This is a genomic window from Aequorivita marisscotiae (assembly GCF_029814825.1).
GTDB lineage: Bacteria > Bacteroidota > Bacteroidia > Flavobacteriales > Flavobacteriaceae > Aequorivita > Aequorivita marisscotiae.
The window spans coordinates 3065515-3296200 of record NZ_CP122379.1; the positions used below are offsets into that span (position 1 = coordinate 3065515).

Annotated in this window: 211 protein-coding genes, 1 tRNA gene and 1 pseudogene (2 of these 213 running past the window's edge); 131 read left to right on the forward strand and 82 right to left on the reverse strand. The window is 37.7% G+C overall.

Annotated features, from left to right (window positions below; genetic code table 11):
* The 7 genes from serC to QCQ61_RS13700 all read left to right on the forward strand — a co-directional run.
* Positions 1 to 136, forward strand: the end of a protein-coding gene (gene serC / locus QCQ61_RS13670) for a 3-phosphoserine/phosphohydroxythreonine transaminase (RefSeq protein WP_279448201.1). Its footprint begins 932 nt before the window's first position; 136 of the gene's 1068 nt are visible here — the last part of the coding sequence; the start codon falls outside the window, past its left edge; the stop codon is at positions 134 to 136.
* Between the two features lie 87 nt (positions 137 to 223).
* Positions 224 to 1180 (forward strand): D-2-hydroxyacid dehydrogenase, encoded by a 957-nt coding sequence (locus QCQ61_RS13675; RefSeq protein ID WP_279448202.1) that lies wholly within the window; start codon positions 224 to 226, stop codon positions 1178 to 1180.
* A gap of 48 nt (positions 1181 to 1228) precedes the next feature.
* Positions 1229 to 1864 (forward strand): DUF937 domain-containing protein, encoded by a 636-nt coding sequence (locus QCQ61_RS13680; RefSeq protein WP_279448203.1) that lies wholly within the window; start codon positions 1229 to 1231, stop codon positions 1862 to 1864.
* A 169-nt stretch (positions 1865 to 2033) separates the two neighbouring features.
* Positions 2034 to 2456 (forward strand): DUF6146 family protein, encoded by a 423-nt coding sequence (locus tag QCQ61_RS13685; protein WP_279448204.1) that lies wholly within the window; start codon positions 2034 to 2036, stop codon positions 2454 to 2456.
* Positions 2453 to 2755: a DUF6787 family protein gene (locus tag QCQ61_RS13690; protein ID WP_279448205.1), complete on the forward strand. Its 303-nt coding sequence runs from the start codon at positions 2453 to 2455 to the stop codon at positions 2753 to 2755. The genes QCQ61_RS13685 and QCQ61_RS13690 overlap by 4 nt, the downstream gene beginning before the upstream one ends.
* Positions 2752 to 3081, forward strand: a complete 330-nt coding sequence (locus QCQ61_RS13695; RefSeq protein ID WP_279448206.1) for a hypothetical protein — start codon at positions 2752 to 2754, stop codon at positions 3079 to 3081. Before QCQ61_RS13690 ends, QCQ61_RS13695 begins: the two co-directional genes overlap by 4 nt.
* A 52-nt stretch (positions 3082 to 3133) precedes the next feature.
* Positions 3134 to 5347 carry a TonB-dependent receptor gene (locus QCQ61_RS13700; RefSeq protein WP_279448207.1) on the forward strand — a complete coding sequence of 738 codons (2214 nt, stop codon included), beginning with the start codon at positions 3134 to 3136 and terminating at the stop codon, positions 5345 to 5347.
* A 366-nt stretch (positions 5348 to 5713) separates the two neighbouring features.
* Here the strand turns inward: QCQ61_RS13700 and QCQ61_RS13705 are convergent, their stop codons facing one another.
* Together QCQ61_RS13705 and folE are read right to left on the reverse strand one after the other, a co-directional pair.
* The gene (locus QCQ61_RS13705; RefSeq protein ID WP_279448208.1) at positions 5714 to 6016 is read right to left on the reverse strand and encodes a hypothetical protein; all 303 of its coding nucleotides are present in this window, start codon (positions 6014 to 6016) and stop codon (positions 5714 to 5716) included.
* Between the two features lie 72 nt (positions 6017 to 6088).
* Positions 6089 to 6688: a GTP cyclohydrolase I FolE gene (folE, locus tag QCQ61_RS13710; protein WP_279448209.1), complete on the reverse strand. Its 600-nt coding sequence runs from the start codon at positions 6686 to 6688 to the stop codon at positions 6089 to 6091.
* Positions 6689 to 6809: 121 nt separating this feature from the next.
* Here folE and QCQ61_RS13715 point away from each other — a divergent pair, with 121 nt between their 5' ends.
* The 9 genes from QCQ61_RS13715 (at position 6810) to QCQ61_RS13755 (ending at position 15604) form a co-directional block, all read left to right on the forward strand.
* A complete protein-coding gene (locus tag QCQ61_RS13715; RefSeq protein ID WP_279448210.1) occupies positions 6810 to 7469 on the forward strand; it encodes an ABC transporter ATP-binding protein in 660 nt (219 codons plus the stop codon).
* Positions 7470 to 7540: 71 nt separating this feature from the next.
* Positions 7541 to 8305, forward strand: a complete 765-nt coding sequence (locus QCQ61_RS13720) for a TIGR02757 family protein (protein ID WP_279448211.1) — start codon at positions 7541 to 7543, stop codon at positions 8303 to 8305.
* Between the two features lie 160 nt (positions 8306 to 8465).
* Positions 8466 to 9671 carry a sensor histidine kinase gene (locus QCQ61_RS13725; protein ID WP_279448212.1) on the forward strand — a complete coding sequence of 402 codons (1206 nt, stop codon included), beginning with the start codon at positions 8466 to 8468 and terminating at the stop codon, positions 9669 to 9671.
* Between the two features lie 69 nt (positions 9672 to 9740).
* Positions 9741 to 10937 (forward strand): sensor histidine kinase, encoded by a 1197-nt coding sequence (locus QCQ61_RS13730; RefSeq protein ID WP_279448213.1) that lies wholly within the window; start codon positions 9741 to 9743, stop codon positions 10935 to 10937.
* Positions 10938 to 10982: 45 nt separating this feature from the next.
* The gene (locus tag QCQ61_RS13735; protein ID WP_279448214.1) at positions 10983 to 12920 is read left to right on the forward strand and encodes a BatA domain-containing protein; all 1938 of its coding nucleotides are present in this window, start codon (positions 10983 to 10985) and stop codon (positions 12918 to 12920) included.
* Positions 12917 to 14170: a dihydroorotase gene (locus tag QCQ61_RS13740; protein WP_279448215.1), complete on the forward strand. Its 1254-nt coding sequence runs from the start codon at positions 12917 to 12919 to the stop codon at positions 14168 to 14170. The genes QCQ61_RS13735 and QCQ61_RS13740 overlap by 4 nt, the downstream gene beginning before the upstream one ends.
* Positions 14171 to 14172: 2 nt before the next feature.
* A complete protein-coding gene (locus QCQ61_RS13745) occupies positions 14173 to 14493 on the forward strand; it encodes a hypothetical protein (RefSeq protein ID WP_279448216.1) in 321 nt (106 codons plus the stop codon).
* A 50-nt stretch (positions 14494 to 14543) separates the two neighbouring features.
* A complete protein-coding gene (locus QCQ61_RS13750) occupies positions 14544 to 14867 on the forward strand; it encodes a DUF4870 domain-containing protein (RefSeq protein ID WP_279448217.1) in 324 nt (107 codons plus the stop codon).
* Between the two features lie 77 nt (positions 14868 to 14944).
* Entirely contained in the window at positions 14945 to 15604 is a 660-nt protein-coding gene (locus QCQ61_RS13755; RefSeq protein ID WP_279448218.1) for an alpha/beta hydrolase, read from the forward strand.
* A 2-nt stretch (positions 15605 to 15606) separates the two neighbouring features.
* On the opposite strand, the gene QCQ61_RS13760 is transcribed toward QCQ61_RS13755, so the two are convergent.
* On the reverse strand, positions 15607 to 16101 hold the full coding sequence (locus QCQ61_RS13760; protein ID WP_279448219.1) for a hypothetical protein: 495 nt from the start codon (positions 16099 to 16101) through the stop codon (positions 15607 to 15609).
* A gap of 2 nt (positions 16102 to 16103) precedes the next feature.
* The gene (locus QCQ61_RS13765; protein ID WP_279448220.1) at positions 16104 to 16883 is read right to left on the reverse strand and encodes an MBL fold metallo-hydrolase; all 780 of its coding nucleotides are present in this window, start codon (positions 16881 to 16883) and stop codon (positions 16104 to 16106) included.
* A 168-nt stretch (positions 16884 to 17051) separates the two neighbouring features.
* On the opposite strand from QCQ61_RS13765, the gene QCQ61_RS13770 reads away from it, so the two are divergent.
* Complete coding sequence (locus tag QCQ61_RS13770; RefSeq protein ID WP_279448221.1) at positions 17052 to 18509, forward strand: TonB-dependent receptor; 1458 nt, start codon at positions 17052 to 17054, stop codon at positions 18507 to 18509.
* On the opposite strand, the gene bcp is transcribed toward QCQ61_RS13770, so the two are convergent.
* On the reverse strand, positions 18506 to 18958 hold the full coding sequence (gene bcp / locus QCQ61_RS13775) for a thioredoxin-dependent thiol peroxidase (protein WP_279448222.1): 453 nt from the start codon (positions 18956 to 18958) through the stop codon (positions 18506 to 18508). The genes QCQ61_RS13770 and bcp overlap by 4 nt on opposite strands.
* Positions 18959 to 18988: 30 nt before the next feature.
* Here bcp and QCQ61_RS13780 point away from each other — a divergent pair, with 30 nt between their 5' ends.
* Positions 18989 to 19648, forward strand: coding sequence for an endonuclease III domain-containing protein (locus tag QCQ61_RS13780; RefSeq protein WP_279448223.1), 660 nt, complete (start codon positions 18989 to 18991; stop codon positions 19646 to 19648).
* A gap of 98 nt (positions 19649 to 19746) precedes the next feature.
* On the opposite strand, the gene QCQ61_RS13785 is transcribed toward QCQ61_RS13780, so the two are convergent.
* Positions 19747 to 19899 carry a hypothetical protein gene (locus QCQ61_RS13785; protein WP_279448224.1) on the reverse strand — a complete coding sequence of 51 codons (153 nt, stop codon included), beginning with the start codon at positions 19897 to 19899 and terminating at the stop codon, positions 19747 to 19749.
* 57 nt (positions 19900 to 19956) lie between these two features.
* Positions 19957 to 20541, reverse strand: coding sequence for an RNA polymerase sigma factor (locus QCQ61_RS13790; RefSeq protein WP_279448225.1), 585 nt, complete (start codon positions 20539 to 20541; stop codon positions 19957 to 19959).
* A gap of 266 nt (positions 20542 to 20807) precedes the next feature.
* Here QCQ61_RS13790 and uvrA point away from each other — a divergent pair, with 266 nt between their 5' ends.
* Both uvrA and QCQ61_RS13800 read left to right on the forward strand, forming a co-directional pair.
* A complete protein-coding gene (gene uvrA / locus QCQ61_RS13795) occupies positions 20808 to 23585 on the forward strand; it encodes an excinuclease ABC subunit UvrA (RefSeq protein WP_431605789.1) in 2778 nt (925 codons plus the stop codon).
* Between the two features lie 338 nt (positions 23586 to 23923).
* Positions 23924 to 25213, forward strand: a complete 1290-nt coding sequence (locus QCQ61_RS13800) for a hypothetical protein (protein WP_279448226.1) — start codon at positions 23924 to 23926, stop codon at positions 25211 to 25213.
* A gap of 73 nt (positions 25214 to 25286) precedes the next feature.
* On the opposite strand, the gene QCQ61_RS13805 is transcribed toward QCQ61_RS13800, so the two are convergent.
* The 3 genes from QCQ61_RS13805 to QCQ61_RS13815 form a co-directional block, all read right to left on the reverse strand.
* The gene (locus QCQ61_RS13805) at positions 25287 to 26567 is read right to left on the reverse strand and encodes a glycosyltransferase family protein (RefSeq protein WP_279448227.1); all 1281 of its coding nucleotides are present in this window, start codon (positions 26565 to 26567) and stop codon (positions 25287 to 25289) included.
* Positions 26568 to 29003 carry a YfhO family protein gene (locus tag QCQ61_RS13810; protein ID WP_279448228.1) on the reverse strand — a complete coding sequence of 812 codons (2436 nt, stop codon included), beginning with the start codon at positions 29001 to 29003 and terminating at the stop codon, positions 26568 to 26570.
* 169 nt (positions 29004 to 29172) lie between these two features.
* Complete coding sequence (locus QCQ61_RS13815) at positions 29173 to 29436, reverse strand: DUF4834 family protein (RefSeq protein WP_279448229.1); 264 nt, start codon at positions 29434 to 29436, stop codon at positions 29173 to 29175.
* Between the two features lie 106 nt (positions 29437 to 29542).
* On the opposite strand from QCQ61_RS13815, the gene QCQ61_RS13820 reads away from it, so the two are divergent.
* Together QCQ61_RS13820 and QCQ61_RS13825 are read left to right on the forward strand one after the other, a co-directional pair.
* The gene (locus tag QCQ61_RS13820) at positions 29543 to 30520 is read left to right on the forward strand and encodes a transporter (protein WP_279448230.1); all 978 of its coding nucleotides are present in this window, start codon (positions 29543 to 29545) and stop codon (positions 30518 to 30520) included.
* A gap of 9 nt (positions 30521 to 30529) precedes the next feature.
* A complete protein-coding gene (locus tag QCQ61_RS13825; protein WP_279448231.1) occupies positions 30530 to 31648 on the forward strand; it encodes a GNAT family N-acetyltransferase in 1119 nt (372 codons plus the stop codon).
* 62 nt (positions 31649 to 31710) lie between these two features.
* On the opposite strand, the gene capB is transcribed toward QCQ61_RS13825, so the two are convergent.
* From capB to QCQ61_RS13840, 3 genes are all read right to left on the reverse strand, one after another.
* Positions 31711 to 32970: a cysteate-C-fatty acyltransferase gene (gene capB / locus QCQ61_RS13830; protein ID WP_279448232.1), complete on the reverse strand. Its 1260-nt coding sequence runs from the start codon at positions 32968 to 32970 to the stop codon at positions 31711 to 31713.
* Between the two features lie 181 nt (positions 32971 to 33151).
* Entirely contained in the window at positions 33152 to 34189 is a 1038-nt protein-coding gene (gene capA / locus QCQ61_RS13835) for a cysteate synthase (protein ID WP_279448233.1), read from the reverse strand.
* A 78-nt stretch (positions 34190 to 34267) separates the two neighbouring features.
* Entirely contained in the window at positions 34268 to 36403 is a 2136-nt protein-coding gene (locus tag QCQ61_RS13840; protein ID WP_279448234.1) for a S9 family peptidase, read from the reverse strand.
* A 65-nt stretch (positions 36404 to 36468) separates the two neighbouring features.
* Between QCQ61_RS13840 and QCQ61_RS13845 the strand changes: the two genes are divergently transcribed.
* On the forward strand, positions 36469 to 36792 hold the full coding sequence (locus QCQ61_RS13845; RefSeq protein WP_279448235.1) for a YbaB/EbfC family nucleoid-associated protein: 324 nt from the start codon (positions 36469 to 36471) through the stop codon (positions 36790 to 36792).
* Between the two features lie 107 nt (positions 36793 to 36899).
* A complete protein-coding gene (locus QCQ61_RS13850; RefSeq protein ID WP_279448236.1) occupies positions 36900 to 37220 on the forward strand; it encodes a YegP family protein in 321 nt (106 codons plus the stop codon).
* 131 nt (positions 37221 to 37351) lie between these two features.
* Here the strand turns inward: QCQ61_RS13850 and QCQ61_RS13855 are convergent, their stop codons facing one another.
* The 5 genes from QCQ61_RS13855 to QCQ61_RS13875 all read right to left on the reverse strand — a co-directional run bounded on the left by QCQ61_RS13855 (position 37352) and on the right by QCQ61_RS13875 (position 41379).
* A complete protein-coding gene (locus QCQ61_RS13855) occupies positions 37352 to 37591 on the reverse strand; it encodes a hexameric tyrosine-coordinated heme protein (protein WP_279448237.1) in 240 nt (79 codons plus the stop codon).
* Positions 37592 to 37697: 106 nt separating this feature from the next.
* On the reverse strand, positions 37698 to 38303 hold the full coding sequence (gene pncA, locus QCQ61_RS13860) for a bifunctional nicotinamidase/pyrazinamidase (protein WP_279448238.1): 606 nt from the start codon (positions 38301 to 38303) through the stop codon (positions 37698 to 37700).
* A gap of 3 nt (positions 38304 to 38306) precedes the next feature.
* Positions 38307 to 39707 carry a nicotinate phosphoribosyltransferase gene (locus QCQ61_RS13865; protein ID WP_279448239.1) on the reverse strand — a complete coding sequence of 467 codons (1401 nt, stop codon included), beginning with the start codon at positions 39705 to 39707 and terminating at the stop codon, positions 38307 to 38309.
* A 10-nt stretch (positions 39708 to 39717) separates the two neighbouring features.
* Entirely contained in the window at positions 39718 to 40743 is a 1026-nt protein-coding gene (locus QCQ61_RS13870; RefSeq protein ID WP_279448240.1) for a threonine aldolase family protein, read from the reverse strand.
* A 9-nt stretch (positions 40744 to 40752) separates the two neighbouring features.
* Positions 40753 to 41379 carry a hypothetical protein gene (locus QCQ61_RS13875; protein ID WP_279448241.1) on the reverse strand — a complete coding sequence of 209 codons (627 nt, stop codon included), beginning with the start codon at positions 41377 to 41379 and terminating at the stop codon, positions 40753 to 40755.
* A 186-nt stretch (positions 41380 to 41565) separates the two neighbouring features.
* Between QCQ61_RS13875 and prfB the strand changes: the two genes are divergently transcribed.
* Positions 41566 to 42673 (forward strand): peptide chain release factor 2 gene (gene prfB / locus QCQ61_RS13880; protein WP_279448242.1). Its coding sequence is split into 2 segments (ribosomal slippage): positions 41566 to 41628 and positions 41630 to 42673, totalling 1107 coding nucleotides; the frame shifts between segments, so codons are not numbered across the junction.
* A gap of 218 nt (positions 42674 to 42891) precedes the next feature.
* On the opposite strand, the gene QCQ61_RS13885 is transcribed toward prfB, so the two are convergent.
* The 5 genes from QCQ61_RS13885 to QCQ61_RS13905 form a co-directional block, all read right to left on the reverse strand.
* A complete protein-coding gene (locus tag QCQ61_RS13885; RefSeq protein WP_279448243.1) occupies positions 42892 to 43062 on the reverse strand; it encodes a DUF1328 domain-containing protein in 171 nt (56 codons plus the stop codon).
* 99 nt (positions 43063 to 43161) lie between these two features.
* Entirely contained in the window at positions 43162 to 44874 is a 1713-nt protein-coding gene (locus tag QCQ61_RS13890; RefSeq protein ID WP_279448244.1) for a hypothetical protein, read from the reverse strand.
* Between the two features lie 26 nt (positions 44875 to 44900).
* On the reverse strand, positions 44901 to 46106 hold the full coding sequence (locus QCQ61_RS13895; protein WP_279448245.1) for a DUF4249 domain-containing protein: 1206 nt from the start codon (positions 46104 to 46106) through the stop codon (positions 44901 to 44903).
* A 5-nt stretch (positions 46107 to 46111) separates the two neighbouring features.
* Complete coding sequence (locus tag QCQ61_RS13900; protein ID WP_279448246.1) at positions 46112 to 48871, reverse strand: carboxypeptidase-like regulatory domain-containing protein; 2760 nt, start codon at positions 48869 to 48871, stop codon at positions 46112 to 46114.
* A gap of 27 nt (positions 48872 to 48898) precedes the next feature.
* Positions 48899 to 49621 carry a hypothetical protein gene (locus tag QCQ61_RS13905; RefSeq protein ID WP_279448247.1) on the reverse strand — a complete coding sequence of 241 codons (723 nt, stop codon included), beginning with the start codon at positions 49619 to 49621 and terminating at the stop codon, positions 48899 to 48901.
* A 222-nt stretch (positions 49622 to 49843) separates the two neighbouring features.
* On the opposite strand from QCQ61_RS13905, the gene QCQ61_RS13910 reads away from it, so the two are divergent.
* The 5 genes from QCQ61_RS13910 (at position 49844) to QCQ61_RS13930 (ending at position 54352) form a co-directional block, all read left to right on the forward strand.
* Entirely contained in the window at positions 49844 to 50380 is a 537-nt protein-coding gene (locus QCQ61_RS13910) for a DUF4142 domain-containing protein (RefSeq protein ID WP_279448248.1), read from the forward strand.
* Entirely contained in the window at positions 50380 to 50742 is a 363-nt protein-coding gene (locus tag QCQ61_RS13915; RefSeq protein WP_279448249.1) for a plastocyanin/azurin family copper-binding protein, read from the forward strand. The genes QCQ61_RS13910 and QCQ61_RS13915 overlap by 1 nt, the downstream gene beginning before the upstream one ends.
* Positions 50743 to 50884: 142 nt before the next feature.
* Complete coding sequence (locus QCQ61_RS13920; protein ID WP_279448250.1) at positions 50885 to 51364, forward strand: hypothetical protein; 480 nt, start codon at positions 50885 to 50887, stop codon at positions 51362 to 51364.
* A gap of 69 nt (positions 51365 to 51433) precedes the next feature.
* A complete protein-coding gene (arsC, locus tag QCQ61_RS13925) occupies positions 51434 to 51775 on the forward strand; it encodes an arsenate reductase (glutaredoxin) (RefSeq protein WP_279448251.1) in 342 nt (113 codons plus the stop codon).
* Between the two features lie 84 nt (positions 51776 to 51859).
* Positions 51860 to 54352, forward strand: a complete 2493-nt coding sequence (locus tag QCQ61_RS13930) for a TonB-dependent receptor (protein WP_279448252.1) — start codon at positions 51860 to 51862, stop codon at positions 54350 to 54352.
* 75 nt (positions 54353 to 54427) lie between these two features.
* On the opposite strand, the gene QCQ61_RS13935 is transcribed toward QCQ61_RS13930, so the two are convergent.
* Entirely contained in the window at positions 54428 to 54598 is a 171-nt protein-coding gene (locus QCQ61_RS13935; protein ID WP_279448253.1) for a hypothetical protein, read from the reverse strand.
* 226 nt (positions 54599 to 54824) lie between these two features.
* Here QCQ61_RS13935 and fumC point away from each other — a divergent pair, with 226 nt between their 5' ends.
* On the forward strand, positions 54825 to 56210 hold the full coding sequence (fumC, locus tag QCQ61_RS13940; RefSeq protein ID WP_279448254.1) for a class II fumarate hydratase: 1386 nt from the start codon (positions 54825 to 54827) through the stop codon (positions 56208 to 56210).
* Positions 56211 to 56363: 153 nt separating this feature from the next.
* Here fumC and QCQ61_RS13945 read toward each other — a convergent pair whose 3' ends face one another.
* The 3 genes from QCQ61_RS13945 to QCQ61_RS13955 all read right to left on the reverse strand — a co-directional run bounded on the left by QCQ61_RS13945 (position 56364) and on the right by QCQ61_RS13955 (position 60315).
* Complete coding sequence (locus QCQ61_RS13945; protein WP_279448255.1) at positions 56364 to 59555, reverse strand: cytochrome c biogenesis protein CcsA; 3192 nt, start codon at positions 59553 to 59555, stop codon at positions 56364 to 56366.
* Positions 59556 to 59620: 65 nt separating this feature from the next.
* Complete coding sequence (locus tag QCQ61_RS13950) at positions 59621 to 60025, reverse strand: group III truncated hemoglobin (protein WP_279448256.1); 405 nt, start codon at positions 60023 to 60025, stop codon at positions 59621 to 59623.
* 2 nt (positions 60026 to 60027) lie between these two features.
* Positions 60028 to 60315: a hypothetical protein gene (locus QCQ61_RS13955; RefSeq protein WP_279448257.1), complete on the reverse strand. Its 288-nt coding sequence runs from the start codon at positions 60313 to 60315 to the stop codon at positions 60028 to 60030.
* Positions 60316 to 60396: 81 nt separating this feature from the next.
* Here QCQ61_RS13955 and QCQ61_RS13960 point away from each other — a divergent pair, with 81 nt between their 5' ends.
* From QCQ61_RS13960 to QCQ61_RS14005, 10 genes are all read left to right on the forward strand, one after another.
* The gene (locus QCQ61_RS13960; RefSeq protein ID WP_279448258.1) at positions 60397 to 60984 is read left to right on the forward strand and encodes a Crp/Fnr family transcriptional regulator; all 588 of its coding nucleotides are present in this window, start codon (positions 60397 to 60399) and stop codon (positions 60982 to 60984) included.
* A 107-nt stretch (positions 60985 to 61091) separates the two neighbouring features.
* Positions 61092 to 61841: a Rossmann-like and DUF2520 domain-containing protein gene (locus tag QCQ61_RS13965; RefSeq protein ID WP_279448259.1), complete on the forward strand. Its 750-nt coding sequence runs from the start codon at positions 61092 to 61094 to the stop codon at positions 61839 to 61841.
* A gap of 109 nt (positions 61842 to 61950) precedes the next feature.
* Entirely contained in the window at positions 61951 to 62478 is a 528-nt protein-coding gene (locus tag QCQ61_RS13970; RefSeq protein ID WP_279448260.1) for a KdsC family phosphatase, read from the forward strand.
* 42 nt (positions 62479 to 62520) lie between these two features.
* Positions 62521 to 63435, forward strand: a complete 915-nt coding sequence (locus QCQ61_RS13975; protein ID WP_279448261.1) for a geranylgeranylglycerol-phosphate geranylgeranyltransferase — start codon at positions 62521 to 62523, stop codon at positions 63433 to 63435.
* Between the two features lie 54 nt (positions 63436 to 63489).
* Positions 63490 to 64161: a VOC family protein gene (locus QCQ61_RS13980; protein ID WP_279448262.1), complete on the forward strand. Its 672-nt coding sequence runs from the start codon at positions 63490 to 63492 to the stop codon at positions 64159 to 64161.
* 93 nt (positions 64162 to 64254) lie between these two features.
* The gene (locus QCQ61_RS13985; RefSeq protein WP_279448263.1) at positions 64255 to 64842 is read left to right on the forward strand and encodes a Maf-like protein; all 588 of its coding nucleotides are present in this window, start codon (positions 64255 to 64257) and stop codon (positions 64840 to 64842) included.
* 31 nt (positions 64843 to 64873) lie between these two features.
* Complete coding sequence (locus tag QCQ61_RS13990; RefSeq protein WP_279448264.1) at positions 64874 to 65809, forward strand: septum formation inhibitor Maf; 936 nt, start codon at positions 64874 to 64876, stop codon at positions 65807 to 65809.
* A 12-nt stretch (positions 65810 to 65821) separates the two neighbouring features.
* Entirely contained in the window at positions 65822 to 66385 is a 564-nt protein-coding gene (locus tag QCQ61_RS13995; RefSeq protein WP_279448265.1) for a mechanosensitive ion channel domain-containing protein, read from the forward strand.
* Positions 66386 to 66440: 55 nt separating this feature from the next.
* Positions 66441 to 68933, forward strand: coding sequence for a PIG-L family deacetylase (locus QCQ61_RS14000; protein WP_279448266.1), 2493 nt, complete (start codon positions 66441 to 66443; stop codon positions 68931 to 68933).
* 122 nt (positions 68934 to 69055) lie between these two features.
* Entirely contained in the window at positions 69056 to 70759 is a 1704-nt protein-coding gene (locus QCQ61_RS14005) for a sodium:solute symporter family protein (RefSeq protein WP_279448267.1), read from the forward strand.
* A gap of 199 nt (positions 70760 to 70958) precedes the next feature.
* On the opposite strand, the gene QCQ61_RS14010 is transcribed toward QCQ61_RS14005, so the two are convergent.
* Positions 70959 to 71882, reverse strand: a complete 924-nt coding sequence (locus QCQ61_RS14010; protein ID WP_279448268.1) for a mechanosensitive ion channel family protein — start codon at positions 71880 to 71882, stop codon at positions 70959 to 70961.
* 175 nt (positions 71883 to 72057) lie between these two features.
* Here QCQ61_RS14010 and QCQ61_RS14015 point away from each other — a divergent pair, with 175 nt between their 5' ends.
* Complete coding sequence (locus QCQ61_RS14015; protein ID WP_279448269.1) at positions 72058 to 72624, forward strand: GNAT family acetyltransferase; 567 nt, start codon at positions 72058 to 72060, stop codon at positions 72622 to 72624.
* 21 nt (positions 72625 to 72645) lie between these two features.
* Here the strand turns inward: QCQ61_RS14015 and QCQ61_RS14020 are convergent, their stop codons facing one another.
* Together QCQ61_RS14020 and QCQ61_RS14025 are read right to left on the reverse strand one after the other, a co-directional pair.
* Complete coding sequence (locus tag QCQ61_RS14020; protein WP_279448270.1) at positions 72646 to 73266, reverse strand: hypothetical protein; 621 nt, start codon at positions 73264 to 73266, stop codon at positions 72646 to 72648.
* Positions 73267 to 73339: 73 nt separating this feature from the next.
* The gene (locus QCQ61_RS14025) at positions 73340 to 74383 is read right to left on the reverse strand and encodes a WD40/YVTN/BNR-like repeat-containing protein (protein WP_279448271.1); all 1044 of its coding nucleotides are present in this window, start codon (positions 74381 to 74383) and stop codon (positions 73340 to 73342) included.
* 223 nt (positions 74384 to 74606) lie between these two features.
* Between QCQ61_RS14025 and QCQ61_RS14030 the strand changes: the two genes are divergently transcribed.
* The 15 genes from QCQ61_RS14030 to QCQ61_RS14100 all read left to right on the forward strand — a co-directional run bounded on the left by QCQ61_RS14030 (position 74607) and on the right by QCQ61_RS14100 (position 97347).
* Positions 74607 to 75818: an RsmB/NOP family class I SAM-dependent RNA methyltransferase gene (locus QCQ61_RS14030; protein ID WP_279448272.1), complete on the forward strand. Its 1212-nt coding sequence runs from the start codon at positions 74607 to 74609 to the stop codon at positions 75816 to 75818.
* A gap of 217 nt (positions 75819 to 76035) precedes the next feature.
* On the forward strand, positions 76036 to 79716 hold the full coding sequence (purL, locus tag QCQ61_RS14035) for a phosphoribosylformylglycinamidine synthase (protein ID WP_431605790.1): 3681 nt from the start codon (positions 76036 to 76038) through the stop codon (positions 79714 to 79716).
* A gap of 133 nt (positions 79717 to 79849) precedes the next feature.
* Positions 79850 to 81631, forward strand: coding sequence for an AMP-dependent synthetase/ligase (locus QCQ61_RS14040; RefSeq protein WP_279448273.1), 1782 nt, complete (start codon positions 79850 to 79852; stop codon positions 81629 to 81631).
* 6 nt (positions 81632 to 81637) lie between these two features.
* Positions 81638 to 81964 carry a DMT family transporter gene (locus QCQ61_RS14045; protein WP_279448274.1) on the forward strand — a complete coding sequence of 109 codons (327 nt, stop codon included), beginning with the start codon at positions 81638 to 81640 and terminating at the stop codon, positions 81962 to 81964.
* A 69-nt stretch (positions 81965 to 82033) separates the two neighbouring features.
* The gene (locus tag QCQ61_RS14050; RefSeq protein WP_279448275.1) at positions 82034 to 82567 is read left to right on the forward strand and encodes a DUF488 domain-containing protein; all 534 of its coding nucleotides are present in this window, start codon (positions 82034 to 82036) and stop codon (positions 82565 to 82567) included.
* A 181-nt stretch (positions 82568 to 82748) separates the two neighbouring features.
* Entirely contained in the window at positions 82749 to 83201 is a 453-nt protein-coding gene (locus QCQ61_RS14055; protein ID WP_279448276.1) for a MarR family winged helix-turn-helix transcriptional regulator, read from the forward strand.
* A 53-nt stretch (positions 83202 to 83254) separates the two neighbouring features.
* Positions 83255 to 85663, forward strand: coding sequence for a 3-hydroxyacyl-CoA dehydrogenase/enoyl-CoA hydratase family protein (locus QCQ61_RS14060; RefSeq protein WP_279448277.1), 2409 nt, complete (start codon positions 83255 to 83257; stop codon positions 85661 to 85663).
* Between the two features lie 84 nt (positions 85664 to 85747).
* Positions 85748 to 86113, forward strand: coding sequence for a four helix bundle protein (locus QCQ61_RS14065; protein ID WP_279448278.1), 366 nt, complete (start codon positions 85748 to 85750; stop codon positions 86111 to 86113).
* Positions 86114 to 86197: 84 nt separating this feature from the next.
* Entirely contained in the window at positions 86198 to 87394 is a 1197-nt protein-coding gene (locus tag QCQ61_RS14070) for an acetyl-CoA C-acyltransferase (RefSeq protein WP_279448279.1), read from the forward strand.
* Between the two features lie 66 nt (positions 87395 to 87460).
* Positions 87461 to 87820, forward strand: coding sequence for a four helix bundle protein (locus QCQ61_RS14075; protein ID WP_279448280.1), 360 nt, complete (start codon positions 87461 to 87463; stop codon positions 87818 to 87820).
* Positions 87821 to 88004: 184 nt separating this feature from the next.
* Entirely contained in the window at positions 88005 to 89816 is a 1812-nt protein-coding gene (locus QCQ61_RS14080; protein WP_279448281.1) for an acyl-CoA dehydrogenase FadE, read from the forward strand.
* A gap of 121 nt (positions 89817 to 89937) precedes the next feature.
* Positions 89938 to 90801 (forward strand): TolB-like translocation protein, encoded by an 864-nt coding sequence (locus QCQ61_RS14085; RefSeq protein WP_279448282.1) that lies wholly within the window; start codon positions 89938 to 89940, stop codon positions 90799 to 90801.
* Positions 90802 to 90932: 131 nt separating this feature from the next.
* Positions 90933 to 92282: a M28 family metallopeptidase gene (locus QCQ61_RS14090; RefSeq protein ID WP_279448283.1), complete on the forward strand. Its 1350-nt coding sequence runs from the start codon at positions 90933 to 90935 to the stop codon at positions 92280 to 92282.
* Positions 92283 to 92398: 116 nt separating this feature from the next.
* Positions 92399 to 94021: a M1 family metallopeptidase gene (locus QCQ61_RS14095; RefSeq protein ID WP_279450275.1), complete on the forward strand. Its 1623-nt coding sequence runs from the start codon at positions 92399 to 92401 to the stop codon at positions 94019 to 94021.
* Positions 94022 to 94056: 35 nt separating this feature from the next.
* Entirely contained in the window at positions 94057 to 97347 is a 3291-nt protein-coding gene (locus tag QCQ61_RS14100; RefSeq protein ID WP_279448285.1) for an amidohydrolase family protein, read from the forward strand.
* 48 nt (positions 97348 to 97395) lie between these two features.
* Here the strand turns inward: QCQ61_RS14100 and QCQ61_RS14105 are convergent, their stop codons facing one another.
* The gene (locus tag QCQ61_RS14105) at positions 97396 to 98028 is read right to left on the reverse strand and encodes a fasciclin domain-containing protein (protein WP_279448288.1); all 633 of its coding nucleotides are present in this window, start codon (positions 98026 to 98028) and stop codon (positions 97396 to 97398) included.
* Between the two features lie 209 nt (positions 98029 to 98237).
* Here QCQ61_RS14105 and QCQ61_RS14110 point away from each other — a divergent pair, with 209 nt between their 5' ends.
* On the forward strand, positions 98238 to 98615 hold the full coding sequence (locus QCQ61_RS14110) for a LysM peptidoglycan-binding domain-containing protein (protein WP_279448290.1): 378 nt from the start codon (positions 98238 to 98240) through the stop codon (positions 98613 to 98615).
* 69 nt (positions 98616 to 98684) lie between these two features.
* On the opposite strand, the gene QCQ61_RS14115 is transcribed toward QCQ61_RS14110, so the two are convergent.
* The 3 genes from QCQ61_RS14115 to QCQ61_RS14125 form a co-directional block, all read right to left on the reverse strand.
* Positions 98685 to 100148 (reverse strand): MoxR family ATPase, encoded by a 1464-nt coding sequence (locus QCQ61_RS14115; protein WP_279448292.1) that lies wholly within the window; start codon positions 100146 to 100148, stop codon positions 98685 to 98687.
* A gap of 44 nt (positions 100149 to 100192) precedes the next feature.
* Positions 100193 to 100549: a four helix bundle protein gene (locus tag QCQ61_RS14120; protein WP_279448293.1), complete on the reverse strand. Its 357-nt coding sequence runs from the start codon at positions 100547 to 100549 to the stop codon at positions 100193 to 100195.
* A gap of 102 nt (positions 100550 to 100651) precedes the next feature.
* The gene (locus QCQ61_RS14125; protein ID WP_279448295.1) at positions 100652 to 101773 is read right to left on the reverse strand and encodes a vWA domain-containing protein; all 1122 of its coding nucleotides are present in this window, start codon (positions 101771 to 101773) and stop codon (positions 100652 to 100654) included.
* Between the two features lie 155 nt (positions 101774 to 101928).
* Between QCQ61_RS14125 and QCQ61_RS14130 the strand changes: the two genes are divergently transcribed.
* A complete protein-coding gene (locus QCQ61_RS14130; protein WP_279448296.1) occupies positions 101929 to 103869 on the forward strand; it encodes a S9 family peptidase in 1941 nt (646 codons plus the stop codon).
* 4 nt (positions 103870 to 103873) lie between these two features.
* Here QCQ61_RS14130 and QCQ61_RS14135 read toward each other — a convergent pair whose 3' ends face one another.
* Positions 103874 to 104839, reverse strand: coding sequence for an App1 family protein phosphatidate phosphatase (locus tag QCQ61_RS14135; protein ID WP_279448297.1), 966 nt, complete (start codon positions 104837 to 104839; stop codon positions 103874 to 103876).
* A gap of 65 nt (positions 104840 to 104904) precedes the next feature.
* Between QCQ61_RS14135 and QCQ61_RS14140 the strand changes: the two genes are divergently transcribed.
* The 8 genes from QCQ61_RS14140 (at position 104905) to QCQ61_RS14175 (ending at position 115738) form a co-directional block, all read left to right on the forward strand.
* On the forward strand, positions 104905 to 105825 hold the full coding sequence (locus QCQ61_RS14140) for a diacylglycerol/lipid kinase family protein (protein ID WP_279448298.1): 921 nt from the start codon (positions 104905 to 104907) through the stop codon (positions 105823 to 105825).
* A complete protein-coding gene (locus tag QCQ61_RS14145) occupies positions 105815 to 107032 on the forward strand; it encodes a bifunctional alpha/beta hydrolase/OsmC family protein (protein WP_279448299.1) in 1218 nt (405 codons plus the stop codon). Before QCQ61_RS14140 ends, QCQ61_RS14145 begins: the two co-directional genes overlap by 11 nt.
* 58 nt (positions 107033 to 107090) lie before the next feature.
* Positions 107091 to 107624: a hypothetical protein gene (locus tag QCQ61_RS14150; protein ID WP_279448300.1), complete on the forward strand. Its 534-nt coding sequence runs from the start codon at positions 107091 to 107093 to the stop codon at positions 107622 to 107624.
* Positions 107621 to 108367: an LVIVD repeat-containing protein gene (locus QCQ61_RS14155; protein ID WP_279448301.1), complete on the forward strand. Its 747-nt coding sequence runs from the start codon at positions 107621 to 107623 to the stop codon at positions 108365 to 108367. The genes QCQ61_RS14150 and QCQ61_RS14155 overlap by 4 nt, the downstream gene beginning before the upstream one ends.
* An 80-nt stretch (positions 108368 to 108447) precedes the next feature.
* A complete protein-coding gene (locus tag QCQ61_RS14160) occupies positions 108448 to 109038 on the forward strand; it encodes a superoxide dismutase family protein (protein ID WP_279448302.1) in 591 nt (196 codons plus the stop codon).
* Positions 109039 to 109179: 141 nt separating this feature from the next.
* Positions 109180 to 112650 carry a TraB/GumN family protein gene (locus tag QCQ61_RS14165; protein WP_279448303.1) on the forward strand — a complete coding sequence of 1157 codons (3471 nt, stop codon included), beginning with the start codon at positions 109180 to 109182 and terminating at the stop codon, positions 112648 to 112650.
* Between the two features lie 141 nt (positions 112651 to 112791).
* Positions 112792 to 114237 (forward strand): hypothetical protein, encoded by a 1446-nt coding sequence (locus QCQ61_RS14170; protein WP_279448304.1) that lies wholly within the window; start codon positions 112792 to 112794, stop codon positions 114235 to 114237.
* 313 nt (positions 114238 to 114550) lie between these two features.
* On the forward strand, positions 114551 to 115738 hold the full coding sequence (locus QCQ61_RS14175) for a hypothetical protein (protein ID WP_279448305.1): 1188 nt from the start codon (positions 114551 to 114553) through the stop codon (positions 115736 to 115738).
* A 69-nt stretch (positions 115739 to 115807) separates the two neighbouring features.
* Here the strand turns inward: QCQ61_RS14175 and lpdA are convergent, their stop codons facing one another.
* Positions 115808 to 117211: a dihydrolipoyl dehydrogenase gene (gene lpdA / locus QCQ61_RS14180; protein WP_279448306.1), complete on the reverse strand. Its 1404-nt coding sequence runs from the start codon at positions 117209 to 117211 to the stop codon at positions 115808 to 115810.
* 176 nt (positions 117212 to 117387) lie between these two features.
* On the opposite strand from lpdA, the gene QCQ61_RS14185 reads away from it, so the two are divergent.
* The 16 genes from QCQ61_RS14185 to QCQ61_RS14260 all read left to right on the forward strand — a co-directional run bounded on the left by QCQ61_RS14185 (position 117388) and on the right by QCQ61_RS14260 (position 132173).
* A complete protein-coding gene (locus QCQ61_RS14185) occupies positions 117388 to 118587 on the forward strand; it encodes an aminotransferase class I/II-fold pyridoxal phosphate-dependent enzyme (RefSeq protein ID WP_279448307.1) in 1200 nt (399 codons plus the stop codon).
* 1031 nt (positions 118588 to 119618) lie between these two features.
* On the forward strand, positions 119619 to 120182 hold the full coding sequence (locus QCQ61_RS14190) for a hypothetical protein (RefSeq protein WP_279448308.1): 564 nt from the start codon (positions 119619 to 119621) through the stop codon (positions 120180 to 120182).
* A 163-nt stretch (positions 120183 to 120345) separates the two neighbouring features.
* Positions 120346 to 120855, forward strand: a complete 510-nt coding sequence (locus tag QCQ61_RS14195) for a hypothetical protein (protein ID WP_279448309.1) — start codon at positions 120346 to 120348, stop codon at positions 120853 to 120855.
* 50 nt (positions 120856 to 120905) lie between these two features.
* A complete protein-coding gene (locus tag QCQ61_RS14200) occupies positions 120906 to 121598 on the forward strand; it encodes a hypothetical protein (protein WP_279448310.1) in 693 nt (230 codons plus the stop codon).
* Between the two features lie 828 nt (positions 121599 to 122426).
* On the forward strand, positions 122427 to 122729 hold the full coding sequence (locus QCQ61_RS14205; RefSeq protein WP_279448311.1) for a type II toxin-antitoxin system RelE/ParE family toxin: 303 nt from the start codon (positions 122427 to 122429) through the stop codon (positions 122727 to 122729).
* Between the two features lies 1 nt (position 122730).
* A complete protein-coding gene (locus QCQ61_RS14210) occupies positions 122731 to 123015 on the forward strand; it encodes an addiction module antidote protein (RefSeq protein ID WP_279448312.1) in 285 nt (94 codons plus the stop codon).
* Between the two features lie 216 nt (positions 123016 to 123231).
* Positions 123232 to 123513: a type II toxin-antitoxin system RelE/ParE family toxin gene (locus QCQ61_RS14215; protein ID WP_279448313.1), complete on the forward strand. Its 282-nt coding sequence runs from the start codon at positions 123232 to 123234 to the stop codon at positions 123511 to 123513.
* Between the two features lie 10 nt (positions 123514 to 123523).
* Positions 123524 to 123826 (forward strand): HigA family addiction module antitoxin, encoded by a 303-nt coding sequence (locus tag QCQ61_RS14220; protein ID WP_279448314.1) that lies wholly within the window; start codon positions 123524 to 123526, stop codon positions 123824 to 123826.
* 196 nt (positions 123827 to 124022) lie between these two features.
* Positions 124023 to 124400 (forward strand): DUF3703 domain-containing protein, encoded by a 378-nt coding sequence (locus QCQ61_RS14225; RefSeq protein ID WP_279448315.1) that lies wholly within the window; start codon positions 124023 to 124025, stop codon positions 124398 to 124400.
* A 191-nt stretch (positions 124401 to 124591) separates the two neighbouring features.
* A complete protein-coding gene (nhaC, locus tag QCQ61_RS14230; RefSeq protein WP_279448316.1) occupies positions 124592 to 126088 on the forward strand; it encodes a Na+/H+ antiporter NhaC in 1497 nt (498 codons plus the stop codon).
* A 152-nt stretch (positions 126089 to 126240) separates the two neighbouring features.
* Complete coding sequence (locus QCQ61_RS14235; RefSeq protein ID WP_279448317.1) at positions 126241 to 126876, forward strand: peroxiredoxin; 636 nt, start codon at positions 126241 to 126243, stop codon at positions 126874 to 126876.
* Between the two features lie 3 nt (positions 126877 to 126879).
* The gene (locus tag QCQ61_RS14240) at positions 126880 to 127194 is read left to right on the forward strand and encodes a thioredoxin family protein (protein WP_279448318.1); all 315 of its coding nucleotides are present in this window, start codon (positions 126880 to 126882) and stop codon (positions 127192 to 127194) included.
* The gene (locus QCQ61_RS14245) at positions 127175 to 127423 is read left to right on the forward strand and encodes a DUF6952 family protein (RefSeq protein ID WP_279448319.1); all 249 of its coding nucleotides are present in this window, start codon (positions 127175 to 127177) and stop codon (positions 127421 to 127423) included. The genes QCQ61_RS14240 and QCQ61_RS14245 overlap by 20 nt, the downstream gene beginning before the upstream one ends.
* Positions 127424 to 127633: 210 nt before the next feature.
* Positions 127634 to 130786 carry a sensor histidine kinase gene (locus QCQ61_RS14250; protein ID WP_279448320.1) on the forward strand — a complete coding sequence of 1051 codons (3153 nt, stop codon included), beginning with the start codon at positions 127634 to 127636 and terminating at the stop codon, positions 130784 to 130786.
* Positions 130787 to 130822: 36 nt separating this feature from the next.
* Positions 130823 to 131455, forward strand: a complete 633-nt coding sequence (locus tag QCQ61_RS14255) for a response regulator transcription factor (RefSeq protein WP_279448321.1) — start codon at positions 130823 to 130825, stop codon at positions 131453 to 131455.
* 31 nt (positions 131456 to 131486) lie between these two features.
* Positions 131487 to 132173, forward strand: a complete 687-nt coding sequence (locus tag QCQ61_RS14260) for a hypothetical protein (RefSeq protein ID WP_279448322.1) — start codon at positions 131487 to 131489, stop codon at positions 132171 to 132173.
* Between the two features lie 144 nt (positions 132174 to 132317).
* On the opposite strand, the gene QCQ61_RS14265 is transcribed toward QCQ61_RS14260, so the two are convergent.
* Positions 132318 to 133883 (reverse strand): DUF1565 domain-containing protein, encoded by a 1566-nt coding sequence (locus QCQ61_RS14265; RefSeq protein WP_279448323.1) that lies wholly within the window; start codon positions 133881 to 133883, stop codon positions 132318 to 132320.
* 11 nt (positions 133884 to 133894) lie between these two features.
* A complete protein-coding gene (locus tag QCQ61_RS14270) occupies positions 133895 to 135211 on the reverse strand; it encodes an OmpA family protein (RefSeq protein WP_279448325.1) in 1317 nt (438 codons plus the stop codon).
* A gap of 204 nt (positions 135212 to 135415) precedes the next feature.
* On the opposite strand from QCQ61_RS14270, the gene tpx reads away from it, so the two are divergent.
* The 9 genes from tpx to ribB all read left to right on the forward strand — a co-directional run bounded on the left by tpx (position 135416) and on the right by ribB (position 146088).
* Positions 135416 to 135916 (forward strand): thiol peroxidase, encoded by a 501-nt coding sequence (gene tpx, locus QCQ61_RS14275; RefSeq protein ID WP_279448326.1) that lies wholly within the window; start codon positions 135416 to 135418, stop codon positions 135914 to 135916.
* A complete protein-coding gene (locus tag QCQ61_RS14280; RefSeq protein ID WP_279448327.1) occupies positions 135916 to 136275 on the forward strand; it encodes a diacylglycerol kinase in 360 nt (119 codons plus the stop codon). Before tpx ends, QCQ61_RS14280 begins: the two co-directional genes overlap by 1 nt.
* A gap of 140 nt (positions 136276 to 136415) precedes the next feature.
* The gene (locus QCQ61_RS14285; protein ID WP_279448328.1) at positions 136416 to 137819 is read left to right on the forward strand and encodes a vWA domain-containing protein; all 1404 of its coding nucleotides are present in this window, start codon (positions 136416 to 136418) and stop codon (positions 137817 to 137819) included.
* Positions 137820 to 137828: 9 nt separating this feature from the next.
* The gene (locus tag QCQ61_RS14290; RefSeq protein ID WP_279448329.1) at positions 137829 to 138458 is read left to right on the forward strand and encodes a hypothetical protein; all 630 of its coding nucleotides are present in this window, start codon (positions 137829 to 137831) and stop codon (positions 138456 to 138458) included.
* Between the two features lie 132 nt (positions 138459 to 138590).
* Positions 138591 to 139589 (forward strand): hypothetical protein, encoded by a 999-nt coding sequence (locus QCQ61_RS14295; protein WP_279448330.1) that lies wholly within the window; start codon positions 138591 to 138593, stop codon positions 139587 to 139589.
* 105 nt (positions 139590 to 139694) lie between these two features.
* Entirely contained in the window at positions 139695 to 142046 is a 2352-nt protein-coding gene (locus QCQ61_RS14300; protein ID WP_279448331.1) for an FtsK/SpoIIIE family DNA translocase, read from the forward strand.
* Position 142047: 1 nt separating this feature from the next.
* Positions 142048 to 142686 (forward strand): outer membrane lipoprotein periplasmic chaperone LolA1, encoded by a 639-nt coding sequence (lolA1, locus tag QCQ61_RS14305; RefSeq protein ID WP_279448332.1) that lies wholly within the window; start codon positions 142048 to 142050, stop codon positions 142684 to 142686.
* A 77-nt stretch (positions 142687 to 142763) separates the two neighbouring features.
* Positions 142764 to 144701 (forward strand): LptF/LptG family permease, encoded by a 1938-nt coding sequence (locus tag QCQ61_RS14310; protein WP_431605792.1) that lies wholly within the window; start codon positions 142764 to 142766, stop codon positions 144699 to 144701.
* Between the two features lie 238 nt (positions 144702 to 144939).
* A complete protein-coding gene (ribB, locus tag QCQ61_RS14315; protein ID WP_279448333.1) occupies positions 144940 to 146088 on the forward strand; it encodes a 3,4-dihydroxy-2-butanone-4-phosphate synthase in 1149 nt (382 codons plus the stop codon).
* A gap of 102 nt (positions 146089 to 146190) precedes the next feature.
* Here the strand turns inward: ribB and QCQ61_RS14320 are convergent, their stop codons facing one another.
* From QCQ61_RS14320 to QCQ61_RS14335, 4 genes are all read right to left on the reverse strand, one after another.
* On the reverse strand, positions 146191 to 146982 hold the full coding sequence (locus QCQ61_RS14320) for a hypothetical protein (protein WP_279448334.1): 792 nt from the start codon (positions 146980 to 146982) through the stop codon (positions 146191 to 146193).
* A gap of 22 nt (positions 146983 to 147004) precedes the next feature.
* Positions 147005 to 147907: a DUF4412 domain-containing protein gene (locus QCQ61_RS14325; RefSeq protein ID WP_279448335.1), complete on the reverse strand. Its 903-nt coding sequence runs from the start codon at positions 147905 to 147907 to the stop codon at positions 147005 to 147007.
* 349 nt (positions 147908 to 148256) lie between these two features.
* The gene (locus tag QCQ61_RS14330) at positions 148257 to 149450 is read right to left on the reverse strand and encodes a DegT/DnrJ/EryC1/StrS family aminotransferase (protein ID WP_279448336.1); all 1194 of its coding nucleotides are present in this window, start codon (positions 149448 to 149450) and stop codon (positions 148257 to 148259) included.
* A 94-nt stretch (positions 149451 to 149544) separates the two neighbouring features.
* Positions 149545 to 150183, reverse strand: a complete 639-nt coding sequence (locus QCQ61_RS14335) for an NAD(P)H-dependent oxidoreductase (RefSeq protein WP_279448337.1) — start codon at positions 150181 to 150183, stop codon at positions 149545 to 149547.
* A 187-nt stretch (positions 150184 to 150370) separates the two neighbouring features.
* Here QCQ61_RS14335 and QCQ61_RS14340 point away from each other — a divergent pair.
* The 4 genes from QCQ61_RS14340 (at position 150371) to istB (ending at position 153265) form a co-directional block, all read left to right on the forward strand.
* Positions 150371 to 150455 (forward strand) — tRNA-Ser (locus QCQ61_RS14340).
* Positions 150456 to 150693: 238 nt separating this feature from the next.
* Positions 150694 to 150921: an Arm DNA-binding domain-containing protein gene (locus tag QCQ61_RS14345; protein ID WP_279448338.1), complete on the forward strand. Its 228-nt coding sequence runs from the start codon at positions 150694 to 150696 to the stop codon at positions 150919 to 150921.
* A gap of 50 nt (positions 150922 to 150971) precedes the next feature.
* The gene (istA, locus tag QCQ61_RS14350; RefSeq protein WP_279448339.1) at positions 150972 to 152516 is read left to right on the forward strand and encodes an IS21 family transposase; all 1545 of its coding nucleotides are present in this window, start codon (positions 150972 to 150974) and stop codon (positions 152514 to 152516) included.
* A gap of 17 nt (positions 152517 to 152533) precedes the next feature.
* On the forward strand, positions 152534 to 153265 hold the full coding sequence (istB, locus tag QCQ61_RS14355) for an IS21-like element helper ATPase IstB (RefSeq protein WP_279448340.1): 732 nt from the start codon (positions 152534 to 152536) through the stop codon (positions 153263 to 153265).
* Between the two features lie 132 nt (positions 153266 to 153397).
* Here istB and QCQ61_RS14360 read toward each other — a convergent pair whose 3' ends face one another.
* From QCQ61_RS14360 to QCQ61_RS14495, 27 genes and pseudogenes are all read right to left on the reverse strand, one after another.
* Complete coding sequence (locus tag QCQ61_RS14360) at positions 153398 to 153658, reverse strand: hypothetical protein (RefSeq protein ID WP_279448341.1); 261 nt, start codon at positions 153656 to 153658, stop codon at positions 153398 to 153400.
* Between the two features lie 35 nt (positions 153659 to 153693).
* A complete protein-coding gene (locus QCQ61_RS14365; RefSeq protein ID WP_279448342.1) occupies positions 153694 to 155154 on the reverse strand; it encodes a hypothetical protein in 1461 nt (486 codons plus the stop codon).
* A 72-nt stretch (positions 155155 to 155226) separates the two neighbouring features.
* Positions 155227 to 156606 (reverse strand): RNA-binding domain-containing protein, encoded by a 1380-nt coding sequence (locus QCQ61_RS14370; RefSeq protein WP_279448343.1) that lies wholly within the window; start codon positions 156604 to 156606, stop codon positions 155227 to 155229.
* A 124-nt stretch (positions 156607 to 156730) separates the two neighbouring features.
* On the reverse strand, positions 156731 to 157567 hold the full coding sequence (locus tag QCQ61_RS14375) for a DUF4365 domain-containing protein (RefSeq protein WP_279448344.1): 837 nt from the start codon (positions 157565 to 157567) through the stop codon (positions 156731 to 156733).
* 580 nt (positions 157568 to 158147) lie between these two features.
* Entirely contained in the window at positions 158148 to 158921 is a 774-nt protein-coding gene (locus tag QCQ61_RS14380) for a M90 family metallopeptidase (protein WP_279448345.1), read from the reverse strand.
* 15 nt (positions 158922 to 158936) lie between these two features.
* Complete coding sequence (locus QCQ61_RS14385) at positions 158937 to 159149, reverse strand: heavy-metal-associated domain-containing protein (protein ID WP_279448346.1); 213 nt, start codon at positions 159147 to 159149, stop codon at positions 158937 to 158939.
* A gap of 23 nt (positions 159150 to 159172) precedes the next feature.
* Complete coding sequence (locus QCQ61_RS14390; protein WP_279448347.1) at positions 159173 to 161434, reverse strand: heavy metal translocating P-type ATPase; 2262 nt, start codon at positions 161432 to 161434, stop codon at positions 159173 to 159175.
* A gap of 164 nt (positions 161435 to 161598) precedes the next feature.
* Positions 161599 to 162177: a mercuric transport protein MerTP gene (merTP, locus tag QCQ61_RS14395; RefSeq protein ID WP_240462945.1), complete on the reverse strand. Its 579-nt coding sequence runs from the start codon at positions 162175 to 162177 to the stop codon at positions 161599 to 161601.
* 35 nt (positions 162178 to 162212) lie between these two features.
* Entirely contained in the window at positions 162213 to 162482 is a 270-nt protein-coding gene (locus tag QCQ61_RS14400; protein WP_008992791.1) for a thioredoxin family protein, read from the reverse strand.
* A 69-nt stretch (positions 162483 to 162551) separates the two neighbouring features.
* Positions 162552 to 162938, reverse strand: a complete 387-nt coding sequence (locus QCQ61_RS14405; protein ID WP_127137394.1) for a metal-sensing transcriptional repressor — start codon at positions 162936 to 162938, stop codon at positions 162552 to 162554.
* A 9-nt stretch (positions 162939 to 162947) separates the two neighbouring features.
* Positions 162948 to 164636, reverse strand: a complete 1689-nt coding sequence (gene merA, locus QCQ61_RS14410) for a mercury(II) reductase (protein ID WP_431605793.1) — start codon at positions 164634 to 164636, stop codon at positions 162948 to 162950.
* 47 nt (positions 164637 to 164683) lie between these two features.
* Positions 164684 to 165025, reverse strand: a complete 342-nt coding sequence (locus QCQ61_RS14415) for a heavy-metal-associated domain-containing protein (RefSeq protein ID WP_279448349.1) — start codon at positions 165023 to 165025, stop codon at positions 164684 to 164686.
* 17 nt (positions 165026 to 165042) lie between these two features.
* Positions 165043 to 165635: pseudogene (gene merTP / locus QCQ61_RS14420) on the reverse strand (mercuric transport protein MerTP).
* Positions 165632 to 166006, reverse strand: a complete 375-nt coding sequence (locus tag QCQ61_RS14425) for an ArsR/SmtB family transcription factor (protein ID WP_008992796.1) — start codon at positions 166004 to 166006, stop codon at positions 165632 to 165634. The pseudogene merTP (QCQ61_RS14420) and the gene QCQ61_RS14425 overlap by 4 nt, the downstream one beginning before the upstream one ends.
* Positions 166007 to 166189: 183 nt before the next feature.
* The gene (locus QCQ61_RS14430) at positions 166190 to 166798 is read right to left on the reverse strand and encodes a class I SAM-dependent methyltransferase (protein WP_279448350.1); all 609 of its coding nucleotides are present in this window, start codon (positions 166796 to 166798) and stop codon (positions 166190 to 166192) included.
* 82 nt (positions 166799 to 166880) lie between these two features.
* Entirely contained in the window at positions 166881 to 167447 is a 567-nt protein-coding gene (locus tag QCQ61_RS14435) for a helix-turn-helix domain-containing protein (RefSeq protein ID WP_279448351.1), read from the reverse strand.
* Between the two features lie 263 nt (positions 167448 to 167710).
* On the reverse strand, positions 167711 to 169513 hold the full coding sequence (locus QCQ61_RS14440; RefSeq protein ID WP_008616461.1) for an efflux RND transporter periplasmic adaptor subunit: 1803 nt from the start codon (positions 169511 to 169513) through the stop codon (positions 167711 to 167713).
* Between the two features lie 11 nt (positions 169514 to 169524).
* Positions 169525 to 170007 (reverse strand): DUF305 domain-containing protein, encoded by a 483-nt coding sequence (locus tag QCQ61_RS14445; RefSeq protein WP_008992801.1) that lies wholly within the window; start codon positions 170005 to 170007, stop codon positions 169525 to 169527.
* Between the two features lie 22 nt (positions 170008 to 170029).
* Complete coding sequence (locus tag QCQ61_RS14450) at positions 170030 to 170740, reverse strand: PepSY domain-containing protein (protein WP_008616453.1); 711 nt, start codon at positions 170738 to 170740, stop codon at positions 170030 to 170032.
* Between the two features lie 769 nt (positions 170741 to 171509).
* Positions 171510 to 172070, reverse strand: coding sequence for a DUF3347 domain-containing protein (locus QCQ61_RS14460; RefSeq protein WP_279448353.1), 561 nt, complete (start codon positions 172068 to 172070; stop codon positions 171510 to 171512).
* Positions 172071 to 172092: 22 nt separating this feature from the next.
* The gene (locus QCQ61_RS14465) at positions 172093 to 172545 is read right to left on the reverse strand and encodes a heme-binding domain-containing protein (protein ID WP_027884428.1); all 453 of its coding nucleotides are present in this window, start codon (positions 172543 to 172545) and stop codon (positions 172093 to 172095) included.
* Positions 172545 to 173177 (reverse strand): DUF3347 domain-containing protein, encoded by a 633-nt coding sequence (locus QCQ61_RS14470; RefSeq protein ID WP_008616448.1) that lies wholly within the window; start codon positions 173175 to 173177, stop codon positions 172545 to 172547. Before QCQ61_RS14470 ends, QCQ61_RS14465 begins: the two co-directional genes overlap by 1 nt.
* Positions 173178 to 173228: 51 nt before the next feature.
* Positions 173229 to 173615 (reverse strand): DUF302 domain-containing protein, encoded by a 387-nt coding sequence (locus QCQ61_RS14475; protein ID WP_008616446.1) that lies wholly within the window; start codon positions 173613 to 173615, stop codon positions 173229 to 173231.
* A gap of 21 nt (positions 173616 to 173636) precedes the next feature.
* Complete coding sequence (locus QCQ61_RS14480; RefSeq protein WP_279448354.1) at positions 173637 to 176009, reverse strand: multicopper oxidase domain-containing protein; 2373 nt, start codon at positions 176007 to 176009, stop codon at positions 173637 to 173639.
* A 48-nt stretch (positions 176010 to 176057) separates the two neighbouring features.
* On the reverse strand, positions 176058 to 177269 hold the full coding sequence (locus QCQ61_RS14485) for a TolC family protein (RefSeq protein ID WP_279448355.1): 1212 nt from the start codon (positions 177267 to 177269) through the stop codon (positions 176058 to 176060).
* Complete coding sequence (locus QCQ61_RS14490) at positions 177266 to 181006, reverse strand: efflux RND transporter permease subunit (RefSeq protein WP_279448356.1); 3741 nt, start codon at positions 181004 to 181006, stop codon at positions 177266 to 177268. Before QCQ61_RS14490 ends, QCQ61_RS14485 begins: the two co-directional genes overlap by 4 nt.
* A gap of 134 nt (positions 181007 to 181140) precedes the next feature.
* A complete protein-coding gene (locus QCQ61_RS14495; protein WP_008616438.1) occupies positions 181141 to 181557 on the reverse strand; it encodes an HYC_CC_PP family protein in 417 nt (138 codons plus the stop codon).
* Between the two features lie 290 nt (positions 181558 to 181847).
* Here QCQ61_RS14495 and QCQ61_RS14500 point away from each other — a divergent pair, with 290 nt between their 5' ends.
* From QCQ61_RS14500 to QCQ61_RS14635, 28 genes are all read left to right on the forward strand, one after another.
* Positions 181848 to 182270 (forward strand): HYC_CC_PP family protein, encoded by a 423-nt coding sequence (locus QCQ61_RS14500; RefSeq protein ID WP_040459986.1) that lies wholly within the window; start codon positions 181848 to 181850, stop codon positions 182268 to 182270.
* A gap of 169 nt (positions 182271 to 182439) precedes the next feature.
* Complete coding sequence (locus QCQ61_RS14505) at positions 182440 to 183021, forward strand: helix-turn-helix domain-containing protein (RefSeq protein WP_070237422.1); 582 nt, start codon at positions 182440 to 182442, stop codon at positions 183019 to 183021.
* Positions 183022 to 183090: 69 nt separating this feature from the next.
* The gene (locus tag QCQ61_RS14510) at positions 183091 to 183690 is read left to right on the forward strand and encodes a WG repeat-containing protein (RefSeq protein WP_008991348.1); all 600 of its coding nucleotides are present in this window, start codon (positions 183091 to 183093) and stop codon (positions 183688 to 183690) included.
* 165 nt (positions 183691 to 183855) lie between these two features.
* A complete protein-coding gene (locus QCQ61_RS14515; protein WP_279448360.1) occupies positions 183856 to 184335 on the forward strand; it encodes a hypothetical protein in 480 nt (159 codons plus the stop codon).
* Between the two features lie 24 nt (positions 184336 to 184359).
* A complete protein-coding gene (locus QCQ61_RS14520; protein ID WP_279448361.1) occupies positions 184360 to 184629 on the forward strand; it encodes a hypothetical protein in 270 nt (89 codons plus the stop codon).
* Positions 184630 to 184636: 7 nt separating this feature from the next.
* Positions 184637 to 184855: a heavy-metal-associated domain-containing protein gene (locus QCQ61_RS14525; protein WP_008616428.1), complete on the forward strand. Its 219-nt coding sequence runs from the start codon at positions 184637 to 184639 to the stop codon at positions 184853 to 184855.
* 22 nt (positions 184856 to 184877) lie between these two features.
* Entirely contained in the window at positions 184878 to 185096 is a 219-nt protein-coding gene (locus QCQ61_RS14530; protein WP_008616427.1) for an SHOCT domain-containing protein, read from the forward strand.
* A 17-nt stretch (positions 185097 to 185113) separates the two neighbouring features.
* A complete protein-coding gene (locus QCQ61_RS14535) occupies positions 185114 to 185392 on the forward strand; it encodes a DUF5676 family membrane protein (RefSeq protein ID WP_008616426.1) in 279 nt (92 codons plus the stop codon).
* A 114-nt stretch (positions 185393 to 185506) separates the two neighbouring features.
* On the forward strand, positions 185507 to 186121 hold the full coding sequence (locus tag QCQ61_RS14540) for a lycopene cyclase domain-containing protein (RefSeq protein WP_279448362.1): 615 nt from the start codon (positions 185507 to 185509) through the stop codon (positions 186119 to 186121).
* Between the two features lie 12 nt (positions 186122 to 186133).
* The gene (locus tag QCQ61_RS14545; protein WP_279448363.1) at positions 186134 to 186595 is read left to right on the forward strand and encodes a universal stress protein; all 462 of its coding nucleotides are present in this window, start codon (positions 186134 to 186136) and stop codon (positions 186593 to 186595) included.
* 20 nt (positions 186596 to 186615) lie between these two features.
* Entirely contained in the window at positions 186616 to 187971 is a 1356-nt protein-coding gene (locus QCQ61_RS14550) for an NAD(P)/FAD-dependent oxidoreductase (RefSeq protein ID WP_279448364.1), read from the forward strand.
* 20 nt (positions 187972 to 187991) lie between these two features.
* Positions 187992 to 189005 (forward strand): type II glyceraldehyde-3-phosphate dehydrogenase, encoded by a 1014-nt coding sequence (locus QCQ61_RS14555; protein WP_279448365.1) that lies wholly within the window; start codon positions 187992 to 187994, stop codon positions 189003 to 189005.
* An 11-nt stretch (positions 189006 to 189016) separates the two neighbouring features.
* On the forward strand, positions 189017 to 190078 hold the full coding sequence (locus QCQ61_RS14560; protein ID WP_279448366.1) for a class I fructose-bisphosphate aldolase: 1062 nt from the start codon (positions 189017 to 189019) through the stop codon (positions 190076 to 190078).
* An 8-nt stretch (positions 190079 to 190086) separates the two neighbouring features.
* Positions 190087 to 191427 carry a dicarboxylate/amino acid:cation symporter gene (locus QCQ61_RS14565; protein WP_279448367.1) on the forward strand — a complete coding sequence of 447 codons (1341 nt, stop codon included), beginning with the start codon at positions 190087 to 190089 and terminating at the stop codon, positions 191425 to 191427.
* A 2-nt stretch (positions 191428 to 191429) separates the two neighbouring features.
* Positions 191430 to 192401 (forward strand): ATP-dependent 6-phosphofructokinase, encoded by a 972-nt coding sequence (locus tag QCQ61_RS14570; protein WP_279448368.1) that lies wholly within the window; start codon positions 191430 to 191432, stop codon positions 192399 to 192401.
* Positions 192402 to 192404: 3 nt separating this feature from the next.
* Positions 192405 to 193400: a 2-hydroxyacid dehydrogenase gene (locus tag QCQ61_RS14575; RefSeq protein ID WP_279448369.1), complete on the forward strand. Its 996-nt coding sequence runs from the start codon at positions 192405 to 192407 to the stop codon at positions 193398 to 193400.
* Positions 193401 to 193418: 18 nt separating this feature from the next.
* Positions 193419 to 194249, forward strand: a complete 831-nt coding sequence (locus tag QCQ61_RS14580) for a universal stress protein (protein WP_279448370.1) — start codon at positions 193419 to 193421, stop codon at positions 194247 to 194249.
* A gap of 2 nt (positions 194250 to 194251) precedes the next feature.
* Positions 194252 to 195094: a restriction endonuclease gene (locus QCQ61_RS14585; RefSeq protein WP_279448371.1), complete on the forward strand. Its 843-nt coding sequence runs from the start codon at positions 194252 to 194254 to the stop codon at positions 195092 to 195094.
* A 41-nt stretch (positions 195095 to 195135) separates the two neighbouring features.
* On the forward strand, positions 195136 to 195390 hold the full coding sequence (locus tag QCQ61_RS14590; RefSeq protein ID WP_279448372.1) for a hypothetical protein: 255 nt from the start codon (positions 195136 to 195138) through the stop codon (positions 195388 to 195390).
* 15 nt (positions 195391 to 195405) lie between these two features.
* On the forward strand, positions 195406 to 196782 hold the full coding sequence (locus tag QCQ61_RS14595) for an MBL fold metallo-hydrolase RNA specificity domain-containing protein (protein ID WP_279448373.1): 1377 nt from the start codon (positions 195406 to 195408) through the stop codon (positions 196780 to 196782).
* A gap of 21 nt (positions 196783 to 196803) precedes the next feature.
* A complete protein-coding gene (locus QCQ61_RS14600) occupies positions 196804 to 198306 on the forward strand; it encodes a thymidine phosphorylase family protein (RefSeq protein ID WP_279448374.1) in 1503 nt (500 codons plus the stop codon).
* Positions 198307 to 198316: 10 nt separating this feature from the next.
* The gene (locus QCQ61_RS14605; protein WP_279448375.1) at positions 198317 to 199210 is read left to right on the forward strand and encodes a ribose-phosphate pyrophosphokinase; all 894 of its coding nucleotides are present in this window, start codon (positions 198317 to 198319) and stop codon (positions 199208 to 199210) included.
* Entirely contained in the window at positions 199207 to 199851 is a 645-nt protein-coding gene (locus QCQ61_RS14610) for a hypothetical protein (protein ID WP_279448376.1), read from the forward strand. Before QCQ61_RS14605 ends, QCQ61_RS14610 begins: the two co-directional genes overlap by 4 nt.
* A 7-nt stretch (positions 199852 to 199858) precedes the next feature.
* The gene (locus QCQ61_RS14615; protein WP_099543716.1) at positions 199859 to 200152 is read left to right on the forward strand and encodes a phosphoribosylpyrophosphate synthetase; all 294 of its coding nucleotides are present in this window, start codon (positions 199859 to 199861) and stop codon (positions 200150 to 200152) included.
* Positions 200153 to 200170: 18 nt separating this feature from the next.
* The gene (locus QCQ61_RS14620; RefSeq protein WP_008991330.1) at positions 200171 to 202273 is read left to right on the forward strand and encodes a copper-translocating P-type ATPase; all 2103 of its coding nucleotides are present in this window, start codon (positions 200171 to 200173) and stop codon (positions 202271 to 202273) included.
* Positions 202274 to 203479 carry an MFS transporter gene (locus QCQ61_RS14625; protein WP_279448377.1) on the forward strand — a complete coding sequence of 402 codons (1206 nt, stop codon included), beginning with the start codon at positions 202274 to 202276 and terminating at the stop codon, positions 203477 to 203479.
* Between the two features lie 487 nt (positions 203480 to 203966).
* Entirely contained in the window at positions 203967 to 204395 is a 429-nt protein-coding gene (locus QCQ61_RS14630; protein ID WP_279448378.1) for a hypothetical protein, read from the forward strand.
* 181 nt (positions 204396 to 204576) lie between these two features.
* Positions 204577 to 206127 (forward strand): T9SS type A sorting domain-containing protein, encoded by a 1551-nt coding sequence (locus QCQ61_RS14635; RefSeq protein ID WP_279448379.1) that lies wholly within the window; start codon positions 204577 to 204579, stop codon positions 206125 to 206127.
* Between the two features lie 101 nt (positions 206128 to 206228).
* Here QCQ61_RS14635 and QCQ61_RS14640 read toward each other — a convergent pair whose 3' ends face one another.
* Both QCQ61_RS14640 and pta read right to left on the reverse strand, forming a co-directional pair.
* Complete coding sequence (locus QCQ61_RS14640) at positions 206229 to 207413, reverse strand: acetate/propionate family kinase (RefSeq protein ID WP_279448380.1); 1185 nt, start codon at positions 207411 to 207413, stop codon at positions 206229 to 206231.
* A 14-nt stretch (positions 207414 to 207427) separates the two neighbouring features.
* Positions 207428 to 209521, reverse strand: a complete 2094-nt coding sequence (gene pta / locus QCQ61_RS14645) for a phosphate acetyltransferase (protein ID WP_279448381.1) — start codon at positions 209519 to 209521, stop codon at positions 207428 to 207430.
* Positions 209522 to 209729: 208 nt separating this feature from the next.
* Between pta and QCQ61_RS14650 the strand changes: the two genes are divergently transcribed.
* On the forward strand, positions 209730 to 210320 hold the full coding sequence (locus QCQ61_RS14650; protein ID WP_279448382.1) for a T9SS type A sorting domain-containing protein: 591 nt from the start codon (positions 209730 to 209732) through the stop codon (positions 210318 to 210320).
* Positions 210321 to 210501: 181 nt separating this feature from the next.
* The gene (locus QCQ61_RS14655) at positions 210502 to 211380 is read left to right on the forward strand and encodes a T9SS type A sorting domain-containing protein (protein ID WP_279448383.1); all 879 of its coding nucleotides are present in this window, start codon (positions 210502 to 210504) and stop codon (positions 211378 to 211380) included.
* A gap of 178 nt (positions 211381 to 211558) precedes the next feature.
* Here QCQ61_RS14655 and QCQ61_RS14660 read toward each other — a convergent pair whose 3' ends face one another.
* From QCQ61_RS14660 to QCQ61_RS14680, 5 genes are all read right to left on the reverse strand, one after another.
* Positions 211559 to 213313, reverse strand: coding sequence for an efflux RND transporter periplasmic adaptor subunit (locus QCQ61_RS14660; protein WP_279448384.1), 1755 nt, complete (start codon positions 213311 to 213313; stop codon positions 211559 to 211561).
* A gap of 11 nt (positions 213314 to 213324) precedes the next feature.
* On the reverse strand, positions 213325 to 213807 hold the full coding sequence (locus tag QCQ61_RS14665; RefSeq protein WP_279448385.1) for a DUF305 domain-containing protein: 483 nt from the start codon (positions 213805 to 213807) through the stop codon (positions 213325 to 213327).
* A 22-nt stretch (positions 213808 to 213829) separates the two neighbouring features.
* Positions 213830 to 215071 (reverse strand): TolC family protein, encoded by a 1242-nt coding sequence (locus QCQ61_RS14670; RefSeq protein WP_279448386.1) that lies wholly within the window; start codon positions 215069 to 215071, stop codon positions 213830 to 213832.
* Positions 215072 to 215073: 2 nt separating this feature from the next.
* On the reverse strand, positions 215074 to 218886 hold the full coding sequence (locus QCQ61_RS14675) for an efflux RND transporter permease subunit (RefSeq protein WP_279448387.1): 3813 nt from the start codon (positions 218884 to 218886) through the stop codon (positions 215074 to 215076).
* 136 nt (positions 218887 to 219022) lie between these two features.
* A complete protein-coding gene (locus QCQ61_RS14680; protein ID WP_279448388.1) occupies positions 219023 to 219439 on the reverse strand; it encodes an HYC_CC_PP family protein in 417 nt (138 codons plus the stop codon).
* Positions 219440 to 219828: 389 nt separating this feature from the next.
* On the opposite strand from QCQ61_RS14680, the gene acs reads away from it, so the two are divergent.
* From acs to QCQ61_RS14695, 3 genes are all read left to right on the forward strand, one after another.
* On the forward strand, positions 219829 to 221739 hold the full coding sequence (gene acs / locus QCQ61_RS14685; protein WP_279448389.1) for an acetate--CoA ligase: 1911 nt from the start codon (positions 219829 to 219831) through the stop codon (positions 221737 to 221739).
* A 342-nt stretch (positions 221740 to 222081) separates the two neighbouring features.
* A complete protein-coding gene (locus tag QCQ61_RS14690; RefSeq protein WP_279448390.1) occupies positions 222082 to 222258 on the forward strand; it encodes a DUF1328 domain-containing protein in 177 nt (58 codons plus the stop codon).
* 276 nt (positions 222259 to 222534) lie between these two features.
* Positions 222535 to 223554: a helix-turn-helix domain-containing protein gene (locus QCQ61_RS14695; protein ID WP_279448391.1), complete on the forward strand. Its 1020-nt coding sequence runs from the start codon at positions 222535 to 222537 to the stop codon at positions 223552 to 223554.
* Between the two features lie 200 nt (positions 223555 to 223754).
* On the opposite strand, the gene QCQ61_RS14700 is transcribed toward QCQ61_RS14695, so the two are convergent.
* Positions 223755 to 224069 (reverse strand): hypothetical protein, encoded by a 315-nt coding sequence (locus QCQ61_RS14700; RefSeq protein WP_279448392.1) that lies wholly within the window; start codon positions 224067 to 224069, stop codon positions 223755 to 223757.
* 550 nt (positions 224070 to 224619) lie between these two features.
* On the opposite strand from QCQ61_RS14700, the gene purB reads away from it, so the two are divergent.
* The gene (purB, locus tag QCQ61_RS14705) at positions 224620 to 225963 is read left to right on the forward strand and encodes an adenylosuccinate lyase (RefSeq protein WP_279448393.1); all 1344 of its coding nucleotides are present in this window, start codon (positions 224620 to 224622) and stop codon (positions 225961 to 225963) included.
* Between the two features lie 116 nt (positions 225964 to 226079).
* Here purB and QCQ61_RS14710 read toward each other — a convergent pair whose 3' ends face one another.
* The 4 genes from QCQ61_RS14710 to QCQ61_RS14725 are packed head-to-tail and all read right to left on the reverse strand — an operon-like array spanning position 226080 to position 228133.
* Positions 226080 to 226619, reverse strand: coding sequence for a DUF4252 domain-containing protein (locus QCQ61_RS14710; protein ID WP_279448394.1), 540 nt, complete (start codon positions 226617 to 226619; stop codon positions 226080 to 226082).
* Positions 226620 to 226621: 2 nt separating this feature from the next.
* Complete coding sequence (locus tag QCQ61_RS14715; protein WP_279448395.1) at positions 226622 to 227161, reverse strand: DUF4252 domain-containing protein; 540 nt, start codon at positions 227159 to 227161, stop codon at positions 226622 to 226624.
* A 41-nt stretch (positions 227162 to 227202) separates the two neighbouring features.
* Positions 227203 to 227640 carry a hypothetical protein gene (locus tag QCQ61_RS14720; protein WP_279448396.1) on the reverse strand — a complete coding sequence of 146 codons (438 nt, stop codon included), beginning with the start codon at positions 227638 to 227640 and terminating at the stop codon, positions 227203 to 227205.
* Positions 227627 to 228133 (reverse strand): RNA polymerase sigma factor, encoded by a 507-nt coding sequence (locus QCQ61_RS14725; RefSeq protein ID WP_279448397.1) that lies wholly within the window; start codon positions 228131 to 228133, stop codon positions 227627 to 227629. Before QCQ61_RS14725 ends, QCQ61_RS14720 begins: the two co-directional genes overlap by 14 nt.
* Positions 228134 to 228339: 206 nt before the next feature.
* On the opposite strand from QCQ61_RS14725, the gene QCQ61_RS14730 reads away from it, so the two are divergent.
* Entirely contained in the window at positions 228340 to 229755 is a 1416-nt protein-coding gene (locus QCQ61_RS14730) for a S41 family peptidase (RefSeq protein ID WP_279448398.1), read from the forward strand.
* Positions 229756 to 229830: 75 nt separating this feature from the next.
* Here QCQ61_RS14730 and QCQ61_RS14735 read toward each other — a convergent pair whose 3' ends face one another.
* Positions 229831 to 230686, reverse strand: partial view of a YncE family protein gene (locus tag QCQ61_RS14735; protein ID WP_279448399.1) — the 3' portion only. It continues 191 nt past the right edge of the window; only the last 856 of its 1047 coding nucleotides appear in the window; its start codon lies off the right edge, out of view; the stop codon is at positions 229831 to 229833.

The following is a 230686-nucleotide window of genomic DNA, read 5'->3' on the forward strand; positions in this document are numbered from 1 at the left end:
AAAACAGGCTGGTATTAGCGGGATAAACGGGCACCGTAGTGTTGGCGGGTACAGAGCATCTATGTATAATGCGCTGCCTTTGGAAAGTGTGGCGGTTTTGGTAGATGTTATGCAAACGGTTGAAAAAGGCGCTTAAAACTTAAAAGCGTAACAGCAGTAAAAATTATGGGTTGAATTTTGAATTCCCAAGAAGAATAAAATTAATAATAGGAAAGAATAAAACATGAAGATATTAGCAAATGACGGTATTTCAAAAAGCGGAGTAAAAGCGTTGGAAAATGCAGGTTTTGAAGTAATAGTAGTAAGTGTAGCGCAGGAACAGCTTCAAAATTACATCAACGAACACCATATAGAAGTACTTTTGGTACGCAGTGCCACCAAAGTGCGGAAAGATTTAATAGACAACTGCCCATCGTTAAAAATAATAGGTCGCGGTGGCGTTGGCATGGACAATATAGATGTGGATTACGCACTAAAAAACGGAATAAACGTAATAAATACCCCGGCGGCTTCTTCGGAGTCGGTTGCCGAGTTGGTATTTGCACATTTGTTTGGGGGCGTTCGCTATCTTCACGATGCCAATAGAAATATGCCATTAGACGGCGATACCAAGTTTAAGGAATTAAAGAAGAGTTACGGCTCGGGGCGCGAATTGCGCGGAAAAACATTGGGAATTATAGGCTTTGGGCGAATTGGGCGGCAGGTAGCCAAAATAGCTTTGGGCTGTGGGATGAAAGTAATTGCCAGCGACCACGAAGTTGGGGAAGCCGATATTACGCTTACTTTTTACGACGGACAGGAGGTTACTTTAAAAATAAAGACCGCGCCAATAGATAAGCTTATCAAAAAGAGCGATTTTATTAGTTTGCACGTGCCTTCACAATCGGGGTATTTAATTGGAAAAGACGAAATTGCCAAAATGAAAGACGGCGTGGGCATTGTGAACACTGCACGCGGTGGGATACTTAACGAAGCTGCACTTTTGGAAGCTATTGAGGATGGGAAGGTTTCGTTCGCGGCCTTGGATGTTTTTGAGAATGAGCCCACTCCTTCGATTAAAGTTTTAATGAATGACGCTATTTCGCTTACGCCACATATTGGTGCCGCCACAAACGAAGCGCAGGACCGTATAGGCATTGAGCTTGCCGAACAAATAATAAGCTTATTGACGAAGGCCTAAATAATTTTATTTACTTTAGTTGCCTACTAACTTAAACATCAGAAAATTATGCCTTCAATTTTAGATCTTCTCAGCAGCGATATGGGGCAGCAGCTTATTACTGCCGCAAGTGCCAAAACCGGTGAAACTCCCGAAAAAACTGCAAATGTATTGAGCATGGCGTTACCTGTTATTTTGGGAGCCATGCAAAAAAACGCTGCGAGTCCGCAGGGTGCACAAAGTTTAAACAGTGCCTTGGAGGACAATCGGCACGACGGTTCCATTTTAAACCAGCTGAGCGATTTATTGGGAAACCAAAGTGCAGACAGTAGTTTAATGAGCGATGGTGCAGGTATATTGGGCCACGTACTTGGCGGGAACCAACAAAAGGTGCAGCAGGGTATTAGCAAGGTAAGCGGCGTAGATGCCAATTCGGTAGCTAAGATTATACAGATGGCGGCACCTATATTGATGGGTATTTTGGGCAGCCAAAAACGAAAGGACAATGTAGATGAAAATGGGCTGGGCGATTTACTTGGGTCTGTAATGGGTAAAAATACAGACCACGACCAATCGCTAATAACAACGCTTTTAGACGCCGATGGCGATGGCAGCGTTATAGACGATATTGCCGGGATGGTTTTAGGTGGAAAAAAGAAAAAAGGAGGCCTTGGCGGTATGTTGGGCGGCCTCTTCGGGAAATAGCACTTTAATTTACTATAGATAATTGTACGCCGCCCTGTTAAAATGGGCGGTTTTCTTTTAAATGATTATTAAATACCGTGGGCTTCATATAACATTCGTTAACTTTGCAAAAATTCATTTTGATTGAAATTGCATGCCGAGCAGTTTTGAATCATAAAAGTTTAAACAGATGAAAAACATTTTTATACTAGCATTTTTATCCGTTGCAATCTTTAGTTGCGGTCCTGGTTCAAAAACCATTGGCGATACTTCTTCTTCGGAAATTGCTACCAACGACACTATTAAAATTGCGAACGAAGCGTTGGAATACGAGGTTATAATCGTAGAACCAGGTTTTGATTCCTGGCTAATTTCGCAACCGCCACGGGGATACTACGGGCAAACAAAATTAGAATCCAAAAACAGGCAATTTGTGGCCGAATACAACACACGGGTTTTAAATCCTACAAAGTATTCCAGAAACCTATATACCGAGCAAATAAACTACGATGCAGCTGTAGATTACGGGTACGAGGTAAATTATTTATTGTATAACTACTTTATGTATTTTCAGGAAAAATACAATGAAAAATTTATAGGAGGAAGAAATTGAAGAAGCTTAAAGAACGTTGGAATATTGAAACCAACGGCCAACTTGTTATAATATTTTTGGTTTTCGCAATTACCGGCAGTTCCGCAGCAAAGCTCGGGGCGCCCGTTTCGGAATTTTTAGAAGTACGGAAAGAAATGGGCTGGTATATTTACTGGCCATTCCGCATTTTAATAATCTTCCCGATTTATCAGGTATTATTGGTATTTTTTGGGTGGGTATTTGGAGAGTTCAACTTTTTTTGGAATTTTATTAAAAAGATGCTCAGCGGTATGGGCTTAGGATTTTTATTTAAAAAATGAAGGTTTTACAAAGGAAAATAATGCAAATTCTGGTAGCGACCATTTTTTCGGTTGCCCTGCTATTGCCCACTGCGGTAAGCTTTGCGCATTCCTTTGACGGCCATGAGCACAGAGCCTGTACCGATTTATCTACTCATCTTCACGAAAAGCAATTAGATTGTTCTATTTGCGATTTTCATTTTTCAATATTTAATTTTTCGCCAGAAAAGCTGCCCGAGTTTACAGTTTTTCACAGTTTTGAATGTGTAGCAACCGCTTATATTCTATCGGATTGCAGTTTACATACAAGGTATTATTTTCTTCGTGGTCCTCCTCTATTTTCTTGATTTTTAGCATTTCACATTAATTCAAAAATTTACATTTTAAAATCGAGAGCGCATGAAAAATTATTTATGCTTGCTGGCGGTGCTATTTTTGTACGCCACAGCGAGCTCACAAAATTCCTTAACGGGAAATATAACTTCAAAAAATACAAATGACCCTATTTCAGCAACCGTTTATATTCCGCAATTGGAAAAAGGAACGGTAGCCGATTTTGACGGTAATTACACTATAAACAACATTCCGGATGGCAATTATAATGTGGTATTCTCTTCGTTGGGATATGCCAGTGTGTCGAGGAAACTAAGTTTTACAAACCGAGAAACGGTAACGGAAAACCTGCAGTTGCAGGAAAGCGCCGTGGAAATGGAGGAGGTAATTATCTCTACGCCCTTTCATAAATTACAGAGCGATAATGTAATGAAAGTAGAACGCGTTTCTACGGACGAATTGCGGGCGTCAGGAGCGGTAACCCTTGCCGAGGGTATTAACACTATTGCCGGGGTAAATATAATTAGTACCGGCACGGGAATTGGCAAGCCCGTAATCCGCGGTCTAAGTTCCAATAGGGTTTTAACGTATGCCCAGGGCGTGCGTTTGGAAAACCAACAATTTGGAGATGAGCACGGCCTTGGCATCAATGAAGCGGGAATAGAGAGTGTGGAGGTAATTAAGGGGCCTGCTTCCCTACTCTACGGCAGTGATGCTTTGGGAGGCGTGCTATATTTAAACCCCGAAAAATTTGCACTTACGGGGGAAACTCAGGCCGATTTAAGCAGTAGCTATTTTTCAAATACTTTGGGAACTTCTACAAATCTGGGAATAAAAACCTCCGGTGAAAAATTGAAGTTTTTGGCCCGTGGTGCCTATGCCAGCTTTAGCGACTATAAATCGGGGGCGGCCTATAGGGTAACAAATTCGCGATTTAACGAGAAGGATTTTAAAGCCGGGGTTCAATACTCGGGGATTGCTTTTAAATCTACCCTTCGCTATAATTACAATCGGTCTAATATTGGTATTCCGGAGGAAATTGGGGTGCAATCGCGTTCGAAGGATCTGGAACTTCCGTTTCAGGAAATAGACAACCATATTTTAAGTATTGAAAATACTCTGTTTTTTAACAATTCCAGTTTAGACGTAAAAGCGGGTTATTTGTTTAACGACAGGCGCGAATTTGAGGATGAACCCGATGTAGCAGCGCTTCGGCTTAAACTGAATACGTTTAATTACGACCTAAAATATCACCTGCCGCAACTGGGTAATTTTGAAACTATTGTGGGCGTGCAGGGTATGTTTCAAAACAATAAAAATGAGGGAGAAGAAATTTTAATTCCCGATGCCAAAACTACGGATGTTGGGGTATTGGCTACCTCGCACTACCATTTGGAAAAGGTGGACCTGCAAGCCGGAGTTAGATTGGACACCCGAAAGATAAACAGCGAAGCTGCCGGCAGCCCAATGGACCAAGATTATATTGAAGCGTTAGATAAAAGTTTTACGAGTTTTACTGCGGCTTTGGGCGCTAAAATGGATTTGGTTGAAAAATTTTCTGTCCGCATTAATTTGGCGAGTGGCTTTCGCGCGCCCAATTTAGCCGAATTAACATCGGAAGGCGTGCACGAAGGAACAAACAGATATGAGCGCGGGAACAGCAGTTTAACAAACGAGCAGAATTTTCAGGCCGATCTTGCTTTGGAATACCGAAATGAGCATATAGAGTTTTTTGCGAATGGATTTTACAATGCTGTAAACAATTATATTTATTTGGCCCCCACCAATGAAATAATAGACAATACGGCAGTATATAATTACTTGCAGGACAATGCAGCGCTTTACGGTGGTGAATTTGGGTTTCACCTTCACCCGCATCCGTTGGATTGGTTGCATTTGGAGAGTAGTTTTGAAACCGTAACCGGAAAACTGGACGACAATGGGTATTTGCCATTAAGTCCGGCGAACAGTGTTCGGAATACATTTCGGGTAGAATTTGCGGACGGGAATGCTCGAAAAGCGAGTTCGGCCTTTATCACCCTTGAAAACACTTTTGACCAAAACAACGTCAGTATTTTTGAAACCAGAACGGCGGGTTATTCGTTAGTAAGTGCCGGAGTTGAGAGCAGTTTTACGCTTAATAAAATATTGTTGAAGGTAGGTTTAAACGGCACCAATTTAACCAACAAGCAATATGTTTCGCATTTGTCGCGGTTTAAGTTGGATAACATTTTAAACATGGGACGAAGTATAAACGTAAATTTAAAAGTAGAAATTTAATCAGTATTGTCCGATTAAAAATCATGTTTTTCCCCTACGGACATTTGTTTAGGTGCGATCTCTTGATTACCAATATTTTGTCCAGCTGGAGCAGTATGCCGTTAGGCATTAAATATGGGTAAAAAAATAGAGCCCCGTCAATTCCTAGTCCCGTAGGGACTACATACAATATGGGGTTTTCCAGAGTTAGTCATTACTTTTATCGGACAACAATGAAATTTAATATAAATGAGGATGTTTAAAAAGTAAAAAACAATCGGTTTGTCAGGTTGGGCGCAATCATAATTTAATTATATGTTCAAAAAACACAGCGTTCTAGACTGCGCTCGAACAGACATCCAAAATCACTTTTTAAACAGCCTCTTTTTATTCGTCGACCCGTATTTTAATAGTTTGTGGTTTTGGTTGTTTTTTCCAGACAAAGGTGTAGAGCCACATAAGAGTAAACGTTGGAATTACATCGGTAATGGGAAGTATTTCTTCTAAAAACACCAGGACTGAAGCAATTTTTCCTTCGGAGCCTTTGTACATTTCAGTCATTCTTTTTGCTGCAATGGGCGCCCATATTATGTCTAAAAACGGACCGATTAGAGGGATGGCCATGGTTGCCATGCCCACCAAATCTAAAACAATACCCTTTTTAAGTAATTTATATTTTTCGTTTTTCATTATATTTTTTTTTCGCTTGCAGTAGTACAAAAAACATTCCAAGAAATCGCGATGCCAAAATCGGTAAAAAAGTTACGACAGGTCGTGACTTATTAATTTTAAAAATTCGCTGCGGGTTTCTATGGCTTCAAATTGTCCGCGAAAGCCCGAGGTGGTAGTAACACTGTTTTGTTTTTGTACTCCGCGCATCATCATACACATATGCGAAGCTTCAATTACTACGGCCACGCCCGTAGGTTTTAGGGTATTGTTTATGCACTCCAGGATGTCGTGTGTAAGGCGTTCCTGCACTTGTAATCTACGTGCAAAAACATCTACTACGCGCGGTATTTTACTGAGTCCGACTATATGTCCGTCGGGAATATAGGCAATATGTGCCTTGCCGAAGAAGGGGAGCATATGGTGCTCGCACAATGAATACAGCTCAATATCCTTGATGATAACCATATCGTGATAAGACTCGGCGAACATAGCGCCTTTTAAAATTTCGGCTGGATCTTGGCAGTTGCCGGAAGTTAAAAACTGAATGGCTTTTGCTGCACGTTCGGGTGTTTTTACAATACCTTCGCGCTTAACATCTTCTCCGATGGTTCCTAAAATATTACCGTAATCATTAATTAAACTATCGGTAACGGGCTGGTTATACTCTTCAAAATATTTGTATGATGCCATGTATTTTCTATTTAAAAATTGCAATTCAAAAATAGACACATAAGTTTAAATAAAAACAATAATACCCATCAGATTGTATTATAGCAGTATAAATAGTACTTTCACGGTTTAAATTTTTGCTATGATTGAAGCCCAAAATATTCATAAATACTACGACAATCTCCACGTTTTAAAAGGCGTTTCGCTACATATTAAAAAGAGCGAAATAGTTTCAATTGTCGGGGCATCGGGGGCTGGAAAAACTACCTTACTACAAATTTTGGGAACATTGGATGCTTTTGATTTGACTAAAAGCAAATTGGTAATAAACGATATAAACATCGGTTCCCTTTCGGGGAAGCAACTGGCGCAATTTAGAAATGAAAATTTGGGGTTTATTTTTCAATTCCACCAATTACTTCCGGAATTTACGGCATTGGAAAACGTTTGTATTCCCGCGTTTATAAAAAACACACCCAAGGCCCAAGCCACTAAAAGAGCCAAGGAACTACTGTCCTTTTTAGGGCTCTCGCACCGCGAGGATCACAAGCCCAACGAGCTTTCCGGAGGGGAGCAGCAACGGGTGGCCGTAGCGCGCGCTTTAATAAATAATCCCGCCATAATTCTTGCGGACGAACCCAGCGGAAATCTCGATACAGAAAGTGCCGAAAATCTTCATAATTTATTCTTTCGGCTGCGGGATGAATTTGGACAGACGTTTGTAATTGTTACCCATAATGAGGAGCTCGCGAATATGGCGGATCGAAAATTGGTAATGCAGGATGGGGTTATAGTGGAATAGGAATTGAAAAAGAAATTCACCGACTGCAAATTAGTTCACGTACGTTTCTGGAGGGAGGTAAAATATAGACTATGAACAAGCACGAATTGAAATCATTTTTGGATGAAAAGGTTCGTATGTATAACAATCCGAATTTTATTGAAACCGATCCGATACAAATCCCGCATCTTTTTTCAAAAAAGGAAGATATTGAAATTGCAGGGTTTTTGGTAGCTACCATTGCTTGGGGAAACCGAAAGAGCATAATAAACAACGGGCAAAGACTGATGGAAATGATGGAGGGTGCGCCTTTTGATTTTGTGATGAATTTTTCGGAAAAGGAAGCGGCTTCACTTTCAACTTTTGTACACCGTACTTTTAACAGTTACGACCTTGTTTATTTTTTAAGGGCGCTGCAGAACATTTATAGAAATCACGGCGGGCTGGAGCGTGTTTTCGCGAAAAACGCAGGAGCAGATTCAATGCAGGCAGCAATACATCATTTTAAAAAAACCTTTTTTGAATTGCCGCATGCAACGAGAACGGAAAAACACGTGAGCGATCCCTTAAAAAATTCGGCTGCCAAACGAATAAATATGTTTTTGCGCTGGATGGTGCGGCGCGATACGGCCGGAGTAGATTTTGGAATTTGGAAGAGCATCCCTCCCGCCCTACTCTCGTGTCCGTTAGACGTACACAGTGGCAATGTAGCGCGCAAATTAAAACTTTTAACCCGAAAACAGAACGATGCAAAGTCATTGCTGGAGTTGGATACGAACTTGCGAAAAATGGACGCTGCAGATCCTGTTAAATATGATTTTGCGCTATTTGGATTAGGAGTGTTTGAAGGGTTTTAATTCATTTTGAGTTACTTGGCCTTTAGACGAACGCTTTTGAGTAAATGTTTAATCCATTTCACATAAAAAAATTTTGGCGAAATTTTCCACTTAAAATGTTGTACATTTACCGAAAATCCTTAAACAACAAGCTGTTTAAGGCTTTGATAAAACAACAACCTTGATTAAACCAAAATTTCCCGTTGACGAGCAGCAACGATTAGCTGCGCTCCGATCGTATCATTTATTAGATACTTTGCCTGAAAAGGACTTTGACAATATTACCGCGGTAACAGCGAATATTTGCGATGTTCCCATTTCGCTGGTTACCTTGTTGGATGCCGACCGCAATTTTTTAAAATCGCAGTACGGACTTTCCTTAAATGAAACGCCACGGGATATTTCCTTTTGTGGGCACGCAATTTTAGACGAAAGCAACATTTTTATTGTTGAGGATGCCAGAAAGGACGAGCGGTTTAAGGACAATCCGTTAGTGACGGAGATGAATGCCATTTTTTATGCGGGCGTGCGATTGGTAAATTCTGATGGGTACCCACTTGGCACTCTTTGTGTTTTTGATACCAAACCACGAACGTTAACCAAATCGCAGCAGAAGGCGCTTGTAGCTTTGGCTTATCAGGTGGTAAATTTGTTTGAGGCGCGAAAGCACAACCGGATGTTGCTTACTGCCCAGGCAGAACTCGAGGAGCGCAACGAGGAGTTAAAGCATTTTGCGGGTATAGTATCGCACGATATGAAGATGCCTTTGGCGAATATGATTATTACTTCAGATATGTTGCGCACTAAATACGGGCAATTATTGGATGAACAGGGAAGAGACTATTTGGATTATATAAAGCAGTCGTCTTTTACTTTAAGCGAATATATTACCGGGCTTTTAGAGCATTATGAAACCAACAAAACCGCAGCTTTCCGCAGTGAAGTTTTTGATAGCCAGGATATGTTGGAAGAAATAATAGAGCTTTTGAACATTAATATGGACTGCGAGATAAACCTGCCGGAAGAAAATATTGAAATGCAGGCCAATAAGGTAGCGCTAGAGCAAATTTTGCTGAACCTAATAGGAAACAGTTTAAAGTATAACGATAAGGAAAAAATAAGGATAGATATAGATTGCCGTGAAAAAGACGGCATGTACTATTTTGAAATCACAGACAACGGGATGGGTATTCCCAACAATCAACTTTCTAAAATTTTTGATTTATTTGTTACTAATAACACTTTAGATCGGAATGGAAAAAAGGGGAACGGCATTGGACTTTCTACCGTAAAAAAACTTGTAAACAGACTTGAAGGCAATATAGAAGCGTCGTCGGTTTTAGGCGAGGGCACAACTGTTAAGTTTAATATAAAGAAGTTAGATTAAAAAATAGACGCTATAATTTTTGCTACTCATAGATTATAATAACCACTATAAGCACAGATTTTTTTTATTATGATCTCTCCCGAAATACCTGAAAATGAAGCAGCCCGCCTTGCTGAATTAAAAAGATACGATTTACTGGACACCCTTTCCGAAGAAAATTTTGACAATATTACAAGTCTTATTGCCGCTATTTGTGAGGTACCAATTTCACTAATAACCTTGTTGGATAGTGAGCGGAATTTTTTTAAATCGCATTTTGGACTCGATTTTAATGAATCGCCGCGGAATATTTCGTTTTGTGGGCACGCGATTATGCAGGAGGAGGATATTTTTATAATTGAAGACGCAACAAAAGACGAGCGTTTTTACGACAACCCTTTGGTTTTAGAAGCCAATGCCCAATTTTACGCGGGGGTTCCGCTTATAAACCACAATGGTTATAAACTGGGAACTTTATGTGTATTTGACTATAAACCCAGGCAATTAACCGAAATACAGATTACTTCCTTAAAATCTTTGGCCAAGCAAGTGGTGAATTTGCTTGAGTTACGTAAAAAAAATAAACGCCTCGTTGAATATCAGAAGGAGCTGCAATCTAGAAATGAACGGTTAACCACCTTTGCCCACGTAGTATCGCACGATTTAAAGTCGCCGTTGGCCAATATTATTTCGCTAACCCGGATGCTCACGGAAGAGAATGACCAAAACCTCTCTGAAGACTCTGAGCTTTATCTTTCATATATAGAAGAATCGTCGCAAACGCTAAACAACTACATCAATGGTATTTTAAGTTTTTACAAGGCAGATGTGCTGCTGGAATCCCAGAATGAAGACGTTGCCCTGACCAAGCTTTTTAAGGTAATAGACGAAACCTTAATTGGCGAGGATACGGTTTTTGAATTTCCGAAGGATGTAGTTTTAAGGAACGTAAACAAAGCGGCGCTCACACAAATATTCCTAAATTTAATCGATAACAGCTTAAAGTACAATTTAAATGAAAAGCGCCTTGTTTCGGTATCGTATGTTGAAGAAATGCAATTTCATAAATTCGCGATTAAAGACAACGGTATGGGGATTGATTTAGGAGTTCAAGAAGAAATTTTCAATTTATTTAAAACTACGGGCATTAAAGATCGCAACGGGAAGGAAGGAACGGGAATAGGATTGGCCACTGTAAAAAGCTTAGTTTCAAAGCTCGGAGGCACCATTTCGTTACAATCTAAATTGGATTGCGGAAGTACCTTCACCTTTACTATACAGAAATAGCAATTATTACGTTGCATTTTTTATCTTTGGGCAATATTTATAGGAATGCAGTTAAAACACCCAGAAATTCTTTACGCTCTTTTCCTGCTGCTCATCCCGATATTTATTCATCTTTTTCAACTTCGGCGTTTTCAAAAAGTAGATTTTACCAACGTTGCTTTTCTTAAAAAAGTAAGCATTAAAACGCGTAAAAGTTCGCAGCTAAAAAAGTGGCTTACCCTATTTATGCGATTGCTGGCAATGGCGTGCCTAATTATTGCCTTTGCCCAACCATTTACGGCCGCAAAAAATGCGCTGGCTACCCAAAAGGAAACCGTAGTGTATATAGACAACTCGTTTAGTATGCAGGCAAAAGGTAGCAGCGGTGCAATTTTGGAGCGGGCGCTGCAGGATTTGTTTAACAAAATTAGCGGCACCGAAAAAATAAGTTGGTTTACAAACAATGCCGAACATAAAAATGTATCGGCAGAGGATTTTAAAAGTGAGGTACTTTCCGTAGCGTATTCGCAAAACCAGTTAAGTCCGAATGAAGTTTTACTAAAAGCCAATCAGTTATTTTCGGACGAACAAGGCGTTTTAAAGAGGTTGGTTTATCTGTCCGATTTTCAGCAACAAGCGGCCTTTCCGCCCATACCGGAAGATGTAATCGTAGATGCGGTGCAGTTAAAACCGGTGAAAGCATTTAATATAGCCATAGACAGTGTGTTTATAGCTTCAAAAAATGCCTCTGTTACGCAGCTTAAGGTGAAGGTGTCTAAGCCGCAGCAAACGCAGGGTAGCAATGAAATTTCCGAAGCGCCAATTTCACTATTTAACAAGGATAGATTAATTGCTAAAACTGCGATAAACTTCTTGGAAAACACGGATGGAACGGTTGCCTTTGATATAGACAATCAGGAAGAATTTATTGGAAAATTAGAGGTTAACGATCCCAATCTCACCTTTGACAACACTTTATTTTTTAGTATCAACAAGCCGGGGAAGATAAAAGTTTTGGCCATTAATGAAGCAGATGGCAACTTTTTACAACGACTGTTTGAAAAGGAGGAGTTTCAGTTTACGCAGCAAACCTTTAAAACATTGAACTACAACGAAATTCCCGATCAAAATTTTATTGTTCTCAATGAGCTAGCCGAAATTCCGGCGCCGCTTATTACTGCGTTAAAGGCATATAGCGACGATGGCGGGAGCATTTTGGTTATTCCACCGGAGCAGGCAGATTTAAACAGCTATAACAACTTTTTGTTACGTATGGGCTTGGGGAGTATTTCGGAGGAAAGAAGTAGCGAAAAGCAAATTACGAAGATTGTTTTTTCACATCCGTTGTTTAAGGATGTATTTGAAAAAGAAGTGGCAAATTTTCAATATCCTACGGTTAATTCGTATTACGATATTTCAACAAATGCGTCGCCCGCAATTGGTTATGAGGACCGGCAGCCATTTTTGGTTGAAAGAAATAATACCTATTTCTTTACGGCAGCTATAAACAAGACGAATAGCAATTTTCAAAATTCGCCATTGGTGGTGCCTACAATTTACAATATGGCTTTACAGAGTTTGCCCTTGCCGCGTTTGTATTATACAATTGGCCAGCAAAACACCATTGCAGTACCAGTAAAATTGGGGCCTGATGAAATTCTTACCATAAGGGATAGCACGTCGCAATTTATACCGTTGCAGCAAACGAAGGCCAATTATGTGCTTTTAACCACGACCGATGAGCCTACACAAGCGGGCAATTACGAAATAGTGAAAGAAGCCCAATTTCTGGAGAATATAAGTTATAATTACGACCGCAGCGAAAGCCAATTACTGTATTTAAATCCCGAGAATTGGGATGGAGCCAAAGTTTACAATTCGGTGGAAGCTCTTTTTGATTCTATAGCCGAGGCGAACGAAATTAACAGTTTTTGGAAATGGTTTGCTATTTTTGCCATGCTCTTTTTACTTTTTGAAATGCTTATTCTAAAATTCTACAAATGAAGATACTACTGAAATCCGCTACCATTGTAGATGCTTCCAGCGAGCATCATTTAAAAAAACGCGATGTTTTAATAGAAGATGGTAAAATTTCAAAAATTGCTGCAACCATTGCTTCTTCGGCTAAAGTAAAGGAAGTAATTCTAAAAAATTTACATATTTCGCAAGGGTGGTTTGACAGTAGTGTTTCCTTTGGCGAACCGGGTTTTGAGGAACGGGAAACTGTAGAAAACGGTTTAAAGACGGCTGCTTACAGCGGATTTACAGGGGTTGCCGTAAACGCAAATAGCTTTCCGGTAACCGATAGCAAAGGACATATAAAATTTTTAAAATCGAAAGCCGAAAACAAGGCGGTAAATCTGTATCCGGTTGGAGCATTAACCGTTGGCAGTAAGGGGGTTGACCTAGCTGAGCTGTTCGATATGAAAAATGAAGGCGCCGTAGCTTTTTACGATTATAAAAATCCGATTACCAATGCAAACCTTTTAAAAATTGCGCTGCAATACAGTCAGAATTTTGACGGTTTGGTTCAGTCGTTTCCCTTTGAAAAATCGGTAGCGCGCAACGGAATGGTAAATGAAGAAGTGAACAGTACCCGTTTGGGTTTAAAAGGAATTCCGGCACTTGCGGAAGAACTTCAAATTATTCGCGATTTATATATTTTGGAATATACTGGAGGGAAACTTCACATACCGACTATTTCAACTAAAAAGTCGGTTGAATTAATCAGGAATGCCAAGAAAAAAGGATTGGATGTAAGTTGTAGCGTTTCAATTTTTAATCTTGTACTTACAGACGACGTTTTGGAAGATTTTAACACCCATTACAAAGTTATACCTCCCTTGAGAACAAATGCAGACAACAAAGCCTTGCTAAAAGGATTAATGGACGGAACCATAGACGGGCTTACCAGCGACCACAACCCAATAGATGTGGAACACAAAAAAACAGAGTTTGAACAAGCCTATTTTGGCAGTATTGGTTTGGAGGGATGTTTTGGCGCACTAAACCAGCTGTTGGGAATGGAGGATACTGTAAAAGCATTAACGGGTTTAAAGGCAACTTTCGGGATTGGTTTAAACGAAATAAAAGAGGGAAACCAGGCCGAGCTTACCCTATTTAATCCCGAAGACACTAAGATATTTTCTGAAAAGGATATACTTTCAACTTCAAAAAACGCCGCGCTGTTAGGGGTAAAATTAAAAGGCAACCCTTACGGAATTATTGCAAATAACCAATTGGCACTTAATTAAGAATGAAAACTTCGCCAGCAGGAAAATCGACCGCCCTTATAGCCTACGCCCCTTTTGTAGGATTTTTAATCGCCTACTTTATCAACCGGGATGAGCAGCACGAATTTGCAACTTGGCATATTAAAAATATGTTTGGGTTATTTATACTGTTTGTAGTAGCAATGGTTGTACAGTCGCAAATTAATCTTACTGCCGGAGACGTGCTGTGGGTTATATGTTTTGTGCTGTGGTTATACTCTTGGGCTATGGCCTATTTTAACAAGCGGCAGGCTATTCCTATTTTAAGTGAAAAATTTCAGGAGTGGTTTACATTTTTAAGTTGAAAGTATTGGTTATCTTAGCTTTAAATTATTACTAACCAATAAATTTAGATATGGAAGCAAGTACAAACAACGGTAAAACCGTAGCCATAATAGCATACATTACCTTAATTGGCTGGATAGTGGCGCTCATAATGAACAATAAGGATAAAACCGCATTGGGATCGTTTCACGTTAGGCAAGCATTGGGTATTATGTGTGTAGGGGTTATTCTTTCAATAATTTCGGGTATAATAGACATTTACATTCTTTCGCGCGTGGTGTATCTGGCGGTTTTGGTACTGTGGATACTCGGGCTAATTAGCGCTGCACAGGGCGAAATGAAACCAGTGCCCGTAGTTGGGGAAAAATTCCAGGAATGGTTTAAAGGAATATAAATTTTTAAACAATTTTAACGAGACCTTTTATACTGAAAGACCTTCAGTTTAAAAGGTCTTGCTTATTTTTGCACTCTATGGAAAAGCAAACATTACTTTTAGACCACAATTATAGACCGGCCGCAAATGCGTCAGAAAATCCGCCTGCCATTATTATGCTCCACGGATTTGGAAGCGATGAAAACGACTTGTTTTCATTTGCAAACGAATTGCCCGAAAAATACGCTATTATTTCGCTTAAGGCACCCATTAGATTAGAGCCGTACGGCAATGCTTGGTACAATATATATTTTGACAATGCACAGGGAAAATTTAGCGACGACGAACAGGCGATTGCCTCCCGCGAATTAGTTTCAAAATGTATTGATGAAGTTGTAACAAAGTATAAAATAGACCCCAAAAACGTAACGCTGTTGGGGTTTAGCCAAGGAACGATACTCAGTTTTGCCGTGGCGTTAAGTTACCCTGAAAAGGTTAAAAACGTAATAGGTTTAAGCGGGTATATTAATGAAGAAATATTAAAGGAAGGCTATGCCAACAATAACTTTAGCAAATTGAAGGTATATTCATCACACGGAAATGCAGATCAGGTAATTCCGGTACAGTGGGCGCGTAAAACCAAGCCATTTTTAGACAATCTGAATATAAATTGCACCTATTCAGAATTTGCTGTTGGGCACGGCGTAGCACCGCAGAATTTTTACGAATTAAAAAATTGGCTGGCAGAAAATTCGTAACCCTATTGCGGATACAGAAATGAACCGAGCGTGGTTAATTCCAATTCGTTCTCATTATTGAAAGAATAAGCCAGAATCATTTCGCCCCAATATTTACCGTCGGTAAAATCTGCAAGAATCCATTTGTGGTTTAGGAATTTCAATTTATTTATTTTCATATCGCCGTCCATTCCTTCAAAAGGCACCAAAGGATTATTTCCTTTTTTTAAGTTGAAATCATATATTTGATCGGAAACCTTGGCTTCAACATCGGCGGCCTCGTATCCCATATTTTCAAAATAGGTCATTGCGTTATCATTTCCATCTAACGAAAAATAATTTAAATCGCTCATTGAGCGCTGAAGCGTTTTGATGGAATCGTTCGCTTTTTCAACTTTGGCCTCTAAAAGTTCGATACGTTTTTCTTGCGATTCAAAAATGCTTTTTTCACTCATATATAAAAAGATGATAAAAAGCACTGCAAAAAGAAACAGGTACATAAATATTTTATTTTTCATAATTAGATTGTTATTGTAAGTGTATCGTAAGCTAAGTATACGTTTTCGGGTAGCTTTTTTTCCACTTCCTCGTGAAAGCCCATAACGTGGCTAATGTGTGTAAAATATGTTTTTTGTGGTTTTACCTTTTCAACAAAGGCTAAGGCTTCTTCAATATTAAAGTGCGAATAATGACGTTCTTCGCGAAGGGCGTTGATTACCAAAACCTTGCTGCCCTTTACTTTTTCGGCTTCGGTATCCGAAATGGTTTTAACATCGGTTAAATAGGTAAAATCGGCCACCCGAAACCCCAAAACGGGAAGGGATGCGTGAAAGGCTTCAATGGCAATTACCTCTTGGTCGCCGATGGTAAAGGGGGTGTTTTTATCTATTTGAACGGGGGTAATACTGGGCGCGCCGGGATATTTATTTTCTAGTGCAAAAATATAGGCAAAGCGTTCTTTTAGCGATTTAAAAACCCGGGCGTGCGCATAAAAAGGCAAGCTCTTGCCCTGCATAAAATTAAACGGGCGAATATCGTCTAAGCCGGCGGTATGGTCGCTGTGTTCGTGTGTGAGCAAAACACCGTCTAATCTGTTTACGTGTTCGCGCAGCATTTGCTGTCTGAAATCCGGCCCACAATCTATTACATAAACAAATTTATTCCAACGCAATAAAACCGATACCCGTAAGCGTTTATCCTTAAAATCCGTGCTTTTACAAACTGGGTGGTCGCTACCAATAACAGGAATACCTTGTGAAGTTCCCGTGCCGAGAAAAGTAACTGTAAGTTCTGAATTCATCTGCTTAAAATTGTATTTTTTTTATGGGCAGATACAACATAAACAATCCGCATTTGGATCTATTTTTTAAGTTTGGGAACCTATGTTTCATCTTCGCAAAAATAATGGTATTTTTTTTGTTTACCTATTGTATTCGCTACCTTTGTTAATTAAATTTAGAACGTTACTATGCCAGAATCCATAATTGGTGATAAGGAATTTGAAGATATTCCTTCCATAAAAAGTAAGGCTTTACGAATTAACCTAAACGAAAATATTTACGGCACTTTTGCCGAGATTGGCGCTGGGCAGGAAACGGTTCGTAATTTTTTTAGGGCTGGTGGGGCATCGGGAACTATCGCCAAGACCATGTCTGCCTACGATAAGGACTTTAGCGATGCTATTTACGGTATTGAAGAAGACGGCAGATATGTAACCGAGTCGCGCTTACAGAAAATGCTTACCCATGAATTTAAACTTATTGAGGAGCGCATTAATCGCGATAAGCACCCCAACCGATTGTTTTTTGCGTTTGCCAATACGGTGGCTACAATAGATTTTGCAAAAAAATACAAGGGCCACGGTTGGTTAGGCATTCGCTATCAGATTGATCCAAAGGAAGCTTATAACGAAATAACCCTGCATATACGCTTTCATGAAAACGATGCGCAATTGCAACAAATTACCTTGGGCACCTTGGGGGTAAACCTTATTTACGGCGCTTACTATAAATACGATCAGCCCAATAAATTGCTTCGGTACCTCTACGATCATATTGACAAGGACAAGATTGAAATAGACACCATTAATTTTTCGGGACCGCGTTTTGCGAAGGTTGACAATAGGTTAATGAGCCTTCAACTTATTAAAAACGGAATGACCGATGCGGTTATGTTTAATCCCGAAGGCCATAATATACTTCCGGCACGGATACTTTATAAGAAGAATATTTTAGCGCTTAGGGGTAGTTTTAGACCTGTTACCAAGGTAAATATAGATATGTTTGAACGTTCGTACGAAATGTTCTTAAATGAAAACAGGGTAGAGAAAGATCGAACAGAAGTTATTTTTGAAATTACGCTTTCTAACTTGCGTGCCGAAGGGGAAATAGACGAAGAAGATTTTATGGACCGTGCCAAACTGCTATGTTCGTTAGGGCATACGGTTATGATTTCAAATTTTCAGGAATATTACAAGCTGGTTGAATATTTTTCGCGATACACCAAAATGCGTATGGGACTGGCCATGGGCGTTAACAATTTGATAGATATTTTTGACGAAAAGTATTATCGCCATTTAAGCGGGGGCATATTAGAAGCCTTTGGCAAGTTGTTTTTTAAAGATTTAAAGGTGTATTTATACCCGATGAAAGACCCCGAAACTGGGGAGTATATTACCAGTGAAAATTTAAAGGTACACCCCCGAATGAAAGAACTGTACAAGTTTTTTAAATACAACGGGAAGGTAGTTGATATAACGGACTACAAACCTGAGAACATGAATATATTCTCGCGCGAGGTTTTATCAATGATTGACAAACAGGAAGATGGCTGGGAAGAAATGCTACCTCCGGGAGTTTCGGAAATCATTAAGAAAAAACGCCTCTTTAATTGTAAGGCCGAGGTGGAAAAAGCAGATAATGCCTAAATTAATATTTGGGCTGCGTGATCTTTGGTTTTAACCTTGTCTATTACGTGGGTTATTGTTCCTGTTTTATCCATAATAAATGTTTTCCGATGAATTCCGTCGTATGTTTTCCCCATAAATTTTTTTGGGCCCCATACTCCAAAACCATTTATTACTTCTTTGTTTTCATCGGCCAATAGCGGAAAAGGAAACTTGTATTTTTCGCTAAAGTTTTTTTGGCGTTTTTCGCTATCGGCACTAACGCCGAGCAGCTCATAACCAGCTTTTTGAAGTTCTTTATAGTTATCGCGCAGATTGCAAGCTTGGGCGGTGCAGCCTGGGGTACTGGCTTTTGGATAGAAAAAAACAATCCATTTTTTTCCTTTATAATCTTTGGAAGATATACTATTTCCATCCTGGTCGTTAACTTTAAAATCTGGAGCCTTATCTCCTACTTGTAATGTTGTCATTATACCTATTTTTGTATAAAAGTACTTAAAATGACCAAGCAAGAAAAGGTAACATTTGTTATTGATACGTTAAATAAAATTTATCCACAAGTCCCCATTCCCTTAGAACATAAAGACCCGTATACTTTATTAATAGCCGTTTTACTATCGGCACAGAGTACGGATGTTCGGGTTAATCAAATTACTCCGTTATTGTTTGAAGTAGCAGACAATCCATATGATATGGTAAAGCTTACTGTTGAAGAAATACGGGAGATTATAAAACCCGTGGGGCTATCGCCTATGAAAGCCAAAGGAATTCACGGGCTTTCAGAAATTTTAATCGAAAAATACAATGGCGTGGTCCCCGCCGATTTTGAAGCCCTTGAGTCATTTCCGGCGGTTGGGCATAAAACGGCGAGTGTCGTAATGAGTCAAGCCTTTAATATTCCAGCTTTTCCGGTAGATACGCACATTCACAGATTAATGTATCGTTGGGGATTTACAAATGGTAAAAACGTAGTACAGACAGAAAAAGATGCAAAGCGATTATTTCCAAAAGATTTATGGAATACACTGCATCTTCAGATTATTTGGTACGGAAGGCAATATTCTCCTGCGCGTGGCTGGGATTTAGAAAAGGACATAATTACAAAAACTATTGGTAGAAAATCTGTAATTAAGGAGTATTTAAAGAAAGTGAAAAAATGATTGGCATTAGAAAAGGAAGGACAAAAGACATTGTTTTTTAATGAGAGGGTAGAAATAAAAAAAAACCCTGAAAAGCTAATTCCAGGGTTTTCCAAAGTTTAGTTTAGAAGCGCTTCAAACTTCATTTTATGGTAATCTATAACACTTAAAGCCATTGAATAATCCAGAAGAAATTTTATGGTTTCCTCTTTTGGAACTAATTTTTTATTCACGCTGTCCACACGTGATGTTTCAGAGTAAAATTTTTGCATAGAATATTATTTAGAGGTTATATTTCCAAATAACGAAGCAAAAATTATTTTATTGTACTAATTGGTTAATATAATATTGTGTTTATCAATCACTTTCCGCAAATTAATAAGTGCATATCGCATACGTCCGAGCGCGGTGTTAATACTCACCCCGGTTTGCTCACTTATTTCCTTAAAGCTCATATCCTTATACATTCGCATAATTAACACTTCTTTTTGGTCGTCCGGCAATTCTTGGATAAGCCTACGTACGTCATCTTCCACCTGCCCTTTAATCATTTGTTTTTCTATATTCAGCGAATTGTCGCTCAACACCGAAAATATATTAAAATCGGTATTGTTTTCAAATTTGGGCATGCGGTTGTTTTTTCTGAAATAATCTATCACCAAATTATGCGCAATTCGCATAACCCACGGAAGAAATTTCCCCTCTTCGTTGTAAGCTCCTTTCTTTAAAGTTTTAATAACTTTAATAAAGGTATCCTGGAAAATATCTTCTGCGACATCCCTATCGAAAACTTTAGAATAAATAAAACTGTAAATACGTTGCTTGTGGCGTGTTATTAGCTCACAAAGTGCAGATTCATTACCGTTCATATAAGCGTTTACCAAAAACGCATCAGAGTTTGTGCCTTGTTTCATATCACTACTTTTTTAAAAAATAAACAACTATGGATTTGGTTGCTTAGTTAAAATGTTTATTTGTTAAAAGTAAAGATCAGCTATAGGCAATATTTTTTTTATATGACGTTAAGAGCCGTAAATATAACAACAAAGAAATTACAAATGCAAAGAAAAGGTTAAATTTCTCGTAAAAAATAATAAATATCGTCAAATGTGCTTTGCTGAGACCGATATAGTATCTTTGCAGCCCCAATAGTTATCGGGATTAAAAAAGGAGAATTACATTGAATATTGAAACTATAGACATCAAAAAAAACATCCTTATCCAGGGTGCTAAATTACACAACTTAAAAAATATTACCGTTGCCATTCCACGCAATAAGTTGGTGGTAATTACGGGGCTTTCCGGTAGCGGAAAATCCAGTTTGGCATTTGACACCCTATATGCAGAGGGCCAACGCCGATACGTTGAGAGTCTTTCCAGTTATGCCCGTCAATTTTTAGGCAGATTAGACAAGCCCAAGGTAGATAGCATTAAAGGCATTTCGCCGGCAATTGCAATTGAACAAAAAGTAAACTCGACCAACCCACGCTCTACAGTGGGCACCTCTACTGAAATTTACGATTATTTAAAATTGCTCTATACGCGAATTGGAAAAACAATTTCGCCAATTTCGGGGAGGGAAGTAAAAAAAGACACCACTACAGACGTAATAAAGTTTATAAAGGAATTTCCGGAAGGCGAAAAAATGCTTCTCCTCGCTCCCATTCACTTGGAAGAGGGCCGAAGTATGGAGAACAAAATTAAGGCGTTGGCGCAACAAGGGTATTCGCGAATTAAAGTTGCAAATGAAGTTTTGCGAATTGATGAACTTAAAGATAAATCCTTCCCCAAAAAAATAGATTTGGTGATAGATAGAATTATCACCAAAAACGAAGAAGACTTTTACAATCGTCTGGCAGACGCCGTTGAAATTGCCTTTTTTGAAGGCAAGGGAGAGTTGTATATTGAAATGCTTTCTTCGAATAAAATAACAGAATTCAACAATAGGTTTGAAGCCGACGGCATGGTTTTTATGGAGCCAAATGCGCATCTATTTAGCTTTAATAATCCGTATGGCGCTTGCCCGGTTTGCGAAGGATACGGCGATGTTATTGGGATAGACGAAGATTTGGTAATTCCGAATACGGCCCTGTCAATCTATGAAAATGCCATCTTTCCGTGGCGGGGTGACAGTATGAGTTGGTATCGCGATCAATTGGTAAACAATGCGTATAAATTCAATTTTCCAATACACAAACCGTGGTTTGAATTAACATCTGAGCAGCAGCAACTCGTCTGGGATGGCAACTCATATTTTGAGGGGTTACATTCTTTCTTTTCGTATTTGGAATCGAAAAGCTATAAAATTCAAAATCGGGTAATGCTCTCTCGCTACCGCGGAAAAACGAAATGCGCAACCTGTAAAGGCAAACGCCTGCGTCCGGAAGCTGCTTACGTAAAAATAAACGGCACGGCCATCCAAGAGTTGGTGGAGCTGCCGTTAAATAAAACTGCTGAATTCTTTCAGAATCTGCAACTTTCAGAATACGACCAAAAGGTGGCAAAGCGTTTGCTGCTGGAAATAAACAATCGACTTCGATTTTTGCAGGATGTCGGGCTGGGCTATTTAACGTTAAACAGAAAATCGAATACGCTCTCGGGTGGCGAATCGCAACGAATAAACCTCGCCACCTCTTTGGGCAGTAGCCTTGTGGGGTCTATGTATATTTTAGATGAACCTAGTATAGGGCTTCATCCAAAAGACACCGAAAGACTTATAGTAGTGCTAAAATCACTCCGCGATTTGGGCAATACGGTAATTGTGGTAGAGCATGACGAAGACATTATGAAAGCCGCAGACGAAATAATAGATATTGGTCCCGAAGCGGGAACTTTTGGCGGCGAAGTGGTATCGCAAGGGAGTTATGATGAAATATTAAAGTCGGATTCGCTTACTGCAAAATATTTAAATGGCCGAATGGAGATTGAAGTACCGGAGAAAAGACGCACTTCAAAAAACAAGATTTCCATTACTGGAGCACGACAGAATAATTTAAAGAATATAGATGTTACATTTCCGCTAAATGTTTTTACTGCGGTAACGGGAGTTTCGGGAAGTGGAAAAAGTACGTTGGTGAAAAAAATACTGTATCCTGCCCTGATGCGGCAAATTGGAGGATATGGCGAAAAACCCGGGCAATTTTCAGAAATTAAAGGCGATTTTAATACCATTAAAAGCATAGAATTTATTGACCAAAACCCAATTGGTCGTTCCAGCCGAAGTAATCCGGTAACTTATATTAAGGCGTATGACGATATTCGGAATCTGTACGCATCGCAAAAACTTTCTGATATTCGCGGGTATAAGGCCAAGCACTTTAGTTTTAACGTAGATGGCGGGCGCTGTGAAACCTGTAAAGGTGAAGGTGAAGTAACCATTGAAATGCAGTTTATGGCCGATGTGCATTTAGTGTGCGATGTTTGTAACGGAAAACGTTTTAAAAAGGAAGTGTTGGAAGTAACTTTTCAAGGTAAAAACATAGACGATATTCTTACGATGACCGTTGATGATGCCGTAGCGTTTTTTGGCAATTCCAAGCAAGAAAAAATTGTATCAAAATTACAACCGTTGCAAGATGTGGGTCTTGGGTATGTGCAATTGGGGCAAAGCTCCTCTACCCTTTCCGGCGGCGAGGCGCAACGTATTAAATTGGCTTCCTTTTTAGTGAAAGGAACTTCAAAAGAAAAAACGGTTTTTATTTTTGACGAACCCACTACAGGCCTTCACTTTCACGATATTAAAAAATTACTCGCATCGTTTTATGCGCTTTTGGAAAAGGGCCATACAGTTATTGTTGTGGAACATAATTTAGATTTAATAAAATGCGCAGATTTTATAATTGATTTGGGACCCGAAGGCGGAGAAAACGGCGGAAAAGTGGTTGCAGCCGGCACACCAGAAACGGTTGCAAAAAACCAAGAATCGTTTACCGCCGAATATCTGAGAGAAAAACTTTAAATTGTTTTTACACTATTTAATTTGCTGGAATTGCAAGCCGATTTGTTCCCGAGCAATTAAAATTTCAACTAATTTTTTGGCACACTAATTGAAACCAATACAATAGAAATAAGATTTTTAGTTTTTGGTTGGTTAGTTTTAAAAATCCGTTACAGCTTAAAAACCTGTAGCGGATTTTTTAATTATAGAGCCAAAGAATAAAATATTCCTATTAACCCCTTACAACCACCACTGAATATCAGTGTTTTAAAACTTTGGCACGGTCGTTGGTTATTTTGAAGTGTACAGCTGACCAAAATAATTATAAAGCGAGTACAAACCTTTAAAATTTAATTATTATGAAAAACCTAACCTTTATTTTTAGCATCCTTTTATTGGGATTTTCGGCACAGGCGAGCTCCCCAGAAAGTGAAAATAATCTCCGCAGAGGTTATGATGGTAGCGCCTATATTTTTATTGAAGGCGATGTGGAATTTTCAATATTCCCGGATGGCCAATTCGACTTTGTGTATGTTGGTCCACAAAAAAGCTCACAGGTTACCATTAGCACCCCCAACATGAATGTTAGCTATAATTCTGGGTATAATTACGACGCCTATGTACAATACGATGATTATGGCGCGGTAATACAAATAGAAAGCGTGCCTATTTATTATGACTATTACGGCAGAATAATACAAGCCGGAAATGTAGATATTCAATATAACGATAGACGAATTGCGCGCGTAGGTGGATTGCACATAGTGTATAATAACTTTGGCTATTTTTCGCATTGTACCGGGGTTATAAACAGATATAACCCGTATTATATTTATCGTCCTTGGCACGTGTATTACGCACCTCCAATTTACACTCATTGCGTAGTTTACGATTTGCCCTACAGAAGATATTACACACCTGTTCGGTATAGCTATCACGATCATGTTGTGTATTATAAAAAACGACATAAGATAGCGTATCACAACGGACGTAGAGATTTTTATAGACCAGGGAGTAGAGTTTACGACAAAAAAGGAAGAGCTTCGTATAACAGAAATTTCGACCCTAATAGAAAAAACACCTTGATTGCCGCCAATAATTCACGAATTAAAAGCGACGTAAGAAATAGTGGCACACGAAACAATACTACAGTTCGCACCAATAACACGCGCAACAATAACAATGGGCGAAACAGTAGCGTTAAAAACTCTAACACCCGCAGTGAAACCATAACGCGCAACAGTAGTACCAACAGCAGGGGCGCATCTACAATAGACCGAAGTAAAAGTAAAAGGAGCGACAGCAAATATAAAAGCACTGTACCCAGTAGAAATTCGGCTAGCACGAGAGACAGCAGAAATACCGAAGTAAAAAGAAGCACTACTAGAAATAGTACGCAACGTAATTACAGTGACAATAATGTAAGAAATTCGCGAAGTGAGCAAAGCGCCCGCACAAATTCGAGAACCACTGCAAATAATAGAAGTAGTTCGGTTACTAGAAATAAAACACAGGTTCCTAAAAGAGAAACAGTAAGTCGAAGTAGCGTCAACAAGTCGAATACGACGGTACAACGGAATACGAGGAGCAACACTTCCCGAGGTACTAATTCCTCAAGAGAGGTTCGCTCTCGCGGAGGACGCGGATAAAAGATAGTTTTTTGGTTGGTTGAAAACCTTCGTGATTTGCCATTGGTGATGATCGAAGGTTTTTTTTATGGAATTAAACGTCCTTAATTAGTGTAGCCATCCGCTGAGTTAATTGGCTTCGGCTGTATTTATCGATACCTTCGGAAGCAATTTGCAGCTTGCCCTTTTTATATGCTTCGTAGGATTTAAGGATTTCAATTTTTAACTCGGCATCGCTCCAATAGCTAAAAAATTTACCCGATTTAGTTTCCAATATAATTTCTTCAATATCGCTTTCTTTTGGTCCCAATGCTATAATCGGGCGTTTTGCAGCGAGATATTCAAAGAGTTTCCCAGGAATTATGGCACGGGTTTCGGCGCTGTTTATTTCAACTAACAATAGTAACTGACTTTGGTGTTGCAGTTTTAATGCTTCAGAATGCGAAACATAACCTAAAAATGTACAATTTTGATCAAGTTGAAATTTCTTGAGACTTTGCTTTACTTCATCGCTTACGGCACCGGCAAATTGCAGGAGTAAATCTGCTTTAAAAGTTTCATTTTCCGTACAAATTTCGTTTAGAACCTTCCACAGCACCTCGGGATTGCGTTCGCTGAGCAAGGATCCAATGTGCGAGATAGAAAACGCTGTATCCAATTTAAAAGTAATTTCCGGGAGTATATCATAGCCGTTAGTAATTACCTCTATTGGGGTGTCAGTAATCATCTGGAATTCCTTTTTGGTTGTAGGGCTGGTTACAGTAACTATGTTGGCAGATTTTAATACCGATGCTTCCAATTCTTTATGCTTTCGTGCCGAAGTTTTGTTTAATCGAAGCGATTTGTGGTAGTGAATGGTTGTCCACGGATCGCGAAAATCTGCAATCCATTTCAGGTTTAACTCCTTTTTAAGCTGCATTCCTATTAAGTGAACACTATGCGGAGGCCCCGTAGTAATTACCACATCTACAGTGTTTTCAGCTATAAATTGCGACAAAAATTTCACCGAAGGTTTTACCCATCCTACGCGGGCATCGGGAATAAAGAAATTACCGCGCACGTAAAGCATAAGCTTCTCCATTGCAGACGAATCCTTCTTTGAAATTATACCGCTGCTCATTTTTTCAGTTTTCTTTTTTGAAAAAAGCTTTGCAAATCGGTACGGCTCGTTAATGGGGTGTTTTACGATTTTGATATCGTCGGGAATTTCAGCAGAAAAATTTTCATCAACCAAAGGATAGTTTGGATTTTCGGGAGCATACACAATGGGCTCCACTCCAAATTGACGAAAATATTTTACAAATTTTAACCAGCGCTGTACGCCCGGACCGCCTGCTGGAGGCCAATAATATGTAATGATAAGGGCGTGTTTCATTTACTGTTTTTCTTCTTTTTTTCGAAAGGCATAATATAAGCCACTCAACAAAATTAAAAGAAAAATGATACTGCTAATTAAGGAAATTGTACTTCCGGTTTGAATAACCTTTGGTTCAAATTTGAATTCTATTTTATTGTTTCCGGGCGGAATTACCATGGCGCGCAGCAGATAATTAGCTCTAAAATATTCTGCGGGCTTACCATTTACATAGGCATTCCAACCTTGAGGGTAATAAATTTCTGAAAAAACAGCCAATTGGGGCGACTTGGTAGCAGCTTCATATACCAAATGATTGGGCTGATAACTAAAAAGCTCGATGCTTGCAGTGCTATCCCTTGCAATTTTTTGGCTCGGAATTTTAGAAATAAATTCGTTGTTTACAACTGCGGTTACTTTAGTGTTTAAACTGTCTAAAAGCCTAATTTCCTCATCAGCATTTTCGGCAGGAAGTACATTTTCAACAAACCAAGCATCGCCATTGGCGTAGGGATTGCGTTGTGCTACCGCGCCACCGTTTTTGTTTTGTACAATAATATAGCGCACGTTTAGCATATTAAGCATACCAATATTGCCCTGGCTAATGTAGAATTCGTATAAATCCTGCATACGGCCGGGTTTTGCAGCGTGATAACCGCCTAACGCATTGTGAAAATAACTGGCGCGACCACTGTTAAACGCATTTCCTATAGCATCGTAAACACGGTAATGCCCATCGTCTTCCAAAATTTGAATATCGGCTCCGTTTTTCTGAAAGGGCTCATCTACTATTCGTGCCTGTACAAAGTCTTCTTCGTTTACATATCTTCTATCTACCCCCACTAAATCTACCAAAATCAAGATACAAAGTGCGCCAATTGCCATTCCTTTTTTAAGTGATCCCTTTATAAAAAACCATAGAACGGCTGCTGTTAATAGTACAAAGATTAATGAACGAATGGCGTCTGAGGTAAAAAGCGACATTCTATCCTCGCGAATTGCCTCTACAAACGGAAGGCCCATTTCCTCACGAAAATAACTATCGTACGGACTGGCAAAATCGAAAAGGGATGTTTTAAAAAGAATAAACAGCAAGGTAAGGCCGCCAACGATTCCCGTGGAATAAAGCAGTGCTTTTTTCTTTTCCTTTTCCTGTTCAAATTTGTTGAAAAACTGATGAAGACCAACTATAGCCAGAATGGGAAGGATTAATTCAATAATTACCTGAATTGAAGAAACCGCGCGAAATTTATTGTAAAGCGGAACGTAATCGATAAAGAATTGGGTCAGGCCGCTAAAATTTTTACCCCAGGATAAAAGAAGCGTTAAAATAAATCCTGCAACAATCCAACATTTTATTCTTCCACGGACTAAAAACAAGGCCAAAACAGCCAGAAAGATCACGATAGCTCCAATATACGCCGGGGCGCCTACAAAAGATTGATCGCCCCAATACATTGGAATCTGGCTTAAAACCTGATTTGCTTCCTGTGCTGAAGCACCCATGCGCATTAAACTTTCGGCGGTTTTTGAATCGTTGGGAAAAGCTTCCGAAGAACTCCCACCCATAAACCGCGGAATAAAAAGATTAAAACTTTCCAGCTTGCCGTAGCTGTATTCGGTTATATAGTCAAAATCCAATCCTGTTTTGTTGTCCTTTGGCGTATTGTCGGCATTTATGGTAAGCTCTGTTTTGCCGCGCGTAGAAGTATCTGCATATTCTTTTGTAGCTAAAATATTGGTAGCATTTAAACCAATAGAAATCAATACCGCTACAGCCATTATTCCAATGGCCTTAAAATAATGGGGCAACATTTTCTTTTTAAAAGCATCTATTAGATATACAATGCCAATGATTGCCACCAACAGCATTAGATAATAGGTCATTTGGAAGTGATTGGCAACCAGTTCCAGCCCCATTGCCACTGTTAGCACTAAAAATCCCCAGAGATATTTTTTCCGAAAAGTGAGGAATATGCCACTTAAAACAAAGGGCATATAAGCAATGGCGTGGGCTTTTGCATTGTGGCCAACGCCTAAAATTATAATTAAATAGGTAGAAAACCCAAAGGCCAAGGCCCCGAGAAAGGCGAGTTTATAATCTACTTTTAGCACTAAAAACAATAGGTATATCCCTATAAAATACAGAAACAGATAATCTGCCGGTCGCGGTAAAAACCGAATGGCGAGATCCAGTTGTTTTATATAATTATTTGGGTATTTGGCGCCCAATTGATAGGTAGGCATTCCGCCAAAAGCGGCGTCGGTCCAATAGGTTTCTTCACCGGTGGCTTTTCTGAAATCGTTCTGTTGCTTTGCCATCCCGGTATATTGCACAATATCGCTCTGGAATATTTTTTTACCCTGTAAAACAGGATTAAAATAAGCCAAGGCGGCAACGATAAACAAAACAAAGACAACTAAGTGGGGAAGAAATTTTTTATAGCTGGAGGGCATAATTTTACTTATGGGTTTGAAGTGGGGAAATTAGGGATTTTTTTTGAAAGAGGATTGAAAAAGAACCACGACCAAGGGAAAATGCAAATTTCAAATAAAACAAACTACGGCTGTAATGGGAATTAAAAAGAGTGGTACCGTTATACGGTAGGGTTTAAAAAGTTTATTTTTAATCTACCTCTTCGTAATCTACATATTCGCCAACTGTTTTAGATGCGCGTGAATTTTTGGAAGGATTTTTATCAATTGTAATACTTCCCTCCCGTTCACGTTCTGTATTCATATTTGTAGTATTTCCAAAAAATTGCTCAAACTGCTGTCCGGCCTTTTTTGAAATATACCGCATGAGGTAAGGGGTAGCGAGCCTAATAAGAAATTTAAGCCCAAAATAAACCAATAGAACGATTAATATCGTTTTTAGGAATGTCATCATAACTGTAAAATTGTTTTCAAAAATAAGTATTGATGCAGAAAAAGACGAATATTGACTATTAAATTAATGGTAAAATCTTATATCTTTGAACTAAACCTAACAATATATGAACACCAAATTTTTCTTATCCATTCTGTTCAGCTTATTCTTTTATCTAACCCTCTCGGCACAATATACCGAAATGATAAACACCAACCGTCCCGGGGGCTCTCAGGGCGCGTTTGCGGTAGGCACCAATGTATTGCAGATTGAAGCCGGCTATAGTTACGGAAAAGAAAAACACAGCCTTTTAAAAACCGAAACCGATGGCAATACCATAGATTATTCGGTGCGGTATGGATTTTTTAAAGAACGTTTGGAAGTGAGCTTTATGGGCGATTTTCAATCTAATACGGTTACCGATACACGTGCTGCGGTGGCGAGGGAATACAAGCTTTCAAATTTTAAGCACAACACAATTGGCGCTAAATATTTAATTTACGATCCGTACAGAAAACGCGATTTAAAAGGTCCCAATTTATACAGCTGGCGAAAAAACAACAAAGTACAGTGGGAGGATTTAATACCGGCAGTTGCACTCTACGCAGGGGCAAATTTTGATTTTTCAAACAATCCGTTTACCCCGGAGAATGAAAGTGTATTAAGCCCGAAATTTGTTATTTCTACGCAAAATAACTTTATTGGTGGGTGGGTTTTTGTGACTAATTTAATTGTAGATCGTGTAACCACCGAATTTCCAACCTATGGCTATATTGTAACTTTAACACACGCTACCAATAGGTACTTTTCAATATTTGTTGAAAACCAAGGGTTTAAAAGCGATTTTTATGCAGATCAACTACTTCGGGGAGGAGCGGCAGCTTTAATAAATGAAAACCTTCAAGTAGATCTTTCACTTACTTTTAGTTTAAAGGACACTCCTTCAAAATTTTATGGTCGCTTAGGGGTTGCCTATCGTTTTGATATGCACGACACAGACGAATATTTGGAAGACAAAACCATAAAAGCTGAAGAAAAAAAGGCAAAAAACAAAAAAGAAGAACGCCAGCAGGAACTAGATTTAGACAATAACGGCGAACAATAGTATTTTTATATGATTACTGTAAAACAAACCAACTCCAAAAGTGATCTAAAAAAGTTTGTCACTTTTCCATTCAAGCTGTACAAAGGCAGTAAATATTGGGTTCCCCCTTTAATAAAGGACGAAATGGAAACATTAGACACCAAAAAGAACCCAGTGTTTAAAAATGCCGAAGCTTGGTATTATTTGGCGTATAAAAACGATGAAATTGTAGGCCGGATTGCCGTGATTTTAAACCATTTAGAAATAAACGAGCAAGGGAAGAAAAAAATTCGTTTTGGCTGGTTAGATATGGTAGATGATATTGAGGTAACAAAGGCGCTTCTTGAAAAAGCCTACGAAAAAGGGCGCGAACACAATCTTGAATATGCCGAAGGCCCGGTAGGTTTCAGCAATATGGAGAAAGCCGGAATACTCACTATGGGCTATGATGAATTAAACACCATGATTACTTGGTACCACCATTCGTATTACGCCCAACACTTGGAAAAACTCGGTTTTACCAAGCAAGCTACGTGGGTTGAATACACCCTACAAATTCCCGATACAATCTTCGAAAAAGTAGCAAAATTTTCAAGTATTGTTCGCCAACGGTATAAACTTTCGGTAATTCGATTTAAAAATAAAAAAGAAATATTACCCTATGTTAATGAAATGTTTGGCTTGTTGAACAAAACGTACAACACACTCCAAACCTTTGTTCCTATTCAACAGTACCAAATAGATTATTATAAAGAGAAATATTTTAGCTTTATCCACCCAGATTATATTTGCTGTATTAAAGATGAAGCAGGAAAGTTAATTGCTTTTTCCATTGTGATGCCTTCCTTTTCGAAAGCGTTGAAAAAAGCAAATGGGAAACTCTTTCCATTTGGATGGCGGCATATTTTAAAGGCGCAGAAAAAGAACGATACCGCAGCTTTTTATTTAATAGGAATTGATCCGGAGTACCAAGGAAAAGGCGTGACCGCGATTATTTTTGAGGAGATGCAACACCTATTCAATTCAAAAGGAATACACACTGTTGAAACCAATCCCGAGTTAAAGGAAAATACGGCCGTGCAGTTGTTGTGGAAGGATTACAATCCAGTGCAGCACAAAGAGCGGAGTACTTTTAGAAAAGATATATAATTAAAAAATCCACCCGAAAAAAGGTGGATTTTTTTTGAAACTTCTGTTTTTCAGAGAAATTTTTATTCGCCCATTGCCGCAGCAACAGCCGCAGAAAGACGCTTGTACGTTCCATTCTCCAGTCGCTCGCGGATAGATGAAAAAGCTTCTAACGTTTCTTCAATATCTTCCATTGTATGCGATGCCGTTGGAATCATTCTTAAAAGAATTAATCCTTTCGGGATTACTGGATAAACTACAATTGAGCAGAAAATACCGTGGTTTTCACGAAGGTCTTTTACCAGCGCCATTGCCTCGGGAATACTTCCTTTTAAATATACTGGCGTTACACAACTTTGCGTAGTTCCAAGGTCAAAACCTCTTTTTCGAAGTCCGCCTTGAAGAGCGTTTACATTTTCCCAAAGTTTTTCCTTTAATTCAGGCATCGTTCTGAGCATATCCAAACGCTTTAACGCGCCTTCAACCAAAACCATCTGTAACGATTTTGCAAACATTTGCGAACGCAGGTTGTATTTAAGGTAGTTCATTATTTCTTCATCACCGGCAATAAAAGCGCCAGTACTCGCCATAGATTTTGCGAAAGTTGCAAAATACACGTCAATTCCATCTTGCACGCCTTGCTCCTCACCTGCTCCGGCCCCTGTTTTACCGAGTGTTCCAAAGCCGTGGGCATCATCAACAAAAAAGCGGAAGTTGTATTTTTCCTTAAGTGCAATAATTTCTTTTAGTTTTCCCTGTTCACCGCGCATTCCAAAAACCCCTTCGGAAATAAGCAAGATTCCCCCGCCGGTTTTTTCGGCTACTTTCGTAGCGCGTTGCAGGTTCTTTTCGATACTTTCCATATCGTTGTGCTTGTAAGTAAAACGCTGGCCTAAATGAAGACGAACCCCATCTATAATACAAGCGTGGGCATCAACATCGTACACGATTACATCGTCTTTTGCCACTAGGGCATCAATGGTAGAAACCATGCCTTGGTACCCAAAGTTTAATAGGTAAGCAGCTTCCTTATTTACAAAGGCAGCGAGTTCGCGCTGTAATTGTTCGTGAAGATCTGTATGGCCACTCATCATTCTTGCGCCCATTGGGTAGGCAGAGCCCCATTTTTTTGCGGCTTCGGCATCTACTTTTCTCACTTCGGGATGATTGGCAAGGCCTAGGTAATCATTAATACTCCACGTAATTACATCTTTGCCCTTAAATTTCATTCTGTTGGAAATTGGACCCTCCAGTTTTGGGAAAACAAAATAGCCTTCCGCTTGTTCAGCCCATTTACCCAACGGACCTTTATCTTTATAAATTTTATCGAATAAATCTCTCATCAACCTTTGTTTATTAAATACGGGACAAAATTAATTAAATTATTATAAGATTATTGTTTTTAGACATGAGATTTTAGATTTCGCAAATTCTTGTTTAGAAGTGAGCCGCCAATACTTAAAAACCGATTGAGATATGCTCAACCGGTTTTTAAATAGTATTTCTAAAATCTCCAGGTAATTATTACTTGACGTATTCAATTTGTTGTATTTCCGCAGTTTCAGAATCAATGAAACCTTGTTGGCTCATCCAATCGTCGTTGTAAATTTTACTCATATAACGCGATCCGTGGTCTGGGAATATTACCACGATATTGCTATCTTCAGTAAATTCGCCTTCTTCCTCCAGCTGCTTTAAACCTTGCATGGCGGCGCCACTGGTGTACCCAACAAAGAGCCCTTCGGTTTTTGCAAGTTCACGGGCAGTATGCGCACTGCTTTCATCGGTTACTTTTTCAAATTTGTCTATAATGTTAAAATCTGTAGCGGTTGGAATCAAGTTTTTCCCCAAACCTTCAATTCGGTATGGGTAGATTTCATTTGCATCAAATTCCTTGGTTTGGTGGTACTTCTGAAGTACGGAGCCGTAGGCGTCAATACCTATAACTTTAATGTCTGGGTTTTGCTCCTTTAAGAATCGAGCGGTTCCAGAAATGGTTCCTCCAGTACCGCTGCAAGCTACCAAGTGGGTTATTTTTCCAGCAGTCTGTTCCCAAATTTCGGGGCCAGTTGTTTGGTAATGTGCATCAATATTCAATTCATTAAAATACTGATTGATGTAAACAGAACCTTTAATTTCGTTGTGTAATTTTTTTGCCACTTCGTAATACGAGCGTGGGTCGTCTGCACTTACGTGGGCGGGGCAAACATATACCTTGGCGCCCATTGTTTTAAGCATATCAATTTTATCTGCCGACGATTTTGAACTTACCGCCAAAATACAGTCGTACCCTTTAATAATGCTAACCATTGCAATGCTAAAACCTGTGTTTCCACTGGTAGTTTCAATAATGGTATCGCCGGGTTTAAGAATGCCTTTTCGCTCGGCTTCTTCAATAATATAAAGTGCGATACGGTCTTTTGTAGAGTGCCCAGGATTAAATGCTTCTACTTTTGCAAAGTAATTACCCTTCATTTTTTGGGTAATTTTTGTAAGCTTTATCAACGGTGTGTTGCCTATAAGTTCCAACACATTATTGTGGGCTTTTATTTCTTCTTTCATAAAGAGGGAGTTCGTTATAAAAAATACCCAGTTACAAACTGAATTTTTTAACGCGACAAAGATAATGAAATATTTTTATTACTCCGTAATTCCTTCCAGATCCAATAGAAAGGCATAGTCCATTGCAACTTCCTTTAAGGCTTCAAAACGTCCGGAAGCCCCGCCGTGACCGGCATCCATATTTGTTTGGAGTAAGAGTATATTTGAATCGGTTTTTAAATCTCTAAGTTTTGCCACCCATTTTGCTGGTTCCCAATATTGCACTTGGCTATCGTGTAGCCCAGTGGTAACGAGCATGTTTGGATAGTTTTTTGGCTCTACATTATCGTAGGGAGAGTAACTTTTTATATACTCATAATATGCAACTTCATTGGGATTGCCCCATTCGTCGTACTCGCCTGTTGTAAGCGGAATGGAATCGTCCAGCATGGTGGTTACCACATCTACAAACGGAACTGAAGCAATTACTCCGTTGTATAATTCTGGCGCCATATTTACAATAGCTCCCATTAAAAGCCCACCGGCAGAACCACCTGAAGCATATAAATGCTGCGGCGAGGTATAGCCCTGTTCAATTAAATATTTTGAAGCATCGATAAAATCGGTAAAAGTGTTTTTCTTTTTCAGCAATTTTCCATCTTCGTACCATTGTCTTCCCATATATTCACCTCCGCGAACGTGCGCAATAGCGAATATAAAACCGCGATCTAAAAGACTAAGTCGCACCGTTGAAAAATACGGATCTATTGTTGCGCCATACGAGCCATAGCCATAAATGAGCAGCGGATTGGTTCCGTCTTTTTTAATTCCCTTTCTATAAATTACCGACATTGGAATTTTTGAACCATCGGCTGCCGTAGCCCATAAACGTTCCGTTTGGTAATTGTTTTTATTAAACTTTCCACCTAAAACTTCGGTTTCCTTTAAGACGGTTTTTTCCTTGGTTTCCATATTAAAGTCTATAACCGAGGCCGGAGTGTTTAAGGAATTATACCCATAACGAAGTATTTTGGTATTAAATTCAGGGTTCTGCGTGGTAAAAGCGGTGTAGGTTTCATTGTCAAATGGAAGGTAGTAATCTTCACTTCCTTTCCATTTTTTAATTCGAATTTTTGTAAGTCCATCGCTACGCTCGCTTACCACCAAAAAATCGTTAAAAATATCGATGTCTTCCAATAGTACATCGGTTCTGTGGGCAATCATATCTTCCCAGTTTTCCGCAGCGGTTTTATCTTCAGAAGTTTTCATTAATTTAAAATTGAGCGCTCCATCTTTATTGGTTAAAACATACCAATTATTGCCGTAATGCGAAATACTGTACTCCAAGCCTCTTTTGCGCGGTTGGAAAATTTTAAAACTGCCCATCGGGTTATTCGCTTCCAACACGCGATATTCTGAAGTAAGCGTGCTATAGGAGCCAATTACAATATATTTGCGCGACTTGGTTTTGTAAACGTAGGTGCCGAAAGTATCATCGGTTTCGGTAAAAACCAATTGGTCCGTAATGGGATCGGTTCCTAATGTATGGCGGTAAATTCTATCGGCGCGCAAGGTTTTTTCGTCCTTTCGGGTATAAAAAAGAGTTTTGTTGTCACTGCCCCAAGTTGCGCTTCCTGTGGTAAGTGGAATTCGTTCAGCGTAAATTTCGCCTGTTTCAAGATTTTTAATGTAGATGTCGTATTTTCTTCGGCTTAGGGTATCTACCCCAAAAGATATAAGCTTATTGTCCTCAGAAACACTTAAACCGGTAAGGTTATAGTAGCTATAATCTTTGGCCATTTCATTTACATCAAAAAGAATTTCCTCTGGGGCATCAAGCGACTCTTTTTTACGGGTATAAATTGGGTAATCTTTTCCTGTTTCATAACGGGTTATGTAATAATATCCATTTAACTTATACGGCACCGATTCGTCATTTTCCTTTATACGCGCCTTCATTTCCTCAAAGAGGTCTTCCTTAAATTTTTTAGTGTGGCCGGTGATAGATTCGTAATAGGTGTTTTCTTCATTTAAATACGCTATTACTTTTTCGTTGTCCGGATTGTTAAGCCAGTAATAATTATCAATTCGAAGATCGCCGTGCTTTTCCAGTTTCGTTGGAATTTTTTCAGCTATTGGGGGAGTAATTGTCATAATGTTCTTTGAAATTTCCTGCGCATTTATTGAAGCAGCAAAAATAAGGGAAGCAATTGAAAGGAAGGTTAGTTTTTTCATGATTCTAAGATTGTAATATAGAGTTACAAATTAGTAAATTTGCACCAAACTTTAATAAAAAAGATATGTTTGGAGATTTAATGGGAATGATGGGCAAATTAAAAGAGACCCAGCAAAAAGTAGAAGCTACAAAAAAGCGATTGGACACGGTATTTTTGGAAGAAGCCAGTAGCGATGGATTATTAAAAATAACCCTCACCGCCAACCGAAAAATCAAAACCATAGAAATTGCCGATGCGCTTTTGGAAGATAAAGAACAACTGGAAGATTATTTAATCCTCGCCTTAAACAAAGCTATTGAAAAGGCTACTAACGTGCACGAAGCAGAGGTGGCTGCCGTGGCAAAAGAAGGAATGCCTAATATTCCGGGATTGGATATGTTTAAATAAAGAATGCTAAAATTATGATAAAAAAGCATTTTCAATTTTTATAACCTCTTGCTATTTACGATATTGAGCCCGAGATAAATTATAAATACTTAAAACAACTAATTATTATGTTTGAATTGAAAAAAAGCGGTGATAAATTTCACTTTGTATTAAAAGCGGCTAACGGCCAAGTTATTTTAACAAGCCAAATGTATGCTACAAAAGCATCGGCTTCCAATGGTATTGAATCTATTAAGAAAAACTGTGGCAAAGACGATAGCTTTGAAATGAAAACCGCCAAAAATGGAAAAATACATTTCAACATAAAAGCGAGCAATGGGCAGATTATTGGTAGCAGCCAAATGTATGCCGCCGAGAGTGGTGCCAAAAACGGAATAGAATCTGTTCGGAAAAATGCGCCTAACGCACAAGTTAAGGAACTAGAGTAGTTTTATTTAAATACTACTTAACCACGAATTCACAAATAATATAGTCTTGTATTATTTGTGAATTCGTGGTTTTTTAATTTATACATTAATAGAAAACCGGTCCTAAAATTGCTTTCTATTGTGCCATAACACTATTTCCAATAATTGTTGGCGGCTGCAATTGTGGCAAATTCTGTGGCTACAACTTGACCGATTGCGATGAGCATTGCGGCATCTTCGGCATAAATAGGACGCAATTTATCGCGTACTGCCGCATCGGGTTGCGTGGCTTTAATTACCAATCGCGCCATTTTTACTGCTAATTGTCTCCCTTCTTCGGGGGTTTTGGTAATTAGTGAGTTTCCGGGAATCATTTGTACTTGTTCAGACATTTCTAAAAAAAATTTAAAGTTGATTTTTTAAAGTTACCAAAATAGTTTTGAAATAAAAAGCACACCACCCCATCCTTTCGTAAAAACAATTGGGAAATATTTTGAATTAGATTTCGCTGGAATTAATAATCTGAATTCCATGATAAACCATTTCCTCCTTTATTTTTTTGAAACCTTCAACATCTAATGGTTTTGAGGCATCTTCAATAAAAAAGCAGGCGAAGCCTTCTTTAAAAGCATCGAAAATAGAATAGTAAACACAAATATCTGCAGCTAGGCCACAGAAAAAGAGCTGCGAGGCACCCTTTTCCTTTAAATAGCCAGCAAGCCCGGTAGATTTTAAATGTCCGTTGTCGTAAAAAGCACTGTAGCTATCTATACCCGGATCGGTGCCTTTACGAAAAATAGCCTCCCACTTAGCTGTGTTTAAGTTAGGGTGAAAACGTGCCCCGTTAGTATTTTGAACACAGTGGTCTGGCCAAAGGGTCTGTGTTTGTTCGTTAATTTTAATGGTTTCAAAAACCGATTTTTCTGGATGGTTTGAAGCAAAGCTAATATGGTTTTGCGGGTGCCAATCTTGTGAAGCTACTACCAAATCAAATTTAGGTTGTACGGTATTAATTACCGAAACTATTTGGTCTGCTTCAGGCACCGCAAGGGAGCCACCAGGTATAAAATCGTTTTGTACATCAACAATTATAAGTGTTTTCATTATTTAAAATTTATGTTCCTTAACCAATCGGTCACGTTCACTTTTAAGGTTGGCACTTAACCCAATTTTATAAATATGTGGATTTTGAAACCGCTTGTATTCGTCGGGTAAAAGTGCCAAACGCGCCTCGGTGTATTTTGCAATTTCGGCAACCGTTTTCTCTTCAATAGTTCGTTTACCGTTTTGCATAACTTTCTGCAATAATGCTTCCTGTTTAAAATTTTGCAGATTTAAACTTTTGTTTGAATCGAAGGGGTGGAGCATCTGAGATATATTTTCTTCTGAGGCAAGGCCTACAACGTCGGCCCCATAAAACATGCCGCTGTCATCGAGCATACGGAAAACTTGTTTTTTTGAAGGAAGCGAAACTTTAATAATATTTTCCGAAAGTTTTATACGTGCATCGTTATTGTATTCCGATAGTTTATAAACGCCATCTAAGGCGGCATCGGGTTTACCGGTAACAAGATTGGTACCCACGCCATAAATATCTATGGGCGCTTTTTGCTCGTTTAAACTTTTAATTACATATTCATCCAACTGGTTTGAAGCCACTATTTTTACATATTCCAGACCGGATTTGTCCAAAATCTTCCGCGTTTGTTTAGCGAGATATGCCAAATCGCCACTGTCTAAGCGAACTCCCAGTAGCCTATCGCCTCTCGCCTCCATTTCCTTTGCTACGGTTATTGCATTGGGCAAGCCACTTTTTAGTGTGTTATAGGTATCTACCAGCAGCACACAATTTTTGGGACGGATTTTTGCAAAATCGCGAAACGCTTGCAATTCGTCTTTATAGCTCTGTATAAACGAATGTGCCATAGTACCCGAAGCATTCAGTTTAAAATCTTCGGCAGCTATTACGTTGCTGGTACTATTAACTCCGCCAATAGCTGCGGCTCGGGCTGCTAAATACCCTCCTGTGGCATGCGCACGACGCAGTCCCATGTCTATTAAAATTTTATTGCCCGCGCTATGGCGAATACGGCTCGCCTTGGTAGCAATTAATGTTTGGAAGTTGAGAATATTCAGTAAAACGGTTTCAATTATTTGAACTTCCATAATATTGCCTTCCACTTGCAAAATGGGCCTGTTTGGAAAAACAACATCGCCTTCAGCAACCGAAGTAATTGTTCCACGAAAACGGAAGTCGCGTAAATATTCTAAAAATTCTGCTTCAAAATTGTGCTTTTCTAAATAGGTAATATCGTCTGTTGTAAAGTGTAGGTTTTCTAAAATTTCGAGTATATTTTCCAAACCAGCAAACACGGTATAGCCTCCACCATACGGATTGTGTCTAAAATAATAATCGAAAACCGCTATGCTTTTAGGTTTGGTTTTAAAATAAACCTGTGCCATTGTTAGTTGATACAAGTCGGTATAAGAAGCAGAAATATCGAGCATAACGGAGATTCTATTTTGAATAATTTTTCAGCACGTTTAGAAAGGTTTCGTGCATCGGGTTGGTGTAATCTAAATGAGTTACAATTCGGAGTTTGCCCTGGCCCATCGAACTAATTTTAATGTTTTTCTGCAGAAGATCGGTCATAAATTTTTCTTCGGAAACACTTTCTGATAAATAAAAGATTACAATATTGGTTTCGGTAGGTTCTACCCTATTTATATACGATTGTTGCGAAAGTATGTCGGCAATTTCGGTTGCTTTTTTGTGGTCTTCGGCCAAACGTTCCAGGTGATAATCTAAAGCATACACCCCTGCAGCAGCCATAAAACCAATCTGCCTCATGCCACCACCTAAAACCTTACGCACGCGCATGGCTTTTTTCATTATATCATTTTTTCCCAATAACACACTGCCCATGGGTGTACCCAGACCTTTGCTTAGGCATACTGAAATAGTATCGAAAATATTTCCGTAGGCTTTAAGATCTTCCTTTTTTGCTACCAAAGCGTTCCAAATTCGGGCACCATCTAAATGTAGCCCGAGATCATGGGTATCGCATACCTTTCGTATTTTTTCAATTTCAGAAAAATCGTAGCACGCACCTCCACCTTTATTGGTTGTGTTTTCTAAGCACACCAAACTGGTAAGTGGACTGTGGTAAAAGTCTGGCGGATTAATATTTTCTTCAATTTGCGATGCTGTAATCATACCTCGGTCGCCATCAATAAGTTTGCACGAAACGCCACTGTTGAACGAAACGCCACCGCCTTCGTAATTATAAACGTGTGCCCATTTATCGGCAATTAACTGTTCGCCCGGCTGGGTGTGCATTTTTATAGCTGCTTGGTTTGCCATGCTTCCGGTTGGAAAAAACAGGGCCTCGTCCATACCAAACATGGTTGCCAATTTCTGTTCCAATTTATTTGCGGTTGGATCTTCTTTATATACATCGTCCCCAACTTCGGCCTGTACAATGGCCTTCATCATTCCCTCGGTGGGCTTTGTAACGGTGTCGCTTCTTAAATCTATAATCATAATTAATGGCTATCTTTCTCTAAAAAATTTGCCGTTGTCTTCAAAACTTTTTATCAATTCGGAAAGCAATGCATCAAGTTTTATCAACTTCAAGCTATTGTTGTGTTCGGCGTTTACGTTTTTATATTTCGATTCGTTGGTTAAGTCGTATTCCCTAAATTTCTTTTCGAACGGCTCGCCGTCCAAAACAAATTTATAGGCTTTATGGCAGGACTGTACAGACATATTTCCGGTAGCATTTTCATCTACCTGTTCGCCTTTGTACGGCAATACTTCGCCCGTCATTAAGGCTTCCTTATCTTCTATGGCCTTTATAAAAACCTTACTTCGGCTTATAGGAATGGGCCTAAAGCTTCCACAGTTATCAAATTTTTGAATCTTTAAAACCGAATCGCTTTCTTTCCAAAAAACGTAAACCGCATAATAGGTTGAGGAAGAGGTGCAGAGATTTCCGTCCGGCATATTAAAAATCATAACTTTTCCGAGGCAATAATCCTTTCGGTAAAAGTATTCTTGATTTTGCTGCAATTCCAATTCAGCAAATTTCTGCGCCACCAGCGAATCTACGTAGGCTTCGTCGTTTTGGCTAAAACCAATAGCTGATACTAATGTGAATAAAAACAGTAATTTTTTCATGGCAATTGAATTTAAATGGTTAATTTTTTCCAAATACAAATTTTAAGAAAGTATAAAATTAGCCGAAAAAATCTTTCTTCTCGCTAAGTTAGTGGTATTTTTGCGGCAATTGTAATTTGAAAAACTCCTTCAGATTAATTAAATTGAAATTTAAATTAAAGACCACCCCTATTTACGGGCGTTATTATGACCACAACAGACCAAATAAAAGACCTTAAGGTGCGGTTAGATGCCTTGAGGCGCCATCTTTGACATTGCTGGCAAAAATATAGAAATTACCAACGACGAAGAAAAAACCTTCGACCCCAATTTTTGGAACAATCCACAGGAAGCCGAAGCTTTTATGAAGGTTTTGCGCACCAAAAAGAAATGGGTAACAGACTACGAAACCGCAAAAACACTTACCGAAGAGGCCGAAATTTTATTGGAATTCCACAAGGAAGGAGAAGGTACTCCCGAACAAGTAAACACAGCTTTTGAAAAGGCAGAAAGCGCCGTTGAAGCACTGGAATTTCGAAATATGTTGGGCGAGGAAGGCGACGATATGAGCGCCGTACTTCAAATTACAGCTGGTGCAGGCGGAACTGAAAGTTGCGATTGGGCCAATATGCTTATGCGCATGTACCTAATGTGGGCCCAAAAAAATGATTTTAAGGTAAAGGAACTAAATTTTCAGGCTGGCGATGTTGCCGGAGTAAAAACCGTAACCTTAGAAATTGATGGCGAATTCGCCTTTGGCTGGTTAAAAAGTGAAAACGGCGTTCACCGCTTGGTGCGTATTTCGCCTTTTGATAGCAATGCGAAGCGCCATACCAGTTTTGCGAGTGTTTATGTATATCCGTTGGTTGATGATACCATTGAAATAGCCATCAATCCCGCAGATATTTCTTGGGATTTTGCACGAAGTGGCGGCGCTGGCGGTCAAAATGTAAACAAGGTAGAAACAAAAGCGATCCTTACGCACCACCCTAGCGGTATTGTAATTCACAATAGTGAAACCCGAAGCCAATTAGAGAATCGCGAAAAGGCAATGCAAATGCTTAAATCGCAGTTGTACGAAATAGAACTCAGAAAACAAATGGCCCAGCGTGCCCAAATTGAGGACAGTAAAATGGCTATTGAATGGGGCTCGCAAATTCGAAATTACGTTTTACACCCTTATAAATTGGTGAAAGATGTTCGCACCGGACATGAATCTGGGAATACCGATGCAATTTTAGACGGGGAAATAGATGGTTTTTTAAAGGCTTTTTTAATGATGACTGGACAGAAAGTGAAGACAGATGAGTTATGATACCCAGATACTATAAACAAAACAAAGGGAACAAAATTTAAAAAAATCTAAGTTCCCTTTGCAAATCATATTCCTTCTGCTGGCATTATCCGTTTCGAAGTTTTACGGGTATATTCTCAGCTGTTTTTAAAACTTAAGCACCCCGATACGATAGTTGTATAAAAGTACTAAAATATTAAATATAGATTGCAGGCTTTGTAAAACTTTAACAACACAATTTATCCGCGTTTTCTGCCTACATATTCGGTCGCCCAAAGTGTTATTAAAAGTATAAGAAACATTCCCGAAATGTATTTGGCCGGTTGCAAGCCACCTTCACCAATACCAATAAAACCAATTACCGCGAAAACAATTGCAAGAATAATATATATTGCTTTCCAGTGGAGCATAGGGCGGTAAATTTTATGTTTACAGTTGTTAAAAAATGAAAGATAATTCATTTAATCGAAATAAATTAACAATACTGCAAAAAAAATTAACATTTTATGTTAATTTTCCGTAACACTGAAGTGATGTTTATCTGAAAAATACACGCCTTGCTCAGTAAAACCTTCAATTAAAATTTCAAATACACCTGATACATCCGAGGTGTAAAAAGCGGTAGTAAAATCTTTGCTAGAAATATTAATTTCGGGTTGCCACAGTAATTGCACTCTATAATCCGGAATCCGCGATAGTTGCGTGCCTGCACCATAATCTGGGCGATAGTAACGTTTTTCACCTACAACTGGCGGCAGGTTTATTTCGGTAATATATTCGTGGGTAGTAGCTGCTGGGCTATAGTCGCCGCTTTTTGATTCAATTGCAATAATTCCACTATAAATTTTGGCTCCATAACGATACGGTTCCGTTACCACGCGTACACTTTCAATATTACGAGCGTTGTAATTTAATAATTCGGCATTATCCTGAATCAACACACCGTCGAGAAGAACCAACGGATCTATTCTATTAAATTTTGCAAGTCTATTTGGGTCGTAAGCATTGTTTACAACAAATTTTGCATCATCACCAGAGCCCCGAATAGCCGCAAGTGTAATTACTTCAACAAATGTTTCCCGCACTGTGGAAAACCGGGTGTAATCGTCTAACAAAAACACGGTTCCTAAATTATCGTAAAATGCCGGCTTGGCTTTATGAGACAGAATGCTATCTTTTTTTGTGTTGTAATAGGCATTTTCCACTTGCAATTGTACGCTGCGTTCCTCTAGCCACGGCTCCAATTGTGGTTCTAATTTTAAAGTGCGTTGTGGTTTTCCGGTTATTTTAAAATCTTTAGAATCCAGGACCATTTTGTACGTGTTTCGCATTGCCTCATCGCCATACAATTGAAGTATACTCGTTTCGGCATTGTAAGGTTCATCTATAGCGAAGTAAAAACGACCTTGTGCATTGGTTGTAGCGATTTTAAAAATATAATCTTTCCCCGGAATTGTTAATGCCACTTCTTTATTGGCGGCGGGTGTATTGTTTAATTTTGAAACAACTACGCCCGAAATTAATTCGCCGCGAAGTTCTGGAATGTAAAATACTTCGGAAGCGGTAACTTTTGTCGCTTTTGCAACATCGCCAGAGATTTTTACGGGGTTTATTTTTCTTACGGAAAGCACATAATTTCCATTGATGGAAGGCTCGGGGTTTTCAATGGTTAAAGTCACTTTTTCCCGAAGTCCGAAAGTTTTTTTATTCAATTTTATTGTAAGTGAATTTAAATCTTGTCTTGTTTTCAAATTTTGTAAATCCTCTTCAGTGGAAGAAGTCATTACCACGGTTTCTTTACTGGAGGGCATTAATTCGCTTTTTACGAAGGTATTTACAATGTATAAATCAACTTGAGCAAAAGCATCGCTTGAACTGTTTTTTGAAAAATTTGTGTAGCCAATTAATTTGTAAATGCCTGTTTTTAAATTTGAAGGTATAAAGAAATCGCCGTGAGCCGTTCCGTGGTTTACTTGCAGTTTATGATTGAATACTACTGAGTCGGTTGCGTTTCGTAGCGATACGTACAATATCTTACTGAGATTACTCATTTTATTGGACGCTGTTAAATTATAAGCTTTATACTGAAGCAATTCGCCCGCAAGCAACACTTTTGAATTTACCGAAAGTTTTACGTTTTCTTTCGGAAAAACACCGGTATCGAGCAATATTTCCTCCTTCGGAATTTGGGCCATCGCGGCCAATCCCACTAAAAGAAACATTGTAATAAAGATTTTTTTAACCATAATTAATCTTCCCAAAAATCGGGTCTTACATTTGTTGAAAAATAGGTGCATACGCTACATTCCGGTTGTACAATTCTATAAATTAGGCGCGAGTTTTGTGACAACACCTGATAGTCGGAATACATTATTAATTGGTATAATGCTGCGCGTTCATCGGGATCGTCGTCCATTATAGTAGCATCGTTATAATCTAAAGTCAGCACTTCGCAATCCACAAAATATGGTGGTTTTTCCAGTCCAACATCTTCATAATTAAAATAAATTCGTTTTGAAGTGATAGACGAAACTTCAAAGAAACCCAAAACCTTTTCGTTGGGGTTGGCTTCGGAAACCATATTACCGGCTACATATCCAGGCTGACTTTGCGAAAGCAAACTTTCAACGCTGCCAAGTTCCTGTACAATTTTATAAAAGGTGAAGGCTTCAACACTTTGAACAAATTGCTTCACCAAAATACTATAGCGCGTTTGTATTTTGGCGTCGGTTTTGGCCAAATACTTCACCGGAAACCGAAACACCCTATTTTCGTTGAGCTCTGTTGAAGAAGTCTGAACAATACCCGTAGAATAGACCGTAGAATAACATATTTCTTCGGGTTGTCTTGGAGTAAGCTCTAATTGATAGGTTCCGTTTGAGGAGTTGTAATTTACAATTTCTACAAAGTAAGGCGACGGATAGGGCGCAACAATTTTATAGGTTTCTTCGTATTCGTAGCGAAAGTATTTTGCATTGTCGGTGGGATCTTCTGTATTTACCAATACTTGCACGCCATCTTTATTGGCTGTAGGGTCTGTAATGCGTTCGGGATAAACTTGATCCATTTCTACCTTTGGGGGTAGGCTAACCTGTGAGGACGTATAGCGTTTTCCTTCCGCTGAAATTATATTTAAGGTGTAGTTAACGTTCGGCTCAGCTTTAAATGGAACGTCGGAAACATAAGCCGCCATTTCATTATTCCAAGAAAAATTAAAATTGTTCCCAACACTGGAATTAACAACTACCGTTGCACTTGATTCATATATAATAGCTGGATTTTCTAAGGTTGAAGTTTTGCTCAATCTTACAATTTGCGGTTTTATTTCGTCGGTAATGGTACTTTCAACCACCAAAACGCTCTCAAAATCTACGGTTTCAATTTCGTAGGGTTCGGTACAGGCATACTGCAGCAAAATTGCGAAAAGAGCGGTAAATAATATGTTGGTTTTCATCTTTTCTAAAACTTAAAATTATACGTTATGGTAGGAACCGGAATTGAAAAAATAGAAGTTTTGTACGCTTTTATCTCTCCAGCATCGTTCACAAAAAATACCGAATACGGATTGTTTCTTCCCAAAACATTATAAACCGAAATGTTTATAAAGCTATGCGCCAGTTTATTTAATTTGTGATTGCCTTCTATGTTTACGCCAAGGTCCAATCTGTAATAATCTGGAATTCTGAATTGATTGCGGTCGCTGTAAAGCACCTGTTCCTCACCCGCAAAAACATAGCGTCCGATGGGATAAGTAATGGGGCGCCCCGTTTGATAGGTGAAATTTCCGGAGAAGCTAAACCGCTTCGTTAACTTGTAATTTGCAACTACTGAAAAATCGTGTGGCTTATCGTAATTTGCAGGAAAAAATTCGCCGTTGTTTACGCGTTCCTGCATAATTTGGCTATCCAATTTTACTTGCGAACTGGAATAACTGTACCCAAAATAGCCATTGAATTTACCTGAATTTTTCTTCACTAAAAATTCTATTCCGTATGCTTTTCCTTCGCCTTGCAAAAGCTCTGTTTCAAGATTATCGTTTAAAATTAATTGGGCGCCAATTTTATAATCCAATAAATCGGTCATTGTTTTATAATAGCCCTCCAAACTAAATTCAACATCGGATGCAGGAAGATTTTTAAAGAAACCCAAGCTGTATTGGTTGGCGCGTTGCGGTGCAATATTTAAATCGGATAGTTTCCAAATATCTGTGGGCGATTGGGTAGTATTTGTGGAGAGAAGATGTAAATATTGAATTGTTCTGTTAAAACCTACCTTTACCGAGAAGTCGCTGCCCAACAGATAGCGTGCGGCAATTCTATATTCGGGTCCGCCGTAGGTTTCAATTATTTCGTTTTTATCGTAATGTTTAACCTCTACAATAGAATTTTCACTTTTTGGAACATCTGCTTCGTACACATTTTGCGTGGCTTCGCCTAATGCTGCATAAAACGAATAGCGCAGCCCAACATCTAACAGAAGCCTTTTGTTTACTTCAAATAAATCTGCAATGTACACGGCCGATTCCAAACCTTTTTCGCGATCCAAGCTTTTTGAGAGTACATCGGAATTTGCCCCGACGGGCTCAATATTGCCCGGGTCTATTGCGTACAATTTGCTGCTCAACCCGTAACTTAACTTGTGTTTTTTACTTAACTTATAGGTTAAATTAAGCTTCGCTTGATACTCGTTAAGGGCGTATCCAAAATCGAAATCTTCGTTGGCATCTGCCTCGTAATTAATTCCGTATTTATACTGGCTATTTACCAAAATAACCTCTGCCCTACTTTTATCGTTGAAATTGCGACCGTATTTTAACGAAATTAAACGGTTGTTATAATCAAAAATTGAATCTGAAGTTATGCTGAAACGGTCTTTGCTATAATAAAATGTACCTTGAATGGAATTGTTATTGTCTATATTGTGTTTGTATTTTACAATGCCATCGTAAAATGAAGCTTCACTGTTTTTAAGCTCTTCTTCGTCTAAACTTCGTAAAATCCAATCGGAATAGGTGGCTCGGAAACCCGCTATTAGCGAGGCTTTTCCTTTCACAACCGGAACTTCTACGGCGAGATTGGCGGTAATTGGGCCTACAGAACCTTCGCCCTTAAATTTTTCCATACTGCCAGATTTGGTTTCAATATCAAAAACTGAAGATAGTCTTCCTCCAAATTCGGCGGGGATACTGGCTTTGTAAATTTCTAAACTTCCGGTGGTAAACGGATTTACCGCTGAAAAGAAACCCAAAAAATGCGATGGATTGTAAAGCACCGCATCGTCTAACAGAATTAAATTTTGATCTGCGCGACCTCCGCGAACATTAAACCCACTGGAACCTTCACCCGCAGTTTTTATTCCCGGCATAGTAGTAGCAACTTTTAAAACATCGCGTTCGCCCAACACCAATGGTATGGTTTTTATAGCTTCAATATTTATATTTGTTACGCCAACGACCGCATCGCGTACATTGGCGTCTTTGTTCGATTTAACAATCACTTCATCGAGCGACTCGGTATTTTCGCGCAATTGAATATTTAAACTGCCGTCGCCGTACATAATTACGTCTTGACGAATACGTTCAAATCCCAACAGGTTTGTTTCCAGTTTATTTAAGCCATAGGGCAACCGCATACTAAAACGTCCGTCTGCATCGGTTACGGCATATTTACTTCTATCTGTAGTAGAAATAGAAAGGTTTTGTAGGGGTTCGCCAGTTTTTGCATTTTTAAAAGATCCCGAAAGTATATAGGTTTTATTTGAAGCGTTGGGCGTTTGTTTGCCAATGGTTACCAGTTTTCTAGTCTCAACAGATTGAGAGGCGTATTCTTCCTGAAATATCGGGGCGTTGTCGATTGTTTCGGGCTGCTTCTCTTCGGGTTTTGCATCGTTAAAATAATTGGTTGGCAGTTCGGTATATACATAGGTATTGTTCAATAAAATTACCTTGCCTTCGTGTAAAACATAATTGATGTTTGTATTGCTGAAAAGCCCATCTAACACAGTTCGCAGCGTTTCATTTTTAAAGCTTTTCGTTACGGAATAACCCTGCAACCAAGAATCTTCAAAATAAAATGTTTTATCTGAAAGTGTTTCAACTTTTAAAACGGCTTCCTTTAAGGGGGTATTGTTAAAACTTACGGTTATATTTTGCGTGTTTTGCGCAACAGTTACAGCGCAAACAATTGAAAATAATACAAGTACAAAAAATCTTTTTTGCATGGGTAATTTCGACTTCAAAATTATAATTTAATTTATTTCCGTTTTAGTGCCATCGAGATATTTCACCAGATTTACCATAAAATCGTTGGGATTAGATTTGTAGTGCCTTTTATAGCTTTTATAATACATTTTTATGGCATCCTCTTTCTGCGGAAGTAATTTGCGCAAATCTTTTGGTGCATTAATAATGCTGTATTTTCCTTCGGTTTTAAGGACGTAATAATCGGCTTCGGAAAACCGATACTGAATCCCGTTATTTAAGGCTTTGTCTTTTTTCTTTTTGGTGTGTTTTATATAAAGTTCCAGTTCATTTCCCAACACGGCTACTTCAAAATACCCATTGCCGGATACATTTAAATTGGTATTGGTGAGCCGCACAAAGTTGCGATTGTAAATTGAAAAAGATGTAACAAATTCGGGAATTAACTTCACATTAAAAACACTTAAGTTATCGTTAGATCGCGTTAGCAGATTGTCTTCCAATAGATCGTATTTCAAAAAAACGGCCACGTAAAATTGTCCATTGTAGGTAAGGCTGCCCTTGGTATAATCAAACCCATTAAAATACCGATACGTACCATTGGTGTTTAAAAAAAGGTCCGTAAACTCTGTACCGTTATACAAACCGGTATTGCCCAGACCTACGAGCGCATCATAACTTTTGTACACGCTGTGGTCTAAATTATTTTGCGCAGTGGAGAAAAATGAAAGTAAAAAGAGAAAGGCAAAAAGGTAGCTAGTTATTTTCAAAATTATTTCTGTGTAAAAATTTATTTAAAAGTAATTAAAAAATCACGTTTCATTGGTTGTTTCTAAAATGAATTTTTAAAACTGAAGCTATAATTAAGGTTTAGGAAGCACCGCAGTTAACGCCTAGTAAATGCAAAAAATTATTAAAGTGAGATTTTTTGTAACCGTTTAAAATTGGTGTCATCCAATAAACAAATGATAAACCATTAAAACAGATGTATTATGAAAACAATTTTAAAAAGTAAAGTATGGGCATCAATAGTTATGCTCTTGATTGCTGCCATAGGGTTTGCACAGCAAGCGCCGCAGCTCAATGACGCCGAAATAGCCCACGTAGCTGTTGTTGCCAACCAAATAGATATAGATTATGCCAAAATTGCCATGGACCGATCTAAAAATCCCGAGGTACGCGAATTTGCCCAAACAATGATTGCAGACCATAACGCAATTATTGAACAGGCCGTAGCCTTGGTCACCAAACTTGGCGTTGAGCCACAAGATAATGCCGTGAGCCAATCGCTATTAAAGCAAGCCGAGGCAACCACTAAAATGTTAAAAGCCGCTAAAGGAGCTGCGTTCGACAAGGCGTATGTAGATAACGAGGTAGCATACCACCAAGCGGTAATAGACGCCGTGAAAGGGGTGTTAATTCCGCAGTCGCAAAATGCCGAATTAAAAGCGTTGCTAAAAGTTGCATTGCCAATTTTAGAAACCCATTTGGGGCACGCAAAAATGGCTCAAAGTAAAATTTCGAAATAATGAGTTTGTTTTACAAATCGGCTACACTATTTTCTTGCTTCCTCGTAGTATTACTTGGTATATTTTTGGTTTCAACAGGGTTTAAACCTGAAACCCCAAATACCGAAGCGCCGGTAACCCATGTGGTTACAATCCATCAAATGAAGTTTGACCCAGAAAAACTCGTGGTAAAAAAAGGAGATGTTGTACAGTGGGTAAACAAAGATATCGTGCCCCATGACGTTACAGAAATAAATAAAAAATGGACATCGAAAATTCTTGAAAAAGATGCCAAATATAAAAAAGTAATAACAGAAAATTTAAATTACTTCTGTAGTTTACACGTTATAATGAAAGGTTCGGTTACCGTAAAAAACCATTGATTCCCCATTTTTTTTAGTTGTTGTAAAAATCCACCGTTATTATGATACTTCATTTTAACAGTGGATTTTTTAATATCTATAATTGAAAATTGGCAGACCGTAGCGTTTTAAATTCTGAAAAACACTTGTACCTTTACCGAAGATGAAAGCAGCCTCCTTAAAAGAAATTAAAACCGAACTAAACCATCGTTCCACCCAAGAATTGCTGGAGCTTTGCCTGCGGTTATCAAAATTTAAAAAAGAAAATAAGGAACTTCTAACCTATTTATTGTTTGAATCTGCAAATGAAGAAGGCTTTGTTTTAAGTATCAAAGAAAAGGTAGATGCGGATTTTGAAAACATAAACACCAAAACCTATTTTTACATTAAAAAGAGTGTTCGAAAGATTTTGAGGGAGCTTAAAAAATTTATCCGCTATTCACAAAAAAAAGAAACCGAAGTTGAGCTTTTGCTCTATTTTTGTGAAAAATTAAAGGACTTTCAACCCTCGATAAAACGAAATACAACCCTTACCAATTTATACAATAGACAAATTGATTATATTTCAAAAAAAGTAGAAACCTTGCACGAAGATCTGCAATACGACTATAAGTTAGAGCTGGAAAAATTATCGCAAAAGTAATATTCCTGTAGTTTTATCGCTATGCTCTAAAACACTTGTATTCATTACTTCAATTTAAATTTAAAAACTATGACCACCCTTTATCACAATCCACGTTGCAGTAAATCGCGCCAAGCCCTTCAACTTTTGGAAGCAGAAGGTGAAACTATAGAAATTATAAAATATCTTGAAACCCCACCATCGCACCAAGAATTAAAACAGGTAATTGAATTGTTGGGCATAAACCCTATGGCTTTAATTAGAACGAACGAAGCCGAATGGAAAGAAAATTACAAAGGCAAAAAATTAACAGACGAAGCACTTATTGAGGCCATGGTGAAACACCCAAAATTAATAGAGCGCCCTATTGCCATTAGAGGGACCGATGCCGTTATCGGCAGACCGCCCGAAAAAGTATTGGAAATTTTATAAATTGCCTTTCGATATTTAACAGAAATTTAGCAATTGCCAATTAAACCACCGCTATTTTCGCAGGTCAAAATTGCTAAAGACTACATGAAACGCTACCTTTCCCTATTATTTCTTTTAGCCACGACACTGCTCTTGGCTCAAAACACTACAAACAATCAAGTTACCGTTAAAGGCCTTATTTTAGAAGACGGTACTGACTATCCCTTAGAATACTCTACTGTTTCCTTTATCAATAAAGAAGGAAAAACCGTAACCGGAGGAATTACCAATGAGGAGGGAAAATACAGCATCGACGTGCCAGAAGGAGTATATACGGTGCGATATGAATTTATTTCATATAAAACGAAGGAGGTCCCAAATCAAAATCTTACAAAAAACACCACCTTGCCTACAATAAAGCTTGCTATGGACGCTGCAAGCCTGGACGAGGTTGTGGTACGTGCAGAAACTACAGAGGTACAGGTAAGACTCGATAAAAAAATATACAACATAGGGAAAGACCTAACCGCAGGTGGTGCCACCGTTAGCGATGCACTTAACAACGTACCATCGGTAACCGTAGATATAGACGGTGCAATTGCACTTCGCGGCAATGAAAACGTGCGTATTTTAATTAACGGAAAACCATCTGCAATCGCCGGTTTTGGTTCTACCGATGCCCTTCGCCAACTTCCTGCTGAAGCCATTGAGCGTGTAGAGGTTATTACCTCGCCATCTGCCCGATACGATGCCGAAGGAACCGCCGGAATTTTAAATATTATTCTTAAGAAGGAAAAAACCTTGGGCCTTAACGGTTCTATTAGTACGAGTATTGGGGTGCCGCTAAATAGCAACGCTTCTGGAAATATTAATATTCGCACAGATAAGTTTAATATTTTTAACACTACCGGGGTTTACTATCGCAGCGGACCGGGAAGAGCGTTTTTTAACAACAATTATTTTCCGCGTACATTTTTAGACGATAATGGCGACCCAGTAACGGTAGATCCGCAGTACGATCAGGTTATAGAGCGCAGAGATTATAACAGACAGGGCGACGGTTTTAATACTAACTTAGGAATTGAATATTTTTTAACCGATAAATCATCTATCACTGCGAGTGGCTTTTATCGCAAAGGTGGCGGTAGGGACGTAACTACAAACAATACTTCCAACTATAACGATAATACCATAGCGGAAAGCATTTTGCGGGTCGAAAATGAAGATGAAGACGATAGTAATTATCAATTTTCGCTAAATTATGTGAACAATTTTAATGACCACGGCCATAAACTCACGGCCGATTTACAATACGATCGTGGAAAAGACGACGAGCGTTCATTGATTTCTGAGGAAAGAATATTTCCAAATAATACAGCACTTTCTGCCGAAGAAATTATTGAAAAACAAAACCAAACCGAGTATTTAGCACAGGCAGATTATGTATTGCCTATTGGTGAAAACGCACAGTTTGAAGCTGGTTATCGCGGTAAATTTGAAGAATCTAAAACAGATTACACCCTTTTCGAAGAAACAGGAACAAGCGGGATTTTTGTAAGAAACGATAGCCTTTCAAACGTATTTAACTACAATGAAAACGTACACGCTTTGTATTCGCAATACGGCAATAAATTTGGAAAATTTTCCTTTTTACTCGGACTTCGACTTGAGAACACACAACTAAAAGGAAAGGTAGATGCCGAAAATGTTTCAGAAAATACCCCGCTAAATTTAAATTTTGACAAAAACTACACGGGTCTTTTTCCCACGGTAAATCTTACATTTGAAATAAAAGACAACGAAAACATTACTTTAGGTTACAACAGAAGAATTAACAGGCCACGCCACTGGTTTATTAACCCGTTTCCATCGCGTTCAAGTGAGGCAAACGTATTTCAAGGTAACCCAAATTTAGACCCGGCCTATGCCAGCGCTTTCGATTTAGGATACTTAAAACGTTGGAAAAAATTTACGCTAACCACTTCAATTTACTACCAGCACGAAACCGATGCCTTTGAAAGAGTGCAGGAAGAAACTGGCGAGGTAACAAGCAACGGAATACCAATTATTCGCACCCTGCCCATAAACCTTTCAACCAACAAACGGTACGGTTTTGAATTGGGATTGCTCTACAATCCTACAAAATGGCTTAATTTAAACGGAAGTTTCAACTACTTTCAGTTTGAAACCGAAGGTTTTTACAACGGTGTAGATTACGGTGCCGAAAACACAAGTTACTTCGGGCGTTTTAGCAGTAAAGTAAAACTTCCTTGGAAAGTTGAATGGCAAACCAGTGCCTTTTACAGAGGTCCGTCCAATAACTCACAAACCGAAAGCGACCCAATTTTGTCAGTAAATATGGCAATGAGTAAAGATATTATAAACGACAACGGAACTTTGGCTTTAAACGTAAGCGATTTGTTTAATACTAGAAAAAGAAACAGCCTTACTACTACCGATACGTTTACCAGTGAAAGCGAATTTCAGTGGAGACGCCGTCAGGTAACGCTCACATTTACGTACAGATTTAATCAGAAAAAACAACGTCAGCGTCCGGATAGAGAAGGAAATTTTGACGAAGGCGGATTTGAAGGTTAACTCAACGTGATTAATTGCAAATAAAAAAGGGAGCCAATTTTGGTTCCCTTTTTTAATATATATATTCTAAAAATTTTACTCTATTTCCTTTTTACGTTTTGCATCACGCTTTAGTTTCCAAGTTTCATAAAGCTGTCCACCAATCCAATAAGGCAGAATACTCACCAAAAATATCATTAACCAAAACCCCATAGTAAGGATTGTAAGGAAAACAAGAAAACCTAAATATTGTTCGAATGTAAACATGTTGCAGCGTTTTTAATTGATGCCCCAAAGATAATAGGATTTTTTGAAAAACAACAATAAAACAATCCGATTTATTCACAACAAATAAACAGCCGCGCGGGTTGAACAACTTTTGGCTTTTCGTTACCTTTGCATTAAAGCTTCCAAAGCTAAGGCGAAGGGGTTTTTTTAAAAGTTTCTAAATGTGGGTTTAGAGCCATATCAATTCATAATTAATACTTTCACAATGCAATATAGAATAGAAAAAGACACTATGGGCGAGGTAAAAGTACCTGCCGACAAACTATGGGGGGCACAAACCGAACGCTCCTTTGAAAACTTTAAAATAGGTCCGAAAGCTTCCATGCCCTTGGAAATAATTTACGGCTTTGCGTATCTTAAAAAAGCTGCCGCTTACACCAACTGCGAATTAGGCGTACTTCCCGAAAACAAAAGAGATTTAATTGCAAAAGTTTGCGATGAGATTTTGGACGGAAAGCACGACGATCAATTTCCGTTGGTAATCTGGCAAACAGGTAGTGGTACCCAAAGCAATATGAATGTAAATGAAGTTATTGCAAACCGCGCGCACCAACTTGCTGGAAAAACTATAGGAGAAGGTGAAAAAACATTACAGCCCAATGACGATGTTAATAAATCGCAATCGTCTAACGATACCTTTCCAACAGGTATGCATATTGCGGCGTATAAAAAATTAATTGAAACTACGTTGCCGGGTGTTGCCCAACTTCAAAAAACACTTGCTAAAAAAGCCGAAGAATTTAAAGATATTGTAAAAATAGGCCGCACCCATTTTATGGATGCTACGCCCCTAACTCTTGGGCAGGAATTTGGAGGTTACGCGGCACAATTGGAGCATGGCCTTAAAGCATTAAAAAGTACCTTGCCTCATTTAGCCGAACTGGCTTTGGGTGGTACAGCCGTAGGAACGGGCCTAAACACCCCAAAAGGCTACGACGTAAAAGTAGCCGAATACATCGCAAAGTTTACCGATTTACCATTTGTTACCGCAAAAAATAAGTTTGAAGCACTTGCCGCACACGATGCTTTTGTAGAAAGCCACGGTGCCCTTAAACAATTGGCCGTTTCATTAAACAAGATAGCAAACGACGTGCGTATGCTTGCCAGCGGACCCCGCAGCGGTATTGGTGAAATAAATATTCCGGCAAACGAACCGGGTTCGTCTATTATGCCCGGAAAGGTAAACCCTACGCAATGTGAAGCTTTAACCATGGTTTGTGCACAAGTTATCGGGAACGATATGGCCGTAGCTGTTGGGGGTATGCAGGGGCAGTTTGAATTGAATGTTTTTAAACCCGTAATGGCAGCCAACTTCCTTCAGTCTGCACAATTATTGGGCGATGCTTGTGTATCATTTGATGTTCACTGTGCACAGGGAATTGAGCCAAATTACGAAGTAATTAAAAAGCAATTGAATAACAGCTTAATGTTAGTAACTGCCTTAAATCCAAAAATTGGATATTATAAAGCTGCTGAAATTGCAAATACAGCTCACAAAAACGGAACAACCTTAAAGGAAGAAGCAGTAAACCTTGGATATTTAACCGCCAAAGAATTTGACGAATGGGTAAAACCTGAGGCTATGGTATAATGAAACAGTAATTAGAAGTTTTATACGGTAAATTTTTAAAGCCCCGTACTACGAGTATTTATTCGTATTACGGGGCTTTTATTTTATAAGTATTTTAAATTCCGCTATGTTTTTACAACCAGATTGGTATTTTGAACACTTGGAATGGCAGGTTTATTTTTTAAGTGTTTTGGGCTTTTTTTTCTTTCCGTAATACTTCTTATATCTAAAATAAGACACAACACTTAAAATAACTCCGAATAAGGTAATCCACCAAACAAATGTTGGAGTGGCTGGCGCATCGCCACTTGCGTAACTATGCAAGCCGCTTAAATAAAAATTAACCCCAAAGTACGTCATCATAATTGAAGCATACGCAAACATTGCCAAAACATTAAAGGTCCATCTTCCGCGAAGCCCAGGCACCAATCTAGCGTGAATTACAAAAGCGTAGATCATTATGCTAATAAGAGCCCATGTTTCTTTTGGATCCCAACCCCAATAGCGCCCCCAACTCTCGTTAGCCCATTGGCCTCCTAAAAAGTTACCAATGGTAAGGAGAACCAAACCTACGGTTAGTGCCATTTCGGTTACTACGGTAAGTTCGCTTATGTTGATTTCCATATTTTTATAATTGCGCTTATTGGTAAAGATCATCAAAAAGAGAGATACAGCTGCCAAAATCATCCCTAAGGTGAAGGGGCCGTAGCTCATAACAATTACCGCCACATGTATCATTAACCAATAACTATCTAGTACCGGCTGTAATGTTGCGATGGATGGATCTAACCAGTTTTCATGTGCAACCCACAAAATAATTGCGCCTGCAAAAGCCGTGGCTGCAACGGTTAAATCGCTTCGTCGGCCAAAGGCCAAGCCAAAGAAAATGGTTGCCCACGCCACATAAATTACAGATTCGTACGCATCGCTCCAAGGGGCGTGCCCACTAACATACCAACGCAATGCCAGCCCAAGTGTCATTAGAGCAAAGAAAATCCACATTATAATTTTGGAACCACTTATTAGGGTTCGGAGAATTTTTCTATCCTTAAAGAGCTGCATAACGATGAAAACCATCATTAAAATTCCGAATACTGCAAAGTATTTATAAAGTCTATTAAAGATATCGGCTTGGTTGTAAATTGTTTCAGCGCGAAGTTTGTTTTCTGAAGGCATTACTTCGGCTCCGTATTTTTTCTGAAAATTGGTTATACTTTCCAGAAAGTCATCCGCCTGCTTGTAATCGCCAGTTTGCCGGGCTTTTTTTAGACTGTCAAAATACAGCGGAAGTATATTTTTGGCATATAATGAGTCCATTCCCTGTAAGTTGGCTTCTCCCAATTCTGGATACGAAACCCATTTATTTCCAGGATCTTCGGGAATTGGAAATATTTTTAGAATACTTCCACTTAACGCTGCATTTAATAGCGAAAAATTTTCATGAGCTCTAATAAAGTCCTTTTGAAATTGATTGGGTGTATTGGTGCGGGTTGCTGCGGCCAAATAGGGTTCCAACTTGTAATTTCCCTTTTCATCAAAAAGATCCAACAACGCAATATCCTTTTGTCCTTCGGGTACACCTGCTACGTGGCGAATACTATCATTACCGCGTTTAAGAGCAATTAACGGCACTTCAACCCAAAGTCGCGGAAACTCCGTCATTGAAATAAAAGCTTGGTTTGCATCTAAGCCTTGGTAGGTATCGTGTCGGCTAATTTTTCTTAAAAGTTCGCTGGCAAAAGTATTTACGGGCTTCATTCGCCCGTTATCTTGAATAATTAAATGCCCGAATTTAGCCGCGTGTTCCTTGCTTACTGCATTGGCTACAATCAACGAGTCTATTTTCTGTTTTGGAACAACCGTATGCGCTGAAGGATCGTGCTGCTGTGCGAAACCTGAAAAAGAAAAAAGAAACACCAAAATGGTTATCATATTTTTCTTTTTACGTTTAATCCTGTTTAAAATTTCTTCTAATTTTCCAAAGCGACTATGTTTACTAAAAAGAATAGCCATCATACCAAGATACAATAAAAAGTACCCGATGTAGGTAATCCAAGTACCCCACCAGTCGTGGTTTACCGAAAGAATTGTACCGCCTTCATCGGGGTCAAAACCAGACTGAAAAAACCTGTAACCTTGATGGTCCAGCACGTTGTTCATAAAAATTTCGGCATCGAAGTGGGATTTATCTTCATCAATCACGGTAACTTTACTTTTAAAGGAAGAATAACCCTTTTCGGTGCCAGGATATTTTTCGGCAATAAAATCGTTTAACGTAATACTAAAAGGAAGCTCAATACTTTCAGAGCCATAGCTGGTATAAACCTTTAAACCTCCAATTTCAGTTTCTACTGGGTTTGGAGCCGTTCCTTTTCCACCAAGCAGGGATACTGTTTTTGTTTCGCCACCCGCGCTAATTTCCACAACAAGTGCGTCTTGATGGCTCGGTTGGTCGGCAGCGGCTTTTACCACACCAAATTTACCTTTTGTAATTGGCTCTGGCGCAACAAATGATATACCAGCCATTCTATACAACGAGCGCAGATTGAAAGGCTGCACACTATCTGATAGAACTTCGCCCTCCAATTGGTCTGCCATCCTTAAAAAGTTTCCTTCAAAGGGACTGGAAATTGTGTAATCGCCATCGTTAGAATATGTAATGTTAATTGCACCTTCTGTTGGCTTATTAATCGCGAAAAGAATATTGTGAATATTTGATACTTCCCCCACTTTAACCCAATGATCGTGACGTTCACCTTCACCTGCTTCTACTATTTTAAGGTATTCTTCTCCGTTTTCATCAGGAGTTAATCCTTCGGTTGCGCCACTAATAAAATCTTTATATTCAATTGTAACGGGCTGGCCATTATAATCGGTTTCGACTGTAAAGTGATTGTTTAGTTTTTCAGAAAGTCGCAGTTTTTTAGGTTTCACCTTTCTTCGTTGTGCAACGCCATCGATCATATAATCGCCATCAATAAAAACATCAAGATAGGTTTGCTCTGAAAGAATTGAGTTTTCGGTTTGTCCTTCGCGAATGTGCATTACTCCTTCAAAACCAATATATCGGGTAACGAAGGCACCAAATATTACTAAAATAAAAGCCAAATGCAGCATTAGGGATGCCCACATTTTGCGTTTGTGAAGGTTGTATCTAAAAATATTACCGATAAAATTAATTACAAAAAGCGCCATTATGGCTTCGAACCACCAAGCGTTGTAGATTAATTCTCTGGTGTAGGGCGTTGGCGGACTCTGGGAGTCTGCATCCATAAATGTTCCCGCCGCCATGGCAGCAGCATAAACAATGAATAAAACAGCGGTAAGTCTAGTAGAGAAAAGAACGGAAGCAATCTTTTTTTGCATTACAGGAAATTTTGGCGCAAAAATAAGGAATTAGACCCATTTGGACTACTGAAATGTGTTAACTATTACCCCTTTTTTACTTCTTGATTTCTGGCATTAAAAATATTTAAATGGATAAACGTACCCATGTTTCGTGCACGATTTATTGCAATCTGCGCCGTTTCACCTTCAAAAAGTTCATTTATGGTTTCTAACCAAAGGTTAATCCAGGTTCCAAAGTGAAGTTCGTTAATGGTTCCCCCCACTTTTTTGTCTACTTCAATATGCGCGTGAAGTGGATTTCCATAGTATTTACGGGCATAGAGCAAATTGGTTTCCCAGAAATCTGTAAGTAGTTCCAGATGCGTTTCCCAATCATCTATAATTCCATTGAAAATAGGCCCGAGAAGTGCGTCTTTCCTAACTTTTGAATAAAACGTATTTACTAGCAAAGACACATCTTCGCGGGATTCTATTTCTTTTTTGCTCATCTTTAGAGTAAGGTTATTAATATTAATAGCAAATTCGCCACTAAACTAACAATAAGTAGCCAGAAAGCAAATTTTCTATTTGTACCTGCCAACAAAGCCGCATTGTATCCCATACACAATGAAACGCAAATAGTTAATTCTATTCCTGATAGTAGCGATGTACCTTGGGCCAAAACGGTCATTGCCGCCACAGAACCAATACAACTGTTTAAAATAATACTTAAGGGAATATACATATAATAGTCATGCTCAAATTGTGCTTGCCAATGTTTTAAAGAAAGAGTTTTCATACTATAAATAGGGTTTTGATTTTTAAAGCGTAAATTTACAACGCGAAACAGGCCCTATTTTATGAGGCTAATCATAAAGCTATGATTCCAGAAAATTTACTTTTAGACTACAATGCAACCCTTGAAACTATTGATGCTTCAGAAGTAATTCTACACGAAAAAAAACGCGCCGACCACTATTTTCAGGTGAAATCGGGAGAGGTAAAAATGTACAACCTCAACGATCAGGGAAAGGAATTTGTGCAAGGCATTTTCTATAAAGGTGAAAGTTTTGGCGAACCACCTTTATTCGGCGATTTTAAATATCCGGCTTCAGCAGCGGCAGTTAAAAAAACCGAACTGTTTAAGCTCAGCAAAACCAACCTTTTTGAACTCCTAACCCACAATCCAGAAATACATCTAAAATTTACCAAGGCCATGGCCAAACGGCTATTTTATAAAGCAACTATTTTAAAGGAAATCTCGGTACATACACCAGAACATCGCATTTTGGCGCTGATAGATTTATTAAAAAAGAAATACGGCGACGAGACACTCTTTCAAGTAGAATTAACGCGGCAGCAAATTGCAGATTTAACCGGGCTTCGCGTTGAGACGGTGATTCGCGCTATAAAACAACTGGAACAGGATGGCGAATTAAAACTTATTAAACACAAAGTTTTCCGTTAAAAATGTCCAAACAATATAGGAACAAAACATTAAAAAATAACTAATTTCAAATTAATTAGATTGTTATTTCGCTCTTATCTTTCTACTAAAAAATCTAACTTCGCACTATGATAAAAGTGGTTTTATTAGGCTTCGGAAACGTAAATAGCCATTTGCTTAAAGCTTTTAATAAAAGTGATGAAATATCTGTGGTTCAGATTTTTAATAGAAATTACATTAAAATGATTTCGCCATTTTCAGCTATCTCATTTACCGATTCAATTTCAGAAATTGCCAATGCCGATATTTATATCATCGGCATTCCGGACGATGCAATTTCTAACTTTTCTGCAAGCTTACACTTTAAAAACAAATTGGTTGTGCATACTTCCGGCGGCGCGGCTATGGATGTACTTTCGTCTAAAAATAGGCGCGGCATATTTTATCCGTTGCAAACATTTTCAAAACAACGCAGTGTAGATTTTACAAATATCCCTATTTGTATTGAGGCTGAAAACCCACAAGATTTAGATTTGTTGCAACAGTTGGGAAGTGTTATTTCAAAAAATGTGAAAATTATTTCTTCTGAAAAAAGAACAAAATTGCACCTTGCGGCAGTTTTTGTGAATAATTTTGTAAACTATTTATACCAAATTGGAAGTGAAATTGTAACAAAAGAAGATTTGCCATTTGAACTTTTAAAACCTCTTATTGCTGAAACGGCACTTAAAATTGAAGCCCTTTCTCCCAAAGAGGCCCAAACCGGACCCGCAAAAAGAAACGACAACAAAACAATTGAAAAACATTTACATTTACTGGAAGATAATGACTTTAAAGATTTTTATAAATTATTTACAACAGCATTACGAGAGAGATAAAAAATTGTCGCAAACTCACAAAAATCCTTTAAACTGTAATTGCTAAATAGCGCGAAATAAAATTGGAAGTATAATCCATTCTGTAAAATAATAGTCTAAAAACGCACCCATGAGCTACAAAGAATATTTAAATCACATTACAACCTTTATTTTTGATATAGACGGCGTATTAACCGATGGCACTATACAAGTAAACACCCAAGGCGAAATGTTCCGAACTATGAATATTAAAGATGGTTACGGTTTAAAAACCGCTGTGGAGCAAGGCTATAACGTTTGTATAATTTCGGGTGGCACCAATGAGGGCGTTCGGATTAGACTTCAAAATCTGGGAATAAAAGATATTTTTTTAGGTGCGCATCAAAAAACCGAAATTTTAGAAACATACCTAAAAAACAATAATATAAAACGCGAAAACACTTTGTATATGGGCGACGATCTACCAGATTTCGAAATTATGCAGGAAGTTGGTTTACCCACCTGTCCGCAAGATGCGGTACCTGAAATTAAAACTATTTCAAAATACGTTTCGCACAAAAAAGGTGGAAAAGGTTGCGTTCGCGACGTAATTGAACAAGTGCTGAAAGTACAAAACAAATGGCAGATAAGTAAAGGCGTTAGTGCCAAATACGATTAAGCCAATTCTAAAAAGAAGTGCTGCAAAATTGAAATTATCACCTTGAAATATTTAAACCTTATTCGCTATCAAAATCTGCTATTTATTGCATTAGTGCAGATTTTTATAAAATTTGGCCTTTTTATTCCTTTTGGCGCTACCACTGTTTTAGACAATCTGCATTTTGCCTTCCTAGTTTTTGCAACCCTTTGTATTGCCGCGGCAGGAAATATTATCAACGACCTATACGATGTGGAAATTGATAAAATCAACAAACCTAATAAGGTGCTGATTGGCGAAAAAGTTTCTGAAAAGAACGCCAATAGACTTTTTATAATGTTAAATATACTTGGCGTGGCAATTGGTTTTTATCTCGCGAACAGTATTCTAAAGCCAAGTTTTGCAGCGCTTTTCGTCGCAATTTCTGCACTTCTTTATTTATATGCTTCCTATTTAAAAGGGATATTGCTCTTGGGAAATCTTACCATTTCAATCTTGGTGGCTATGAGCTTGATAATCGTTCCCATTTTCGATTTGCTTCCAGCAGTAACACAGCAAAACCAAACTACACAAGCTACTGTTTTTACAATTGTTTTGCACTATGCCCTGTTTGCATTTTTCAGTAATTTAATTCGCGAAATAGTAAAAGATCTACAAGATATTAACGGCGATAAAAAAGGCGGTAAAAACACATTAGCTATTGCTATTGGCAGAAAGCGAACAGTAACAATTGTTTTTGTTTTAGGGGTAATTTTGGTCTTTGGCGTGGTATTTTATATGTATGAAAACTTGTATAATTCGCAAGCCATTTTATTGTATTTTCTTTTTGCCATTGTGGGACCATTGCTTTATTTCTGCATTAAAGCGTGGGATGCCAAAACTACCAGTAACTATGCTTTTCTGTCGGCGCTTTTAAAAGTTATTATGTTTTTGGGAATATGTTCCATTCCGTTGTATCAATTTGTAATTTTGAAATAACAACACATCCAATAGTGCATTAACTTGGACACGTTGGAAAAAAAATACAGTACGATGAAATTTAAGGAAGTCACGCTTTACACATCTCAAATTGAGCTTCAAAACACGTTTTATACCGAAGTACTGGGATTAAAAAATATCACGGACACTAAAAATATAATTTCTTTTAAAGTGAGAAACACCCATATTAAATTCGTAAAATGCAACTCCTCGCACCCCTATCACTTCGCGTTTAATATTCCGTCAAACAAAACTAATGAAGCTTTAGAATGGTTAAAAAAGCGAGTGGAAATTCAAAAAGACGGCCAAGCCGAAATTGTTGATTTTCCCGCCTGGAACGCAAAATCTATCTACTTTTACGATGCCGATAAAAACATACTCGAATTTATTGCCCGAAAAAATTTAGACAATAAAACGGTGCAACCGTTTAGCGCGGAGGCCTTGCTGGAAATTTCAGAAATAGGCATTGCAACTAACCAATTTAAAGAAAAATTTACTCATTTAACTTCAGAACTGGGGTTGCGAAAATTTGGCGGCGGTGAAGCCATTTTTAGCGCCATTGGATCTGAACGGGGCCTTTTTATTTTAATAGACAAATTGCAAAAAGATTGGTTTCCTACAAACGACAAGGCTTTTTCGGCAGATTTTCAAACAATTTTTGAAGTGGAGCAAAAAACCATACGTTTAACATTTAAAAACGACACAATTACTTACGAATATTTATAGCCTTAGCTTGCAAAAACAACTGCCAAAACTTTCAGAATTCGCATCTTTGCAGAAGTGTGCTATTTAAGGAAATATAAATTTTAAATTATTGAAATGCTTCGCGAAAAATTAAAAAATTACAACATCATCCTCGCTTCCGGATCGCCGCGCAGACAAGCTTTTTTTAAGGAGTTAAGTATTGATTTTACCATTTGTGTAAAAGAAGTAAACGAAACATATCCACCGGCTTTACAATGTTCGGACATTACCGATTTCCTTTCAAGACTGAAGGCTTCGGCTTTTTTGAATTTACGTGAAAACGATATTTTAATCACCAGCGACACTATAGTTTGGAAAGATAAAATTGCCCTCGGAAAACCAAAAAATTTTGAAGAAGCCAAGCAAATGCTTCAAAATTTGAGTGGCCAAATGCATGAGGTAATTACATCTGTTTCTTTTACTTCAAAAAATTTTCAGACTACGGTAAACGATGTAACTAAAGTTTGGTTTAAACCGCTTTCGGAAGCAGAAATCAACTTCTATATAAAAACCTATAAACCCTTTGACAAAGCGGGAAGCTACGGTATTCAGGAATGGATTGGCTACATTGGCATCGAAAAAATTGAAGGTTGTTATTTTAATGTAATGGGGTTGCCCACCCGACTTGTTTACAAAACGTTAACCGAAATTGCCGCCCGTTGAATTTGTGTATTTTTGTATAAAATGCATCACTATGAAATTTTTTAGGATTCTACCTTATATTGCTTTTCTAATTTTGTTAATTGGTTGTAATTTTTCCGAAGAAAAAGGCGATACAAAAAAGAATGTTCTCAAAAAAGCGAAATCGAAAACAATAGAGCCACGTTCGGTTTCCAAAGATTTTAAAACCTATTGGTTTAGCGGTACGGCCGAAATTACTTCGTATAGTTTAATGCAAGAGCGCTACGGCGAAATTCGCGAAGGCACAGCGGTAAACATTTTTGTTTCTGAAGATTTTCTACCCGATGCTCAGGTAAAAGCAAACAATTATTCAGATAAAAATGTTTCAGTTTTAAAACTAAATCAAATGAAGCGTTTTAACACCGGCATTTATCCCTACGCTATCATGACCAGCACTTTTAACCCTATTTCGGAAAAGGAACACGCGTTAAAAATTACAAATAGCGTGCAGGAATGGTGCGGCCAAGTGTATATGCAACTCAACAACCGAGATAATTTTGAAATTGAAAGTCGTTCGTATTTTCAAGGCGAAGCAGACCAAAAAATATCCTTGCCAAAAACGTATTTAGAGAACGAACTTTGGAACCTGATACGAATAAATCCTGAAGAATTACCAACGGGTGATGTTATGATTATACCTTCGTTTGAATATTTACGACTTCGACATAAAGAAATAAAACAGCACAATGCTTTTGCCAGTTTAAAACAGGGCGACTCATTAACCAGTTACACCTTAAATTACCCCGATTTACAACGGCAATTGATGGTGTTTTTTAACAGTACTTTTCCGTATGAAATTGAAAAATGGGAAGAGATAAACGCTGCCGACCAAAACGATACTTTACGACTCAAAACCACAGCTACAAAATTAAAGCGTATTAAAATTGATTATTGGACCAAAAATGGCAACGAGCACCTTGGTCTTCGCGACACACTTAAATTGAAATAAGAAAAACTTGAAATGATAAATTTAAAAGAATTTTACCCAGAGCTGCTAGAGTCTGCAATCCTAATAGCGGCATTAATGCTATTGCGCTTAATACTAAAACGCACCGTGCGCAACTTTGCAAAAAAAATAGAAAGACTGGAGCATCGCACCGGTCTTATCATGAAACACGTAGATTTTGCCGTTTTCTTTTTAATTGTTCTGGGCTTTATTATAATCTGGGGGCTGGATTTTGAAAATCTCGGGATTGTTATGTCGTCGGTTTTTGCGGTAATAGGGATTGCATTCTTTGCACAATGGTCTATTCTTAGCAACATTACCAGCGGGGTAATTATGTTTTTTACCTTTCCGTATAAAATTGGCGATTATATTAAAATACACGATAAAGAAGCGCCCTTGGAAGGTCTAATTGAGGACATTAAAACATTCCACGTAATATTGCACACTAAAGACAACGAAATAGTAACCTACCCAAATAGTATGATGCTGCAAAAAGGTGTGAGTATTATTAAAGTTGAAGAATTCTACGAGCAACAACACGAACTCGATAAAAATAAGGAAGTGCTGCCCCACGATTAATTTTTACAAATAAGTATCTTTGAAGGGTTTTTGAGTAATTTAGTCCTATTGTTGTATGCATAAACTAGTTTTCCTTCGCTTTTTACTTTTATTTATCACCGTATCTATTAGCGCGCAAGCACCCAAAAAACCTACTGCTTCCGAAATTTACCACAATCTTCAGAAACTTAATTTTATTGGGTCGGCACTTTATATTGCGGCACATCCCGATGACGAAAATACGCGACTTATTTCTTATCTGGTCAATGATGTTCACGCAAATACAGCATATCTTTCCATTACGCGAGGCGACGGTGGCCAAAATTTAATTGGACCTGAATTACGCGAATTGTTGGGTGTAATCCGCACCCAAGAGCTACTTGCCGCTCGTAAAACAGACGGCGGTGAGCAATTCTTTACCCGGGCAAACGATTTTGGGTATAGCAAAAACCCCGAAGAAACTTTTGAATTTTGGACGAAGAACGAAGTGCTGAGCGATGTGGTAATGACCATTAGAAAGTTTAAGCCAGATATTATAGTTAACCGTTTTGACCATCGCAGTCCGGGCAGTACACACGGCCATCACACGGCTTCGGCGATGTTAAGTGTTGAAGCTTTTGACGTGGTTGGCGATGCTTCAAAATTTACCAAATCTGCCGAAAACTTCGGCGTTTGGAAACCCAAACGATTATTTTTTAATACCTCTTGGTGGTTTTACGGAAGCCAAGAAAAATTTGAGAAGGCCGACAAAACCAATCACGTTTCTGTAGAAACGGGCAACTTTTTTCCTGCGCTCGGACTTTCAAATGGCGAGATAGCTTCACTAAGCCGTAGTATGCACAAATCGCAAGGATTTGGCAGCACCGGATCCCGCGGAAGCGAAACAGAATATTTAGAAATTTTAAAAGGCAGCAAACCCGCTGACAACAATTTATTTGAAGGTATTAACACCAGTTGGACCAGACTTGAAGGCGGAGAAAAAATTGGGGAGATATTAAATCCGTTGGAAGAAAATTTCAATTTTAAAGATCCGTCGCAAATGTTGCCGCAATTGCTTAAAGCCTATCCGTTGGTTTCAAATTTGAAAGATGCGCATTGGCGAAATATTAAATTAAAACAATTAAAGCAACTAATTTTAGATTGTGGCGGTATTTTTATTGAAGCCGTTGCTGAAAAAAATGCAATAAACCCGAATGAAGATTTTAAAGTAAACATTGAAGCTATTAATCGCGGAGATGGTATTGTTTCCATACAATCCGTGAAAAATACGAAAGGTAAAACACTATGGGATACTGCTGAAAATCTTCCCTTCAACGAAAAGAAAAATTTTGAAATAACAGTAAATTCTGGGAATAACACTCCACTTTATTCCTCACCCTATTGGCTAAACGAGAAAGGTTCAGTTGGTATGTACGCTGCTCCGGAAGCTTTAATAGGCCTGCCCGAAACCCCTGCTTTGGAAAAAGTTGTTTTTGAACTTCAATTTCAAAATATTACAATTCCTTTTACAAAAAATGTAATCTACAAATATAACGACCCTGTAAAGGGCGAAGTCTATAGACCGTTAGAGGTTCTACCAGAAGTTACCGCTTCCCTACCCGAAAAAGTGTTGATTTTTGCCAGCAATGAACCGGAAGATGTTTCGGTAATTGTTCGCGCGGGGAAGGATGCAATTTCTGGAAATGTGCGTTTACAACACCCCGACGGATGGATTGTTGAACCGTTGCAGCAAAGCTTTCAACTAACACGAGCCGGCGAAACAAAAACTTTTAAATTTAAGGTTACTCCACCACAGGGACAAAGCGAAGGTTATTTAAAAACGAATGTACTTGCCGAAGGCAAAACTTTTAATAAAGAATTAGCGGTTATTGATTATGAACATATTCCGTATCAAAGTGTGTTGCTGCCTTCAGAAGCCAAGGTTGCAAAAATAGATATTCAGAAAAAGGGAGAAAATATAGGCTATATAAACGGCGCCGGTGATGCCATTCCTGAAAGCTTAAAGCAAATTGGCTATTCGGTTTCTACTATTGATCCGTTGAATATTTCGGCAGAAAACCTGCAACCATTTGATGCAATTGTAATAGGAATTCGTGCTTACAACACTGTTCCCGAGCTCGCGTTTGCGCAAACTGCCTTAAATAATTACGTAGAAAACGGGGGAACTATTGTAGTTCAGTACAATACAAGCCGCGGCTTGGTTTCTGAAAGTTTTGCACCCTATTCACTACAACTTTCACGGGACCGAGTAACCGATGAATTTTCGGAAGTTGAAATACTAGCGCCAGAAAATCCGTTACTAAACACACCCAATAAAATCACTCAAAAAGATTTTGAAGGATGGGTACAGGAACGAGGCTTATATTTTCCCGATAAGTGGGCGAAGGAATTTACGCCAATTTTAGGGATGAATGATACAGGTGAAGTTCAAACAAAGGGCTCGCTATTAGTGGCAAAATACGGCAAAGGATATTATATTTATACGGGCTTGAGTTTTTTTCGCGAACTTCCAGCGGGTGTACCCGGAGCCTATAGGTTGTTTGCAAATTTGCTTTCAATTGGAAAATAATTTATAAAATGGTGACTGAAGAAAAACAAAAATTTGTCTGGAAATGGAGCTATACCCTTGTACTCCTATTTAATACAGTATATATTTATCTGTTTTATTTACTAATGCAAAACTTCGCATAAATGCAGCAGATAGACTGGATTGTTTTAATAGGAACACTACTCTTTATTGTGCTTTACGGCACATGGAAATCGCGGCAACAAAAGGACGTTGGCGACTATTTAAAAGGGGGCAATACTGCGCATTGGTGGACCATTGGGTTAAGTGTAATGGCCACTCAAGCCAGCGCCATCACCTTTCTATCAACACCCGGTCAGGCTTTCCACGACGGGATGGGGTTTGTGCAATTTTACTTTGGATTGCCCATTGCAATGGTTATTATTTGTTTGGTTTTTATACCAATTTATCACAAATTAAATGTTTACACTGCCTACGAATATCTTGAAAGTAGGTTCGATAAAAAAACCCGTACCCTCACAGCTATATTGTTTTTAATTCAGCGAGGGCTTGCTTGTGGCATTACCATTTTTGCACCCTCAATTATCCTTTCGGCCGTATTGGGCTGGAATTTGATTTATTTGAATATTATCATTGGTGTACTCGTAATTATTTACACAGTAAGTGGCGGCACAAAAGCTGTAAGCGTTACTCAAAAGCAGCAAATGGCGGTAATATTTTTCGGGATGTTTGTAGCATTTCTATTAATTCTAAATTATTTACCGCTCGATATAACTTTTACCAAGGCGTTGGAAATAGCGGGTGCCAATGGCAAAATGGACATCTTGGATTTTTCATTCGATTTTGATAATCGCTACACCTTTTGGAGTGGAATAATTGGTGGAACATTTTTAGCCCTTTCATATTTCGGCACCGATCAAAGTCAAGTTCAACGTTATCTTTCGGGCAGAAGTGTAAAGCAAAGCCAGATGGGGTTGATAATGAATGGCTTATTAAAAGTGCCAATGCAATTCTTTATTTTATTAGTGGGAATAATGGTATTTGTATTTTATCAGTTTAACAGCTCTCCGCTCCACTTTAATCCTTCTGCGGTAAAGGATGTGAAGAGTTCAGAATACGCAGGCGAATACAAAGCTTTAGAGCTAAAAAAAGATGCTCTGGACCAACAGCTGGCTGCGTCGCAAATAGATTATTCAAGAGCGCAATCTGCTGTTGAAAAGCAGACTATTGCAGAAGAAATAAAACGTTTAAACCAAAGTGAACAGCAACTACGAGACACCTCTGTATCGTTAATAAAAAAAGCCAATCCAAATGCCGAAACCAACGACAAGGATTACGTTTTTATTCATTTTATTTTAGAAAATTTACCCCGTGGTTTAATTGGCTTGCTTTTGGCGGTAATACTAAGTGCGGCTATGTCATCAACCGCCTCCGAGCTAAATGCCTTGGGAAGTACTACCACCATAGATTTATATAAAAGAAACGTTCCCGGCAAACGAGAAAAACATTATGTTGCCGCCTCACGGGGTTTTACTCTTTTATGGGGTATTATTGCCATAGGTGTTGCCTGTACTGCAAATTTATTCGACAATCTAATTCAGTTGGTGAATATTATTGGCTCCATATTTTATGGTAATGTTTTGGGTATTTTCCTACTGGCCTTTTTTATAAAATACGTACGCAGTAAAGCTGTTTTTATTGCGGCCTTAATAACACAAATTATCATAATTTATTTTTGGTATATAGACCTGATGCCCTATTTATGGCTCAATTTAGTGGGTTGTACTTTGGTTATGGGTATTGCAGTATTACTGCAAATTATGCTGCCAAAAAACAATGGCGATACAGTTGTGGCACAGGAAGTTTAAATAAACTATCTCAAGTATAAACCGCGACGCAGAAATTTATATTTTCTTAATTGGGAGCGGTAGTAGATGTAATTTAAATCCACCTTAAATAACCCTAATGATTTTCGTTGAATTTTTAAAGTCTGTATAACTGCATCCAAGAATAAATAAGTAATAAAAGACTTACCCGTAAAGCGCTAATACACGTATATATACAAAATTATCGTTTTGCGCCTTCAGGGAATTGAACCTTATCGGGAGATGCGTTTAATACTGGCAAGGCATGTTTTAAAATACGGTTTCTACGACCAGTTGTATCTTCGGGCTCCACAGGATAGGAAATAACTGCTTCCATCCAAGCATTTGCATTTATTCTAAAATAAACCGCTGGCTGCCATTTTTCATATTTTTGAGCTTCCAACTGGGGGTAACGATTCTTAAAATCGGTACGTGCAGCCGTTAATAATGAATCTTCCACAAATTGCAAATCGCTAGTGTATGCAACCTGAACAGGCGTTTCATTCCAAATAAATGGTACTTCAGAACCCGAATAATTAATTACTTCTTCTCTTAAGATTAAACTATTGGGAAATCTAATTATCCTACCACTTCGTCTATCGTTTACCAAATAATCGCCACTACATTCCAAAATCGAGGTATCTAAATAACTTATTTCTACTACATCGCCTCGAAACCCCTTAATTTGAATTCGATCGCCCACTAAATATGAGCGCCTAAATATTAAATAAACCCATGCAATAAATGAGGTTATGGGAGCTTGCAATGCAAAACCCACCACTAATGAAAACAATCCGAAGCTTACTATGGACGCGTAAAAACTTTCGAATAAAAAGGAAATTACAACGGTAAAACTGAATACAATAGACAGAAATCTAATAATTCGCAATAAATTATACCTGTCGCCTTCTAGATGTGTTTTATTGTTTACAACCTTCGAAATAATTCTACTTATTAAAAAGATTAAACCAATTAAAAATAAACTTAAACTCAGTTTTTTTAGAAAGGGAATATACTCGTCATAAGCGTCAAAAAAATCTAAATCCAATAAATAATGAATGGCAATTAGCAGTACGGTCATTATTCCATAAATTGCAATCCATTGATTATCATTCCTCTTTTTCATAATACTTAAGTGCTATATTTATAAAGTTTAAAAAATACAGCAATTTAAATTAATAGCATATCTTCAACATAAAATTTTATTGGTTAATTTAGGTATTTGAAAGTTTCAATTTAATTTTTTCATTTTAAAATCCAACTTCTTTTAAAAAATCAATCTGTGTTTAATAAATAATTTGATGATAAAAACGAGAATAGCAAACAGCAACGATTTTGATGGTATTTTGGCACTTCAGCAAAAATATCTGTTTGGCAATTTAAGTGAGAGCGAACGAAAAAACGGTTTTGTAACAACGCCTTTTACGAGGCTTCAATTAGAAGAAATTTGCAAACAAAATGGAATTTTTGTAGCCGAAAACGCAAGCAAATGCATTGTTTCCTACGTTTTCGCAGGAAGCTGGACGTATTTTAAACAATGGGAAATTTTTAGATTTATGATTTCGCGTTTCCCCGAGCTTTCCTTTCAAGGCGTTGCAATTACTACCGAAAACAGTTTTCAATACGGCCCCATTTGTATTGCTGAAAAATATAGAGGAAGCGGATTGTTAAATAAGATTTTTGAAGAAATGCGGATTGAGTTTTATAAAAAATACCCCATTTCCATTACCTTTATAAACAAAGTAAATACAATTTCGGAAAAAGCGCACACCTTAAAATTAGGCTGGGAAATAATAGACGAGTTTCAGTTTAATAACAACAACTATATAGGCTTAGCCTTTAATATGAAAAACTCCGTGCTTACGTAAAAAGTACAGAAGTACAGAAAATTATTCAACCTTTAATCTTAGTGCTTCAGGCGAATCGGTTTTTATTCCTATTAGGCCGTACTTTGTTTCTCCTGGGTTTATAAGCATGCCATTTAAATCGTAAATCATTAGTTCAGATTTAAAATTTGAATTGGCAGAACTGGCTGCCAATAAGTTTCCTGCTGCTAAGCCAGGGCCCAAAACCACCCCTACCGGAAAGGACCAATTAGTTTCTTGAACTCCGTAAGGGTTCGTTTCTGTAGTGTACAAGTTTAAAGGGGTAAGCAATAAAAACAGCAAATAGGAAGCGGGACTCTGTTTCAGTTTTTTAAACACTCGGTCGTTTTCCATTACAGGTACTTCGGTGCCATTGGCGTAAACCAATTTTACATCTCTCCCAAACATTAAACTTTTATCAGATTCGTTGGTAACTTTTATTGCGACCAATTTTACTCCCTTCTTTACTTCGTTCTTTTCATATTTTTTATAAAGAAGATCGTATTTATATTCCAATTTCACCCCTTTTTCAACAGTATTGGAAAGAAAGTTTATAGTTTTGGGTTGAATTGTTTTGTACCCTGATGCGCAACTGGTAAGTGAAATTACCACAAGAAGGAGTAAGGTAATTTTTAAGAATTTCATAGGTTAGGATTTTGTATTGAGGCTCTTTTTAGAAAGTTGCTAAAGTAGAGGATTTTTTTTAAAAACGATAATGTTATTTTTTAAAAATTAATTTAGAAATCCGATTGTTACCAGATGCAAAAGCTAGGGTATCATTTACAAATTCAATTGCAAAAAATCCTTCTTTCGAAAGTTGTTTCCAACTTTTTCCGCCATTGCCGCTAAAAGAAATTCCGGGCGAACCTACGGCAACAATCCCCTGCCCTTCCGTACCGGGAATATATTTAACGGCAGAACGATATCCAGGTTCCTTGCCGTTGGCAATCAACTTCCAGGTTTTACCACCGTTTTTGGTTATGGCTTTGTTGCCCTCGTTAAAGGCTTTATCTTCCCAGTTTCCGCCGAAAATAATACCGTTTTTTTCGTCTAAGAAATCAATACTGTAAATACCGGTCATTGTTCTTCCCTGAACAATAGGTGTATTAAAAATTTCCCAGGTTTTCCCTTTGTCGGCAGTGTGCATTACGCGCGATTTTTTTCCACCAGTGGCTACCCAAGCGTGGTCGCCAAAAATAGCAATATTGCTATTACTCGCTGCAAAAGCTGCTTCGCCATTTTCAACTCTTGGGAGGGTTTCGCATGAAATTTTTTGCCATGAATTACCGCCATCGCGGGTTATAATTACCGACATACAATTTTCAACAGGATCGCCAATGGCAATGCCATCGGTATCGTTCCAAAATTTCATGGAATCGTAAAAAACCCGTTCTCCTTTTTCCGTGTAAACTTCTTCAATATTGGTGGCTTCGGTACCGTTAAAACCTATTTTATATAACACTGCAGGATTAGAAATGCTCAATACAAAAACGGCTTCATTAGTAGCTGCAATTGAACGAAAATGCAACAAGGAATCGCCGTATTTAATATTTGCCAGTTTGGGAGTATCGCCGTCAATTAGTCCTACTTTACCTTTATCTGCTGCAAACCACACCCTATTTTCGTCTAACGGCTCAATAGCGCGAATGCTTAAACTATCAATAAAAACAGGGGTTATTTCAACTGAATTAATTTCAACTTTAGATTTATTCGTACAGGAAATAAAGCCCAAGAGGGCTAAAAATACAAGTAAAAGACGCATAGTTTCATTTTTTGCCAAAAGTAACAATAACTTTAAATTTGGGAAGGTTAATTTGTGATTCGTTGATTGGTAATTCGCTCTTGGATAATTCGGTTAATTCCGATTGGGTCGTGAAAAAACAGCGGTGGATTGCATGATTATCGATTTAGAAAACGTTTTCGATTTTAAATTCGATTTCAATTTCGATTTAAAAAGATACCTTTGCAACCGCAAAACGCACATAATGAAACTACACAGAAATTTGGTATTCGCCACCATAGATTCACTTCACTTGATTTTTAACGAAAACAAGCAGGCCGATAAAGTACTTAAAAACACCCTAAAACGCGATAAACGATGGGGTGCGCGCGATCGTGCCTTTATAGCCGAAACCACTTACGACATAGTGCGCTGGAAACGCCTATATGCCGAAATTGCTGAAGTTCGCGAACCCTTTGACCGTTCAAATCTTTTTAGGCTGTTTACCGTTTGGGCCACTTTAAATGGTATTGCAATCCCAGATTGGAAACAATTTGAAGATACCCCAACACGCCGAATTAAAGGTAGGTTCGACGAGCTTTTAAAAACAAGAAAAATGCGCGAATCTATCCCAGATTGGTTGGACGAATTGGGCGAAAAAGAATTGGGCAAAAAATGGGACAAAGAAATAGCCGCTTTAAACAAACAAGCCGATGTGGTTTTGCGTGTAAATACCTTAAAAACCACCGTAGAAGCTCTAAAAAATGAATTAGCCGACTTAGAAATTGAAACCGAAATTTTAAAGGAATATCCGCACGCCTTAAAACTAAAGGAACGCGCCAATGTATTTACCACAGATGCCTTTAAAAATGGTCTTTTTGAAGTACAGGATGCCTCTTCGCAAAAGGTGGCAGAAATACTTGATCCGCAACCAGGACAACGCGTAATTGATGCGTGTGCAGGGGCTGGCGGTAAAAGTCTTCATATCGCTACAATGATGGAGAACAAAGGCCAGTTAATTGCAATGGATATTTATGAAAATAAGCTGAACGAATTAAAACGTAGAGCGCGAAGAAACGATATTTTTAATATTGAAACCCGGGTGATTGATTCTACAAAAGTGATTAAAAAATTAATTGAAAAAGCCGATAAGGTTTTAATAGATGCGCCGTGCTCGGGCTTAGGGGTATTGCGAAGAAATCCCGATGCAAAATGGAAACTTCAACCCGAATTTATGGATAAAATCCGCGATACCCAAAAAGAGCTGCTCGATAGCTACTCGCGAATGGTAAAACCTGGCGGACAATTGGTTTACGCGACCTGTTCTATACTTCCCTCCGAAAATGAATTGCAGGTAAAGGCATTTCTTAAACGAGACGAGGGAAAAGATTTCACCCTTTTTAGAGAAGAGAAAATAATGCCGAGCAAAAGCGGTTTTGACGGATTTTATATCTCGCTTTTACAGCGAAAGGAGTAACCCATTAAAAACAGAATGTTTTAAAGGAGCGGGAAAATACCTGCTCTTTTTTTATTTCTGCAAAATTAGAAGATAGCCATCGTTTTGTATTTGCTCGTAAAGAAATTGAACCGGTTATTTTATTAATATAAATAACAGGGTCTGTATTTTTTATGATTAAAATTCCTTCAGAATTGTTTACTTTTGCACCTTCAAAAATCACCAAATATTAAAAAGAATGATTCACTTTTTTGGGAACGTTGAAACCACGGTTTTTGCAGTCCAAACCCACGGCAATATTTCAGAAGAAAACACTAAAAAGTTAGTGTGGCTTTTTGGCAACCAACCCAAAATAGCGCAATCCGTCCTGTTTATTAACGCGACGGATTTTTTTATTGGCCCGCGTGCCGCAATGGTTACTCCCTGGAGCACCAATGCCGTGGAAATTACCCAGAATATGGGTATTCCCGGAATAATTAGAATTGAGGAATTTCACAACAGCACGGTAGAGAAAGATACTTTTGACCCTATGCTGTCGCAGAAATTTAAGCAATTGGACCAAGATATTTTTGATATCCATTTGCAGCCCGAGCCTGTTTTGGAAATTGAAAATATTTCGGAATACAACGAAAAAGAAGGCTTGGCATTAAATGCCGAAGAAGTTGAATACCTTGAAAACCTTTCAAAAAAATTAGAAAGAAATTTAACCGATAGTGAAGTTTTCGGTTTTAGTCAAGTTAATAGCGAGCATTGCCGCCACAAGATTTTTAATGGTGTTTTTGAAATTGACGGCAAGGAAATGCCCTCTTCCCTATTTAAATTAATTAAAAAAACTTCGGCTGAAAACCCGAACGATATTGTTTCGGCATATAAAGATAACGTGGCTTTTGTAAAAGGCCCCAATGTAAAGCAATGGGCGCCAAAAAGCGCAGACAAACCCGATTGGTACGAAGAAAAGGATTTTGAGAGTGTTATTTCACTTAAAGCCGAAACGCACAATTTTCCAACTACTGTAGAGCCTTTTAACGGTGCCGCTACGGGCAGTGGGGGCGAAATTCGTGACCGACTGGCCGGAGGAAAAGGTTCGTTGCCATTGGCGGGAACTGCAGTTTATATGACCTCCTACTCGCGTTTAAACGAAGAGCGCCCTTGGGAAAAGGGAATGAAAGAACGCGATTGGCTTTACCAAACGCCGCTCGATATTTTGATAAAAGCCAGTAACGGCGCATCAGATTTTGGAAATAAATTTGGACAGCCATTAATTGCCGGTTCGGTACTCACTTTTGAGCACGAAGAAGATGCTCGAAGATTAGGCTTCGATAAAGTTATAATGCTTGCGGGTGGAATTGGCTACGGCAAAGCGAGCCAAGCCATAAAAGATAAACCTAAAGAAGGCGATAAAATTGTTGTTTTAGGTGGTGATAATTACCGAATTGGAATGGGCGGTGCCGCGGTTTCTTCGGCAGATACGGGTGAATTTCACAGTGGTATTGAGCTAAACGCAATACAACGAAGCAATCCCGAAATGCAAAAACGCGCCGCAAACGCAATCCGCGCTATGGTGGAAAGCGACGTAAATCCGATAGTTTCTATTCACGACCACGGTGCTGGTGGGCATTTAAATTGCTTAAGCGAATTAGTTGAGGACACCGGCGGGCGTATTGAACTGGACAAACTCCCCATTGGCGATCCGACCCTATCTGCAAAGGAAATTATGGGCAACGAGAGCCAAGAGCGTATGGGCTTGATTATAAATGACGCGCATATTCAAAAACTGCAAAAGGTGGCAGAACGCGAACGTTCTCCAATGTACGAGGTGGGACAAGTAACTGGCGATCAACGTTTCTGTTTTGAGAACGAAAAGGGTGAAAAACCAATGGATTTCGCTTTGGAAGATATGTTTGGCAGCTCACCAAAAACTGTAATGGTTGATAAAACCATTAATAGAAATTATAAAAACGCGGCTTACGATGTTTCAAAAATAAAAGAATACGTTGCACAAGTGCTTCAATTGGAGGCAGTGGCTTGCAAAGATTGGCTTACCAATAAAGTAGATCGCTGCGTTACCGGACGAGTTGCCAAACAACAAACTGCCGGGCCGTTGCAATTACCGTTAAACAATTGCGGCGTCATGGCGTTGGATTATCACGGAAAAGAAGGCGTTGCCACTTCAATAGGTCACTCGCCATTAACCGCCTTGATTAATCCTGCAGCAGGTTCGCGCAATGCAATTACTGAATCTTTGACCAATATTGTTTGGGCACCATTAAAAGATGGTTTGAAAAGTATTTCACTTTCTGCAAACTGGATGTGGCCTTGTAACAATGAAGGTGAAGACGCTCGTTTGTATGAGGCGGTAAAGGCAGTTTCAGACTTTTCAATAGAGTTAGGCATCAACGTTCCCACTGGAAAGGATTCACTTTCCATGAAGCAAAAATACAAGGATGGCGAAGTAATTTCTCCCGGTACAGTAATTATTTCGGCAGCAGGAAATTGTAACGACATTCAAAAAGTTGTTGAGCCAGTACTGCAAAGAAACGGGGGCAGCATTTATTACATTAATATTTCACAGGACACGTTTAAATTGGGCGGTTCATCTTTTGGCCAGGTTTTGAATTCCATCGGAAATGAAGCTCCAACAGTAAAAAGTGCACAATATGTAAAAACGGTTTTTAACACATTACAGCAGTTAATTCGCGATAAAAAAATACTTGCCGGACACGATGTGGCTTCGGGTGGATTGATTACCACTTTATTGGAAATGTGTTTTGCAGATGTGAATTTGGGCGCCAATTTAGATCTTTCAGGCTTAGGTGAAAGCGATTTGGTAAAATTACTTTTTGCTGAAAATGCAGGAGTTGTAATTCAAGCTTCGGAAGATGCCTCAGTTGAAAAAATACTTGCTTCAAAAAATATAGATTTTAAAAAGATTGGAACAGTTTCAAAAAATGAAATGCTTCAATTAAAAAGTAATTCCGAAGAGCTTAGTTTCAGCATTCCTGAAATGCGCGATACTTGGTATAAAACTTCGTATTTATTGGATAGAAACCAAAGCGGGGAAAAACTTGCGAAAGAGCGATTCAGCAATTATAAAAATCAGCCGTTACAGTTTGAGTTTCCGAAGAATTTCACCGGAAAGTCCTCCCCCAACCCCTCCAAAGGAGGGGAGCGTCCGAAAGCAGCCGTTATTCGCGAAAAAGGAAGTAACAGCGAGCGTGAAATGGCGTATATGATGCATCTCGCAGGTTTTGATGTAAAAGATGTGCATATGACCGACCTTATTGAAGGCCGCGAAACTTTGGAAGACATAAAATTGCTCGTTGCCGTTGGTGGTTTTAGCAATAGCGATGTTTTAGGCAGCGCCAAAGGTTGGGCCGGTGCATTTTTATACAACGAAAAAGCAAATACGGCATTAAAGAATTTCTTCGCAAAAGATGATACACTTTCCCTAGGGGTTTGTAATGGTTGTCAGCTTTTTGTGGAGCTTGGGTTGTTAAACCCCGAAGACGAAGAAAAACCAAAAATGCTTCACAATGACACTGGTAAGTTTGAATGTGTTTTTACTTCAGTAAAAATTCAGGAGAACAATTCGGTAATGCTGTCATCCATGGCGGGAAGTACTTTGGGAATTTGGTCTGCACACGGCGAAGGGAAATTTAGTTTTCCCAAGGATGAAAACCATTATAATATAGTAGCAAAATACGGTTACGATGCATTACCCGCAAACCCCAACGGTAGCGATTTTAACACCGCAATGATGACCGATAAAACGGGAAGACATTTAGTAATGATGCCGCACTTGGAGCGTTCTACCTTCCCTTGGAATTGGGCCTATTATCCAAAAGATAGAAATGATGATAAGGTTTCGCCTTGGGTACAAGCTTTGGTGAATGCGCGGGAGTGGATTGAGAGAAAGTAAAATTCGAGAAAGATTTTAAAAACTGCTAGAATATTCAGTATCTTTAAGGAATGGCGCTATGAGCCATTCCTTTTTTATTTTAAAAGCGAAACTAAAATAATTTTGTTATTTTCACTTCCTCAACATTACTATCATGACAGAACCAAAAAGACTCTTCGACTTTCCATATTATCAACTTGAAAATTATCCACAGGAAAAGGCTCTAGTTACTAAATACAACGGTACTTGGGTTGCTACTTCTACTCAAGAATATATAGATAAAGCCAATGCCATAAGCCGAGCTTTGATACAGATGGGCGTAAAACCCAACGATAAAGTTGCGTTAATCTCCACCACCAACCGCACCGAATGGAACATTTGCGATATTGGTATTATGCAAACCGGTGCACAGGACGTACCTATTTATCCAACCATTTCGGAAACTGAATACGAATATGTGCTTAACCACAGTGAAGCTATGTATTGTTTTGTTTCCGATAAAGAAGTTTACGACAAATTAATGGCTATTAAGGCCAACGTGCCCACCCTAAAAGAGGTTTATACATTTGATGAAATTGAAGGTGCAAAAAACTGGGCCGAGGTTTTGGAGAAGGGTAAAGACGAGTCTAACCAAGACGAAGTAGAGAAAAGAAAAGAAGCTATTAACGAAGACGATGTAGCTACCTTAATATATACCTCTGGCACCACTGGCAAGCCAAAGGGCGTTATGCTCTCACATAAAAATATAGCGAGCAATGCAAAGTTTAGTGCCGAAAGATTGCCCATAGAATTAGGTAAATCGTCGGCTTTGAGTTTTCTGCCCGTTTGCCACGTTTACGAACGCATGTTGCATTATATGTACCAATATTGTGGGGTGGAACTACATTTTGCCGAATCGCTTGAAACAATTAGCGACAACCTAAAAGAAGTAAAACCCGAAGTAATGACGGCCGTACCCAGACTTTTGGAAAAAGTGTACGATAAAATCTACGCCAAAGGCGCCGAACTTACAGGAATTAAGAAAAAACTCTTCTTTTGGGCAGTAGATCTCGGACTTAAATACGAACCCTACAACGAAAACGGCTGGTGGTACGAAAGTCAGCTTAAATTGGCCAACAAGCTTATTTTTAGCAAATGGCGCGAAGCTTTAGGTGGAAATTTAAAAGCCATAGCTTCGGGTAGTGCACCGTTGCAACCGCGATTGGCACGCGTATTTAATGCAGCGCAAATTCCGGTAATGGAAGGTTATGGGCTAACAGAAACTTCTCCCGTGGTATCGGTAAACGATATGCGTAACAAAGGTTTTAAAATTGGAACCGTGGGCAGGCCTCTAAGGGAAACGGAGGTTAAAATTGCCGAAGATGGCGAGATTTTGGTAAAAGGCCCACAAGTAATGGTTGGCTATTATAAGAATGAGGAGGAAACCGAAAAAGTAATGGAAGGCGGTTATTTCCATACGGGTGATATTGGTGAAATTGACAGCGACGGCTTTTTAAAGATCACCGATCGTAAAAAAGAAATGTTTAAAACCAGCGGGGGAAAATACGTGGCTCCACAAGTAATTGAGAACGTGATGAAACAATCGCGTTTTATAGAACAAATAATGGTAATTGGCGAAGGCGAAAAAATGCCCGCCGCCCTCATTCAGCCAGATTTTGAGTTTGTAAAAGAATGGGGCGCACTAAAAAACCACAACCTACCTTCAGACCCAAAGGAATTGGTAAAGAACAAAGAAGTAATTGCCCGCATACAAGAAGAAGTAGACCATTACAACGAAAAGTTCGGGCATTGGGAAAAAGTGAAAAAGTTTGAATTAACTCCCGAGGTTTGGAGCATCGAGGGCGGACAATTAACCCCAACGATGAAAATGAAACGCAAAATAATTAAAGCGGATTATATAGATTTGTATAACAAGATTTACGAACACACCTCATAATTTAAAGTGAATTGGCTCCTCCTAATTATCGGCGGCCTCTTTGAAGTTGGCTTTGCAGCTTGCCTCGGTAAAGTAAAGGAAACCACAGGCTGGGAAGCTAAATTTTGGTTCCTTGGGTTCCTGATTTGTCTCGCCATAAGTATGGCTTTTCTTATAAAAGCATCAAAAACACTTCCCATTGGTACCGCCTATGCAGTCTGGACCGGCATTGGTGCTGTGGGAACTGTTTTAGTAGGAATTTTCTATTTTAACGAACCAGCAACTTTCTGGCGGGTTTTCTTTCTTACTACGCTAATTGCTTCCATAGTGGGATTGAAATTTGTAGCCAATTAAAGTTCCGTTAAACTATTTTCTTACCTCTACACATTTTTATATCTTTAAAAGAAAAGCTTTCTTTTTAAAATGAAAACCATTTGGACCATAGGCCATTCCACCCGAAGCATCGACGAGTTTTTAAAATTATTGACCACCTTCAATATTAAGACACTCGTTGACGTACGCCATTATCCCGGTTCCAGAAAATTTCCGCAGTACAACAAAGACAGTTTAGAAATATCACTTCCTGAAAACGGTGTTGAGTATGAACATTTGGTAGATTTAGGGGGTCGTAGAAAACCGATGCCAGAATCGAACAACGATGCCTGGCGATTAGATTCGTTTAAAGGCTATGCAGATTATATGGAAACCGAACAGTTTAAGCAAGCGTTAAAATCATTAAAGGAAATTGCCACAGTAAAACAAACCTCAATAATGTGTGCCGAAGCGGTTTGGTGGAGCTGCCATCGCTCTTTAATTGCAGATATTTTAAAAGCAGACGGTTGGAAAGTTTTGCACATTATGGGTGAAAATAATGCAACAGAGCACCCCTACACCGCCCCCGCAAAAGTGATAAATGGGAAGTTAGATTATTCGAAGGAAAAAGAAATAAAGACGTGAGACGCGATGATGTAAGACGTGAGACTCGTGTACGTATCAGATAAAGTTTACTTCTTATATATTTAATAATTAGTCCTACGTCCTAAGTCCTACAGTTTTAAGTCAAACATTTTTCACATATACTATGCGTGCATAATAAAATTTTGTATCTTTGGTTTTCCACTTTTTTCAGGAATATTAAATGCAAGAAAAACATAAAGAGAAAACCATAGATTATATACTGCGTTCTACTTGGATAAATGTTTCAAAAATGTACAATGAAGAAGCAGGAAAAAAAGGAAGCACCATGGCCACGGGTTTTGCATTAATAAGTATAGATCCGGAAGCAGGAACACCTTCTACCGCGCTCGGACCCAAAATGGGGATGGAGGCCACCAGCCTTTCGCGGACCCTTAAATCTATGGAGCAAAAGGGATTGATAACACGCAAACCCAATCCAGATGATGGACGCGGCGTGCTCATACATTTAACGCCATTTGGAAAAGAAATGCGCGAATTTTCTAAAGGTGTTGTTTTAGGTTTTGATGAAGCGGTTCAAAAAAACGTATCGACCGAAGAACTGGAAACCTTTAAAAAAGTAGCAAATACAATAAACGAATTGATAAATTCAAAAAAAATATACGAACAAGATTAGGAACTGGAGGGCAGTATTTTACGCACTGAACTCATAATATATAACTAGAAAAAATGTCAAAAAGAAGAATTAACAAAGTAGCGGTAATCGGTTCCGGAATAATGGGAAGCGGCATAGCTTGCCATTTCGCCAATATTGGTGTGGAAGTGCTTTTGCTAGACATTGTTCCACGCGAACTTACAGATGCCGAAAAAAAGAAAGGGCTAACCCTGGAAGATAAAGTGGTGCGCAACCGTATTGTAAACGACGATTTGCAGAAAGCAATAAAAAGCAACCCTGCTCCACTCTATCACAAGGATTTTGCAAAACGAATTTCCACCGGAAATTTAGAAGACGATATATCGAAAGTAAAAACTGCCGATTGGATAATTGAAGTGGTAATTGAACGTTTGGATATCAAAAAACAAGTTTTTGAAAATCTAGACAAACACAGAAAGCCGGGCACGCTAATTACTTCCAATACTTCCGGTATTCCTATAAAATTTATGAGTGAAGGGCGAAGTGAGGATTTCCAGAAACACTTCTGCGGAACACACTTTTTTAATCCACCGAGATATTTAAAATTATTTGAAATTATTCCAGGTCCAAAAACTTCACCCGAAGTATTGGAATTCCTAAATGGTTACGGTGAAAAATTTCTCGGAAAAACTTCCGTTGTCGCAAAAGACACCCCTGCATTTATAGGAAACAGAATTGGAATCTTCGGAATCCAAAGTCTGTTTCATCAAGTGAAGGAAATGGGGCTCACCATTGAAGAAGTAGATAAATTAACCGGCCCGGTAATTGGTCGTCCAAAATCCGCAACTTTCCGTACGGTAGACGTTGTAGGTTTAGACACATTGGTACACGTTGCAAAAGGTATTTATGACAACGTACCCGATGACGAGGAGCACGGCATTTTCCAAATTCCCGGTTTTATCGATACCATGATGGAAAAAAAATGGTTGGGTAGCAAAAGCGGACAAGGTTTCTACAAAAAGGTAAAAAATGACGACGGAAGTAGCGAAATTCTATCGCTTGATCTCGATACCATGGAATATCGAAAAAGCAAAAAAGCATCTTTCGGCACTTTGGAAAAAACAAAATCGGTTGATAAAGTTACAGACCGTTTTCCAATTCTTATTAAAGGTGAAGATAAAGCTGGCGAATTTTACCGAAAAAACTTCGGCGCAATGTTCGCCTATGTTTCAAAACGAATTCCTGAAATAACCGACGAGCTTTACAAGATTGATGATGCCATGAAAGCTGGTTTTGGCTGGGATAACGGTCCATTTGAAATCTGGGATGCCGTTGGCGTTAAAAAGGGAATTGAATTAATAAAAGATTTAGGGAAAGAACCAGCCGCTTGGGTTAATGAAATGCTTGACGCTGGCGTAGAGTCATTCTATACCGTAAAAGACGGAAACACCTATTATTACGATATTCCACAGAAAAAACATGTAAAAGTTCCCGGACAGGATTCGTTTATAATTTTAGACAACATCCGTAAAACTTCCGAAGTTTTTAGAAATAACGGGGTTATAGTTGAGGATCTGGGCGACGGTATCTTAAACGTAGAATTTATAAGTAAGATGAACGCCGTAGGTGGCGACGTTTTGGCTGGAATAAATAAAGCAATTGATTTGGCCGAAAAAGATTACGACGGTTTGGTAATTGCCAATAACGGCAAAAACTTTTCAGTTGGCGCCAATATTGGAATGATATTTATGATGGCCGTAGAGCAGGAATATGATGAATTGAACGCTGCGGTAAAATACTTTCAGGATACAAGCATGCGACTTCGTTATTCGTCGATTCCCGTTGTGGTTGCGCCGCACGGAATGACATTGGGCGGAGGTTGTGAGTTTACATTACACGCAGATCGTGTGGTTGCAGCAGCCGAAAGTTACATTGGATTGGTTGAGTTTGGCGTTGGGGTTATTCCCGGCGGAGGCGGTTCTAAAGAAATGGCAATGCGTGCGAGCGATACATTTATGAAAGACGATGTGGAGTTAAACAGACTTCAGGAATATTTCCTGACCATTGCAATGGCAAAAGTTTCCACTTCGGCTTACGAAGCTTACGATACGGGAATTCTTAAAAAAGGAAAAGATATCGTAATTGTTAATCAAAACAGACAAATAGCCGCAGCGAAGGAAGTAGCGCGTTTTATGGCCGATCAAGGATATACGAAACCAATACAAAGAACCGATGTAAAAGTACTCGGAAAACAGGCCTTGGGAATGTTCCTCGTAGGGACCGACCAAATGGTTGCCGGTAATTACATTAGCGAGCACGATAAAAAAATTGCAAATAAGCTTGCCTACGTGATGGCGGGTGGTGATTTAAGCGAAGGAAGTTACGTAAGCGAGCAATATTTGCTAGATCTTGAAAGAGAAGCGTTCTTGAGCCTTACGGGTGAAAGAAAGACTTTGGAAAGATTACAACATATGATTCAGAAAGGGAAACCGTTGCGTAATTAAAAAGACTTAAGACTATATGACGTAAGATATAGGACTTAAAACCCTTTAAAACTGAGGTTTAATTTGTTAATAAATATAGAAGATATGGCTGCAAAACATAATTTTAGAAAACTTACTATTTGGAATGAAGGTATTGAATTGGCGAAAGAAACATATGCCACCACTAAAATATTTCCAAAATCTGAAACTTATGGATTGTCTAATCAGATGCAGCGATGCGCAGTATCTGTACCTTCAAATATTGCAGAAGGAACTGCTAAAAGCTCCGATAAACATTTTCTTCAATATTTAGAAACAGCTTTGGGCTCAGCCTTTGAATGGGAAACACAACTAATTATATCTTATGAAATAGGATATATTTCGGAGGAAACGTTTACACATTTAGAAACTAAAATTCAGAAAATCCAAGGAATGTTAACGCGTTTTATGGAAAGTCTGTCAAATCACTAATATAAATTTAAGACTTAAAACAAAGGATTGTATAGTTTAGTCTTACGTCCTACGTCTTACCGTCTTAAGTCAAAAATTAAAACTATGAAACAAAGAACTGCTTATATTGTTAAAGCATACAGAACCGCAGTGGGTAAAGCACCCCGCGGAGTTTTCCGTTTTAAAAGACCAGACGAACTGGCTGCGGAAACTATTAAATATATAATGAACGAATTGCCGCAACTCGACAAAAAACGAATTGACGACGTAATCGTGGGCAATGCAATGCCCGAAGCCGAGCAAGGTCTGAATATGGGTAGGTTGATTTCGTTGATGGGGCTTGATATTGTTGATATCCCCGGAATGACGGTAAACCGCTATTGCGCATCGGGATTGGAGACAATTTCAATTGCAACAGCAAAAATTCAAAGTGGAATGGCAGATTGTATAATTGCCGGTGGTGCAGAAAGCATGAGCTTTATTCCTATGGGTGGGTACAAACCTGTTCCCGACTATAAAGTTGCCAAAGAAGGTAATGAAGACTATTACTGGAATATGGGGTTAACCGCCGAAGCTGTTGCAAAAAAGTACAATGTTTCTCGTGAAGACCAAGACGAATTTGCCTATACAAGTCAGATGCGTGCTTTAAAAGCGCAAGATGAAGATCGTTTTCAAGATCAGATAGTTCCTATAGAGATTGAAGAAACTTTTGTGAATGATTCAGGTAAAAAAGAAACCAGAAAATATACGGTAACCAAAGACGAAGGTCCTCGAAAAGGAACCAATATTGAAGCACTTTCAAAACTGCGTCCTGTTTTCGCCCAAGGCGGAAGTGTAACCGCGGGTAATTCCTCTCAAATGAGCGATGGTGCAGCTTTCGCCGTTATTATGAGTGAAGAAATGGTAAAAGAGCTAAACTTAGAACCTATAGCTCGTTTAGTGAGTTATGCAGCTGTGGGTGTAGAACCCAGTATAATGGGAATCGGGCCGCTTTATGCAATTCCAAAAGCCTTAAAGCAAGCAGGTTTAAAACAGGATCAATTAGATTTAATTGAATTAAATGAAGCTTTCGCTTCACAATCCTTAGCCGTTATTCGCGGACTTGGTTTAGACAAAGAAATTGTAAATGTAAACGGAGGCGCAATCGCCATGGGGCATCCGCTAGGCTGTACCGGCGCCAAGCTGTCCGTTCAATTATTCGATGAAATGCAAAAACGAGATATGCAAGGCAAATACGGAATGGTTACAATGTGTGTGGGAACCGGGCAAGGGGCTGCGGGAGTTTACGAGTTTCTGAAGTAATTTGACTCAGGAATAAAGGGAAACAGGAACCAAGACTAAAGTACAAATAAGACTAAAAGTGAATAAATGAAACGGCATAATTTTAAAAAACTTCAAATTTGGAATGATAGTATGTCAATTATTGATCGTACCTATAAGTTTACTTGTAGTTTTCCAGATTTTGAAAGATTCGGATTGCGTACTCAAATGAACAGATGTTCAGTTTCAATGGCTTCAAATATTTCCGAAGGAAGTAGCAAGAGAACCGACACTCATTTCGCTAAATATTTAGATGATAGTTTAGGTTCAGCTTTTGAATGGGAAACACAGTTGATAGTTGCATATCGACAGAATTATATTTCCGAAGAACTTTTTAAAGAATTAGAAAAAGAAATAAACATATTGCAAAAGAAAATTTCAAAATTCATAGAAAGTCTTGATATCTAAAAAAGAATCAAGACATAAGTGAAGCTAGAAACAAGGCAAAGAAAACAGCCACAAAATTAGTGTAAAACGTACTGAGCCCTGAGTCTAAATGAAAAGGTAAAAATATTAAATAACCCGAATCAGTTTAATAACAGCACAATCTGTCCTGTTTCTTGAGTCCTGATTCCCGAATCAAATAAAAAATATGAGCACAACTGAAACAAAAAATAACGAACTTCTCCGCGGCGGACAATTTCTAGTAAAAGAAACAAAGGCCGAAGACATCTTCACACCAGAAGATTTTTCCGAAGAACAAAAAATGATGCGCGACTCTGTAAAGGAATTTGTAGATCGCGAAATCTGGCCAAATAAGGAACGTTTTGAACAACACGATTACGCCCTAACCGAAGAAATTATGCGAAAGGCTGGAGAAATGGGCCTTTTGGGGGTTGCCGTTCCTGAAGAATATGGCGGCCTTGGAATGAGTTTCGTAACAACAATGTTGGTTTGCGACTATATTTCGGGAGCAAGCGGTTCGGTGGCAACAGCTTTTGGCGCGCACACCGGTATTGGAACATTGCCAATAACCCTATACGGTACCGAAGAACAAAAGAAAAAATACGTGCCAAAACTTGCAACAGGCGAATGGTTTGGAGCATATGCCCTAACCGAACCGGGAGCAGGAAGCGATGCCAATAGCGGAAAAACAAAAGCCGTGCTTTCGGAAGATGGAAAAACATATTCCATTAACGGTCAAAAAATGTGGATTTCTAATGCAGGCTTTTGTAATACTTTCATCGTTTTTGCCAGAATTGAAGACGACAAAAACATAACCGGATTTATTGTAGAAAACGACGCTTCAAACGGAATTACATTTGGCGAGGAAGAAAAGAAATTAGGTATTCACTCCTCCTCTACCCGTCAGGTTTTCTTTAACGATACTAAAGTTCCCACAGAAAATATGTTAGGGGAACGTGGTGAAGGCTTTAAAATAGCGATGAATGCACTTAACGTTGGTCGTATTAAACTTGCTGCTGCAGGTCTTGACGGGCAACGTAGGGTAATTTCAAAAGCGGTGGAATACGCTAATGAACGAATTCAATTTGATGTGCCAATTTCATCTTTTGGTGCCATTAAACTCAAATTGGCCGAGATGGCAACCAATGCCTATGTAGATGAAAGTGCTTCGTATAGAGCCGCTAAAAATATTGAAGACAGAATCGCTCTTCGTATTAAAGCTGGTAATAGTCATCAAGAAGCCGAGCTAAAAGGCGTAGAGGAATACGCTATTGAATGTTCAATTTTAAAAGTAGCTGTTTCAGAAGACATTCAACATTGTACAGATGAAGGAATCCAGATTTATGGCGGAATGGGTTACAGTGCCGAAGCCCCCATGGAGTCTGCTTGGAGAGATGCGCGAATTACACGTATTTACGAAGGCACAAACGAAATTAACCGGATGCTTTCCGTTGGCATGCTTGTTAAAAAAGCAATGAAAGGCCACGTAGATCTTTTAGGACCTGCACAAGCCGTAGCTTCAGAATTGATGGGAATTCCTTCTTTTGAAACTCCCGATTTCTCCGAATTACTTTCCGAAGAAAAAGCAATGATTGCCAAACTGAAAAAAGTTTTTCTAATGGTTGCCGGAAGCGCTGTTCAAAAATATGGTACTGAGCTTGAAGAGCACCAACAAACATTATTGGCCGCTGCAGATATTTTAATTGAAATCTATATGGCTGAAAGTACAATTTTACGAACTGAAAAGAACGCAAAACGCTTTGGTGAAGAGTCGCAGGTAGAGCAAATTGCAATGTCTAAATTATACTTATACCACGCTGTAGATATCATTACGGTTAAGGCTAAGGAATCTATCCTCTCATTTGCAGAAGGCGACGAACAACGCGCTATGTTAATGGGCTTAAAACGATTCACTAAATATCAAAACATGCCAAATATTGGCGAATTGAGAAGAACGATTGCCGCCAAGGTAATTGCAGAAAACAAGTATCCGTTTTAAATAACCGGCTCCTAAATGTTTAAGCCGCGAATTCACAAATAAACTTTAAAGTTATTGTGAATTCGTGGTTTCCCTTTTTATGGCGCAGAGTTTGCTATTTTTGAAGAAAAACTGAATAATAATGAAAAAGCTCCTTTTATTACTTTTTATATTCGTAACCCAATTCGCTTTCACGCAAACCAACACTGAAATTTATGTATTCGATATTGCTCCTGCATACGAAGGATTAGAATTGCGCAATGCCCGAAATATTTCTAACAACGAAGGTTATGACAATCAGCCGTCATTTATATCGAACGAAACACTCGTTTTTGCGGGGAATAATGATGGGCAAACAGATATTTCGGAATACAACTTAACGTCAAAACTTCAAAAGTGGGTTAATAACAAAACCGAAGGCGGCGAATATTCACCGCAGAAATTCCCCACCAGCGAAGATTTTGCTGCCGTTAGATTAGACGAGGACGGTTTACAGCGTTTATACCGTTACAATGCTAAAACGGGTGCTTCTTCTGAAATAATTGAAGATTTACAAATTGCTTATTTTGCGTTTTATGACGACCAGAAAATAGTAGCCACCGTTCTCAATGGCGACAATCTAGATTTGGTGCTAATTAATTTGAAATCAAAAACTGCCGATACATTATTTCAAAAGGCTGGAAGGTCCCTTCAAAAGGTTCCCAAAACCGAATCGATGAGCTATACATTGGTAAATGAAGAGGGTAATTTAGATTTATACCTGCTAGATATGAACAGTTCAGAAAATTATTTCGTTACCCAGCTTCCCATCGGAATTCAAGATTACGTATGGTTAAACGACACGCAAATACTTATTGGCAGTGGCAACAAACTTTACATGTACGATACTTTGGGTAATTCTGAATGGGCTCGAGTCGCATCCCTTGAAGAATATGGATTGAAAAATATTTCGCGAATGGCGATCAGCCCTAACGGAAAAATACTGGCCGTCGTGGGGGAAGAATAGATGTAAGTTTATATAATTTCAATATGCTCGATATTGCAAACCTAACAGGTTTTTAAAACCTGTTAGGTTTTATTTTAACCACGCAGGTCTTTATTTTCTTTTTGCTATTTTTAGCCAAAATTTTCTTCCCTATGAAAATACTCTGTTTACTTCTTTTATTAATGCTCTCTTTTGCTTCTTTTTCACAAACCAGTCAGAGAACACTTTCAGACGGAAAATTGTACGATATAATAAATTCAGTTTCTTCAGAGAGAATTGAAGCCGATATAACCACGCTTGCCAACTTTGGCACCCGAAATACGTTTAGTGACACCGTAAGCAATACTCGCGGAATAGGCGCAGCCCGAAGATTTATAAAAAATGAATTTGAAACTATTTCAAAAGATTGCAATAACTGTTTAAATGTTTTTTATCAAAAATATTTCGTAAAAGCTGAAGGCAATGACCGTGTTTCCCAAGATACTTGGATTGTAAACGTGGCCGCTGTTCAAAAAGGAAGTAAATATCCAAACCGTTACATCATCATGAGCGGCGATATAGACTCCCGAAACAGCGACGGCAGCGATTTTACCAAAGATGCACCCGGCGCCAACGACAATGCCAGCGGAATGGCGGGTGCAATTGAAGCGGCACGCGTACTTTCAAATTATAAATTTGAAAGCAGTATTATTTATTTAGGATTGAGCGGCGAGGAACAGGGACTTTTTGGCGGCAAAGGTTTCGCAGACTATGCAAAAGCCCAAGACTGGGAAATCATCGGCGTTTTTAATAACGATATGATTGGAAACATTAAAGGCGTTGACGGGGTAATTAGCAATCGCGATTTTAGAATTTTTAGCGAACCCGTGCCCCCAACCGAAACAGAACACGAACGCCAAATGCGACGCTTTTACGGAGGCGAGGTAGATGGTATTTCACGTCAGCTCGCTCGTTATGTTTATAAAACCACCAAAACATATATGCCAGAAATGAACCCAATGATGATTTATCGTTTAGACCGTTTTGGCCGTGGTGGGCATCACCGTCCGTTTAACGATTTGGGTTGGGCAGGAATCAGAATTATGGAGGCCCACGAAAACTACAATCAACAACATCAGGACATACGCACCGAAAACGGCATTGAATACGGCGATAAACTAAAATTCGTAAACTTTGATTACGCCGCAAAACTAACCGCAGTAAACGCTATAAATTTAGCAAGCCTTGCCTGGGCACCACCTGCACCAAAAAATGTGGCCATTGGAGGTGTTGTAGAACCTTCAACAAAATTAAAATGGGACAAAGTTGACGGTGCCATTGGCTATAAAATCTATTGGCGGGACACCACCAGCCCCACTTGGGACCACAGCCGTTACGTAGGTAATGTTTCAGAATTTACGTTGGATGGAATAGTAATAGACAACTATTTTTTTGGGGTTGCAGCCATTGGAGAAAATGGGTTTGAAAGTGTTGTTGTTTTCCCTAATTCGGTTTTTAGGTGAAATGAACAACGTGCGCTATTTACCTCACGAAATTAAAATAGAAATGCAAAACAAATATGACAAAAATTTTAATCAAAGCACGAACCATTTCCCCCTTTGAAGGAGGATTAAGGGGGATGTGCACACTAGTGACCCTACTCCTAATTTCCACTATTTCCATTGCCCAAGAATTAACCCATGCCGACACCCTCCGCGGTAGTATAACCCCCGAACGTGCGTGGTGGGACGTTACCCATTATGATTTAAAGGTAACTGTAAACCCTTCCGAAAAAACCATTAAAGGCAGTAATACGATTACGTATAAAGTTTTAGACGAAAACGACCTTATGCAAATAGACCTGCAAAGCCCGATGACGATTGACAAAGTACTTCAAAATAAAAAGGAAATTCCAGTTACTTCCGAAGGAGATGCACATTTTTTAAAACTGCAACAAAAGCAAGAACCAGGCGAGGAAAACGAAATAACCATCTATTTTTCCGGGAAACCGAAAGTGGCCGTACGTCCGCCGTGGGATGGAGGATTTACATGGAATACAGACAGCAACGGCAATCATTTTATTGCAACTTCTAACCAAGGTATTGGTGCCAGCGTTTGGTGGCCGCTAAAAGATCATCCTTCCGAAGAAGCCGATAACGGAGTTACAATTGCAGTTACAACACCTAAAAACCTAATGGATGTTAGTAATGGCCGCTTAAAGAATGTAATTGAAAACAACGATTCCAAAACGTGGGTATGGGAAGTTGTAAACCCTATAAATAGCTATGGCGTAAATATAAATATAGGCGATTATATACATTTTGGCGAAAAGTATAAAGGCGAAAAAGGAATGCTGGACATGGATTATTACGTACTTCGTGAAAATGAAGCTAAAGCCAAAAAACAATTTAAACAAGCCCCAATGATGATGGAAGCTTTTGAACACTGGTTTGGGCCTTACCCTTTTTACGAAGACGGCTACAAACTCGTGGAAGCGCCCTATTTGGGAATGGAACACCAAAGTAGCGTAACTTATGGCAACAATTTTAAAAACGGTTATTTAGGCAGTGATGTGTCTGGTAGTGGCTGGGGAATGAAATTTGATTTTATTATAATTCACGAAAGTGGGCACGAATGGTTTGCAAATAACATCACCAATAAAGACGTAGCCGATATGTGGGTGCATGAAGGTTTTACCAGTTATTCGGAGAATATTTATTTAGATTATCACTTCGGAAAAAAAGCTTCTTCGGAATATGTAATTGGTGTTCGCAATAATGTGGTTAACGACACCCCAATTCTTGGTCGTTATTACAACGTAAATAAATCTGGCAGTAGCGATATGTATTACAAAGGTGCAAATGTGCTGCATACAGTGCGGCAATTGATTGCAGACGATGAAAAATGGCGGCAGATTTTAAGGGGATTAAATAAAGAGTTTTACCATCAAAATGTAACTACCCAGCAAGTTGAAAATTATATCAGTGACAAAAGTGGAATTGACTTATCAACCTTTTGGGATCAATATTTACGCACCACGATGATTCCCACGGTAGAATATTTAATAGATGGAAATACCTTGAAATTTCGCTATGTTGAAACGGTAGAAAACTTCAAAATGCCTATAATTGCAGTAGTCAATGAAACTGAAACTTGGATTACCCCTACCGCCCAATGGCAAACCAAGGAACTTCCTACTACAATTAAAACATTTCAGATTAAAAAAGATTTTTATGTAAATACCATACACGTGAAAAAATAAAACCCAATTGTCCAGAATATAGAATCCGAAAAACAATGAAATTACTTACAACTATTGCCCTTCTTGCCTGTTCGTTAACATTAACCGCACAAAAGAAAAACAAAAAAGACCCAGAAAAGGAAACCACCAAATGGGAAGTGGCCAATCCCGGGAAAGATTTTAATTACAAAACACATACTTTCACTACAAACGAAGGTACGTGGATGAACCTAGACGTGAGCCCAGATGGGCAAACCATCGTTTTTGATATGGTGGGCGATATTTACACTTTGCCTATCTCGGGCGGCACGGCCAAAGCCATTAGAACTGGAATTCCCTTTGAAATCCAGCCCAGATTTAGTCCCGATGGCACTAAAATTACCTTTACAAGCGATGCCGGTGGCGGAGACAATATTTGGGTAATGAACGCCGATGGAAGCGATGCAAAGCAAATTACCAAGGAAGATTTTAGGCTTTTAAACAACGCCGTTTGGAGCGCAGATGGCAAGTATTTAATTGCCCGAAAGCATTTTTCTTCAAGTAGAAGCCTGGGTGCAGGCGAAATGTGGCAATATCACAAAACTGGCGGCACAGGCTTACAACTAACAAAACGAAAAAACGACCAACAGGATGTAAATGAACCTTTTGTATCGCCAGACGGAAAATATCTGTATTACAGTGAAGATATGTACCCGGGCGGCTATTTTCAGTACAACAAAGACCCAAACAGTCAGATATATGTTATAAAGAGGTACGAATTTGAAACCGGCGAAACCAAAACTATTACCGGAGGTCCCGGAGGCGCCGTGCGACCAACAATTTCCCACGACGGCAAAAAATTGGCATTTATAAAAAGAGTACGTACCAAAAGTGTATTGTTTCTCCACGATTTAGAAACAGGGGAAGAATATCCTATTTATGATAAATTGAATAAAGATCAGCAGGAAGCTTGGGCTCTTTTCGGAGTATATCCAAATTTTAGTTGGACGCCCAACGACCAAGAAATTATTTTTTGGAGCGGTGGAAAAATCAATAAAATTGATGTTACCACTTTGGCGGTAACAGCTATTCCGTTTACCGCCGAAGTAAACATTGATTTAGCGGAAACAGTTCATTTCAACAATAAAATTGAAACCGAAACTTTTACGCCTAAAATGATTCGCCATGCTGTAACGTCGCCAGATGGCGAATTTATTGTTTTCAGCGCATTGGGTCATCTTTATAAAAAAACCTTGCCAAATGGTGAGCCAATACGATTAACGCAAAGTACCCACTTTGAATTTGAGCCCACCTTCTCCCCCAACGGAACTGATATAGTTTACGTTAGTTGGAGCGATTTGGAAAAAGGAGCCATAAATAAAATTTCGGCAAATGGCGGGACCCCGGTAAAATTGACTTCAGAAAAAGGAATTTACAGAACGCCGTCGTTTTCGCAAAACGGTACGCAAATAGTTTTCCGAAAAGAAAAAGGTAACACGGACCAAGGTTTTACTTACACCAAAAATCCCGGTATTTACACCATGAATGCCAATGGCAGTGATATAAAATTTGTAATAGACAAAGGCGAATACCCAATGTTTACGAAGGATGGAAAACGAATTTTTCTACAAACCGGCGGAACCTATTTTGGAGATATTGAAAAAAAACTAATTAGTGTAAATTTAAATGGTAATGATGAAAAAACACACCTTACCTCTAAATATGCAAATAGATTAATACCCAGCCCCGATAATGAGTGGATCGCATTTACCAACCTTCACAAGTTGTTTGTTGCACCATTGTTGCTAAATGGGCATACAATAGATTTGGACGATAAAACAAAAGCACTTCCAGTTTCCCAGCTTGCGAAAGACGCGGGAATAAATATTCATTGGTCGCCAACGAGCAAAAAAATAATGTGGACGTTGGGTGATGAATATTTTAGCAATGAACTCAAAAACCGCTTTACTTTTTTATCTGGTTCGCCTGAAAAAGTACCCGAAATAACGTTAGAAGGAACAAAAATTGGTCTGCAAGCCAAAGTTGACAAACCCAGTGGAAAAATAGCCTTTACCAATGCGCGCATCATTACTATGGAAGGCGATAATGTAATTGAGAATGGAACCATTGTAATTAATGGTAATATCATTGAAGCTATTGGTGCAGCCGATAAAGTTTCTGTTCCCGCGGGCACCAAGGTATATTCCGCAGAAGGGCAAACCATTATGCCCGGAATGGTAGATGCACACGCACACGTGGGCGCTTTCCGTTATGGGTTGCCATCGCAACAATACTGGCCGTTTATGGCAAATTTAGCTTTTGGAGTAACTACCTCGCACGATCCTTCGGCAAATACTGAAACGGTATTTACACTCTCCGAGCTTCAAAAGAGCGGACAATTAGTGGGGCCGCGTTTGTTTTCAACAGGTTTTATTCTTTACGGTGCCGATGGCGATTTTAAAGCGGTAATCAATAATTTGGAAGATGCGCGTAGCAGTATTCGCCGTACAAAAGCATTTGGTGCAAAAAGTGTAAAAAGTTACAATCAACCCCGCAGGGATCAACGCCAGCAAGTATTGCAGGCCGCCCGTGAATTAGGAATTAACGTGGTTCCAGAAGGTGGGTCAACATTTTATCACAATATTACCCAGGTAATTGATGGCCATTCCGGTATTGAACACAACATTCCGGTAGCTCCTGTTTATAAGGATATTCTGGAAATTTGGGGTGAAAGTGGCACTGGCTACACACCAACCCTAATTGTAAATTACGGCGGAATGAATGGCGAATTTTACTATTATGAACGCGATAACGTTTGGGAAAATAAAAAGCTACTTACGTTTAGTCCACGTAGTATTATAGATAGTCGCTCTCGCCACCGAATGAAAACCCCGCAGGAGGAATATAAAAACGGTCATATTTTAGTCTCTGAAACCGTGAAAAGCTTGAGTGATGCGGGAGTAAAAGTAAATATGGGCGCACACGGACAGTTGCAAGGTTTGGGTGCACACTGGGAAACGTGGATGTTGCAACAAGGCGGAATGAGCAACTTGGAAGCATTAAAGGCTGCCACCATTAATTCGGCCGAATACATTGGAGCAGGTAACGATATTGGATCGTTGAAGGTTGGCAAGCTTGCCGATTTAATTGTAATGGACAAAAATCCGTTGGAAGATATAGAAAACACCGAATCAATAAAAATGGTAATGATAAACGGCAGATTGTACGATGCCGCGACCATGAATGAAATAGGCAACAATCCTAAAGAACGTTTGCCATTTTTCTGGGAAATGGACAATTACAACCAAGCATTTCCGTGGCATCAAGAAACGCACGGTTTTATGGATGGTGGTTGTAGCTGTCATTAATAAAAAAAGCCCCAAACTGGGGCTTTTTAATTTATATATAATATTGAGTTACATTTTTGGCATTAGCACTTTATCAATTACGTGTACTGTACCGTTAGACGCTTCCATATCAGCACTTGTTACTGTAGCTGTATTTCCTTTGGCATCTTTAATCATCACTTTACCTCCTTTTTCGGATAAAGTTAAAACTTCACCGTTTAAAGTAGTAACCTCTAACTTGTTATTAGCTTCCTTAATTTTCGCCAATACGTCGGCAGCAGGCAATTTACCTTGAAGTACGTGGTACTTTAATAAACCTTGAAGCTGCTCTTTGTTTTCTGGCATCATTAAATTATCCATAGTTGCCTTGGGTACTTTATTAAAAGCTTCATTAGTTGGAGCAAATACGGTGTACTCGCCTTCAGATTTTAACGTCTGTGCCAAATCGGCTGCTTGAAGTGCGCTAACCAATGTTGATAAATCTGAATTACCCATCGCTTTTGCAGCAATTGAATTGGCTTCCATTTCTGCCATTTTAGCTTGGTTATCGGCTTCAATTTGCATTAATGAATCCTTTTCGCGCTCCATACGCATCTGTTCTGCTTGTGCTTGCGCTTCAGCTTCTTTCTTTTTCGAGTCTTCACAGCTTGCAAAAAGCATTGTTACTACTGCAAGAGACATTACAATTGTTTTTAGTTTCATAATAGTTTTTGTTGATTTAAAGTTTTGCATCAAAGATATTTCAAGTGCCGGTAACTTTTTCACAATTGAGATTAATCTTTAGTTAAATATTTTGTAAATTTTCAAGAAGAAGTTCAATATAACACCCCTATTACTAAAGTTTTGCTAATTCAGAAATTGGAAGCCATAAAATACTATCTTTAATAATTAATTTTTAAATTTTTTACAAAATGATCAAATCAAAATACCAAAGTGTTCTCGATTTAGGAGAAAAACTGAACATCCAAAATGGCGATGTAAAAGAAGAAAACGGCCAACTAAAAGTTTGGGGTACAGCTAAAAATCAATACGAAAAAAATCTTCTTTGGGATGAAATTAAACGTGTGGGTGGCGAAAATCCAACCGATATAATGGCAGATATTAAAGTTGCCGATACTTCTGCCTTTGCCCACCATACCGTAAAAAGCGGTGAATCGCTTAGTAAAATTGCAAAACAGTATTACGGCAATGCCAATAAATACAATGCTATTTTTGAAGCCAACAAAGGAAAGTTGAAGTCTGCAGATTTAATTCATCCTGGAGACGAGTTGGTTATTCCGAATATTTAATATTTCTTACTATAAAAAACCGCCAGCTTTGTATAGTTCTGGCGGTTTTTTATTTATTGAAATTTTCAATTAAAGTTTGCTTATATAACTTCCGTATAAATCCTTGAAGTGCAAACCATTGCCTACACTGAATTTGCTCAGTTTTTTATTTTCGGCCAATGCCCACAAAACAACTTCTTTTAAAAAATAACTATCATTTTTTGAGGTCTCGGGCTGGTATTTTTCTATCAATTGTTGCAATGGAATAATTCGGTCCAGTTCATTCTTATATTCCTCATCGGAATAGGAATCTAGCAATTCAAAATCATTCTCCTCAAAAAACCAAGCAACTATTTCGGTATACGGGTCTGGATCATTTTCCTTGGTTAGCTTTTCAATTTTTGGAAACTTATTCTTAAAAATAGTATCCACGGCATCGGCAATTAACTGTTGTGCAACCTGCGAAACGCCTTCCTGCTCTCCTTCATAAACCAATTCAATCTTCCCGGTGATGGATGGAATAATACCTACAAAATCGCCTAACCGCACGCTGGTATTTTCTTCGCCATTGTGAAGGGCTCGTCTTTCCGCCGTGCTCAATAGATTCTCAAAGGCGGTAATACTTAATCGGGCACTTACCCCACTTTTGGCATCTATAAAATCATTTTCGCGGGCCTCAAAACTTATCTGTTCTAAAATATCCTTGGCCAAATCGGGCACATAAACATTTTCTTTAGCTTTAATGGCCTCGGCAGTTTCCTGTTCCGTAATCGTTCGGGCTGTTTCAATATCCTCGGGATAATGCGTTAAAATCTGGGAGCCAATTCTATCTTTTAGCGGTGTAACAATACTTCCGCGATTGGTATAATCTTCTGGATTGGCGGTAAAAACAAATTGAATATCCAGCGGCAAGCGTACGGCAAAACCGCGAATCTGAACGTCGCCTTCCTGCAAAATATTAAAAAGTGCCACTTGAATTCGCGGTTGTAAATCGGGCAATTCATTAATTACGAAAATGCAACGATTACTTCGCGGAATCATTCCAAAATGAATCACACGATCATCAGCGTAAGTCAGTTTTAGATTTGCCGCTTTTATGGGGTCAACATCGCCAATAATATCGGCAACTGTTACATCTGGCGTTGCAAGTTTTTCTGAAAAACGATCGTTGCGGTGAAGCCAACTAATTGGCGTATCGTCTCCCTTTTCTTGCATTAAATTTTTGGCATAACGCGAAATTGGGTTAAAAGGATCGTCGTTAATCTCACTGCCTTCAACAACGGGAATATACTCGTCCAAAAGCCCAACCATTTGGCGTGCCAACCGGGTTTTTGCTTGCCCGCGAAGTCCTAATAGATTGATGTTGTGTTTTGAAAGGATTGCGCGCTCCAACTCAGGGATTACGGTAAGTTCGTAGCCGTGAATACCTACGAAGGGCGTTTCTTTCTTCATTATTTTTTGAAGTAGATTCCTACGCAATTCTTCTTTGATTGATTTTGATTCGTAACCTGCTTTTTTTAGGTCGCCGAAGGTTTTAATTTTTTCTATTTTCATAAGTTTTATTAGATATAAGAGAAAAGAAGAAAGATAAAAGACTACTAACGCAATGTTTTTTGAAAACCTGAGGTCATCATTTGCAATTCTGTTATATTATTTTCCAACTTTTCCAATTCTGCATCATTAATATATTTTTTGTGATGTGCGATTAATAATTGAGTACTTAATTCATAAGATGATCCCAAAGAAATATCTAGAAAATGATTAAAAGATTTATCGGTTCGGGAAGATCCCTCTGCGATATTACTTGGAATTGAGATTGAACATCGACTCATTTGAGAAGTCAAGTTATACTGTTCTTTCTGCGGAAAAGCTTCTAAGATATCCGATGTATCAAAAGCAATATTCAAGGCCTTCTGCCATATTTTTAAATTTTTATAATTGTGTTTGATTTTCATAGGATGCATATTTTAGAATTAAATAAATCTGTTTTTCACTTTTTCTTTCCTCTTTATTCTTTCTTCTTTATTCTTTCCTCTTTATTCTTTCTCCTTTATTTTTCAACGCAATCGTTTTGTTCTGTTGGTTTCATAATCACTAAAAATCATTTCGCCCAAACCTTTTAATCCTGTGTAAAAAGCTTTGCCTTTATTGGCTGCGGTAAATTCTTCTACAAACTGCATTAAATAAGGGTCTTCAGCAATCATAAAAGTTGTAATCGGGATGTGAAGTTTTCGCGCTTGCGCAGCCATGGAGTAACATTTATTCACAATATAACTGTCCAGACCATTGCTGTTTTTATAATAGCGCCCATTGGGAAGCCTTACACAACTTGGCTTGCCATCGGTTATCATAAAAATCTGTTTATTGGTGTTTCGTTTTCTTCGCAATAAATCCATTGCCAATTGAAGTCCCGCAACCGTATTTGTGTGATACGGCCCCACATTTAAATACGGCAAATCCTTAATTTTAATGGGCCAGGCATTGTTTCCGAAGACTAAAATATCCAACGTATCTTTTGGGTAGCGCGTGGTAATAAATTCTGAAAGTGCCATCGCCACCTTTTTTGCGGGCGTTATGCGATCTTCGCCGTAAAGAATCATGCTGTGGCTTATATCAATCATCAGCACTGTACTCATCTGGGTTTTATACATGGTTTCTTCAACCACCAAATCGTTTTCAGACAGTGTAAAATCGCCCAAACCGTGATTTATCTGTGCGTTTTTAAAACTTTCGGTCATTGAAATTTGTTCCAGCGAATCGCCAAAACGGTAGTCGCGAAACTCGCCGGCTTGCTCATCTCCCCTACCCGTTTGTTTTGTTCGGTGGTTGCCTGCCCCGCTTTTTCGGAGTTTCCCGAAAATTTGTTCCAAAGCCCGCTTCCGGAGTGCTCTTTCGGTTTTTTCGGTGATTGCCAAACCGCTTTTACCATCAATTTTAATTTCTTCGCGCAGGTAGCCTTTCTTTTTTAAATCTTCCACAAAATCGTCTAAAGTATAATCGTCTGTAGTAAGATTATATTCTTCATCTAACTGCTTTAGCCAGTCCATCGCTTCATCAAAATCACCGGAGGTATGGGTAATTAGTTCCTGAAAAACATCAAAAAGTTTCTCGAATGGCGATTGGTCTTTGGGAGTGTGTTTTGTGAAAATAAATCCGCTCTTTGCCTCTTTTCTATTCATAATCTAAAAATAAAACAATCCTTGTTTAAAAAAAAAGTCGAAACGTTAAACTCCTACCAAAAAAAGCGATTTATGAAATAAAAAATTTAATGTGAGCAAAATAAAAATTCAGTAGATTTGTTTTGAAAATCAACTGCCTATTAAAAATCAGCATTATGAAAAATTATAGTTTAATTCTGTTAGCACTTGTATTTTTTGTTGGGTGTAAGGACACCCCGAAAGACGACATTAAAGAAACTGCTGTAGTAAAAACCTACACCATTAACCAATTTATGGCGAATGAAAATGCGTTCGCAAATGGGTTTTCGCCAGATAAATCGCGGGTTTTAATGACCAGCAACCGATCTGGAATTTACAATATGTACACCGTGCCTACCGAAGGTGGCGAGTTTTTGCCCGTAACCCAATCTGATAGTGCATCGGTTTATGGAATCTCGTACTTTCCGGAAGATGAAAGAATTCTCTTTAGAATGGATGGCAATGGCGATGAAATTTTTAAAATCTTTCTGAAAGACAGCAGTGGAATTAAAAGGTTGACGCCGGAGAAAAATGTTAGAGCACTATTTCAGGGTTGGGCAAAAGACGGAAAAAGTTTTTACTACAGTAGCAACGAGCGCGATCCACAGGCGATGGATATATTTGAAATGGACGTTGCCTCCTTTAATACGAAGCTAATTTTCAAGAATGTGGATGCAATGGATTTTGGCGGGATTTCAGCCGATAAAAATTATATGTTGCTTTCTAAATCCATCAATACAAACGATAGTGATTTGTTTCTTTTGAATCTAAAAACGAACGAAAAAACTAAGATTAATGAAACGGTGAGTAAGAATTCGCCCGCCGATTTTTCGCCAAATAATAAATCATTTTACTACACTACCGATGCCGATGCTGAATTCAGTTATTTAATGAAATACAACATTGAAGATGGCAGCAAAGAAAAAGTTTTGGAGAAAGATTGGGACATCAATGCTTTCTATTTCACCCATAACGGCAAATATCAAGTTATGTTTACCAACGAAGATGCCAAAACTAAAATGTACGTAACCGAAGTTGCCACGGGAAAAGAAGTGGATTTCCCTGAAATAGACGGACAGGCAATAAATGGAGCAAGTTTTTCGAGGGACGAAACGATGGCACTTTTGACCGTGGGCAGCTCCCAGCTTCCAACAAATACGTATTCGTACAATATTGCTTCGGGAGAATATCACAAACTTACCGATGTTTTAAACAATGAAATAAATCCAAACGATTTGGTGGAAGCCACGGTTGTTCGTTATAAATCGTTTGATGGATTGGAAATTCCAGCAATTTACTACCAGCCAAAACAAGCGAGTGCAACTAATAAAGTTCCGGCGTTGGTTTGGGTTCACGGGGGGCCGGGCGGTCAATCTCGACAAGGTTTTAGCTCTTTTATTCAATATCTTGTAAATCACGGTTATGCAATTTTGGCTGTAAACAATCGTGGCAGTAGCGGTTACGGAAAAACATTTTTCCGGATGGACGATCAAAACCACGGCGATAAGGATTTAAAAGACTGTATTGCCGGAAAAGATTGGTTGGCAAGCCAAGACTATATTGATAAAGATAAAATAGGAATTATAGGTGGCTCTTACGGAGGCTATATGACGATGGCAGCACTTACCTATGCCCCCGAGGAGTTTGAAGTAGGCGTAAATATTTTTGGGGTTACCAACTGGATTAGAACGTTAAACAGTATTCCGCCGTGGTGGGAATCATTCAAAGATGCACTTTACTTAGAAATGGGCGATCCAAATACTGCAGATTCCGTGCGTTTAAAGCAAATTTCACCCTTATTCCATACCGAAAATGTTACCAAACCTTTAATGGTATTGCAGGGGGCACAGGATCCACGGGTGCTTAAGATTGAATCGGATGAAATTGTGGAAGGCGTTAAAAAGAATGGTGTTCCCGTAGAATATGTTGTATTTGACGATGAAGGCCATGGCTTTGTAAAAAAGGAAAATGAAATAGTTGCCTACGGACGAATTTTAAAGTTTTTAGACAAATATTTAAAAGGTGAAGACAAATTGAATTTGGAAGCTGAAAAAGAGGATTCGACCGAAGTAAATTAAACGGTTATGCAATTCCTATTTTTTCGGAATGAGCAATGGCCTTTTCACTAGTGCTAAAATAGCAGGTTGCCACATTCATAGATTCAATGTTATCTAAAATTTTTTGGGTTGCAGACTTTTTGTGTTTTGAAGTCTGCCGAATGTAAATAGCCTTTATATTCTGAGGAAATATTTTTACGATCCTTTCATATAAATAGGGATCTTTTTGCGAATCGTCGCCCAATAATACATAGAGTAGATTGGGGTAAAACATTATAATATCTTTAATTTTTTCAAATTTATGGTCGTGGCTTCCCCTACCGGTAAATAGAAAATCGGAGATTCCGGTTTTAATTTTTTTTAGTTTTATCACTGCTTTTGGAAGTTCGTGCAAACGTGCGAAAGCATCTATAAATTCATATAAATTCCATTCGCTGCTAGAAACATAAAAGAATGAATTGGAAGCCGTTTCGTTTTCCTGTCCTGCCCGACTCAACGCTTGGTAGTGCGGCACCACGTCTTCAAAAACCTTACGTTTATTGATATTTTTAAGAAGAAGAACATAGAGTTTTTTTAAAAAATTTCCGCTGTGCGAAACTAAAAAAGTATCGTCAATATCTGAAATAACCCCAACCTTGCTTTCAAAAGGCTTCAATAATTCTGAATTTTCTACGATGCCGTAATCGTAATACTTACAAACAACTTCATACGGATGCCAGCCGCTTTTGAGCTTTTCGGTATACGGAATTGTAAATCGAAAATAACCGTCGGCTAAGGTTTTGGTGGTAACTTCTAGGTTTTTAAATTTTAATTTTACCTCAACATTTTCCAAAGGTTTTATTCTAAACATATGTATAACCGATGCTGCGTGCCTAATTCCCTTCCGATCCAATCGATACTTATCTGGTGCCCACGACTTAAAAACATGCCCGAATACCACCAATTCATCGGCATTGGCGTAGCCTCGATACAATTTTAAATCTAGTTTCACTTATTGAGATTTCGTTAACGGTTTTGTATTTCCAAAATAGGTATTTTTAAAATCAATCTTTACTAATGAAATCAGAAAATTATATTTTGCTGGTTGTTAACCCGATAGCTGGCGATTCAGAAAAGGACACAATAATTGCAGCTGTTGAAAGCGAAGCTATAAAAAGAAACTATAGTTTTCAACTATACAAAACCTCGGGAAAGGCAGATAAAAAAGCTATTAACGCTTTAATCGAAAAATTAAAACCAACGCGTGTTTTGGTTGCCGGTGGCGACGGAACCATTTCAATGGTGGCAGATTGCGTACTTAAAAAAGACATAATTTTAGGAATTATCCCCGCCGGATCTGCGAATGGCATGGCGGCAAATTTTGAACTTCCACAAACCCTTTCCCAACAAATTGAGATTGCATTTTCAGATATTGCACTCGCAATAGATATTTTAATTATCAATGAAAGAATTTGCCTGCACATTGCCGATTTAGGTATTAATGCCGAATTGATTAAAAATTACGAAAACTCGGGAATACGGGGAAAGCTGGGTTATTTTTTACAATCAATACCTACGCTTATAAATTCGGAACACCCCTTTTATTTTTCAATAGAAACTGAAGAAGGAATTATAGAAGAAAGCGGTATTTTACTGGCTATTGCCAATGCCAATAAATTTGGTACCGGCGCCACGATTAATCCCCACGGCAAAATAAACGACGGTAAATTTGAAGTGTTAATTTTTAAAAATCTAGATTTTTTTGAAATCGTTAAAACCATTCAGGAAAAGCCAGAAATGTCTTCCGATTTTGTTCGCGTAATTTCTACCAAAGCCGCAAAAATTAGTTGCAAGACAAAAATTCCGTTCCAAATTGATGGTGAATTTTTAGAAGAAATTACATCGGTAACGGCAATTGTTTCAAAAAACAAGCTAAAAGTGGCAGTACCCGAAAAATTCTGTAATTTACATACGATAAACGCAAATTATGAATATTGAAAAAGTATCATTTACAAACAAAGACCAAGAGCAATTGGCGGGAAGGTTAGAATTGCCCTTAAATCAGAAACCGCATAACTTCGCAATTTTTGCGCATTGTTTTACGTGCACAAAAAATTTAATTGCCGTTAAAAATGTAAGTCGCGCCCTTACTGCTGCAGGCTTTGCAGTTTTGAGATTTGATTTTACAGGTTTGGGTGAAAGTGAAGGCGATTTTGAAAACACCAACTTCTCCGGAAATGTGGACGATTTAATTGAGGCTGCAAATTTTTTAGAAAAAAACTATGCTGCCCCCACGCTTATAATTGGTCATTCTTTGGGTGGAGCGGCGGCCATTTTTGCAGCAGATAAAATTGCTTCAATAAAGGCTGTAGCAGTTGTGAATGCTCCGAGCGACCCTTCGCATGTTAAAAATTTATTGCGCGATAGCACACAGGAAATTAATAAAAATGGAAAAGCAAAAGTAAATTTAGGCGGAATAGATTTCACCATAAAAAAACAATTTTTAGACGATCTTAAAAATAAAACACTCAAAAACATAGTTGGAAGCTTTAGAAAAGCACTATTAATTTTACACGCGCCCCAAGACAAAGTGGTGGGAATAAAAAATGCCGAAGATTTATATATCGCTGCGCATCACCCCAAAAGTTTTGTCTCGTTAGACGGGGTTGATCATCTTTTAAGCAATAAAGAAGACTCTTCCTATGTTGGGCAAGTAATTGCAGGTTGGGCAGCGCGCTATGTTACGCTTCCCGAAAAAAAGGAATTGAAAAGTAAAAGTAAAGTTGTGGCAAGCCTAAACGGCGACGATAAATTTACTACGCGAATGAAGCTTGGCGATCACGATATTATTGCCGATGAACCCACAAATTTTGGAGGTAATAACTTTGGGCCTTCCCCCTACGAGTTGCTTTCTGCGGGTCTTGCCGCTTGTACGGTTATGACAATACAAATGTATGCCCGAAGAAAAAAATGGGAGGTTGAAAATGTGAGTTGCCATATAGACTATTCAAAGGATCATGCAGTAGATTGTGAACATTGCGAAGATGATTCGGCTAAAATTGACACTTTTAAACGCAAATTAATTTTAAAGGGAAACCTTACCGAAAAACAAAAAGCCAGACTGCTTCAGATTGCTGATAGATGTCCTGTACATAAAACGCTACATTCCAAAACGCAGATTATAACTATTTTGGAAGAATACTAAATTAAGATTTATTTATATTTATCTATTTCGTAAACTTGTAGTACAAAAACTAAAATTTATGACTAATATTTTTAAAATACTACTTTTTACGGTAGGTATTGCTACGTTACAAAGTTGCTGTAGGAGTGGCGATTGTGATGAAACAGACGACTTTCCCGGCACTATGGTAGTTTCGGCCTATGAGCCAGTGTATATGGAGCGACCAGCTTTTGAAACGAGTGTGGAGCTATCTGCTCCCAAACCAGTGCTAAATGCTGGAAAAATATACGTACAGGGTTCATATCTATTTATAAATGAAAAAAACGAAGGATTTCATGTTTTTAATAATTCTGATCCATCCAATCCGTTGCCCATTCACTTTTTGGCATCGCCTGGCGCAACAGATTTGGCCATAAGAGAAAACGTATTTTTTATAAATCAGGCAACCGATCTTATTGCAGTTCAAGTAGATTTGGAAGGCGGCAATTTAACCGTTTCAAAACGAATAAAGGAAACATTTCCCGTAATGCTATCTCCAGATGGATTTTTCCCTTATGAACTTCCCGAAAATAATGTAATTGTAAATTGGATTCCTAAAACCAACACGCCATGAAAAAAGTAACTTTTATACTATTAACGGTACTATTGGCTATGGGTTGTAGCCAAGACGGAAACGATGGTGCGGCAAACGAAATGATGAGCAATGGCGACGGGCAGGGAGGTTCTTTGGCGCGGTTTTCTATGTTGGGCGATTATTTATACACCGTAGATGAATACGGTTTAAATGTTTATAATATTGCAACACCCTCAGATCCCGTGTTTGTTAATAATGTACCCATTGGCTTTAGAATAGAGACACTTTTTAATTACAAAGAATTTTTATATATAGGTTCACAAAACGGGATGTTTATCTACAGTGTGGCAAATCCTGAATTTCCTGAATATCTTTCAGATGTAGCGCATTTTACTGCCTGCGATCCTGTAGTTGCAAACGCTACTACTGCATTTGTAACCCTCTGGTCTGAATTGGGTTGTGGTACCACCGTAAATCAGTTAGAGATTTATGATATTACCGATGTTGTAAACCCAACATTGCTAAGCGTTAGAAACCTAGCCTTCCCAAAAGGTTTGGGACTTTACGGAAATTATCTAATTGTATGCGACGACGAGATTAAGGTTTTTGATGTTTCGGACCCTACCAATTCAGTGTTGGTTCACAATATAGACAGGCTTGCTTTTGATGTTATAATTCAAAATAATGTACTTATTGCAATCGGACAAAACGGAATATATCAATACCAATTAAATCCAAATAATATTACAGATACTTCAGAATTGAGTACTATAAACTTTTAAATAAGTCTTAAATAATTGTGTTCGCATAAAAACTATTGTACCTTTAATTATAAAACTAAAAGTAAACCAAAATATAAATCATGAAAAAAATTAGTTTAGTTTGTAGCCTATTTGCTTTGTTGGCATTTGTAGGTTGCAAAAATGAAAAAAAAGATGCTGAAAATTTAGATACTATGAATGATACCATTCAGGTAGAAGCACCAGCAGAAACCGAAGTAACTAAAAGCGTTTCAGTAACCATGGAGCCAAAGAGTAAAAGTACCGCACAGGGCGAAGTTTATTTTAGCGAAACAAATGGCGTGGTAACACTTGAAGCTAAATTTAGCGGCTTAACCCCGGGCACGCACGCAATCCACCTGCACGAAAAGGCAGATTGTAGCGCCGAAGATGCAACATCGTCAGGCGGACATTGGAATCCCACACATTCCAAACACGGTAAATGGGGCGATGCAGAGGGCTATCACAAAGGCGACATTGGTAACTTTGAGGTAGGCGAAGATGGAAACGGAAAGATTACCATGCTTACAGATCAATGGTGCATAGGATGCGGCGATGAAGATAAAGATATAATTGGCAAAGCCGTAATTGTTCACGAAGGACAAGACGATTTTAAAACGCAACCTACTGGCGATGCTGGAGGAAGAGTTTCCTGTGGTGGAATAATTAAATAATAGTACTATACATTTTGTAAAAGCCATCTTAATTTTTAAGGTGGCTTTTTTTTATTTCACTTTTTGAAGGAGTAAAATAATTAAAATGAATTTTAAATTTATTAATATTGAAAACAACTAATAAAACACACCCAGCCCCTTATGCATACTTCGCCACAATATTACTTATTTACTATTTTACTTCTTTTTGCGCTAAACATTGGTTATTCCCAAGATAGAAGTAAATATGAATTGCTCTGGGAGATTAAGCACAAAAATAGCGACAAAAAATCGTATCTGTTCGGTACCCTTCACCTTAAGGATGCTCGTGCCTTTAGCTTTAGTGATTCCGTAATACCTGCTATACAACGTTCTGAAGTGTTCGCTTTGGAAATTCATCCCGATTCTGCAGTAAGTGGCTTTAGTGAAAAATTTTACAGTACCGAAAAAGAAAATATTTATAAAAAAATTCTTGCAGAAGAAGAATATCAAAAATTGAAAGATCGTCTTTTTGAGGCAAAACAAATTAATTTGGATAGTTTCCCAATGAAAGATCCGAGTTTAATAAAATCTATGTTAACCAATACTGTAGGCAGGTCTGACGACAGACGTACTTTTTTAGATGCCTATTTATACGGAATTGCGTACAACAGCAAAAAAGAAATAACCGGTCTTGAAGATGTTGCAGATCAAATGTACATATTTAATGACCAAAACGATATAACGTTGCGCGAGAGTATTTTATCTATTTTGGACGATACCCAGCGAAATACGAATAATCAAATTAACCACATAACACAGTTATATTACGAAGGCGATTTAGAAAAAATACTAGATTATGTAAGCGACAGGGCTACGGATTCTATCATGGTTAAGCGAAACCTCGTTATGCGCAACAGTATTGAAAACATTATAAAAACCAAGACCTTATTTGCCGCTGTTGGCGCAGCTCATTTACCTGGCGAGCAAGGTATAATTGCTATGCTTCGCCAAGATGGATATGAGGTAAATAAAGTAAAGGCCACCTTTAACAATACTGAAGCACAGTACAGTATAACCCCCGATTTAGACAGATGGGTGCTAGATCGCGACGAATCTATGGGTTATAGTGTTTTAACGCCCAACAAGGCAACCCCAATTGCAATTAATGAAGCCGTAAACGCCATGACCAGTACCGATTTAATTTACGGCGGAAGTTTTATGTATATGATTGGCGATTTAAGAAATCAGGTGTTAAAAGAAGGGTATGATTTTCTGGGTAATATTATAGCCAGTCAGACCCGTATGCCCACGGATTCAATAATAAGTAAAGAAACTTTTGTAAAAGACGATGTTCAATTTACCGAAGTGCTTATAGCAAAAGGCAGTGAATATGTACGCATGCGCTTAGCCATGAAAGATAAAATAGTATATACTTTTATGACTGAAAATACTTTAGACGAAATTAATTCGGCCTACGCAAATGCATTTTTTAATTCTATTAAAATTTTTAAACCCAAGGTACAACCATCTATCTGGAAAACACATACAGATAGCATTGGTGCGTTTAGCATTCGCGTGCCAGGCAAGATTTTAGATAGGAGCCAGACAAAAGACAATCCGGACGGAAATGATAATTCGCCCTACATAATTAATATTTTTTCGGCAGAAGACAAGGCTAACAATTCTATTTATCTGATTCGTTATAACGATCAACCGGTGGGTTATTATTTAGATCAAAAAGAAGTATATTTTAACGAGTTCGACACCTATTTTAAAGCGAGTGGAAGCTACGTATCAGAGCCTAAAAAAATAATGATGGATGGAAATGAGGGTAGAAAATATGAACTTTTATTTTCAGGAAAACACCATACTATTGCAAAGCTATTTTTACGCGGAAACAGGACATACCTGCTCATGGCACAAAGTTTTAATGAAGAAGAAAAAATTTCAGCAGATAATGAATTCTTTAAGTCGTTTACATTTTTACCATTTACCGATGCAGCTTTTGATACTATTGTAAACATTCAAGATAAATATTTGTTTACGGCACCGAGCAAAAATGTGCTAACCGAAGACGAACCCCAAGATGCCTATTCGGAATACAGTTCCGTAAAAAATTACAGCTCGCTGGACCCAACCTCATCGGGTACGTATTTGGTTCAACAAATGAAATTAAAACCGTATTACAGAAAAAAATCGCTCGATGCGTTTTATAAAGATTACGCTGAGCTACTTATTGCCAACAACGATAGTATTACAAGCAATGTGAGCACTACTCTGGGAGGAAAACCCGCGCGCGAAATTTTTATGCAAAATACAAATACCCACGTAAAGCAGCGGATGAAGATTGTGTTGGATGACGATACTATCCTTTTAATGCTTACCTATTTAGGCGATGAAGAAATTACTAAACCCCGTGTTGAGCAATTTTTCAATTCCTTAAAAATTAAACATAACTCCAAAAATTTTGATCTTTCGGCTTCAAAAGCAGATTTAATTTTTAAACACTTAAAATCCGAGGACACCACAAAATTTGCTGAAGCTAGTGGTGCTTTGGGGTATTACGATTTTGATGCTTCGGAATACAAATATTTGGAAAAGCATTTAAAACACAATTTTCCAGACGACTCTATCTATTACGGTGCAAAATATTATATAATCAATGCCATGGCTCAACTTGAAAAACCAGAGACGCTAAAAACGTTTTCTTCATTCTATAAAAATGAACAAAACAGTTATGAAGCACGTATAGAAATTCTTGAGCAGCTTCCAAAACTAAAAAATACTGAGGCTATGGCAACTTATTTTAATCTTTTAAAGAGGCACAAACTCAATCATCCGCCAAACAAGAACTATGATATTATGACTTCGTTTTTAGATACTATTCCGCTGTTGGTTGAAAACGATGCACAGTTTGCCGAACTTGCAGAAATAGACGATTACAGAGCCGAAATAGCATCAATGTATTCCTACTACGTCATGGAAGATAGTATTTATAAAGATAGGATGCCATTACTAAAAAATAAGCTTTTAAGGCATATGTACGAAGATGCAGCCCTATATGTTGATACAATTGCACGAAAAGGGAATTTGCTTATTACCGACGGACTTATGTACAGTTATATTGAATTTGCAAAAGGTTTTAAAAATATTCCGCAGGAAGTTTCAAAAACATTAAAACTAATTTCCGAACAAGTAAAAGATGATAATTGGTTGCAAGCTCAGGCATTAATGGCAGCAATTGAATTAAATATTGAAATAAATCCTCAAATTGTAAAATCTGTTTTAAAAGAACTATATGTGCGTTTTGAATTGATGGAGAGTTTAGTAAAGGCAGAAAAATCATATTTAATTCCCGAAGAATATTTAGCCCCTTTAGCGTTTGCCAAGCTATCACTCTACAACATGGTTGGGGCCGAATACGATGGCTACCCTGAAATTATAGACTATTTAGACCAATTGACCATAAACAACAAAAAATACTTCGCTTTTCAATTTTCGTATTCAGAAGACGACACTACTAAGTACTTGGGAATTGTACTGCAGGAGCCAATAAACTTTACAGATTTTAAAATGGCAGAAGCGTTTACAGATCACGAAATTATGGAGGAGGATTGGAGAGACCAAGCACTAAACATAATAGTCCCATAACAGCCAACAATTAAAATCTTGTTAATCATTTTTTAGTGCGTTATTTCAATAATTAGATCAATATAAAGTAATCATTCTAATTATGTTTCTATTATTTTAGTAACATTTTATACTTTTATGGAAATTATATATCCCAAATTTATGAAAGTAACATTACCTCAGTTATTACTCGCTATTTCTCTACTTCTTTCACTTTCTTTACATGCCCAAGTGGGTATAGGAACAACAAACCCAAAGAGTGCGCTAGACATTACGGCCTCTGATTCGGCAGATCCTTCAAATACAGATGGTATTTTAATTCCCCGAATTAATAGGTTTCCCACTACAAATCCAACAGCAGATCAAGATGGGATGTTAGTGTTTTTAAATCAAGATATTGTTGGGTATAAAAAAGGATTCCACTATTGGGACAATGCAAATTCACGCTGGATATCTTATGGAGGTGAATGGAAAGATGGTGCAAATTCAAATGGAGATAATTTAATCTATGCGCAGCAAGCTAGTGCCAATAATGTAGATGTTGTGGTTTATGATTCTGGCAGAATGGGTCTTGGCACCGATAGGCCGGAAGAAAGTTTAGAGATAAAATTACCGGGCGATAATGATATACAAATATCAAGTGTGGCTCCTCCAAATGCTCCAAACTTAATATTTTACACTACAAATGGAACCGATTTTGCCAATAGAGATTTTTTAACCGATAATGAACCCATAGGCTATATTACTGCAAAAGCCTATAATGGTACAGGGAAGTCTGGAGATCTCGCCAATATTCAGATTAAATCTGATGGCGTTCACACCGCAGCTAGCCTTCCTACTAAAATAGAATTTGCAGTAACGGCAACAAATGAAACCGGTATTGATTCATCTAATCCACAGATGGTCATTAAAAACAATGGCAATGTGGGAATTGGGGTTAATGATCCTATTCTGCCCTTAGATGTAAATGGCTCAGCAATTATTAGAGATAGTTTTATTGTGGGCAGTAATGCTGGTATTGTAGGAAGTACTGCATTAGTGGGAAAAGTAACCATTGGAAATGTGCCAACTCCTAATGCAACCGATCTTTTGGAAGTAGGTGGAAATAGTTATTTAAGGGGTGCTTTAAAGGTTTCTGGAAATTCAACATTTGGCGGTAAGGTTAAAATTGGCACAACCGGCACCCCTACGGCAACTTTAGAAATTGCTCCAGGAACTGCGGGTGTAGGCGGCGCTCCTTTTAAATTAGCATCAGGTACAGTGACCACTACTCCGGAGACAGGGGCGATAGAATATGATGGTACACAATTGTATTTTACACCATCTAACTTGCGCAAGACCGTTTTAACTGCGATAGAATTTTCATATTCCGGTCTTAGTCTTGGAAACATACCCGCACATGGTACGGTAGAAGTAGGATCTGTTCCAATTAATGGTGTAAGGTTAGGTGATATATGTTCCTGCTCTCCATATCCTAACATTGAAGCTTCACTGATTTGGCAATGTTTCGTTAATGCTGATAATCAAATTACTTTTAGGCTTTCAAATATTAGTACTTCACAAGTTTATAATAATTCAACAAATTGGAAGGTTATTATATATAATTGACAATTCCGAAAGTTATATGGTATATAAATGATAACCCCTTGGATCTTCAAAGAGGTTTTTAATATATGGTATTCGTGTAATTTATGTCTCAAATTCTTTTTTATTTAATGATTATTGCAAAATAAATTTCTTTAAAAATTAAATAATCTGTCATTTTTTGAAACATGAAAATAATAAAAGACACTCTTTAGCAGAAAGACATACAATTCATATAAACGTTAAATTATGCATTTAATCGATAAAAATATCGGTTAAAATGTTAATTGTTAAATATTTTACCATAGATTTGCCATAAACATATACCCCAAATAATATGGAAAAAGCAATTTTAAAACTGAGCGTTGTTCTTTTACTGGTTTCAGCACCACTTCAAGGTCAGGTAGGTATAAATAATACGGATCCGAAAAGTACTTTAGATATTTCGGCCTCTAGTATTTCTGCTCCTTCAAATACAGATGGTATTTTGATACCAAGAGTAAACGATTTTCCATCAGTAGATCCTGGAGGAAATCAAAACGGAATGATGATTTTTCTGCAAAATGCAGTTGGTTTAAATGATAAAGGATTTTATTATTGGGACCACCCCAATAGCAGATGGTTTTCCATTGGCGCAGAAGAATGGAAGGCAGGAACGAACATCAGTGGCGACAATCTAATTTATGCTACCCGGGCTAAATTAACAGGAACCGATGTAGTTATTACAGATGATGGCCGTATTGGTTTTGGAACAAGTGATCCAATAGAAAGATTTGAATTTAAGGGGCCCGGTGATAACGATTTTCAAATAACAAGTGCTAATACCAATCCGCCAAATTTAATTTTATACAATACAGCAGGGACATTGGAAGAACCTTTACCACTTCCATTAAATCAGGAAATTGGTTCTTTTATCGTAAAAACATTCGATGGTAGTAGAATAAGAGAACCTGGAGGTGTTCGTTTTTATATAGATAGTGTAGCGGTATCGGCAGGAAATGTTCCCACTAGATTTGTAGTAGAAACTACGCCTGTGGGTAGCTCATCAGATGTAGAAAGACTCGTTATAAAAAATGACGGTAAAACAGGCATTGGAACATCCGAACCAACTCAAACCTTGGACGTAAATGGTAGTACAAGAGTTAGATCTTTAACCGCCGGTCCGGTTTATACTGATGCAAATGGAAATTTATCAAATACTGGTCCTGCGATAGTTGCTTCGGGAAAAGTAGCTTATGATGGTACTGCTATAAAAATTACAGGAGCAACTGTTTCAAAAATAGGCACAGGTAATTACAGCATTACTTTTTCAACTAGTAGAGACCATAGTAATTATATAATTCAGTTAGCATATCTAGAATGTACTGGAACAGGTGCTGATTGTCAAGGTGATAACAGTATTAATATTTCCTATAGTAGCCAATCAACCAGCGGCTTTAACGTTGGAATTGGCTCCAACGACAATGGTGGGACTGCAAGAGTGCCAAGAGATAGAGAATTTATGTTTACGGTTATAGATTTTTAAAAAACACCCGATACCAAAAAAGCCGATATTTAACTTATCGGCTTTTTCTGGTAATAATCAACACGTTCATTAAATATGCAAGGCTCTATCGTCAGTCGCAGCAAGCGCCGCTTCTTTAACAGCTTCGGCATAGGTTGGATGTGCGTGGCTCATACGTGCAATATCTTCGGCGCTAGCGCGGAATTCCATTGCTACAACGGCTTCGGCAATTAAATCAGCTACCCTTGCTCCTACCATATGTACTCCTAAAACCTCATCGGTTTTTTTATCTGAAAGTATTTTTACAAAACCATCAATATCACCACTTGCACGGCTTCTACCCAAAGCACGCATAGGAAATTGTCCCGCTTTGTATTCTACATTAGCGTCCTTTAATTGTTCTTCGGTTTTACCTACTGAAGCAACTTCGGGCCACGTGTAAACAACGCCTGGAATTAGATTATAATCAATATGCGGCTTTTGTCCGGCGATAATTTCGGCAACTAAAGTTCCTTCTTCTGAAGCTTTATGTGCCAGCATTGCTCCGCGAATTACATCGCCAATGGCATAAATGTTTTTAATATTTGTTTGGAGATGATCGTTAACGTCAATCATGCCGCGTTCGGTAATTTTTATACCAGCATTTTCAACTTTTAAACCGTCGGTATATGGTTTTCTTCCAACGGAAACCAAGCAATAATCCCCTTTAAATGTTACTTCTTTATCCTTTTTATCGGTAGCAGTAATGGTTACTTCTTTTCCTTTTTTTGAAACTGCAGAAACTTTATGCGACAAGTAAAACTTAACACCTTGCTTCTTCATTGCCTTCATTAGTTCCTTACTTTGCGCGGCATCCATCGTTGGGATAATGCGATCCATATATTCCACTACAGAAACCTCGGCACCTAAACGACTGTACACTTGGCCCAATTCTAAGCCAATTACGCCACCACCAATTACAACCAAATGTTTTGGAATTTCCTTTAAGCTCAAAGCTTCTGTTGAAGTAATAATTCGTTCTTTATCCAGTTTTATAAACGGAAGTGTAGCGGGCTTACTGCCGGTTGCAATAATTGTGTTTTTTGCTTCAATGGTTTGTTTTTTTTCTCCTTCTGTAATTTCAATATGGGTTGCATCTTTAAAAGCCCCCATTCCGGTAAAAACATCAATTTTGTTTTTATTCATTAAAAACTCAATTCCTTTGGTGGTTTGCTCTACTACCGAAGCTTTGCGTTCTACCATTTTTTTGAAATTCACCTTTATATCGCCGGGAATTTCAATTCCGTGATCTTCAAAATGTTTTATGGCTTCTTCGTAATGATGCGACGAATCTAGCAATGCCTTACTGGGAATACAGCCTACATTTAGGCAAGTGCCGCCTAAAACATTATATTTTTCAATGATCGCGGTTTTCATACCCAATTGTGCGCAACGGATGGCGGCTACATAGCCACCGGGACCCGATCCAATTATTGCTACATCATAAGTGCTCATAAAATATTTCTTTTAAATTGAAGTGCAAATTTAACAGTTAAAGCTTAGATAGTAAAAGTTATAATCAATAAAGTTTAGGCATTTTTCGAAACGATTTTTTTAAAAGGAATTGGCTTATAATTTTACCACTCATTTTAATTTTTGCAAATTTGTCAAACAATCTAAACAATTCAATTATGGCTTTTAAACCAGCAGATAAAATACAGGATTTACAATATTTCGGTGAGTTTGGAGGAGTTAATCCCTCTATTTCCGATTCTTCGACCTATACGTTTCTTTCGGCAAAAACAATGTTTGATACTTTTGAAGGCAATGCCGAAGGCTGTTACTTATATTCGCGCCACTCTACCCCTTCCAATTTATACTTGGGCGAAGCTTTGGCAGCAATGGAAGGAACCGAGACCGCAAATGTTGCCGCCAGTGGAATGGGCGCAATTACACCTGCAATTTTACAGCTGTGCAAAGCTGGCGATCACGTAGTTTCCAGCCGAACTATTTATGGCGGAACCTATGCTTTTTTAAAGAATTTTGCGCCGCGATTAAATATTGAAACTTCATTTGTAGATATTACAAAGCTAGATATCGTAGAAGCTGCGATTACCCAAAATACAAAAATATTGTACTGCGAAACGGTTAGCAATCCACTTTTGGAGATAGCCGATATTGAAGCACTTTCAAAAATTGCCAAAAAACATGGCCTACAATTTTTAGTTGATAATACTTTTTCGCCCTTAAGCATTTCACCTGCCAAATTGGGTGCCGATGTGGTGTTGCACAGTTTAACAAAATTTATAAACGGGAGCAGCGATACTATGGGCGGTGTTGCTTGCGGCACACAGGATTTTATTGATACGCTTCGCAATGTAAACGATGGGGCAAATATGCTACTTGGTCCGGCAATGGACAGTTTGCGGGCAGCTTCAATATTAAAGAATTTACGCACGCTTCATATTCGGATAAAACAACATAGCGAAAATGCTATGTATTTAGCCGAAAAATTTGAAGCCGACGGCCTAAAAACAGTTTATCCCGGATTAAAATCGCACAGTGGTCATGAGCTTTTTAAAAAAATGATGAACGCAGAATACGGTTTCGGCGGAATGTTGACAGTAGATGTAGGTGGAATTGATAAAGCCAATGAGTTAATGGAGCTAATGCAGGAAAAAAACCTCGGCTATTTGGCGGTGAGTTTAGGTTTTTACAAAACATTATTTAGTGCGCCTGGTTCTTCTACTTCATCAGAAATACCTGAGGAGGAACAAAGAGAAATGGGCCTTAGTGATGGATTAATACGTTTTTCAATAGGATTGGATAACGACATAGCACGCACCCATCAAATAATGAGGAAATGTATGGTTGAAGTCGGGATTTTGTAGATGCGTAACGTAGTATAACCAGAAACTCCCGAAGATGATCCGGGAGTTTTTTATATGTCACTTCAAGTTTTTAGGTTGCTATAATTATCCCAATTTTTAGATATTTGTAATTGGTAGATTTTTTTACATTTTCCTTTGATCGACTTCTATATATAAAGGTTATTGGCACGCACTTAAATGTTTTTATTTTTGAAGTGTAGCTAAAAAATTGACTTTAATTAAAATAAAAAATAGCAAATCCCGGAAATACAATCGCTTTCACTCAGCTAGTCTAAATTTTACCCCTAACCTCTCTCTTATCTTCCTATTTTCCATAAACAGTGTAAATGTTTGCGGTTTTTTCCTGTTTTAGCAACTTGTACATTTTTTGAATTATCATTTATAGTGATTACGTGGAAGGGGGAGACCACAGGTTATTATATTTGTAAACAATCTATAATACGCTATATACACGCTATAAACATACTATAAATACGCTATAAATACACTTTATACACACTTTATATACGCAATATTAGAAAATGGTAAGAGAGTATTACTGAATCGGGTATTGGCATCCAGTATTTTGGTGGATTTATTATATTCTGAAACCCTTCTAATGATCAATGATCCGTTGACATAACAATTAATCTTCAAGAAATTTTTTGAATAAACCACCTTTTATAAGGGAATCGGGCTGTGTTTTTTGTAATTGGTTTTGGTATGGGATGCATTCGTACAGTAGCATGGTTACAAATATCCTTTACTTCGGAAATGAACGGAATGCCTGCATTGGTTAAGCAGTTGCAAGGCAGCGCGATTTAACAAGCCCAAATAAGAATTGCGGCAAATAAAAAGTCCATTAAATTCTACATTAAATAGCTTATATTTATCGGATAACCACAACAAATGACTTGGTTTAGACTAGCATAGGCTCGGTATAACCAAGATAAATGTTTGGATATAACATATTGCCACACATTTTGAAAAAAATCGTCATCATATTAATAATTGCCAATTTGTTTTGCAATTGCGAAACGAAGAAGCATAAAGTGGCATTAAAGAAAACGGAATTCTATTATCCTCGAATTTCTAACTTTAAATCTGATTCTTCATTGATTAAAATATATTTGGACTCTATAGAAAATTATGGAGAATTAACAAAGATAGCCGACAAAATCGCTTGTGACGTAAAAGAACCTTTATTGAGGTTCGGAAATGAAAAAACGGACTTTAATCTGATTATTTATAAAGAATGTTCTGAATCAAATGACATTGTCGATTTTTCTGGTAGAAATGTGATTTCGATAGAGAATGAAACAATAATAATAAATGACGAAATTGAAAAACCATTTGATAGCCTAAAATCCGTTTTAGAAAACCACATACTAAATCCGAAAAAAGTTTTCGACTATTCAACTGATATAGAGAAAGCTTTAATAATGTATTACCAAAATAGTTCGTATAGCTCGAAAGATATTAAGAAACAGCTAATTCAAATTGTTACTGAATTTAATAATTTGAATACAAAACATTCTGACAGTTTACCGCTTAAAATTAAATTAAATGAATATCCGTATATTCGAATTGAAAAACCGCCATTTCCAACGAACTGAAAAAAAAACGTGTGGCAACACAGTATATAAGCTATGGCTTGGTCTGTCCTCACTTGGAAAATCCTGCGGATTTTCCAAAGTCAGTTTTTATTTGGAGAGGTCTGTGCCGAGACACGCCACAGCTCATAAACGTTGGCATTGTAAAACATTTAAAACAAACATTGTGAAAAACAAAATAACACTCATCATATTTCTTATATCTATCGGAATTAGCTTTGGGCAAAACGAAAAGCCGAATAGAGAACCATTCGTTTTAAAATTAGCGGTAGATAGCGTCAATTATTATCAACAAGAAATACAAAAGTCACCATATTTTGTAAAAGACAATATCCTTCAAATATTTCCGTCCGAAAAAATAAATATCGAAGTTGAAATTGAAAATGATAGCATAATATCAATGAAAACAGTTGAAAAAGTTGAGTTTCCTGAAAAAACAATAACAATTGACTTTAAGCAAGAGGTTAAAGATAGAAAAAGCGAAATGATGATGCTGACCGTAAAAAATCCTTTTGATAAAACTATGACTTATGATGCGAGAATGTTTATTGTAGGACGAGAAGAACTATTAAAAACAAGTATAATTCCTATTAGACCAAAACTTACGAATTTCGAAATGTGGAATGATGTCATTATCACGCTGATATTAGATAATTGGGAATGGACAGCGAAATAAAAACGTTTTACAACAATGTATAACCGTTGTGTGTCATTAAAAACAAGAAAATGAGAATGTCAAAAAGGTCTATTTTAAAATATTTTTCTGGCATTAAAACCATAGAAATGAAGATAAATAAAAAGTCTGTATTAAAATATATACTTGAATTGTTGATTGTTGCTTTTGGAGTTTTTTTAGGGATAGAAGTGAGTGAATACAAGTCTGATAAAAAAATGAAAGAAAATGTTATAGAATCTTTGGACTTAATAACAAAAGAGTTGCAATCAAACTCATTAAGATTAGAAGAATCTATTATTTATCATCAAAACATTAAAGTAGGATTTGATAGTATTAGAAAAAATATTTCAATGGAAAATGCATATTTACCATATTTTTCAAATACTGTATTTAGACATAATTCTATTCCAAATTGGAATGGGCTTGGAATTCCTGGTATTGAAGACATAGCATTTGAAAGTGCAAAAATTGGCGGAATTTTTCAAGAATTAGATATTGAGAAAATAAAACTAATATCGAATGCTTATAAAAAATTAAATTCAAATACTGAATTAGGAAGAAGTTTAACTACTAAATTTATCGGAATAGATTCAAATACGAAAATTTTGGATATAATCGGAATTTTTGAATTGCTAACCAATGACGTATTAATGACAGAAATATATTTAAAGAAAGAATTGGATAAAACGATTGAAAAACTTAATAATGCCACACAATCAATAGACGGTTCCGCTCCTAAATAGGAACGGAGTGCACCTCTCACACCACCCAGCGTACAGGTTTCGTACTGGGTGGTTCGCAGTCCATATTTCCAATCGCTCTTTACACCAATTGGAACTATTGCGTACTTTAAGAAAAGGCTACAGATATTTCCGTTCCTTATCTAATTTCCGAAAAGATTGCGTTCAGTCCTTCCCCACCCGTGAGACCTATGCAGTTTGCTGCACCTCGTTTCCCGTGAGTACTATGACCTCTGCTGACTTCTCCATTATGCCAATACGTGGCTATGGAGACCTCCCAAGGTAATGGCATCTTCTTTCTCTCGATTCCTGCCGTATCTACATATATGCACTTTTGGTTTTCTTGGGGCCTTACAATTATGTGGTTGCTTACCCGTGCACAAATGCCTCTGTATACGGTTCCTGCTTGGTTTATCCTGAGCGCAGCCGAAGGGTCAGTACCGAGATTGTAGTCCTGCTTCTTTCACTCCTCACCTCACGATAAACGAGCTTGCAGCTTACTAATGATTCAAGGCATTACTCCTGCCCATAAGGGACTTGGACCCTCTAGATTAATTAGTTACCTTTCGGTAAAGTAAAAGATGTCCATGCTGGGTACACACACTGTATAACAGCAATTACGGCGTCCCGATGCTTCGGGAGACTGCGTCCGAATCCACGCGTAATTGCTACCGTCGGTGCTTAGCCGAAAAAGTTTAATTTTAATCCCGTAACTGACGGTTATGCAAAACCATTGTGATGCATTTTGGCAAACCTTTCGTATAAAACAATTTCCTCTTTCCGTATCCAATAAATTAATTATATTTGTATCTAAATGGATACAACTCTTAAATGATAATTACCGAAAAAACATCTGAATTCGATAAGTGGATTAGAAAGCTAAAAGACATTCGGGCAAAATCTAAAATACTTTTCCGAATTCAAAAACTTGAAACGGATGAACACTTCGGAGATTGTAAACCTATCGGTGACGGAATTAGTGAGATGAGAATTAATTATGCTAAAGGCTACCGACTATATTTTAAAGAAAAAGACAACAAAATCGTAATCCTTTTAATTGGTGGAGATAAAGCAAGTCAACAAAAGGACATAGAGAAAGCGAAAAAAATCTGGAACAGAATAAAAAATGATTGATATGGAAACCACTAAATTTGACATAGCGGACTATTTGGACAGCGAAGACATGATTGCTGAATATCTCAATACAGTTCTCGAAGATGGAGACAGTGCTGATTTGATAGTAGCGATCGGGCATATTGCAAAGTCAATCGGAATGACCAAAATTGCGGAGAAAACTGGAATGAGCAGACCAAGTCTATACAAAGCATTATCCGATGGGGCGAAACCACAATTTGGAACAATAATGAAGGTGCTGAAAGCCATTGGTGGTCAAATCAACGTGAAACCAATATCAGCGTAAAAAAAATGACACCACATCATTGGCCCTAAGTACTTGCTTTTTCTCGCGTACTTTGGAAATTCCGCAGGAATTTCCAACTTGGTACGTAGTTGCAAAGTTAAATGCTAAACCACGCAACTACTCATAGCCGAGACCGTTATTAAGCAGCATTTAAAAAAACACTCCACGAACAATCAAAAATTTCACTTACCTTTAACGTTAGTAACGTGAAAAGATATGATATTATCCTTTGGTTCAAAAGAAACCGAACAAATCCGGAACGGAATCCGAGATAAGAAAATGCCGATCGATATTCAAAGTGTAGGACGTCGAAAATTGAGAATGTTAAATAACTCGCAAGACATTTCCGATTTGCGAATTCCACCATCGAACCGACTTGAAAAACTGACCGGGAAATTAAGTGATTTTTACAGTATTCGGATTAACAAACAATGGAGGATTATTTTCGTTTGGGATAATGGAAACGCGAGTGCAGTGGATATAATTGATTATCATTAAAAATAAAAAAATGGAAAAATTAGCAAATATTCATCCTGGAGAAATATTGAATTCTGAATTTCTTGAGCCTTTGGAAATTACGGCATATCGACTTTCCAAAGATTTAAAAATACCTCAAACCCGCATCTCGGAGATTATAAAAGGAAACCGGAGAATTACGGCAGACACCGCCTTACGTTTAAGTAAATATTTTGACAATTCGGCAAAATTCTGGCTCGGTCTCCAAAACGATTTTGATATCGAAGAAGAAAAAGAAAATAAGGAAAAAGAACTTAACGAAATAAAGCAACACGCGGGTAAAAACGTTGCCTAACACTGCATAACCACAATTACAGCGTCCCGATGCTACGGGAAACTGCGTCCGAATTCACGCGTAATTGCATCCGTAGGTGCTTAGCCGAAAAGCATTAAATTTAATCCCGTAACTGTGGTTATGCGAAACCATAGTGGCAAACATTTACAAAAAACTGAACGTTAAAAATTAAACTGAAGAGAATATTAGAAAAAATATGAAATTTTACACTTCAATACCTGAAAGTCTGAATCCATATTATAAAGCGGAATTGGAAAAATACCGAGCTGAATACTCAAACGGAAATTTAAAAAATGCGTGGAATCATTTGGAAAGAGCACATATAATTGGACAAAAATATCCATACGCTCATACATTTGTACATTGGAAAATGTTACAATTCGGAATTAGAATCAAAAGCGGAAAAGAAGTTATTGGACAAATTCCACGTCTGATTTTTGGAGGCGTAAAATCCTTTGTTGGAAAAATTCCCATTGGAAATCCTGGAGGAGCAAATGTTCCACCATTAAAACCATTTCCGATTGAAAAAGAACTAGAGAATGTTTTTATAAAAGCTGGAATAGAATTAAACTGAAAATAAAAAATTGGGTACCCCCATAATTAATGGCTAGTTTGAGCTTGCTTAAGCAACATCTTGCGCAAACATCTCTGAAATATTATCAAAAGAAATTGGCCAAATGCTCGGATGAACCCAAAGAGAGAAGTTAAAATTTGCATAGGTTTTAACAAAATCGTAACATTACATTTCAATTTTAAAACTTCCCTATGCAAAGTCAGGATATAAAGCCCACAAACCCAAAAGATGATCAAGTAGTAGAAAACAAAGAACTGAATATTTGGGAAGCTTTAATACCTGTTTTTGCACTTATTATAATGCTTTTTTATAATGTATTCTTCGCTTATGGGGAAGATGCTTTAGAAGGTAGCAACCAGTTTATTCTTTTAATGGGTGGCGCCGTTGCTGCAATTGTTGGCTTTTTCAACAAAGTGAAATTTGAACAAATGTTGGAAGAAGTTGCATTAAACATTAAATCTACCGCTGGCGCTATTTTAATTCTGTTATTGGTTGGTGCACTGGCAGGAACCTGGCTGATAAGCGGAATAATACCAACAATGATTTATTATGGATTACAAATTTTAAATCCAACCATATTTTTAGCATCCTGTGTAATTATTTGCGCAATTATTTCGGTAGCTACCGGTAGTAGTTGGACTACTTCGGCCACCGTAGGTATTGCTTTAATTGGAATTGCAAATGCATTGGGTATTTCTGTGGGGATGACGGCCGGTGCTATACTTTCTGGCGCTTATTTTGGTGATAAAATTTCACCATTGAGCGACACTACAAACCTCGCTCCTGCTATGGCTGGTACAGATTTATTTACTCATATTAGGTATATGCTGTACACAACAGTACCCACTTTAACCATTACACTTTTAGTATTTATAATAATAGGTTTTTCTTTAGACACTTCTGGAACTGCAGATACCCATTTAATTTTAGCAGCTGTAAAAGATTCAATAAATGTAAGTCCGTGGTTGTTTGTGGTGCCTCTGATTGTAATCATTTTAATTGTAAAAAAAACCCCTCCATTAATAGCGCTATTATTAGGCACACTTTTGGGCGCAGTTGCCGCTTTACTATTTCAACCTAATATTGTAGCCGCCATTGGAGGAAGCTCGTCGCTTACCTTTGAGAGTGGATATAAAGGAATAATGAACGCCATAACCGTTGATAGCGCGATTCCTACAGAAAATGAAGCTTTAAAAGAATTGTTTTCTGCTGGCGGGATGTCAGGAATGTTAAAGACCATTTGGCTCATATTATGCGCTATGGTTTTTGGAGGTATAATGGACGGGATTGGCGCACTTTCTGCCATTAGTAAAGCGCTATTAAAATTGTTTCACACTACTTTCGGGCTATTTGCAAGTACCGTGGCCAGCTGTTTGGCGCTGAACCTGACTGCCAGTGATCAATATTTGGCTATTGTGGTTCCGGGAAAAATGTATTCACAAGCCTTTAAGGACAAGGGCTTAGCACCGGAAAATCTTTCACGAACGCTTGAGGATTCAGGTACGGTAACTTCGGTGTTGGTTCCTTGGAATACCTGTGGCGCCTATCACAGTGGCGTCTTGGGTGTAGATACACTTCATTATGCCGGCTACGCCATCTTTAATTGGCTAAGTCCATTTATGACGTTGCTCTTCGCTGCTTTTAGAATTAAGATTAGAATGCTAACAACTTCTTCGGCGAAGGCCTAAAACCCATCATCACTTTTATTTATCGTTAAAATTTTAACCTATTGTTAAAATCTATTGTTTTATAAGTTAATCCATTCAAGATTTCATTCTTTTTTTAAGGTACTTTCTATCTTTGTAGTAGAAAAATATTAACCTTAAAAATAAATAAAACTATGGCTATAGTAGGAAAACAATTTCCAAACATTTCAGTTGATGCAATGAACGAAATGGGAGATACTTTTAAATTAAATGTGCTTGAAGAAGCTAAGAAAAACAACAAAAAAGTATTGCTTTTCTGGTATCCAAAAGACTTTACATTTGTATGCCCAACTGAAATTCACTCTTTCCAAGAAGTACTTTCAAAATTTGAAGACAGAAACACAATGGTAATCGGAGCATCTTGCGATACTCCCGAGGTACACTTTGCGTGGTTAAACACACCGAAGGACAACGGCGGGATTGAAGGAGTAACTTACCCCCTATTGGCAGATACAAACCGCAACTTATCTAACGCCCTTGGAATTCTGGATATTACCAATGAGCGTTACGACGAAGAAACCGGATTGTTAACTGTAGATGGCGATAACGTTACATACCGTGCAACATATTTAATTGATGAAGAAGGAAAAGTATTCCACGAAAGCGTAAACGATATGCCATTGGGAAGAAATGTAAATGAATTTCTTAGATTAATTGATGCATATACGCACGTTCAGAAAAACGGTGAAGTTTGTCCAGCAAACTGGGAAGAAGGAAAAGATGCTATGCAAGCAACGCGCGAAGCAGTAGCCACATATTTAAGAAATTAAGATATGGTAGTTGAGTTAAAAGATGATAGTCTGCAGCAGCTAATTTCTGAAGAAAAGAACGTAGTAGTTCAGTTCTCGGCAGGATGGTGCGGCAATTGCAGAGTGATGAAACCGAAATTCAAAAAGTTGGCTTCGGAAACTGATAATTTAAAATTTGTTTTGGTAGATGCCGAAAAGTTTCCTGAAAGTAGAAAAATGGCGAATGTTGATAATTTGCCAACCTTCGCAACTTTCAAGAATGGCGAACTGGTAAACCAAGTTCAGACCAACAAATTTGAACTTTTAAAAGATCTAGTAGATGAAGTTGCCAGTAATTAGACATATTCAACGCAACAATTCCATAGCGCAGATTGAAAGCTGCGTTGAAGTTTTGGAATCGTTCAGCGAGTACAACCGAATTACGGATGAAGAAATGGACGTCATTGGCGAACTTATTACCAACCTTTGCGGGGCGGTAGAAGTACACAAGATGATTGATGACGGTATGCCGGAGCGCGACGCTGCAAATGCTTTTGCACAAAAAGTTTTGGGAAGTATAGACCGATAATTATTTGAAGTATATTTTATAAAGGTCCCTTTGCAATTATTTGCAAAGGGACTTTTTACATGTTTACCACGCCACCAAATGGTATCTAAAGTAACTTTAATTCCTCTAACGGTACTCGTGTTATTTTAAAACAATTTTATCTTATTTTAGAAATAACGGCATTTATTTAAAAGATATTTTCGTAACTTTCAATAAACAAACACTTTACGAATGAGATGTTTATTGTTTCAAGTATTGTTTTTTCTTGGTTTTGTTGGGGTTTTTTCGGCTCAAAATCACCTTTCCTTTCAGCATTTCGGTGTGGAAGAAGGATTGTCAGGCTCAAATATTACCGCATTTTTTCAAGACAGCCGTGGTTATATGTGGATTGGCACGGCAAACGGCTTAAACAAAGGCAATGGAAAGCATTTTAAGATTTTTACCGTTTCGCGGGATAGTACGAAAAATGGACTTCCCAACCCCAAAATTAGAAGCATCATTGAGGATAAAAACAAAATGATCTGGATTGGCACCTCGGGTGGACTTTCAAAATACGACCCGCAACTTGAAGCGTTTACAAACTTTACAGAAATAGGTGATTGTAAAAATTGTCTGGCAGGCCGAATAATAAAGGTAATTAAGGAAGACGGTGACTATCTTTGGCTCGGCACCAACGGGGGGCTTTCAAAAATAAATACCAAAACCCATCAAATTGCTACTTGGTGGCACAAGGAGGATAATTCAGAAATACCAAATATCTACTCAATTATAGATATACTTCTTCTTAAAAATGGCTCGCTACTTTTGGCTACAGATGAAGGTTTAGTTGCATTCAATCCAAAAAATGATAATTTTAAACAAATAGCCATTCCCCTGAAAATGCGTGAAAAAGGGTTATGGAGCTTGTTTAAGGATTCCAATGACAAAATATGGATTGCTACCAATTATGATGGGGTGATACAAATGTCAGGAAATATAGATAACCCCAAATTTAAGGAGTTTCCCCAACTCACTCACCCAAAAGAAGAAAAAACCACAGTTTACGATTTTGAAGAGGATGCCTCGGGAAAATTGTGGATTGCCAGTTATGAAGGTTTAGCCGTCTTTGACCAAAAAACCAATAAAATAAATTACTACCGAAGTGAAACCGACAACTCAAATTCCATTTCACAAAACGCAATAAAAAAATTGTACCAAGACCAGCAAAATAGAATGTGGATTGGTTCTGCTGCCGGCGTAGATCTGTATGATCCCTACCTTAACCAATTTGAAATATTAAAACACCAAAACGGAAATCCACAAAGCATTTCAAGCAATAATACTTTCTGCATTTTGGAAGATTCTAAAGGATATCTCTGGTTTGGTTTTATGGATAGCGGCATAACCATTCTTTGGAAAAACGAGGATGGCGAACAAAAATTTCATCACATAACTAAAGGTGCTGGCAACAAACATCTGCGCAGTAGCGCTATATATTCTTTAGCCGAAGATAAAAAAGGCAATATTTGGATAAGCAGCCCCGGCGGTCTGCATATCGTTAATTGGCCAGATAGAAGCAACTTTAATTACACAATTACTACCGTTCCAGAAGGTCCGATCGCAGCTAACAAACTTCCCGAAAAACGAATTTACGAGATTAAAAATGATGCTGAAAACCGAACTTGGTTGGCAACCCACGGAGCAGGGGTCATTACCTTTGATGCCGCCGGAAAAGCACAGCAATATCGCTATGAAGATCAAAATCCCGAAATGAGTTCCAAAGACTTTGTTGTTACGCTTCAAATAGACGATAAAAAAAGAGTTTGGTTGGGTAATTTCAATCTGGGCGGGGCTGTAGTAGAAAATCCTACTTCAGAAACTTCTTTTAAAAAAATAAAGGGCGATAAACCCTTCCATTTAAAAGTGGTAAACGACTATTTTTTTAGTGGAAAAGAGGCCTTACTTACAACAGAAGCAGGGGTGTTCCATTTTCCAAATGCAGAACAACTGCTCACTACCGAAAACCCCGATTACACATTATATACTACGGAAAATGGGCTTTCAAGCGATTTTACCTCGGAAATAATAAAGACAAAAAACAACGAATATTGGATAAGTACCGGGAACGGAATTTCAAAAATAAATACTGCTGAAAAAAAAGCCACTTCGTATAAAAGAATAATGAACGCTCGTAACTTTGAGTTCAATCACAACGCGGCAACGCTCACTAAAGACAGCGTTATATATTTCGGAGGAACGAATGGTATTGTTCGTTTTAGACCTTCAGAAATATATAAAAACCAATTTCCACCGCAAGTTTCATTTTCAGACTTTCGAATTGTGAATGTTCCCGTTGCCATTTCAAATAAAAAAACCAAGAACACGTTAATCCCAAAAAATATAGCATATGTTGAAAAGGTAACCCTAAATCCATCCGATAAAATAATTTCCTTTAGTATTGATGCAGTAAACTTCACACTCCCCGAAGAAACCCGTTACGCCTACAAACTGGAAGGATTTGATGACGATTGGATTGAATCTAAAAGCCCTGTAATTACACGGTCAAACCTCGGTGCTGGAAACTATACATTGTTGGCCAAGGCAGCAAACAACGATGGCGTTTGGAGCGAAACGGCTACTCTTGAACTGGAAATGCTCGCCCCCTGGTTCCAAAGTTGGTGGGCGTATATATTGTATTTTTTCCTTGCCATTGCAACCGTGTATTTACTCCTTAAATTACGTTTGCAGCAGGAACGTAGGTTAGAATTAGCCCGGGCGCAGGAACGCGATATTTTTAGAAAGCGAAGCTCACGCGATTTTCACGACGAAGCTGGCACCCGAATTACGCGTATCGCATTGATAACTGAACTTGCAAAAATGAAGTCTGACAATGACCCCGAAATGCTCGAATACCTGGCACAGATTGATACGAACCTTCAGGACCTCAATGGAGGAATGCGCGATTTTATTTGGGCTTTGGACCCAAGTAAAGACAATGCTTTTGATACACTAACTCGTTTTGTGGAATTTGCCGCAAAGTTCTGTGAATTCGGAAATATTCAGTTTAAGTCACAGAATATTTCTGAAAATTTAAAAAAGAAAGAACTCAATATGGCTGAAAGAAGGCATCTGCTACTTATTTTAAAAGAAGCGATAAACAATAGTGTAAAGCACGGTAACTGTACAGAAATAAGTTTTAAAATAAATTCGAGACCCGGAATGCTACAACTAAGCTTAGCAGACAACGGTAAAGGCTTTAACAGCAATACAACTACCCGTGGCAACGGATTAACAAATATGAAAGAGCGCGCCGAAGCACTAGGCGGTGCATTGAAAATAAAATCGGAAACCAATGGCGGCACCAAACTTACTCTAACACTGGAAACTACCCGCTTGGGTAATTGAAAAAGCCTTGAAAGTAACGTATCTTTCTACAAGACAATGACTGTACAGCCCACCATAAAAATTTGTATCATAGAAGATGATGCCTTGATTTTAAAATCGCTACAACAAGTATTGAATAATGCTGACGGTTTTAAAGTAATAGGCACGTATTTTTCTGCGGAAGAGGCACTCGAAAACTTTAGTGAAAACTACCCCGATGTGCTTCTATTAGATATTGATCTTCCAGGCATAAGCGGTATTGAGGCTATTGCGAAGTTAAAAAAAATACAGCCTGACCTAAACATTGTAATGCTTACGATACACGAGGAATCTGAACACGTTTTTTCCGCGTTACGGCAAGGAGCTGTGGGATATTTGGTAAAGGGCAATCATTCAAAATTGCTGCTCGATGGCATACGTGAAGTTTTTGAAGGCGGCGCGCCTATGAGTCCTTCTATTGCTAGAGAAGTAATTACTTCGTTTAAGCCATCGTACGAAACTATTTTAAGCGAACGGGAATTGGAAGTTTTGGAAAAGCTGAGCAATGGCACCAACAACAGCCAGATTGCAGATGAGCTCTTTGTTTCGGTTAACACCATTAAAGCACATGTAAAAAATATCTATAAAAAGCTGCACGTTAATTCACGAGCGGAGGCAGTAAAGAAAGGGTTTCGCAAGGGACTCTTTTGAAGTTTACATTTATAAATTTAAAATAATACAGATGAAACAATTAATAGCCACCACCGTATTTATAATTATATCGCAATTTGTTTTTGCGCAAAATTTTACCGGCAGTTTTGACCTCGTTATTGGCCCGGAAAATCCCGACGTCAATAGCCGCAGCGATACGTTATCCTTCTTTTTTGGAGAAAACAAAAAGGCGCTTATCATTCACGCCCGTGGCAACCAACCCGATCTGCGCTTGGTTTTTAGTCCGAAAGACAGCACTATTACCGGGTTATTTATAGTGAATGAAAAAAAAGGTGGCTATATATTGCCGATGAACAAAAAGTATTGGCCCTCAATGGATTATGCGCTTAGGGATTACGGCACAGGTCCAAGAAAACAGTTGAACACGGCCAACGAGCAAAAAGAAATAAATGGTTACTTGTGTAATAAAATGGTTTGTAGCTTCGATAAATTGGAAGCTACTTTTTGGATTGCCAACGAAATTGAATTGAGTTTGGTACAAGTGTTGGCCTACCAAACCGTAGGTGCCGGAAAAGATGATAGTGCGGTAGAAATGCTAGCAAACTGCGGAATACAGGGATTTTCGATGCTTGCGAAAATTCACGTGCGGGAAAGGAAAGATCCAGTACTGTTATCAATACTTAATTTGAACGATACCTTTGACGATGCAATTTTTAGTACCGAGGGCCATACGCTTGCCGATATGACGGAGCAATAAATATGCTTTCCCTTTATGCATTCACTACTGAACAATTACGCCCAAAAATTGAAAATCCCGCTTGTATTATATACGAGCGGGACTTCAATTTAAAAGCACTTCAACAAAACTTATTTTTCAAATTATTTTATATAGACTTCAAGGTTATTTAAACAAACAATTGGCTACACCCACATTATCACTTACGTCCAAACCCGATTTAAATGGTACCGTTCCCGAAGGCAATGAAGAAATAGGATAACCTTTAAATCGCAATCCATTTATTGATATCGCTCCCCCACCTGATATTTTAATTGCTGAAGGGAACACAGAAACTTCGGTATTTGAGCTTGATGGCGCAGCCCCATTTTTAGGATGTACCATTGTAATTTGCGGTGAAACAAAATAGCTGCCGGCGGTTTGCTGGACTGCTTGGGTAAAATTTAGAACTTCGCCATTCATCAGCAAAGCAGGTACTGAATTTTGATAAGGGTTAGAATAATCCGTAACTGCCTCAACCATATTTGGATGTAATTTGGCATTGGAGGCTTTATAAATATCCTGACCAAAATTTTGCCAAGAAATATTACCGGAAATCTTTTCAGACCCCACAAAAATAGCTTGATGTTCATTTTCAGCCTTTATTTTGAGCGGCGGCAAACTTGAAGTTCCCCATTGCACCGAAGCTGCTTGTTTATAGGTACCATCCCTTACAATTATAGTTGCATTTTTTCCTTGTTGCCGTTTGCCATTGGCAACATCCAACGCTTTTTGAAGTGTTGCAAACGGATTGGTTTTACTACCAGAATTGGCGTCGTTACCATCCATTGCAACATATAGGTTTTCTGGATGATCATCATCACCGTTAGTTCCGTCGTCATTTGGGTTTTGCCCTATTGAGCCTCCCCCTGTATCAATTCCATCTAAAATAGGATCATCTTCAGCTATATAATCTGCTTCCCCACAAAAACACAGTTCGTCTATAAACACTTCACTGCCATCAGTACTGGGGTATTTTTGTGCGAGTTCCACCGCATTCATTCCATAGGGCGGCGTAACGGGAAAGCCACTATTTACCATTTGCAGCTGTATTGCTGCTTTAGCCACTTTTCGGTTTGGCAAAATGCGAAGTGGAATTCTGAAAGGAGTCCAATCGCCAGTACTTTTTGAAATTACTGAAGCAGTTTCTCCCGGCATCACACCACCTGCAAAGTTTTTGTTTTCCATAAATAATATGGGCCAAAGCCATAGCTTATCGCCTTCTTTTAAATTAGCTTTATAATAGCCACATAATGCGCCGGGAGCTTTTTCCACGGGAAAACTCATGTTTTCGCGCATAAAAATTTCGTTTTCTGCTAAGACAGCTCCTTCACAATTGCCTTGACAGGTAAATAATGACCCGCTAAAGGAACTCTTCCGGAGTTGCTCTTTAATTGATGCTGGTAATTTTGCATACTCTGCCGGTTTTTCATTTTTAAGCATTTCAAGTATTGAAGCATTTTTTATCCGAACTCCAAAGCCGAATTTTCCCGGAGTTTGGAATACATTCCGCATATCAAAATTAATGTTTGGCGTGCCGTATTTATCGCCCATATTTGTAGTGAGCCAGTTTTTGGGGTTGTCGGTTCCAGACCATTCCTGAAAATTTCCGTTGGGAATAGGTATGCAATCGTCTTGGGCAATTGCGACCGTAAAGAACAAAAAGCTGATGATATAGAGTAATTTTTTCATATTCTTTCGTTTTATAAAAGTTTGAATTCCGTTCTACGGTTTTTCGCCTTATTAAGTGCAGTATCATTAGAAGCCACTGGGTCGCTTTCTCCTTTTCCCTGGGTTGTTAACCGAGCTTCAGAAACTCCAAACTCGTTTACCAACGCATTTTTTACCGATGCCGCACGACGGTTGGAAAGATCCATATTGTGCTCATCGGATCCATCGGAATCCGTGTGGCCGGTAATCAATATATTTTTTCCCTGTTCAGAATTTATCGCTTCCGCAATTTCCTTTAGAATACCATAAGCTTCAGGTTTCAATTTATCGCTATCTACATCAAACGTGATGGCGGTGGTAGAATAGCTTCCCGTTTTAAACAACTTGGTCCGTGGTTCTGGCAAACCTTCGGCCACACGTAAGTTAGTTAACAAAATGGCCTGATCGTCCTTCAGCCCATAACTGTCAAAAATGATACTGCCAAAATTTTTAGAGTCGTTGATGGCTCGTGGCGCATCAAAAATTTTCTCACCATTCACATACATTCTATAGCGTTTCTCTTTAACTGAAATAGCCACATGCATCCCTTTCTGAAAAGCTTGGCGTATATCTCTTTCGGTTCGCCCTACGGCCATTTCACCCTCACCTTGGTGATCTATCGATTTTAAGTTTTGGGCTTTAACCCAATTGGGATATGGTGAGAAATAGCTATACACATATCGCTGGCCTAATTTTAGAGGTTTAACCCCATCGGCTAAATACACATAAAAGCCTGCTGTTTGTGAAGTATTATTATTCTTTAAATTAAAAGCTCTAACATCAAATTCAACAGTAAAATCCTTTGGCAGATTCTTTGGTAAATCTGGTTCGTACTTTGTATAATTGTACATTTTCAACCATTTTTGTTTCGGATTGTCACTCAAAGTAACAAGCTCACCAGAACCTTTGGTATTCCATAATTGCGGAAAATCGCCCACGGGGTCATCGGCAAAATCGTCAAAAAGAATGATATCCTCTCCCGGCACCCAATCGCTTTTTTTGTACATGGTTACCGTGGCGGTCTCGGTTTGAGCTACTTCGGTGTTGCTTCCACTATCGGGTTCGCCACTATTACCATTTGAGGTTCCATCATTAGAAGTGCCACTGGAGCTACTTCCGCCATCGTTGCCCAAAAGGGTATCCATTGCTTTCCCGGTATCTTTTTCAACTTTTTTCTCTAATTTTCTGGTGATGACATCTTCAGATTTTTTTCCTAATTTTTTCCAGATCTGTGCTTCGGCTGTTTGTACGCCCAAAAACGCCACCAATACCGACACGATAAGTGCTGTAATAAAGTTTTTGTTTTTCATAATTTGAAGTTTAAAATGGGGAGAGTTAATACGTCCAAATCTACTATACACGTAAACGCCAGTCAATTACCCGTCTGGGTAATTTAAAAAATGACAAACCGAATGTTACCACATTGCAAAGGCACTAAAAACCTTTAGGAAGACTTTTAGAATCATTGTGAATTTGATTTCTTATTTTTAAGCAAATAAATTTTAAAAGAAATTATGGCAGAAATAAAATTAGGTGACAACACCATTGAAACATTCGGAACCCTTCCAAAAGTGGGAGAAAAAGCTCCAGATTTTGAATTAACCACGCGCGATTTAAGTTCAAAAAAACTCTCCGATTACAAAGGGTCGCGAGTGGTAATGAATATTTTTCCGAGCATAGACACTAATGTTTGTGCCACCTCGGTTAGAAAATTTAATGAAAAAGCAACTGGATTGGAAAACACAAAAGTGCTTTGTATTTCTAAAGACCTTCCCTTTGCCCAACAACGTTTTGTAAATGATGAGGAATTAAATAACGTTACAAATCTGTCTGATTTTCGCGATGGCAACTTCGGAAAAAATTACGGGGTTGAAATGACCAGCGGCGCGCTTAGAGGGCTTCATTCCCGTGCCGTAGTTGTTTTAGATGAAGATGGGAAAGTAATTTACAACCAGCAGGTACCTGCCATTGGTGAGGAGCCCGATTATCTTTCCGCATTAAAAACTCTTTTATAATGAGGAATTCATTTTTAGGAAAGCGCCTTAAAGCATTTCGGTATGCATTCAAAGGTGCTTTTCTATTAATTCGCAATGAAGCGAGTATTCAGGTGCAAACCGCTCTGGCGATAATAATGACCATTGCGGGTTTTTATTTTGAAATTACTACCGTTGAATGGATGTTTCAAATATTCGCAATAGGATTAGTACTCAGTATTGAAGGCTTAAATACAGCTGTGGAAGAAATTGCGGATTTTGTGCATCCCGATTTCCACAATAAAATTGGATTAATTAAAGACATTGCGGCGGGTGCTGTTTTTTTTGCGGCCGTTACTGCGATAATCATTGGGTGCTTTATTTATATCCCGAAATTTTAACTTCTTATACGCATTCCTTCCCGTTAAGGCTTAAGGCTTTAAAACTACCCAATTGGGTAATTACATTTTCTCTGATTTGGTTGTAAGTTTATTTTTTGAATTAATTTTCACTAAATTTAACACAACCAAACTTATTGATTATGAAACAATTAGTTACTATTTTCTGCATTTTGCTTTTCACTTTCCAAAGTGAGGCGCAGACCAAGCAAGCTCCAGAAGTTCCTTCCCCCATTATTTTTATTTATGATGCCAGTGGCTCTATGTGGGGCCAAATGCAAGGCAAAACGAAGATGGAAATTGCATCAACGGTGCTTTCCAATTCCATTAACGATTTTGCCGAAAACCAAAAAATTGGGCTCGTTGCTTACGGACATCGTAAAAAGGGAGATTGCCGAGATGTAGAAACATTGCTTCCTATTAGCAATACTTCAAAAAGCGAAGTAGCACTGGCCGTTAAAAACATCAAACCCTTGGGGATGACCCCCCTCGCCTATTCCGCAGAAATGGTTATGGAACAGCTTCGGAAAAGTAAGGAAAAAGCGACCATCGTTTTAATAACCGACGGTATAGAATCCTGCGACGGCGATATCTGCGATGTGGTAAAAGCCGCCAAAAAAGAAGGAATTGATTTTAAATTGCACATAGTAGGTTTCGGCTTAAAAGCTGGAGAAACCAAGCAGTTGGAATGTGCTGCAAAAGCCGGTGATGGCAACTATTACGACGCCGCCGATGCCAGTGGCTTAAGTGAGGCAATGACCGAAGTAGCATCAGAAACTGTAGATAAGCCAAAGGGAAATCACGGAGTTTATGCTACAATGAACGGTAAAGCCATAGATGCCTTGGTTACTGCATATAAAGCAGGCACCAAAAATAAAGCCGGAGGCACGCGCACCTATCGCGACACTTCCTTTGTGTATTTACCGCAAGAAACCTACGACCTTGAAATACGTCCCTTAGAAAATTCAAGAGTAGAACCCATTATTTTAAAAGGAATTAGAACCTCCAACGATAACAAAACCTATAGTATTATAAGTTTTGATGGTGGCAAGTTTGCCGTAACCTCTACCAATAATGGGGAAGGCTGGGATAGTACCGTAAAGATTCTGGATGCCGATGGAAAAACAGTTGGCGGTGGTCGTACTTACGGCAGAACTAAGGAATTTGAATTAAACGCAGGCACATACAGCGTTGTATTGCAAGCTATTAAACTAAATGGAATACATACCAAAGCCAAGGTAGAAAATCAAGTTGTAACCGCCGGGCAAACCACTGCTGTAGATTATAATTTTGAGTCGGGCACCCTAGAAGTTGTGCCAATGGGCGGAGGTAAAAATATAGATGCCACAGTTAATATTATTGAGGTAAACTCCCGTACTAGCGTAGGCGGCGGAAGATCATACGATCGAGGTGTAAAAATGAATATAAACCCAGGAACTTATGAAATAAAAGTCCGAGCACTGAAAAAAACAGGTTTTAGCGGCGATAAATCGGCGACGGTAACTGTTAAAAAAGGGGAAGCTATAAAGCAAACGTTCAACTATTAATTGTGAAACATGAATTATAATATATGTACTTTTTTTATAGTATTCTTTGGTTCACTACTTACTGTGGGAGCCCAAAGTGAATTGGGTGAAGGTTTTTTTTCACCAAATACAACAGAAGCCGAAACACTCTATTTATACGACATTCCAAACAGCAGAGCGGGCAGTCAGGAACGCCCTATAGACAGCATTACATTTATAAAGCGATATGCCAATCATGTGGATGGCATTGGTTACGCTCCTGAAGGTTTTGCTCCATTTAACGAAAAGTTGGATTATGGTGTTTTTTTAATTAGAGTAAAGCGATTGGGCCGGGATTATCACGAAATTATCATCAATGAAGAAACTGGCAAAACGGCTTATGTATCTGCTTGGCAAGGGAATTTCATAACCTGGGGCGAGTTTTTATTAAATTGCCATTCGGTGGAATTTATAGACAAAAATCAAAAAGTATTCGATAATCCAATGATAAAATCTGCCGGAAGAGTGGTGAGTCCCACAAATTTTAGGGCTCGCTACATTATGGGCGATTGGATGGAAGTAGAAATATTGGCAGACGATTACAACACTGTAAAGGGAAAAGGCTGGATACGTTGGAAAAAGGACGACAAACTGCTGATTAATTCAAATTTATTTTCCTGATTTCAACTCAGACCTACGAGGAAGTTTTGCAGAAAAGCAACACAATGCCTTGCAGGTAAATACATTCAAAAAAAATATCACGTCTCACATCTAATGTCTAATGTCTAATGTCTAATGTCTAATGTCTAAAAAATGAAAAACTTCTTTAAACCCGCCAAAATCGCCTTTTATATTTTAATGCTTATTACCTTTTTTATTGCTGGGCTGTATTTTGCCGGACTTATAGGAGCAGGGAAAGGACAAGGTTTGGCAGGCGGTGCCATTGTTTTGGGTTATGGGGTTCTCTTTGGGGGTATCGCTTTTATTGCTTCATTTTTTATTGCCTACTTTGTTTCCCATAAATTTATTGTAAACGCCAATATTGTATTGCTGGTAATAATTATAATTTCCTACGGTATAACCCATTACCGGTACAAACAGCGCCAAAAAGAAAAGGATAAAACCGAACAATTTCAATCTATTCCCACTACGCCAACCAAGCAGACGGAGCCCATTGGTATGGTAACATATTATAAAAATGATGCATCTAATTACACATCGATAAAAAATTCATTAAATGTAAATAACGATTTGGGCATCGGGTTTTTTAAGCCAAACTTTTTTCAATTCCCTACCCTATTCTTTTATGGAAATGTGACACAAGAAAAATCGGTATTCCAGCATACCCCCACAGATAGCCTGGCGTTGGGGAGAGATCAGTTTGGAGATTTCGCACTTATATCTGCTCCCCCCTGGCTTTGGCCGGAGGCTATGAATACATCTTTTGGCATTTTTTATTTTAAGGTGAAAACTCTTGGGCGCGAATTTATTGAAGTAGAAGTGAATTCCAAAACTGGGCAAACATCCTACCTCAATAAACACAATGGGGAGTTATTATTTTGGGCCGAATTTTTATTAACGGCTTCCTCACTTAATTTTATTGAAGGAAAAACACAAATTCCCAAAGAAAAACCTCTGGATTATGCAGGAGATATTAATACCCCTTTTGTGCATTTAACACCGTTGCAAGTAAAGGAAGATTGGATTCAGGTAATTTTAAAAGATAAAAATTATCGCGAATTGGGAAAAGGTTGGATCCGCTGGAAAATGAACGACCAATTAGTAGTAAAATACCAATTGCCCAACATTTAAACACATGAAAAGTAGCGTTTTAACGCCGCTATTTTTTTATAAAATTTTATTTAGCTTGTGCCGTTGTATATTTGTATTTTTGCAGCAAATACAACCGCTCCATTAATGGCCAAAAAAAAGAAGAAAACAACTAAAGCTCCGCGTAAAAAAATAGGTTTTTCGCTATCCAAACAACAAAAGATACTTTTGGGTAGCTTTTTGTTTTTATTGGGGCTTGCATTGGTGTTCTCTTTTATTTCTTACTTTTTTACGTGGCAGGCAGACCAAAGTGAATTAGGAAATTTTGCCGAGCGCAATCTTCCCACCCAAAACTGGCTCAACAAATTTGGCGCAAATGTGGCGCACTTTTTTATCTACGACGGCTTTGGTATTTCGGCTTTTATTTTTGCCTTTTTAGTAGCACTCACTGGTGTTTATTATTTTTTCGATTACCTTAAAAAGCAACTAATAAAATTTTGGTTTTGGGGATTGTTATTAATGCTTTGGGCCTCTGTTTTTTTCGGATTTTTCGGGGGTGAAGCTACCATTTTTAGTGGAATCGTAGGATTTGAAACAAACGATATTTTACAAGATTATTTAGGCTTAATCGGCGCTATGTTGGTCATGGTTTTTGTCCTTATTTTTTATTTGGTCGTAAGGCTTAAATTAACTCCAGAGATGGCAATTAGCCTATTTAGCAATACGAAAGAACAAATAGCTTCAGAATTTATTTCAGGTGAAACTGAGAAAACTACTGCCAAAAAAGTTTCAGAAGAAGAAGAAACATCCGAAACGAAAAAACCTGCACCCATCATTGAGGAAAAGGCAACACCAAAACCACCCGTAGTAGAAAAATTAATTTTAAAATCTGATGTTGAAGGCGATGTAGAAATGGAGGTAGAACAAACCGCTGACGAGGAAGAAATTGAAAATTTAAGCAATAAATTAGTCAAGGATTTTGGTGAATTCGATCCCAAACTGGAGCTCAGTAATTATAAATTCCCCAATTTAGAACTACTTCGCGATTATACTATTGGCGCTGGCATAACAATAGACCAAGAAGAACTTGAAGAAAATAAAAACCGCATAGTTGAAACGCTCAACAATTATAAAATAGGTATTGCAAATATAAAAGCTACCGTTGGCCCAACGGTTACCTTATATGAAATTGTGCCTGATGCGGGGATTCGAATTTCAAAAATTAAAAACCTCGAGGACGATATTGCGCTTTCGCTTTCCGCTTTGGGAATCAGAATTATTGCGCCTATTCCGGGTCGCGGCACTATTGGTATTGAAGTACCCAATAAAAACGCCAAAATTGTTTCGATGCGTTCGGTGATTGCATCGGCAAAATTTCAAAATGCCGAAATGGAACTTCCCATCGCCTTTGGAAAAACCATTAGCAACGAAACTTTTGTAGTAGATCTTGCCAAAATGCCGCATATGTTAATGGCAGGCGCAACGGGTCAAGGAAAATCGGTTGGGTTAAACGCTGTATTAACTTCACTTTTATATAAAAAACATCCCGCAGAAGTAAAATTTATTTTGGTAGATCCAAAAAAGGTAGAACTTACGCTTTTCAACAAAATTGAGCGCCATTATTTAGCAAAATTGCCGGATACCGAAGAGGCAATTATTACCGATACAAACAAGGTTATACACACATTAAATTCACTGTGTATTGAAATGGATGCGCGCTACGATTTATTGAAAGACGCAATGGTGCGTAATATTAAGGAATACAACACCAAGTTTAAAAACAGGAAGTTAAACCCAAATGAAGGCCATCGATTTTTACCGTACATTGTCCTGATAATAGACGAATTTGCCGATTTAATAATGACCGCCGGAAAGGAGGTTGAAACGCCAATAGCCCGCTTGGCACAGCTGGCACGTGCTATCGGAATTCATTTAATAATTGCTACCCAGCGACCTTCGGTTAACGTAATTACGGGAATTATAAAAGCCAACTTCCCGGCGCGAATTGCGTTTAGAGTAACTAGCAAAATTGATTCACGTACCATTTTAGACAATTCGGGAGCCGATCAACTTATTGGGCGTGGCGATATGCTTTATACCCAAGGTAACGAGTTAACCCGTATTCAATGTGCCTTTGTAGATACGCCCGAAGTTGCCGATATCACAGATTTTATCGGGTCGCAAAAAGCGTATCCCGATGCTTATCTATTACCTGAATATGTAGGTGAAGAGGGTGGCACAACTATTGATAATGACATATCGGAACGCGACAAACTATTTCGCGAAGCCGCAGAAGTATTGGTAATTGCACAACAAGGTTCGGCTTCATTATTGCAGCGAAAGCTAAAATTGGGGTATAACCGGGCGGGCAGAATAATAGACCAAATGGAAGCGGCCGGAATTGTTGGTCCCTTTGAGGGCAGTAAGGCACGCCAGGTTTTGGTTCCCACAATTGACGCATTAAATCAACTATTAGATAACGAAACTAATGATAATTAAAATGAAGAAAATCAGTCTGCTATTAATCGCACTTACACTTACAACTATCGCACAGGCGCAAGATGCCAAGTCGTTGCTAAAAGAAGTTTCTGAAAAAGTTAAAAGCTACGATAATATTGCAATCGACTTTAAATACAACTTGAATAACAGCAAAGAAAACGTAAACCAAGAAACTCGTGGCGATGTAACGCTACAGGGAGATAAGTACGTTTTAAATATGCTCGGAACTACTCGTATTTTTGACGGAAAAAATATTTATACTATTGTTCCCGAAGATGAAGAAGTAACCATTTCGGCTTATAATCCAAAGGACGATAAAGATATTACGCCTTCAAAAATGTTGACTTTTTACGAAAAGGGATACAACTATAAAATGGATATTGAGCAAAATGTAAAGGGTAGAAAAATTCAGTATATTAAACTTATCCCAATCGATTCAAAAGCTGAAATTAAAGATATTCTTTTAGGTGTAGATGTTCAAACAAAGCATATTTACAAGCTTATACAAACAGATTCCAAAGGAACAAAATACACCCTTACCGTTAATTCCTTTAAAACAAATCAACCTGTTTCCAAAACCTTGTTTACTTTTGATGAGGCCAAATATAAAAAGGACGGCTACTACATAAATAAGCTATAAACGCATAAGTGAAAATACTAGACAGGTACATATTGGTTACATATTTGAAGACGTTTTTAAGCGTCTTCATTATTTTAATGTTCATATTTGTCCTGCAGACCATTTGGTTATATATTTCTGAACTTGCCGGCAAGGATTTAGATGTTTGGATTATATTAAAATTTCTTTGGTATGTTTCACCCAGATTAATTCCGTTGGTATTGCCGCTTACCATTTTGGTAACTTCCTTAATGGTTTTTGGGAGCTTCGCCGAAAAATACGAGTTTGCCGCCATGAAATCTACCGGCATTTCCTTACAACGTGCCATGGGTGGGGTTATTGGCTTTATTGTAGTACTTTCAATTACTGCGTTTTTTTTCGCCAACAGCGTTATCCCCTATTCTGAATACAAGTGGCAGAATTTACGGCGAAATATCTCGCAATTTCAACCTTCGATGGTTATTTCCGAAGGACAATTTAGCCAGATTGGAGAGTTGTTCAATATAAAAGTGGAAGAGAAAAGTGGCGATAGAGGCCAATTTTTAAAAGATGTAGTAATCCATAAAAAGAATGAAGCGAAACCCAATGGCAATTTTACCGTAATTATTGCAAACAACGGCGAGCTTGCTAGCCAAGAAGGCAGCAATACCCTTTCGCTTATTTTGAACGAAGGAAATTATTACGAAGAAATTCAAAGCAACAAACCCGGCCAACAAAAAGGGGAGCCTTTCGCAAAAAGCTATTTTGAAGAATACGCCATCAATATTGACCTTACAGAACTGAACAATCAGGACATTGATAAGGAAAATAATTTGAACAATCAGAATATGTATAATATTAGCGAATTACACGTAGAAATTGATTCGCTTTCAAAAAGTTACAGTACCGACATTCAAAGCTACACTAAAAATATGTACTACCGTAGTGGTGTGGAAAAGTTTAAGGAAAACAATATAAGCGATACCGCAAAATTACCTGCTATAAACTCCATTCTCGAAATTTACAAACCTGCGCAACAGCTGCAAATAATTAAACTGGCATTAAACAACGCTAAAGGAACATTACAAACCGTTGATGCCAAAAAAGTAGAATTTAAAAACAAAACCAAAAGATTAAACAAGACCGAAATTGCACTGCATGAAAAATATGCCTTGGGTGTTGCGTGTATTATTTTATTTTTTGTGGGGGCGCCGCTCGGAGCCATTATCAGAAAAGGCGGAATGGGGTTACCGATGGTGGTGGCAATTTTACTCTTTTTAACCTATCATTTTATCGGAATATTTGCGAAAAACAGTGCCGAAGATGGCACCATGCATCCGTTTATTGCTACTTGGTTGAGCACGGCAATAATGTTTCCGCTAAGTATTTGGCTAACCTATCGCGCCACAACGGACCAAGGTATTTTTGATTTTGATAGCTTTATGCAGCGAATTGGGCGTTTGTTTGGCAAAAAGCCATCGGAAGAAATAGCTGAAAAAGAGGAAATTTCCATCTTACTTACACAGCAGGAAAAAGCCTTGATTTTATCGAGAACCGAAACCCAGCTTAAAGATATTGTAAAAAATTATCGTCAGTATGGTTATTCCGAAGAAGTACGAAACGCCGCTTTACAACAACTTAGCTTAAAGGGATATTCTGAAATGGAACTCAAAATGAGTGGCGATTTTGAGAATAGGGAATATTCTTCCGCCTTGCAAAGTTTTAAAGAATCTTCTAGTTTTTCAAAAAAAGCATTGGTTGCCTATTTCGCTTCCATTATTAGTGTTTTAGGAATGATTTTATTTAACAATATAGATTTAACCATGTCCGAAACCTTAAAACTAATTTCTCAAATTGGGCAGATTATTTCGCTTGTTGCCTTATATGTTTTTGCAATTAAATCTCTTTTAAGCAGCTCAAAATTTTATAAAGTTTTAGGGAAAGATCAAGACACCGGTGCCTGGATAATATTTATGTTGCTAGGCCCCGTTATTTATGTGTTTCTTCACTTTAACCACATAAAGAAAATGAAGGAGGAATTACAGATGATAAATTAATTTTTCTAAAAATTATAGGGTTTCGGCAGTACTTCCGACACCTCATAAATTTATAGTTTTATTGAATTTTAATTTTTAACCTTCAGTACTTCAGCAACACGATAACCAACCTATTTAATTATGTACTCCCGTATTGTTTTGGCCGGATATCGGTTACTTTTAAAATAACCAAAGTAAACTAATTTGGCATGGCTAATTATAGACGTTTCTATTATCTTTGCACAACATATTTAAAGCTATGATTTCCACAGAAAAAGAAAAATCAATTCAACTCAACACTATAGAAGAAGCCATTGAAGATATTCGCAATGGAAAGGTAATTATTGTTGTTGACGACGAAAACCGTGAAAACGAAGGAGATTTTATTGCCGCCGCCGAAATGGTAACGCCAGAGATGATTAATTTTATGGCTACCCACGGACGCGGACTTATTTGCGCACCACTTACCGAAGAACGCTGCAAGGAGCTCGATTTAAATATGATGGTAGAAAACAACACCGTGCTTCACCATACGCAATTTACAGTTTCAATAGATTTAATTGGTCACGGTTGTACAACGGGAATATCTGTTCACGACCGATCTAAAACCATTAAATCGTTGGTTGAGGAAACCACCAAAGCTAGCGATTTGGGAAGGCCTGGGCATATTTTTCCGCTTCGTGCCAAACAAGGCGGTGTTTTAAGAAGAACGGGGCACACGGAAGCTGCAATAGATTTAGCGCGTCTTGCCGGCTTAAAGCCCGCTGGAATTTTAGTTGAAATTTTAAACGAAGACGGTACTATGGCACGTCTTCCCGAGTTAATAAAGGTTGCCAAAAAGTTTGATCTTAAACTTATTTCAATTGAAGATTTAGTGAAATACCGCATGGAGCACGATTCTTTAATAGAAAAAAAGGAAGATTTTAAAATAAATACAAAATTTGGCGATTTTAGACTTCGCGCATATAAACAAACTACCAACGACCAAATTCATATTGCCCTTACAAAAGGCAATTGGAAGGAAAATGAACCCGTTTTAGTTCGTGTTAATGCCACCTTAGTAAATAGCGATATTTTAGGAACGCTTACCAACAACGCCGAACAAAAATTAGACGATATGTTTAATGTTCTGAATAAGGAAGGTAAAGGCGCTATTGTATTTATAAACCAGCAGAGCCAGTCTTTGAATTTACTGAGCAGATTAAAAGAGCTTAGAGAAAACCAAAAGCCAAATGAAATTGCCAAAGCACCCCGTATTGAAATGGATGCCAAAGATTTTGGAATTGGCGCTCAAATACTCCACGACTTGGGAATACACAAAATTAAACTTCTCTCCAATAGCGAACAGACCAAACGTGTAGGGATGATTGGTTACGGTTTAGAAATAATGGAATACATTAAGTATTAATTAGAAATCGCTACCTATTTAACTACGAACACAAATCTATTTTGTTCTCAGACGCGAATATAGAGGAAGTTCCAAATTATACACTTTACTTATCTGCAGGAATTATCTGCAGGGCAGCGCTTTTAGTTCTCCCTCAATTTCATCTGCTCGCGTTAACATAAAGTCTGGAGAATGAAAATAATTTATATAGTCTATGAACGTAATATAAGATGATAACTTCGTTTTTTCCCAATCGCTGTCGGTGCTCTCATGAACTTTCTTCATAAAATCATCTAAATCAGAATAATCGAAATTATTCAAATCTGATGGATTTGAACCATTTTGGAGCGCATGGCAACCATTTTTTATAAAATGGGGTATAAATGATGCTTCACCATAAGGATTACCCACCTTTTCAGATAAATATTCTAAGTCTTGGAAAAAGGCGATAACTCTCTCATTCTCCGTATTAAAGCAATGTTCCTTTACTAATTCATATAAAATTAGAATCGCATACTCTATTTTATCACTATTGAATTCATCGGGACAGTAGATTTGTGTTCCAGCCGAAAGAACGGCCAACGAGTGCAGTTCTAAGGCATCCTTTTTTCTCAAACAATTGCTACCTGCTTTATCGATTAAAGCAGTACTTTCCAATAATTTTTTATGATAGACATGCATTAATTCAAGACAGCGTTGTTCTAGCGGCAAATTGGTTACAGTATTTACGGTTTTTGCCATATCGCCTATAAAATCTTCCATGGCTTTGGTATTGGCGGCATCTTTACCACTATCAGTGGCATCGCCGCGTTCTTTTTTAACGTCTTCAATAAGATCGTTAACGCTAATCTGGGTGTACGATATTGTGGGTAGGGCAAAACACATTAAACATACTATTGCGTATAGAGATTTCAAATAATAAATATTTTAAAAAGTTTTACATGCCGCTGTAATCTGCTTTGCGTATGGTAAATGGTTGTTCTTTAATTGAAGTACAAATCATATGCATATTGTCTCTCTTCCGCTTGTTGGAAGTATATTCCACTTCCATCATCATAGAATTTTTATCAAAAGGAATAGTGGGTGCATTATTATCTTTTTGCATTTTTTCCATACTTGCAAACATGCCTACAAAGCTAACGGGTGCTTCATTAGTAATGTAAATTTTACTAGTGCCTTCCTCCTGTTTTACCAAATAACCTTTGCACTTGTAGCCTAAAATTGTTTTTCCGGCAATTGGGGTAATGTTTATATTATCTACATTATTTTCTTCACCGCTCTGCCCCTTTTCAATCATTTCCTGCATTTTTTCGCCTAAAGGCATACGCATTTTCATCGCGGTTTTTTGTCCGTCATTATCCATAAACATTACCATGGCTTGATTTTCTAAATCATACACTATAACGTTTTTATTTTTTTCTTCTGGCATAGCATTTCCAAAATAGCCCGCATTTGGTTGTACATAATATTTTAAAGTTGACTGATCCTTATTAGAAGTAATCTTCATATCAATCATATATTGAAACGTATAAGCATCTGGGATCCCCTCCATGCCACCGCCAAAAATGTTCATTGCTCGTTGTTCTACCTTTGCTTTTTCCTCTTCGGTAAGTTCGTCGGAGTTAGCCTCTTCATCGTTCGATTTTTTTTCATCTCCGCCCTGTATTACACCGTCGATGGTTTTATCTGTAGATTTTGATACTTCGCGGTCTGTTTTGTTTAAAACAGTTCTCTCCACCGCATTTTCTGCTGTTTTCTTAAGTTTTTTTAGAAATTGAGCCTGTGCAGTTGTACCTAAAAAAAAGATAGCCAATAAAATAAGTAAATGTTTAGTCTTCATAATTTTTTAATGATTTATGTTTTTATAAAAGTTTTTACGTTAATCAATTTTTTTCGACTTTAAATCAAAAGGTATTTTATAACCATCGTTAAAATACTAAATAAAATTAAATATAGAAAAATCTCTTTAATTCTACCTCCCTTAATAGTTTAATTAATAAGTATATAGTAAGGGTTTGATAGCAAGTTTTTATGAATTATAAATTTATTGTCGGAGATCCTACAATTTATTTCGAAGCTATTTTGAAGAATAAAAGTATAAAAAAACCCAGCCGAAAAATGTACTGAGTTTTTGAATTAAATTGGTTAAAAATCTAGTTCAACCTATGAAAACATAATTTATAAAAGCATTACAATACCGATGCAATTGCTTTTTTTAACGCCTCTGCCCGCTCGTGAACCTGCTTTTCTTTCCATCCTATTTTTATTAATGAAGAAATAGTTCTACTCATTATAGCATCACTTTTAGAAAAATCTGTGTTGTTTAAATCTTGCATCTGGTTTTTTACTTCGGCAGGAAGATTGCCGAGTGATTTTAAATTGCGAAGGTGTTCCCAACCATTTATGTAATGCCAGTTGTTTGTGTACCAATAAAAACAAGCATCTACTCCAGCATCAATTAATGCTTTGTGCGCTTTTTGGGTAAGTTCTTCTGTAGGGAGATAAAAACTTAAAAACGAATAATTTTCTTCACCACCTTCGGGAACTTTTCTAAAGGTTACTCCCTGTACTGTTTCCAAAGCATTACGAAGAATGGTATAATTATCTTTCTGAATTTTTAAAATACCGTCTAATTTATCTAGCTGTGCCAAACCAACGGCAGCATTTAATTCTGAAATTCTAAAATTATACCCTAAAAAAGGATGTGATTCGGCACCGCGATCGTTACCTATGTGGTCGTGACCGTGATCCTGATAGTGATCTGCATGGAGGGCATATTTTTTATTATTGGTTAAAACAGCTCCCCCTTCGCCACAGGTAATAGTTTTTACATAATCGAATGAAAAACACCCTAAATCGCCATAACTTCCTAAAGCTTTGCCTTCGTAGGTGCCACCAATAGCTTGGCATGCGTCTTCTAACAGAATAAGATTGTGTTCTTTGCAGATGGCTTTTAACGCTCTTAAATCTGCCATAGAGCCGCACATATGTACGGGCATTACACATTTGGTTTTGGGTGTAATTGCAGCTTCCACTGCTTTTGGATCTACTGTTAAAGTATCATCAATATCAACCAAAATAGGTACGGCTCCCAAGGCCAAAATAGACTCAAAACTAGCAACAAACGTAAAAGTTGGCATAATTACCTCATCGCCTGCACCAATGCCAGCAGAAGCTAAAGCTACGGTTAGCGCTGCAGTGCCGCTAGAAACCAATTGGCAATATTTTGCGTCCATTCGTTTTGCAAAAGCTGTTTCAAATTCCAGTGCTTTCCAATGATTGTTGCGCATTCCATCAAAACCATAGCGCATTAAAACTCCTGATTCTAAAACGTCGTTTACTTGTTTGCGCTCTTCGGCGCCGAAAATTTCAAATCCGGGCATTTTTTAAATATTAAGGTTAATGTAATTTTTAATTTATAGGTATCCTTCAAAGATAAGGGTGTAGATTAAAAAACTGATAAATTTTTATAATAAATTAATCTATCACAATTGTAAGTTCATCTACCCCGCGACGTACTTTTTTAAGGTTAATAAAGAAATCTGATTCGTCTCGATAGCCAACCGGAAGTACAATTACAGACTCCAAACCTTTTTTATCTAGACCGAGGAGTGCGTCGTATTTTTCAGATTGAAAACCTTCCATCGGGCAGGCATCAATTTTTTCTACGGCGCAAACCGTTAATAAAGCACCCAAGGTTAGGTAGAGTTGGTTTATCATCCAATCTTTTATCTCGGCACTATTTTTTTCGGTGAAAGACTCGATAAGATCCTTTTCAAAGGGTTCTAAAATGGTACGTGGCGTTTTTCGCAACCCTTCCACCCGCTTAAAATGATCTACAATAAAGTTTTCATCAATGCTTTTTTCAATACAAAGTATTAAAACGTGGGAAGCGTCCCGAACTTGCGATTGGTGATAGGAAAGAGGCATTAATTGCTCCTTTAATTTAGGGTTGGAAACCACGATTAGTTTTAACGGCTGCAACCCAAAAGACGTGGCTGTTAAATTGAAGGTTTGCTTTAGGATTTTCAACTTTTCATCCGAAAGCATTTTTGATGGATCGAATTTTTTTGTTGCGTATCGCCAATGTAAATTATCAATTATATTTGAAGACATTTATTTGAATAAATTAGAGAAATACAAAAATACTGATAAAAGTATTACTGCATATTTTTTAGTAATGTTCCTCATTTTAATTACTTATAATTTTATAAAAATATAATTGCAAAAAGAGTTAGAATATTTAAAAAAGCTTTTTATATTTGCACCCGCATTAAGGCAAATAGCTTTATGAGGCACTCAAGGAGAAATGGCAGAGTGGTCGAATGCGGCAGTCTTGAAAACTGTTGAGGGTCACACCTCCGGGGGTTCGAATCCCTCTTTCTCCGCTTAGAGATTATCAAATCTCCCAAAAACCCGATAAACACTATGTTTATCGGGTTTTTACATTTTCTTCAATATCAAACAAAATCATATAATATTAAATAAAGAGTGCGGGATTCGGTGCGGAAATTTTTAGTCGAATATACGCACCGAATTATTTGTTAAATGTTGCTATATAGGCTTTTATATCGATTTTAAATAATTATTTTTTGTATCTTTAAGGATAACAAAAAGTACGCACCGATGCAAACTACATTTTCCATCCTATTTTACCCAAGAGGAAATGATATTGATAGAAATGGAAACGCCCCTATTTACGCACGAATTACTGTTAATGGTAAGAGAAGTGAGTTTAGTATAAAACGTAAAGTGCAAAAAACGGGCATAGTATACCACCCACAGCGGATTAATGTGAGCATAGCGCGGCGGGTGAAAGTGAACCACCTGGAGCGGGTGAAAGTGAACCACTAAAAATCGATTCTATTTGTAACGCTTTAAATATCTTTTTAAAAAAAGATATTATGGCCAACAAGCAAATAGATATGCGAAAAATAAAACAGGTTTTCAAACTTTACAGTGAGGGCGTCAGTAAGCGTAAAATAAGCCTTCAGCTAGGATTATCACGCAATACCATCACTAAATATATCGATTTCTTTAATCGGTACCATCTGACAAGCTATGAAGTGTCCGCGATGACACTCGAGGAACTGAACAGGCTCCTTAAGACCGACCAAAAGGGCAAGAGCCAACAGCTCTTGACCCTAGAGAAGTACTTTCCCTCCTTTGACAAGGAACTGCGCAAAACGGGCGTGACCAAGGAACTGCTCTGGCAAGAGTACTTTGCCAAGCACCCAGATGGCTACAGGCTTTCCCAGTTCAGGTATTGGTACAGGGAATGGGTAAAGGAAGTATCCCCGGTCATGCACTTCACACATAAGGCCGGCGATAAACTTTTCATTGATTTTACGGGCAAGAAGCTTTCCATTGTAGATCGCTATACGGGGGAGATACAGGAACTGGAGGTCTTTGTCTGCGTACTGGGCAGTAGCCAATACACGTATGTTGAGGCCTGTGAGAGCCAAAAGAAAGAGGACTTCATAGGCTGTGTGGAAAACGCTCTCTGGTTCTATGGCGGCGTACCACAGGCCCTGGTGCCCGATAACCTAAGGGCCGCAGTCACCAAGAGCAGCCGTTATGAGCCTAAGGTAAACGAGACCTTTGTAGATTTTGCCGAGCACTATGAAACGGCGGTACTTCCCACCAGGGCCTACAGGCCCAGGGACAAGGCCATCGTTGAGAACGCAGTGCGCATAATATACACCCGTGTCTTTGCGCCATTGCGTAACCAGACCTTCCATACCAAGGCCGCCCTGAACAAGGCCATACTGGAGCTTCTAAAAATCCATAACAGTACATCTTTTAGGGGACGTGAATATTCCCGCCATTCGTTATTCGAAGAGATTGAAAAGCACCAGCTCAGGCCCTTGCCCGCCCAGCGCTATGAGATCAAACGCTACGCCAATGCGACGGTCCATAAAAACAGCCATATTTATTTTAGCAAGGACAAGCACTATTATAGCCTGCCCTATCAGCATATAGGCAAGCGCGTAAAAGTGGTCTACTCAGATAGCGAAATAGAGATCTACTGCCAGCACGAACTGCTTACGGTCCATCCAAGGGCGAGACAGAAATATGGATATAGCACAATAAAGGAACACATGCCTTCCCATCATCGCTTTATCAGCGAGTGGAGCAGTGAAAAGTTCATTGCCTGGGCGTCGCAGATAGGTGTCCACTGCAAGTCGCTGATCATCCATATACTGGAAAAGAAACAACATCCCGAGCAATCCTATAAATCGTGCCTGGGCATATTGCACCTCACCAAAAAGGTAGGCAATACCCGGCTGGACAATGCCTGTAAGCGCGCCCTGGATTATGGCGCGTACAATTATAACATCATAGAGCGTATCCTTAAAAATGGATGGGACACCCTAGATGAGGGCACCGAGGAACAGACCAATATCCCGCACCATTATAACATCAGGGGGAGCCATTATTATAAATAAATTAAAACCAAAAAACTATGAACACACAGACATTGGAACACATGAAACAGTTAAGGCTATACGGTATGCACAGGGCCTTTGACAGCAGTCTTTCGCCACAGAGTATAACCTATACCCGAGATGAACTCGTAGCATATCTCATCCAAAGTGAATGGGATGACCGCCAAAACCGAAAAATAGAGCGGATGACAAAGGCCGCACGCTTTAGGTACAGTGCGGTAATGGAGGCCATAGATTTTGATGCCTCGAGAGCACTGGACAAAAACCAGATACAGCGCTTTGCGAGCTGTGATTTTATACGGCAAAAACAGAACATACTTATTACGGGAAGTACCGGTGCCGGAAAAAGTTATATGGCATCGGCCATTGGGCACCAGGCCTGTTCATTGGGATTTAAGGTTATGTACTACAATACCAACAAACTCTTTACCATGCTCAAGACATCAAAAGCAGATGGGTCTTATTTAAAGCAGATCAATAAACTGGAAAAACAGGATCTCCTCATTTTGGATGACTTTGGCCTTAATGCCCTGGATGCCCTGAACAGACATTCCTTTATGGAAATCATTGAGGACCGACATGGTGAGCACAGTATAATTATAGCCTCCCAATTACCAGTGGAAGCCTGGCATGAAATCATAGGGGAACAGACCATTGCAGATGCCATTTTGGACCGTCTTGTACATAATGCGCACAGAATAGATATCAAAGGGGAATCGATGCGCAAAAAAATGAAAAATAAATATTAAATTTAACCACAAATGAATCGATTTTGAGCACTTACTTTGCTATGCTCACTTTCATCCGCCGCAAGTGGCTCACTTTGTCCGCCCTATCCAATAAAGCAACAAATACGGTATTCATAATTCATAATGAGAATTTTATTTTGTGACTACACTTATCATTTTCTCCAATAATTCTGTTGGTTTTGGCCTTCTATATTTGTCGTCAATTTTGTTATCGAGGTAATGGGCGAAAGAGGCATAGCTCTCACTGATAATATCGTCAACTTGTTGTTGGTTTTTGAAGCGGTGGTTTTTCAAATTTATATTCAAATACTTGGAATGGTATTCCAACAGACAATCTTCAAAAGAAAGTTTACGGGTTTCAAAAAAGTGACTGTTATAAATTAGAGTGTCCATATCTATAATGATAAGACTTCTTACATTTTCTACATTCAAACCCTCTTCATTAAAATTGTGAGTGCATTTTTAAACCATCCATCAATTAGCTTATTCATTCCTGGCGTATTGAACATTCTGTAATGGACAATTAATATTGGATATATATGTGCTTTTTCAGAGGGTGCGTTTTTATCAAATGAAAGTGATTGGGTCAATATCTCTCTTATGGTGTCTTTAAGTTGTAACACTGCTTTTGACTTGCCTTTTTCATTTTCTACAAAGGTAATTTTAAGCTTTTCCAATACTTCATTATAATTGGTAGATTGCTTTATTTCCTTTCCTAAAAGAACATCTTTTGATTCAAACACAAATATTCTTTTGCCATTGCGCACATAATAATCCGGTGCTCCTTCAAATTCTGCATCCAATTCCTTACCGGACTTTTGTATAAATCTATTACCAAATATCTTCTTCAGTGTTTGATTCAATAAATATTGTTCAGAAAATTCCAAATTTTTAATGCCATAAAGGTTTTTTAACTGTTGGTTTTCCGGAAGCGTGGCATTGATGTCCTTAAAACGAAAATACAAGCCTTTGTAAATCATTTCTACAACAAATAATGGATAGATAATTCTATATTTTCCTTCATCTATTTTATAGAGCGGATAACTTCGAGTTTTGGTAAAATCAAAATCGGTTAACCTTTCATCATCCAGTTTTATATGTTTCTCAATAAACAATGAGAGTTCTTCCTGCTTGTCAGCCTCCAGATGTATTTCAGTTTGAGCCTCTCTTTTTGCGGTTAGCACGGGAAAAACAATACACAATAATTTATGAAGATACTTCTTGAAATTTGGGACATCATAATAATTATAAAATGCCTTGATTAGATGCTCGCTACCTTGAAATGATTCTAAAAACTCAAAGAAACTGTAGGCTTTCAAAAATTGACAGTAAAACACCTTATTTATTTGGTAGTCTGTAATATCGAAACTGTGCAGATTATTTCCTATGAAAAAATTCGTGAGATTGCCATTAATATCATATTCCTTAAAATTTTGTGCTAAATCCTTACCTCGTTCCGTAATTGTTTTTTGATTGAAAACAGTGTAGGCCTTGAAAAAATTGATTTCAATATCTAAAAATTCCTCTCTGCTATATTCCTTATTATCAAATTCGGCTGGATTATCGTAAACGTACTCAAAATAGGTAAGACTACTCATTGGATATAGGACTTCAAAACTTTCTATATCGAAATCATTTTCCCTTGCAAAAATTACCATCCGTTTATAAACACTATCTGCAAATTGAAAATTGGCTTCTGAAAAATATTCTGGCAAAAAGCCTGTAAGACCAGAAAATTTAGAACCGCTATTTTTAATTCCCAATAGAAAAGAACCCATTAACAATCGCATATCCTTGCCTAAATCCTTCAAATAATGGTCTATGGATTTTTGTTCTTCTTCAGGAAAGCAGACCTCGAAAGTTAATGGCATTTTAATTGTTACACCCATATTCTATAAAACATACCTTCATTTCTAACTTTTAATTTAACAATAGATTTTCTACCCACCTTTTCTACCCACTTAAGGAAGTATGTAATTAATTTTCCAATGGCCACCTTTTGCTCCACCCATTCTTTCAATAAGACCAATATCTTTTAGAGCATCAATATTATTATCAATGGCAGTAGGACTTAAGCCTATTATATCTTCAAGTTCTCTTTTAGAAACTTTATTATCTTTATGAATAGCTCTAATAATTCCAACTCTATTATCAGTAAGATTATCTACCCACTTATCTACCCACTTATCAAAATCAAAAGGTCTTCTAAATGTAACAGTAAATATACCTTCAGTATTAAATTCAGGTGGCGTTAAATCTTCTTCTACCATTAAATCCCTCATTCTACTGATACCAGAACCTACTTGTTCTACCATTCTAATTCTTTCAAATAGACCAAATATCAAAGGATTTCTACTTAAACTTCTTTTTCCAAATTCATTTTTAGGAATGCCACTAACAAGTCCGCCAGGATTTGAAACTTCAACTCTATCAGTAAAAACTTCAATGGAAATACGCGCACCTTTATCATAATAATCTCTATGTGCCAGCGCATTGATGATTGCTTCCTTAAACACTGTTTCGGGAATTTCCCAGAGTTCCTTACGTGGCTGTGAACCTACACCCTCAATATCATATCGAACATTAAGCTTTGTTTTAAGCCAAGCCATCGCTTGAAGGAATTGTTGATATAGCGTTCCTGCCATTGTCTTATCATCAACAATGTATCTTTTGTCAATACCATCCAAGGCAATACAACGAATTACTGCTTTTTCAAAAAACGTTTCGGGGTTTTTTGCGAAAAACAAAGCGGCACCATTTTTAAGATAACCTTCTTTTGTAATCAGTTTAAGATTTTGAAAAACCTGCTCATTGGAAATCGTGGAATTTAAACCTGCCAAATCCCTAAACTGAATAATATTGGCATCAGGAATATCTTGTACTATATCAATGGTTTTACAGGGTGCTTCATCGAAATATATTTTATCGGCCTGTTGAAAAAAATCCCTCATTTCCTCAACCGTTGTTAGTTTTTGGGAATTAGGGCCTTGGCGTACATAAATAGCACCCGAAAGTACATAAGGTTTGCTTTCGCCCGAAGGCACTTCAATTAGCACCAACTCTTTACCATCAACCTCTAACGGATAGATTTCACAATGTAATGCAGGTGTTATTTCGTTTATTGAATTTTGAAGTGCAGAGTGCTTTGCATTATTGAAAGTAATTCCTTGAATAACATTATTGTCATCCACACCTAATAAAATAGTGCCTCCTGCTGCATTGGCAAAGGCACAGATTTCTTCTGTGACCTCTTTGACCTTGTTTGGAATATTTCTCTTGAATTCCACATTATAGCCCTCTCCAGATGCAATCAAGGATTTTATTTCAGCGGTGCTTAACATAACTATTGTGATAACTATGGATGATTCACAAAGCTATTGAAATTGTTTTGGTTATTTATTTTTAATTTTCTTTAGTACAGTATTTCAAGGTTAATTTAAATTACCAGATACTCTAATTAAAAAATCAATAGTGTGGCAGCTCGCCGTTATCTTTTATATTAGTAACGTAATTAAATAGGTTTAAATCGATGGTAATCCAATACTCTTTTTCAGCTTCAACTTTTTGTTTAAGACCCTTGATTATTTTTAAGGATAAATTTCTAAAATCTTCTACTACTTGAGCTAAATCGTGTTCATAGAGTTCGTAATAGTCATCTTTAAAAACCTGTTTGCTTTTTAATTTCAACTCTCTTAAAGACAGAATTGGATGCTCAATTAATAAATAATCAGCAATAAAAAAGTAATTTCGATACATCGCTTCAAAAAAGATTAAATCCACAGATTCTATGGGCAAATGATAATCCCTGTAACTATGTTCATCTTGGAAATTGTGATAACGTTCCAAGGTTGATAAGAATGTTTTCATTTCATTTTCAAAGAGATTTCTTGAATCTTGAAAAGCATATCTCAATCTAAAAAGTGATGGTCCCGATTTTTTGTCAAAAAAGTCCATATCTTTTGATATGGAATAATTGAAGGTTTTTTGCTTTGCAAAAGTTAAAAAATTCTTTTTTATGAAATTTTTCACTGAAACGAAATACATTTCCTTTTTTTGGTTGTCCGTCACACATAGAAATACTGGTACTGGAAAGCGATACCAATAATTACTCGTTGATATTTTTATATTGGATATGGTTAGTGTATTATCTAAATTCCAATCTATAGTATCTTTAGATTTGAGTTGTATGGATGCTAAATCCCCTGTCAGTCGATTTTTTTCATTTACCAATTCCACATAACAATCAATCCCATAATCTCTTTCTGTGACGGACAATCCAATTATCTGGAATGTGATTTGCAAATATTTTAAATGACGCAGATTCAGAAATGTGCTGCGGTACTCGTTGTGGTAGTTGCATATTTTCCTATTTATTCTTATTCCGTGAAAACTTCGGTTTCCATATTGAAGTGCAAAATCGTAATTATTTTGGAAGCAGTGTACAAAAATAAATCTAAATGCTTATTTATTTAGAATATGTCTTTTTAATATTATTTCTAAATCTTTCTCCGAAAACCAAATCTATGTTTTTATCCTGTGAGAAACCATTAACAAAGAACAGACATCCGCAAATAGCGGACACGATGAATTTATTCATTGTTTAAAATTTTAGGTTTAATCTTAATGTATAGTAGAATCCCTATCATAAAGACAGGTGCGCTTAAACGATTAACCTAAAGATGGTGGGCCTCGGGAGTCGAGGGATGAGAGGTAAGAATTGAATTAATTGTTGGGTGGACGATAAATTGGCGGTTTGCTGTTTTGCTTATCATCAATTACATAAAAGCCTTGAAAATCAGTAGTAGGTTTACGATGTTATAAGAGTGTAACTAGGTTGTTTCTTATTACGACATATAACATTGGTTGAAAGACCTACCATATTTCAACTAATTGGCTTTTGATTGAAGCATTTAACCAACATTTTATATAGGTCAGGATGCTTCTTTTTAAGCAAGTCCGGACGTTCAAAGAAATACTCTGATGCAACGGCAAAGAATTCAGCTTGATTGGTACCTCCATGTTTTCTGATATCGGAATGATTATCATTTATCGATTCCATTTCTCTATGGATTAAGTTAAGCCAAGGTATAGCATATTTATGTTCTAATAATCGCTCTGGCACGCCGTCTGTCTGGTCATCTATTTTATCAATAAGATGAACAAATTCGTGTATGCCAGTATTACTTTTATCGGTTGTGTTTTGAAAACCGTGGTACAATGCTTTTTTAGATAAAATCATTTGCTTCTCAAAACGTCCATTCCCAACTATTCCACCAATATTTCTTGAGTTATCTTTACTACTAAATTGCATATCCTCATTAAAATTATCTGGATACAAAAGGATACCGCTTAAATTGGTGTAATGCCATTCTTTAAAACCAAAAACAGGGATTACTGCGCTTGCCGCAATTAAAATCTTGTCCAATTCTTCCAATTCAAACTGCACACCATCTATATAAACCTCACTTAAAAATTGCATCATTTTTTGTTGAAAAATAAGCTGCTTATTTTTAGAGAGATTTCTATAAAACAGAACATTATCCATCAATAATCTGTGCCAATCCTCTGGAAATGACTTTACACTATGGCGTTTCGCTTTTCTGTAAAAATGAACAGCAAAGAGAATAACCACAACTGAAATTAAAATATAAGCCATATTAAAAGGAAAGTATTAATCTACAGATTCAGCTTTAAAGCCAACTTTTTGCAAGGTAGCCTTTACATCTTCTTCGGTTACACCATCACTTTCAATGGTTAGGATTTTATCAGGATTAGCGGTATCCACTTCCCAACTTTCTACACCTTCTTGTTTGTTTAAAAAAGGCGTTACTTTTGATACGCAACCACCACAATTGATATTTGTTTTAAATTTTAAAGTTTTCATTGTATTTGAATTTATAATTAATATTAAAGTTTTACTCGTTTGAGCCTTAAGCTATTTAGAACTACAGATACGCTACTGAAAGCCATTGCCATTCCTGCAATCATTGGGTCCAATAAAAATCCATTTACTGGATACAAAACGCCTGCTGCAATAGGAATACCAATGAGATTATAAATGAATGCCCAAAATAAATTCTGACGTATGCCCAACACCGTTCTTTTCGATAGTTCCAAAGCTTTGGGAATAGATTGCAAATCTGACGTTATCAATGTCATTTTTGCAACGTCCATTGCAATGTCCGAGCCTTTACCCATTGCGATACTTACATTGGCCTGCGCCAAAGCGTGGGAATCGTTTATGCCATCACCAACCATCGCTACTATCTTTCCTTCTGCTTGTAATTTTTCAACAAAAGCAGCTTTGTCCGAAGGCATCACTTCTCCTTGGTAATTTGTTGTTATTCCTACTTGTTTTGCGACAGCAGATGCGGTTTTATTGTTATCTCCAGTAAGCATATAGACCTCAATGCCTCGTTCTTGAAGTGTTGCTATGGCCATTTTTGAAGTTTCCTTAATCTTGTCTGCAATGGCGAGTATCGCCAGCACTTGTTTTTCATTGCCAAAGAAAATGACGGTTTTCGCTTGCTCTTCGAGACTTTCTGCTGTTTGCATCAAGGAAGCATCGATTTGAATATTTTTCTCAAGCATTAGTTTATGGTTTCCAACATAGTATGGTGAACCATTTTCTGTTTGAGCTTTCACACCTTTTCCTGTAATACTTTCAAAAGAAGCAATTTCAGCTTTTTCAATATTTTCATCTTTTAAGTGATTGACTACAGCTTCCGCCAAAGGGTGTTCTGATTGTGCTTCAATAGCTAGAAGAACTTTTTTGTATTCGTTGATATCTTCGAGTTTATCCTTCCAAAATATATCAGTTACTAAAGGTTTTCCTTCTGTAATTGTACCTGTTTTATCAAGAATGACAGCATTCACTTTATGACCGAGTTCTAAACTTTCGGCATCCTTTATAAGGATATTATTTTCTGCGCCTTTACCAATTCCCACCATAATGGCGGTAGGTGTTGCCAATCCCAAAGCACAAGGACAGGCGATTACCAATACTGCTACAGAGGTCAATAAGGCTTGTGAAAAGGCATTATCGCCTCCTAAAGACATCCAGACAATGAAGGTTACAATGGAAATACCCAATACCACAGGAACGAAAATACCGGCAATCTTATCGACCAGTTTTTGAACGGGTGCCTTACTCCCTTGCGCTTGCTGAACCATTTTAATGATTTGGGAAAGCAGGGTTTCTCCACCTACTTTTTCAGCGGTAAATTGAAAACTTCCTTTTTGATTAACGGTACCAGCGAATACCTTTTCCCCTTGGGATTTCTGAACTGGAACGGGTTCTCCAGTAATCATACTTTCATCTACATATGAGCTTCCCTTGGAAACTTCGCCATCCACGGGAATCTTTTCTCCGGGACGCACCAAAATGGTCTGACCTACTTGAACAGACGAAATAGGAATTTCCTTTTCTTCACCATTCTCAATAATTTTCAACGTTTTAGGCTGTAGTCCCATTAATTTTTTAATGGCTGAAGATGTATTTGATTTTGCCTTTTCTTCCAATAGTTTCCCCAAGGAAATAAAGGTGATAATCACGGTAGCCGCTTCGTAATATACGTGAGGCTCGATGCCACGACTTAACCAAAATTCAGGAAAAAAGGTATTGAATACACTAAAGAGGAAGGCGATTCCGGTACTCAACGCCACCAAGGTATCCATATTTGCTTTACCGTGTTTGGCCTGCTTGAAGGCATTGATGAAAAAACTGCGCCCAAACCAAAAAAGAATTGGAAAGGCCAATACCAATGAAATCCATTTGCCTGGTTCCCATTGCATATAGAACATTCCCAACACAAAAATGGGTAGCGTAAGTATCGCCGACCAGATGGTTCGGTTTTTTATGTCCTGATAATGCTTTTGCTGAAGTTCTTGCTGTACTTCCGAAGGGTCTTCGGCATCAATTATAATATCGTAACCGACCTCACGAAGCGCGTTTTGAAGTTGATTTGGACTCAACTCCTTGTCATATTCCACAAGAACGGAACTATTGGCAAAATTAACACTTGCATCAAACACACCTTCTGTGTGTTTTAATACAGATTCAACACTCGCTGCACAAGAGGCACAGGTCATTCCCGTAACTGGAAATGATTCTTTCACACCCTGTTTATGATTCTTCTTTTTGGTTTCAAATATGTTGATTGTCTCCATAAATCCGTTCTTATTTGTATGTTACAAATTTCAGGATTAAAAGACTGTAATGTGTTACGTTATATGCTGAATGATTTGTAGAATTTACTTTTCACGAATTATTACTACCAATTGGATAAGTCGTTTTTAATTTATCTTTTATCACCGCAATGGATACGTGTCTATCAGTCTCTACTATTTGTAATCAAATACCCTTTTGATTGAATGACCTTTTTTATCTCATCGACATTCGTTTTAGTGGTATCAAATTCTATAATTGAAGTCCCTTCTTCAAAAGACGTAGATACATTTGTAACCCCGTCAATTTTGTTTACCGAATGGTTGATGTTTTCTTCACAACCCGAGCATACCATCCCTTCAATATTCAACTTTACAGTTTGAATATCGGTATTGTTTGTTGCAACAATTCCTACTTTCTCCGTTGAATGAAATATTTGTGGATAATAAGAAACCAATGTCATTACAACAACAAACACTGTAACCAACCACAAATAGAATTTCGACTTAAAAAATGATGGCTTAGCCATATCACAGTTACCACAATCGTCCACCTTCTTTTTTTTATAAACCTGATAAAAGGCCAGTCCCAATGACAAAAATGCTATAACCAACAGATAAGGTTTCAAGGCAATAAGCCAAGAAAAATAGACAGAACTTCCACTAATACCAGCTACACTTGTAAGTAGCAAAGGACCCCAGCAGCATAGTTTAAGGGAAACTGCTGAAAATACAGCAGTCCCCATAGATGTTTTTTTGTTCCATTTAGTAATTGCCATACCTAACAACTTCCTATTCCCGCGTTTACCAAATCCTCTTTTGTGATTTCGATGTTGGTGCAGCAATTCAGTAGTTTTCCGTCCACAGCAATGGCGGGAACTCTTGTAACCCCATATTCCTTCATTTTTGAAACACAGATTTTACTTTCGCATTGCTCGGACAGATTATGAAGTGTGATTTCGCAGTCCTTTCCTGCTGTCTCCTTTACTAATTGTACCACAGGCTCGCATACCGGGCAACCTGCTGTAAAAATCTCAATTTGTCGTTTCATCTTATGTTATGTTTAAATTAATAATGGAACAAAGATGAGAACGTTAGGTAGGGGGTCACCAAACTTTTTTTAACCTTTTTTTTCGTTGTAGTTTTTTAATCGAGTTTCAATGGCTTGAATTTCTTTTAACTTGTTAGTTAAATCGGATAATTCTAAGTTTGGGAATTCACTTTTTAAATATTCAATTTTATCTTCATTGCCACAATTGCCTGGGCAAGAGTCCACGGCCTTTACAATTCCAATAGCAAGTGCTTTTCGATAGACTTCATCCAGCAGTAAGTAATGTGCTTTTTGAATCCCCTTATCAATGGATTTGAACTGTATGTTTATTTGTTCGGGGTCCTTTCCTTCATCAAGCATTTTAACAATGCCGTTTAATTGACCACTCAAAGTTTTTAATCTGGATTTAATATCCAAGATTAAATCAGTAGGTAATTTGTACTGTTCTCCTTTCATAACTCAAACTTAACTCGCGCAGCAACTTAATTTGGAAACATCTTTCCCAAAGGTAATCGCTGCCAGTTTAACAGATTCTCCTAAAGTTAAATATGGATAAAAGCTTTCTGCTAAATCTTTTACAGTGATTCCAAATTTAATAGCCATACTCAATTGTTGTATCAGTTCACCACCTTCAGGTGCAACTACTCTTGCGCCTATTAATTTATCGGTTTCAGTGTTGCGTATCAGTTTTATGAACCCTCTGGTATCTTGAGCTGCCAAGGCTCTTGGAACGTGAATTAAATCAAGTTTACTGACTTCAAAAGGAATTTCCTTTTTTTCTGCTTCAATTTCATCTATACCTGCTCCTGCGATTTGAGGGTCTGTAAATACTACCCAAGGCAATGATGAATAATCAATACTTGTTTTTGTTGATGAAAACGCATTGTTCACTGCTGTACTACCTTCGGTTGCTGCTGTATAAACAAATGCCGGTGTAATGGTGACATCTCCTGCTGCATAAATATTGGAAATATTGGTTTCCATTTTTTCATTTACAATAATATGGCCGCTTTCTGTTAACTTTAGGCCGATATTCTCAAGCCCTAATTTAGAGGTGTTAGGCTTCGTCCCTGTAGCCACCACAATATGTCCTTTTTCAACAATTTGAGTTGTGGAACCATCAGGACAATTACAATGTATAATTGTATTGTCTCCATCCTTTTCAAATTTAAAGGCTCTAAAGTTTGGTAAAACCTCAATACCTTCACTCTTCATTTGAGTTTCCAACACGTCTGTGATGTCTTTGGTTTGACTGCGTAAAGGTCTGTCGGTAAATTCAATGATACGTACTTTTACACCCAATCTGTTGTAAGCCATCGCTATTTCCAAACCAATATAACCTGCGCCCATAATGGTCAGGCTTTCAGGTTTTTCTTCTAAATCGAACAAGGTCACATTGGTTAAATAACCAACCTCATTCAGTCCTTCAATATTTGGGATATTGGTAGTTGCTCCTGTTGCTATAATGATGTTAGCTGCTGTGTATGTATCTTTTCCATTTACAAGAATGGTTTTATTATCTACAAATTCTGCCCAACCTTTAAGCATTGTTAAGTTTTTGAAATCACTTACCACATCCATATATTTATGTTGTTGTAGTGTGGAAACTAATGCTTTCTTGTCTTTTATAATTTGAGTAAAATCAATGTCTGCTCCTTTAGGTTTTATACCCTTAAAATTGGAATGCGTAGCGAGACGTACCGTTTCGGCAGCCCGAATAAGGTTTTTAGACGGTACACAACCCACATTTACGCAAGTGCCACCAAAATCTAATCCTGCATTTACCATAAGTGTTGTGAGCCCTAAACCTTCAGCTTTAATGGCTGCTGAAAATGCAGCTGAACCACCACCAATAATTATTAAATCGAATTGATTTTGGCCTTTGGAATTTACAGCGGAAACCTCTTCCTCGTCGACATTATTTACAACCGAATAATCACCAACGCTGTTTATAGCATCTATTACATTTGCCTTACTCATCTTATCAGCATCAAAATTAAATTCGCCTTTTCCGGTTTCGTGGTTAACTGTGGAACTTAAAACTCCTTCAGTTGCGTTCATATCCTTTTCGATATGTGTTGCACAACCTTTACAGGTCATACCCTCGATTTCCAATGTAATGGTTTCTCTATTTTGAGGCATTTTGATTTTCATTTTAGCTGTATTTTTCATTGAAATCGGTACTGTTTACTTATTAAAAATTAGACCTTCCCTTTAATTACTTCGGCCTTAAACCCTTTCTTTTCTATGATAAGCTTTAAGGCTTTGATACTTGTTTTTGAACCATCAAACTCAATAACAGCAATATCTCCTGGATATTCAACTGAATGTTCCAAAACACCATCTACTTCTTTTAATGCATTGTAAATCGAATTGGAACAACCAGCACAAGTAATGCCTGTAATTTTAAATTTCACGGTGGTTGCATTTTGTTTCATTGAAGCTACTTCCACAACTTGATTTATAACCTCCTTGCTTTGCGATTTGGCCTGAACAGAAAACAGCATTAAAGCTAAAATAGGTACTATCGATAGTTTTGTCATAATGGGTAATTTTGCGTTTATTTATCTTTTATAACCTTGTATCCTGTTGAATTAATTGCCTTTTCAATAGCTACTTTAGAGATTTTAGACTTATCAAACTCTACGACGGTACTTCCCTTTTCATACGAAGGGTTACATTTATAATCCCGTCCAATTCATTTACAGCGTGTTTTATGCTTTCTTCACAGCCAGCACAAGTCATTCCTTGAACAGTAAAGTTTACAGTTTGAATATTTGATTGGTTTACAATGACCACTTCTTTTTTATTATCCGGATAAAAAATGGATGAATAATATGGAAATGCCAGCATTATAATTGCAAATACAGTTACAATTCCTAAAAACTTTTTTGATTGTATAAATTTTGGTTTTTCGTCTGTTTCACATTCGCAGTCAATTTCTTTTTGAGGTTTTAGTTTTTGATACCAAGCAAAGCCGAGCACTAAAATTGTTAGCCCGATTAGATAAGGTCTAAAAGGCTCAAGCCAAGAAAATGTTGAGGCAATTCCACTTGTTCCCGCGATTAAAGCCAAAACGGGTGTAATACAACATAATGAAGCTGTAATAGCAGCAAGTAAACCTGCACCAATTAATTTGTTCTCACGTTTCATATCGTTTCTAAAACTTTGTTTTTATCGAGTATTTCAAAAAACGGATTTAATAATGTTGAATATTCAGGGGTTAGTGAGTAAAAAATCGTTTGAGCATCTCTTTCGGTTTCCAATAAATTTCTGTCCTTCATTTTTCTCAAATGTTGAGAGATAGCAGAAATATTCATTTCGAGAATATCACTTAAGTCGCAAACGCAAAGTCGTTTCTCCTCAAAGAGTAGGTAAAGAATTTTTAGCCGAACATTATTTCCGACTAAAGAAAGTCCATTTGCCAAATAGTCAAACGATTCATTTAATTCTGAAACTGTCTTTTTACAACGGTTTATCTGTTCAATATCTGCCTGTTGTCTAATGCAAGAATTATTTTTCATAAGGCAAAGTTACAATTATTTCTTATTTAAGCAATTACTTAAATACAAAAAAGAATGATATGTAAATTTTGATCATTATGTTCCTTTTGTTTTGATTTGTGTTTTTGTAAAAACTTAAAGTGCCAAAATGTGCATCTGTTTTTTTTTGCTTGCAGGTAAAGGTATTAGTGGCTTAACAGTTAATTATCTTTTAAAACTACAAAACAGAAAATTCTGTGTGGTATTAGATGGTGTTAAGTGGTCCTCTGTTATACATTGAATTTTGTCAAATCCTTTTTTTAATTCCGATGTTAATTCCTCTTCATTGTATTGTTTTATTTCAAGTCCGCTACATTTTTTTGGTCCGTTTTGTGAAAAGGTTCCTATTATTAAATAACCTCTTACAAATATTGTCGCTATGTTAGTATATTTTTTAATCTGGTCATCTGTTGTAAGAAAATGAAAAGTTGCTCTGTCGTGCCAAACATCGAAAGATGTATCTGGTTCAAATTCGGTAATGTCGCTTACAATCCAATTTACTTTACTTGCCTTTTCTCCCAGTCTTTTTTTAGCTTTCGCAATTGCTTTTTCTGAAATATCAAGTACAGTAATATTATTATACCCTTCTTCAAGTAAATAGTCAACAAGCTTACTGTCGCCACCACCAATGTCTATAATTTTTGCATCCTTATTTAGTTTGAACGAATGTATAATCTTCAGCGAAATTTTTGGTATCTCTTGTGTCCAACTTACTTGGTCTGGATTTTTAGTTTCGTAAACTGTTTCCCAATGTTTCTTTCTGTCCAATTTCATTTTGATATCTAAATTCGGTTCATTGGTAAATCAATATATCATCTATTGATTTAAATATCCCTTTAATAGTGGTAAACACACCTTAAATCTCATCCAAGGATTTTCGGTTTTTGTCCACGGACTTCTTAAACTGCGTAGGTGTCATTCCGGTTGCTTTTTTGAATTGATTGCTTAAATATGCAACGCTACTATAATGTAGTTGAAAAGCTATTTCACTTAAGGTTAGTTCATCGTAAACTATGAGTTCTTTTATACGTTCAATTTTTTGGTTGATGATATATTGCTCAAACGTGATGCTTTCTACTGACGAGAATAGGGAACTTAAATATTTGTAATCCAAATTAAGTTCACCACTTATAATATCTGCCCATTTTAAATCGGTTTCGTCGTTGGAATGATGTATTTTCTCAACAACCAAAGTTTTCATTTGCTCAATAAGTTGACTTTTACGGTCGTCAATCAAACTGAAACCTGAATTTTGAAGGGCTTCGGAAAGCTCTTTTTTGGTGTTTGCATTTAATGTTGACACTAATTTAACTTCTCCCAATTTAATAGAAGCATAGGATATTTCAAGTTGTTTTAAAATATTGGATACTGCCGAGATACATCTTGGGCAGACCATATTTTTAATATAGATAATCTCTCTCATATAATACTTGTCTTTAAAACAAGGTTAACCCAGATTTGTGTAGAGAATAGTAAACAGCAGCTATCGCAGCAATTACAAAAATCAATACTATCACAACAAAAGCTATAATTTTATCTTTTTTTGTGATATTACTTTTAGGTTGATGCTTCTTCCTTTCATTTTTTCGTCTATTTCTTCTGCTTTCACTCATTATCGTTCGCCATTATAAAACCAAGATTATTTTTTGGCCTTATGTAGATTACTTGATTAATCCGTAATTCGTTTTATTTTAAAGTTGCTTTTACCTCTCCACAGGTTAACATAGCCTCTCCATAATATGGATTTCGCACTTCTTCTTCCAAACTTATCCAATAGGCACCTTTATTGTTATTGGCCATTGGGCAAAACTGGATATATACATTTTGGTTGACCCCAAAAAGCTGTACACCACTTATCATATGTGCCGAAAGATGCTTGAAATGCCCTCTTTGTGCTGCTATGTCTGAACTGTTCTCAATAGCATTTGCAGATGATTTTAGTTCCTTTTGAATGGTCATCCAATGGTTATGCGCCTTTTTATCAGATAATAACTTCATATCCACTTTTTTCAAGGACTGGTTGATTTGTTCTCCTGCTTGTTGAGCACCCTTGGTATCATCGTTTACCAATGCATCCTTTAAAAGAATATAATCATCAAAAACCTGTTCTAACTGATTCTGAAATTTGTTTGAAACCCTAATTCTTTCCTTCATTTGAGAATGATTGGTTACATCCATATTTTCTCCAGAACCATCTTCTTGCATTCCCAAATGTCCTTCGTGTCCTGTCATAGTTTTACCTCCTTCTTGATTCATCATTGATTTTTTACCTTGAAGCTGTGCCGCGGCATCTACTGTAAACGTGCCGTTAGTTACCACTTCATCTCCATTTTTTAAACCTTCAAGAACGGTATAACTATCGCCAGTGGCATTGCCCAATAAAACTTCTTTCATCTCAAAAACAGCTTTATTAGGGTCTGTTTTGACATAGACCACAGAACGTTCGCCCGTCCACATAACAGCCGTTGACGGTACAGAAACGGTGTTCTCTGTGCTCGTTCGAGCACCCTCGATTTTTCCTTCCACAAACATTCCCGGCTTAAAGAGGTCTTTTTTATTTTGTAAAACAGCTCTCACAACCACCGTTCTTGTAGCAGAGTTTAATAAGGGGGCAATAAACGAGACCTTGGCGTCAAACACTTCATTTCTATAGGCATTGGTGGTTACTTTAATGGTTTGTCCTTCTTTTAAGGACGCAATTTGGTTTTCGTAAGCATCAAATTCTGCCCATACTGTATTGAGATTGGCAATTTTGTATAAGGGTTGTCCTTGTTTTACATAGTCACCTTCTTCTACCATTTTCTGTGTTACCGTTCCTGATACGGTTGCGTACACAGGAAAGTTTTCTTGTACTTTCCCAGAGTTTTCTATGGCGTTGATTTGCTTTTCTGAAAGTTTCCAAAGTTTGAGCTTGTTTCTAACAGCTTTATATAATTCTGGTTGCGATTCTTTCAAGGATGAAGCGGTAAGCAGTTCTTGTTGTGCCGCAACTAATTCTGGCGAATAAATAGTTGCCAAGCGTTGTCCTGCGCCAACACGTTCTCCTGTTGAATTAACGTATAGTTTTTCAATTCTTCCTCCAAAATATGTGACCTGTACGGCATTTGACTCTTCATTTGCTTTTATCTTTCCAGATAATTTTAGGGAATTATTTCCTATTTGTCCTTGTCCCACAAGTGACGTTTGAATATTGGCTAGAGCCATTGCGTTATCGGTCATTTTGATTTCATTGGCATTGAGGCCATCGGCACCCGATTCAGCTGGAATTAAATCCATTCCACATATTGGGCAGTCGCCAGGTTCTGGTTGCATAATCTGTGGGTGCATAGAACAGGTCCACATTTGATTAGTAGCAATTTCTTCTGAATGTTCGTGATTGTCTTTAGCACTATTTGTTGCCTTATCAGTAGAATCTCCACCGAACAGTAGAAAGCCACCTAGAAGGCCAACAATCAAGGCAATACCTATATAAATGATGTTTTTTTTCATTGTCTTTGTTTTTATTTGTTATTTTCTAATCGTTTAATCATTGCTTTCATTTCTGCAATTTCCTTTTCTTGTGCTTTAATTATATCATCTGCTAATTTCTTCACTTCCGGGTCTTGTATATCCGCTCGCTTACTGGTTAAAATGGCGATAGAGTGATGCGGAATCATAGCTTTCATATAGAGCACATCGCCAATAATTGGGGCCTGTGCCCTCACAAGGCCTAACGCGCCACCAAATAGAACAATACTTCCAAGAACAATTGCTATATTTTTCTTTTTGTTTTGGTACATATTACGCATTGTTACAAACATAATAATGGCCATAGCGGCAATACCCAAACAGCTCATATAAAATCGGGTAAGACTAAAATAGACGTGGTCAATTTCATAAGAGTTTAAGTACATTGTAACGTACATTGCTATGAAGGATGCCACGAGCATACCTACAAATTTTGTGTAGTTGTTTTTCTTTGAATTTTGATTTGAATTTTCCATTTTATGTTGGTTTTAGTGTTACTTATTTTCGTTTCTTTTTAACCAATTTTCTAATTGTGGGCGACGATATGTACCAAAGTAAGAACCCACTTAATACTGTAATTAACCCTAACAATGAAAACGCCCGCAGGATTATGGTATTAAAGTTGTCCCTGCCTTGATAGTCCATAGTGTGGTTCATCCACAAAAAATCGAACCAGCGCCAGTTTCTATGACGAACGGTCTGAAATGCACCATTTTCTATGGCGACATAAGCCTTCAAGTTTTGTGGGGTTTTATATGAAATCTCATAGGCTGGTAATGGACGACCACGGTATTCGTGATGTGCATCTACTTTCTCAATTCGTTTTATACCCCTTATTTCCAAATCGGGCAGCATATATCTATTGGCTACCTGTTTTGCTTCAGCTTTAGTAATACCATTTTTTTCATTTCCCGTTTTAGCACTAAATAAATTAGCTTCGTTAATCCAATAGTACGGCTCATTGGCTATTTCCAATAATTTTAGTGTTTGGATTGGTTCTTCACTCGCTAATTGCTCAGTCCCCAATAGGTTGGAAAAAGCAGTTTGCCGTGGCTTTTCTTTTTTGAACTGGTCGCCGTGTATTTCATCAATGTCCGTCCAGCTAAAATACATTCCGCTGATAGTCCACATCAAGAACTGAATGCCGAGGAATATACCCAAGTATCGGTGCGCTTTTCGAATCCATTTTGCTGTCTTTCTGTTGACCATACTTTCTATAATTTAATTCACAAAATATTTGACAATTATTCCACCTACCAACCAGACGTAACAGATATAGGCAACATACTTTAAAATCTTTTCAAGCAATGGGCTTTTAGGTGCCATCCCGCTCATCGTACTTTCAACACCCTTATTTTTAAAGAACCCTAAATAGTTGTTTGTAAAACCCTGTGTTTTCAGATTTTTTTCTTGTTGTCATTAACCATTTTAATTTAAGCTCTTAACTAAATAATTGAAGTGCCAATGCACCACCAACTATTAATATTAGGATTGTATATACTATATAATTGAGCCATTTTTTAACCACAGATTTACCTATTATTTGTTGGCAACCGTTCTTGCAACATTCTTTCATTGTTATAAATTCTTTTCTTTATTGTTATTTGCAAAACCATATAAATAATACTTGAAGATGAGAGGTAAACTTTAATGAACCAACCAAATTTTTACCCCTCAAAATCAAGCATCTTCACTAAACTTCTTTTCTGCGAAATTTTAATTTGCCCGACCTAGGAAGAGAGACGCTATATTTAGGGATTTAATCTCTCTCCCAGTTCAGGCTGCTATTAACCAAATCAACTTCTCTTTTTCAAAAGTTCATTGTGCCTGACTTGGGAAGGAACTAACACTAATCATCAACATTGTTTTCCTTCCCACGACAGGACTTTACAACTATTCAGGTAACCCTGTCATCTCCTAAGCTACTGTTAACTAATAAACCAGTATATTTAAAAGAGTATTAAAGGCAGGGGATTATTTATTGAATAGTTTTTTGCACTTTTCCACATTTAAGCATTCTGCTACCGTAATATGGGTTTTTTACTTCTTTGCTGGTACTCAACCACGCACTACCTTTATCGTACATTGGGCAAAATTGTTGGTAAAGCGTGTTTTTTGTTCCCGTAATAGCTACCAAATCTGTTATGTCCTTACTTAAGGTCTTAAAATGTTCGCGCTGGTGGTCTATGGCACTTTCAGAAATATGCTCGGCGTGCTCTACGGCATCATCTATAATATCTTCTAATTCTTCTTGATTTTCTTTTGAATAACTGTCCGTATCAAAAGCTTTAAGAGAAACTACCAATTTAGACCCAGCTTGGGCTGCTTTTTTGGTGTCATCTGCAACCAAAGCATTTTTTAAATTAAAGTAATCACTTAAAATTGTTTCTGTTTTTGCATCATTTTTCATAGTTGTCATTTTACTATGATCCATTTTCATATCTTCGTGATCGTGGTTCATTTTTTTCTTTTCCTGTGCGTTGGTAAAAGAAACTGCTAACAATAGCACTGCTGCTATACTCATTCTTAAATTTTTCATTTTTATTATATTTAATTATAGTTTATAAATTGTCTTTTAATTGTGTCATAAAATTAATTACCTCTTTCGCTTCCTCTTCTGAAAAGGCTGCCTCTTTATGTATCAAAGTGTAAGAATCCAAAGGCATTTCGCCAGCTTCAATCTGTTTGACAATAGACCTTAATTTACTGGCTTTTCGTCGGTTAGACAAGGAATCCCATTTACTGAAGTTAAGCTCGGCCTTTCCTTCTTTGATATGGTCTTCCAAAAACCAAGCAACGGGTTGAATTTTATTGTACCAAGGGTATTGCGTATTATTACTGTGGCAATCATAGCAGGAAACCTGTAACTTATTTTGAATGTTCTCCGGAACATTGTTAACCAACATAAAATCAGTTTCGGGTACCGTATCACTTTGATTTCGTGTTGTGGGAATAAATTGAATTCCCACAAACGCCACCAATAGTATTATTGCTATGATTTTTACAATCCTCATTAGTTAATCTCTTTTTGTACCTTCCCGCAATTCAACATTTGACTTCCGTAATAGGGATTCTTAATGTCTTTGCTCAAACTCAGCCAAGCACTACCGCCATCGTACATTGGGCAAAACTGTTGGTAAAGGGTGTTTTCAGTTCCTGTAATTGCAACCATATCAGATACATCCTTGCTCAATATTTTAAAATGCTCTCGCTGATGATCTATATCACTTTCCGAGATATGTTCTGCGTGCTCTACGGCATCTTCTATAATATCTTTTAATTCGGCTTTTTGAGTGTCGGAAAAATTTGATGAAACATCAAAATTCCCTAAAGTTGTTGCCAGAGTTGCACCAAGTGTTTTTGCTTTAGCATTATCATCTGCAACCAACGCATTTTTAAGATTAAAGTAGTCCTTTAATACAGCTTGTGAATTACCATCGCCACTCATTGCCATTTCCTTCTTATCTCCATCGTGGTGTTCATCACTATTATCGTGATTCATTTTTGAATGGTCTTCATCAGCACTCATTTCAGAATGGTTCCCATCTGCATTATTTTGTTCATTTTTGTTGTCTTTGCAAGACATTGCTGTTAAGGTTATAAATGCTATTGCAACTATACCTAATGTTGATTTTAATTTGCTCATTTTGTTTTAATTTATGTTTGTGTTTATTTGTATTACTTTTTGAAATGTATTTTATAGTTTTTCAATTACGTTTTCTAGCATTGCAGTTATTTCATTGGCAACCTCATTCAACTTCTCATTCTCCACTGCCTGCATCGATGCCATTGGGTTTACTGCTGCTACTTCAATGGTGCCTGCTTCAATTTCCTGAACTATGACATTGCAAGGCAACATCGTTCCAATTTTATCTTCTGCTTGCAAAGCTTTGTGAGCATAGGGAGGATTGCAAGCCCCTAGAATCCTATACTTTTTAAAGTCTATATCCAGTTTTTTCTTTAGTGTTTCTGTTACATCAATTTCTGTGAGTATGCCAAAACCTTCTTCCTTTAATCCTTGTGTCACTTTCTCTATGACCTCTTCGAAGGTTCCATTGATTGTTTTATTAAAATAATAGTTCATCTTTTTTTAATTTTTAGTTGTTTAAAATCTTGCTAATAGTCCACCACCCAATCCATATCGGTTATTGTAGTTAGCTTGGATTGAAAAATTGCGCGAAAGAATGTATGCAACCCCTACCAACCATTGTGTTTCGCTTTCAAATGATTTATTATTCTCTAAATCATTGACCCATCCAAAATCTGCTCTGTATTCGTATTCGCCTTCCAAAAAAATTCTTGGAAAAATCAATAATTCTCTGTCCAAACGTATTCTTGGGCGTAGCTGATGGTCCATACTCACATCTACATTAAATCTATAAGGCGTAAAATACTTTACACCAACCAATCCTACGGTATTAAATGTATCGTAAGAATCTGGTGTTGACGTTTCGGTATTTACTCCTGCATAAACACGTACCCAATCGTTCAGATACCTATTATAACTTATTTCGGCTTCAAGATTTTGGTCGTAATCGAACTCTGTTCTCAAACCAAATTCATTTCGGATATTGCTCGACGTTAAAAAGAGTTCATTAAAATTTGAACCTGCACGAGCCAATCCCCACGAATAATAATGGTCTGTCTCATCAATAAGTTTCTGAACTGGATAATCTTTCATTCTATCATCCCTTGGGGTATCGTAACTAAACACTCTTGCCATACCACCCATCATATGATACAATATGTGGCAATGAAAAAACCAGTCGCCATATTCTTCGTTATAAAACTCAATAACAACTTTTTGCATCGGTGGCACGTTTACGGTATGTTTTAGCGGTGAACGTTCTCCATATTCGTTAATTACCCTAAAGTAATGCCCGTGTAAATGCATTGGATGGTGCATCATAGTCAAATTGTTTAAGGTAATTCTTGTAACCTCACCACCATTAATCTTGATTTTATCGGTTTCTGATAATGGAACCCCATTCATACTCCATACATAGCGATTCATATTACCTGTTAGGTTAAGCAACACTTCATTTACTGGTAAATCTGCCTTAAATTCAGTTTTTTCTTTTGCCTCTAAAAAATCATAGTTGAAGTATGTCTTTCGCTCCTCATAATCAAAAGAAGTAGAATCCTTCTGCATCATTGGCATATTGTGCATATGACCTTCCATTTTATTTGATGCTCCATTATGGCTCATTGACATCGAGTCTTTTTTCATTCCCATTGTATCATCCATCTTCATATCCATTTGGTCATTCATTTTGCCATCTTTCATCGACATCTTATCGTTCCCCATTTTCATCTCGCCGTCCTTCATATTCATCTTCATTCCGTACTTCTGCATTAAAACTTCGGGTGTATTCTTCTTCTTGTTTCCAACCATTGCAGGTGCTCCCATTTTCATATCCATTTTAGCCATTTGCTTCATCATCGCTACCTTATCAGGTCTATCAATTCTTTTGGCTGGGTAAAGAGTGCCATTACCTAACTGTATAGAGGTATGACCTGAACCATCTTGAGCGGTTGCGGTAATTTCAATAGTTCCTTCTGGAATAGTTACAATTACATCATACGTTTCGGCTATGCCAAAGAGAAATCTGCTTTTGGAAACGGGTTGCACGTCAACACCATCACTGGAAACCAACATTGGGTTACCTCCGCCAAAGTCCATCCAATAATAGGTAGAAGCCGATGCGTTAATGAAGCGAAGCCTTACTTTTTCGCCAGCCGTAAATTCTGGATACTCTGCCAGTTTTTTACCGTTGGACAAAAATGCGGGATAATAAATGTCTGCAATATCAGCCCCTTCCATACGGTCTCTCCAAAATTTAAGTTGAGCACCAAAGGCACCTTCTGAAATGACCCTACTTAATGGCACTGCTGTGCCTTTTTTAACTTGATACCACTCGTTACCTCTTTTAAGGTTTCGTAATACATTCATTGGTTTTTCATTGGTCCAATCTGATAATACCACGACTAAATCTTTATCATATTCCAAGGTTTTCTCTTTTGGATGAATGATAATAGACCCATAAACACCTTTTTGTTCTTGTAGCATTGTGTGGGAATGGTACCAATATGTTCCCGATTGGTTGATTGGAATCCTGTATTGGAAAGTTGTTCCTTGCTCAATGGGCGGAGTAGTTAAATAGGGAACACCATCGTAAAAATTAGGCAATATCAATCCGTGCCAATGCACCGAGGTTTCTTCATCCATTTTATTGGTCACATTAATAATGGCAAGGTCTCCTATATTAAATTCCAAAACGGGTCCTGGAATATCACCATTGATAGTCATTGCATTAGCAGTAACACCACCAAGCGTCATTTTATTTTCTTCAATGGTAAGGTTATACTCTTTAATAGGTCGTCCTTCTTCTTTTCTATCTTGTCCGTTGGTTCCTACTTGTGCAACACTTTCAAATGAAACGAGAAGTACAAATAGTATTGTTATCTTTCTAATCATAATTCTTTATTTTAGTGTTCAAAAGCCAATTTGGCCTAGTTCAATTTTTTATCTTGTTAAATAATTTATTAAAGCATATTCTGTAAAATACTCTTTAATGGAATCGATTAAATTGATTTGAAACTTTAACTGCAATTCCTGTACATCTAACACATCATTAAAATCTATAGTTCCAGTTTCGTAGTTTTTAATAAGAATTTCCTCGGCATCAATGGCCTGTTTCAAATTATCGGTTTGTACATTGAACTTAATTCTTGTCGCATTTCTATTATAAAGCCCTTGCGCCAAAAGTGTTTCTAACTTATTCAACCTATCCTCTTTTTGAAATTTTATTTCTAGTTGTTTCAACTCATTTTGTCTTGTCACAGACTTATATTTATTATTAAAAATGGGAATAGAAATAGAAAGCATAGGCATAACCATATCTTTAAAAGAGCTAGTTATCATTGGACTATTTTCTTGGTTAATATACTGCACTCCAAACCCTACCATAGGACCACTTTCCTTTTGGTTTAACAGCTCTGACTGCTCAACAGATTCATATAACTTATCATATTTAATAAGTTCCGGGTTTATTTGAAGGTTCTCATTTAAAACCAGAGGGTCAACGTCCGGAATCATCATTTCTTCCACAACATCCACCGACATATTTTCTTCACGATTCAAAAGGTTATTGAACAGCGTCTGTTCTGCCTGAAAACCCTGTTCTAGCACTTCCTTTTGTTGAACTAATTCGTTTTGCCTTATTTGAAGGCGAAGTACATCAACAGCTGATGCTTTACCAACTTCCAATGAAGTTAATGCTAGGCGTTCATAGGTTTGTAAAAGTTCAATGTTCTCATCCAGAATAAGCTGTTTTGCACGTATGGCATAAAGTTTATAATATGACTGGGATACTGACAATGAAAGTTTTCTTTTCGCAATTGCTATATCAACATATTGCGCTTCTGCTATAGATGATGCATAATTTTCCCTTGCTGAAATGGTCCCGAACCACGGTAACATTTGCATTACAGAGGCACTAAATTGCTCCATAGGCATATCCATTTCAGGAGCTATAGCCATAACGCCAAAATTAAATTCAGTATTTGGTAAGCTGTTAACTTCATTTACTTTTTCTTCGGCGATATTGTACCGCAATTCAAAAGCTTGGATTTCTGGATTGTTCTTTTCAGCTTCCTGAATATAGGATGCTAAATCTTGTGCATTTACTTCCGCGAAAGCGAAAAAAACAAGTGCTATTAAAATTATATATCTCATTTTGTAGCTCGTTTTAATTGAAATTCTTCTTTCCAGCTAAATAAAACTGGCACAACAAATAGGGTTACAAGTGCAATTAACATCCCACCAAAAGAAGGAATAGCCATTGGAATCATTATATCACTCCCTCGACCTGTTGATGTTAATACAGGCAACAAAGCAAGAATAGTTGTCGCCGTTGTCATTAAACACGGACGGATACGTTTTTCTCCTGCCTCAACTACGGATGCCCTAATGCTTTTTCTATCTTTAGGTTTGTTTTTGTCAAAGGTTTGCGTAAGGTAGGTAGCCATTACTACGCCATCATCGGTAGCAATACCGAATAGAGCAATAAAACCAACCCATACAGCGACACTTAAATTAATGGTGTGCATTTGAAAGAGGTCTCGTAAATTTTCTCCGAAAAAGCTGAAGTTTAAGAACCAATCTTGGCCGTAGAACCATATCATTAAAAAACCTCCCGCAAAGGCGACAGCAATTCCAGTAAAGACCATTAATGACGTTCCAACAGAACGGAACTGGAAATATAGGATTAGAAAAATAATAGCCAAAGCCAGAGGTACTACCACGCTCAATGTTTTTTCTGCTCGTAACTGATTTTCATACGTTCCCGTAAATTGATAATTGATACCCTTTGGAACGGTCAATTCGCCATTGTCAATTTTTTCTTGAATAAGGGCTTGGGCATTTTCCACCACATCTACTTCGGCGAAACCATCTAATTTATCAAAAAGTACATAGCCAACTAAAAAAGTATCCTCACTTTTAATGACCTGCGGCCCTTGTTCGTATCTTATAGTAGCCAACTCACTTAACGGAACCGGACTCCCTTTTTCTACTGGAACATAAATGTCTTTTAAGTCATTTGGATTTGCACGTAATTCTCTGGGATAGCGCACACGAATGCCGTAGCGTTCTCTTCCTTCTACCGTTTGCGAGAGCACCATACCACCTACAGAGACCTGGATAACTTGCTGTACCTGTTCTATGGTTATACCATAGCGCGCAAGTCGTTCTCTGTCAATATCAATAAGTAGGTAGGGTTTCCCCACAATACGGTCGGCAAAGACCGCTTCTTCTTTTACGCCTTCGGCCTGTTTTAAGATATCTTCCAATTGTACCCCAAACGCCTCAATTTCTTTTAAATCCTGTCCTTTCACCTTAATTCCCATAGGTGCTCGCATACCAGTCTGTAGCATCACCAAGCGTGTTTCTATGGGTTGTAGCTTTGGTGCTGAAGTAACACCTGGAAGCTTTGTAACCCTTACGATTTCTTTCCAAATATCGTCTGGCGATTCAATTTCAGGTCGCCAATTTCTAAAGTACTCTCCATCGTCATCTGGAATGAGCTGTGAACTTGTCACAGAGAATGGGTCTGTAATTTTTGAGGCTTTATAGTCATCATCTTCTACTTCAATTTTGCTATTAGGGTTGGTTACTAAACTGCCATCCTTTAAAACAAATAAGCCGTCTTCGTTTACCTTAAAGCGTTGTCTTTTGCGATTTTCATTTAAAATATATTCAGATTTATATTGAATAACATTCTCATACATCGATAACGGTGCAGGGTCTAATGCTGATTCTGTACGCCCAGATTTACCGACTACGGTTTCAATTTCTGGAATGCTCGCAACGGCCATATCGAGTTGCTGTAGGACGCGTTTATTTTCCTCCACACCTGCGTGTGGCATTGAAGTGGGCATTAACAGGAATGAACCCTCATTGAGTGAAGGCATAAACTCTTTACCAGTATTACGCATAATCATCACTCCAAAAATTACAATGGCAGTTGGTATCGAAAGAAATAACAGCTTATTGCGCAATGCCCAATTTAAAATTCGAACATAATAATTTCTAAAAAGTGTAAATACACCCAAAAGACCAAAACAGATAAGACCAACGAAGATTAAGTTTATAAGGATACTTCTATCTACTCCCAGTGGTCTCCAATATTCCGCCAATAGGAATATGATAGCAAAAGCCGAAACAAATATATTGATGATGTTGGCGCGTTTTGACGTAATCTTTTCCTTTAGTGAAAGGAAGCCAACAACGCCAAATGCAACTAATATTAATCCAAGCGGATAGCCTAAAATTAAAGATAAAACGCCAAAAACAATCAATGCTCCATTTAGCATATAACTAAAAGAAGTTTTTAAATTTCTCTTTTTAAATAAATAGGCCGCAAATGGTGGAATTAAAAATAGGGCAACAATAAGAGATGCGGTGAGTGCTGCCGTTTTTGTAAATGCCAATGGCCTAAACAATTTCCCTTCTGCACCAATCATAGTAAATACAGGAATGAAACTAATAATAGTGGTCATTACTGCCGTTAAGATGGCGCCAGAAACTTCGGCAGTCGCATTATAAACTACCGTATTCATAGGTAGCTTTTCTTCATTTTCATCAATATGCCGCAAGACATTTTCCGAAAGGATAACGCCCACATCGACCATAGTTCCAATAGCAATTGCAATACCAGATAAGGCGACAATATTTGCATCTACATTGAACAGTTTCATAGAAATAAAGACCATCAAAACCGCAACAGGCAATAATCCGGAAATCAATACGGAAGCCCTTAAATTGAAGACCATTATGATAATCACAAAAATGGTTATCAATATCTCTAAAGTTAGCGCTTCATCAAGTGTGCCCAAGGTTTCTTGGATTAGTTCTGTTCTGTCATAAAAGGGTACGATGGTTAATTGCGAAGTCCTCCCATCGCTTAATGTTTTTGATGGAAGCCCAGAACTTAACTCGTTTATTTTTTCTTTAACATTGTTGATGACTTCCATAGGATTGGCCCCATAACGAGCCACTACAACACCACCAACAACCTCGGCTCCTTCCTTGTCCAATAAGCCTCTTCTTGTAGCAGGACCGTGTGTTACTTTCGCAATATCCTTTATACGGATGGATGTAAAATCTTTTGAAGTAACTACCGCGTTTTCTAAATCAGATAGTTTCTTAATATAACCCAATCCTCTTATAAGGTATTCAGCTTGGTTGATTTCAAGCGTTTGTGCACCAACATCTTTGTTGCTTTGTTTTACTGCTTTTACAACCTCACTCAAGCCTATGTTGTATTGCCGCATTAATTCGGGATTAACATCCACTTGATATTCCAAAACATATCCGCCGATGGAAGCCACTTCGGAAACACCACTCGCCGAAGACAGTGCGTATTTTACGTAGAAATCCTGAATGCTTCGTAATTCCTGTAAATCCCATCCACCTGTAACATTACCATCTTTATCACGTCCCTCAAGGGTGTACCAATATATTTGCCCTAATCCTGTGGCATCGGGACCTAGAGCTGGATTAACGCCTTCTGGTAGAAGTCCGGCTGGTAATGAGTTTAATTTTTCAAGTATTCGGCTTCTGCTCCAATAAAATTCAATATCTTCTTCGAAAATGATATAAATGCTCGAAAACCCGAACATAGATGAACTACGTATTGTTTTAACCCCTGGAATACCAAGAAGCGATGTGGTTAGAGGATAAGTAATTTGATCCTCAATATCTTGAGGGGAACGACCATCCCATTTAGTAAATACAATTTGTTGGTTTTCGCCAATATCTGGTATGGCATCTACGGCAACAGGGTCTCGAGGAAGTGAGCCTGTATTCCATTCAAACGGGGCGTTTACGACTCCCCAAGCAATAAAAAGTGCAAGTAGTAGAACGGCTACTAGCTTGTTCTCGATTAAAAATTTGATGCTTTTATTCAGCATTACAATGATTATTAAACAGTTATACATCGAATAATATCTTGATAAAATCAAAACATTAAACACAAGAAATTGAGCCCAAAATAGTATTGACCATAGGGCTAATTATTCCGATAATTATCGGAAACTGTTTAAAATCAAATTAAATAAGTTTCGTGTAGTTTTTGTATATCCCGTATGAGAAAGGGAACCGCATAATCTCTAAATGGTACAATGTGTGAATCAAGAGTCTCAAAGAGATTGATATAAGAATGTACAAAAGAGACAACAAAGACTTGTTGCTCAAAATTTAAGGTGTTAAAAGACATCTTCAGGTCGTCCTGACCTTCAACAACTAATTGCTTATCTGAACAGCAGGAATCATCCTGAACTTCACTTTGACAATCATTTTTGGATAGTTGTTTATCCATTCCGCAAGTTTCAACGTGCCCAAATAAAGAAGAATCCACTAAAGTATCGCCACAGTAATGACTATCAATAGTAAAAGAAACTGTTGACAATAGCACGATAAGTGCCAAACAAACGGACGATATTTTATGAAAAACTTTTTTCATTAACGTTGCAAATTTATAAAAAATTTATCTCAATTTGTTTATTTAACAATTTTTTTTGATTTATCAATGTTTATTTTGCACGAAACCGCTTAAATATTATTTGCAAATAAAATTCTTTTGCAGCTTCCTTTATATGATATAAATCATAGTTCTGTTGAACTTTTAGAATTATATTTGTACTGATTAATTTTGTTGTTTTTTTGTAAAAAACTGATAATAAAATAATTGAACAGTTGAATTTTATTTTCCAAAATCCTTTAATGTTAATCAAAATTTATTAATCTTATAGTGTGAAATCTTTTTTTACTAAAATACTGTCCTTCTTTTTAGCAGTTTTTATACTGTTTTCCACCACATCCTTTACGGTAAATATGCACTTTTGCTGTAATAAAATGGTGGATTTGGCTTTTTTTAGTAAAGCAGAATCTTGTATGGAGACTGCACAGAAAAAAGATAATAATTCCAAGCAATGTACTACAATACAAGAGAAAGACTGTTGCGATAATAAGACCATCTTGAAAGAAGGAGATGACACCTTCAAGAAGGCCAATACAATTTCAGAGATTGAAACTTTAGTTTTCTTAAACAACTTCGTCTATTCTTATATCAACCTTTTTGAAGGTTTAGAGAAAAACACAGTTTCTTTTAAGGCTTATAGGCCACCTTTGCTATCCACAGACCTTGTAATCCTCAACGAGTCCTTTTTAATTTGATTTTCTACTTCGCAGGTTAAAATTAATCTGCATTGCCTCTATAGCCAATATTTCACTTCTGGCTAACATTTGTTGTACCCTATTCTCAACAACGCTACACAATATTAATCCTGTTAGGCTAAACCTATCAGACCATTGAGCTAAACTCAATGACAATACATTATATACTATGAACAAACCAAAAGAATTTTGGATTAAGAATATGGTCTGTAACCGCTGCTTAAAAGTAATTAAACAAGAATTACAAGAACTTGAAGTTACAGTGCTTTCCTTGGAATTAGGAAGGTTGCTGGTAGAAGCACAAAAAAAAACGAACAATGAAATTATCGATACCGTTACAAGTGTACTTCACGCCAATAATTTTGAAATTGTTCAGAATGAAGAAGAAATGCTCACAGAAAGAATCAAGATTATTCTAATAGAACAATTGCAAGAGCTACCGTTACATATTAAGGTAAAAACATCTGAACTATTGGCTTCAAGACTTCATAAAGATTACAAGACATTGAGCAGATTGTTTTCAGCAAATCAACAGACAACCATTGAAAAGTACTTTATCAAATTAAAAATAGAAAAAGTCAAAGAGCTCATTCAGCTTAAACAACATTCCTTTTCAGATATAGGATATTTATTGGACTACAGTAGTGTCAACCACCTGTCTAGACAGTTTAAGGAAGTGGTGGGAATGAGTATGACCGATTACAAAAACACAGGAAATTGGAAACGGAATTTCTATGATGAAATTATATAGATATCAACGAAAGTTATGCAGACAAAAGCTTAAGGCAATGGTTAATTTCATCAAATTAAATTAAACAAAATGAAAAAACTACTTATCACATTAGTATTAATTCCCTTTATAGGAATTGCACAAACCTTTGAAAATTTAGACTACATCTCGCCTTTTAGCAATGGCGTCGCTGCCATTAAAAAAGGGAACGAATGGGGTTTTATTGACCCAGAAGGAAATTTAATCGTTGATTTTCGAAATGATTTGGTGGCAACCAAAACAGACAATGCAAGCTACCCTATATTCAGTAACGGAAAATGCCTGATTGCAAACCAAAAAGATGGCGTGCTCTATTATGGCTATATCGATAAAACTGGAAAAACTGTCATCACTCCACAATTCCTCAATGCCAACAACTTTCAATATGGCAAAGCCTTGGTGTTAAAAGTTGAAAAAGAAACCATTGGCTATAATGACATTTTCAAAAAAGACGTGGTAAACTACCATTATTTTGAGCTTGTTATAGATGAGAATGGTAATACCATTGACCATTTAACGCAATTGGCCATTCACGTCTCGCCAAAAGATAAGAATGATAAAAATCCACCTGCCATCACATCAAAATTGATTTCGGAAAATTTGGTGGCAGTTAAAGGTAATAATAAGAAGTGGCGTATAAAAAAAATCTAATAATATTGAAAATACACATAACATATAAGAAATTCAAAAAGATTATAACCTTTTTAAAATCTGCGAATTAATAGTTGATAATCCATTCCCTCAACTATAAACATTTAGATTGTTGGGAATGGGTTTATAAAAATTAAAATAAATGTTTAACTCAAAAAATAAATTATGAAAACACTACTAATTGTTTTATCGGCAGTTGGGCTTTTAAGCTTAAACAGTTGCAAACAAGAAACAAACACTCAGGCACTAATGGAAAACCCTGAAACTCGCACAGAAGTTTTTAATGCCATTTCCAAAAATCACGACTATATGACCGAATTTATGGAAAGTATGCACGACAACCAACACGCAATGCAAATGATGCAGGGCAACAAAAAAATGATGAGCTCAATGATGCAAGGAGAAGGAATGCAAATGATGATGAAAGACAGTACAATGATGCACTCAATGATGGACGGAATGATGAATGACGGCAAAATGATGGGCACTATGATGAAAATGATGCACGAAAAAGGGATGATGAGCGAAGACTGTATGGAATCCTGCTCAAAGATGATGGGCGAAAAAGAAATGGATATGCAGGGTATGGACAAGATGGACGATATGGATAGTCCAACCAAAGGTGAGCATACCGAGCATCATTAATTTTAACTTTTAAAATAAACAACAATGAAAAATAATCACTGGATATGGATGGTCATCGGTTGTGGATTACCATTACTGTTTATAATTTTTGCACCATCATTAGGTATAGGAAGCAGTTCGTCTCTATTCATCTTCATCCTCTTTATGTTTGCTTGTCACTTATTTATGCCTCACGGTTCACATCGCCACGGTGGGCACAATCATTCACAGAATAGACAAAGAGAAAACGAACACGGTAAAGATGTTTCAAAAACAGAACCAAAAGATGAACACAAAGGGCATCATCACCATTAAATACTAAATGATGAAACAAAAATTTCAAATAAGCGGAATCAGCTGCGGTGGATGTGTATCAAGAGTAAAAAAGACTTTAGAAGAACATCCCAATATAGAAAAAGCAGAGATCTTTTTGGCACCAAAAGGTGCTGCACTTATCACGATGAATGAAGCACTTTCTGTTGCCGAATTACAAAAGCAACTTGATGGGCTCAATGGTTATACAATTACAGAATTAAATTAACAACAACTTAAAACCAAAAATTATGCATTTTTACGAAGGACATTTTGGAGGTATGCACCTAATATGGTGGATTATATGGATTATTTTATTGGCTTGGATATTCTTTATCCCAGCAGATATCCCTTATCAAAAAACAAAGAAGGACAGCCCACTGGATATTCTTAAAAACCGCTTTGCAAAAGGCGAAATATCCAAGGAAGAATTTGAGGAATCAAAAAAGATATTAAAATCAGACAACTAACTCAAAACTTTAAAATTATGTATCGATTAAACGTAAAAAAACTCGGATTTGCTTTCGGTCTTACGGGGGCACTAATTTACTTAGGCTGTATGATAGTTATGTCAACAGCAGGTCGAGAAGCCACTATCGATTTTTTCAACAGCCTATTGCACGGTTTAGATACCACAAGCATTATCAGGATGGATGTGCCACTATGGGAAGCTGGTTTGGGAATAGTACAGATATTCATTTTAGGATGGCTAATAGGTGCCTGTATTGCGGCTTTTTATAATGCGCAAATAAAAGTCAAAAAATAAGAGAGTAATATAAAATTTATGCAATATGTCTGGTTCATATGGTCTCTTATAATTCTTGCGCTTTGGGCAATAATCTATTTGTCAAAAAAGGGGTATAGAAAAGAAATGCTCAAAATGAGCCTTATCACTATGCCCTTTGGCCTAACAGAACCCTTGTTTGTTCCAGAATATTGGTTTCCACCTTCCCTCTTCCATTTAGCGGAAAGAACAGGCTTTGATATTGAAAGCCTTATCTTCTCTTTTGCCATTGGCGGAATAGGGACGGTATTGTATAATCTGATATTCAAAAAAGGCTATATAGATATGCCTCATACCGAACGGAGCCACCAAAGACATAAGCTACATATTTATATACTTTTTGTTCCAGCCATTGTATTTGTCATATTTAGTCTTTTCACCACGCTTAACCACATCTATTGTGGCATCATTGCAATGTTTTTAGGTGGTTTGGCAACATTGTACTGTCGCCCAGATTTAAAAGGAAAGATATGGGTTGGAGGAATCTTGTTTACCATACTGTACTTCATTTATTTCGGAAGCATCCTTCCGTTCTATCCCCAATATGTGGAGTTGTACTGGAATCTGGACAACCTGACCCATATTCTTGTTTTGGGAATCCCAATTGAAGAGTTACTGTTCGCTTTCACCTTTGGTATGTATTGGTCTGGATTATATGAACACTTGTATTGGAGAAAACTTATAAAATCGAAAGAAATGTCAACCAACTAAAACATTCAAATTATGAAAATATTATTGGCAGTAGACGGTTCAGGCTTTAGCAAAGCTGCCGTAGAAGAGCTCCATAAAATGACATTAACATCACATACTGAAATCTGCATCATAAATGTTTATGAATATCCAGCGACGCTTGGCCCTGAACTAATGGCTACAGGTGGAAACTTGAACAATTACTTTGAAGAATTCATAAGCGGTGCCAAAAAATTGGGCGACAAAATTGTTTCGGAAGCCAGCGATGTCCTAAAGAGTAAAAACGAAGCTCTTACTATAACTACTACCGTTGTGAGTGGATTACCCAAAAGTGCCATCCTGGAAAAAGCAGAGGATTGGAAGGCAGATTTAATCGTAGTTGGCTCTCAAGGTCAAGGTGCGCTTTCGCGCCTCCTTTTAGGTTCTGTTTCCCAATACTTAGCCACGCACGCCAAGTGCTCGGTATTGATTGCAAGAGATAAGAATGAAGGGTAAATTAAATTATAAACTAACAAATGAAGGATAGCCACGCACATAACAACACAATGGATTCTACTTGTATGGTAGCAGATGAAATCTGTCTTCCGGATTCCAAATTCCCACGTATTGTTATCATTGGTGGAGGGTTTGCAGGTTTGGCATTGGTAGAAAAATTGAAACACAAAGAAGTACAAGTTGTATTGTTCGATAAAAACAACTTTCATCAATTTCAACCTTTGCTGTACCAAGTGGCTACAAGTGCGTTGGAACCTGATAGCATAGTATTTCCATTTAGGAAACAATTCAATGGTTACAAAAATGTAGTATTTCGTTTGGTCGAAGTAGAAGAAATTCAGCCCTCATTAAACACATTAATAACCTCTAAAGGAAAAGTTCACTATGACTATCTGGTAATTGCTACAGGTACAACCACCAATTTTTTTGGGATGGATAAAGTAGCAGAAAACAGCTTGGGAATGAAGGATATCCGAGATTCCCTGAACATTCGCCATATGATGTTGCAAAATTTAGAACAGGCTGCCATTACCTGTGATGATGATGAACGGGATGCCCCAACAAATTTTGTAATTGTAGGTGGTGGTCCTGCCGGTGTAGAGATGGCAGGAGCATTGGCTGAATTCTGTAAATACATTCTACCCAAAGATTATCCAGAGTATCCTGCTTCCATTATGAACATTTATTTAATAGAAGCCATTGATGAGTTGTTAAGCACAATGTCTGATAAGGCATCATCGAAAACCCTCAAATATTTAGAGGATTTAAATGTAAAGGTATTATTAAATGAAGCTGTAAGCAATTATGATGGAAAGGAAGTCACTACCATAAGTGGTAAGACCATTTTGGCTAAAAACCTTATCTGGACGGCTGGCGTAAAAGGACAATTCCCAAATGGTATTGATGAAAAACACATAGTCAGGGGCAACCGGATTAAAACCGATGCTAATTTAAAAGTAGAAGGCTACGAAAACATTTTTGCCATAGGCGATATAGCGGCTATAATTACTAAAGATACACCAAAAGGGCATCCACAGGTGGCGCAGGCAGCAATTCAACAAGGAAAATATCTGGGTAATTCTATATTAAACCTCATAAATAATAAACCCACACAACCTTTCGAATATAAAGACAAAGGCTCCTTGGCCACTGTAGGAAAACGCAAGGCAGTTGCCGATTTGGGCAAATTTAAATTTGCAGGCTATTTCGCCTGGTTGCTGTGGTCCGTTGTTCACTTGATGTCCATAAGTGGATTTAGAAATAGATTGATGGTTGGTTTTAATTGGGCGGTTAGCTATTTCACTTATGAAAAGAGCAACCGCTTGATTATTAGAAATTTTAAGCCAAAATCATTAATCGATAATACAGAAGAATAACTAATTAAAACAAAATTTATATGAAAGAAATAGGAGTTATAGGATACGGAGTCATAGGAAAAAGAGTGGCAGATGCCATCAAATTACAAGATGATATGAAGCTTTCGGGCGTTTGCGATATAATCAGCGATTGGCGCATTCAAAATGCCGTAAGAAAGGAGTATGATATTTATGCAGCTACCGAAGAAGCAGCCAATGATATGGACTCAAAAGGAATTTCAGTAAAAGGAAGCTTACAGGAACTTTTAAAGAAATCAGATCTTGTTGTGGACTGTACACCCAAAAAAATTGCCGCTCAGAATGTCGTTATCTACAAGGAGCAAAACATCAAATTTATTCTACACGGTGGCGAAAAACACGAAACCACAGGGCATTCCTTTAGTGCAGAAAATAATTACAAATCGGCTCTAAACTTGAATGCGACAAGAGTAGTTTCTTGTAATACTACGTCTATTTTAAGAACCTTGACCGCTTTAAAAAGAGCCGATTTATTGGATTATGCCAGAGGTACACTTTTAAGAAGAGCTACAGACCCTTGGGAAAGTCATTTAGGTGGTATTATGAATACAATGGTTCCCGAAAAAGATATCCCAAGCCATCAAGGTCCAGATGCTAAAAGTGTTGACCCAGAACTGGATGTCATCACCGCAGCGGTAAAAGTACCCGAAACATTGAGCCATATGCACTACTGGAATGTGAAATTGAAAAAGCAGGCGACAAAGGAAGAAGTGCTAAATGCTTTCAAAACTTCAAGTCGTATTAAATTAATTCAATATGACCAAGGCTTGGTTTCTAACAACACCATTAAAGAAATGTTTCTGGATATGGGAAGACCTTGGGGCGATATGTATGAAGTAGCCCTATGGGAAGATATGCTGAAAGTAGATGGCGACGAACTTTTCTATGCTTATATAGTCGATAATCAAGCTATTGTAATCCCGGAAACAATTGATGCTATTAGGGCATTAACTGGAATTGAAACAGATGGTACAAAATCCATAGCCAAAACAAATGAAAGTTTAGGAATCCATTAAATACTATCAAGATGAAAACAGACAAGAATATAGTAGAACTTTTAGGAGAAAAAGCAGACTTCTATTTAGAACACGTTTGTGAAAAAATAACAAAAGATGAGTTACAAACACCAAGCACAAATAGTATAGACAAGGTGTTTGGCAATAGCAACAGAAATTCACAGGTACTTCGTAGCCTTTCCCAATTATACAATCACGGAAATCTGGCAGGAACTGGTTATTTAAGTATCCTTCCTGTTGACCAAGGTATTGAGCATAGCGCGGCCTTTTCATTCTATAAAAACCCAGATTATTTTGACCCAGAGAACATCATAAAACTTGCTATGGAAGCTGGTTGCAATGGTGTGGCATCCACGTTTGGTGTATTGGGATTGAACGCCCGAAAATATGCCCATAAAATCCCTTTTATCGTCAAGATTAACCATAACGAGCTACTTACCTATCCAAATAAATATGACCAAACATTATTTGGTAAGGTAAAAAATGCCTGGGATATGGGAGCAATTGCCGTAGGAGCTACGATTTATTTTGGTTCAGCAGAAAGCAACAGACAGCTAAAAGAAATAGCTGAAGCTTTTGAAGAAGCACACAATCTGGGAATGGCCACCATCTTATGGTGCTATACACGGAACGAGGCATTTAAAACCAACAGGGAAGATTATCACGCAGCTGCCGATGTAACTGGGCAGGCAAACCATTTGGGTGTTACTATTCAAGCAGACATCATCAAACAAAAATTACCTACCAATAATTTTGGTTTCAAAGAGATAGGATTTGGAAAATATGATGATGAAATGTATAAAACCCTTACCACAGACCACCCTATTGACCTTTGCAGGTTGCAAGTAGCCAATTGCTATATGGGTAAAATAGGGCTGATTAATTCAGGTGGTGGTTCCAAAGGCAAATCAGATTTGTCCGAAGCTGTAACAACTGCCGTTATCAATAAAAGGGCTGGTGGTTCTGGGCTGATAATGGGAAGAAAAGCATTTCAAAAACCCTTTAGCGAAGGCGTGAGAGTATTACAATCCGTTCAGGAAGTGTATCTGGATAATAAAATTAATATAGCATAATCAACAGAATGTTTGACACAGAGATAAAATCATTAAAATCACTTAACCACTACCTCCTTAAACTGGTAGAAAGCCGTCTATGGCTTAAAGTAATCATTGCCTTGTTTTTAGGTGTTGGATTTGGTCTGCTATTGAGCCCACAAAATGGATGGATTTCTAAAGAAACAGCAGATATCGCGGGGAATTGGCTGGCATTGCCTGGTGTCCTGTTTCTGAAATTGGTTCAAATGATTATGATTCCGTTGATTGTGGCTTCCATCATTACTGGAATAGCAAGTAATGATAAGGACAGTCTAAAAAAATTAGGTGGTGGGGTTTTGTTATATTTTCTAGGTACTACGATAGTTTCGGTAAGTTTGGGTGTCATACTATCTCAACTTTTTAGACCTGGTCGCTTTTTACATCAACAGGCTCTAGCTGAACATAATGAAATTACAGATGTTCCAACGGAAAATCCAGAGCTTTCCTTCGGAATTGAAACGATTCCTGATGCCATCTCAAACTTACTTCCCGAAAACCCGTTGGCATCTATGGTAAGTGGTGAAATGTTAAGCATTGTAATTTTCACAATCATTATTGGTGTAGCTGTGCTATCACTTGAAAATGCCTTACTGCGCCCAGTGAAGCTGCTTCTAAGTGCCATTCAGGAAGTCTGTATGACAGTAGTAAAATGGTCAATGCTTCTAGTGCCTATTGCTGTTTTCGGACTTATGGCGCAGCTTACCTCTAGTGTTGGTTTAAGTTCTCTTTCCGGTCTCACCTATTATGTTGGCGTCGTCCTGCTCGGTCTATTACTTTTGGTAATTTTCTATTTAGGGCTAATTGTGCTTCTTGGTAAAGCAAACCCTATGCATTTCCTAAAAAAAATAAGGGACGTTCAATTATTGGCCTTTTCAACCACAAGCTCTGCGGCCGTGATGCCACTTTCCCTTCAAACAGCCGAAGAAGAATTGAAGGTGGACAAGACCATTAGCAATTTTATTATTCCCATAGGTGCAACCGTCAATATGGATGGCACTGCACTCTATCAAACCATAACTACGCTATTCATAGCCCAAGCCTATGGCTTGGAAATGAGTTTGCTCAATATTATTGTGGTCATCGTAACCATCGTTGCTGCTTCAATCGGCACACCTGCCATTCCCGGAGGTGGTGTGGTGATACTCGCTTCTGTTTTGGGAAGTGTCGGTATTCCAGCCGAAGGCATCATCATTATCATTGGTGTAGAAAGATTGTTGGGAATGTTCAGGACTGCTGTAAACGTAACGGGTGACCTTACAGCTTGTATGGTTTTTAATAGGTTGTATGGTATAAAAAATACTGAAATTCTTAAAAAAGAAGCTTTATAACTATGGATAGTACTATAAAACATATAGGTGTATTTACCTCTGGAGGTGATAGTCCAGGGATGAATGCAGCCTTGTACGCCATTACAAAAACGGCTGAAGTAAATGGTATAAACGTAAGCGGCTTTCGAAAAGGATATGAAGGATTGATAGACGGTGACTTGGTTCAATTAAAATCACACGAATTACAAAAACTGACCCAAAAGGGTGGCACTATCCTTAAGACAGCCCGAAGCAAACGTTTTCTCGAACTGGAAGGTCGAAAAAAAGCCCTGCAAACCCTAAATGCAAACAAAATAGACGCTTTAATTGCCATAGGTGGTGATGGTACTTTTAAAGGTCTATTGGCTTTTTCAGAGATATGCGATATCCCATTCGTAGGGATTCCCGGGACTATTGACAACGATATTTCGGGTACGGATTACACCCTTGGTTTCGATTCCGCTGTTAACACAGCCATTGAAAACATTGATAAAATAAGGGATACTGCCGAATCTCACAATCGGGTATTTATCGTGGAAGTAATGGGTAGAGATTCTGGCTATATCGGCATTCATTCAGGATTGATGGTTGGCGCTGATGCCATACTCATCCCAGAGAGCGATACCGACTTTATTAACCTTTTAGATAAAGTGAAAAATTACGATAGCGAGGATGCTTTTCTAATCGTAGTTTCTGAAGGTGACGAAATTGGTGCCGAATTTGTTTCATCAAAAATAAAGGAAGTCAATCCCAATGTCGATTTACGCATAACAAAGCTTGGCCACATACAGCGAGGTGGAAATCCTTCTGCTTTAGATAGAATGTTGGGTATTAGGCTTGGGGTGGAAGCCGTAAAATCACTTTTACAAAGTAAAAAGAATGTAATGGTCGGGGTTTTAAACAATCAATTGCACTTAACCCCTTTTAATGAAGTGGTCAAACAACATCAGGTCAATAAAGAATTGCACGAACTCTTAGAACTATTTGGAACATAAATTATGAAAACAACAATATACAGCACACATAAATTCGATAAGCCTTCCATTGAAAACGCTAATAAAGGAAAACATCAATTGAATTTTCTGGAATTTCGACTAACAAAGGAAACCGCCTTATTGGCAGAAGGTTCAAAGGCCATAGCACTTTTCTCAAGTGACGATGCCTCTTCAGAAGTTTTGGATATTTTACACAAACTGGGCATAAAATTTATCGCATTACGTTCGGCAGGTTTCAATCACGTCGATTTAAAAAAAGCATCAGAACTTGGAATTAAAGTGGCTCGTGTCCCAGCCTATTCCCCTTATGCCATTGCAGAACATACTATGGCGCTGATACTTGCATTAAACCGAAGACTGATTAAAGCCCACAATAGAGTGCGCGAACAAAACTTTTCATTAAACGGTCTCACCGGTTTTGACCTTAATGGGAAAACCGTTGGCGTGATTGGAACAGGAAAAATCGGGTCTGTACTCGTAAAAATACTTCACGGATTCGGCTGCAATATTCTTGCCCAGGATATAGAAGAAAGTAAAGACCTAATTGATAAATATGGCGTAATCTATACAGATTGTGCGACGCTCTGTAAGCACGCAGATATAATAAGCCTGCACGTGCCATTAAAAGCTTCAACAAAACATTTAATAAATAAAGAGCATATAGCACTAATGAAATCTGGAGTGATGCTCATCAATACAAGTCGTGGTGGGTTGGTGGACACCAAAGCGGTTATACAAGGTCTTAAGACGAGAAAAATAGGGTATTTAGGACTGGATGTGTATGAGGAAGAGGAAGGATTGTTTTTTGAAGACCATTCCGAAGATATTTTACAAGACGATGTCATTGCACGTTTAATGACTTTTAATAATGTTTTAATTACCAGTCATCAAGCTTTTTTAACCAAAACCGCATTGACCAATATTGCAGAAACAACCATATATAATCTGGATTGTTTTGAAAAACAAAAACCTTCTGGAAATGAAATTAGCATTAATTAATAGTTAAAAACAAATATTATGAAAAACATACTCGTACCAACAGACTTTTCAAAAAATTGCAATAAAGCAGAAGAACTCGGAATTGAAATGGCAAAGCTTTACAATTCCGAAATCCATTTTTTCCATTTGATGAAAACCCCCGTAGAATGGGTAAAGTTGGATAAACAAAAAGAAAAACAGTACCCAGAAACAGTAAAGCAAATAGGCATCGCAAAAGCCTACCTGAGAGAACTGGAGAAAAAAGCAGAACGACAAGGCCTTGAGTGCAGGACTTTTCTTGAATTTGATGGTGGTCAGGCAAATATCCTTAAACATTCGGGTCATTTTCATCACGATTTTATAGTTACGGGAAGTAGTGGCACCCGAGGCGGTATACGTGAGTTAATGGGAAGCAACGTAGAAAAAATTGTTAGGAAAGCTGATGTACCAGTTGTTGTAGTCAAGGATGAAGAAGTATCCTTTCCTTTTAAGGATATCGTTTTTGTTTCAGATTTTCTTCAAGATGTAAGCGATGCATTTAAGCAGGTTATTTCGATTGCTGAAAAATGCGGCGCACATATCCATTTATTGAGGGTCAATACTCAGACCGATTTTAACAGTATAGAGCAAGGGTTGGATCCCATCAAGGAGTTCCTGAAAAAATTCCCCGATTTGGATAACTTCTCAATGAATGTATATAACGAACCAGACGTAGAAACAGGGATAAACAATTTTTTACGATATAAAAATGCCGATTTAATCGCAATGTGTACTCACGGACGTACAGGCTTTTTAAGCTTATTCTCTAAAAGCATCGCAGAGGGTGTAACCAATCACTCCGAATTACCAGTAATGACTATTAAAATGTAACAATGAATAAATCAGTCTTAATAAAAAAATACTCTGGTGAGTACGAAGCCTTTGATGTAAACAAACTCATCAACTCCCTGCGGCGTTCACGGGCAGATGAGGATATTATTCAAGATATAGCCCGGAAAGTACAAGAGCAGATTGAAGAAGGAATGACAACCAAAAAAATCTATCAATTGGCATTCAAGATGCTAAAGGCCAAATCCAGGGTAAGTGCCTCAAAGTACAAGCTCAAAAAAGCTTTAATGGAACTAGGTCCAACCGGTTTTCCATTTGAAAAATTAGTAGGTAAACTATTGGCACACGAAGGTTTTGATACAGAAGTTGATGTTATTGTCCAAGGTAATTGTGTTCAACACGAAATAGATGTGATAGCGCAAAAAGACAATAATCATTATATGATTGAATGCAAATACCATAGCGATCAAGGACGAGTTTGCAACGTGAAGATTCCATTATACATCAATTCAAGATTTTTAGATGTAGAAAAAAATTGGGAACGCCAAAAAGGTCACGATACTAAACTTCACAAAGGAGGCGTCTATACAAATACACGATTTACAAGTGATGCGGTACAATATGGTAAATGCGTTGGGCTATTATTGACAAGTTGGGATTACCCAATGGATAACGGGTTAAAAGACAGAATAGATAAAGCTGGTCTGCACCCATTGACCGCATTGACAACGCTGACCAAAGCTGAGAAATCAAAGCTATTGGACAAGGGAATTGTGCTCTGTAAAGAGCTTCACGAAAATCCTGCGTTATTAGAGCAGATAGGGGTTGACAAAAAAAGGCACAAAAATATTTTGGCAGATTCAAAAGAGCTGTGCCAAAGCACTTAAGAGTAAATGATATAATAGTTCAATAATCTTAAAATAACCAGATGAAAACAGATGAAACCCAAAAACAGAACACAATAGATTTGGAGCCATTTTACCAAGCATTGGAAGATGATCCAAAACTACTTGAAGAAGCCCTTGAAATAGTATTGGGGATGGTAAACTTTGAACCTGAATCCGTTAAGAAATTGGCGCTTTTTATCAAAGAAGATTCTCGTAATCTATATAAAGAAATAGTGGAATTGAGCAAATCAAAACAAGATAAAGGAAATACACCTTCTTGCTGTGGAGGACACTAAATAAATGCTATAAAGATGACAAACAACAAAATAAACATCCATTTTTTAGGAGCGACAGGCACAGTAACCGGTTCAAAATATCTGGTAGATACAGGAGATAGAAAGATACTCATAGACTGCGGTCTTTTTCAGGGATTGAAGGAATTACGCCTTAAAAACTGGGAGTATCCACCCGTTAATGTTGCAGATATTGACGCTGTTTTGCTTACCCACGGCCATATGGACCATACAGGATATTTGCCGAGATTGGTAAAGCAAGGTTTCAAAGGGCCCATTTACGGCACCAATCCCACCTTGGACATCGCAAAAATCATATTGAATGATAGTGCCAAAATACAAGAACAGGAAGCCGAACGTGCCAATAAAGAGGGCTATTCCAAACACAGTCCTGCTGAACCACTTTACGATTTAAATGATGTAGAAAAAACAATCCCTTACTTCAAAGGAGTACCACCCTCGCAATGGTTACCCATTCTCAAAGATGTGAAAGCAAGGTTTCAATACAACGGACACATCCTTGGTGCCACATACATTGAGTTAGATTTACGCGGAAAACGTTTCGTGTTTTCTGGCGATATAGGCAGAACAAACGATTTATTACTGTTTCCTCCATTAAAGCCAAAAAAGGCAGATGTATTATTTATTGAATCCACCTACGGAGGAAGATTTCATCGTGATGAAGTAGAAGCACTTCCACAAATTGAAAAATTGGTCAATGAAACCATTAATAGAGGTGGCAGCTTATTTGTCCCAAGTTTTTCGGTAGAACGCGCCCAATTGATGATGCTTATTTTTTGGAGGTTACTCAAGGAGAACAAAATCCCCAAAGTACAAATGATTATGGATAGTCCAATGGGTGCCAACGTATTGGAACTGTTTCATAGAACTCGGGATTGGCACAGATTGGAAGACAACGAATGTGACGAAATGTGCTCACACTTTACAGTTGTTAGCAGTTATCGTGAAACAATGGAATTAAGAACAGATTACAAACCAAAAATCGTGATTGCAGGAAGCGGAATGCTCACAGGGGGAAGAATGCTAAACTATCTTGAAACCCAAGCACAAAACCCCAACAACACCTTGCTTTTTGTGGGTTATCAAGCTGAAGGTACGCGAGGCAGAAAATTATTGGAAGGCGATAAGGAACTTAAAGTGTATGGAAAATGGGTGCCCTTTGATATGGAAGTTGTAGAAATTGAAGGGCTCTCAGCACACGCTGACCATAGAGAACTTATAGATTGGATGGGCAAAATAAAAAATACGCCAGAGCGGATTTTCATTGTACACGGTGAAAAAGAAAGTGCAGAAGCATTGCAAAAAGGCATCAAGGAAACTTATGGGTGGGATGCAGAAATTCCGCAATTATACACCATCGAAGAAATAGAATAAATCACAACAATCAAAAAAAATATGGACACACACTCAAACATATTAAAATACAAACACCTCGGCATCTATACCCAAAACGAGAATGTAGTGTATATGCGCGAAGATTGCCACGTTTGTATTTCAGAAGGGTTTGAGGCACTTACCCGAATAAGAATATCCAACGCAAGTACATCAATCGTGGCAAGTCTTAATGTCCTGAATTCTGATATTCTGTTGCCTAATGAAATCGGACTATCAGATGCTGCCGCGAAAAAACTCAATGTGTCCCAAAACGATACATTATATGTTTCCCATTTAGAGCCTATTGAATCCTTAAGCCACGTCAGGGCAAAAATCTATAACAAAAAACTGGATTATAAGGCCTATAACAACATCATAACCGATATCGTGGAAGGCGATTATTCCAACATCCACCTTTCGGCATTTATTACTGCCTGTGCTGGCGACCGAATGGATATTGATGAAATATCCGACCTAACGAAAGCAATGATTGCTTCCGGAAAGCAACTGAACTGGAACAAGGATATCGTGGTCGACAAACATTGTATTGGCGGATTGCCTGGCAATAGGACAACACCATTGGTAGTTGCCATTGTTGCCGCGTATGGGCTTACTATGCCAAAAACATCCTCACGGGCAATCACTTCGCCAGCAGGCACAGCAGATACAATGGAAGTACTGACCAATGTTACGCTCTCTTCCGAGGAAATAAAGACCGTAGTAGAAAAAGAAGGCGGATGTTTTGTTTGGGGCGGTACAGCGCAGTTAAGTCCTGCCGATGATGTGCTCATTAAAATTGAAAAAGCCTTGGATATTGATAGCGAAGGTCAGCTCATCGCTTCAGTACTCTCTAAAAAGGCAGCAGCTGGTTCTACTCACGTGGTCATTGATATTCCCGTGGGAGAAACCGCCAAGGTTCGCAGTACCGAAATGGCAGAAAAACTAAAAAATCATATGGAAACCGTTGGAACTGCTGTTGGGTTGAATGTAAAAGTTGTAGTTACGGATGGCACGCAGCCTGTTGGAAGGGGTATCGGTCCAACTTTAGAAGCCATAGATATATTAAAAGTTTTGAAAAATGAGGAAGATGCACCTAAAGACTTAACAGAAAGAGCATTGCTTTTAGCTACTGAACTATTAGAACTTTCTGGAAAAGTAGAAAAAGGAAAGGGACAGGAAACCGCACGTGAAATTCTCAAATCTGGAAAAGCATATGAAAAATTCGTAGCCATTTGTAAGGCGCAAGGTCAATTTTCAAAACCAGTTTTAGCACCTTATAAAATTGAAATTAAAGCTGAAAAGTCAGGCGTTTTGCAACGAATTGATAACCGTAAAATTGCAAAACTGGCCAAGCTTTCTGGAGCACCACAATCTAAATCGGCAGGGATTCTTTTGAATGTCCATTTAAATGAAAAAATCGAAATAGACCAATTGTTATATACCATATATGCTGAATCCAAAGGTGAACTTAATTATGCCTTGGAATATGAAAACAACCATAACGACATCATAACTATAAATTAAAGAACATACTATGAAAACAATATTATTCAGTCTTCCCGGAAATGAAGAACTCACAGAACTAATGGCTACAAAAATGGATGCTGAAGTGGGTCAAGCCACATTAAGGAAATTCCCTGACGGGGAATCATACACGCGCATATTGTCTGATGTTAAAGATAAATGTGTGGTACTGGTATGCACCTTGCACGAACCGGACGAAAAACTGTTGTCACTATATTTTTTAAGCCACACAGCCAAATCATTAGGAGCTATGTGTACCTGTTTGGTAGCACCCTATTTGGCGTATATGCGGCAGGACAAAGTATTTAATGAAGGAGAAGGAGTGACTTCCGGTTTCTTCGGAAAATTGATTTCTGGTTTCGCCGATAGCATTACCACGGTTGACCCTCACTTGCACAGAATTAGTTCGTTGGGAGAAGTATATCAAATTCCAAATAAAGTGATTCACGCTGCCGATGCCATTTCAGAATGGATAAAAGAAAACATTGAAAACCCGGTACTTATTGGGCCTGATTCGGAAAGTGAACAATGGGTTTCTGAAGTCGCCAAAAATGCTGGAGCACCATTTATAGTATTACAAAAGGTACGTCACGGTGACCGTGATGTAGAAGTCTCTGTTCCCGATGTGGATAAGTACAAGAATGCCACACCTATTTTAGTAGATGACATTATTTCCACAGCCCGAACAATGATTGAAACCGTACAACATCTTAAAAAAGCAGGAATGAAACCACCTATTTGTGTAGGCATTCACGCCGTTTTTTCAGGAAACGCCTATCAAGATTTATTGGATTCCGGAGTAGAAAAAATAGTGACTTGTAATACCATCCCACACTCTTCAAATGGAATAGATTTAAGTGATATTATGGCAAAAGAGGTAAAAAAATTAATGCACCATATATGAGAAAACAAGGCTTTATAGTACTAATCACTTTATTCAGCATCACAATGACTGGACAAACTGAAATGCTCATTGGGCAGATTTCAGGCAGAGTTGTTATTCGGGAAAACTTTGATGAAAATGGTTCTTTTTTAAATAAACAAACTTTCAAAGCCAGTGAAACAATAAAGAAAAATGGATACTATGAAATTGAGGTAGTTACGGAATTGTTTGATAAAGACAAAAAATTGACCGATAAATACACCACAACCTATCGTTGCAAGCCTGATGAAGCAAGTGTAGTGGTAATGGCTTTCCCGTTTTCCAATCCAAAATCAAAGAAAACAGAAATCAACACCACTTCAAAGAAATTTAAAGAACTATACAATTTGGATAATCTGAAAAATATTGAATTGGAAATGAGTTTTGACTCGGGCTTGTTGAATTTTTTCGGTTCAAAAAGCATCATAAAAATTTACGATCGAAAATTAGAAGCTGGCAAAAACACTATTAAATCAAAAATAAATATTAAGGCCTATGCCTGGGGTATTCGCATTAAGCAACTCAACTATACCGTCAACGAAAAATTAAACGGGAATGGTTTATTGACCTTTCAGAAATTTACAGAAGAAGATAATAGTTATTTTACAATGACTTATAAATAGAACGAAAATGAACAACTACGACACACTTTCAGAAGCAATAAACGATTTACAGGGAAAAGGCTATACATATGATTTTAACCTAAAACCAGAATGTTTGGAGTGTGCCTCACTAAAAATTGAAATACACCCAGAAGATTTTAATGTTGACGAGATGCATCGTTTTGAGGGTATGAGCAGTACCGACGATAATAGTGTGCTTTATGCTATTTCATCAAAAAATGGGATTAAAGGACTTTTGGTAGATGCCTATGGCGTCTATGCCGAAAACATTTCGGAAGCTATGAGAAAAAAATTACGATAACACTTAAACAAGACAATAATGGAAAATCACGAACACCACAATCACGATGAAATGGACCATTCTAAAATGGACCATTCGAAGATGAAACACAAAAAAGAAGACCATTCTAAAATGAACCACAAAGGTGGGGACCATTCGGGTCACAATCCGGGTCACGGTCAAATGGGCCACGACCATCATAAAATGATGATTGCCGATTTCAGGAAACGGTTTTGGGTAACCTTAATCTTGACCATTCCCATCCTCATCATCTCCCCGATGATCCAAGGGTTTATTGGGTATGAGTTCCTGCTTCCCGGAAACCAATATATATTATTTGGCCTTTCTTCTGTAGTGTATTTCTATGGCGGCTGGCCATTTATTACCGGATTTTGGTCCGAAGTTAAAAAAGGTGCACCAGGGATGATGACCCTTATTTCTATGGCCATTACCGTGGCTTACGTTTATAGTTCGGCAACCGTGTTCGGCTTAGAAGGAGTTGATTTTTTCTGGGAACTGGCTACCCTTATCGCTATTATGTTGGTAGGACATTGGATAGAGATGAAAAGCGTCTTGGGAGCATCAAAGGCCTTACAGCTTTTGGTAAGTATGATGCCCGCAGAAGCCCATAGGGTAAAGGGTGATACCATAGAAGATATTCCGTTGGAAGATTTGTTAAAAGATGATGTCATATTAGTAAAACCAGGTGAAAAGGTGCCTGCTGATGGTATTATAACAGAAGGCACCAGCTACCTGAATGAATCTATGCTTACTGGGGAGTCCAAACCAGTTAAGAAAGAAATAGATGATAAGGTTATTGGAGGTTCGGTAAACGGTAATGGCAGCATAAAGGTAAAGGTTGAGCATACAGGAAAGGACAGTTATCTCAACAAGGTGATCACAATGGTTGAAGAAGCACAAAAGTCCAAATCAAAAATGCAAAACCTCTCGGATAGAGCTGCAAAATGGCTTACCTATATCGCATTAGGTATTGGATTTGGCACATTGGCGGTTTGGCTAATTTTAGGCTTCCCTTTTGTGTATGCTTTGGAGCGTATGGTAACGGTAATGATTATTGCGTGTCCGCACGCTTTAGGTCTTGCCATTCCATTAGTGGTCGCTATTTCTACTGCGGTTTCTGCACAGAATGGATTATTGATTAGAAATAGAACAGCTTTTGAAGAATCCCGAAAAATAACGGCATTATTATTCGACAAGACTGGAACATTGACCAAAGGTGATTTTGGTGTAACAAGGGTTGAGTCGGTCAATCAGAAATATCCACCTAAAGAAATTTTGAGGCTTTCAAGTGCATTGGAACAGAGTTCTGAACACCCTATTGCGGTTGGAATAATTAAAAAAGTAAAAGAAGATGAAGTTATTATTCCGAACCCTGAAAACTTTAACGCAATTACCGGTAAAGGAGTCGAGGCGAACGTAGAAGGGAAAGAAATAAAAGTTGTAAGTCCCGGATATTTAAGGGATGAAAAAATAACTATTCCAGAGGATGCCTATAGCGATGCCGCAGAAACTGTTGTTTTTGTCTTGATTGATGGAAAACTGGCAGGATACATAGCATTGGCGGACGAAATTAGACCGGAATCTGCCGATGCCATCAAAATTTTCAAAAAGAATAATATAAAAGTTTTAATGGCTACCGGTGATAATGAAAGAACTGCCAAAGCTGTTAGCGATAAACTCGGCTTGGATGGATACTACGCCGAAGTTTTGCCACATCAAAAAGTGGAAATAGTAAAAGAATTGGAAAGTAAGGGAGAGTTTGTGGCAATGACAGGAGACGGAGTGAACGATGCACCGGCTCTGGCTCAAGCCAATGTAGGTATTGCAGTAGGTTCTGGCACAGACGTAGCCGCTGAAACCGCGGATATTATTTTGGTAAACAGCAACCCACAAGATATTGCTAACTTGATTTTGTTCGGTAAGGCTACATACAATAAAATGATCCAGAACCTTGTTTGGGCAACGGGATACAACGTTATAGCCATTCCGTTAGCTGCTGGAGTGCTTTATTCTACCGGTTTTGTTTTGGGCCCAGCCGTTGGAGCTGTACTTATGAGTTTAAGTACGATTATAGTGGCTATCAATGCGCAATTATTAAAGCGAAAAATCGGTAAAAAATAAATGGACAAAAAAGAAAAACTCAACAGGATATTTTTAATCCTGTTGAGTTTATTTGTAGTGATGTTGGGCTATGGTATTTTATTGCCAACCCTTCCCTACTATACCGAAAGATTAGCTTTAGGAGATAACCTAGATACTGATTCGATTAACTTTCATATTGGTTTTTTGACCAGTATTTATCCGCTCTTCCAGCTTCTTTTCGTTGTACTCTGGGGCAGGCTATCCGATAAATACGGCCGTAAACCCATTATCATTGTTGGGCTAATCGGCTTTGTAATTATGCAATTACTTACCGGTCTTGCTACATCATTGACGATGCTATATGTTGCTCGCATCTTTGGTGGTATTTTCACGTCATCAGTTATTCCAGTTAGCAACGCATATTTGAGCGACATTACTTCTGAAAAACGAAGAACAAAAATAATGGGTTGGTCGGGTGTTGCCATTAGCTCTGGTGTTATTTTTGGCCCTGTCATTGGTGGCTTTCTGTCTCAAACTGACCTTCATTTAAAATATACGATAGGTCTGCTGCATTTAGACCGATTTTCAGTACCCTTTTTGTTTGCCGCTCTTCTAGGACTTATAGTCTTATTTGTAGTAGCAAAATGGTTAAAAAACACCACTCGCGTACATACGTTCACAACACAAAAAGCGAGCTTGCGATTCACATTTACCAAATATTTTGTCGTATTACTGGGTCTGTCGTTTGTCATCCAATTTGTAGTAACGCTGTTTGAAACTGTCTTTTCAATATATGGGAAAGATGAATTAGGATTTAACAGTAACCAAATAGGTATTGGTTTTATGCTATGTGGTTCAATAATGGCTGTTTTACAACCTTTGTTCGCTACTTACGGAGAGAAGTTTTTATCCACAAAGAAACAAATTGCATTAGGGTTGTTTATATCTGGATTATCCTTAATTGTCTTTCCCTTTTTTAAGAATGAATACTTGGTATATGTGTTAATCGTTGTTTTCGCTGCTGGAGGTGCTATGGTAACCCCAAACTTGTTATCAGCAGTATCATTGACATCTAAAGAAAATACAGGTAGAAATATATCCATACAAAGCTCAACAGGTAGCGTAGGTCAGATTTTAGGTCCTGTTGTAGGTACTTGGCTGATTGCAGATAGTTTTTACTATCCGTTTATTATAGCCGGATTAATAGTTATAATTTCAATTGGATTAGTCCAATTTGTCACTTAAAACTTTTAAAATTGAAATTCCAAATAAAAAAACTCCTTACAGCTTTACTTAAATATAATGAATTATAAATCAGGTGCGTAATTCGGTGCGTAATTAGAAATATATTATTTTAATTATTTGATTTTCAATAACTTAATTATTTAAAGATAGTTCCTCTTTCTCCGCTTATCAAAACCGTATTCCTTTGATTAATAAAGGTTTACGGTTTTTTCGTTTATAGATTTGTACGATTAATGTACGGTAGATTATTTTTAACCTCAACTTTCAATAAATTTCAATTTAAAGAATAGGGTATAAATTCCGTATCTTTGAAACTGTTTACACGTTGCCTGTGTAACCATTTGAACAAATAAAAGAGGGTTGCCGTACTGGTTGCCCTTTTTTTTGTTTTAATATTTTGAAAAAAGCCACATTTTAATGAAAATCTTTTTATTTACCTTAGTAATTCAAATACAACAGATTTCTATAGTTGTTAATCCTTAAGATTATGAAATATATTTCTTTATTGATGTTAGTTTTATTCTTATTCGCTTGTAATACCCGAGACGAAGGATTGAAAAGTGTGGGCTTTTGGTTGAGCGAAGATGTTAAAAATAAAGGAAATTACAAACAAATAATAAAAGCTGGTGAGGGGATGTTTTTAGTTAAATATTATATTGATCAAAGATCTGGCTCTACTTATGGTTCAGATTTTTATACATTTAACAAAGGGTGTTTTTCCGAGGGATTTGATTTTTTTTGTGAAACTGAAGATAATAACCTAATAACTGAACACGGGGAAGTTTTTGTGAAATATGACAAAGAGTATTTTTTTTATGATAATAAAGGATATCCGTTAGAAAGCCTTGTGAAGAAATATGGTGATCTTACGAAAGATAAAATTGATGAATTGGGAATAAAAATTTATGGCAAATGAATTATTGATTTTAAATATTAGTGGCGAAAATACTCCATTGGCTTTTATGACTTCTAAATATTTTATACCCGATTATTAAAAAAATAATTTATAAGTGTCTGTATGGGAGGGATATACAGATATTTTTAAGTCTTATAAACCTAGAAAACCGCAAATATTAAGGGTATAGGGGATGTTTTAATTGATTTTTTTAAAACTTTATGGTATTATAGGTGAAATAATTACAGGATTGGCGCCATCTACATACTATGAATATTACGTTACACCTTTGTGTGGTACTGGCACACCATTTCCAGCCGGCCCAAAAGGATTTAGCACACTTTGTGGGGGCGCAATAGATGCCTTCCCATTTTTTGAATCGTTTGAAAATACTTCGGGCACAAGAGATTGCTGGAGCAATGAGTATGTAGCTGGAGTTCCAACAGACTGGATGTATGTTGGTACAAATGGCAACAATTCTATAACGCCTAGAACTGGCGAGTTAATGGCTCAATTTAAGATCGAGTCTATGACCGAAAAAACCAAATTGGTTTCACCCGCTATGGATCTAACAGCGTTAACAAATCCTCAGCTTACTTTCTACTTTGCCAATGCAAATTGGATCGGAGATGTAGATGAGCTGCGTATATTTTACAAGACTAGTGCAGGAGGTTCATGGACACAAATTGGTGAAAGCTATACCACAGAACATACTGTTTGGACGCAAGTAATTTTAGACCTTCCAAACCCAAGTAATGATTATTATATTGCTTTTGAAGGTAAGTCTAATTTTGCAAGAGGAATAGATGTAGATGATGTAATGGTTGCAGAAGCTCCTACTTGTATGCAGCCTTTAAATCTTACTGCAACTCATATTACACAAGACTCCGTAGAATTATCTTGGGATGAAGTTGCTGGAGCTAGCAATGGATATGAGTGGTTTATTTTTGAATATAATGCAGATCCAACAACTGCTACAGCAGTGGCTACAGGTACCACACCACAAGGCACTACAACTGCAAACGTTAGCGGTTTAGAGGCTTATACTATCTACGATTTTTATGTAAAATCTGATTGTGATACAGACGGGATGAGCTTCTTAGCTGGACCAACTACATTTAAAACAGCGGTAATACCACCAGTTTGCGGTCAATTCTTTTACGATACGGGCGGAGAAAATGGCGATTATGGTAACAATGAAAATGTAACTACCATTATTTCGCCAAATAATCAAGGAGAAGCGGTTACGGTTACCTTTATATCTTTCGATACTGATTTTGGATGGGACGTGCTTTATGTTCACGACGGACCAGACGCTACTTACCCATTAATTGATAGTGGTAACGATGCAACACCTAATTTCCCTGCTGGAGGATATTATGGACAGACTATTCCTGGACCATTTACTTCTACTCATTCAAGTGGAGCATTAACATTTGTATTTAGAAGTGATTTTGGCGCAACTCGCGCAGGCTGGATGGCAGATATTTCTTGTACGCAACTCAATGTGGCAGATCAAGCTTTTGAAAACTTTATTTATTATCCAAATCCAGTGGAAAACAGATTGGTATTAAATGCTGCCAATCAAATTGAAACTGTAAAAGTTTACAATTTATTAGGTCAAGAAGTTTTAGCTGTATCACCAAATACAAATAATCCTACAATCGAAATGGATAATTTGCAAACTGGAACTTATATTATGAAAGTTACTATAGATGGTAATGAACAAACCTATAAGGTATTAAAGAAGTAAAATAACTTAATTTTTTTTATAGTTTTATTTTTCAAGAACCATTCTCTTAATGAGGGTGGTTCTTTTTTTGGTTTTCGGTTTTAAACACAACTCATAAAAACCTATTTAACCAATTGAAAAACTTGTTTTGCAATCTCCAATTCTTCATTGGTAGGAATCACTAAAATTTTTACTTTGGAGACAGGTGTGTTTATTTCGCGTAAGCTTTTTGATTTTGTTTCGTTTTTTTCATCGTCCAATTCTATACCCAAATAATCCATATTCCTGCATACAAGTTTTCGGATTAAGCTGGAGTTTTCACCAATTCCCGCAGTAAAAATTATAGCGTCTAAACCGTTTAAAGTGGCTGCATATGCTCCTATATATTTTTGAATACGATACGCATTCATTTGTAATGCAAGTTGGCAGTCTCTATTTCCTTTTTCGGCTTCGGCTTCAATATCCCTTAAGTCGTTGTAGCCGGTAAGTCCCAGCATACCGCTTTTATAGGTGAGTATTTCTTTAACTTCATCTACTGTGTAGTTTAATGTGTTGACCAAATGATAAATGATACCGTGGTCAATATCGCCACTTCTGGTTCCCATAATTAAACCGTTGGAGGGCGTAAAACCCAAACTGTGATCAGTGCTTTGCCCATTTAAAATGGCAGTCATACTGCATCCATTACCCAGATGAATGGAAATGATTTTAGAATTTTTAAGACCTAAATGTGCAATGGCCTTTTCTGAAACATATTGATGGCTCGTGCCGTGAAAACCGTATAATTGAATACTTTGTTCGTCGTAAAGTTGATTGGGGATTGCATACCTTTTGGCCTTTTCGGGAATGGTTTGGTGAAATGCCGTATCAAAAACCGCAACTTGTTTCGCAGACGGAAAAACTTCTTCAGCAACGAGAATTCCTTCTAGATTTCCCGGATTATGAAGCGGTGCCAACGTAGCGTATTCTTTTATCTTTTGTTTAACTTGGGTTGTGATTGCCGTAGTATTTGAAAATGAATTTCCACCATGAACAACACGATGGCCAACCACTTTAATGTCGTCAGTACTTTTAATCACTCCTTTTTCTGAATGAAGTAATAATTCAACTATTTTATGAAGTCCTTGTTTATGTGTTTTTATACTTTCGGTCTGTTGAAGCGAAGTTGCACTTGTTTTATAATTCAAAACGGCGTCCTGTTGCCCAATGCGCTCCACCAATCCGCTACACACCCATGTTTCCGAAGGCATTTCTATTATTTGAAATTTTATAGACGAGCTTCCAGAATTAATTATTAATACGTTCATAGGATTATATGTTTTTAAATAGCTTGTGCTTGTATTGCAGTAACCACAACGGTATTAAATATATCGTCTGTTGTGCAGCCTCGGCTTAAATCGTTTACAGGTTTGTTTAACCCTTGAATTATCGGACCAATAGCCAAAGCTTTTGTTTCTCTCTGAACCGCTTTGTAAGTATTGTTCCCCGTATTTAGATCGGGGAAGATAAACACATTGGCTTGTCCGGCAACTTCGGAGTTTGGCATTTTAGACCGGCCAACCGTTATATCTACGGCCGCATCGTATTGTATTGGTCCTTCTACTTTTAAATCAGGTCTTTTTTCCCGTACTATTTGCGTTGCCTCTCTCACCCGTTCTACATCGGCTCCTACACCGGAAGTTCCTGATGAATACGACAACATTGCTATTTTCGGTTCAATTCCAAATGCCGTGCTGGTTGCAGCCGACGAAATGGCAATTTCGGCCAATTGGATTGAAGTAGGGTTTGGGTTAATTGCGCAATCTCCATACACCGAAACACGATCTTCCAAAAGCATAAAAAATACAGACGAAACAATTGAAGCCTCTGGCTTGGTTTTTATAAATTGAAGCGCAGGAAGAATAGTGTGCTGCGTAGTGTGCTGAGCTCCGGAAACCATCCCGTCTGCATGACCCTTATATACCATCATGGTTCCAAAATACGACACATCTATCATGAGATCCTTCGCCATTGCAAGATTCACGTTTTTGTGTTTTCGAAGTTCGAACAATGTTTTTGCGTAGGCATCAAAATGAATAGATTCACTTGGATTTACAATGTTAATTTTGTGTAAGTCCAGCGCAAGATCCAAGGCTGTAATTCGCTCTTCAATTTCCTTTTTATCGCCTAGCAATGTAATGGTTACCACGTCCAAATCAATTAATCGTTTGGTGGCACGTAAAATACGTTCGTCTAGCCCTTCTGGTAATACAATGTGCTTTTTTTCGGCCTTTGCCTTTTTCAATAAATTATACTGAAACATTCTAGGTGTAATTCCGTTTGTTTTAAACGTAATTAAGCGTTCTACCAAAGCATCTACTTTTACGTGCTTTTCAAAATCTTTAATAGACGTATTAATTTTTTCGGTGTTTTCGGCATAAATCTGCGATTTTATTCTTCCCAAACTATTGGTAACGGAAAATGTACCTCCTGGAACCGAAATAATAGGAACAACTTCTGAAAGCCCTTCAATTAATTTAATAATTGAATCTTCCGGCACCAGACCCGCGGTAAGTACGATACCCGAAATAGCAGGATAATTATCGGAGATATTTGCTTGCAGAGCGCCCAAAATAATATCGGCACGGTCTCCCGGTGTAATAACAAGCGCATTTTCTTTTAAATGAAGTAAGTAGTTATGCAATTGCATAGCGCCCACGCTGTAATTACCAGCCTGATTATTAATAAAGGATTCTCCAAACAGAACCTTTGCACCCAAAGTATCTACAATTTCCTTCATCGAAGGATTTGCCAAAACTGGGTTTAACGGAATTGCACTTACAATTACTTGCGAAGGAAGATATTTTTCCAATTCGGTAATAACCAATTCTTGATTTTGAGGTTCTACTTTATTGGCGATTACGGCCAAAACCTCTACTCCTTTGTCTTTAAACGAATCGAACGCCATTTGTAGATTGCCGACAAATTCGTCTAAGGTTTTGCCAATACCGCTAGCTAGGATAATCGCGGGCACACCTAAATTTTTGGCTATTAATATATTAATATCGAATTCCTTTATAGTGCCTTCACCCGTAAATCCGGTACCTTCAATTAGTATAAAATCAAACCGTTCTTCGAGGGCTTTGTATTTTTCAATAATTCTACTAATTATTTCGCCGTCTTTATTTTCGTTTGTTTTCTTAATTACCTCGCTTCGTTTAAAGGCGTAGGCATCTTCAAATTTTATATCTAAGTTAAAATAGGTAGAAACTGTGTTTATATGATTGTCAATTTCACCAGATTTAAAGTCATCAATAATAGGTCTGAAATAGCCTACTTTGGCCGCCTTTCCCAATAACGACTGCATTAATCCCAGTGAAATAATAGACTTGCCACTGTCTGGTTCGGTTGTGGCAATATAAATGGCTTTATTCATTTTTTTAATATTTATTCAAAAGTAAGCAACATTATAAACACCGCTATAAAATTTTAGGTTAGATGTTCCAAACGTGCTAAAACTTTATGGCCTCTTCAAAATTTTATGCTTCATTTAATACAGTTAGTTTATCTGAATTGTAACCAAACTTCGTTTTTTTAATCCAATGGTTAATTTATCAATGTATTATTCACTTAAATAAATAACTATGGAAACAAAATTATTACTACTCGCATTAATAGGTGTATTTTCAGTAAATGCACAAAATACATATAACCTTGACTGGGTTATGGGGATTGGAAGTAGCGTAGATTTAACTATAGATCAAGGCGATACCGTAATTTGGACTTGGGGAGATAATGCACCCCATACAGTAGAAAATGAAGTAGGAAATTCTGTTGAAACTTTTAATAGTGGAGTTATTTCGGGAATGGGAGAAACCTATGCCTACACCTTTACCGAGGTAGGCGACAACAGATATTTTTGTGGCATTCACGGTGCAAATAACATGTCGGGAACCATTACAGTTAGAGAGGTTTTGGGAGTTGAGGATAACAATTTAAGCTCAATAAGTATCTACCCAAATCCATCGTCTTCAGTAATAAATTTGGAGATTCCACACAACATTCAATCTGGCCAAATAACCGTGTACGATGTATTAGGAAAACAGATTTATTCAGATGAATTTATATCAAATCCTAGGATTTCAATAAACATTGCGAATTGGAGCCAAGGAAATTATTTTTTAAAAGTTGTTTCGGGTGAATACACAATAACCGAAAGGTTCATTAAAAACTAATTCAATAAAGATACGTATTACTGCTAATTTTTTGGATGCTACTTCGGTTGCAATTTTGAAAATGCTCTTTTCCGATTAAAACGAAATTGACCCTCGTTATTTGTCACAGTTAATCATCTTTAAAACAATTGAACATGATATAGCATCCATAGATTTGCAATTATTAAAATCAAAAACTATTATGAAAAAAATTATTTTACTCCTCTTTATTTTTAGTGGTTTAAACCTGTCTTTTTCGCAAGAACCTATAATTGAAGGAGACATAATGTTGTGCCCAAATTCAAGCGGTACAGCATCAGTGATCAATCAAAGTTATGATAGCTATCAATGGTATTTTAAATACTGGTTTACATCGGAAGAATTTGAGCCCATTCCTGGGGCAACGGATGCTTCATTTACATATGATTGGTTTACCTATGATCAGGCGTTATTAAAAGTTGTGGTTACTTTAGGAACCGAAACCTTAGAGTCTAATGCAATACAAATTGATAGTTACGCTTGGACCCCTTTGATAATAATTCACGAAATGAATGAGTTTGTAAGAATTGATCCAGTTTCCCACCATCTTGTTTTATGCGAAGGAGAAAGCTTTAACAATACAATTGGCAGTCCCTACAACACTAACATACAATGGTATAAAGATTACGCCCCAATTCCAGGTGCAAATGATACGTCTTATTCAATCACTGAGCCTGGAATATACTACGTGGAAGCTGCACCAGATTTCTGTCCTAATGTTATAGATAGCAGCATAGGCACTCCGTTTGTTGTTGAAATTGACACTAATTGTGCCCTTGGCATTACTAACCCCAATAGTTTACACGATGCAGTTCAAATATATCCTAATCCGGTGTCGCATTCCCTACAGTTAAACATTGGTGCTGATGTAGCAATAAACAAATACAGCATTATGGACATAACGGGAAAAGCTTTAATAACAAAGAAAACGAACTTTACAGATACTGCGACTATAGATGTTAGCAGTTTATCTAACGGACTGTATATTTTAGTGTTAGAAAGTGAAAGAGGAAATTCAATTCATAAATTCATTAAAGCGTAGTTTTTACTTGATGGCTAATAGCTTAATACAGAAATGGGAGCCAAGAGCTCCCGTTTTTAAATGAAAGCATTCACTTCTTCTTTTTAATACGTGGAATGTATTATAAACCATCACCTTCCAAATAGCTCGCTCTAATTTTAACAGAACGCTATAATTAGCGATAATAATTTGGTCATATTTAGTTTATTTCATCGGTAACCTCTCCGCAATTCAGCATTGAAGCCCCAAAATACGGGTTGAGGATTTCTTCGTTCGTACTCAGCCAAAACGCGCCTATATCGTTATTCGCCATCGGACAGTATTCCACATAGACTTTTTGGTTAATGCCAAAAGTTTTTACCGCATTTATTAAATGTGCCGATAGATGCACAAATTGTTCGCGTTGTATTTTAATATCTGAAGTTTTTGAGATTGCGCTCGCAGATGTCTTAAGTTCCTTTTCCAAATGCATCCATTGGCTGTGGGCAGGCTCCTCTTTTAGCAGTTTCATATCAACATTATTGATGCTTTTAAGTAGAGCACCGGCAGCGATTTTGGGTGTTTCTGCGTTGTCATTAACCAAGGCTTTTTCTATAGTCATATAATCGTCAAACACTGCTTTCAGTTGGGTTTGAAATTTTGCTGGCACTTCCAGCCTTTCAACCTGTGTCAGGTGATTTGTTGCATCCACTTCTACACTGTTATCAGTATTCATCATGCTTTTTTTACCTTGCAATTGGGCTGCTGCATCTACTGTAAAAGTGCCATTGGCAACCACTTCTTCGCCATTAGTAAGTCCATCAACAATGGTATAAGTTTCGCCGTTCTTTGCGCCCAAAGTTACCTCGCGCATTTCAAAAACAGGTTTGTTAGGATTGGTTTTTACATATACCAAGGATCGGCTTCCCGTCCAAAGTACAGCAGATGCTGGCACAATTATCTGTGACGTACTATCATTTTGTTTTGAAATATTCACTTTAGAAGTTACAAACATCCCAGGTTTTAAAATACCATCTTTATTGTTTAAAGTTGCCCGTACTGAAACCGTCCTGGATTGTGTATTTAAAGTTGGATCTATAAACGAAATGGTTGCTTCAAAATCTTTATTGGGATAGGCATTGGTGGTTACAGTTATTTTTTGGCCTTCCTTTAATTGTGAAATTTGATTTTCATAAGCATCGAACATAGCCCAAACTGTTCCCAAATTGCTAACTTTTACAATAGGTTGCCCTTGCTTAACGTAGTCGCCTTCTTCCGCCATTTTTTCAGAAACCGTTCCCGAAACAGTAGCGTAAATGGGGAAGTTTTCACGCACTTTACCTGAACTTTCAATTTGATTGATTTGATTTTCTGAAAGTTTCCACAATTTTAATTTATTACGAACTGCTTTATATAATCCGGGCTGAGATTCTTTCATAGAAGCAGCCGTTAAAAGTTCCTGTTGCGCTGCAACAAGTGCCGGTGCATAAATGATGGCCAACAATTGTCCTTTACGAACTTCTTCTCCAGTAAAATTGACATTTAGCTTTTCTATTCTTCCTTCAAAATAACTGGCTTGTACGGCATTTGCTTCTTCGTTCGGCATAATTTTACCCGAAAGCGACATTGTATTTCCCTCTGTTTCCGAAGTATTTCCTACAATAACAGTTTGAATATTTGCCAAAGCCATGGCATTTTCAGACATCTTAATTTCGTTTAATGCCAGGCCTTCCGCGCCGGACTCTGCGGGGATTAAGTCCATCCCGCAAATAGGACAATCTCCCGGTTCGGGTTGCATAATTTGGGGATGCATTGAGCAAGTCCACATTTTATTAGCAGCAACCTCATCAGAATGCTCATGAATGTCTGTGGCATTATTAGCCGCTGTACCTGCTGGATCGCCACCGAAAAGAAGAAAACCAGCCAAGAGGCCAACTATAACGGCTATCCCAATGTATATGATATTTTTATTCATCTGTTTATATTTTACTTATTATTTTCTAATCGTTTAATCATTGCCTTCATTTCCGCAATTTCCTTTTCTTGTGCTTTAATAATATCATCTGCCAACTTTTTAACTTCGGGATCTTTTATCTCTGCTCTTTTACTGGTTAAAATAGCGATGGAATGATGCGGAATCATCGCTTTCATCCAAAGTATATCGCCAACAATAGGGCTTTGTGCTCTTACCAAGCCAAGGGCGCTGACGAATAGAATTAAACTCCCCAATAGAATTGCAATATTTTTTTTCTTGTTTTGATACATTTTTCGCATAAAGAACCACATTATCACTGCCATTGCCGCAATGCCCAAACACGACATATAAAACCTTGTGAGACTAAAGTAAACGTGGTCTATTTCGTACGTATTTAAATACATTGTGATGTACATTGCTATAAATGAAGCGGCAAGCATCAAAATAAACTTTGTGTAATTATTGTTTTTTGAGTTTTGGTTTGAATTTTTCATAGTATTAAAATTTATGGTTTAATTAATTCTTGTCTGTAAAATAATTTATTATACTAGTTTGTTTAAAGTAAGCGGCAATAGCTTCAATCCGACTTATTTGAAATTTTAACTGCAATTCCTGCACGTCCAAAACTTCATTAAAATTGATCGTTCCCGTTTCATAATTCTTCAATAAAATTTCATTCGCGTGCTGCGCCTGTTTTATATTTTTATCCTGCGTCTCTAAACTTATACGCGCCGCATTTCTACTTTTAATTGCTGTTTGTAACTGCGTCATTAATAAATTTTCAGATGCTTGTTTTTGAATTTCAAGCTCTTCATATTTCAATTTGTTTTGCCGCGCAACGGATTTATATTTTTTATTGAAAATTGGGATTGAAATTGTTGCCATTGGCATTAGCATATTAGGCGCTTCATTTAAAAGCATATACTGCACCCCTATTCCAAAATCTGGCGCGCTTTCTTTTTTATTTAGAATATCGGCTTGTGAAACCACCTCATTCAATTCGTTATATTTTGTTATTTCGGGGTGTAGCTTAAGTTGGCTGAAATCTATTTCAGTTTCTTTCTCTGGAATTGTCAAGCTATCGCGGATTGCAATATCAGTGACTTCCTCGCGGTTCATTATCTTATTAGTAGCGGTGAGTGCTGCCGAATAGTCCTGCTGAAGCCTTAATTTTTGTTCGATTAGATCGTTCTGCCGCATCTGCAGTCTTAGTACCGAAACTGCTGATGCCTGCCCAACTTCAACCGAGGTAAGTGCCAAGCGCTCATAAACCTGCAAAAGCTGAATGTTGGAGTCTAAAACTTGCTGCTTTCTAGCTATTTCATATAAACGAAAATAGGATTGCGACACGGCCATTGCGATTTTCCTTTTGGCTATTTCTATTTCCACAAAATCTACATCGGCCATTGCTGTGGCATATTTACTTCGCGCAGAAATAGTTCCAAACCAAGGAAGCATTTGCATCATCGAAAATTCACCCTGTTGCATCATCGGCATTTCGGCTTTACTAAGCGTATATCCTCCTGAAAACTGGGTGTCTGGCAACGAGTTGGACTCTGACACCTTTTCCGTAGCAATAGCGTGTTGCTTTATCACAGCTTGAATGTTGGGATTGTTTTTTATAGCTTCGACAATAAAGGTTTCCAACTGTTGGCCTTGTCCAGTCCAACTCAAAAATATTAATGAAAAAAGAAATATCCTTACCATCCAAAATTTCGGTTTTCTCGAAAGAAATGTTGTTTTAAAAGTTGAATTCATTTCTAGCTTGCTTTAAGGGTTTTTAATTTATTTTTCAATTTTGCCTCTTTTCTCCAACTGAATAAAACTGGCACTACAAAAAGAGTGATCAACGCAATTAACATCCCTCCAAAACTGGGAATGGCCATTGGTATCATAATATCGCTTCCTCTACCTGTGGATGTTAGAATTGGTAGCAAAGCCAAAATTGTGGTAGCGGTAGTCATCAAGGCGGGACGTATTCTTTTCCTTCCCGCTTCTACTACAGAAGTGCGAATTTCCTTCAAATTCTCTGGGTCGTTCTTGTCAAAGGTTTGAGTGAGATACGTGGCCATTACCACGCCATCGTCCGTGGCAATTCCGAAGAGCGCAATAAACCCTACCCAAACTGCAACACTTAGATTAATGGTGTGCATCTGAAACATTTCCCGTAAGTTTTCTCCAAAAAAGTTGAAGTTTAAAAACCAATCCTGTCCATAAAACCAAATCATCAAAAAGCCTCCTGCAAAGGCTACCGTAATTCCTGAAAATACTATCAAGGAAGTTGCTACAGAACGAAATTGGAAATATAAAATCAAGAAGATTATCCCCAATGCCAAAGGCACAATTACAGAAAGTGTTTTCTCAGCCCGTAATTGGTTTTCATAAGTACCCGTAAAGTGATAATTTATTCCTTTAGGAACAGTGAGTTCTCCATTGGCAATCTTTTCTTTTATTAAGGCTTGGGCGTTTTCAACCACATTTACTTCTGCGTATCCGTCCAGTTTATCGAACAAAACGTGGCCCAATAAAAAAGTATCCTCGCTATTTATCATCAGCGGCCCCTGTTCATAGCGCACGTTTACAAGTTCGTCCAAGGGTACTGGATTACCTTTTTCTACTGGTACGTAAATATTCTTTAAATCATCGGGATCAGCGCGTAGATCGCGTGGGTATCGCACCCGAACTCCGTAGCGTTCCCGACCTTCTACGGTTTGGGTCAAAGGCATTCCTCCCACCGCTACTTGCAAGATTTGCTGTACATCTTCGATAGAAACGCCATAACGGGCAAGACGATCTCTTTTTATGTCAATTAAAAGATAAGGTTTCCCTACAATGCGGTCTGCAAAAACGGCTTCTACTTTCACCCCTTCGGCGTGTTTTATAATCTCTTCCAACTCTAACCCAAAAGCTTCAATCTTTCTAAGATCTTGCCCCTTCACTTTAATTCCCATAGGGGCGCGCATTCCTGTTTGCAACATCACCAATCGTGTTTCAATAGGCTGTAACTTAGGCGCAGAGGTAACGCCAGGGATTCTGGTTACGCGTACTATTTCATTCCAGATATCATCGGGAGATTTTATCTCGGGTCGCCAGTTTCTATAAAATTCGCCATCCTCATCTTCTATCAAATCTCTTTCTGTGACATCGAGCGCAGTCGAGATGTCAATTCCTGCTTTTCGAGCGTTCTCGACTCCGCTCGTACTGACATTTTTATTTGGATTTTCAACAAGTGTCCCATCTTTAAGCTCGTAAAATCCATCTTCATTCACTTTAAACCTTTGTCGCTTTCCGTCTTCATTCAGAGCGTATTCTGGTTTATATTGAATGATGTTTTCAAACATGGACAATTGTGCTGGATCAAGAGCCGACTCTGTTCGGCCAGCTTTCCCCACAACAGTTTCAATTTCTGGAATACCTGCCACAGCCATATCCATCTGCTGTAAAACGCGTTTATTTTCCTCTACGCCCGAGTGGGGCATAGAAGTAGGCATCAATAAAAAAGAACCTTCGTTTAAGGAAGGCATAAACTCCTTGCCTGTGTTCTGCCAAATCAAGACTCCGAAGACAACAATTAACGTGGGGACGGAGAGAAATAGAATCTTGTTCCGAAGTGCCCAGCCAAGAATCCGAGTGTAATAATATTGGAACAACCAGAATATGGCTAACAATCCCGAACATATCAGTCCCACAAACATCAGGTTCCAAAATATACTTTTATCTACCCCAAGTGGACGCCAGAATTCTGCCAATAAAAAGACAACGGCTAAAGCTGAAATAAATATGTTTATAATATTAGCACGTTTATCTGATAGCGTAAGTTTATCTGAAATCTTGGAAGTAACCTCATCATCTTTTAATAACCCCGTAATACCAAAGGCAATCAGGATTAGTCCTAGCCAGTATCCAAAAACGATAGCAGTGATCCCCAAAATGACTAACAGTCCACTAATTAAATTAGCAGTTGCTTTTCTTAAACTTTTTCTTCGGAACAAATAAGCAGCGAACGGCGGGATAAGAAAAAGTGCCACCATTAAGGAAGCGACGATCGCCATTGTTTTGGTAAATGCCAAGGGCCTAAATAATTTTCCCTCCGCGCCAATCATAGTAAAAACGGGGATAAAGCTTATTATAGTTGTTAATACAGCGGTAATAATGGCGCCGGAAACCTCAGCGCTTGCTTCATAAACAACTGTATTTATTGGCTGTTTTACACCGGTTTCGCCATAACGCACTTCTTCTTCATCTAAATGCCTTATTATATTTTCGGTAAGGATAATCCCGATATCCACCATGGTCCCAATTGCAATTGCTATTCCGGATAATGCCACAATGTTGGCGTCCACATTAAAGAACTTCATCGCAATAAAAACCATTAAAACTGCCACTGGCAAGAGACCCGAAATAAGTATTGAAGCTCTTAAATTAAAAACCATCACGATAATCACGAAAATCGTGATGAGTATTTCCAAGCTTAAAGCTTCATCAAGCGTGTCTAAGGTTTCCTGAATAAGTATCGATCGGTCGTAAAATGGAACTACAGTAAGTTGCGATATTGTACCATCCGAAAGTTCTTTGGAAGGCAGGCCGGCTTTAAGTTCTTCTATTTTTTCTTTTACATTGTTGATAACTTCCATTGGGTTGGCGCCGTATCTAGCCGTAACAACTCCACCTACAACCTCTGCGCCTTCTTTGTCCAAAATCCCTCTGCGGGGCGCAGGCCCCAAACTTACATTTGCAATATCTTTGATTCGTATTGAAGTATAATTTTCTGAGGTAACAACGGCGTCTTCAATATCGGCGATGGACTTTATATATCCCAGACCTCGCACCAAGTATTCCACTTGATTTATCTCCATTGTTTGGGCGCCAATGTCTTTATTGCTTTCTTTAACCGCCTTTACGATTTCCGCTAGGCTGATATTGTATTGGCGCATCAACTCTGGTTTCACATCAATTTGATATTCCTGTACATACCCTCCAATTGACGCTACTTCAGAAACCCCACTTGCCGAGGAAAGTGCATATTTTACGTAGTAATCCTGTATACTCCGCAATTCGTGCAAATCCCAACCTCCGGTTACATTGCCCTCTTTATCGCGGCCTTCCAACGTGTACCAGTAAACCTGTCCCAATCCTGTAGCATCAGGACCTAAAGATGGATTAACGCCATTGGGAAGCAAGCCGGCAGGTAGAGAATTTAGCTTTTCTAATATGCGGCTACGGCTCCAATAGAATTCTACTTCTTCTTCAAAAATGATATAGATGCTCGAAAAGCCGAACATTGAAGAGCTACGAATGGTTTTCACACCAGGGATACCCAATAATGATGTGGTAAGTGGATAACTTATTTGATCTTCTATATCCTGTGGGGAACGGCCTTCCCATTGGGTAAAAACAATTTGTTGGTTTTCCCCAATATCGGGGATAGCATCTACGGCGACAGGATTGGTGGGAAATAATCCGGTATCCCAGTTAAAAGGTGCATTAACCACACCCATACCGATGAAAAGTGCGAGCAACAAGACTGCTACCAGTTTGTTCTCTATGAGAAATTTTATGCCTTTATTTAGCATGTGAATTGATTGTTAAACAGTTAAACATTGAATAAAATCCTGATTGAATCAGAAATTTAGATACAATAAGTTGTGCCGAGAATGGGGGTGACCAAACGGCTAATCTTTTCCGATAGTTATCGGAAACTGTTTAAAATCAAATTAAATAAGTTTCGTGTAGCTTTTGTATATCCCGTATGAGAAAGGGAGGTGCGTAATCTCTAAAAGGAACGATGTTAGTATCAAGTTCTTCAAAAAGATTTACATAAGAGTAAAAGAAAGTAGCAACAAAATCTTGCTGCTCAAAAGATAAGGAGTTGAATGATAATTTTAGTTCGTCCTGCCCTTCAATAACAACTTGTTTATCTGAACAGCAAGAATCATCCGGCACTGTATTTTCGCAACTATTTTCAGATTGCGATTTTTCCATTCCGCAAGTTTTCACATTGTGAACAACTGAAAAATCAACTAAAGCTTCTCCACAATAATGCATATCTACCGTAAACGACATAGTAGTGAAGAGTACTAAAGTCGCTAAAGCAGTAGAAATTGATTTATGGAAAAATGACTTCATATCTTTGCAAATTTAGTGAAAATCGGTCATTCTTTCACTTTAGTCATACCAATTATTTGTTAATATGTGAATTAGGAATATTTAAAAACCATTCTTCAGTATTAAATTAACTTTTAAAGATTTTGAGCCTTCCATACAATTTTCAAAATATATTTTCACTAAAAACAAGTACCAGCATAAAACTCAATTTACTTTTAAAAAACAGTTAAGCATTTTAACAAGTTCGTTTTCTGGCAAATATATTGTATCGCCCTCATCAATATCGTTGGCGGTTTTTAAAAAATTTCATCATAAAATTTATATTTTCGTTTTTAAGAGTCAGCATATTTAGATATATTTCTGAATCTATTCAAAAATTGTAACCCGTTTATTACAAACCCTACGACATTATGAGCAATTACCACATCAAGAATTTAGAAGAATACTTTCAAGTTTATCGAAAATCAGTGCGCGATCCTGAGAATTTCTGGGAAGAAATTGCCGAAGAAAACTTTTTGTGGCGCAAACGGTGGGATAAAGTGTTAGAATACGACCTTTCCAAACCTGAAGTTTCGTGGTATAAAGGAGCAAAGCTGAACATTACCGAAAACTGTATTGACAGGCATATTTATAGTCGCGGCGACAAAACTGCTATAATTTTTGAACCGAATGACCCTTCGGAAAAAGCTGAACATATAACGTATAAACAACTGCACGAGCGCGTTTGTAAATTCGCGAATGTTTTGTTGGATCAAGGGGTGCAAAAAGGCGATCGAGTTTGTATCTATCTGCCAATGATTCCTGAATTGGCCGTTTCATTATTGGCCTGCGCGCGTATTGGCGCCATACATTCGGTTGTATTTGCGGGATTTTCCTCAACAGCACTGCACACCCGTATTAACGATGCAGATTGCAAAATCGTAATAACCAGCGATGGCTCCTATCGCGGTAACAAAACCATAGATTTAAAAGGAATTGTAGATGAAGCATTAGAATCCTGCCCGAATGTAAAAACCGTTTTGGTGGCCAAGCGCATAAACTCTAAAATAACGATGAAACCGAATCGCGATAAATGGCTACAACCTTTATTAGACGATGCCTATCACGATTGTGTTCCCGTAATTATGGATGCCGAAGATCCGTTATTTATACTCTATACATCTGGCTCTACCGGAAAACCCAAGGGAATGGTGCATACTATTGCAGGTTATATGGTTTTTACGGCTTATACCTTTAAAAACGTCTTTCAATATCGCGAAAACGATGTGTATTGGTGTACCGCAGATATAGGCTGGGTTACCGGCCATAGCTATATTGTTTACGGTCCGTTAGCAAATGGAGCAACAACTGTGCTATTTGAAGGGGTACCTTCGCACCCAGATTTCGGAAGATTTTGGGAGGTTATTCAAAAACACGAAGTAAACCAGTTTTATACGGCTCCCACCGCTATCCGGGCATTGGCAAAAGAGCGCTTAAATTTTTCAGAAAAATACAATCTCTCATCATTAAAAATTTTAGGCAGCGTGGGCGAACCTATTAACGAAGAGGCGTGGCATTGGTACAACGACAATATTGGCAAGAAAAATTGTCCTATAGTAGATACGTGGTGGCAAACAGAAACTGGCGGAATTATGATTTCCCCTATCCCCTACGCTACACCTACCATACCCACATATGCCACACTACCTTTACCCGGAGTTCAACCCGCGCTCATGGATGAAAACGGGGATGAATTAAAAGGAAACTTGGTTAGCGGCCGATTGTGTATTAAATTTCCGTGGCCGGGAATGGCGCGTACTATTTGGGGAAATCACGATCGTTATCGCGATACCTATTTTTCTGCATATTCCAACAAATATTTTACCGGCGACGGCGCTTTGCGCGACAGCACCGGCTATTACCGCATTACCGGCCGCGTAGATGACGTTATTATAGTTTCCGGACACAATCTCGGTACAGCCCCAATTGAAGACGCTATCAACGAACACCCAGCAGTAGCAGAAAGTGCAATAGTTGGTTTTCCTCATGATGTAAAAGGAAATGCGCTTTACGGCTTTGTTATTTTAAAGGAATTTGGCGAAACCCGTGTGCACGACAACCTGCGCAACGAAATAAACCAGATAATTACGGAACATATTGGTCCAATTGCCAAATTAGACAAAATTCAGTTTACTACCGGTTTACCCAAAACGAGAAGCGGTAAGATAATGCGAAGAATTCTTAGAAAAATTGCCGAAAACCAAACCAGCAATCTAGGTGATATTTCAACACTTTTAAATCCAGAAATAGTTCAGGAAATAATGGATGGGGCTATTAAATAAGCAAAAGAAAAAATTTTAATTGTATTGGCAATTATTATGTTTTTGATGACAATAGTATTAGCTCGACAAGTAAAATTTCCCATCCATTAAAGAGTAGCAATCATTCAATGTGGTGTTTTAAATTAATTCAGAACTTCAATTTATTGTAAAATTTCAGAAAACTTCAGTTTGAGCAGCGAATGAGCACTATGAATTCAGTAGAAATTTTACTTGTATTTTATCAATAGCACAGTAATTTGAAATGAGTTAAACAATTTTCTAAAAGTATTAGTTAAAATATTCACAATTTAGTATTTTTATAACCTAATGCTTAAATATTTACAAACTCTAAATCTCCTCACAATGATCTGGACTTATATCTTTCTATTTCTTGCTATCGTGGCAGCTGTTCTTGGTTTTCTCGGATTAGGGTTTGGCCCAATTCAATCTGCAAAAGTTGCATTTTACATTATAACCGTATTTTTGGTTATTTCCTTTGTAATGGAACGCAGAAAAAAAAGCAAAAAATATTACGAGTAAAAGCATACACTGTAACAGGAAGCTTACTAAAAAGCAAGGTTTTACGTAAGTTGGAACAAGGTTGTGTGCTCCAACTCACTATACACCAATTAAATACTTTTGTTACTTAAACGGGCAAATTATTTTATTCGGCTTTTATTATAATTCAAAATTTTCCAAAAGATAATTCATAGAACGATTAATTAACTCATTATGCATAAAAATTAATCGATAAACTATAATTTAGCGTGCGTTATTATTGAAAATAGTAATTTGGCCTCCCAAAGCAACCACCAAATGAATTCGATTCAAGTAAACTCACTTCCGTTAAAAGATGTTATTAGAGACATCGCAACAATTTTAGATATTCCATATACCGAAAACTGTGGCGAATATTTGCTGGAACTTCCTGCTTCGGTAGGCAAGGGCAGTATTCGCGGCATTAACTTTGAAGGCGGCCTGGGGCTCGTTCAGTACGATTGCTTATTTAAGGAGGATATGGAAATACATTTTATCGTTAACAATATTCACCCACTCAAATTTCTATATACCGTAAGCGGAACCTTAGAGCATCGCTTTGAAAACGAAGAAGATTTACACGAAATAAATCAGTACCAAAACGCCATTGTAGCTAGCAGCAAACACAACGGACACGTGTTATTCTTTAAAGCCAATCAAAGAGTGAAAGTAAACAGTTTAGAGATAGAGAGGGAAAAATTTCAGGCTAAAATGGAATGTGATATAAACAGCCTGGACGAAGATCTATTGCAGCTTTTTAAAGACATAAAGGCTAGCGGATCCTTTTATTATAACGGAAATTACAGTCTTAATATAGCCGGAATCTTAGATGAAATGAGCGAATTTACTTCAGAAAATTTTATGCGAAAACTTTTCTTGGAAGGCATGGCTTATCAAATTTTAACGCATCAGATACTACAGTACCAAGACGATAGAATGGACGAACTTAGCCGACTTTTATTGCGTTCTTCCGAAGTAAAACAAATACATCTGGTAGCAAATTTAATAGAAAACAATATCTCGCAAATACCCACTGTAGAAAATTTAGCCAGAGAGGCGGGGCTCAATATCAACAAATTGCAGGAAGGTTTTAAAAAACTATACGGCGATACGGTTAATAATTACGTACAAAAAAAACGACTTGATACCGCGTACAACCTTTTAACAAAAACAGATTTAACTATTTCAGAAATTGTGAATGCTATTGGTTTAAGCAGTAAGAGTTATTTTTCCAAAATCTTTAAGGAAAAATACGATATATCACCTTCAGAATTTCGAAAAAAATACAGTGGCAAATAAAAAAACCCCGCTGAAAAAATTTCAGTCGGGGTTTTCTTCTTCATAGCAGTTCTTTACATTGCTAAAATAAAATAAGTAACCCATAATCGGTAACGCAAAACCATTAATTATTAACCCAAAAGCCTACTTTTTAAAATTGTTCAAAAAAAATGGAACGAACACTTTTCGGCTTCATGGGGTCGAAAATCGTAAAAACAGCACTAACTATTTTGCCAGTTTCTAATCTCGTCCAAAATTTTTTCTCGAGATTTTCCGGTTTTATTTTCAAGATTCTTTAAAGTATCCGAAAAATTCTCTCCTTTATAATCCGTTTCACTAACTTCCAAATTATAGGTCTTTTCAAAATCTTTGGAAATCTTTTTCCACTTATTTTTTAAATAGTCATCGCCGTTTCCATCATCGTTCTTTTCCTCTTTGGGGTTTTCTACATAGCTATCTTCACTGCTGGTATTATGCTGCTCGGCTTGGGCACCTTTGCCCGTGCTGTGTTTCGGATTTACATTTTTATCACTCATAGTTCAGTTTTTTTAAAATTAAAATGAATTTTTAGTAACTGCTGAAAAAACATATACACTAAATTAGTAAGATAGCCATTATATTTTTTCAACCCGTATTTTTTCACGAAAAACCCCTTTTTCAAAACTCATTGAACAAGGGGTTTAACCGTATCCTCAATTGGATAAAATACTTGTGTTTACCTAACGTCTATTCTTCTTCCTCTTCAGGATTGCGTTGGTCTTGAGGTCTGTTTTGCGACCCTCGTGGTTGATTTTGAGGGTTTCTTTGTTGGTTTTCATTTTGTGTACTCATAGCAAATTTTGTTTAAATTAATAAAACTATTTTTCTTTTTCACTTTTAAAATTACGCTTCCATGAAATTGGTTTCGCTTAAGAAAATCATAAAATAGTTGCTTCAATTAAAATTTTAACTATCCATTATATTAAAACAAAATTTCGTTGGCAATTCGTTAATACACAAACTAAAAAATGGTTCCACTTATTAATGCACCCCAGCAAGTATAACTCAGCGGCGTTTTGTATCTTTGCGCTTTTAAAATTTTAAACCATGTACACCAACGCTTTACAAGCCATTTCGCCCATAGACGGCAGATACGCATCAAAAACTGCAAGTCTTATTCCTTATTTTTCTGAAGAAGCGCTTATTCGGTATCGGGTACAGGTAGAAATTGAATATTTTATTGCGTTGGTAGAGCTGGATTTACCGCAATTAGCCAACTTTGACCGAAGTCTCTTTTCTAAATTGCGCGATCTTTATCTTGAATTTTCGGTGAAAGATGCAATTAAAATAAAGGAAACTGAAAAGGTAACCAATCACGATGTAAAAGCGGTTGAATATTTTATAAAAGAAAAATTTGACGCTTTAAAACTTCAGCAATACAAAGAGTTTATCCATTTTGGACTTACCTCACAGGATATAAATAACACTGCGATTCCCCTGTCTTTAAAAGATGCAATAAACAATGTATATGTGCCGCTTTTAATAGAACTTAAGAATAAATTGAAATCTCTGTCCGAAGATTGGGCACAGGTTTCAATGTTGGCACGAACGCACGGTCAGCCTGCTTCGCCAACTCGTTTAGGAAAAGAAATTGAAGTTTTTGTTGTACGTATTGAAGAACAGTTCAATTTAATGAACGACGTAAAAAGTGCTGCCAAATTTGGTGGTGCCACCGGAAATTTCAATGCTCACAAAGTGGCTTATCCAAACATTGATTGGCGGGCTTTTGGCAATCATTTTGTGCAAAACACCTTAGGGTTGCATCACTCCTTTCCTACCACACAGATTGAACACTACGACCATATGGCTGCGTTGTTTGATTGCTTAAAAAGAATAAATACAATTATCATCGATTTAGACCGAGATATATGGACCTATGTATCGATGGACTATTTTAAACAAAAAATTAAAGCTGGCGAAGTTGGCTCCAGTGCCATGCCACATAAAGTAAACCCAATAGATTTTGAAAACAGCGAAGGAAACCTAGGAATTGCAAACGCAATTTTTGAGCATCTTTCTGCCAAACTCCCTATTAGCAGATTACAGCGCGACCTTACTGATAGTACGGTGCTCCGAAATATTGGGGTTCCTATAGGGCACACGTTAATTGCCTTTAATTCAACTTTAAAAGGACTGAATAAGCTATTACTGAATGAAACTAAATTTAAAGAAGACCTAGAAAATAATTGGGCGGTTGTAGCCGAAGCCATTCAAACAATTTTGCGCCGGGAGGGATATCCAAATCCTTACGAAGCCTTAAAAGGATTAACGCGCACCAACGAACGCATTAACCAAACTTCTATTGCAAACTTTATTGAAACTTTGGAAATTTCAGAAAATATAAAGCAGGAAATGCGGAATATTACGCCCGATAATTATACAGGTATTTAATGTTAATTTTGCAAAACAAACAGTAGCAACATACCATTAAAACTAAGGATATTTAGTAAAAAAAAGACTTCTGCCCAAGATGGGAGAAGCCTTTTCCAACTATTAATCAACTAAATTTAATCCTTAAATATTTTGCCAAAACCTTCTAATTTTGACAAATCCATATCGCCACGCTCGGCAGATTTCATAAGTTTTAGCATTTGGTCCGGCCGCATATTTTCACCCAAAAGTCTAAAAACCGCAAAACCTCGGCTGTTATCGCTTGCAAATACAATAACCTCATCTATAGCATCTTCGTCACCTGTGTATTTTAATGTAGCGTTCCATTCGCTACTTTTTATACGAGTTAATTCTTTATACTGCTCTTGATCTAAGATTGCTTTTAACTCTTGTTTTTCCATTTCATAATCTACAGTATCGCCTTCTGCAATAGGATATGCTACAACATTCACTTTTTTAATGGTGTTTAAAATATCCTTTTCCTCCTGTGTAAAGTTGCTGTTTTTGCCCTGCAACAAACTGGTGGCAATATCCATTTTAACGAATTTATCATCATCCTGTTTTTCAACCAAATACTTTTGAAGCGATTTATCGCTACAAGCGGTTAATGCAGCTAATCCAAGTGCCAGGGCCATAAAATATCGTGCAAGTACCATAATTATTGTTTTTTGCGTTTTTCAATATTCTTTAGTTCTTCGCTACCGGGAACTTTTAAGTCTTCGGTTAGTTTAGAAATTTGCTTTAAATCTATATTCCCCGTTATACTCATAATTACGGTTGTAGGTTTGCCGTCCACCATTCCGTCCATATGCATTAGCAGTTCACTTACAAAATTTTCGTTTTTACCTTCTTTACTGTAAAACCGTATGTTTCTGCCATCTTCTTTTATGCGCATTAATTCGCCTAAATTTTTAGAGATTGAAATATATTTAGACACAGCTGCATCCATTTTTTGTGAAGTGGCGGGATTGTCGGTAGTAAAAATTTTGATGTTGTCAAGATCGTTAACCATTTTTAAGTAAGCCTGCGCTTCCGGATCGGCAGAGTTTAGGTCCATCTTACTCAAAAGTTTAAACATGTTTTTGGTAACCACAACTGAAGTTACATCTTTTTCGTCTTCAAAGGAATCGAAAGCGTTCTGCCCCCACGAAACCATCGGCGCTATTGCCAGTGCTATAAGTATTGTTAGTTTTTTCATCTTTAATTATTGTTTATTAATTATTGTTTTTATCTATTTTATTATTCAAAAATTTTGTCTTTTGAAGTTTCAAACTGTCCAACAAACGTAAGACGTTCGGTGCCTTTGTTTAAATTTTCTGAAAGCAACATCATGGCTTCTTTGCTTTTTTCGAAAGCGGCCAATGCTTCTCTTTCTTCTTGCGTATATTGCGGCTGGCTAAAGTAAAAAGCTCCTACACCAAAGGCCGTTACTACTACAGCGGCCACCGCATACCACCAACTTTGTATATTTTTTTTCTTCGCATTACCCAAACTTATAGCACGGCTGGAGCGTTCTTCCTTTGCCGCCTCAAAGCTCATAAATAGCGGTTGATATTGACGGTGCTCTTCGGCAACCGTTTGGTTGTTAAAGTAGTTTTTTAGAACTTTTTCTTCCGCGAGGCTGGTATTGCCCTCAAAATAAGCGGCCAATAATTTGTTTATTTTACCCAATTCCATAGTTGTAATTTTTAATCATTGCATCCCTAACTGTTTTTCGTGCGCGGGAAAGCGCCACGCGCACTGCGGTTTCGTTACTTTCTAGCATTTGTGCAATTTCAGAAAACTCAAATTGTTCCACATCGCGTAATTGAAGTACGATTCGCTGTTGTTCGGGCAGGGTTTCCATTATTTTAAAAACCATTTGTACCCCGTCATTCGCTTCAATAGTAGTTTCAACATCATCGGCAGTTCGATAATTGCTGTGCACAATTTTTAAATTTGATGCCTGTTTCGATTTTAATCTGTCCAAACAGTAATTTTTGGTCATTGTAATGGCAAAAGCTTCGGGATTTTTATAATTTTCAATATTTTGTTTGCTTTTCCATAATTTTAAAAACACTTCCTGCACGGCATCTTCCGCTTCATCTTTAGAAACCAAAATCCTTTTTGCTAAGCGGTAAAGCTTATCTTTAAAAGGCATTACTAAGGTTATAAATTCGGTCTTTTCCATTTAGGTTGGTTGTGGTTAGTGTGCCGTCTATTTAAATGACGAATGGGATACTTTTTTGTTACATTCTTTTTTTAAGTGTTTAAAATAAGGCTTAAACTTAAAATATTCTGGCAAGAATTTATTTCAGCTAAAAAATCATATTTTTACCGTTGCAATATAATTCCTAATTTCCCTGTTCTAAAAAGAATACTTTAATATACCTATTTATGAAAAGAAAAATTTTCATTCCTCTTTTAGCCCTTTCTACACTTTTAGTTTCGTGTTTTGAAGATGCAGACGACAATTTTCAACAAGCTTCCACTTTAGAAATTCAAAATTTTATCTATCGCGGTCTAAATTATTTTTACCTCTATAAAGCTGATACGCCCGAATTGGCAAATGATGCTTTTGCAAATGATGACGACCTAAATAGTTTTTTAAACAACTATGAAACCCCCGAGGCCTTGTTTGACTATTTACTGTCGCCCCAAGATAGGTTTAGCACTCTTTTTAGCGATTACACTTTAATTGAAAACGCCCTGAGCGGCATTACCCTTAGCAACGGAATGGAGTTTGGCTTGGTGTACTACCCCGATAACAGTGGAAACGTTTTTGGGTATGTGCGCTATGTGTTGCCAAATACCGATGCCCAGTCTGAAGGGATAAAACGCGGCGACCTTTTTACCACCATAGACGGCCAACAATTAAACGAAAATAATTATAACGATCTACTGGCGCCGGACAGTTATACTATTGGGCTCGCCACGTACGACGGATCAGATTTTACACCAACTGGCGAAACGGCACTTTTAAACAAAATGCAGTACAACGAAAACCCAGTTTACAAATCCCAAATCCTAACCGTAAACGGAACCAAAATTGGGTATTTAATGTATAACGGATTTATAAAAGATTACGATACCGAATTAAACAACGCCTTTGCCCAGTTTAAGGCCGAAGGTATAAACAACCTCGTTTTAGATTTGCGGTATAATGGCGGAGGTTCTGTAGAAACGGCAACTGATCTTGCGAGTATGATTACCGGACAATTTAACGGACAAGTTTTTTATAAAGAATTTTGGAATGAAGATAGGCAGGCAGAGAACGCTGTAGATGGTCTTTTTGACAATACCATTAGCAATGGCAGCGCTATAAACAATTTAAATCTTACGCAGGTATATATACTCACAACCCGAAGATCGGCCTCGGCGAGCGAACTGGTTATCAATGGCTTAAAACCCTATATTGATGCTGTGCAAGTGGGCGATACCACAACGGGCAAGTTTCAGGCCTCGTTTTTACTTTACGATGCCCCAGCCCCACAATTTAACAGAAATGAAGCTAATCTCGGACATACGTATGCTATGCTTCCCTTGGTTTTTAAAACTGCCAACGCGGCAGGAAATACCGACTTTATTAACGGGCTTTTTCCGAACATAACTTTAAAAGAAGATTACTTTAACCTCGGCGTGCTAGGCGATGAAAACGAACCGCTTTTGGCAGCAGCCCTTTCTGAAATTGCCGGAAGACCAATGCCTTTAAATAAAGATGCACAATATTTAAAAGAAATTTCTGACAGTCAAGAAAATTCACCAATTAATGGCAAAATGATAGGTACACAGCACCGCATTTACGGCGAATAAACCCTCGCGGTAATAAAAAGGGCTGTCTAAAAATTATTATTTAGACAGCCTTTTTTTTGCTAATTCGAATGAGTTTTACTCATTAAAATAAATTCCGCCTGGAATTATTCCTGTTTGGAAATCCTGAATTTCCGTGTTTGTTGCAAGATCAAATATTTTTAGCGATCCTTTGCTTACAAAATCTTTTGCATCGGTAGCGTACAGCTTTCCGTTTTTTGCTTCAAGTGCGTAAAAGAAACCATCTATTATATCGCTTCCCGGTAGCACAATAGAAGTACTATTCAGTTTAAATACTTTGCCATCCATCGTATAGTATAGATTGGTTCCATCCATAGTTAAATTTGTAGGATGCTCCGTTGTACTAAAATTGTATGTGTTTACAACTTGCTCCGTAGAAAGATCAATCTGCACTAAAGATCCAGCTGACTCATTTCCCGTGTAGTTAGGATTTCCACTACACAACACAAATAATGAATTTCCCGAAACTACCATTGCATTGGGAACATCGCCCACTGTAATGGTTCCTTCCAATCCATTTCCAGATACAATTGAAATTAAATTGTTTTGGCCGTACCCACCTTGATGCGCAACGTATATTTTATTGTTGCGTGAAACCATTCTTTCAGGTCCAAAAGCCACAGGAATAGTATTAGAAACGGTATTGTTTCTCAAATCTAAAACCGCTATAAAATCGTCTGTATTATCATTTGGATCACCCCAGTTTGATACGTAGCCCTTGGCGCCATCATCAGTCGTAAAATATCGTGGGTTATCAACACCAACGGTAATAGAATCTACACTTTCAAACGAATAGCGATTGGCTATCATTATTTTATTCGAATTATTCACCACAACATATGCGTTTTCATTGTGGAATCCCATAGACTGTACAATGTTCCCTAAGCTTGTGCCATTAACAGTTTTGTAAATA

Bases quoted from the DNA above. Each gene is read 5' to 3' on its own strand.
- QCQ61_RS14550 (WP_279448364.1), top strand. From the start codon at position 186,616: ATGAAGGATAGCCACGCACATAACAACACAATGGATTCTACTTGTATG.
- QCQ61_RS14585 (WP_279448371.1), top strand. From the start codon at position 194,252: ATGAATAAATCAGTCTTAATAAAAAAATACTCTGGTGAGTACGAAGCC.
- QCQ61_RS14330 (WP_279448336.1), bottom strand. From the start codon at position 149,450: ATGCCCGGATTTGAAATTTTCGGCGCCGAAGAGCGCAAACAAGTAAAC.
- QCQ61_RS14540 (WP_279448362.1), top strand. From the start codon at position 185,507: ATGAGCCTTATCACTATGCCCTTTGGCCTAACAGAACCCTTGTTTGTT.
- capA (WP_279448233.1), bottom strand. From the start codon at position 34,189: ATGAAAGAAGAAATAAAAGCCCACAATAATGTGTTGGAACTTATAGGC.
- QCQ61_RS13715 (WP_279448210.1), top strand. From the start codon at position 6,810: ATGATTGAAGCCCAAAATATTCATAAATACTACGACAATCTCCACGTT.
- QCQ61_RS14720 (WP_279448396.1), bottom strand. From the start codon at position 227,640: ATGGAATTGGGTAAAATAAACAAATTATTGGCCGCTTATTTTGAGGGC.
- QCQ61_RS13765 (WP_279448220.1), bottom strand. From the start codon at position 16,883: ATGAATTCAGAACTTACAGTTACTTTTCTCGGCACGGGAACTTCACAA.
- QCQ61_RS14170 (WP_279448304.1), top strand. From the start codon at position 112,792: ATGAAAGTAACATTACCTCAGTTATTACTCGCTATTTCTCTACTTCTT.
- QCQ61_RS14670 (WP_279448386.1), bottom strand. From the start codon at position 215,071: ATGAATTCAACTTTTAAAACAACATTTCTTTCGAGAAAACCGAAATTT.
- QCQ61_RS14060 (WP_279448277.1), top strand. From the start codon at position 83,255: ATGTCAAAAAGAAGAATTAACAAAGTAGCGGTAATCGGTTCCGGAATA.
- QCQ61_RS14425 (WP_008992796.1), bottom strand. From the start codon at position 166,006: ATGAAAAATAATTCTTGCATTAGACAACAGGCAGATATTGAACAGATA.
- QCQ61_RS14280 (WP_279448327.1), top strand. From the start codon at position 135,916: ATGAGGAATTCATTTTTAGGAAAGCGCCTTAAAGCATTTCGGTATGCA.
- QCQ61_RS14025 (WP_279448271.1), bottom strand. From the start codon at position 74,383: ATGCGTCTTTTACTTGTATTTTTAGCCCTCTTGGGCTTTATTTCCTGT.
- QCQ61_RS13740 (WP_279448215.1), top strand. From the start codon at position 12,917: ATGAAGATACTACTGAAATCCGCTACCATTGTAGATGCTTCCAGCGAG.
- QCQ61_RS13920 (WP_279448250.1), top strand. From the start codon at position 50,885: ATGAAAGCAGCCTCCTTAAAAGAAATTAAAACCGAACTAAACCATCGT.
- QCQ61_RS13850 (WP_279448236.1), top strand. From the start codon at position 36,900: ATGTTTGAATTGAAAAAAAGCGGTGATAAATTTCACTTTGTATTAAAA.
- QCQ61_RS13885 (WP_279448243.1), bottom strand. From the start codon at position 43,062: ATGCTCCACTGGAAAGCAATATATATTATTCTTGCAATTGTTTTCGCG.
- QCQ61_RS14110 (WP_279448290.1), top strand. From the start codon at position 98,238: ATGATCAAATCAAAATACCAAAGTGTTCTCGATTTAGGAGAAAAACTG.
- QCQ61_RS13935 (WP_279448253.1), bottom strand. From the start codon at position 54,598: ATGTTTACATTCGAACAATATTTAGGTTTTCTTGTTTTCCTTACAATC.
- QCQ61_RS14650 (WP_279448382.1), top strand. From the start codon at position 209,730: ATGGAAACAAAATTATTACTACTCGCATTAATAGGTGTATTTTCAGTA.
- QCQ61_RS13695 (WP_279448206.1), top strand. From the start codon at position 2,752: ATGAAGGTTTTACAAAGGAAAATAATGCAAATTCTGGTAGCGACCATT.
- QCQ61_RS14115 (WP_279448292.1), bottom strand. From the start codon at position 100,148: ATGAAAATAGAAAAAATTAAAACCTTCGGCGACCTAAAAAAAGCAGGT.
- QCQ61_RS14575 (WP_279448369.1), top strand. From the start codon at position 192,405: ATGAAAACAACAATATACAGCACACATAAATTCGATAAGCCTTCCATT.
- QCQ61_RS14665 (WP_279448385.1), bottom strand. From the start codon at position 213,807: ATGAAAAATTCAAACCAAAACTCAAAAAACAATAATTACACAAAGTTT.
- QCQ61_RS14445 (WP_008992801.1), bottom strand. From the start codon at position 170,007: ATGGAAAATTCAAATCAAAATTCAAAGAAAAACAACTACACAAAATTT.
- QCQ61_RS13840 (WP_279448234.1), bottom strand. From the start codon at position 36,403: ATGAAAAAACTAACCTTCCTTTCAATTGCTTCCCTTATTTTTGCTGCT.
- QCQ61_RS14615 (WP_099543716.1), top strand. From the start codon at position 199,859: ATGAACAACTACGACACACTTTCAGAAGCAATAAACGATTTACAGGGA.
- QCQ61_RS13910 (WP_279448248.1), top strand. From the start codon at position 49,844: ATGAAAACAATTTTAAAAAGTAAAGTATGGGCATCAATAGTTATGCTC.
- QCQ61_RS14680 (WP_279448388.1), bottom strand. From the start codon at position 219,439: ATGAAGTCATTTTTCCATAAATCAATTTCTACTGCTTTAGCGACTTTA.
- QCQ61_RS14100 (WP_279448285.1), top strand. From the start codon at position 94,057: ATGAAATTACTTACAACTATTGCCCTTCTTGCCTGTTCGTTAACATTA.
- QCQ61_RS13865 (WP_279448239.1), bottom strand. From the start codon at position 39,707: ATGCTCGATATTTCTGCTTCTTATACCGACTTGTATCAACTAACAATG.
- QCQ61_RS13790 (WP_279448225.1), bottom strand. From the start codon at position 20,541: ATGAAACAAGGCACAAACTCTGATGCGTTTTTGGTAAACGCTTATATG.
- QCQ61_RS14470 (WP_008616448.1), bottom strand. From the start codon at position 173,177: ATGAGCAAATTAAAATCAACATTAGGTATAGTTGCAATAGCATTTATA.
- QCQ61_RS14125 (WP_279448295.1), bottom strand. From the start codon at position 101,773: ATGAATAGAAAAGAGGCAAAGAGCGGATTTATTTTCACAAAACACACT.
- QCQ61_RS14055 (WP_279448276.1), top strand. From the start codon at position 82,749: ATGCAAGAAAAACATAAAGAGAAAACCATAGATTATATACTGCGTTCT.
- QCQ61_RS14175 (WP_279448305.1), top strand. From the start codon at position 114,551: ATGGAAAAAGCAATTTTAAAACTGAGCGTTGTTCTTTTACTGGTTTCA.
- QCQ61_RS14415 (WP_279448349.1), bottom strand. From the start codon at position 165,025: ATGACAAAACTATCGATAGTACCTATTTTAGCTTTAATGCTGTTTTCT.
- QCQ61_RS14015 (WP_279448269.1), top strand. From the start codon at position 72,058: ATGATAAAAACGAGAATAGCAAACAGCAACGATTTTGATGGTATTTTG.
- purL (WP_431605790.1), top strand. From the start codon at position 76,036: ATGATTCACTTTTTTGGGAACGTTGAAACCACGGTTTTTGCAGTCCAA.
- QCQ61_RS14640 (WP_279448380.1), bottom strand. From the start codon at position 207,413: ATGAACGTATTAATAATTAATTCTGGAAGCTCGTCTATAAAATTTCAA.
- QCQ61_RS14030 (WP_279448272.1), top strand. From the start codon at position 74,607: ATGAAACTACACAGAAATTTGGTATTCGCCACCATAGATTCACTTCAC.
- nhaC (WP_279448316.1), top strand. From the start codon at position 124,592: ATGCAAAGTCAGGATATAAAGCCCACAAACCCAAAAGATGATCAAGTA.
- QCQ61_RS13895 (WP_279448245.1), bottom strand. From the start codon at position 46,106: ATGAAAACCAACATATTATTTACCGCTCTTTTCGCAATTTTGCTGCAG.
- QCQ61_RS13955 (WP_279448257.1), bottom strand. From the start codon at position 60,315: ATGAAAACTCTTTCTTTAAAACATTGGCAAGCACAATTTGAGCATGAC.
- QCQ61_RS13820 (WP_279448230.1), top strand. From the start codon at position 29,543: ATGAACACCAAATTTTTCTTATCCATTCTGTTCAGCTTATTCTTTTAT.
- QCQ61_RS13825 (WP_279448231.1), top strand. From the start codon at position 30,530: ATGATTACTGTAAAACAAACCAACTCCAAAAGTGATCTAAAAAAGTTT.
- QCQ61_RS14165 (WP_279448303.1), top strand. From the start codon at position 109,180: ATGCATACTTCGCCACAATATTACTTATTTACTATTTTACTTCTTTTT.
- QCQ61_RS14450 (WP_008616453.1), bottom strand. From the start codon at position 170,740: ATGGTCAACAGAAAGACAGCAAAATGGATTCGAAAAGCGCACCGATAC.
- QCQ61_RS13730 (WP_279448213.1), top strand. From the start codon at position 9,741: ATGATCTCTCCCGAAATACCTGAAAATGAAGCAGCCCGCCTTGCTGAA.
- QCQ61_RS14285 (WP_279448328.1), top strand. From the start codon at position 136,416: ATGAAACAATTAGTTACTATTTTCTGCATTTTGCTTTTCACTTTCCAA.
- QCQ61_RS14390 (WP_279448347.1), bottom strand. From the start codon at position 161,434: ATGGAGACAATCAACATATTTGAAACCAAAAAGAAGAATCATAAACAG.
- purB (WP_279448393.1), top strand. From the start codon at position 224,620: ATGTACACCAACGCTTTACAAGCCATTTCGCCCATAGACGGCAGATAC.
- QCQ61_RS14610 (WP_279448376.1), top strand. From the start codon at position 199,207: ATGAGAAAACAAGGCTTTATAGTACTAATCACTTTATTCAGCATCACA.
- QCQ61_RS13800 (WP_279448226.1), top strand. From the start codon at position 23,924: ATGAAAAACCTAACCTTTATTTTTAGCATCCTTTTATTGGGATTTTCG.
- QCQ61_RS13995 (WP_279448265.1), top strand. From the start codon at position 65,822: ATGATAAATTTAAAAGAATTTTACCCAGAGCTGCTAGAGTCTGCAATC.
- QCQ61_RS13810 (WP_279448228.1), bottom strand. From the start codon at position 29,003: ATGCCCTCCAGCTATAAAAAATTTCTTCCCCACTTAGTTGTCTTTGTT.
- lpdA (WP_279448306.1), bottom strand. From the start codon at position 117,211: ATGAGCACTTATGATGTAGCAATAATTGGATCGGGTCCCGGTGGCTAT.
- QCQ61_RS14005 (WP_279448267.1), top strand. From the start codon at position 69,056: ATGCAGCAGATAGACTGGATTGTTTTAATAGGAACACTACTCTTTATT.
- QCQ61_RS14630 (WP_279448378.1), top strand. From the start codon at position 203,967: ATGAAATATATTTCTTTATTGATGTTAGTTTTATTCTTATTCGCTTGT.
- bcp (WP_279448222.1), bottom strand. From the start codon at position 18,958: ATGACAACATTACAAGTAGGAGATAAGGCTCCAGATTTTAAAGTTAAC.
- QCQ61_RS13685 (WP_279448204.1), top strand. From the start codon at position 2,034: ATGAAAAACATTTTTATACTAGCATTTTTATCCGTTGCAATCTTTAGT.
- QCQ61_RS14655 (WP_279448383.1), top strand. From the start codon at position 210,502: ATGAAAAAAATTATTTTACTCCTCTTTATTTTTAGTGGTTTAAACCTG.
- QCQ61_RS13805 (WP_279448227.1), bottom strand. From the start codon at position 26,567: ATGAAACACGCCCTTATCATTACATATTATTGGCCTCCAGCAGGCGGT.
- QCQ61_RS14480 (WP_279448354.1), bottom strand. From the start codon at position 176,009: ATGATTAGAAAGATAACAATACTATTTGTACTTCTCGTTTCATTTGAA.
- QCQ61_RS14625 (WP_279448377.1), top strand. From the start codon at position 202,274: ATGGACAAAAAAGAAAAACTCAACAGGATATTTTTAATCCTGTTGAGT.
- QCQ61_RS14265 (WP_279448323.1), bottom strand. From the start codon at position 133,883: ATGAAAAAATTACTCTATATCATCAGCTTTTTGTTCTTTACGGTCGCA.
- QCQ61_RS14520 (WP_279448361.1), top strand. From the start codon at position 184,360: ATGAAAAATAATCACTGGATATGGATGGTCATCGGTTGTGGATTACCA.
- QCQ61_RS14085 (WP_279448282.1), top strand. From the start codon at position 89,938: ATGAAAAAGCTCCTTTTATTACTTTTTATATTCGTAACCCAATTCGCT.
- QCQ61_RS14710 (WP_279448394.1), bottom strand. From the start codon at position 226,619: ATGGTACTTGCACGATATTTTATGGCCCTGGCACTTGGATTAGCTGCA.
- QCQ61_RS14360 (WP_279448341.1), bottom strand. From the start codon at position 153,658: ATGGACACTCTAATTTATAACAGTCACTTTTTTGAAACCCGTAAACTT.
- QCQ61_RS14440 (WP_008616461.1), bottom strand. From the start codon at position 169,513: ATGAAAAAAAACATCATTTATATAGGTATTGCCTTGATTGTTGGCCTT.
- QCQ61_RS13705 (WP_279448208.1), bottom strand. From the start codon at position 6,016: ATGAAAAACGAAAAATATAAATTACTTAAAAAGGGTATTGTTTTAGAT.
- pncA (WP_279448238.1), bottom strand. From the start codon at position 38,303: ATGAAAACACTTATAATTGTTGATGTACAAAACGATTTTATACCTGGT.
- QCQ61_RS14130 (WP_279448296.1), top strand. From the start codon at position 101,929: ATGAAAAATTATAGTTTAATTCTGTTAGCACTTGTATTTTTTGTTGGG.
- QCQ61_RS14215 (WP_279448313.1), top strand. From the start codon at position 123,232: ATGATATTATCCTTTGGTTCAAAAGAAACCGAACAAATCCGGAACGGA.
- QCQ61_RS14595 (WP_279448373.1), top strand. From the start codon at position 195,406: ATGACAAACAACAAAATAAACATCCATTTTTTAGGAGCGACAGGCACA.
- QCQ61_RS14690 (WP_279448390.1), top strand. From the start codon at position 222,082: ATGATCTGGACTTATATCTTTCTATTTCTTGCTATCGTGGCAGCTGTT.
- QCQ61_RS13980 (WP_279448262.1), top strand. From the start codon at position 63,490: ATGAAATTTAAGGAAGTCACGCTTTACACATCTCAAATTGAGCTTCAA.
- QCQ61_RS14145 (WP_279448299.1), top strand. From the start codon at position 105,815: ATGAATATTGAAAAAGTATCATTTACAAACAAAGACCAAGAGCAATTG.
- QCQ61_RS14095 (WP_279450275.1), top strand. From the start codon at position 92,399: ATGTGCACACTAGTGACCCTACTCCTAATTTCCACTATTTCCATTGCC.
- QCQ61_RS14210 (WP_279448312.1), top strand. From the start codon at position 122,731: ATGGAAACCACTAAATTTGACATAGCGGACTATTTGGACAGCGAAGAC.
- QCQ61_RS13675 (WP_279448202.1), top strand. From the start codon at position 224: ATGAAGATATTAGCAAATGACGGTATTTCAAAAAGCGGAGTAAAAGCG.
- QCQ61_RS13755 (WP_279448218.1), top strand. From the start codon at position 14,945: ATGGAAAAGCAAACATTACTTTTAGACCACAATTATAGACCGGCCGCA.
- QCQ61_RS13945 (WP_279448255.1), bottom strand. From the start codon at position 59,555: ATGCAAAAAAAGATTGCTTCCGTTCTTTTCTCTACTAGACTTACCGCT.
- QCQ61_RS14325 (WP_279448335.1), bottom strand. From the start codon at position 147,907: ATGAAGACTAAACATTTACTTATTTTATTGGCTATCTTTTTTTTAGGT.
- QCQ61_RS14545 (WP_279448363.1), top strand. From the start codon at position 186,134: ATGAAAATATTATTGGCAGTAGACGGTTCAGGCTTTAGCAAAGCTGCC.
- QCQ61_RS14700 (WP_279448392.1), bottom strand. From the start codon at position 224,069: ATGAGTGATAAAAATGTAAATCCGAAACACAGCACGGGCAAAGGTGCC.
- QCQ61_RS13870 (WP_279448240.1), bottom strand. From the start codon at position 40,743: ATGATTATAGATTTAAGAAGCGACACCGTTACAAAGCCCACCGAGGGA.
- QCQ61_RS14475 (WP_008616446.1), bottom strand. From the start codon at position 173,615: ATGAACTATTATTTTAATAAAACAATCAATGGAACCTTCGAAGAGGTC.
- QCQ61_RS14555 (WP_279448365.1), top strand. From the start codon at position 187,992: ATGAAAGAAATAGGAGTTATAGGATACGGAGTCATAGGAAAAAGAGTG.
- QCQ61_RS13970 (WP_279448260.1), top strand. From the start codon at position 61,951: ATGAGCTACAAAGAATATTTAAATCACATTACAACCTTTATTTTTGAT.
- QCQ61_RS14600 (WP_279448374.1), top strand. From the start codon at position 196,804: ATGGACACACACTCAAACATATTAAAATACAAACACCTCGGCATCTAT.
- QCQ61_RS13785 (WP_279448224.1), bottom strand. From the start codon at position 19,899: ATGCAAAAATTTTACTCTGAAACATCACGTGTGGACAGCGTGAATAAA.
- QCQ61_RS14405 (WP_127137394.1), bottom strand. From the start codon at position 162,938: ATGAAAGGAGAACAGTACAAATTACCTACTGATTTAATCTTGGATATT.
- QCQ61_RS14205 (WP_279448311.1), top strand. From the start codon at position 122,427: ATGATAATTACCGAAAAAACATCTGAATTCGATAAGTGGATTAGAAAG.
- QCQ61_RS13915 (WP_279448249.1), top strand. From the start codon at position 50,380: ATGAGTTTGTTTTACAAATCGGCTACACTATTTTCTTGCTTCCTCGTA.
- QCQ61_RS13720 (WP_279448211.1), top strand. From the start codon at position 7,541: ATGAACAAGCACGAATTGAAATCATTTTTGGATGAAAAGGTTCGTATG.
- QCQ61_RS14565 (WP_279448367.1), top strand. From the start codon at position 190,087: ATGTTTGACACAGAGATAAAATCATTAAAATCACTTAACCACTACCTC.
- QCQ61_RS14235 (WP_279448317.1), top strand. From the start codon at position 126,241: ATGGCTATAGTAGGAAAACAATTTCCAAACATTTCAGTTGATGCAATG.
- QCQ61_RS14020 (WP_279448270.1), bottom strand. From the start codon at position 73,266: ATGAAATTCTTAAAAATTACCTTACTCCTTCTTGTGGTAATTTCACTT.
- QCQ61_RS14675 (WP_279448387.1), bottom strand. From the start codon at position 218,886: ATGCTAAATAAAGGCATAAAATTTCTCATAGAGAACAAACTGGTAGCA.
- QCQ61_RS14150 (WP_279448300.1), top strand. From the start codon at position 107,091: ATGACTAATATTTTTAAAATACTACTTTTTACGGTAGGTATTGCTACG.
- QCQ61_RS14605 (WP_279448375.1), top strand. From the start codon at position 198,317: ATGAAAACAATATTATTCAGTCTTCCCGGAAATGAAGAACTCACAGAA.
- QCQ61_RS14515 (WP_279448360.1), top strand. From the start codon at position 183,856: ATGAAAACACTACTAATTGTTTTATCGGCAGTTGGGCTTTTAAGCTTA.
- capB (WP_279448232.1), bottom strand. From the start codon at position 32,970: ATGAGAGATTTATTCGATAAAATTTATAAAGATAAAGGTCCGTTGGGT.
- QCQ61_RS13735 (WP_279448214.1), top strand. From the start codon at position 10,983: ATGCAGTTAAAACACCCAGAAATTCTTTACGCTCTTTTCCTGCTGCTC.
- QCQ61_RS14075 (WP_279448280.1), top strand. From the start codon at position 87,461: ATGAAACGGCATAATTTTAAAAAACTTCAAATTTGGAATGATAGTATG.
- QCQ61_RS14370 (WP_279448343.1), bottom strand. From the start codon at position 156,606: ATGTTAAGCACCGCTGAAATAAAATCCTTGATTGCATCTGGAGAGGGC.
- QCQ61_RS14200 (WP_279448310.1), top strand. From the start codon at position 120,906: ATGAGAATGTCAAAAAGGTCTATTTTAAAATATTTTTCTGGCATTAAA.
- QCQ61_RS14225 (WP_279448315.1), top strand. From the start codon at position 124,023: ATGAAATTTTACACTTCAATACCTGAAAGTCTGAATCCATATTATAAA.
- QCQ61_RS14660 (WP_279448384.1), bottom strand. From the start codon at position 213,313: ATGAATAAAAATATCATATACATTGGGATAGCCGTTATAGTTGGCCTC.
- QCQ61_RS14345 (WP_279448338.1), top strand. From the start codon at position 150,694: ATGCAAACTACATTTTCCATCCTATTTTACCCAAGAGGAAATGATATT.
- QCQ61_RS14505 (WP_070237422.1), top strand. From the start codon at position 182,440: ATGAACAAACCAAAAGAATTTTGGATTAAGAATATGGTCTGTAACCGC.
- QCQ61_RS14065 (WP_279448278.1), top strand. From the start codon at position 85,748: ATGGCTGCAAAACATAATTTTAGAAAACTTACTATTTGGAATGAAGGT.
- tpx (WP_279448326.1), top strand. From the start codon at position 135,416: ATGGCAGAAATAAAATTAGGTGACAACACCATTGAAACATTCGGAACC.
- QCQ61_RS14560 (WP_279448366.1), top strand. From the start codon at position 189,017: ATGAAAACAGACAAGAATATAGTAGAACTTTTAGGAGAAAAAGCAGAC.
- QCQ61_RS14090 (WP_279448283.1), top strand. From the start codon at position 90,933: ATGAAAATACTCTGTTTACTTCTTTTATTAATGCTCTCTTTTGCTTCT.
- QCQ61_RS14105 (WP_279448288.1), bottom strand. From the start codon at position 98,028: ATGAAACTAAAAACAATTGTAATGTCTCTTGCAGTAGTAACAATGCTT.
- QCQ61_RS14460 (WP_279448353.1), bottom strand. From the start codon at position 172,070: ATGAAAAATTTAAGAATGAGTATAGCAGCAGTGCTATTGTTAGCAGTT.
- QCQ61_RS13745 (WP_279448216.1), top strand. From the start codon at position 14,173: ATGAAAACTTCGCCAGCAGGAAAATCGACCGCCCTTATAGCCTACGCC.
- QCQ61_RS13960 (WP_279448258.1), top strand. From the start codon at position 60,397: ATGATTCCAGAAAATTTACTTTTAGACTACAATGCAACCCTTGAAACT.
- QCQ61_RS14245 (WP_279448319.1), top strand. From the start codon at position 127,175: ATGAAGTTGCCAGTAATTAGACATATTCAACGCAACAATTCCATAGCG.
- pta (WP_279448381.1), bottom strand. From the start codon at position 209,521: ATGAATAAAGCCATTTATATTGCCACAACCGAACCAGACAGTGGCAAG.
- QCQ61_RS14290 (WP_279448329.1), top strand. From the start codon at position 137,829: ATGAATTATAATATATGTACTTTTTTTATAGTATTCTTTGGTTCACTA.
- istA (WP_279448339.1), top strand. From the start codon at position 150,972: ATGGCCAACAAGCAAATAGATATGCGAAAAATAAAACAGGTTTTCAAA.
- QCQ61_RS14485 (WP_279448355.1), bottom strand. From the start codon at position 177,269: ATGAGATATATAATTTTAATAGCACTTGTTTTTTTCGCTTTCGCGGAA.
- QCQ61_RS14295 (WP_279448330.1), top strand. From the start codon at position 138,591: ATGAAAAACTTCTTTAAACCCGCCAAAATCGCCTTTTATATTTTAATG.
- QCQ61_RS13750 (WP_279448217.1), top strand. From the start codon at position 14,544: ATGGAAGCAAGTACAAACAACGGTAAAACCGTAGCCATAATAGCATAC.
- QCQ61_RS13950 (WP_279448256.1), bottom strand. From the start codon at position 60,025: ATGAGCAAAAAAGAAATAGAATCCCGCGAAGATGTGTCTTTGCTAGTA.
- QCQ61_RS14155 (WP_279448301.1), top strand. From the start codon at position 107,621: ATGAAAAAAGTAACTTTTATACTATTAACGGTACTATTGGCTATGGGT.
- QCQ61_RS14300 (WP_279448331.1), top strand. From the start codon at position 139,695: ATGGCCAAAAAAAAGAAGAAAACAACTAAAGCTCCGCGTAAAAAAATA.
- QCQ61_RS14000 (WP_279448266.1), top strand. From the start codon at position 66,441: ATGCATAAACTAGTTTTCCTTCGCTTTTTACTTTTATTTATCACCGTA.
- QCQ61_RS14160 (WP_279448302.1), top strand. From the start codon at position 108,448: ATGAAAAAAATTAGTTTAGTTTGTAGCCTATTTGCTTTGTTGGCATTT.
- QCQ61_RS14490 (WP_279448356.1), bottom strand. From the start codon at position 181,006: ATGCTGAATAAAAGCATCAAATTTTTAATCGAGAACAAGCTAGTAGCC.
- QCQ61_RS14310 (WP_431605792.1), top strand. From the start codon at position 142,764: ATGTTCATATTTGTCCTGCAGACCATTTGGTTATATATTTCTGAACTT.
- QCQ61_RS14725 (WP_279448397.1), bottom strand. From the start codon at position 228,133: ATGGAAAAGACCGAATTTATAACCTTAGTAATGCCTTTTAAAGATAAG.
- QCQ61_RS14620 (WP_008991330.1), top strand. From the start codon at position 200,171: ATGGAAAATCACGAACACCACAATCACGATGAAATGGACCATTCTAAA.
- QCQ61_RS14050 (WP_279448275.1), top strand. From the start codon at position 82,034: ATGAAAACCATTTGGACCATAGGCCATTCCACCCGAAGCATCGACGAG.
- QCQ61_RS13900 (WP_279448246.1), bottom strand. From the start codon at position 48,871: ATGCAAAAAAGATTTTTTGTACTTGTATTATTTTCAATTGTTTGCGCT.
- QCQ61_RS14435 (WP_279448351.1), bottom strand. From the start codon at position 167,447: ATGAGAGAGATTATCTATATTAAAAATATGGTCTGCCCAAGATGTATC.
- QCQ61_RS14040 (WP_279448273.1), top strand. From the start codon at position 79,850: ATGACAGAACCAAAAAGACTCTTCGACTTTCCATATTATCAACTTGAA.
- acs (WP_279448389.1), top strand. From the start codon at position 219,829: ATGAGCAATTACCACATCAAGAATTTAGAAGAATACTTTCAAGTTTAT.
- QCQ61_RS13890 (WP_279448244.1), bottom strand. From the start codon at position 44,874: ATGTTTCTTTTAGTGGGATTGGCCGCGATGGCCCAAATTCCGAAGGAG.
- QCQ61_RS13780 (WP_279448223.1), top strand. From the start codon at position 18,989: ATGACCAAGCAAGAAAAGGTAACATTTGTTATTGATACGTTAAATAAA.
- QCQ61_RS14140 (WP_279448298.1), top strand. From the start codon at position 104,905: ATGAAATCAGAAAATTATATTTTGCTGGTTGTTAACCCGATAGCTGGC.
- QCQ61_RS13815 (WP_279448229.1), bottom strand. From the start codon at position 29,436: ATGATGACATTCCTAAAAACGATATTAATCGTTCTATTGGTTTATTTT.
- QCQ61_RS13855 (WP_279448237.1), bottom strand. From the start codon at position 37,591: ATGTCTGAACAAGTACAAATGATTCCCGGAAACTCACTAATTACCAAA.
- QCQ61_RS14070 (WP_279448279.1), top strand. From the start codon at position 86,198: ATGAAACAAAGAACTGCTTATATTGTTAAAGCATACAGAACCGCAGTG.
- QCQ61_RS14535 (WP_008616426.1), top strand. From the start codon at position 185,114: ATGTATCGATTAAACGTAAAAAAACTCGGATTTGCTTTCGGTCTTACG.
- QCQ61_RS14525 (WP_008616428.1), top strand. From the start codon at position 184,637: ATGATGAAACAAAAATTTCAAATAAGCGGAATCAGCTGCGGTGGATGT.
- QCQ61_RS14590 (WP_279448372.1), top strand. From the start codon at position 195,136: ATGAAAACAGATGAAACCCAAAAACAGAACACAATAGATTTGGAGCCA.
- QCQ61_RS14385 (WP_279448346.1), bottom strand. From the start codon at position 159,149: ATGAAAACTTTAAAATTTAAAACAAATATCAATTGTGGTGGTTGCGTA.
- arsC (WP_279448251.1), top strand. From the start codon at position 51,434: ATGACCACCCTTTATCACAATCCACGTTGCAGTAAATCGCGCCAAGCC.
- QCQ61_RS14730 (WP_279448398.1), top strand. From the start codon at position 228,340: ATGAAAAGAAAAATTTTCATTCCTCTTTTAGCCCTTTCTACACTTTTA.
- QCQ61_RS14010 (WP_279448268.1), bottom strand. From the start codon at position 71,882: ATGAAAAAGAGGAATGATAATCAATGGATTGCAATTTATGGAATAATG.
- merA (WP_431605793.1), bottom strand. From the start codon at position 164,636: ATGAAAATCAAAATGCCTCAAAATAGAGAAACCATTACATTGGAAATC.
- QCQ61_RS13770 (WP_279448221.1), top strand. From the start codon at position 17,052: ATGCCAGAATCCATAATTGGTGATAAGGAATTTGAAGATATTCCTTCC.
- QCQ61_RS14250 (WP_279448320.1), top strand. From the start codon at position 127,634: ATGAGATGTTTATTGTTTCAAGTATTGTTTTTTCTTGGTTTTGTTGGG.
- QCQ61_RS14080 (WP_279448281.1), top strand. From the start codon at position 88,005: ATGAGCACAACTGAAACAAAAAATAACGAACTTCTCCGCGGCGGACAA.
- QCQ61_RS14400 (WP_008992791.1), bottom strand. From the start codon at position 162,482: ATGAAACGACAAATTGAGATTTTTACAGCAGGTTGCCCGGTATGCGAG.
- QCQ61_RS14530 (WP_008616427.1), top strand. From the start codon at position 184,878: ATGCATTTTTACGAAGGACATTTTGGAGGTATGCACCTAATATGGTGG.
- istB (WP_279448340.1), top strand. From the start codon at position 152,534: ATGAACACACAGACATTGGAACACATGAAACAGTTAAGGCTATACGGT.
- QCQ61_RS14365 (WP_279448342.1), bottom strand. From the start codon at position 155,154: ATGGGTGTAACAATTAAAATGCCATTAACTTTCGAGGTCTGCTTTCCT.
- QCQ61_RS14465 (WP_027884428.1), bottom strand. From the start codon at position 172,545: ATGAGGATTGTAAAAATCATAGCAATAATACTATTGGTGGCGTTTGTG.
- QCQ61_RS13930 (WP_279448252.1), top strand. From the start codon at position 51,860: ATGAAACGCTACCTTTCCCTATTATTTCTTTTAGCCACGACACTGCTC.
- QCQ61_RS13985 (WP_279448263.1), top strand. From the start codon at position 64,255: ATGCTTCGCGAAAAATTAAAAAATTACAACATCATCCTCGCTTCCGGA.
- QCQ61_RS14335 (WP_279448337.1), bottom strand. From the start codon at position 150,183: ATGTCTTCAAATATAATTGATAATTTACATTGGCGATACGCAACAAAA.
- QCQ61_RS14185 (WP_279448307.1), top strand. From the start codon at position 117,388: ATGGCTTTTAAACCAGCAGATAAAATACAGGATTTACAATATTTCGGT.
- lolA1 (WP_279448332.1), top strand. From the start codon at position 142,048: ATGAAGAAAATCAGTCTGCTATTAATCGCACTTACACTTACAACTATC.
- QCQ61_RS14580 (WP_279448370.1), top strand. From the start codon at position 193,419: ATGAAAAACATACTCGTACCAACAGACTTTTCAAAAAATTGCAATAAA.
- QCQ61_RS14430 (WP_279448350.1), bottom strand. From the start codon at position 166,798: ATGAAATTGGACAGAAAGAAACATTGGGAAACAGTTTACGAAACTAAA.
- QCQ61_RS14695 (WP_279448391.1), top strand. From the start codon at position 222,535: ATGAATTCGATTCAAGTAAACTCACTTCCGTTAAAAGATGTTATTAGA.
- QCQ61_RS14495 (WP_008616438.1), bottom strand. From the start codon at position 181,557: ATGAAAAAAGTTTTTCATAAAATATCGTCCGTTTGTTTGGCACTTATC.
- ribB (WP_279448333.1), top strand. From the start codon at position 144,940: ATGATTTCCACAGAAAAAGAAAAATCAATTCAACTCAACACTATAGAA.
- QCQ61_RS14260 (WP_279448322.1), top strand. From the start codon at position 131,487: ATGAAACAATTAATAGCCACCACCGTATTTATAATTATATCGCAATTT.
- merTP (WP_240462945.1), bottom strand. From the start codon at position 162,177: ATGGGGACTGCTGTATTTTCAGCAGTTTCCCTTAAACTATGCTGCTGG.
- QCQ61_RS13875 (WP_279448241.1), bottom strand. From the start codon at position 41,379: ATGAAAAAATTACTGTTTTTATTCACATTAGTATCAGCTATTGGTTTT.
- QCQ61_RS14220 (WP_279448314.1), top strand. From the start codon at position 123,524: ATGGAAAAATTAGCAAATATTCATCCTGGAGAAATATTGAATTCTGAA.
- QCQ61_RS13700 (WP_279448207.1), top strand. From the start codon at position 3,134: ATGAAAAATTATTTATGCTTGCTGGCGGTGCTATTTTTGTACGCCACA.
- QCQ61_RS14380 (WP_279448345.1), bottom strand. From the start codon at position 158,921: ATGGCTTATATTTTAATTTCAGTTGTGGTTATTCTCTTTGCTGTTCAT.
- QCQ61_RS13845 (WP_279448235.1), top strand. From the start codon at position 36,469: ATGTTTGGAGATTTAATGGGAATGATGGGCAAATTAAAAGAGACCCAG.
- QCQ61_RS14270 (WP_279448325.1), bottom strand. From the start codon at position 135,211: ATGAAAAACAAAAACTTTATTACAGCACTTATCGTGTCGGTATTGGTG.
- QCQ61_RS14570 (WP_279448368.1), top strand. From the start codon at position 191,430: ATGGATAGTACTATAAAACATATAGGTGTATTTACCTCTGGAGGTGAT.
- folE (WP_279448209.1), bottom strand. From the start codon at position 6,688: ATGGCATCATACAAATATTTTGAAGAGTATAACCAGCCCGTTACCGAT.
- QCQ61_RS13965 (WP_279448259.1), top strand. From the start codon at position 61,092: ATGATAAAAGTGGTTTTATTAGGCTTCGGAAACGTAAATAGCCATTTG.
- QCQ61_RS14120 (WP_279448293.1), bottom strand. From the start codon at position 100,549: ATGAAAATCAAACACAATTATAAAAATTTAAAAATATGGCAGAAGGCC.
- QCQ61_RS14240 (WP_279448318.1), top strand. From the start codon at position 126,880: ATGGTAGTTGAGTTAAAAGATGATAGTCTGCAGCAGCTAATTTCTGAA.
- fumC (WP_279448254.1), top strand. From the start codon at position 54,825: ATGCAATATAGAATAGAAAAAGACACTATGGGCGAGGTAAAAGTACCT.
- QCQ61_RS13680 (WP_279448203.1), top strand. From the start codon at position 1,229: ATGCCTTCAATTTTAGATCTTCTCAGCAGCGATATGGGGCAGCAGCTT.
- QCQ61_RS14715 (WP_279448395.1), bottom strand. From the start codon at position 227,161: ATGAAAAAACTAACAATACTTATAGCACTGGCAATAGCGCCGATGGTT.
- QCQ61_RS14255 (WP_279448321.1), top strand. From the start codon at position 130,823: ATGACTGTACAGCCCACCATAAAAATTTGTATCATAGAAGATGATGCC.
- QCQ61_RS13760 (WP_279448219.1), bottom strand. From the start codon at position 16,101: ATGAAAAATAAAATATTTATGTACCTGTTTCTTTTTGCAGTGCTTTTT.
- QCQ61_RS14510 (WP_008991348.1), top strand. From the start codon at position 183,091: ATGAAAAAACTACTTATCACATTAGTATTAATTCCCTTTATAGGAATT.
- QCQ61_RS13990 (WP_279448264.1), top strand. From the start codon at position 64,874: ATGAAATTTTTTAGGATTCTACCTTATATTGCTTTTCTAATTTTGTTA.